Source organism: Candidatus Sulfurimonas marisnigri, from assembly GCF_015265475.1.
GTDB lineage: Bacteria > Campylobacterota > Campylobacteria > Campylobacterales > Sulfurimonadaceae > Sulfurimonas > Sulfurimonas marisnigri.
Window position 1 is genome coordinate 230,687 of the sequence record NZ_CP054493.1, and the last position, 230,686, is coordinate 461,372.

Sequence of the window (230,686 nt, forward strand, 5' to 3'; positions counted from 1 at the left end):
AGGAGCTGGTTCACCATCAGCATCTTTAAGCATTATAGAGTTAAAACCGTGCATAACTCCCTCTTCACCGTAAGTAAGAGTTGCTGCATGTTTACCAAGCTCTTCACCTACACCCATAGGCTCAACACCAATTAAATCTACTTCTTTATCGTCAATAAAACCAGCAAAAATCCCCATGGCATTAGAACCACCACCTACACAAGCCACAACATTGTCTGGTAGTTTTCCTTCATGTTCTAAAAACTGCTCTTTTGATTCAAAACCAATAACAGATTGAAAATCTCTAACCATCATTGGAAAAGGGTGTGGACCAACAACAGAACCAATGCAGTAGATAGCCGTGTCAGCTTGAGGAACATAGCTATCAAAGGCAGAGTCAACAGCTTCTTTTAAAGTTCTTAAACCATGTGTAGCAGGAATAACATTTGCACCAAGTATTTTCATACGAACAACATTTGGGTGTTCTTTTTCAATATCTACTTCACCCATATGTATTTCACACTCTAAACCAAAATATGCTGCTGCAGTTGCAAGAGCAACACCATGTTGACCAGCACCAGTCTCTGCGATAACTTTTTTCTTTCCTAGGTGCTTGGCTAAGATAACTTCTGCCATACAGTGGTTTAGTTTGTGTGCACCAGTATGATTTAAATCTTCTCTTTTTAAGTAAATCTTAGCACCGCCGCAAAGCTCTGTAAGGTTTTTAGCAAATGAGATAGGAGTCGGGCGACCCTGGTAGTGTTTTCTAACATACTTTAATTCATTTATAAATTCAGGAGAATGCTTTAGCTCTTCGTAAGCTTTTGTTATATCTGCAAACGGTTGTTCAAGTACAGGAGGTATGTATGAACCTCCGAATTTTCCAAAGTATCCGTTTTCATCAGGATAAGATTCTAGGTAAGATTTAGACATGAAAGTAGTTCCTTTTAATATTTGTAATAATTATAGTTATTTTGGCTTAGTCTTTGCATAAGTTATATTGTTTTAAAAAAAAATATTGTATACTAGGTAAAAATATTAAAAAGGGTTATTTTGTATTTAAAGTATCTGTTAATCATATTATTTTTTTCATCACTACTTTTTTCAAAAGGAGAAGATGTATCAGTTGATACTATTGATACTATTGAAAAGCTATTAAATAAAAATGAGTACAAGAATAGTTGTGAATTAGTTGATGTGTTTTATAAGAACAACCCTTATGATTTTAAGGCTAATCTTTATTACGGAAAGTGTGCTTATTATAGAGGTGACATAGATGGTGCAATGGCAGCATATGATCGTGCAGATATAATAAATGAAGAGGATTCTTCGGTTCATAAACATTTAGGCGATTTACATGCTTATATAGGCAATATAGAGATTGCTAATGAGGAGTATGACAAGGCAGACAAATTTGGTAATGAAGTTGTTGAGCGTTCAACTATAACGGGACACAAGACCAACACCTTTTCTCTCCTGGCACGTTTTAGCGTAGGTGTTGATGATAATGTCAAATATAATGCTGATATCTCTGACATGAACGAATGGTTCAGTATAACAAATTATCCTACGCAACCAGAATCTGACACATTTATAAAGGAGTATGTTCGCCTAACACATACTTATGACAGTAACCCATTTTCCTCCTTTTACTATAAAAACCAATTACATATTTATAACAAGAACTATAGTAAATTTGATACAGAAGACTTTACTCAAGGAGAGTTTTACAGTGGTCCAGGGTGGGCATCTAGTGATTTTGATATTTGGCTACCAGTAAGTTACACATATATGGCTATTAGTTATGAAGATTATGCAGAAGTTTTCTCTTTTAAACCTCAGGTAAGGAAAAGGTTTGCTAACAAAGTTCTATTAAAAATAGAAGCAGAATATCAATACCAAAAATATTTTAACTGGGATTATGGCGATAAAGACATATATTTTGCTTCTCTCAGTTTAAGTAGATGGTTTGGAAAAAACTACTTGAGGGCTGCTTATCATTATACGAAGGTTGAAAAACATAGCAGTGATTCTCCGCGTATTTTTATAGAAAAAAACATTAATGAATTGGAGGTTAATTACACAAGAAGAGTTACGAAATCTATAGAGTTTGGAATTGGGTATCTATATGCGACATCTCTTTATAAAGATGCTGCAAAGTTTTTATCCGAACAAAGAAGAGAAGATACATTACAAAAGTATTCAGCGTATGTGTCATATAACATAACAAATAATATTGGAGTAATGATGCAATATGCTGATTATGATAACGAAACAAACTACATTCCATCAGACTACGCTAAAGAGGTAATTACTGCTGGATTGTATTTATACTACTAAAATTTAAAGGGGATGTGATGAAATTTTTATTACTTATAGCGATAATGAGTACATTATTGTTGGCTGAGATTGGTAAGGTAATTGTTGTAAATGGTGAAGCATCAATTGAGCGTGATGTAAAGGTTATTAAAGTGAATAATGATATGGGACTTTTTAAGCAGGATATTGTTGAGACTGGCGATGGTCGTTTACAGATGCATTTTAATGACAATAGTGTAATAAGTCTGGGAAAAGAGAGCCGTTTTATAATAGAAGAGTATCTATATGTAAACGATTACAACAGAGTCGCTGCGACTTTTAAGATTGAAAAGGGGTTTGTTAAAACAATTACTGGTGCTATTGGAAAAATGATGCCAGAGCTCTTTGTATTTGAGACTTCTACAACCAAGATTACACCAAACGGTACAATTTGGAGCGTAAAAGTTGATGAAAACAGTGAAGAATATATCGTTAATGAAGGGAAAATAACGCTCTCTTTTAATGATAATAAAGAGAGAGTTATAGAGCTTAATGCCGGGGAGTCAATGATTTTAGAAGTAGGATCATTGGGCGCAAATAAAGTAGTTAAAGGCTTTAAAAAAGTTAAAATTGCCAAAAATGATAAGAAAAATTCTAAAGAGGAAAGCAGCTTAAATGAAGAGAGTGTGTATGAAAATAGTGTTGAGCAGAATAATGCAGTTATTATAGAAGATAATAATATAAATGAAGGTACTATTGTAAATGAACAAGGCGAGATTGTAGAGGACCCGACTTCTATTGATGATGGAAATAACGGTCACGGAAATGACCCTGATGGCATTGATCCCAGCAATCCAGGGAAAGGGAAGTCTAAATAGCTATAAATAAGAGAGATTATGTTTAAATCGTTGTTGCTTTTTTATAATAAGTTGAGTATCGCTAAGAAGCTTCAGTTTCTTGGTTACTCATCAGCTCTCATTGCTTCAACTGTTGTTTTATCTTTACTTTTTATATTTCAGTACACAAGTGAGAGACACTTGACGGTTGAGCAATCAAAAGTATTTGCTAAGATTCTAGCGGATAATATTGCTCCATCGGTAATTAAAGATGATGTCATAGCCATCTCAAATACACTTGCATCTATAGAGTATAACGATAAAATTAATCAGGCATTTGCTTTGAATAAGTCATGGAAAATGTTAGGTGCCTTTCATAAGGGTAATAATTTTGTACAACAGCATAAGATTATTCCTATAATTATAGAAAATCAAAATTTATGGAAAGATGGTTTTTTCTATTCAGTAGTTCCCATTATAGCGGGTAACATTAAGTTAGGACATCTTGTAATTGTATCTTCATTGGATGAGTTTTATGTCAGAATTGTTAAACACTATGCTGTGATTATTTTTATTATTATTATTGCACTATTGAGTACATCAAGGTTTAGAGTTATTTTACAACAGTCTATTCTTCAACCAATTGCCAGATTGGATGAGGTTACTACGCAAATTATTAAAACAAAAAATTTAAATCATGATATTCCAGCTTTTAACAATGATGAAATAGGTGATTTGGCAAAAAATTTCAAACATATGATTAGTGAGTTAAACAATTATAACAATGAGATTAATGCACAAAAAGACACATTGTCTTATCAGGCAAACTACGATTCATTAACAAAACTTCCAAACAGAACACTTTTTTATGATCGACTAAACCAAAGCATATATAAAGCTAGTCGTAATAGTGAAAAATTTGCCATATTTTTTATTGACCTTGACCAGTTTAAAGAGGTAAATGATACATATGGTCATGAATATGGTGATAAACTACTTATAAAAGTCGCTAATCTCTTACAAAATATAATGAGAAAAGATGATACATTGGCTAGACTCGGTGGGGATGAATTTATAATTATCATGAATGATATACAAAAATTTCACTCTGCTTCAGTTCTTGCTCAAAAAATACTTGATATATTTGGAACTAGAATAGAAGTTGAAAAAGAAGAACTCTTTATTACCTGTAGCATTGGTATAAGTATGTACCCGCAAGATTCAACTGATCCAAATGAGCTATTAAGACATGCAGATATTGCAATGTATCGTTCAAAAAGTGATGGAAGAAATGCTTATAATTTTTATGTAGAAGATATGACTACAGAGGTGTTGCATCGTGTTGATATGCAGGTTAGAATTCGTAGGGCATTGGAAGAGAAAGAGTTTATAGTCTATTATCAGCCACAGTACGATATGCGAACTGATGTTCTTATTGGCATGGAAGCGCTTGTTAGGTGGCAGGACAAGGAAAGAGGACTAGTGTTTCCAGGGGACTTTATTGATTTAGCGGACGAATTCGGTATGGTAGTAGGTATTAATCGACAAGTGATGAATATGGCTATGATACAGGCAAAAGAGTGGCATGATCAAAATCTTGACTTTGGCCGTATCTCCATAAATATATCTATTGAGCAGATTGAAAATGAAGACTTTGTAAGTTTCATTCAAAGCATGCTATTAAAAACAGGATGTAGTCCAGACTGGATATGTTTAGAGCTAACCGAAGGGCAGTTAATGAGCAATGCGGATACCGCCATCTCTGTTCTTACACAGATTAGTGATTTTGGAATAAAAATAGCAATTGATGATTTTGGAACTGGGTATTCATCTCTGGCATACCTAAAACATCTTCCTATTGATAAGATTAAAATTGATCGCTCCTTTATTATAGATATTACAACAAATAATGACGATGCAGCGATTGTTGATGCTATAATAGCTGTATCAAAGAGCCTAAAACTTGGTATTATCGCAGAGGGTGTAGAAACTGTAGAGCAAAAAGAGTTTTTAGTTTCTAGAGGGTGTTATGATGTACAAGGTTATCTCTATGGACGCCCTGTGGCGGCCGATGAGATTAGAACAAAACTGATTTCATTGTCTTGATAGTTATTGAACTATATTAAACTGCTTTTTATAAGCTTCTTCAAATGATAAGGTTCTGTCTTTGTAGTCTATCAAATCGCCTATCTCTATCTCAATAATGCGTTGCTCTTTAGGATTTTTTACAGCATCCATAAGTATATCGTTTGCTTTTGAGCGTATAAAAACAGGAAGTATAGGAAGTCTGTTTTTGATTGCTATAATTTGAGCACCCTCTTTAAACTCTGCTATAGGCGAGTCTGTTTTATTTCTAGTTCCCTCAGGAAAAATATATATAGAGTTGCCCTCTTTCACGCAAACTTTTATATCTTTAAAAAAGTCACTCATCTGCAAGGCTTCGCGGTCAAGCAAAATTGTTCCACCATTTCTAGTAAACTTACCAAAAAAAACTGAATTGTATAACTCTTTTTTAGCTATCCAGTGACCAAAAATAGTGCTGTTTTGTGTTGCTAGTTCAACAATAAGAGGATCTATAATAGTCCTATGGTTTGAAGTTAGAAGATATTGCCCATCTTTTGGAATCTTATCTTCATTTATAACTTTTACTTTAATATTTAATTTGCCTAATATTTTATTTGCATAATCTATACGAATTTTTTTTCTATCTATAGAATTGTTTATTTTTGTAAGTTTAAACCCATAGTAGTTTGTAACAATTATTGAATATATTGCCATTTTTATTTGGTTGAGTGTCAAAAGGTCGTTCCTCTAGTTAGCTTTGATTATTTTTTTTGTCTCTCTTGGAATATGGGCAAAAGGGAGGCTTTGCATGCCTGCTTTTACTCCATTTTCAACAACCATAACGTCTACCGTCATAAGTGTTGGTAAAAACCTTATAACTCTATAAGAGATTTTCTCTATATTAAAAGTTATATTTTGGTCAGATAGTTCTACGCTTTTTTTCTTTTTTGCCATAACTTAGTCCTTTAAGTAGATTCCGGTATCTTTTACTTCTATCTTCCCAGCATCAACTAATGTCGTAAGTGAGCGTTTAAAATCTTTTTTGCTTAATCCAAAAACACTTTTTATAAGTTCTGCATCACTTTTATAGTTGTAGGGCATACTTCCGTTGTTCTCTTTTATAAGTGCTATAACTTTATCTGAAGAACCACCACTTTGTTTTGCACCAGGCTTACGAAGGTTAAGGTCAATATTTCCATCACTTCGAATAGTTTTTATAAATGCAGTTTTCTCATCGCCAAGTTTAATCTCTTCAAAGATGTCATTATGATAAATAAGACCTTCATATTTACCTTCAACGATACACTTAAACCCTAGTGGTGTTTTAGAAATAACAGAAATTTTTACTTCTTGATTAGGCTTTAGACCTTTTACTCTTCGCTCAAAAAAGTCACCTAGTTTTTCAGTTCCAACTAAACGGTGAGTTCTCTCATCATAAACAACTCTTAAATATCTTCTATCGCCAACTTTAAAAGGCGTTTTTTGAAACATATTTGGGACAAGCAGGTCTTTACTCAGACCCCAGTTCATAAATGCACCAAAAGGAGCTACATCTACACACTCAAAAAAAGCAAACTCATCAAGTTTAGCTACTGGTGTAAGTGTCGTTGATACAAGTCTGTCTTCTGAGTCGTTATAAATAAAAACTTCAAGAAGGTCACCTTCTTTCATATCGTTTGTTAAGTATGGGCCAGGGAGTAGGACATCGTTACCATCTTGTGCCATCATATATGCGCCAGGTGTAGTAAGTCTATCGATTACGAGTGTGTTTATTTTTCCTAGTTCTAGGAAGTAGTCTTGTTTCATGGTATTTCCGTCATTTTAAATTAAGTATGACATTATATCTTCTTATTGAATTTTGTGCTATTATTACTTGCAAATAAGGAGTTTCTGGTGAAAAAACGAACTAAAATATTAGCTACTGTTGGTCCAGCATCTGACAGTTTAGAAAAAATAGAAGCATTGGTCCGTGCAGGTGTAAATGTTTTTAGGTTAAATTTCAGTCATGGGACATACGAGTATCACTTTGGTGTTTTAAGTAAAATCAGACAAGTGATGCAAAATACAGGGCTGATTGTAGGGGTACTTCAAGATATTAGCGGTCCTAAAATTCGTATAGGCGAACTTGAAAGTGACTTTGAACTTCAAGAGGGGAATACAATACTTTTTCATAAAGATACTATTGTCGGCAGATGTATTGACATAGGAAGATATGAAGTCTCAATCAACTACCCTGAAATTTTATCACAGTTACATGTAGGAGATTATATCTATCTTTACGATGGTATTATCAGAACAAAAGTTATTACATGTAACGATGAAAATGTTGAAGTAATAGTTGAAAATAATGGAACTCTTTCATCAAAAAAAGGTGTTAATTTTCCAAATACTGAGCTGGGCATAGATATATTAACAAAAAAAGACAGAGCAGATATTGAGTGGGGCGTAAAAAACGATGTCGATTTTATGGCTATATCTTTTGTTCAAAATGCAATAGATATGACAAACGCAAGAGAGATAGTTAACAAGCACGGCGGTAATCAGATGCTTATAGCTAAGATAGAGAAGTTTGATGCAATAAAAAATATTGATGCAATATTAGAGGCTTCTGATGGCTTAATGGTAGCACGTGGAGATTTAGGGATAGAAGTTCCATACTATGAAGTGCCGAACCTTCAAAAAATGCTTATCCACAAGGCAAATTTGGCAGCAAAGCCGGTTATAACCGCTACTCAAATGTTACTCTCAATGACACACAGCGAGAGGGCTACAAGAGCGGAGATAAGTGATATTGCAAATGCAGTTCTTGATGGAACAGATGCTGTAATGCTCTCAGAAGAGAGTGCAGTTGGAAATCATCCTGTGTTGGCTGTAAGGACAATGTTTGAGACAATCAGAGAGACGGAAAAGTCTTATGCTTACCACAGAGAGTATGACCAAAAGCATGATGATGTTACAAATGCCATAGATGAATCTGCTGTAAAATTAGCAAAAGATTTAGAAGTAGATGCTATATTCGCTGTGACTGCAACTGGGAGTTCAGCAAGGAGTTTGTCAAAATATAGACCAAAATCAACTATATATGCAGTGACTCATGATGACAAAGTTAGGCACCAGCTTACACTCTCTTGGGGCGTTATTCCTGCTTTTTCAGTAGAAAATATATCAATAGGCAGAACTATCAAAGATATTATGCAAAAAGGTTTAGACGATAAAATATTAGACCTTAAAAAAAGCTATATACTTACTGCCGGAGACCCAGTAGGTGGCACCGGCTCAACCAATACAATCCGCTTTTTAAGAGAGCATGAGATGGAGTTCTTTAGAACATTAGAGATTTAGTAGATGTTTTGAAAAATATCTACATGTAGGCTTTCTACATGTAGATAATTAAGTTAGTGAGCCAAAGAAATTTGCTAACAAAAACAGGAAAGTTAGCTAAATTTAGAAGTGCCGTTATTTACTAAAAATGAAAGTTTGCACCAACATATAGTTTTGTTGTATCTTCAGTAGTTGATACAGTAACCCCAATAATTTGGATATCTTGCCATTTTCTATATTGAAAATCAACACCTGCAATTATTTCAAAAGATGGAACTATTTTATACATAACACCACCGCCAATTTTCAAACTGAGTTCTGCTATTGAACTTTCATCATACCCTTCAACGCTCATCCAACCATAGCCTAAACCAACTTGGAGAAATGGAGAAAATTCAGGTGTTACTTCAAAACCTTTTATCACATCAAAACCTATCTCATTTAACGCATCATTTGTGTTATCAAAAAGTGTTTCATCATAAGTTTCTCTTTGAAAATAACCTTGAACCCTCCAGCCATTATTACTAACAGTACCAAATTTCAATTTAAAGCCAGAACTATCGTCATCAAAATCAGCTGAACCAAAACCATTAACATCAAGAGTAAATGAGTTACTGTTGCTTGCAATATCTAAACCGATATATGTACTTGGCTCTTCTGCCATAACTTGTGTAGCCAATAAGCTACTTCCTAATAGTGCTGTTGCGATTAATCTTTTCATTTTTTTCCTTTGATTTTTTTATTTAGCATAGAGAATATTAAAATTATTCTCATGTTATTTGTCTAATTTTTTAATATTACCTATAGATAGTGTTTTCACTCTATATTTACCACCAAGAATACCTATGTCACCGTAAAGCTTATTTCTAGCATACAGCACACCCATTTTAGGTTCTTGTTCTAAAAATACAATATCACCAGCTTTAAGGTCAATGTCTATTGCATCCCAATTTTCTGCTAAAGATAAAATTTTATGCTTACCTGGAGTAACATTAAAGTAAATATACTCTTGCCCTTTTGTGTATCCCATTTCACTAGAATCCATTTTATCATCAATGTATACATTGAATTTTATAGCCATACCTAGAAATTCTGGCCGAACCACATATACTAAGGCTTTACCTTCTTCTGGTAATTTAGGTAAAGTAAACCCTGCAACCTCCTTTTCCATTACATCTACTGGTGGTAAAGCTTTCTTGCCACATCCTGTAAATACTAGAACTAGTCCAATTAATAACACAGCTTTTAAAATAAAAACTTTTCTCATTTTTTTCCTTTTGTAATAAAGATTTGTTAATATATCAGCAATAGTGATTTATTAACCTTAAATAACAAGCCACAAGTAGCATATTAACAGTAAGAGTTACTAATGGTGACTAACAATAATTAATATTGTTGCCCAATTGTATCTAGAAAAAATTTTATCTTGTTAAAATTGCCATTTCACAGCAAATAAAAAATAAAAATATAGGGAGGGTAAATTTACACTTTGTATTATTTACATGTAGAAAACCTACCCTCAACTAAAGAGGACTTCTACATGTAGCTAAATTAAGTCAGCGAAAGCAATACAACCAAAAGAACAGGCGGAGTAACTATCAGCCCAAATTTTGAGTATGACCAGAAACTGATATTTACACCTTTTTTGCTTAGTGTATGAAGCCAAAGCAGAGTTGCTAGTGAGCCAAACGGTGTCATTTTAGGACCAAGGTTGCATCCTACTATATTTGCATAAATCATCGCTTCGTTCGCTATATCTGTCAGTGCTATGTCCATAACCATAATAGTGGGCATGTTATTCATAAACGCTGATAAAAATGCTGCTAAAAATCCAGTTCCTACAACCGCAACAACTTCGCTTTGAGAGTTGAGGTAAACTAACACTTCTGTTATGTAGTCAGTTAGTCCTGCATTTTTAAGTCCGTAAACAACGATGTAAAGACCAAGAGAGAACCATACGACCTGCCACGGTGCTTCTTTCATGATTTTCTTTGGTTCTACTGTTTTTGCAAAACTTGCAATTGCTAAAAATATCACACCACCGCCAAGAGCAAAAACAGATACCGGAATGTTATATGCGTCACCTATGAAATACCCCGCGAGCAGTATTGCAAGGAAAAACCAAGAGAAGTTAAACAGTGCTTTACTTTTTATAACATCTTCAGGATTTTTAAGAAGGTGGATATCTACATGTAGGGGGATATCTTTTCGTAAAACAACCCAAAGAACAATCATACTCGCAATTACACTTACAAAGTATGGCAAAATCATATTTGAGATAAACTCAGCAAATCCTATATCAAAGTAGTTAGCTGTAACAATGTTTGTAAGGTTTGAAAATACAAAAGGGAGAGAGGCACTGTCGCTTATAAATCCGCCAGCCAGTAAAAAGGCCAAGATTGTTTTTGTGTTTAGTCTTAAAATCTTCATTTTAGCGAGTAAAATAGGAGTCAAAATAAGTGCCGCACCATCATTTGCAAATAGTGCAGATACAATTGCGCCAAGTATGATAGAGTAGAAGAACATCTTATGTCCGCTACCATTTGAGAATTTAGCCATCTTAAGTGCTGCCCACTCAAAAAAGCCTATCTCATCTAAAACCATAGATAGAATAATTATCCCTATGAAAGCTAGTGTGGCATCCCATATAATGTCATAAACTATCCAAACATCACTAACACTGACAACACCGGCAATTAGTGCTGCAACAGCGCCAATAACAGCAGTGGTTCCAATCTGAAGGCCGCGAGGTTGCCAGATTACAAAAAGCAGGGTTATAAGAAAGATTATAGAAGCTACTAACATTATAGACCTAGTTCCATTCTAACAATTGGAGTTAATTCCATCTTGATTAGTTTTAGTGTCTTAAGAAATGCTGAGTAATCTTTCCCATCAGGGTCTTCGTAGCCTACATGTATGACTTTTGTATTTTTCGGAAATACAGGACATGACTCCATAGCATTATCGCAAACAGTCACGACTAAATCAAAATCTACATGTAGAACTTTGTCTAATGTTTTTGAGTGATATTTATCATCCCAAGAGCCATCCTCTTGCAAGACTTTTTTTGCATTTGGATTTACTTTTCCGCTTGCTTTTACACCAGAACTCTGTGCCTCAACACCATCAAGATATTTGTTTAACACAGCCTCTGCAATGATAGAGCGACAACTGTTGCCTGTACAAAGAATTAGAACTTTTTTATTCACTTTTACACCCTTTATTTAATTTAGGAACTTTTATATCTGAAAAACTAATCTCTTTTAAAATAGATTGTCTAAACTCATCCATTGGACTTTTTATACTGTAAAATGCCCATCTTCCACGTCTATCTACTTTTAAAAAGCCACCATCTTTTAAGATTTTCAGATGTCTTGATATACGAGATTGAATCATCTCAAATGAGTTTTCAATATCACATACACACACTTCACCATTAAGTGCTATGAAGTGAAGTATCTCAACCCTTGTCTTGTCATTTATGGAGCTGATCGTTTTAAGAAATATGTCCATAAGTTTAATTTCCTTTTTAAATTAAAGAAATTATATCAGGAAATAATTGATATATCAAGATATATTGATATATAAAAATAACTCTTTTCTTAAGTTTTTTAATTTATCCTGATTCTTAGTATCAAAATAAGCTGACTAGGATAGTATACCGTTATAAATATCAAATTAAGGAATATATTATGTTTAAAGTAATCGTAGAAGAAGAGTGTGGGTGTTTCAAGAGAAGTAACCTAGTAAATGGTATCGAAGTTGGATCTAAAGATGATGCTCTTATGAAGTCAATAGAGATGAGAGATCATATGAACGATGAGTTTTGTGGAAAACACAACTTTAAAGTTCAAGAAGCTGGAGATAGCTTTGTTATAGCTTTTGCTGAGTCAACAAGTAATGGCTGTTGTGGCGGAGGATGTGGTACCCACTAGGGAAACCGCTAAACCTCTTCAACTCTATTGCGGCCATTTTCTTTGGCCAAATAGAGAGCTCTATCAGAACGGACATAAAGCTTGTTCGCATCATCATCATTAGACATATTTGTCATACCAATACTAATAGTAATATGAATTAACTTATCACCTATCTTAAGTGGATTCTCCTCAACAGTTTTTCGAATACGCTCAATAATATTCTGCGCTTCATCACTCTCTTTTGTCTCAATCAGGACTAAACCAAATTCCTCTCCACCTATACGAGCGAAAATATTTTCTTTTCTTATAGTTGAAGATATTAGTGCAACAATATGCTTGAGTGCTTTGTCCCCTACATCATGTCCCCATGAGTCATTTATATTTTTAAAGAAATCTATGTCAATCATTATAAGTGCCATACTTGTGTTGAAGCGCTGACAGCGATCTATTTCCCTTTTTAGAAGCTCAAAAAAATATCCTCTATTCCAAATTTCTGTCAAAGAATCTGTGCGTGAAACTATACGAAGAGCCTTTTCTACCTCTATTCTTCTTCTTATCTCTTCTTGTAATGTTTGTGTTCTTTCATGTACTTTTTCTTCAAGCAAGTGCTTGTTTAAGTTGACTCTTTTTACCATATCGTTAAAAGTGTCAAAAAGATTTTTTAAAAGATTTCTGTGATTATAACTTATTGCTGCGTTGGTAAATCCATTACCAAATCTCTGGGATGCCTTATTAATAATGTCTAGAGGAATAATAAAGTGTCTCATAGTCAAATAACCACTTATCACAAAGAGGAGAGTTACAAATAGTACTAGAATGAGCATGGTTTGATAAAAAATAGATTTAGCTTCGCCTAAAATACTTTTTTTTGGTACATAAGAGACTAGCAGCCAGCCATTAGATTTAATTTTTGACACGAGTAGTAACTTGTCATTGAAAAATGGAATGGTACTGCTCCACATCTGTGTGTTGATATTTTTTAATACATCTACGCTTGATATAAGTTCATCACCAAATTCATTGAGATAATTGTACTTAGAAACAACAATATCTTTTAAGCTATTTTTTTAGAGTTCTCAAGTGTTCTATAATAAAAATTCCCTCTATACTTATGCGCACTTTGCTCCTCTACTTCACTCTGGTAAAGCTTGTCACTTGATGAAATTACTTTTCCATGTTTTGATATTAAAAATGATACGCTTCCTTCATAAACGCTTGTAGCGTCTAGGACATACTCTTGCATTTTATCTAGGGTAATATCATGTGAAGCCACGCCTAATAGGTTATCACTATCATCATAAACAGGATAAGAAGCAGTAACAAGAATTCCACCACCAACTAAGTCATAATAGGGCTCCTCCCAGCCAACGCTTTTATTTGTAAAATTGGCTGCATTATAAAAATGCTGCTCAGTAGGCTTGTAAGCTTCACTTGCATTTATAAATGGCACATACGGGTAAATAAGTAAAAAATTGTTTGCTGTTGTAAAGTAAATCCATGAAAAATTAAAGGAGTTATATATGGATTCAAGAGCTGGGGATAGGTGATGAAAAATATTTAATTCTTTAGTTATAGTTTCGCTATTTTGGTTTAAATTTGAAAGTATTATAGATGCATGGTCAGATTGAAATAGGTAGTCTTCCTTTATTATGGAAGTATTGTAAAAAGTTATTTTGTCGTTTTTAATAGCCTTATACTGATAGGTTGAGGGACTGTTAAGATGTTTATTCTTCTGTGAATATAGCTTTTTGTAGCTTTTTCCAAGTGATTCAACACTAGTGCTGACATATTGCAAGTGAGTTTCGACATTTTTTACCGCTAGAGAGTTAATTGTAAGTAGATTTTTGTAGGCATATTTTTCATTTAACTCAACAAAAAGGTTATGCGCATAATATACACTTAACACAATAGCAGAAAAAAGTATAATGTAATTCAAAAAAAATATGCTTTTTACATTATTATCTATAGTCATTACAAAACCCCTAATATCTATACATAACAATGATATATTGATAAGTATTAATTATAGGTAATTTTAATTATTTAGTTTTTGTGCATAATAAAAAGTTATTGAAATTGTTTATTCATCGTAAAGGTAAAATTTATTATATTTAATCATTGATGATAGTTGTTTTGGATACTTTTCTCCAAGTTCGGAGTAATCATCAAGTTCTTTGACTAGTTTATAAGGGTCGTCAGTTTTCATCTTTAACTCTCTGAATTCTTTAAAAGCAGATGAGCGGGCTAATGTTATATAGTAGTCCCTCACCGAGTCCACAACAGTTGAGTATTTTTTAAGCCAAACCTTTTTATCGCCTCTTTTTTCTAGTGCTGCAATTCTTGGCTCATGTTTGTTAAATGACCAAACGCCAAACAAATTATTTGCCTCTTTGTAAAATCTTGATGTAATCCAAGCACTCTCCATTGCAGCCTGACTTATAGCAATGCTTTTAGGGTGTGGTTTTAGAGCCATAAGTAACTCTTCATCGCTGGTCACTTTATACATCTGTTTTAGCTCTAAAATTTTTTCTATTGAGCTGTTATTCTCAAGCAGGTTAATTGTCTCTTTGTATTGCAAATCAAGTTCGTCATAGACTAGGTCCACTGCAGGTACTATTAAGTCTAGAAATAGCTCTTTTTTATTTCTTACATCTGTTTGTTCAACTATTTGCTCTTTTGTAACTATCTTTTTTTCAGCTATTTTTTTTTCAGCTATTTTTGCTTTAACGGTATCAGTACTTACCTCTTCAGGTTCTCCTGCATCATAAATAAAAAATATTAATAGAGGAAGTAGAGCTATTAGTATAAGGTTCTGTAAATTTCTTTTCATAATAAAAACTCCATATCTAGCTTTTTACTGTAAGAACTAAGCATTGCTTTTTCGAAATCATTGTTAGTAGAGTATTGATAACCAAATGTTTCACTCCACATTTTATGCTCTTCCATGCAAAGATAAAAGAAAACATCTTTATGCCAAGGAGTAAAACTTTCATAAGCGTGCTTAAACATCTCCACTTTTATTACATGTGGGTATGAACTTTTACCACTAGCGTCCTCAAAAGGCATCTGAGTTATCTTACTTTTAAACTCCCTTTCTCTGAGTTGTTTTATAACTGGTTTTATAAAAGTAAGTGTGCCAAAACTCACAAGTGCAACTTCACTTGTCTTAAACTCCTTAATAAGTCTATCATAAACACTCTTATACTCATCAAGGTAGTTTTCATACTCCACAATAGGGTGAAAGTGAAAACCGACTTTTACACCTTTGTCCGCCACTCTTCTAGCTGCATTTATCCGCTTATCAAGTGAAGCCGCCAAGTGCTCTTCGTTTTGTATAATTGTTGGAGTATTAAGTGACCATGTACAGATTATATTTTTTGGCACTGCATTCTCTAAAAAGTACTTTATATTGTCAGACTTTGTCTTAAACTCTAAGATTACATTTGGATTATTTCGAGCAAATTCAAACAGAGCATCTAAAATGCCCTCACGATTACCCCACATAAGTGAGTCGGAAGCCTGACCTGTCCCAATATGGTAAGTTCTATTTTTATCAAGGTTTAAATTTTTTAACTTATTAGCAAAATTGCTGTCAAAAGTTATAGTATTTTGGTTGTAAAAAGATTGAATAGAACAGTAAGAGCAGTCAAATCCACAACTCTCTACTGCATCAAGTGTTAAAAGATTACAACATCTAGTCTTCTCACTTGCAACCGGACAAAGCCCAAGCCCAAAACCATCTTTACCTTCTGTCTTAAAAGTGTACTTCTGCTCTTTGGCAATATTTTTAAGTTCAAATTCTTTATATGAGTTAGGTTTACTTCGCAACTCTTCGTAAGCTTTTTTAAGTCTGGCAAAAACAACTTTCTTCTGCTCGTGTTCAGGAAATATCTCTATGATATTTCTCTCATTCCACATGTCAAGATCTCTGGCAATATCAACAATCTGCTTTATCTCAGAAAATGTGAACTTATGCTCTATAGATTTATTCTGTATAAACTCTTGGCAGGAAAGTGGAAGTTTGGAATAAATGGTATTTTTAACAGAGTCGTTAAATTTATCTAAATATGAATTCATGATGGAATTTTATCTAAATCTTTAAAAATATAAATTAATCGATTTAATATTACATTTTGTCATATTTTTAAAGTTTAGATTATTTTTGTAATAACATATAATAAAAAAGAGTATCAAATGACTTTAGGAAAATGCCCATATTGTAATGATGGAAATATAGAAGTTAGAGATAAAGAAGTAAGTGGAAAAAAAGTAAAACTTTATGCCTGCTCAAATGCAAATTGGAAAACAGAAGATGGAGAGATGTTTGAATTGACAGAGAGTTCTACATGTGACTTTAAAATCTGGCAGAATTCACTAGCTAGATATGGAAAGTGGCTTTCATATAAAGAGGTAAGAGAACTGATTGAGGATGAGAGCATAGAAGTAGAGTTGCTAAGTAAAAAATATGGAAAAAAAGTTTATTACAATAAATATATAACTCTAAGCCAAGAGTATGGAGTTACTGTTTTGTGGGACTAGATAAATAAAACAAACTAATTTAGCAAACTTAATAAATCTTTTACATTTATTTGGGTACAATCCTCATCCGCTTTGCTGTTTTAACATAATAGTTGAGTATTTCTATCTTTATATACATATATATAGATAAAAGTATTGGTAAGGTAAATATTCTCATCGTAAGGTGTAGCTTTAGTGACTGAGTGAAAACTGGAATTATTCAGGTTTTACGAGAATAATATATCTGCCTACATGCGGCAAAGATTTAATTATAGGAGCTTTCTATGAAAGTACGTGCTTCAGTTAAGAAGATGTGTGATGATTGTAAAGTTATCAAGAGAAAAGGCATTGTAAGAGTAATCTGCAAAGTCAAAAAACATAAACAAAGACAAGGATAATCATGGCTCGTATTTCTGGTGTTGATTTACCTAAGAAAAAAAGAGTAGAGTATGGTCTAACATACGTCTATGGTATTGGTTTACATGCATCTCGTCTAATTTTAGACGCGACAGGTATAGACTATAACAAGAGAATATTTGAACTTTCTCAAGAGGATATAGCAGCAATTACTAACGAAATTCGTATCAACCATATGGTTGAAGGTGATTTACGTAAAAAAGTAGCTATGGATATTAAGGCACTTATGGATTTAGGTTCATACCGTGGTCTTCGTCACCGTCGTGGTCTTCCATGTCGTGGTCAAAAAACTAAGACAAATGCGCGTACTCGTAAGGGTAAACGTAAAACTGTCGGCGCAGCGTAAGGGATAACAGATGGCAAAAAGAAAAGCTGTTAGAAAAAAAGTAGTAAAGAAAAATATTGCACGTGGTATCTGCCACATTGCTGCATCATTTAACAATACGCTTGTAACTATTACAGATGATATGGGTAACATGATTGCTTGGAGTTCTGCTGGAAGCCTTGGCTTCAAAGGTAGTAAAAAATCTACTCCATTCGCGGCTCAAGCAGCTGTTGAAGATGCTGTAGCTAAAGCTCAAGTACATGGTATAAAAGAACTTGGTATTAAAGTTCAAGGTCCTGGTTCAGGTCGTGAAACAGCAACTAAAGCTGTAGGTGGAATCGAAGGTATTCGTGTTACATTTATGAAAGATGTTACTGCATTACCACACAACGGTTGTCGCGCACCTAAGCGTCGTAGAGTTTAAGGAGATTACTGATGGCAAGATATAGAGGTCCAGTAGAAAAAATCGAAAGAAGATTTGGTGTATGTTTAAACCTTAAAGGTGAGCGTCGCTTGGCAGGTAAATCTGCATTAGAAAAACGTCCTTATGGTCCTGGTCAACATGGTCAACGTCGTAAGAAAGTTTCTGAGTATGGTTTACAATTAAATGAAAAGCAAAAAGCAAAATTCATGTATGGTGTTTCTGAGAAGCAATTCCGCGCACTATTCGTTGAAGCTAAAAGAAGAGAAGGTAATACAGGTACAAACCTTATTACTTTAATTGAACAAAGACTAGATAACGTTGTTTATCGTATGGGATTTGCTTCAACTCGTCGTTTCGCTCGTCAGCTTGTTACTCATGGCCACTTTTTAGTTGATGGCAAAAAACTTGATATCCCTTCTTACCGCGTTAAGCCTGGTCAGAAAATAGAAGTTCGTGAGAGCAGCAAAACTAATGTTCAAATTGTTCGTGCAATCGAATTAACTAACCAAACTGGTTTAGCTCCATGGGTTGACATCGATGCTGAAAAAGTATTTGGTATATTTACTCGTTTACCTGAGCGTGAAGAAGTTGTTATCCCTGTAGAAGAGCGTTTAATCGTTGAACTTTACTCGAAATAATAGTTAATAAAAGGCGTTAGAGAATGAAGAAAATAAAAACTACTCCACTTGCTCCTCAAGAGTTTGAGGTAGAACAGATTAGTGAGAATGAAGCTAACATTATAGCATATCCGTTTGAAACAGGGTATGCTATCTCTTTGGCTCACCCACTTCGCCGTTTTTTATTAAGTAGCTCAGTTGGATATGCTCCGATAGCTATAAAAATCGAGGGTGCTAAGCATGAATTTGACTCAGTACGTGGTATGCTTGAAGATATTTCAGACTTCATATTAAATCTTAAAGAGATTCGCTTTAAATTAAATGATGAAGTTGCAGAAACAGAGATTAACTACAGCTTTGCTGGTCCTTGTACTATAAAGGGAAGCGATCTTACAAATAATGAAGTAGAGATAGTAACTCCAGATTCTCACCTTGCTACATTAAATGAAGACTCTACCCTTAACTTTAGCATCAAGATAGCAAAAGGTATTGGTTATGTGGCAAGTGAAGACACTCATGATGAGTTAGAAGATGGGTATATAGCACTAGATGCTTATTTTACTCCTGTTCGTAGTGCAACTTATAAAATAGAGAATGTACTAGTAGAGGACAATCCTAACTTTGAAAGAGTAATTCTAAATATTAGAACTGATGGACAAATTTCTCCATTAGAAGCATTTAGAAATTCATTGGAAGTTATGTATGCTCAATTAGCAGTATTTAATAGTGAGATTAGTGTTAAAGCTCCAACTACTATAGAAAGAGTTGAAGAGAGCCCTGATCTTAAAAAATTAACTACACATATTGATAATTTAGGTTTAAGTGCAAGAAGTTTTAACTGTCTTGACCGCTCAAGCATTAAATTAGTAGGCGAAATAGCATTAATGAGTACAAATGATCTTAAAAATGTGAAGAACCTAGGTAAAAAATCATATGATGAAATTATTGAAAAACTTCAAGAGTTCGGTTTTGAAGTTGGTGGTGATATCGCAGATGATGTTGTTAGTGCATTAAAAAAGAAAATAGAAGCTTTATAAGCTTTTTAAATAGAGGAATTATAGATGAGACATCGTCATGGATACCGTAAACTAGGTCGTACAAGCTCACACCGTGCAGCTTTGCTAATGAACCTTAGTATTTCGTTAATAGAACATGGTAAAATTGAAACTACTGTTATTAAAGCAAAAGAGCTACGTTCTTATGTTGAAAAACTTATCACTATTGCTGGTAAGAATGATTCAAATGCTCATAAAGCAGTATTCGCGGCGCTTCAAAGTAAAGAAGCAACTAAAACTTTAGTAAACGAGATAGCTCCAAGGTATGTTGATCGTACTGGTGGTTATACTAGAATTATTAGAACTCGTATTCGTCGTGGTGACGCTACTACTATGGCATTTATTGAATTAGTATAGTTACTATTAGTTAGTATGCAAAAAGGAGCAAAAGCCCCTTTTTGCTACACTAACGCTGAGTTTTGCTCGGCACAATGCCTACACACCGTAAAGAGTGCTTCTTCAAAACTTCCAAATTCTAAAATACTTTAAAGAGAGACAAGCATTATGAGTAATTTCGCATTTGGAACATACAGAATCAGTGATTTAAACCCACAACATATAGAAAGCTTAAAAGAGGCTATTGATGCTGGAATAGCTATGATAGACACATCGTCTAATTATATGGATGGTGGTGCTGAAAGAGCTATTGCACTTGCCTTTAGAGATTTCGACGAAGATAGAAAAAATTTTGTTGAGATAGTAAGTAAATTTGGGTATATTCAAGGTGCTAATATGCTGACTCACAAAGAAGAACCTTTTGAGGAAGTAGTTGAGTTTAGTGAAGATTGTTTTCACTCTATATCAAAATCGTTTTTACATCAACAACTAACAGAATCTTTAAAAAGATTAGAGATGCAAACATTGGATTGTTATCTTATTCATAATCCAGAGTATTATCTACTTGATGCCATTAAAAATGGAGTTGATGAAAATGAAAGACTTGATGAGATGTATAGAAGAATAGAACTTGCGTTTGTCGGACTTGAAGAAGAGATTAAAAAAGGGCGAATTCGCTCATATGGGATAAGTTCAAACAGTTTTTCGGTTTCACATTCTAGCGATGAATTTCTAGCATATGAAGATTTAATAGTTTTAGCTGATAATGCAGCTGAGATTGTTGGAAATGATACAAATAGTTTTACAACAATTGAGTTGCCAATAAATATGCTTGAACAAGAGGGCTTAAAATGTGCAACATGGGCAAAGGAAAATGGATTAAGAGTATTGGCAAACAGACCACTTAATGCCAAAATGGATAATCTTATGTTTCGTTTAGCAGATTACGATGAGAGTAGAGAGTACTATAATTATCTTAATGAATTGATGGAAATTAGTGATAATAACGCATTAAGACCTTTTTATAATCTACTAGAACAACTAGATGCTTCAAAACATAAGTTTGGTTGGATAGGTGATTATGATTTATTTCTTTTCTCTCAAATTGTGCCACATATGAAAAAAACTTTAGAACTAGTTGATGGAGAAAACAGGGATGTAATGTTAAGTTTCATAGACTTATATCTTCAAGAGTATAGAAAAATGGTAGCATATGAGTGCTCTAAAAGCACAAAAATTCAATTAAAAGAGCTATTTAGCGAGTGTGATATATTAATGCAAGGTTGTGCGTTAAAGTTTTTAATGCAAAGAGATAACATAGATTATATTTTAGTTGGAATGAGAAAACCAACTTATGTTGGTCAAATTCTTGCTTTGGTAGAATAACTTATATATTTTATTACTTGTTAAGCGATTTTGTCATATCTTACAAGATATAAAATAGAGAAAATTAAAGGATAGGAATGATTCCCTTTACAGATGAAGAGTTAATGAGCCCAGTAGAGATTGTAATAGATAAGGTACGTCCGTCATTAGCGCTTGATGGCGGAGATATAACATTTTTAACAGTGAAAAATTCTAAGGTGTATGTTCAGTTAAAAGGCGCATGCGTAGGATGTGCAAGTAGCGGAACAACACTTAAGTATGGTGTAGAGAGACAATTAAAGATGGATATTCATCCTGAATTGGTTGTTATAAATGTGCCTATTGGCATGGAAAATGAAATAGATAATTTATAAAATAAGTGAACAAATTTATGAGCATTAGTAAATATAAAATATTAAATCAGGCAAAAGATTACTTCTCGAAGAGTGATTTTAAAAATGCGCTAGAGAAGTTTGCAGTAGTATTACAGAATTTTCCAAACTCAAAAGAGGCATATAATAGTGTGATTCTATCAGAGATGGCCATGAGCGGAGAGGGTGGTGCAGAAGCTCTTTTTGACTATTATGAAATTTTAAAAGAAGAAGACAAAGAGCAAGCAGATGTTATAATGAGTGATATACTTCAAAATATGGATGGCTCTTTAGAAAAACTTAGTCAGGTATTTGCAGAGCCACTCCGTGACAGATTAGAGTTTGAAGATGGAATACTTTATAAAGATTTCAAAGCTATAATTGACGAAGGTGAAAGTTTTAAAGAGACTTTTGAAAACATAATGTTTTCAACCCGCGTAATAATAACTCAAAAAGAGGATTTTGTTGATTTTTTAGACAATCTTATTGAGAATGGGTTTGCAGATATGGCATTAACATATCTTGAAAATGCATTAAGCATTTATCCGAGTGATGAGCTTCTTCGAAAATTGCTCAAAAAATTAGCCAAAGGCAAAAAGATTGAGAATTGAACTTCCAAATGAAGAGTTTAAATATATAACAGAGAACTCTTTGGAATGCGACAAACATACAGCGTTTGTTTTAACAAACCAAAATGAAAAATATCTTCAAAACGCAAGAGACAACTCAGCGCATTCAATTATAAACATTACAGACGTAGCAAAACTTTTTGGAACAGATAAAATAAAAATTATTGCAATTACAGGAACAAACGGTAAGACAACTACAGCAAGTGCAATATACTCATTTTTACTAGATATGGGGTATAAAGTAGCTATGCAGGGGACTCGCGGCTTCTTTATGAATGATGAAGTGGCTGAGGGCAAAACTCTTACAACACCATCTGTATTAAATACATACAAACACATATATCAAGCAGTTAGTGCAGGGTGTGAGTTTTTTATAATGGAAGTTAGTTCACATGCTATAGTTCAAAAGAGGGTTGAAGGCTTGAAATTTGAGTTAAAAATACTTACAAATATTACACAAGATCATCTAGACTATCATAAAACAATCGGAGAATATATAGCTGTAAAAAATAGTTTTTTTCAGGACGAGGGAAAAAAGCTTATAAACAAAGATGAGCCCAAGGCTTCATTTAATATAAAAAATACTTTCACTTATGGCATAGAAAACCCAGCAACATATAGGCTTATGGCATATTCTCTTAATGATGCTTCGAGTGGAATTATTCAGCATTTTAAAGAAGTAGTTCCCTTTACTGCTTCTCTTCATGGCTTCTTTAATCTTTATAATCTTATGGCAGCTATTTCAGCAACGCATATAGTAACTGGAAAAAAACTTGAAGAGGTTGCTGATGTTGTAGATAATTTTGCAGGTGTAAGCGGTAGAATGGAACAAGTTAGTGAGTTGCCAAATGTTATAGTAGACTTTGCACATACACCAGATGGAATGCAACAGGTTTTAAATGCTCTAAAAGAGAAAGAGCTATTGGTTGTATTTGGTGCTGGCGGAGATAGAGATAGGTCAAAAAGAGCTATAATGGGCAGAGTAGCTGCTAGTTTGGCAAAAAAAGTTTATATAACAAGTGATAATCCAAGACATGAGAATCCAGAAGCTATTGTAGATGATATCTTGGAGGGTATTGAAGATAGAAGCATAGTTAGTGTAGAGTTAAATAGAAAAAAAGCTATTCAGATGGCCCTTAATGATCAAGAAAATGATGAAGTAGTAGTTATACTGGGAAAGGGTGATGAATCATATCAGATAATATATGATGAAAAATTTCCTTTTGATGATAGAGAAATTGTAAGGGAGCTTTTAAATTTAAATTGAAAGCTTAAAGATATATCAACTTATTTTAGATATAATCTAGAAAAATAATAAGGATAATATAATGGGTATTCCACAACCAGCATTTTATATATTTAAGTGTGAGCAGTCGGCTCCACCAGGTATGCCAAAACCATCATGTGTTACACCAGAGACACAAGACTTATTTCAGTACACAGCACAAAAGCTAATGAAAGAAGGTATCATGATGACTGCACCAATAGTTCGTACTTCATGTATGAATCGTTGTGCACAAGGTCCAATAATGCTAGTAGAACCAGGTCATACTATGTATGTAGGCTTAAATAAAGAAAAAATAGACCGTATCATTACAGAGCATATTATTGGTGGAAATGTAGTTGAAGAGTATGTTATAGACTCTGAAATGTGGGATACCGCAATATCTCCAGCTGATGCTAAAAAACAAATGGGAATGTAGGAAGTAGTTATGTTAATTGATATGTTGTACAGTAAAATCCATCGCGCCACTGTAACTGATGCTAACCTAAACTATGTTGGTTCAATTACAATAGATGAGGAGCTTTTAGAGGCTGCAAAGATGAGAATTGGGCAAAAAGTAGAAATTTTAAATGTCAACAATGGTGAAAGATTTTCAACATATATAATCTTGGGTGAACGCGGCAAAAGAGACATCTGTTTAAACGGAGCTGCTGCAAGAAAAGTTCACAAGGGAGATAAGGTCATTATAGTTGCATATGCAACTTATGACGAGAAAGATTTAGAAACTTATAAACCTAAAGTTGTTATCTTAGATGATAATAACGACATTGATTACGTAGCAGACAGTATTTAATGTTCGGAAACCTTAGCGATATGGGCAAAATGCTTGAGGGAATGCAGGAAAATGCAGATAAGCTTCAAGCTGAGCTGGAGTCTAAAACTTTTAATGTTAAAAGTGGCGGAGGAATAGTTGATATTACCATCAACGGTAAAGGTGAGGTTATTGATATTAATATTGATGATTCATTATTATCAGACAAGGGCTCACTTCAGATTTTGCTTATTGGTGCTATAAATGATGCTAATAAAATGGTAGAACAAAACAAACAAAGTAGTGCAATGGGCATGTTAGGTAGTATTGGTGGCTTAAACCCATTTGGAAATAAGTAGTTGTTTAGGCTTTTTATAGCTCTAAACCTTCTTTTTTTAAATCTATTTGCATGTGATGGTGGCTTTGACTTTTGTAAGCTTAAAGTCAATGACACAAATGCAATAAAAAATCAACAACTTCAAATTCCAGTAGAAAAAAATAAACTATTAATATTTTCAAAAAAAATTCCAAATGCTAAAATCATTAAACATGACCCTTTTTTATCACTATATCTTATAGAAGATAAGAATAAATTCAAATACCCATTTAGGATAAATAATAATCTTACATTAGGAACTGCTGCTGTAAACAGAAAAATGGTGACCGAGGGTAAAATTTTGAAACATCAGATTGGATTAAATAGTTTTGCGACATACAGTGAGCCGCTATCTATACCAAGTATTCTTGTTAACAGCTGTTGCACCTTAGAGGGCTTGGTTACTCCAGATGGGATAATTGAAAAAGAGTTTATAGAGCGATTCTTAAAGATAAAAGAAGTCTCTTATTCAGATATTGGAATAAGAGTCCATAATGTAAAAAAAGCTGTTATTGTGGATTCTAGTAACCCATTTATGAAAAATAACCAATTTAAAAAAGATGACCGTATATTAGAGTTTGATGGTAAAAATGTAATAGACAGTGCAACTTTAATGAGAAATATTTTATTTAGCGATATCGGTTCTACTCACAAACTAAAAATTAAACGTGGTAAAAAGATACTTACTGTAAATGTAAAAAGTCAAAAAAGATATGGTGGTGGTTATCTTAGTGATACATTTTTAGAGTTTTTAGGAATATCATTTGATAAGAATTTATGCACTGTAAAAATAGAAAAAAAAGCCCAACATTATAAGCTTAAAATAGGTGATCAACTTCTTCAAGTCAATACGACAAAAATCAGAAATGAACAAGATATATTAGAGATAGTAGCCAATACCCAAAAGTCAGTAAAACTTCTTTTTCAAAGGGAAGAATTTCAGTTTTTTGTGACTGTAAATTAGGTAGAATTCCATATGCAAAACTTTGAGAATTTTTTATTAAACCACTTACCTGTATCAAAAAGTATTCATCCAGCGTATCAAGATGCTTTGCAAAAGATGCTTTGTGCTGGTGGGAAGAGATTTCGTCCTGCCCTTTTACTTGGTGTTGTAAACTCTTACAATTCCTTAATGCTTGATGGCGCTCGTCATGCTGCTTATGCAATAGAGCTTTTACATACCTACTCTCTTATACATGATGATTTGCCGGCAATGGATAATTCACCTCTTCGTAGGGGGAAACCAACTCTACATGTAGAGTTTGATGAAGTTACTGCAATACTTGTTGGAGATGCTCTAAACACTTACTCTTTTGAAGTTTTAAGCAATGCTCCTTTTTCAGACTATACGAGAGTTCAGCTTATTAGAGAGTTGGCAAGTAACGGTGGACTCAACGGGATGGTTTTAGGTCAGGCTATAGACTGCTACTTTGAAAATAAGCCCTTGAGTATAGAAGATGTAAAGATTCTTCATACAAATAAAACGGCTAAACTCATCGCTGCTTCACTTAAAATGGGTGCAATAATTGTTGGTAAAGAGGAACTTGCTGAGCAGCTATACGCTTTTGGAATCAAACTTGGTTTGCTTTTTCAAATCCAAGATGATATTTTAGATGTTACTCAGAGTACAGAAGAAGCTGGAAAGCTTACAAATAATGATGAAGCTAAGAACAGTTTTGTAACACTTCTAGGGCTAGATGAAGCATTAAAGCAAGCAAATGATTTAGCAGCTGAGCTAACAATAGAGTTAAATGGCTTTGATGAAAGTTTAAAAAATGAACTATCACCACTTCTTACAAAATATATAAATAGACATAAAAACTAAAGGAAACTAGATGAGTAATGTAATGCGTCAAAAAATGGCAGATTCGATAAGATTTTTAGCTGCAGATATGGTTCAGGCGGCAAATTCAGGACATCCTGGTGCACCTATGGGCTTGGCTGATATAGCAGTTGTTCTTAGTGAGCACTTAAACCATAATCCTAAAAATCCTAATTGGATAAACCGCGATAGATTAGTTTTTTCAGGTGGACATGCAACAGGTCTTATTTACTCACTTTATTACCTTTGGGGATATGGCTTAGGGATAGATGATTTAAAAAACTTTCGTCAGTTAGATTCTAAAACACCAGGTCATCCAGAGTTTGGTCATACTGCTGGTATTGAGATTACAACTGGACCACTTGGTCAAGGTATTGCAAATGCTGTTGGTTTTTCAATGGCTTCTAAATTTGTAGGTGCTCAAGTTAACTCTGAAACAGCGGAGTTAATTGACCATAATATTTATTGTTTATGTGGTGATGGAGATTTAGAAGAAGGTATTAGTTACGAAGCTTGTTCAATTGCTGGACATAATAAACTTGATAATTTAATCCTTATATACGATTCAAACCGTATTACAATTGAAGGCTCAACTGATTTAAGTATCTCTGAAAATATCCGCATGAGATTTGAGTCTCAAGATTGGGATGTTCTAGAGTGTGATGGTCATAATTTTGATGAGATTAATTCATCAATAACTACAGCAAAATCAAACAAAAAACCAACTATTATTATTGCAAATACTATCATCGCAAAAGGTGCCGGTAAACTTGAAGGTTCTCATCACTCTCATGGTGCTCCTCTTGGTGAGGATGTAATTGCAGAGGCAAAAAAAGCTGCTGGATTTGACCCAGAGAAAAAATTCTTTGTTGATGAAGATGTAATGACTCGCTTTAGATGTGCAATAGAAGATGGTGATCTGCTCGAGCGTGAGTGGATTCATAGACAAAAAACTCTTCCACTTATGGAACAAAATGAGGCACTTGCTGCTTTACAAAATCCTGACTTTTCAAGAATTCAGTGGCCAGATTTTGATAAAGCTGATGCTACAAGAAATACGAATGGTAAAATTATGAACGCTATCGCAAAAGCGGTTCCGAGCTTTTTGGGTGGTAGTGCAGATTTGAGTCCATCAAACAAAACAAACCTAAATGATATGGGCGTTTTTCCAAAGGGAAGAAATATCTACTTTGGTATTCGTGAACATGCAATGGCTTCAATTGTTAATGCAATGGCTCTTTACGGTCCACTTATGCCTTTTTCAGCAACTTTTTTTGTATTTTCAGATTATTTAAAACCAGCTGCTAGAATTGCAGCACTTACAGGAATCCAACAGTTCTTTATTTGGACTCATGATTCTATTGGTGTTGGTGAAGATGGACCGACTCATCAGCCAATTGAGCACTTAAGTCAGTTCCGTGCACTTCCAAACTTCTATGTTTGGAGACCGGCCGATGGAGCAGAGAATATTGAAGCTTGGAAAACAGCATTAGAGATGACTAAATCTCCATCTGCATTCGTTTGTTCACGTCAAAATCTTGCTCTTCTTCCAGAAGCTGTAAGTGGTAGTGCATCTAAGGGCGGTTACCTTTTAGCAAGTGATGAAAATGCTGTTATGACTTTAATGGCATCTGGATCTGAAGTGGAACTTGCTCTTAAGGTAAAAGAGGCTCTTAATAAGAAAGATGTGCCAGTAAATGTTGTATCTGTTCCTTGTTATGACATTCTTATCGAGCAAGATAAATCATATATTGATTCAATAATTAAGCCAGATACTAAAAAAATAGCTATTGAAGCTGCCAGAGGTTTAGAATGGTATAAATTTGCTGATGAAATAATAGCAATGGATAGCTTCGGTGCTTCAGCTCCAGCTGGACAGCTGTTTGAGAAGTTTGGTTTTTCTGTAGATAGCATCTTAGAAAAAATCAAATAATTTACTATCTACATGTAGGCTTATTCTACATGTAGGTCTATAGCTTAGTTTATGAAAAAACTTTTAGTTTTGACTGAGATTTTTCTTGCTGAGCTTTTTCTCTTAGGTGACGAATGTATACATCTAAGTTTTCATCAAGCATCAAAGCGTAGTCCTTTAAAAGCTCCTCTTTTAACTCTTCTTTTTCTTTAGCTAAATCTCTGTTAGATAGTGATAGCTCAAATGCACTATATCTAGCTGCTGCAAATCTAAAAGCTGAACCAACTGTACCTGACTTGTCTTCTTGTGCAAGTATATTTGCAAGATCTATAAACTTATCTGCAGTTTTGTAGAGTGTATCCATATCTATATTTTTACTCATAATAATCCCTTTTAATTGTGTTTGATAATTTTACAATATTGTTTGTTTACTTCTGTCATTAAAGGTTATTAATCGTAGGCAGGCTTTGTAGTGATTCTACTATCAACATATCCGCGACCAACAGTAAAATGGTATAAGATTTGAAAACGGTTATCTTTAAGTCCTACTAAATCGTGCATTACATCATCTAAAAAGCATCCTATCCCTGTTCCTGAGAGCCCAAGAGAGGTTGCTTCTAAATAGAGCTGTTGTCCAATAGCCCCACACTCCCAATAGAGTTCTTTGTATCTATGTGCTCCATGATTATTAAGTTGGTCTGAAAAATTACATAGCATTCCAAGAGAGAACGCTCCATCAGCCGCTATATCTTGATTGCAGCTTATTGCCTTTGAAGTTGTCGTAAAATCTCCACTTTGTAACATGTATAAGTTTTTTAGTTCTGTCTCCACCCACTTAAACTTTTCATCCATCTGTTTAACTAAGCTTTCTTTATCTCTCTCATCTCTGACTAAGATGTACAGACCAGACTCATAATTTTCTACTCGGTTTACAAACAGAGCTAAATGAGCTGAGTTTTCTTTGCCATCTTGAGATAAAACTACACTTTGCAGGATTGTGTGAAACTGCTCTTTTGTAATTTTAGATATATCTTTTTGCATTACATGTACGCTTCGTCTATTTAGTACTACATCTTTTGACTCTTTTGTTGGAGTTTTTTTAAAATTCTCTACATGTAGTTTATGTTGAGCTATTTCACTAGATGACGTTGCATCTTCAATTGCAGGAATGATATCCCACTTTTGCATAGTTGGACTTAGTTTATTCGCAATTCCCTCAAATGCTAAAGGAACAGATTCCACAAGAGTATCTATAGACAAGGATGGTTCTATTTCTGTACTTGATACAACAAATAACATATCAGGATTTTCAGATTCAAAAAATCTATCTTTTTGTTGTAATCCCAGAAGTGTTGACATATCACTATCACTTACGCTGTCAAGCCTTGTTATTTTCCAACCAAGCATTTTTGCAGAAACTACAAATGCTTGCCATGCATGTCCGGCATCTAACTGAGTGTAGCGAAAAGCACGTTCGCCATATTTCCACACTTCACGCCAAGATATGCTTGAGAGACCTATAATAAAGCTATTTTCTGGTAGTTTTTCCCAAAAATTTGTTTCAACTTCTGCAAGAATTTCTAAAGTGTGATTTTTAGGAGCATAGTGGTAAATTGTACTATTTTCGTTTTGCTCTTTTAAAACTGGTGGTAATATAACATAGGACTCTGTTGGGTGTAAATTTCCACTTGAGGCGTTGCATCTGACTGCCCAAGAACTTCCACCAGATTCTTTGTATGCGGCAATTCCCATAGAGAACTGTAAAAGTTGAGATAGTGACTCTTTAACAAGAGGGGCAGATGGCAACTCTTCATCAAGAAGATGATATGGCGGGGTAGTATGATTAAGTGCCAATGGGAGCTTTATTATTTGCGCTCCTTTGTAAATTCTAAACGGGTCTGGCTGAGTGCTCCAGTCCATATAGCCAAGTGAACGGGCATAACGGTGTTGTGCATGTTTTGTAGTTTCGTGGTATTCGTAAACTATCTGTAGTGATTTATTCATGCACGCAGTTTAAAGAAATTTATCTTAAGTTAAGCTCTAAAAAAAAGTTTGTTTTTTTATTGTAGCTATTTTTAATATCTCACATGTTAAAAGCTAATTATGAAATTATCACAACTAAAACTTGCAACACCGTATATGGATTTGGATTCTATTTTTTTTGACGAGGTTGAACCGACACCACTAAAAAAACCTTTTCTTATATCTGTCTCACAAGATGCAGCAAAACTTTTAGGGATTGAAGATGATATAAGTCTAGATGAAAATCTTGTTAATATTGTAAATGGTAGCCATAAACTAAAAGGCTCAAAAACTTTTTCCATGTGTTACGCAGGTCATCAATTTGGTTACTTTGTTCCTCGTCTTGGTGATGGCAGAGCAATCAATCTAGGCAAAGTAAATGGACAAAACCTACAGCTAAAAGGGGCAGGGCTAACTCTTTATTCACGTCAAGGTGATGGAAGAGCTGTTCTTCGCTCTAGTATCCGTGAATACCTTATGTCAGAGGCAATGCATGGTCTTGGTATAGAGACCTCTCGTGCTTTATCTCTTATTGGGAGTGACACCGATGTTGCACGCTCACGCTGGGAGAAGGGTGCAATTGTACTTCGTCTTTCACCAACATGGGTGCGTTTTGGTACTTTTGAATATTTCAACGCAATAGGTGAACATGCAAAGCTTCAAAAGTTAGCAGATTATGTCATAGATGAATCATTTCCTTATCTTAAAGGGGAAGAGGGTGTTTATCTGAAAATGTACGGAGAGATTGTAAAAAATACAGCTAAAACAGTGGCAAAATGGCAGAGTGTAGGATTTAACCATGGAGTTATGAATACTGACAATATGTCTATTGATGGAAGAACCATTGATTATGGCCCTTTCGCATTTTTAGATGACTATGACTCTAATTATATTTGTAATCATACAGATGTCGATGGTCGTTACAGTTTTAAAAACCAGCCAGGAATTGCTCACTGGAATTTACAACAGTTGGCAGTTGCCTTGTCGGCAATTGTAAACCATGATAGTGCCCTAGAAGTATTGGAGAGTTTTGGTGATATTTATGAGAGAGAGTACTTGGCAATTATGTATAAAAAAATGGGTCTTGTTAACTCGTTTGAGAGTGACCTTGAACTATTCAAATGGATGTTGAGAGCTTTAGGTGCTTCCCCTATAGACTATACAAAGTTTTTCAGATTATTCTCCAGATATAATGGGGATAAAACAGATATATTAGAACTTGTGGAACTTCAAAAACCAATGAGTGAATGGTTAGATGCTTATGATAAACGCTTAGAAAAAGAGAATTTATCAAATGAGAATAGACACAAGCAGATGCTAGATGTAAACCCAAAATATATTTTAAAAAATCATATTTTGCAAGAGGCAATAGAAAAGGCGCAGATGCATGACTTCTCAATGATAGAGGAACTGCTTACAGTTGCACTGAGTCCATTTGAAGAACACTCAGAACTTGAATACCTTAGTAAGTCGGCTCCTGCGCAGTCAAAAAACCTCAAGCTAAGCTGCTCGTCATAATAGAATAAGTAAAAAGGAATAATATTTTTTAATCTAATTTGGAGTAGAGTTAAGTTAGAATTACAATATAAATATATTGGATATAACAGATGACAAATACTAAAAAAATTCTTGTTGCGGATCATGATATACAAATTACTGCTTTTTTACAGGAACGAATTAAAGACAAAAAATTTCATTTTATTCTAGCAACAAGTATGGAGTATGTTGTCTCTTTGCTTGAGAGTGAGACTTTTTTTGCTGCGATTGTAGATTTTGAGATGCAAAATATTACTGGTGAAAAAGTTATTGATTATGTACTAGAGAAAAAGATACCAACTATTGCCACCTTTGATGAACTGACAGATGAGCAGTATATTGAGGTGACTAATTATCCTGTTATTGATTATGTCATTAAAAACAATCTAGCCGGGAAATCTTATTTGGCAGATTTGCTTCAGGGTTTGGAATCTTTTTATAACAGGCATGTACTCATTTGCAGTAAAGACCACTCCTCTTTAACTACTAAGTCAATTACGCAGGTGTTTCGTTCACTTCTGTTTCAGCCTATTATAACAAGCTCAAAAAAAGATGCTCTTGAACTTATGCGCAATGATGAGTGCATAAAGATTGTTTACGTGGACGAAGAGTTGGAAGATAAGAGCGGATTATTACTATGTAGGGAGATTAAAAATCGTTATCCTAAGCGTGACATGATTCTTTTTGGCGGTACTGTAATAAATGGAGACACTAAAAGAGTAGAGAAGCTAAAGGGTGAATTTTTTAAAAGCGGAGTGACCGATTTTTTTAGTGAATCAATTGATAAAGAGAGATTTAACACCCATATTATGAGTATGATGAAGATACTTAAGCAAAAACAGCGTTTAGATACTTATATAGAAACTGTTGACAAATATGTGCTGGTTTCCATCACCAATAAAAAAGGTGTTATTGTTTACGCAAGTGATGCATTTTCAGAGATGAGCGGCTACTCAAAAGAGGAGCTGATTGGAAGGAACCATAATATTGTCAGACATCCAGATATGGACTCCAGCATATATAAAGAGATGTGGGAGACAATTAAAGCTGGGCATGTTTGGAGCGGTGAACTTAAAAATAGAAAAAAAAGTGGAGATTTTTACTGGGTAAGTGTCGCTATTGAGCCAATATATGATGACTTTGGTCTACTTATGGGTTATCAATCTATTCGTTTTGATATTACTGATAAGAAAAGAGTTGAAGAGCTTTCCATAAGAGACAAGCTAACAGGAGCATACAACCGTAATAAATTTGATGATGTATTAAATTATGAATTTGCTCAAAGAGGTCGATACAAAAAGGAACTTGCCATGATTATGGTTGACTTTGATCATTTTAAAAATGTAAATGACTCTTATGGACACCAAGCCGGAGACCATGTTCTTGTAGAGTCTGCTAAGATAATAGAATCGTGTGTTAGGGAGAGTGACTCATTTTGTAGATGGGGAGGAGAGGAATTTGCTGTAATATGTCCATTTACAGACCTTGAAGGTGTTTTAAACTTGGCGGAGAAAATTCGTTTGGCAGTTAGCAACTTTCATTTTATAGATATTGTAAGACAAACTGTAAGCTTGGGTGTAGCGGTTGCAAAGGAGAACGATACGATAGAGGCTTTTTTAAAGCGAAGTGACGATGCGCTCTATATGGCTAAAGAGATGGGTAGAAACAGAGTAATGAGCTAGAGGGGTTTTAATACGTATAATTATAGATAAGTTAAAATTCTAACGCCTACAAAAATTGCTCCGAGAAAAATAACAGAAGAGATAAATACAAGGGCAGTTACAACTTTTGGTTTGCAGTCATAGAGTGAGGCAAGGTTTACATTTGCAATAGCTAAAGGCATCATTAGCTCTAAGAAGATTATCCCTTTTATCATCGAATCTAGCTGGATTGAGTAAAGTACTAAGAAGGTGATAACTGGTAAAATCAAAAACTTAAATGACATAACCCAGATAACCAAAGATTTACTAATCTCTTTTATTCTAGTTCCATACATGTAGATACCAAATAAAAATAGTTGCATAGTCATAGAGGCGTAAGCACCCATTGTTAGTGTAGTCATGACAACTTCGCTTGGTTTGTAGCTGTAAGCACTTAAAATTATAGCTATTGTTGCTGCCCAAAGAACAGGAAGTTTGACTATATTGATAAGTGATGTCTTCGCATCGAAAGTTCCACGTGAGTAGAAGTAAACACCAATAGTATAGACTATAAATACATTCACAAGATTTATAACTGTTGTATATGGAATAGACTGTTCTCCAAAGATAGCTATGTTTAAAGGGATTCCCAAGTTGCCAGTATTTCCGATTATTGCTGCAACTGTTGCTATTGAGTGCTCTTTAGGGTCTTTAAAAAGTTTATTCGCAACAACTACTGAGACAAATAAAACTATTAGAATGATTACTAGGTAGATAGATGGAGCATAAAGAAGTGTTGCATCAACAGGGCGGACTAAAAGTCCCCAAAATGTTAAAAAAACTTGCAAAAAATAGACATTTATAAGTGTTATGGTTTTGTCATCAATGGCGTCTTTGAAGCTCATTTTTGCAATATAACCCATAACTATAAAAATATAAATACCTAAAATTGAATATATTATTGAACTCATTGCAGTATTATAGTAGAATTCCGCTATGCAAACAATTGAAGATATTAAAAAAATCATAGAAGAAAATTTGGCGGTGATGGTTTATTTCTCAGCGCCTACATGTAATGTGTGCCATGCACTAAAACCTAAACTGATAGAGGCAATTGATGCTAATTTTGCAAAGTTTGAAATTGTGAGTGTAGATACATCACTAGATCAAGAGATATCAACCCATTTTAGTGTTTTTGCTATTCCAACAGTTTTGATTTTTTTAGACGGCAGAGAGTTTTTAAGAAAGTCACGACATATGAGCGTTGATGAGATTGTAAGAGAGATAAAGCGCCCCTACGACATAATGACTTCGTAATTTAATTAGACTTAATAAAGGGATTAGTTTTGAAGATAGAAAAGTTTCTCATTGGAGTATTGTTACTTCTTAGCCTATTAGCAATTGCTATATTTTTTAGTAAAGGTAGTAGTGCTGCAGTTACAAGTAGTTTGACAGAAGTGGAAGTCAACCGCATGCAGGATGTTAGTATCACTGAAGCCTCCGTAGAAGTTGTATCTCTTAAAAAAATATCCAAAGAAAATAACACTACACTTTCAAAAAAAACCACAAATATCGATCTTGTAAAAGCTACCAGGTTAGTCCCCCCAATAAAAAAAGTGGCTAAAAAAGCAGTTAAAAATACTTCACGTTTCAAATCCAAGCAGATAACCCATAAAGGGAAAAAATATTTAACAGTGAAATCACCATATACAAAACGTATTTGGTTAGACAGAAATTTGGGTGCATATAAAGTATGCTCATCATTTGACGATAAAGCTTGTTATGGAGACCACTATCAATGGGGTAGAAACAGCGATGGACATCAAAATGCCTCTAGTACTACAGCACCAGAACAGGCTACAGATGTAAATATGGCAGGAGTCAGTTTTATAACTACATCAACCTCTCCTTATGATTGGACACAGACAGATAATAGCGGGAAGCAAAGAGCTAAAAACTGGTCCAAAGCAGATGGTACTTCTGTTTGTCCGGTTGGGTATCGTGTGCCAACCATTATTGAGTTAGAATCTGAAACAATAGGAAGTTCAAAGGGTATGTCAAACAATAAAGCAGCCTATACTAACTTCCTAAAGTTTCCGTCTTCTGGAAATAGCTTTTACGGTGCAGGCTCATCAGGCAATGTCGGTTCTAGTGGCTTCGTATGGTCAAGTGATTCTAATGGCTCTAATTCAGGGGCTCTGCACTTTAGTTCTAGCACTGCTTACATTGGATATGATGCTCGTGCACTTGGCTTTAGTGTTCGTTGCATCCAAGATAAGACATTACCGACTGCATCTAAAACAGCAAATGCCGGAGTTGATCAAACAGTTATGGACGGAACAACAGTCAAGCTAATTGCTTCAGGAGGCAGTAACAGCAAAGGAACTATCGCAAACTATACATGGAAAGAAAATGCAAAAGTGTTGTCTACCAAGAAATCTTTTTCAAAATCAAACTTTTCATTGGGGGTTCACAATATAACTTTAACTGTTGTTTATAAAGATGGGACTTCTTCCTCGGATAGGGTTATTGTAACAGTAGTGGAGTTTATTTCACAGATAATTACTCATAAAGATTTAGAATACAAAACCCTACTATCCCCACATACAAAGCGTGTTTGGCTTGATAGAAACTTGGGTGCTATTCGAGTGTGTAAAGCTCTTTATGACAAATCGTGTTACGGTGACTATTATCAATGGGGGAGAAATAGTGATGGACATCAAAAAGGCAAAAGTTTTAAAACATCACTTATGTCTACTGATTTAAAGAGTGCAGGTAATAATTTTATTACTGATAACGGGAAACATAGTTTTGATTGGACAGTACTAGATAGTGATGGAAGTATGAGAAGTGCAAATTGGTCTGCAACGGATGGACATTCTATTTGTCCAGTTGGATATCGTGTGCCAACTATTACTGAGATAGAAGCTGAAACAACAGGGAGTTCAAAAGGCATGTTAAACAATAAAGTAGCATATGCTAACTTCTTAAAAATACCATCTTCTGGTTACAGAAGTGGTGAGAGTGGGTCGTTGGATGGTCGTGGTTCGTACGGTGTTGTGTGGTCAACCAGTGCAAGTGGTGCTTACTCTGGCGCTCTTCACTTCAGCTCAAATGATGCTGATATTGGTAATTTTAATCGAGCAGACGGGATTACCGTTAGGTGCATAGGAAAATAGAGCTAAAACACTTTTAAATCAAGGTCTGAGTTTTATTTCATAAAAGCTATAAGTGAAGCAGTAACTGCAACATTTAAAGATTCAACTCCTCTGTTCATAGGGATAGAGATGGAGTTATTACAAAGTTTTTCAACCTCTTTTGAAACGCCGTCACTCTCATTTCCTAAAACAAATATTGACCTATCGCTCTTTTGCACATCATATATACTACTCTTTGCATGTGAAGAGAGGAGATAGATATTTGTATCTTCTAAATCTTTGAGAATCTCATCAAGAGTGTTGCAGTAATATATTGGAAGTTTAAAAAGCGTTCCGGCACTCGCTTTTATAACAAGTGGAGATATTTTTGCAGAACTCTTTTTAGGAAGAATTATTCCATCAACATACCCACCCGCACATGAACGAATAATCATCCCAAGGTTTTGAGGGTTTTGTATGCCATCAAGAGCCAGAAGTTTAAAGCTTTTTAGATCTTTTATCTCTTTAGCATTTTTGTAAGAGTTTGCGATAATGTCAATTGCAACACCTTGGTCTTGCTTTGCGTTTTTACTAATTCTACTAAGTGCATTTTTGTCGTGGTAAGTTACAGTAATATCTCTTTTTTTAGCAAGAGACAATATAGTTTCTACGGCACCATCCGTTTTGTTTGAGTTTGACATGTGAAGTTTATGAATTTCAATAGTTTCATCTTGTAAAACTTCTATAACTACATTTCTGCCATACAGAGTTATGATTTTATCGAAATATGCTTTTTTATCTAAATACTCTTTTGAATCTTGCAAATTAAGCCTTTTAATTATGTAAGTAGAATTTTACACTATTTTTAAGCCATCTCACTTGGAATATTTTATTTACTCTCTATCGCTCACGGCGTATGTAGAAAATTAACTATACATTTTAGGATAATCAAAAGATATAAGTTTTGCATTTTTAGAACTAATCTCACTCCACTTTTTGCAATCAAACTCAATTTCAACAATTCCACATGTAGGAATGTTTTCATCTAAGCCGACTAAGCTTTCAGCTAGCATATTCAGTCCTGGGTTATGGCCAAAAATGAAAACAACACTATCCTCTTTGTTCAGTTTTTTCATTACATATAGAAGAGTGTCGTCATTAGCCTCATATATGTTTTCATCATAAGTAATAGGCTTGGTGAAATTAATATTTTTTGCAATATTTTGTGCAGTTGTTTTTGCTCTTAGTGCGGGGCTTGATATTATTGCATCTGGAGATACCTTTTTGCCTTTTAGTACTTTACCCATTAATGGAGCATCCACTCTGCCTCTTTTGTTTAAAGGTCTATCGAAATCGCTTAATGAAGAGTCTTTCCAGCTCGATTTTGCATGTCTTATAATGTATAGTTTTTTCATAAAGGTATTTGACTGGAACTTTGCTAAAGCCTTGCTTAAAACACGAGACATACTACAAAATATGTTATAGTGTTAAATAGTTATAACAATAAATTATGTTTATTTAATTAGTGAGGTATAAAAATGAGTACACAATACACTTGCCCTATGCACCCTGAAATACTCCAAGACTATGCAGGCTCTTGCCCTAAATGTGGAATGGCGCTTGAAGCGACAAACGCAAAAGTAGAAGAAAAAAATGAAGAACTCATAGATATGAGTCGCCGTTTTTGGTTTAGTCTTGCTTTTTCTATACCTGTTTTTGTATTGGCGATGAGTGCTGATATGTTCTTAAATCTTTTACCTAATGGAGTAAGCATGAAGATTGTTCAGTGGACTCAGTTTTTCTTGGCAACACCTGTTGTATTATGGGGAGGTTTGCCATTTTTTACTCGCGGCTATCAATCTTTACTGACTCACAACTTAAATATGTTTACCCTTATAACACTTGGGGTTTTGGTTGCGTGGACATACAGTGTAGCTGCTCTGTTAATGCCGCAGATTTTCCCACTCACTATGCATATGAATGATGGTTTAGTGCATGTCTATTTTGAAGCAGCAGCTGTAATAACTACGCTGGTACTTTTAGGGCAGGTATTAGAGTTAAAAGCACGCTCAAAAACGAATATGGCAATTGGGCTTTTGCTGGGGCTTGCTCCAAACATAGCACGAATTATCAGAGATAGTGGAGCAGAGGAAGATATAGAGCTTGATAAAGTAAAAGTCGGAGATATCTTGCGTATCCGTCCAGGGGAAAAAGTACCTGTTGACGGGACGGTCGTAGAGGGGGAGAGTAATGTTGATGAGTCTATGGTTACGGGTGAACCCGTTGGAGTTAAAAAGTTTAAAGGTGAGAAGCTTATAGGTGCAACGGTTAATACAAATGGCAGTTTGCTTATGAGAGCAGAAAAAATTGGTGCAGATACGCTGCTTTCTCAAATAATAGATATGGTGTCAGAGGCACAACGTTCGCGCGCACCTATACAAAAATTGGTTGATATTGTTGCAGGTTATTTTGTACAAACCGTACTGGCTGTTGCTCTTATTACATTTGTTATTTAGTGGATATTTGGACCTGAGCCACGTTTAGCATATGCAATGATTAGTGCAGTTTCCGTTTTAATTATCGCATGTCCATGTGCTCTTGGTCTTGCTACACCTATCTCTATTATGGTTGGAACTGGACGTGGTGCTATGGCTGGAGTTTTAATAAAAAATGCCGAGGCGTTAGAGATAATGGAAAAAGTAGACACCTTGGTAGTAGATAAAACAGGGACTCTAACAGAGGGAAAACCTAAACTTATAACTATACATGTAGAAGAGGGATTTAGCGAAAATGAACTCCTACGACTTGGAGCAAGTTTAGAGCTCTCTAGTGAACACCCTTTAGCAGAGGCAATAGTAAATGGTGCAAAAGAGCGAAATATTACACTTGTTAGGGCGAATAACTTTAACTCCATAAGCGGAATGGGTATAACAGGCGAAGTTGATGGAGAAGCAGTTGCAGTAGGTAATATAAAACTCTTAGAGAGTCTAAATATTGATATACAAGAGCTTTGCAAGGGAGCAGAGAATGAACGCTTGGATGGAAAGATAGTAATGCTAATTTCTGTTGGTTCAAAAGCATCGGGCTTTTTTGCCGTCGCTGACCCCATAAAAGAGTCTACAACAGAAGCAATCCGCGATCTACATGTTGAAGGTATAAAAGTTGTAATGCTAACAGGTGATAGCCGTGCGACGGCAGAAGCTATTGCAAGGAAATTAGGGATAGATGATGTACATGCAGAGGTGTTGCCAAATGAAAAAGCCTTAGTTATTAAAGAGCTTCAATCACAAGGTCATATTGTTGCTATGGCTGGTGATGGGATAAACGATGCTCCAGCACTTGCTCAGGCACATGTTGGTATTGCAATGGGAACGGGAACTGATGTGGCTATGCAGAGTGCCGGGGTGACTCTGATAAAGGGTGATTTACGAGGCATAGTTAGAGCAAGGGTATTAAGTAGAGCGACAATGCGAAATATTAGACAAAATCTCTTCTTCGCCTTTTTTTACAACACGGCAGGAATTCCAATTGCCGCCGGATTATTGTATCCGTTTTTTGGAATACTCCTCTCGCCAATGATTGCAGCAGCAGCGATGAGTTTTAGTTCAGTTTCTGTAATCGCAAACTCACTCAGACTAAGAGGAGTGAAACTATAAGTAAGAGCGAGTTGTTAGTTCGTTATGTTGTAAACAATTTCAGTTTTGTTTTTAATAACTGTAATCTCTTCAACGCTTAGTCCATCTATCTCCAGAGCCATAAACTCTTCCATCGAGTTTATATTGTTTTGCGCAACTGCTCTTAAAACTAAACCTCTATATGCTTTTGCCCAATGACTTACGGTTTTACCACCTTTTAAAAACTTCATAGTCGTATATGGTTTTGTGACTTTGTAAAATTTATCGTAATAACCTGCACGAAGGTCCAAAATCTCACTCTTTGCAAGATATAAGTCTAGTTGATATGAAAATCTATCTTTATAGAATCTGTCTGGTATAAATTTGCCGACATCATTCCCCTGTTTAACTTTATAGTTAGCTATAGTATCTCCGCCAAGTATAGGACCATAAAGGTTTGAAAAAATTATTGTGTTTGACTTTATATACTCTTGTGATTTCTCATCAAGTGAATCAAAGTCAAGATACTCATAAGCAACACCTTGATATCTCTCAACCGCACACATAAGAGGTGAGTTAAAGATATCATTAATATAAGGTTTACAGTCACTAAACTTTTTAAATCCGAATAGTTCTTTTATTGTTTCTTCATCACCACGCTTAAGTATATTGTTATATTCATTTAAAATATTTTCTCTGGCGCTGTTTGATCCAAGTATCTCTTTTGCGTATTCACTACCACCACTTGCTTTTCCCTCGGCGGGAGAAAATAATATTTTTAACATATTTTAAACCTTCTTTGATAACTGAATGAAATTTTTTCTAATTGTAGCAATATAAATAGTATAAAAAGAAAGAAATAAAATATTTTACAATAAATTAATCACATAAAACAAAAAAGTTTGGAAGTAATATGATATATAGAATCCCTAAATAAGGGTAAATAGTAATCAGTTTTATGTAAAAAATCAAATATTAAGTATTTTTGATAAATTACTCTTGACATTGAATATCTTTTGCACTATAATTCTGGCTCAAATTCGATGCCGACATAGCTCAGTTGGCTAGAGCAGTTGATTTGTAATCAACAGGCCCGGGGTTCGAATCCTCGTGTCGGCACCATTGAATGCGAGAATATTAGAAACAGTGTTAGACCAGAAAAGACATTTATATAATGTAAATGGTGAGATAGTCAAGTGGCCAACGACGGCGGACTGTAAATCCGCTCCCTACGGGTTCAGAGGTTCGACTCCTCTTCTCACCACCATTTCAATGGCACATGCGGGCGTAGCTCAGTTGGCTAGAGCGTCAGCCTTCCAAGCTGAGGGTCGAGGGTTCGAGTCCCTTCACCCGCTCCATTGAACAAAAACTTCTGGAAGCTGAAGTACAATTTCAACAAAAATTACTTCATATATAATATTTGTATATCAAATATCTATACAGCTTTAAATCTAATCAAAAAAACTAATAATAAAAATTATGCAATTATTGCTTGACTTAAATTTACAATTATACCAGATGCTCTCGTGGCTCAGGGGTAGAGCACTTCCTTGGTAAGGAAGAGGCCGGCGGTTCAAATCCGCTCGTGAGCTCCATTTAATAAATAATAGTAAAAGTTTAAGCAATAATTGAATGATTTTTGGATATAATTCCATTTCAATTCACAATAAAAGTCGGAGGACACTATGGCAAAAGAAAAGTTTGAGCGTAATAAACCGCATGTAAACATTGGTACTATTGGTCACGTTGATCATGGTAAAACAACATTAACAGCAGCAATTACTGCAGTATTAGCAGTAACTAACGGTGCAGAGCTTATGGATTACGATGCAATCGATAACGCTCCAGAAGAGAGAGAGCGTGGTATTACTATCGCTACTTCACACGTAGAGTACGAAACAGATATTCGTCACTATGCACACGTTGATTGTCCAGGTCACGCGGATTATGTTAAGAACATGATTACAGGTGCTGCTCAAATGGATGGTGCTATTCTTGTTGTTTCTGCAGCGGATGGCCCAATGCCACAAACACGTGAGCATATTCTTTTATCTAAGCAAATTGGTGTTCCTGCACTTGTTGTTTTTATGAACAAAGAAGATATGGTTGACGATGAAGAACTTCTAGAATTAGTTGAGATGGAAATTCGTGAACTTTTGGATATGTATGATTTCCCAGGTGATGATACTCCAATTACTGCAGGTTCTGCAACTATGGCTCTTGCTGAAGCAAAAAGTGGTACTTTAGGTGAGTGGTCAGCTAAGATTCAACAACTAATGAAAACAGTTGATGAGTTTATTCCTGAGCCTCCTCGTGAGACTGATAAAGATTTCTTAATGCCAGTTGAGGATGTTTTCTCAATATCTGGACGTGGTACTGTTGTTACAGGTCGTATCGAGCGTGGAACTATTAAAATTTCTGACAAAATTCAAATTGTTGGAATTAGAGATACTCAAGAGACTACAGTAACTGGTATAGAAATGTTCCGTAAAGAAATGGACGAAGCTCTTGCTGGTGATAACTGTGGTATTTTAGTTCGTGGTATCGGTAAAGATGATGTTGAGCGTGGTCAAGTACTTTGTAAGCCAGGTACTATTACTCCTCATACTAAATTTACAGCTGAAATCTATGTACTAAGTAAAGATGAGGGTGGTCGTCATACACCATTCTTCACTAATTACCGTCCACAATTTTATGTTCGTACAACAGATGTTACAGGTGCTATCACATTACCAGAAGGTACAGAGATGGTTATGCCAGGTGACAATGTAGGTATAACTGTTGATTTAATTCACCCAATCGCTATGGAAAAAGGTACTAAGTTCGCAATCCGTGAGGGTGGAAGAACTGTTGGTGCTGGTGTTGTAGCTGAGATTCTTGCTTAATTCGGATTTTCCGAATAAGCAAAATCCTCTAAAAGGTTAATAATATGAGAGAAGCAATACATTTAGGATGTGAAAAGTGTACTCGTCGTAACTATCACACAACTAAAAATAAAAAAACTCATACTGAAAAATTTTCAGTAAATAAATATTGTAAGTTTTGTCGTGAGCATACTGTTCACAAAGAGATGAAGCTGTAATATAGTTGCAATTTAAGCTCAAGTCTTTTGGCTTGACTTTATTGTTTGATGAATAGGCGTGTAGCTCCAATGGTAGAGCACCGGATTCCAAATCCGGGTGCTGGGGGTTCGAGTCCCTCCACGCCTGCCACATTAATTATTTGTAAAGCTTTAGAGCTTTATCTGTAATTAATGACTATTAGGAAAGTTTAATGAATTTAAATACACATATAAAAAATGCAAGACTAGAACTAAGCAAAGTTATTTTTCCTACTAAAGGTCAAGTTAAACAAGCTTATATATCAGTAGTAATAGTAGTAACAGTTATAGCTGCTTTCTTGGCTTTAGTTGATTTAGCAATGTCATCATTTATGTCAGCGATTTTAGGTTAAGGGATAATAGTGGAAAATACAACAAGTAACCACCAATGGTACTCTATACAAACATACGGAAGCGAAAAAGCTGTTCGCATTGCTTTACTTAATATAATTGAAGAGATGGGACTACAAGAATTTATTACTGATGTTATTGTTCCAACTGAAGATGTTATCGAAGTAAAAGATGGTAAGAAAAAAATATCTGAGCGTTCTTTATACTCAGGTTATGTTTTTGCTAGAATTGACTTAAATACTGAAATTCAGCATATTGTTCAAAGTATTCCTAAAGTATCTGGATTTATTGGCGAAGCAAATGTGCCTACTCCTTTAAGTGAACATGATATTAATGTAATACTTGACCGTGTTAACAACCGTGCTGCTCCTAAACCTAAAGTATTTTTTGATAATGGTGAGACAGTACGTATTACTGATGGTCCATTCGCAAACTTTACGGCAACTGTAGATGAGTATGACTTAGAGCATGGAACTTTAAAGCTAAACGTTTTAATTTTTGGTAGAGCAACTCCGGTTGATATCTCTTATACTCAAGTTGAAAAAATAATTTAAATCAAAAAAAGGAAACAAAATGGCAAAAAAAATTGCAGGCTATATAAAGCTACACATTAATGCAGGTGCAGCAACACCGGCACCACCAGTAGGACCAGCTTTAGGACAACGTGGTGTTAACATCATGGAATTCACTAAAGCATTCAATGAAAAAACAAAAGATAAAAAGGGATTCAAAGTTCCTGTAATTATCACAGTTTACACTGATAAAAGTTTTACTTTTATCACTAAAGAACCACCAGCATCAGCTTTATTGATGCATGCTGCAGGACTTAAAAAAGGTACAGATAATCCACTTAAAAACATAGTTGGAAAAATCACTCGTGCACAATTAATGGAAGTTGTTGATAAAAAAATTAAAGACTTAAATACAGATGATAGAGAAATGGCAGCTAATACTTTAGCTGGTTCAGCTCGTTCAATTGGTATTCAAGTAGTAGATTAATATTTACATAAATCATCGACCACAATGATGTAAAATTTTGTGGCAGAATTACACAGGAGAATTTGAAAATGAGTAAAAGATACAAACAATTAATAGAGAAAATTGATTTAACTAAAGCATATGGTGTTGAAGACGCTTCAAATGTTCTAAAAGATTTAAAAAGTGCAAAATTTAACGAAACTGTAGAAATTGCACTTAATTTAAATGTTGATCCTAGACATGCTGACCAAATGATTCGTGGGGCGATTGTATTACCTCATGGTACAGGTAAAACAGTTCGTGTTGCTGTTTTCGCTAAAGGTGTTAAAGCTGATGAAGCTAAAGCTGCTGGTGCTGATATAGTTGGTACTGATGATTTAGTACAGCAAATTAAAGAAGGAATCTTCAATTTTGATGTAGTTGTTGCTGCTCCAGATTGTATGGGACTTGTTGGTCAAATTGGCCGTATTCTAGGGCCAAAAGGTATGATGCCTAATCCTAAAACAGGTACTGTAACTCCAGATGTTGCAACAGCTGTTAAAAATGTTAAGGGTGGTCAGGTAAATTTCCGTGTTGATAAAAAAGGAAATATTCATGCTGGTATTGGTAAAGCAAATTTTGAAGCTGTACAAATAGCTGAAAATCTTACTACACTTGTAAGAGCTATCAATAAGCAAAAGCCTGCTTCTGCTAAAGGTCGTTACATAAAGACTGGAGCACTATCGTTAACTATGAGTCCTGCTCTTAAGCTTGATGTTATGGAATTGATGGATATAAAATAATTAGTAATTTTTAGTGTCTTAAAAAGATTAAGACACTATAAAGTTACTACTTTCGTAACTGCATTTTATGGACTAGAGATATAGGAGCGAATGCTTAATATACTACATTTGTAGTATTCCTGTTGAAGTGTTGTCTGGAAAGGAGATATTCTATGACAAAAACACAAAAAGCTGAAATTATTGAAGTACTTTCAAATGAGTTCAAAAGCGCTCAAAGTGTAATCTTTTGTGATTACAAAGGTTTGACCGTTTCTGCTCTTGAAGGTTTAAGAAACGCTGCTCGTGAAAAAGAAGCAAAAGTACAAGTTGTTAAAAATACTTTAGCAACAATTGCACTTTCAAATGCAGAGTTAACAGGTGTTGAATTAAAAGACACTAACATTTTAGTATGGGGTGCAGATTCTGTTGCCACTTCTAAAGTAGTTGCTGATTTCGCTAAAGCTAATGATATATTTGTAATTAAGTCTGCTTATGTTGACCGAGAGCCAGCTGATGCTGCTAAGGTTGAAGCATTTGCTAAACTTCCTGGTCGTGACGAGTTGCTTGCAATGCTTGCTGCTACTTGGATGGCACCTGTTGCAAACTTTACAATTGGACTTGATGCACTTAGACAAAAAAAAGAGGAAGCTTAATAGCTTTTAACAACTAAAATGACTATTGTCATTATTAAATTTACATAATGGAGAAAATTATGGCTATAACTAAAGAAGACGTATTAGAATTTATCTCAGGACTTTCTGTTTTAGAACTTTCTGAGCTTGTTAAAGAATTTGAAGAAAAATTCGGTGTATCTGCTCAACCAGTAGCTGCTGCTGGTGGCGCTGCTGCTGGTGCTTCTGCTGAAGCACAAACTGAGTTTGATGTTATTATTACTGATGCTGGTGCTAAAAAAATCGGTGTTATTAAAGTTGTTCGTGCTCTTACAGGCTTAGGTCTTAAAGAGGCTAAAGACGCAACTGAAGCATTACCATCAACTATCAAAGAGGGTGTTGATAAAGAGACTGCAGAAGCTGCTAAAGCAGAGCTTGAAGCAGCAGGTGCAACAGTAGAAGTTAAATAATTTTTAACTAATCAGGGCATCTGCCCTGCATTTCTGGGCGCTTTTACGAAGAGATTTTTATCACTTCGTAAAAGTGCCCTTATGTCGTTTATAAGCACTGTAAAATGGGGCTCTTATAGAGAGCTCAAAATCTATCTAAGGACGCTTGGATACGATAAACCCAATCTAGGATTGGGTCCTAATAACAACTCATCGAGGTAGCCTATGTTAAACACTTTATACTCCGGAAATCGTCTTCGTGTAGACTTCTCTAAAACTCCTCAACAGATAGAAGTACCAAATTTATTACAACTTCAACAAAGTTCGTACAATAAATTTTTAATGCTAGATGATAAAGATAGATCAGATAGCGGTGTTGAGACAGTATTTCAGTCAGTTTTCCCAATTCATGACACTCAAAATAGACTTACTATAGAATATATTGGTTCAGAAGTTGGTAAACCTAAATATACAGTTAGAGAGTGCATGGAACGTGGTCTTACTTATGCTGTATCATTAAGAATGAAAACACGTCTTGTGCTTTGGGACAGAGATGAAAATACAAAAGAAAAATTAGGGGTTAAAGATATCAAAGAACAAAGTATTTTTGTTCGTGATATTCCGCTAATGACAGAAAGAACATCTTTTATTATTAATGGTGTTGAGAGGGTTGTTGTTAATCAACTTCACCGCTCACCTGGTGTAATTTTTAAAGAAGAAGAGTCTACTACTTCAGGAAATAAACTTATTTATACTGGACAGATTATTCCTGATCGCGGATCATGGTTGTATTTTGAGTATGACCCTAAAGATATTTTATATATGAGAATTAATAAGCGCCGTAAAGTTCCTGTAACTATTATGTTCCGTGCACTTGGTTACTCTAAACAAGATATTCTAAAACTGTTTTACCCTATTCAAACAATTAATATTGTAGATAATAAATTCTCAATGAGCTTCAATCCAAGTGATTATGGAACAAGATTGAGTTATGATTTAGTTGATACTAATGGTCAAATTCTAGTAGCATCTGGGAAAAGATTATCAGCTAACAAAGCACAAAAATTCCTTGATGACGGCCTTAAAGAAGTTGAATATCCACTTGAGATTTTACTTGATCGTAATATCGCTGAGCCTATTATTGATCCTGAAACAGGTGAAATTCTTTTTGACACTATGACTCGTATTGATGAGAGCAAACTTAAAAAGATGGCTGAATTAGGCGTAAGTAATTTTAAAATTGCGAATGACTTAGCTGAAGGTGTGGATGGTTCTATTATTAACGCATTTAATGCTGATGCTGATTCACTTAAATTACTAAAACAAACTGAAAATATTGAAGATGAGAATGATCTTTCTGCTATTCGTATTTATAAAGTTATGAGACCAGGAGAACCTGTAACCAAAGAGGCTGCTAAAACTTTTGTTAATCAACTTTTCTTTGATCCAGAGAGATATGACCTAACTAAAGTTGGTCGTATGAAAATGAATCATAAACTTGGTCTTACTATTCCTGAATATGTGACTGTTTTAACTCATGAAGATGTTATTGAGTCTGTAAAATATGTAATAAAAGTAAAAAATGGTCAAGGTCACATTGATGATAGAGATCACTTAGGTAATCGTCGTATTCGTTCTATTGGTGAACTTTTAGGAAATGAATTACATAATGGTTTAGTTAAAATGCAAAAAGCTATTCGTGACAAGTTGTCTACGATGAGTGGACCTATGTCTGAGCTAATGCCTCATGATTTAATTAACTCAAAAATGATAACTTCAACAATTATGGAGTTTTTCTCTGGTGGACAGCTTTCACAATTCATGGATCAAACCAATCCACTATCTGAAGTTACTCACAAGCGTCGTCTTTCTGCATTGGGAGAGGGTGGTTTAGTTAAAGAACGTGCTGGTTTTGAAGTTCGTGATGTTCATCCAACTCACTATGGGAGAATATGTCCAGTTGAGACTCCAGAGGGTCAAAATATTGGTCTTATCAATACTTTAGCAACTTACTCAAAAGTTAATGAGCATGGATTTATTGAAGCACCATATAAAGTAATGAAAGATGGCAAAGTGACATCTGAAATTATTTATCTGACTGCTACTCAAGAAGAGGGTAAAAAGATTGCTGCTGCATCAAATAAATATGATGAAGATGGTCAATTTATAGATACCTTAATTACAACAAGAATGGATGGTGAGATTTTACTTCGTCCATCTATTGAGTGTGAGTATGCTGACTTGTCATCAAGCATGGTTGTTGGTGTTGCAGCTTCTCTTATTCCATTCTTAGAGCATGATGATGCCAATCGTGCATTAATGGGTTCAAACATGCAACGCCAAGCTGTCCCACTTTTGAGACCACTTGCGCCTATTGTAGGAACAGGTGTTGAAAAGCTTGTTGCGAGAGACTCTTGGGAGTGTGTGAAAGCTAAACGTTCTGGTATTGTTGAAAAAGTGGATGGAAAACATATTTATGTTATGGGAGACGATGATGGAGAAATATATATAGATTACTACCCATTACAAAAAAATCTTCGTACTAACCAAAATACTTCTTTTGCTCAAAAACCAATTGTTAATGTTGGTGAAAGAGTTGAGAAAGACCAAATAATCGCAGATGGTCCAAATATGGATCAAGGTGAATTGGCACTTGGTGTTAATGCAATGGTTGCATTTATGCCTTGGAATGGTTATAACTTTGAGGATGCAATCGTAATCTCAGAGAGACTTATACGTAAGGATGCTTTTACATCTGTTCATATTTATGAAAAAGAAGTTGAAGCGAGAGAGCTTAAGCATGGGGTAGAAGAGATTACTCGTGATATTCCAAATGTTAGAGATGATGAGTTGTCTCACTTGGATGAAAGCGGTATTGTTAAAATAGGTACATCAGTTTCTGGCGGTATGATTTTAGTTGGTAAAGTTTCTCCAAAAGGGGAAGTTAAACCAACTCCAGAAGAGCGTCTTCTTCGTGCAATTTTTGGTGAAAAAGCTGGTCATGTTATAAATAAGTCACTTTACTGCCCTCCAAGTATGGAAGGTGTTGTTGTTGATGTTAAAATCTTTACAAAAAAAGGTTACGACAAAGATCCTCGTGCACTAGAGCTTGAAAAAGAAGAGCGTGACTACTTAGAGCGTGAACACTATGATAGACTGCTTATGATAGACAAAGAGGAAATGTTAAGAGTTACTAAACTTTTAACTAAAGAGGCTTTAGTTTCTGATATTAAAATAGGTGATACTGATTACAAAGCTGGAGATATTATCAATGGTAATGATTTAGTTGAAGTAAACCGCTTTGCTATGAATGCAATTATTAAGTCATTCAGCGAAGCGATTCAGGATGAGTATAATAAAACTAAAAACTATTTTCAAAAAGAGAAAAGACTTTTCCGTGATGAACATGAAGAGAAACTGACTATTTTAGAAAAAGATGACATTTTACCTAATGGTGTTGTTAAGTATGTAAAAGTTTATATAGCTACTAAGCGTCAACTAAAAGTTGGTGATAAAATGGCTGGTCGTCACGGAAATAAAGGTATTGTTTCAATAATCGTACCAGAAGTTGATATGCCGTATATGGAAGATGGAAGAAGTGTTGATGTTTGTCTAAATCCACTTGGTGTTCCTTCTCGTATGAATATTGGTCAAATCTTAGAGATGCACTTAGGTATGGCAGGACGTGAGCTTGGTAACCAGATTTTAGAACAGTTTGAGACTAAACAAAAAGATTTTATACAAAATCTTCGCTCAAAAATGATATCTATTGCTGATATTGCCGGTATGATGAACGCTGTTAAAGTTATCGGCGAGATGAGTGATGAGAAATTTCTAAAATATGCTCGTGACTGGTCAAATGGTGTAAGATTTGCAACTCCGATTTTCGAAGGTGTTAATGTTGCCGAATTTGAAAAATTGTTTGAACTGGCTAAAATGGATAGTGATGGTAAAGTTGTACTTTATAATGGCTTGACGGGAGAGAAGATAAAAGAGCGTGTTAATGTAGGTTACATGTATATTCTTAAACTTCATCACCTTGTTGATGAGAAAATTCATGCTCGTTCAACTGGACCATACTCTTTAGTAACTCAACAGCCAGTTGGTGGTAAAGCACTATTTGGTGGACAGAGATTTGGAGAGATGGAAGTTTGGGCTCTTGAAGCCTATGGAGCTTCTGCAGTTTTAAAAGAGATGTTAACTATTAAGTCTGATGATGTTGATGGCCGTGTTCGTGCATATAAGGCAATCACTAAAGGTGAATTAGTGCCACCTTCTGGTATTCCAGAGACACTATTTGTATTAACCAAAGAGCTTCAATCATTAGCTCTTGATGTAGAATTATTTGACGAGGTTGAAGACGATGAGTAAATTAGTACCAATAGAAGTAACTGAAGATAAAAGACCAAAAGATATTAAGCAGCTACAATTTCGCCTAGCTTCTCCAGAGAAAGTTATGTCTTGGAGTCATGGTGAAGTAAAAAAGCCGGAAACTATTAACTATCGTACGCTTAAGCCTGAACGTGATGGTCTATTTTGTGCTAAAATATTTGGTCCTGTAAGAGATTATGAGTGTCTTTGTGGTAAATACAAAAAGATGCGCTATAAAGGTGTAGTCTGTGAGAAATGTGGTGTTGAAGTAACAAGCACTAAGGTTCGTCGTATCCGTATGGGTCACATTGAACTTGTTACACCAGTAGCTCACATTTGGTATGTTAGTTCATTACCTTCAAGAATTGGTACTCTTCTCGGTATTAAAATGAAAGACCTTGAGCGTGTACTTTATTATGAAGCATATATCGTTGAGTCTGGTGGAGAAGCATACTATGATGCTGAAGCAAAAACACCAGTTTTAAAATATGATGTTTTAAATGAAGAGCAATACCGTACTTTAGTTCAGAGATTTGGTGAATTAGGCTTTGCTGCTCGTATGGGTGGAGAAGTAATCCGTGATTTACTTGATTCAATTGACTTAGTTGATGCATTTACACAACTTAAAGAAGATATTGAACTTACAAAAAGTGAAGCTAAAAGAAAAACTATTGCTAAAAGATTGAAAGTTATTGAGTCATTTTTAAATTCTGGAAATAATCCTGCTTGGATGATGTTAACAGTTTTACCTGTTCTTCCACCAGATTTAAGACCTCTTGTTTCTCTAGATGGCGGTAAATTTGCTGTTTCAGATGTAAATGACTTATATAGAAGAGTTATTAACCGTAACCAAAGACTTAAGCGTTTAGTTGAACTTGAAGCTCCTGAAATCATTGTTAGAAATGAAAAAAGAATGCTTCAAGAGGCAGTTGATGCTCTTTTTGATAATGGTCGTCGCGCTAATGCTGTAAAAGGTGCTAACAAGCGTCCACTTAAATCATTAAGTGAAATTATTAAAGGTAAGCAAGGACGTTTCCGTCAAAATTTACTTGGTAAGCGTGTTGACTTTTCTGGCCGTTCTGTAATTGTTGTTGGTCCAAATCTTCGTATGGATGAGTGTGGTTTACCTAAAAAAATGGCTTTAGAGCTGTTTAAGCCACATTTGATTGCTAAGCTTGAAGACAAAGGTTATGCTACAACAGTAAAAGCTGCAAAAAACATGATTGAAGAGAAAACGAATGAAGTTTGGGAGTGTCTGGCAGAGATTGTTGATGGTTATCCTGTACTTCTTAACCGTGCACCAACACTTCATAAGCTATCGATTCAAGCGTTTCACCCAAAACTGATTGATGGTAAAGCAATTCAGCTTCATCCATTGGTTTGTGCTGCGTTCAATGCCGATTTCGATGGGGATCAGATGGCTGTGCATGTGCCTTTGAGCTCTGCAGCTATAGCAGAGGCAAAAGTTCTAATGCTTGCATCTATGAATATCTTACTTCCAGCATCTGGTAAGGCGATAGCTACACCATCTCAAGATATGGTTCTTGGTATTTACTATATAACATTAGAAAAAAATGGTGTTAAAGGTTCAAATAAACTTTTTGCAAATGTAGATGAGATTAGAATTGCTATTGAGCATGATGCACTTGATATACATGCAAAAATCAGAACACGTGTTGATGGAAGAATCATTCATACAACAGCTGGTCGTATGCTTCTTAAAGCTGTATTGCCTAAGTTTGTTCCAATTGAACTTTGGAATAGAGTTATGAAGAAAAAAGCTATTAATGAAACTGTTGATTATGTTCAAAAACATGGTGGAATAGGCATAACAGCAACATTCCTTGATAATCTTAAAGATTTAGGTTTTAAGCATGCAACAGAATCTGGAGTATCAATATCAATAGCTGATATTATTATTCCTGAAACTAAGACTGCTAAAATAACTGAATCTAAAAACAGAGTTATTGAAATTCAAAAACAGTATGAAGCTGGTCTTTTAACAGAACAAGAGAGATATAATAAAATTATTGATGTTTGGACAGATACAAACAATACTCTTGCAACTCAGATGATGGACTTGGTTCAAACAGATAAGGATGGATTCAATTCTATTCATATGATGGCAGATTCTGGTGCTCGTGGTTCAGCTGCACAAATTCGTCAGTTAGCCGGTATGCGTGGTCTTATGGCTAAACCAAGTGGCGATATTATTGAAACACCAATTATCTCAAACTTTAAAGAGGGTCTGAATGTAATTGAGTATTTTATTTCAACTCACGGTGCTAGAAAAGGTCTTGCCGATACAGCGCTTAAAACAGCAAATGCGGGTTATTTGACTCGTAAGCTAGTTGATGTTGCTCAAAATGTTAAGATTGTAGAACACGACTGTCACACTCATGAAGGTATTGAAATTTCAGATATATCTGACCAAAATACATTAATTGAGTCTTTAGAAGATAGACTAAATGGTAGAGTTTTGGCTGATGATGTCATTGACCCTATAAGCAATGAAATTCTTTTTGCAGAGGGAACTTTACTTGATGAAATTTCTGCGCAAGTAATCTCAGAAGCTGGTATAAAAACAGCACACATCAGAACACCTACTACATGTAAAAGTAAACAGGGAATCTGTGCTCTATGTTATGGTGTTAACCTAGCAACAGGTCATATTGTCCGTACTGGTGAGGCTGTTGGTATTGTTGCTGCTCAATCTATTGGTGAACCTGGTACTCAGCTTACACTTAGAACATTCCACGTTGGTGGAACTGCGAGTTCAACTGCTCAAGAGAGACAAGTTGTAGCTACAAAAGAGGGTTTTATACGTTATTATAATGTTAAAACTTACTCTTCTAAAGAAGGGAAAAATATAGTTGCAAATCGTAGAAATGCAGCTGTACTATTAGTTGAACCAAAAATTAAAGCTCCTTTTGCTGGAAAGTTAAATATTCAAACTATTCATGATGAAGTTATTATCAGTATAGCATCTAAAAGTGATACTGTTAGATACTCACTTCGTAAAAATGAAATAGCTAAGCCAAACGAACTTGCTGGTGTAGGTGGACAGATTGAGGGCAAATACTACTTCCCATATGAAAATGGTTCTGAGGTAGCTGAAGCTGAATCTATTGTTGAAACAATTAAAGATGGGTGGAATGTCCCAAGTCGCGTTCCGTATGCTTCAGAATTATTAGTAAAAGATGGCGCACCAGTTACTCAAAAAATATTGGCTAAAGAAGTAGGTACTGTTAAGTACTTTTTACTTAAAGGTGACTTTCTTGAGAGATTTGAAGGTCTTGAAGCAGGTTATGAAGTAGTTGAAAAAGGTCTTTTTGCAACTGTTGTTGATGTAAATAACCGTGAAGCTGTAAGACATTATGTAGCTAGAGGATCTGTTATTGTAGCTTCTGATGATGCTGCTGTTGACTCAACTACACTTATTGCTAAACCAAAGAGTGATGAATCAACTGTAATTGCTGAGTGGGATCCATACTCTAACCCAGTTATCTCTGAGACAAATGGTGTAGTTAAATTTGAAGATATCATAGTTGGAACAACAGCTAGTGAGCAATATGATGAACTTACAGGTAAAACACGTTTAATGATAAACGATCACTTATCTGCTGAGTATAAACCGACAATCGTACTTGCTAGTGAAGATGGTGAGCTTTTGAGATATCAAATTGAATCAAAATCATCTATATATGTAGAAGATGGTGCAACAGTAAAAGTAGCAGATATAATTGCAAAAACACCAAAAGCACTTCAAAAATCTAGCGATATCACAGGGGGTCTTCCTCGTGTATCTGAACTTTTTGAAGGACGTCGTCCAAAGGCTACTGCACTTATTTCTGAAATAGATGGAACAGTAAGTTTTGGTAAACTACTTCGTGGAAAAGTTAGAATCATTGTTAGCAGTGACAACGGGATTATAAAAGAGTACTTTGTAGACAAATCACATGTAGCAGTTGTTGCATCAGGTGACTTTGTGCATGCTGGTGAGAGACTTACTTCTGGTATTATTTCTTCACATGAACTACTTCGTATTATGGGTGTTAAAGCACTTTATAACTATTTAGTAAGTGAAGTACAGCAAGTTTACCGTTCTCAAGGGGTTAATATTGCTGATAAGCATATTGAAGTAATCTTTACTCAAATGCTTAGACAAATTAAGATTGTTAAATCTGGAGATACTAAATTTATTGAAGGAGATTTAGTGTCAAAAGCTAAATTTGCACTTGAGAATGAAAAAATCACTAGACTTGGTGGTCGTCCAGCTATAGCAGAACCGTTTTTGGTTGGTATTACTCGTGCAGCTGTTTCAGCTGATAGTATAATATCCGCTGCATCATTCCAAGATACTACAAAAGTATTAACTGAAGCTGCAGTCTCTGCAAAAATTGATGATCTTAATGATCTTAAAGAGAATGTTATTATTGGTAGAACTATACCAGTTGGAACAGGTATCTATAAAAATCAAGAGATCATGTTTCATAATGATGAAGCATAATATAATTTAAACTTTCTTTGCTGTAACTACGCTAAGCGTAGTTACTAATATTCCTCCTTTGAAACCTAAATCTAAATTCACACTTAAAATAAGCTTACTTTAATTACTCTTTATGTATTATCACGTGTCTATAATTCTCTGAAATTTAGAGAATTAAATTCTACTGGAAAAATAAAGTAAAGGAATTGTATGCCTACAATCAATCAATTGATTCGCAATGAGCGTAAACGTGTGATTAAAAAATCAAAATCACCAGCTCTTGTATCATGTCCACAGCGTCGTGGTGTTTGTACTCGTGTTTACACAACAACACCAAAAAAACCTAACTCAGCTTTAAGAAAAGTTGCAAAAGTTCGTTTAACTTCAGGTTTTGAAGTTATTTCTTATATCGGTGGTGAGGGTCATAACCTTCAAGAGCACTCAATCGTTCTTGTTCGTGGTGGTCGTATTAAAGATTTACCTGGTGTTAAATATCATATCGTACGTGGTGCACTAGATACTGCAGGTGTTGCTAATCGTAAGGTTGCTCGTTCTAAATATGGAACAAAGCGTCCTAAAAAATAATTTTTTATTATTTTTTAGAAACAACTATTAATTAATATGCAAACTAGTTTCTATTTAGAAACAGTGCTAAAAGTGAATAGCTGAGAATATTCAAAAATAGCTACAGGATAAATTTTAAGTAGTTTATTTTGAGTAAATTTGAAAAAATTGAAGAAGGAATTCTAAATGAGAAGAAGAAAAGCTCCCGTTCGTGAAATTATGCCAGATCCAGTTTATGGAAGCAAAATTTTAACGAAGTTTATAAATAAAGTTATGTTTGATGGTAAAAAATCAACAGCTGAAAAAATCATTTACAGTGCAATGGATATCGTTAGCTCTCGCGGTGAGAAAACAGGTATTGATACTTTTAATGATGCTATTGAAAATATCAAACCAATTATTGAAGTTAAAAGTCGCCGTGTTGGTGGTGCTACTTATCAAGTTCCAGTAGAAGTACGCCCGGTACGTCAACTTTCTCTAGCTATAAGATGGTTAATTGATGCTTCTCGTAAGAGAAACGAAAGAACTATGGCTGAGAGATTAGCAAATGAATTAATGGATGCATCATCTGATAAAGGTAATGCATTTAAGAAAAAAGAAGATACTTACCGTATGGCTGAAGCAAATAAAGCATTTGCTCACTATCGCTGGTAATCTTTTCATACTTAAGCGGAGTCTCCTAACCATAAAGGTTGGGAATCCTCAATGACCTCTTTTACAAATAGACAAAGTCTATTTATGAAAGAGGTCCAACTCTATAAATAAATCACTTTAAGGCATTATAAAAATGGCAAGATCACATAAATTAGAAGACGTAAGAAATATCGGTATTGCTGCTCATATTGATGCAGGTAAAACTACAGCAACAGAAAGAATCCTATTTTACACAGGGGTTGAGCATAAAATAGGTGAAGTACATGATGGTGCTGCAACCATGGACTGGATGGAGCAAGAACAAGAGCGTGGTATTACAATTACTTCTGCTGCTACTACATGTGAGTGGGAAGGTAAGCAGATCAATATTATTGATACTCCGGGTCACGTTGACTTCACTATTGAAGTTGAGCGTTCTATGCGTGTTCTTGATGGTGCTGTTTCAGTATTCTGTGCTGTTGGTGGTGTTCAGCCACAATCAGAAACAGTTTGGAGACAAAGAAACCGTTATAAAGTCCCATCAATTGTTTTTGTTAACAAAATGGATAGAACAGGTGCAGACTTTTATGAAGTTGAAAGCCAAATTCGTGATAGACTAAAAGGTAATCCGGTTCCTATTCAAATACCAATTGGTGCTGAAGCTGAATTTGACGGTGTTATTGACCTTGTTAAAATGAAAGCAATAGTATGGGATAAAGATGCAGCAATGGGTTCTAACTACCATGTTGAAGAGATTCCTGCTGGATTACAAGACAAAGCTGATGAATATAGAGAAAAAATGCTTGAATCTTTAGCTGATGTTGAAGGTAATGACGAATTTGCAGAAAAATTCTTAGATGGTGAAGAGATTTCAGAAGAAGAAGTTGCAGCGGCTATAAAAGCAGCTACACTTGGTATGGCAATTGTTCCTATGACTTGTGGTACTGCATTTAAAAACAAAGGTATTCAAACTTTACTTGATGCAGTTTGTGCTTACCTTCCAGCTCCAACAGAGTGTGCACCTATTACTGGTACGATGATGGACGATGAAGAAGTTCATGTAGAAGTTCCATCTACAAATGATGGTGATTTTGCAGCATTGGCATTTAAAATTATGACAGACCCATTTGTTGGAGTATTGACTTTTATCCGTGTTTACCGTGGTTCACTAGAATCAGGTTCATTTGTTCATAATACTACTAAAGACAAAAAAGAGAGAATTGGTCGTATCGTAAAAATGCATGCTATCAAGCGTGAAGAAGTAAAAGAGATTTACGCTGGTGAAATCGGTGCGGTTGTTGGTCTTAAAGCAACTACTACTGGTGATACTTTAGCTGTCGGTCAACAAGTTGTATTAGAGAGAATGGATTTCCCTGAACCAGTTATCTCTGTTGCTGTTGAGCCAAAAACTAAAGCTGACCAGGAAAAAATGGGTATCGCACTAAGTAAGCTTGCTGCTGAAGATCCTTCTTTCAGAGTTGCTACAGACGAAGAGACTGGTCAAACTATTATTTCAGGAATGGGTGAGTTACACCTTGAAATCCTTGTTGATAGAATGAGAAGAGAATTTTCTGTTGAAGCTGAAGTTGGTGCTCCACAGGTTTCTTACCGTGAGTCAATTAAAGACGAAGTAGAGCAAGAATACAAGTATGCTAAGCAATCTGGTGGTCGTGGTGCATTCGGTCATGTTTATCTTAGAATCAAGCCAGGTGCTGCAGCAACTGGTTTTGTTTTCAATAATGAAATCAAAGGTGGGGCAATTCCAAAAGAGTTTATTCCTGCAGTTGAAAAAGGTTGTAAAGAAACAATGAGCAATGGTGTACTTGCTGGTTACCCAATGGAAGATATTGAAATTACTTTGTATGATGGTTCATACCATGATGTGGATTCAAATGAAATGGCATTTAAACTTGCTGCTTCAATGGGTTTCAAAGAGGGTTGTCGTAAAGCTAGACCATCTATCTTAGAGCCAATGATGAAAGTTGAAGTTGAAGTTCCAGAAGACTATATGGGTGATGTAATCGGTGACCTTAACCGTCGTCGTGGGCAAGTAAGCAATATGAGCGACCGCTCAGGTAACAAAATTGTTGATGCATTTGTTCCACTTGCTGAAATGTTTGGTTATTCAACGGACCTTCGTTCTGCTACTCAAGGACGCGCAACATACTCTATGGAATTTGATCATTATGAAGAAGTTCCAAGAAATGTATCTGAAGAGATTCAGAAAAAGAGAAACGGCTAAGCTAAAACATTAATACTCCATTTATGGAGTATTGTCTTTCCCTACAAACAAATCAAAATTTGACGATATTACCTAGAGTTGATTTTTGATTCTGTTTTTCAAATACAGCAGGTATTTGATTACTAATCTTACAAATCCTAGAGCAAAGTAAACCGTTGATGTCCAAAGTAGAGGGTGTAAATAGTTCTCTTTCTCAACCATTATGTCAATTCTCTTTAGCGGAGAGGTAAGTAGGTCTGGGTGCTGTAACAATGCCAAGACTATCAGTATTATTGAGAAATATAAAAGTTCAATTTTTATTTTTTTAATCATACTATTATTATATCTTCTATAGTTAAAAAAATAAAAAAAAATTAGGTGTGATTATGAATAAATTAGTAATTTTAGCTCTTTTTGCAACAGTATTATTTGCTCAAAGCAAGATTTCTTTAGAGAACCCGACTATATACTCTACAATAGGCGATATAGTGTATGATAATGCAGAACCAATACAAAAGTTGAAAACCGTACCGGAGTTTTCTCTAATAGAAAGAAAAATAGACAAATATATTAAAAAAGTTGAAGAAACTAAGAAAAAAGGCTTTGAAATAGAGTCTGGGAATATAAAAATAGATAAGTATGAGTATCTAAAAACTTTAAGAGAATTGTTTAAACAAAACAATAGTTATGTAAGAGAAGTAGAAGTAAAACTTAAACAATCAATTAAAGATGAAAATAGTGAGCTTTTTATAATAATAATTAACTCAGAGCTTATAAATATTAAGAAGCATGAGAAAGATATCTTAGATTACTACCTTAAGCACAGTGAAGAGATAGAAGAAGAGGGAATAATAAAAACTATTTTAGATAAAAATAAAAAACAAAAAAAAGAGAAAAATGTAAAACAAGGGCTGACTAAAAAGCAAATTGAAAATGCTAAAATTAAAAGATTAAGAAAAAAAGACAGAATTGAGAAAGAAACATTAGAAAAGTTGCTTGATGATAATGCTATACAAACAAAGCATGAGATTCGTGAAAACCAAAGAAAAGAACTGGGAGACGATTAAGTCTATGAACTATATCCATTTATAGTCCTGATTGATTTCGGGCTTACCTTGAAGGGTTAGATATGGTTTGTAGTGTGATTTGTATGAAAGAGACGGGCACTCTTTAACATAATAGCCTAAATAAATCCACTTTTTTTTATATTTTTTTGCAAGTAGTATTTGGTTATATAGAGATAACTTCCCCAAAGAATATTTTATATAATCTGGGTCATAGTAAAAGTATATAGAAGAAATTCCATCGTTCAAAATATCTATTAAATCAACACCAATTAGTTTATCTTCATCATAATATAAAACTTCATAACCAAAGTCATTATGTGCATCTACAAATGAGCCATAGTAAGCTTCTGGAGTTGACTGTGAATATTCCCAACCTTTTTTATCTTTCATACTTATGTGATATTTCTCAAATAGTTTTAGATGAGCTCTGCTTAGAGTTGGTCTTTGTATATAACTTTTAATATGTGAAGCTTTTTTTATGACTCTTCTTTGTGATTTTGAAAACTCAAAATTATCTACATCTATTTTTACACTTTTACACTCATCACATGTAGAACAAATCGGTCTAAAAAACATCTTCCCAAATCGTCTATAGCCACGTTCTATAAAATCTTGGCATTCTTGCGTGGAACACTCTTCTATTACTTTATAATAAGTTGTTTGGTGCTTATTTTGCAAATATGAACATTTGTCATCTGTAAGAAACTCTTTAAGTATATTCATATGCGAAGTTTGACATAATTTGCTTTATAAAAAGGTATATAATGAAAGAAATATTTATTAAAAATAAAAAATTAATTTTCAGAAGTTTAGGTGTGTTATTTCTCATTGTAGGCTTTATTGTATATTTTTGGACAACTCCAAAAAAAGGATTTACTCAAAATGAGATAGCAGCTGCAAATGTAGCAAGGATGGAAGCACATGCCATGCGCTCAACTGGGAATTCTAAAAAATCTTCAAAATCCAGCAGTGCAAAAATTTTAGAGGAACTGAAAAATACCCAAGCAAAGCAGAGAGAATACTTGACAATTGTAACTATTATTTTTGGAATTGGGTTTTTAGGCTACAGCTTTGTTAATGCTAAGAACGATTCTGAGCAATAAGCACTCCCTCAATCATCTCTCCCATATCACCGTCTAAAATACCTGAGATATTAGAGTAAGCCTCATTGCTTCTTGTATCTTTTACTTGCTGATACGGTTGCATAACGTAAGAACGAATCTGGTGTCCCCAACCTATTTCACTTTTAGATACACCAGCAAGCTCAGCTTTTTGTGCCTCAAGCTCCAGCTCATACAATCTTGACTTTAGCATCTTCATTGCAGTTGCTTTATTTTTGTGCTGACTTCTATCGTTTTGACACTGAACAACTACATTCGTTGCTATATGGGTTATCCTAATAGCAGACTCAGTTTTATTTACATGTTGTCCACCGGCTCCACTAGAACGGTAGGTATCTATACGAATGTCCTTATCCTCTACTACAATATTTATATCATCATCAACCTCTGGAGAAACCATTACAGAAGAAAATGAGGTGTGTCTTTTTGCATTAGAATCAAAAGGAGATATCCTTACTAGTCTATGAATCCCATTTTCAACTTTTAAATATCCATATGCATTTTCACCTTTTATAAGGATGGAAACATCTTTTATTCCCGCTTCTTCGCCTGATTGGTAGTCAAGTACCTCTACTGAAAAACCGCGTCTCTCAGCAAAACGTTTATACATACGAAGCAGCATTTCAGCCCAGTCCTGTGACTCTGTACCTCCGGCTCCAGGATGGATGGATAGTATGGCATTTTTTGAGTCCATCTCTCCGCTGAGAAGAACTTCTATCTCCATATTTAGAATTTGTTGTTTTAGCTCTTGGGCACTATCAAAACATTCATTTATAGACTCTTCATCACTCTCTTCTTTTGCCATTTCATAAAGTTCTTTTGCATCAAGTATTGCATTGTTAGCTACATAGTATTTATCCAGCTTTCTTTGACACTTTGTCTTTTCTTGCTGTACGTTTGCAGCATTACTTGCGTCATCCCAAAACTCTTGATTATTTTCCAACTCTTCTATTTCGTTCAGTCTGGCTTTAAGCTTATCAGGTTCAACAACACCAGTAATGTTATCCATTTTAATTGTTAAGTTTTTTAAAAGTTCTGTATATTCGTAGTTGTCCATTTATAAGTCCCTTAAAAGGAATAAAATCCCTTTTACTCCGCTGACGCCCCTTAGGCGACTAAAGCTTTATGTTTTGTAGTATAATTGTGATTATATTAAATTGAGGCTTAAAATGAAGATTATCTCTAGTCCATTAGAATTAAAAGAGTACTTAAAGGGTGAAAATAATTCTATCGGTTTTCAAGGAAGCAAAAGTATCGGTTTTGTGCCAACTATGGGCGCACTGCATCAAGGGCATATTTCACTTATAAAAAAAGCTAAAGAGCAAAATGAATTAGTCGTTGTCTCTATTTTTTTAAACCCTACGCAGTTTTTAAAAGGTGAAGATTTAGATAAGTATCCTAAAAAAGATGAAGCTGATAAGAAGATATGTAAACTAAGCGGTGTGGACGTTCTTTTCTTTCCACATGTAGAAGATATTTACGGCACTGATGAAGTAACCTTAAGTGCTCCTAATGTTAGAGGATATGTTCTGGAGGGTAATAGCCGCCCATCACATTTCAATGGTGTTTTAACTGTTGTTATGAAGCTTTTAAACATAGTTACACCTACAAGAGCTTACTTTGGTAAAAAAGATGCACAGCAGTTAAATCTAATCTCTTTGATGGTGAAGCAGCTCTTTATGAATACACAGATAGTTCCAGTAGACACAGTTAGAGAGAGCGATGGCTTGGCTCTAAGCAGCAGGAATGTATATCTCAGTTCTAAAGAGAGAGTCGAAGCACTTAAGGTTTCGTCATCTTTACGTGCAGCAAGCTCTATGGTGGGAAAAAATATCTTGGATTCAAAAGAGATTGTCAAAGAGATGAGAAAGAGTCTTGGAGATTTGGAGATTTTTTATGTAGAAGTTTTAAATCTTGATTTTGAACAACTCTTACATGTAGAGATAGGAAATACGATTATTTTAGTTGAAGTGAGAGTTGGCACTACTAGACTACTTGATAATATTTGGCTTTGAGGGTGTTAAGTAGCCCTCTTCAATCATTATCTCAACAGCTTTTTTAAATACAGGTACTGATGTTTGAGCTGCAAATTGGCTTTTTTTAGGCTGAACAACGACTACCCCAATTGTATATTTTTGTTCTTTGTCATTCACAAAACCTATAAAAGCAGTGTTGTATTTCCTGACATATCTCCCTTTCTCAACTATATGGGAGGTTCCAGTTTTTCCGCCAATAACTAAACCTTCTGTTTTAGCTTTTTTTCCAGTCCCTTCATTTACGGTTTTTATGAGAACTTTTTTGACTCTATGGGCAGTTGAACTTTTTATAACTTGAATCTGCTCCTCATCTATACTCTTTGTCTCTCTCTCATAGCTATCTATAAAACTAGTGACTATTTTTGGAGTAATCATTCTTCCGTTGTTGTTAAATGCACTATATGCTCGCAAAAGCTGCATTAGATTTGCTTTCATTCCATATCCGTAAGAGCAGGTAGCTTTGTATATCTCATTATTGAGTTTTATAGCACTTGGGATTGAGCCCGCTTTTTCATAGATAAGATCAGGTGTAGATTTTTTAGAAAAACCAAATGTTTTAAGCCCTTCGTGAAACTCTGCTCCAGATAACTTTTGTGCAAGTTGAGCTATTCCGATGTTAGATGAGTGAACTATAGTATTCTCAGCAGAGAGCCAGTCAAATTTATGCTCATCAGTTATAACTTTATTACCAATTTTAAAACGGCCATTATGCCCATTTACTAAGTCATAAGGGTTGATTAGTCCCTTGTCTAAAAGTAGTGCAAACGTGATTGTTTTAATAACACTTCCTGGCTCAAAACTATACTCAATCATACCACTGTTTAGAGATGGATAGTCACTTTTTTTAATTGCCTTAGGCAAGAATCTGTTTGAGCTGGCTAAGGTGATAACCTCACCGTTAGCTGAATTCATAATGCCCAGCATTATATGTTTTGCGGCGAGTTCAACTTTCATTTTATCAAGCATTCTCTCTACTCTGATTTGAAGAGATATTGGAATGCTTAGTTTTATATCCAAACCATTAATATTTGCTTTTGAGAAGCTTTTTTTATTTAAAATAATATAGCTGTTCACATCTCTTGGACCTTGGCTTTGTTCATCCTGTTTTGCTTGAAGATCATCTTCGAATCGTCTCTCTAAACCTTTTACACCTTTTACATAAGTATAGCCCTCTTCTTCAATCTTATGTGGGTATCCTATGATTGGTGTTAGTAAGTCTCCATAAGAGTACTCTCTACTCTCTCCGCTCTCAATTATGCTTAGCCCATGAAGTGTAGTTCGTCCTGTAGTAGGGCTTTTACGTTCTATAAAGACTTTTAATCGTCTAAGTTCGTAAGCTAATCTCTTTAGGTATTGGGCCTGTTTTTGTTCTATGTTATAGCTTAGAACTACCACTCCTCTTTTCTTGTTAAGCTTCTTTGTTATCTCTTGGGAGTCTATACCGGAATATATACTGAAAAGTTCAATAAACAAATCTTTTTTTAAAGGGTCTATGTAGTAAGTATTTACAATGGCTTTATAAAGTTTTTTTGTACTTGCAATATGAAAGCCGTCCGCACTTATAATAGAGCCTCTTACAGCTTTTGAACTCTCTTTTGTGTATAAAGAGGGAAGATCACGGAATTTTAGAGTGGTTAAAAGCATTACACTTAAAAATATTAAAAAGCCAAGAGCTATTAACACATAAAGAAGAAGTATTTTTTTGCTTTTATTTTGATTTATCATATGTTCTTTTTAAAAAAGATTATAACATTTTATATTGATGAAGTTGTTAATTTTTAGATTTTGAACTTTAGCGGTAGCATTAGAATAAGCGAAGTAAAAGGGATTTTATTCCTTTTACAAACTAGTTATAATTGTGTTCTGCCCAACTCTTTGTAAGCGTTAAGAGCTTTATTTCTTATTTCAAGCATTAATTTCATACTTGTCTCTGCTTTGCCAATCGCAAGTGCGGCCTGATGTAAATCTTTTACTTGACCAGTAGCCATGTCTCCAAGTGCTTTATCGCCTTTGTCTTGAAGTTCATTCACTTCATTTATAGCAGATTTTAAGTGCTCGGCAAAAGCCTCGCCACCACTTGGATTTTCTAGTTTACTTTTTTGTTTTAGTAATTCGGCTGTGGATGTGCCAGTTATTCCATTAATATTACTCATAATACAGCCCCCTCATTTTTAAATTTATTTATTGTAACAAAGATATTGCACTGTTTGCCATATCTTTTGAACTTTGAAACGCAGCAACATTTGCCTGATAAGAGCGAGTCGCTTCTACTAAATCGGCCATTTCGATAACAGGATTAATATTTGGGTATGCAACATAACCATTTGCATCTGCATCTGGATGATTTGGCTCAAATTTCAACTTTGGCTCTCTGTCGTCACGTGAAATCTTGTCAACTATTACACTCATTATAGCAGGATTCACCTTTTTTCCAAAATCGCCTTCATTTAAAGGGTCTGAATATTTTGCACTGTCGGTCATAGAGTTTAGTGCTTTGTTGAACTCTTGGTTAAAGTTGATAGCTTTAAATACTACTTCTTTTCTTCTGTATGGTCCACCCTCGTCAGTTCTTGTAGTCTGAGCATTGGCAATATTTTGAGATATAGTATTTACACGAACTCTTTGAGCAGATAAACCGTAACCGCTTATATCAAAACTATTGAGAAAGTTACTCATCTGCACAACCTAATCTGAAAACACTTATCAAAACTATTTAAAAAATTACTCATAACTCATACCTACCTTAACTTATTTTTGAAGATGAATCAATAACACTATTGAAAATAGCACCATTTTTCTTCTTAGCTTGAACAAGAGCATTAAACATTACAGAGTTTTTACTCATCTCTGTTGTCTCAACATCCAAATCTACACTGTTTCCGTCATTTCTAGCCATATGTCCATCTCTGAAAAAAGTTTTTGGTCTGTATGAGCTTTTTTCATCACGAAACTCTATATGCGCACCATCTGTTTTTGCAAGAGCAAGCTTTGATGAGTTATCTTTATATATTTCAGCTTGTTTTGCACGAAGAGCATCTTCAAAGCTTATATCTCTTGGTCTGTAAAAAGGAGTATCGGCATTGGCAATATTTGAAGATATCATATCTTGACGAGCAGCTCTGTAGTCAAGTGCAGCTGCAACAAGAGTATTTGCTTTAGATGTTTGAATGCTCATTTTATACTCCTTTTTTATATTATATATATACTAAGCAATATTAGTTCCAAAATATATATCTATATATATTAAGCGAAGTTTAATCATAACTGCTACATAATGTTGCTAAGGTTATTAGAGTAACCCAAATTTTTTATCTACTAAGGAGTCTCTTATGAAAAGAGCTGGTTTTACTATGATCGAATTAATCTTCGTTATCGTTATTTTAGGTATTTTGGCAGCTGTGGCTATTCCAAAACTTGCTGCAACTCGTGAAGATGCGACTGCTACTGCAGCTTTAGCAAACTGGAAAGGTGCTTTAAATCAGGTTCAATCAACTGTTACTGCAACAGGAGCTATTCCAAATCTAGACACTATTGTTGACGGAAGTAATACTCTTACTGTTACTGCTACCGTTATTACAGCGGTGTCTGGTACTACTAATTGTGCAACTGCAACAGTTGTTGGTAATAACTTGATAATTGACCAACTTAATGGTGCAGGTAGTTGTATACTGTTTGCTAATGTGCGAGATGGAAATGTTTCATTACTAGGTGCTGCAGTAGCTCGTTAATTTATTTTTTACTCATTCCCAAATTTTTCTTGGGGATGCATGCAAGCGTCCCTTTCTCTTTTAAAAAATCAAACAAACTTTAAACTTAAATAATTAAACATTATGTTAATATAATAAATATATGAAATATGACGTATTTTAAGGAATTTTTATGCAAAAATCAAAAAACGGTTTTACAATGGTGGAACTAGTATTTGTAATTGTAATCTTGGGAATTTTAGCAGCAGTTGCTATACCTAGATTTGCGGCTACCCGTACAGATGCAGAGATAACTAGAGCTCGTGCAGATATAGGCTCCATCCGCTCTGCTATTGTTACTGAGAGACAAGGTAGACTTATCAGGGGGCTTAATGACTATATGCCGAGATTAAGTACGGGAGCTGGTATTCTTTTTACAGGAAGTGATGCAAATAGAACACTTTTAATGTATGGTATAGCTGCAGGAGGTGCCTGGACTCAGGGTGCTGTCAATGCTGGTGTAACTGATGTTTACACGATTACAATCAATGGAGTCACAACTACTTTTACATATACTGTTTCAACTGGAATATTTAATTGCAGCACTACAACGGGAACAACTGCTCAAAAAGAGCTGTGTGCGGATCTTGTAAATTAATAAAGTTTATTCATTCACAAGTATAAACTCCCAAATACAATTTGGGAACTATAAAAGAAATACCCCTAACATTGGATAATAAAAACATTTGCATTATTATAATATTTCACTTTTAAACTCTCCTCTTGAGCCATTTACCTACCAAAGTTTGCTAAATCTACATGTAGGTACAAAAGTCAGTTTAAAAGTAAGAAACAGGTTAGTTGATGGTGTTATTGTCTCTACGTGTAATGAGCCAGAGTTTAAAACAAGTGAAATTTTAGAAGTAAGTGATTTTAAGTATAGTTTAGAGCAGATGCAGCTTGCTAAATTTATAAGCACATACTACTTTTCATCTTTGGGTGAGGCTTTTGGGGTTATGACCCCTTTTTCTATCTCACAAATTTTACTTGAATTAGACGAAGAGACTACTTTAAATATTACTCTTTCACAAAAACAACAAGAGGCACTTACATTTTTAAAACAACATAAAACCTCTCTTCTCTTTGGTGATACCGGCAGCGGAAAAACAGAGATATATATGCAATATTTTTATGACGTTTTAAAAGAGAAAAAACGCTCTATTTTTCTTATGCCTGAAATCTCTTTGACTCCGCAGATGGGGCAAAGATTGGAGGAACACTTTGGTGACTTAGTGGTTATGTGGCACTCAAAACTCACTCCAAAACAAAAAAAGATTGCACTGCAAAAAATTTATGACGGCACTGCATATATCATAGCAGGTCCCCGTTCCGCACTTTTTCTCCCTGTTGAAGAGTTAGGTCTGATTGTTGTAGATGAAGAGCACGATGACAGTTATAAATCATCTTCACGCCCAAGATACAACGCCAGAGATATAGCCATATATATGGGCAAACTTTATGACGTACCTGTTGTTTTAGGGAGTGCAACACCATCTTTAAACTCTTATACAAAGTTTGCACATGTAAGGCTCAAAGGTGGCCACTTCAGCTCACAAAAAGAGTTTGTTTATGAGCGTTCAGCAGAAAAGCTATCCCCTTTGATATTTGACAGTTTAAGTGAGAGTTTAAAAGCAAAAGAGCAGGCTATAGTTTTTCTCCCGACCCGTGCAAATTTTAAGTATCTTATTTGTCAAGATTGCGGACACACTTATGAGTGTGTGTTTTGCAGTGTTGGTATGAGTATTCACCAAAAAAGCAGAGCACTGAAGTGCCACTACTGCAACTATTCACAAGCTATACCTCAAGTGTGCTGTGAGTGTGGTGGCGGTTCACTTACGAGTAGCAGACTTGGAACTGCCGAGGCAGTCAAGGTGATTGGCGAAGAGTTTTCTGAGGCTAGGGTTGAGCAGTTTGACAGAGATGTTATAACCACTTCAAACAAACTGAAAAAAGCACTAAAACGTTTCAATGACAAAGAGAGCGATATACTTGTAGGAACTCAGATGCTAAGTAAGGGGCATGACTATCATGGAGTTACTTTGGCAGTTGTTCTTGGGATGGACAATATGCTAAATATGGGTGACTACAGAGCAAGAGAGAAGGCTTTGTCATCTCTAATACAAGTCTCGGGCAGAAGCGGGAGAAAGCAAAATGCCAAAGTTTTAGTTCAAACTTTTAATGAAGAGTTTTTTAAAACTTACATAGGCAGTTATGAGAATTTTTTAGAAGAGGAAAAAGAGTACAGAAAAGAGCTCTATCCTCCATATAAGAAACTTTGCCGCATCCTTTTTTCTCATAAGAACGGACTAAAAGCTCAAAGCGAAATGAATGAAATGAAAGAGAAACTATCTAAAATACAAAATATTGAGATAGTAGGTTATGGAAAATGTGGAGTAGAGAGAGTAGCTGATAAGTATAGGTTTGAGATACTTCTGCGCTCTGATAAGAGTACAGATATAATAAAAGCAATACAAGCTTGCAGAGTAGGGCTTGCGGAAATAGATATGGATCCTATTGAATTTGGATAGTCTACATGTAGATTTTAAATCAGGTGCTGTTTTGTATCAAAAAACCAGTAAAAGCTCATCATAACACCAGTAGTTTTTTGGTAGCTCTCATCAAACATAAACTCTCGTGATTCTTCAACGGGGACATATATAACTTCAATATCTTCATCGTGCAGACCGCCGCCTTCACTCACTTTCATACTATCATCACACTCAGCATAGTAAAGAGTTTGGTGAGTTCCCGAAATGCCAACACTTGTGTAAAAAGAGCTGATTTTTTCTAAATTCTCAACAGGCACATCATACCCGCACTCTTCTAAAATTTCCTCTTTTGCTATTTGCGCGTTACTTGCTTCTTTGTCGACTATTCCTGCACAGAGTTCATACATCATCCCGTTGTCTTTGTTTTTGTTTAAAACTGTAGCACGTAGCTGTTTTACTAGAACAAATGCGTTTCTTTGTGTGTGGTAAATCAGTACGGCAACACTGTCATGACTTAAAACAGCTTCCCATTTTTTTTCTACCCCAAAATGGGAGTAGTTAATCATGATAGGTTTTATAAATCTTGGATTTTTTAGTTTTTCAGTAGAGTCTATCTTGTGCACATTGTCCCCCATTATAGAAATAGCAAGTTGTATCAGGTCTGGATAATTTTACAAATTTTGTTTCATTTTTAAGGTGCAGTCCTATGCTCTCGTTGTAGTTCTCTTTTAGTTTTAAAAATGCTTTTTTCTCTTTGCCTTTTAGTTTTTTAGTAGTTACTTGAACAACTCTAAGAGGGTTTGTGGCTACATTATTTTTTCTAAGTTCAAAGTGTAAGTGTGGACCGGTTGAGCGCCCTGTATTTCCAACGTACCCTATTGTTTGACCCTTTTTAACATATTTACCTCTTTTTATACCTCTGCGAAATGATTTTAAATGAGCGTATCTTGTTTCATAGCCATCATTATGGCTAATCTTTATAAGGTTCCCATACGCACCAAGCCTACTTGCATATGAAATTCTTCCGCTCCCCGCTGCTACTATAGGAGTTCCTCTCCCTGCTGCATAATCTACACCGAGATGTGCTTTCCATCTTTTTAAAATTGGATGAAATCTTCTTTTAGTGAATCGTGAGGATATTCGTGCACCTCTAACTGGAGAAGCTAGTAAAAAACCCTCTACTTCATTGGCATTTTCATCATAAAACCTATCATCGCTATTTAGATATATGTAGTGTTTTTTCTTTTTCATCTCAATCATTGCAACTTGTAGAACCGGCATAGAGAAAGGTCTTCCTAGACGGTACTTTTGATCATAAATCATAATTAAAGTGTCACCTTTTCTTAGGTCCCTTTTAAAATTTAGTGAGTATTTAAAACTAGATACGAATATTTCTGCCAGCTTTTTGCTCCCAGTTGCTTTTATAATGTCGTAATAAGGGGAGTGGGAAATATTTAAAGTAAATGCCTCTGTTTTTGTAGTGCTTATAATTGGTATAGCTTCAAAACCATATGAGTTTTCATCTTTATATATATGGATTTGCAGCTCATCATTAAGAGGAAGTAATATCTGCTTAATGTTTTGTTTCTCATCTCTTAACATGTGGCAATGGATACCGGCGCGCATCTCTTCTGTGAGAAGTTGGTCGTCTTTGTCCAAGTTATAGTAAAGAGGTTTGATAGGAAGATTGTTTTTCTCTAAAAATACAAGATAACTCTCACCGTTAGCCCAGCGAAAAGTCTCAACTTTGGAGCCAAAAAGAGATGTAATAAGTAAAAAGAATATTAAAAAGTGTCGCATAAAATAACCATAAATATTAAATTTTTTAAAATAATTCAGAAACTCTAACAAAATTTGGCTTAGTATGAGGTTTGTTTGCTATAATCGCATTATATAAAATTGAAAAATTTTAATATTCTACCCCTTAATGGGGTTAGCTTTAGTGCCATAGCGGTTAGCATAGCAGAAGGAATTACTTCCTTTTGCGTTTAAATAAAGAAAAGTGAAGAGAATGAAATATATAGTTTTAGTTTTTATTTTAGCAATAGAGTTGTTTGGAAGTGTTATTAAATCTCCTGTAGTGACGGTGAATAATGATGAAACGGAAGTTACTATCAAAATAGATAAGATAGATGTTGGTATGAGCGGTTTCATAGTTCATAAAATATCTCAAAATCGTACAACTATCTTGAAAAATGCTATTGTTGCAAGTTATGACAAAGATACACAAGTAGCAAAACTTATGCTTAGTGAATATACTGAGTTGACAAACGGCGCGCTTCCTAGTGGAAAATGGCATGTAGAAGTTGGAGATTATGTAGTCTTGGCATTTGGCTACACCAGAGGATTGCTGATAGCTCCAAATGAAGATATATACTATAGGGTAACTAAAAGTACAAAACTTCAATGGGTACATCCTGATATATTTGCAACTATACTCTCGTTTAATGGACACCCAACACCACTTAGAGAAGACTTCACAAAGATGAGTGAAACAACCTCTGTTGGTTTAGTCTTTATATTTTTAGAAGAGTTTGTATACACTGCAGATGCTAGAAGTTTTAAAATTTTAGCGGTGTCAGAGGCTAAACTGCCACAAGGTAGCACTAATCTCCCTTTTTATACAAGAGTTCCAGAGATAGATGCAAATTGGTGGGGAGAGGGTAGTAGTGAACTTGAGAGTTATGAGCCTTACTACTATGAACTTTTAGTTAATGCTAACCCTGAAAATAATAAATTACGAGAGAAGTTTGAAGCTTTTAAGACGAAGGAGTAATGATGATTGATAGTAAACATTTAAAACATTTTAGCAGTATCGTAGGTGAGGAAAATATCTATAGCGACAAGGCTCACCTTATAGCTTACTCTTATGATGCAACACGTGAGCATTTTGAGCCTGATGCGGTGATTTTTCCAAGAAATGAAGAGGACGTAAGCAATATTTTAAAATATTGTAACGAGCATAGAGTTATAATTGTCCCTCGCGGAGCCGGAAGTGGTTTTACCGGCGGAGCACTTCCAAGCAGTGGTGGAATTGTCCTTGCGATGGAAAAACATATGAATAAAATCTTAGAGATTGATATGAAAAATATGGTGGCAATTGTTCAGCCCGGAGTTATAAATATGGACTTGCAACGTGCTGTAGAAGAGGTAGGTTTATTTTACCCTCCAGATCCGGCTTCTCAAGACTACTCAACTATAGGTGGAAATGTTAGTGAAAATGCCGGTGGTATGAGAGCTGCGAAGTATGGAATAACAAAAGATTATGTAATGGCAACTCGCGCAGTTTTACCAAACGGCGATATCATTAAAGCAGGAAAAAGAACTATTAAGGATGTGGCTGGTTATAACATTAGCGGAATTTTGATAGCAAGCGAAGGGACTCTCGCAGTACTTACAGAGATAACACTAAAACTTATTCCTAAGCCAAAGATGACTAAAACGGCTATGGGGATTTTCTCTAGCGTTAGTGATGCTATGGAGGCAGTTTATAAGACTATGGCTAGTGGTATAACACCGGTTGCTATGGAGTTTTTAGATAACTTGACCATCAGAGCAGTTGAACAGACATTTAAAAAAGGTTTGCCGGTTGATGCGGGTGCACTTTTAGTTACAGATGTTGATGGAAATTTAGAAGAAGATTTGAATTTTCAGCTTGCTCAAATTGAGAAGGTTTTTCGTGAAAACGGTTGTATTGAATTTAAAATTGCAAAAGATAAAGCCGAAGCATCAGACATATGGTTTGCACGCCGTAATGCTTCTCAATCACTTAGTATTTACGGAAGTAAAAAACTAAACGAAGATGTAACAGTTCCTCGCTCTGCATTACCAGAACTGCTAGAAAGATTCTATGCAATTGCTGATAAGTACAATATAAATATCCCATGTTTTGGACATACCGGTGATGGTAATGTTCATACAAATGTAATGGTTGATGGAAAAGACCCTGAACAGGTTAAAATAGCTTACAAAGCTATAGAAGAGGTTTTTCAAGCTACAATAGACTTAGGCGGAACACTTTCAGGTGAGCACGGTATCGGTCTTGCAAAAGCACCATATATGAAAATGGCTTTTACTGACGAAGAGATGAATCTGTTTAAGTCTATTAAGATGGCTTTTGATCCAAATAATATTTTAAATCCTGCCAAGATGGGGCTTAACTGATTAGGAGTCAAGCTACATGTTAAAAGAAAAATTATATAAACTTTATAGACATACAAAATTTTTCTTATCTGCTTTTGCAGATAAAGATCTCTCTCTTTATGCTGCAAGCCTCAGTTTTTACACTATCTTTACTATTATCCCTCTGCTTTTGATTATGCTAACACTTCTTACTTCTCTACCGTCATTTACAGAACATTATATGAGTATAAAAACATTTATATTTTCAAACCTTATGCCTGTAAATTCTGACATGATGATGGGGCATATAGATAAGTTTTTAGCAAACTCTGCAAAAATGAGCGTTATTGGTCTTGTTATGGTCTTAGTTACATCACTTCTATTTTTTCAAGATTTTGAACATATTGCAAATAAAATTTTTCACGCACAAAAGAGAACACTCTGGGAGTCTGTAACAACTTACTGGACACTCCTTACTTTAACTCCGATTGCACTTGGAGTCTCTTTTTATATAACGGCTATGCTGGCTACGGTTATAAAGTCAAATGAAATGACCTCTGTTATAAATATACTTCCTGTTATCCCGTATCTGATTATTTGGGCACTCTTTTTTCTCATATTTCAAATCTCTGCAAATACAAAGATAAATCCAAAAGCATCACTGATTAGTTCATTCGTAATATCTATAGTATTTAGTATCTCCAAGAATGCTTTTATTGAGTATGCTTTTTACAATAAGGCATATGCGACTATGTATGGCTCTTTTTCTATATTGATGTTTTTGTTTTTATGGATTTATGTGTCATGGGTTATTTTTATATATGGATTGAAGCTATGCTACATGATAAACCGCATATATAAAAACAAAGAAACTAAAAACGAGCATTAGCCATACAAAACTTTTCTTATAAATGCTAAGAAGCGAAATCACTACATGTAGAGCTAGAAGTTTATAGCTTAGCTCTACATGTAGCCCCTCTTGACCTAGAAATATTAAACTCTCTAGTAAGCCATCAAATGCATCCGCATATCCAACTACATGTAGCAATATACTTAGCGGGTAAAATAGAGTAAAGAGTGTTGTCCAGACAATAGAAAGCGGATGATAAATGCTAAAGTTTCCAAAAATAGTTAGTGAAAAGGGAAGCATTAAAATGTATACCCAAAATGGAATTATAATAAATTGCCATATTTTATTTAAATCTTTAAAGTGTATAAGAAATAAAAATATGTAAAAAACTCCACTAACTGATAGCCAAAAACCAAGAGCAAAAAATAGTTTAGGAAAAAATGACAAGAGAAGCAAAACTGTTAAAAGCAGAGTCTGCATTGAGACTATTTTAATCCCTCTATCATAAAGTATAAATCCAATAATAAGCATAGCAAAAGCACGAAGTAGTGAAGGAGGGGAGTCTAAGAAGAGTAGATAAGTAAGTAGTGCTAAAGATACAATAATAAAGATATCAAACTTTGAGTTTCTATATGGAAAATATCTATTTTGAAAATAGCTATAAATTGGTTTTAGCAAAAAGAAGAGCAGGGCGCTAAGTACACCTAAATGAAAACCGCTTATTGCCAATAGATGTGAGACTCCAAGAGTAGAAAATATACTTTGTAGCTCTTTATTTAATGGAGTTGCCGTGTATAGAGCTTGGTAGATATTAGCAATATTCTTATCTACATGTGAGCTATTGGAATTCTCACTTGTATGAATAGATGAAATATAAGTGTTCAGTTCCTGTTTTAGAGTAGGTGTTCTGTCAATATATTTCACTTTAGAGTAGGCATAAAAGCTTGTTAGATACTCATAAAAATTTATTTTACCTGCGAAGATTTCAAGTTTTAACTTTTTACCTTCTACATGCTCAAACGACTTTTTAGCACTACTGTAAAAAATAAAACCTTCTTCACTCTTGAGTTTTAGAACTTGAAAAGTTTTACCGTTTTTTATTTTTTCATATTGTTTAATAACTGCTGCAGATACTATCTGCGAATCGAAGCGTGTTAGTTGTTTATAGTTTTGGTACTCTATAAGAAGTGAGTAGAAGAGGACAAGTGTACATGTAAGTAAAAATAGGAGAAACTCTCTTTTTGTGTTAAAAAGTGAGACTCTCTCTATCATTTAAGGAGCTTGCATTTAAGGTTTTTTCACTTAAAGCGGTGGCATTGAAACCATATCATTAGCAACATTAATATTTGCGGAGCGAGTATCTACGTTTTCATAAACTGTCTCAACTCCTTTTGCAAAAGGTTGCGCATCAACAAAGCGGGTGAGTTTTTTCTGAAAAACAAGTTTGACGTGTCCAGTAGGACCATTTCTCTGCTTTCCAATAATAATCTCAGCATCCTCTTCCTCTTTTTCCACATACTCTGAGATAAACTCTTTACCATCAGCTTTTGCAGCTTTTTCGCGCTCTTTTTCTTCTTTATAGAGGTAAACATCATCGCGGTAAACAAATAAAATAATATCTGCATCCTGCTCAATAGAACCAGACTCACGAATATCGCTTAGCATCGGTCGTTTATCGTTTCTTGACTCTAGTCCACGGTTAAGCTGTGAAAGTGCTACAATGGGCATATTTAGCTCACGAGCAAGCATCTTTAACCCACGAGACATCTCTGATACTTGAAGGTGTCTGTCTTGGTTCCCAACGCCACTCATAATTTGCAGATAGTCAATTACTGCAATCTCTATTTCGGGGTGCTTGTTTTTTAGTTTTCTAAGTTTTGAGCGAAGCTGATTTATGTTGATACTGCCGTGGTCATCAACATACAGTTTGGCATCGTTCATCTTGTCTATTGCACCGTTTAGAGAACCCCACTGGTCATCATTCATATCACCTACACGTAATTTTTGCAGAGGAATTGAAGTTTGTATAGAGAGAAGTCTAAGCATAAGTTGCTCAGCCGGCATCTCGAGAGAGAAAAAAGCTACACCTTTACCCTGCATAATAAGACTGTTTACTGTGTTTAAGATAAAAGAGGTTTTCCCCATCGCAGGACGTGCCGCTATGATTACTAAGTCTCCTTTGCCAAAACCGGTAGTCATTTTATTTAGTTCATGATAGCCTGTGTCAACACCAACTAAAATATTATTCCCGCGGGCTTTCATCTCTTTGATATATTCCATTGTGTCAAAGGTCATCTTTGGAGAGTCTTTAAAGTCGCTTGTTTGGTTGTCTTGCGTTATATCATAAAGCTTTTTCTCGACAATATCAATAACTTCCGCACTTGGTAGCTCCTCTTCAACTGTAACTCTTTTAATCTCAGTAGTTAGAGTTAGAAGGTGTCGCTTTAGAGATTTGTCTTTTATCTCTTCAACATACGCTTTTGTGTTTGAGATAGGGTTTGCTGATAAAATTTCAAGCATAACCTGCTCATCAAATTTTTTGATTTTTATAAGCTCTTTTTTTATAAACTCTTCATCAATAGGGTGGTCTTTTTGAAGAAGTTGAGTCATAACTTTAAATATATCTTGATGAGCAGGAAGGTAAAAATCATCTTCTCTAAGCGCAACGCTTAGTTCATCAAACTGCTGAGGTTCAAAAACAATTGAACTAAGTATTGAACGTTCAAAAGCTAGGTTGTATAAATTATCTTGCATCTATTACCTTTTCTCAGATAGTCTGAACAAGTCCAGACTATCTTCAGTCACTGAAGCTACACCTGTCGGTGAGAAATTAATCATTCTGATTCCTCGCTGCATTTTCAACTTCTTCTACAAATCTGTCAACAAGTTCAGACTCATCTAGATTAGCCACAACTTCACCTTTTACCATAATGAGACCTTTTCCTTTACCATAAGCGATTGCTACATCAGCATGAGCCGCTTCACCAATGGCATTTACAACACATCCCATAACTGAAACATTCATAGGAGCTTTTATGTGGGCAGTTCTTTTTTCTATTTCGCTAACTGCAGTAACTAGGTCAGCTTCAATTCTTCCACATGTAGGACAAGAGATAATATTTAGCCCATCTTTTACTGCACCGCTATCTTTTAAAATAGCTCGTGCAACATTTATCTCCTCTTCCAGTTCACCTGTTATAGAGACTCTCATAGTGTCACCGATTCCATCAAGAAGTAGTGCGCCAAGACCTATTGAGCTTTTAACAGTTGCATGAAAAAGAGTTCCTGCTTCTGTAACACCTATGTGAAAAGGGTAGTTGTTTTTAGGGCGTAACATTCTATATGCATCCACAGTTCTCTGAACATCGCTAGCTTTTAATGACACTTTGATGTCACTGAAGCCTAAATCCTCAAGATATTTTATGTTGTATTCTGCAGATGCAACCATCCCCTCTGCGGTTTGACCGTATTTGTCTAAAAACTCTTTTTCTAAGCTTCCAGAATTAACGCCTATTCTTATTGGAATATTTCTCGCTTGGCAAGCCTTGACAACCTCTTTTACTCGCTCACGTGAGCCAATGTTTCCAGGGTTGATTCGTATACAGTCAACCACTTCGGCAGCAATTAACGCTAGTTTATAGTTGAAGTGTATATCTGCAACAAGAGGCAGAGATATCTGCTCTTTTATGCTTTTAAGTGCAAGAGCATCTTCCATATCTGGAACAGCTACTCTAACTATATCACAACCTGCAAAGTGGAGCCTTTTTATCTGCTCAACAGTTGTTGCAACATCAGAAGTTTTTGAATATGTCATAGATTGTGTGCTTATAGGAGCATCACCACCAACAGCTACATTACCTACAAAAATTTGTTTAGTTTGGACTCTTTTTATCATAAAGAGATTTTATCTTTTTTGGTATAAAAGGGTGCTTTAGTAATTGAAGATGCAAAATTAGATATGAAATTAGGAAGAATAGATTTTATCTTGTATCAAATATGATAAAATTTCGGAATGAATAAAATAAAAAAGATACTATTGATAATTTTAGGGTTAAGCCTATCGGCTTATTTAATATACAGTGGCTTCGAGATTTTGAGTTTAAGTTAGATATTGTAGATATTTTCTATTTGAGAAATATTATTTATACTAGTTTTAGTTAAATCTACCCCTTTTAAAGTGTACTCAACCTCGCTGTCTTTAATGATTTCATCAAGAAGTGGCAGTAGCTCAGCTATATCCTCTTCTTTTGTACTCATAACTACAAAATCGTCACCAAAGATTCTGAATACATCTGAGTGTAAAAAATGTCTATCTAAGCAGTTAGCAAAGTCACGTAATAGTATATCTCCATCTTTCCAGCTATATTTTTTGTTGTACTGAGAAAAATTTTCTAGATTAAATATGTATAGGTGTTTGAACTCTTTATTAATCTTATTTTTCATCAATGAGATATCTAAATAATTTTGATTATATACATCGCTAAGGGTATCTTTGTAAAAATATGAAAATCTCTCCTTCTCCAATTTAGTTTTAGGGAGTTGATTTATATTTGCATCAATATTTATGTCCTTGAGTGCTATTAGCGCGCTCTCAACTACTTCTGGATGAAATTGCTTACAGCTTAATTGCGTTAGCTCTATTAAGGCTTCAGTAACACTTTTTCTTGCTTTATATATTCTGTTGGTTGTCATGGCATCAAAAGCATCTGCTACTATCATTATTCTAGAGAGTGCTGGTATTGCATTTTTTGATAATCCGTGTGGATAACCGTGTCCATCATATCTTTCGTGATGAGATTTAACAATGTCTGCAAGATATGTAAACATTGGTATATGGCTAAGAAGCTTATAGCTTACTTCTACATGCTCTTGAATAAGTTTGTACTCTATACCGTTTAACTGCTTAGGGTTTAAAAGTACAGAGTCTGGAGTTGCAACCTTGCCAATATCATGCAGTATCCCTGCTTGATATATTTTTGTACAATCAGCATCATCATATCCCATTTGTTTAGCTATTTTCTGACAATACTCAGCAACTCTTTTACTATGTCCAGCAGTGTAAGTGTCTCTCTCTTCTATCATCTCTACCATTGATAAAAGTGTTTTTTCATAGTTGTGGTGTTGAAATTTAATAGTAGCATTAAGCTCTGATGTTTTTTGCTCTACCATCTCTTTTAGGTGCTCTTTATATATCTCGTTCTCTTTAAATTTTTTAAGTTTATAAACTATTTTATAAAGTTCTTGATTTAACTGTTCCAAGTCAAAAGGTTTAAGAATATACCCATCTACACCCATTTTGAATGCACTATGTAAATATTTGGATTCACTGTGAGCAGTTGTAATTAAAACAGACTGATTTTCATCCATATCTTTTATCTTCTTTATCATCTCTATACCATTCATTTTTGGCATTGATAAATCAGTAATTATTATGTCAAACTTCCCTTTTTCGTAAGAGTTTAAGCCATCGACTCCATCATTAGCAACTACAATGGTATGGAAAAACTTTTTAAGATACCGCATCATTGTTGTTTGAATTTCAATATCATCTTCAACATAAAGAGCTGAAAAGTTTTCACTCAACTCTTTAAGCTTTTTCAGGCTTCTCACTTTAGCTTTCCTACAGTCTCCATAATCATTATTATATCTTCAAATGAAATTGGTTTTTTAATAGCTATATTACTTAGTTGATCCTGTTCGTCTTCTACCTCTCTTGAAGCGGTTATAAATATAGTGAAAATATCTGGATTAATTTCCTTTATTTTTCTAATCATAGTAATTCCATCCATCTTTGGCATTACGACATCTGTTATAACTATATCAATGTCTTTAGATTCTTTAAATGTATTAAGCCCATCTTCACCATCACAGCAGATAGTTACATTGTCAAAAAACTTACGAAGAAAAATGCCAGTACCATTTCTAACCATCTCCTCATCATCAACAAATAGCACTTTTAAATCTTTTACATGCTCTCTTAACTCTTTAATATCCTTCATGACTTCCCACCTTCATTTTTGTAATATGGCAGTTTTATAAGAAAACATGCACCAATAACTGCCCCTTGGACATAATGTTTGTTGTAAACTTGAAAAACACCACCTAAGTGTTTTTCAATGATAGTTTTACTCATATACAGACCCAGCCCTGTCCCTACATTTTGATTTTTAGTACTAAAGTAAGGATTAAATATTTTGTTTATTATATCTTCTTTTATTCCACCTGCGTTGTCACAAATCGTTATCTCTACACCATCACTTATCTCGTTTATTGATATAACTATTTTTTTGTTTTTTACATCGCTTTCAATGAGTGCTTCTTTAGCGTTATTAAGTATATTTATCAGAACCTGCATTAACTCTCTGGAGTGAGTTATAATCTCTTTGCCATTATTAAATTCTTGTATAACTTCAATATTGTTATTTAGTATAGATTTTCCAATCACACTAAATGCGTCTTTGAAAATATCTTCAGGTAAAATATTTTCCAGTGTTTTCCCAGGTCTAAAAAAGTCTCTAAAATCATCAATGGTCTTTGAGAGTTCTTGAGTTTGGTTTATTATCTCTTTTGAACCCACTTTAAGGCTGACTTCATCAAGCATGTTTAGTTCTATATCTGCTAAAATGTTATTTGCACCCATCGCGATTACACTTATTGGCTGTCTCCACTGATGAGCTATCATGCTTATCATCTCACCCATTGCAGCGTGACGAGACTGGGCAATCATAATCTCTTCTTGGTTTTTCAGCTCTTGTTTTAAATGTATTTTTTCTGTTATCTCAAGCTTAAAGGCTATATATCCGTTTACTTCATTCTCTTCGTTGAAGGATGGGAGTATAGTTGTGTCTTCCCAAAAAATAGAACCATCTTTGGAAATGTTTTTAAACTCACCCGTCCATACTTTCCCACTGCTGATATGATCCCATATCTTTTTATACTCTTCATCACTGATATAGCCGGACTTGAATATTCTTGGATTTTTGCCTATGAGTTCCTCTCTCGAGTAACCGCTGACTGCAGAGGTATTTGGATTTACATACTCAATAGTCCCATCTTTATTTGTCATCATTATTGAAACAGGACTTCTATTAAGTACAGATTTTAGTTTAGATATTTCATATTGTGTTTTGTACTCTTTAGTAACATCTATAGCGTTTCCAACAATGCCAGTGGTTTTGCCTTCGCTATTGCGAAGGATAGTTCTTATTGTAAGAAAGTACGCTTTTGTACCATCTGGACGAGTTGCCCATTCATAGTTGGAGTGTGCTTTATTTTCAGACATCACAAGTCTGTCTTTTTCTCTAAAAAAGTCAGCGTTCTTTTTATCGAAGAGTTCGTAATCGCTCTTACCTAAAACTTCTTTATGCGATTTACTAACAAAATTTTCAAAGGCAGTGTTGCACTCTATATACCTAAAGTTTTCGTCTTTTACGAATATGATATTATCAGCAGAGTTGATTATGTCATTAAGGAGAGTTTTTATTCTAGTTATTTCTTGCTCTTTTGTTTTACTCTGCGTTATATCTGTATGATAACCAAGCATACGAAATGGTTTCCCATCTTTATCAAACTGAGCTTTTCCCCGTCCTAATATCCACACCCATGAGCCATTTTTGTGTTTCATTCGAAAAGTGTGTTCAAAAACAGTTGTTTTATGGCTTAGATAAGAGTCAACTTTATATAGAATTTGTTCGATGTCTTCAGTATGGATGTTGTCTTTCCAAGTTGAAAACTCATTAGAAAGTTCATCATCTTTATATCCAAGCATCTCTTTCCATCTAGGAGATAGATATAATTCATTTGTGGTTAAGTCCCAGTCCCATAAACCGTCACTACTCCCTTCCAATGCTAACTCTAATCTTTCTTTATATTGACGGTTACTAGTCTCAAGTATTTCTCTCTCCATCTCAACAGCGATTCGTCCTGAGAAAACTTCAAACAGTGTTTTAATAGAATCTTCATTCTCTATCTTTCTCTCTGATAGAGCTACTATTATCCCCATTACATTACCTTGAGAGTCGTGCAATGGAGTACCGATATAAGCTTCAATATTCATATCTATTAGAAGTTGGTCTTTAGGGTAAAGTTTGGTTATATCTTGTGTAAAACAGCAAACAGAGTTTTCGCTGACATCTGCACATGGAGTATTTTTTAATTCATAGGAAAAATTATCGACAATTTTGCCTTTTGCGGTAAGGGCAATCGTTGTGGAGTTGTTTTTTTTACTATCAAGGCGAGCAATGAAAACATAATCAACATCCATAGAAGAAGCCATACTAAGAACAATTCTCTCAAAAAACTGTTGGCCAGATGAGTTCTTTAGAGCTTCGATAATATTTTTAAGTTCTAATCCAATCGTATCAACCATAGTTCCCTCCCCTTTATTTATTGCTGTACGGCAGTTTAATAATAAAACATGCCCCGATGATATGACCTTTAATGTCACTTTTATTGTGAGCCTCTATTGTTCCACCTAGATGCTTTTCAATGATAGTTTTACTCATATACAGACCCAACCCTGTTCCAACATTTTTTTCTTTTGTGCTAAAGTAAGGATCAAATATTTTTTTTATTATATCACCTTTTATCCCTCCAGCGTTGTCACAGATTTTTATATAGACACTATCTTTTTTATCATATATAAATATAAATATTTTCTTCTCTTTAACATCGCTTGTAACTAGTGCTTCTTTAGCGTTATTTAGTATATTTATAAGAACCTGCATTAATTCCCTAGAGTGAATATTTATTTTAGTTGCATTGTGAACCTCTGATATAACTTCAATATTACTATTTTCTAATGATTTTCCAATTACACCGAATGCATCTTTAAAAATATCTTCTGCTAAGATATTTTCTAGTGTTTTTCCAGGTCTAAAGAAGTCTCTGAAATCATCAATGGTTTGTGATAGTTCTTTAGTTTGTTTTACTATCCCTTTTGCACCAATTGCAAGATTGTCTACATCAAGCAAATCTAGTTCTATATCAGCTAAAATATTGTTTGCTCCCATAGCAATCACACTTATAGGCTGTCTCCATTGATGTGCTATCATGCTTATCATCTCTCCCATTGCAGCGTGTCTGGATTGGGCAATCATAATTTCTTCTTGATTTTTTAGAGTCTCTTGCATATACTTTTTCTCTGTTGTCTCAAGTTTAATAGCAATGAATCCGTCTACTAGGTCAGCTTCACTGAAAGATGGCATTATTGTTGAATTGTCCCAAAATATAGAGCCATCTTTAGCAATGTTTTTAAAATCTCCAGACCATATTTTACCATTGTTAATCTGATTCCACATATCTGCATACTCTTCATCACTTGTGTAGCCTGACTTAAATATTCTTAGGTTTTTCCCTATGAGTTCACTTATGGAGTAGCCAGTAATTTTACAATAGTTTGGATTGACATATTGAATATTACCTTCTTTATCTGTCAGAATTATAGAGATAGGACTTTTTTCAATTGTTGATTTTAGTTTATATATCTCACGTTGTGTTTCATGCTCTTTTGTAACGTCAACAGAGTTGCCAACAAGACCTACTGACTCACCTTTTTCATTGTGAAGTATAGTTTTTACTGCAAGCAAGTAAACTTTTCTACCATCTGGATATGTCACCCACTCATGATTGTATTGAGTTTTATTTGAAGCTATCATTTTTTTATCTTTAGCTCTAAAAAAGTCAGCCACCTCTTTGTCAAACAGTTCATAATCACTTTTACCTAAAAGCTCTTCCCTTGTTTTTCCCACAAATCTTTCAAATGCATTGTTGCACTCTATGTACTTAAAGTTTTCGTCCTTGACGAAGATTAAATTATCACTAGAATTTATAATATTCGAGAGAAGGTTTTTTGCCTTTTGGAGTTCTCTTTGTTTTGTTTTAGTTTCTGTTATATCAGTATGAAAGCCAACCATACGAACAGCTTTTCCATTTTCATCAAAAATAGTTTTACCACGGTTAAGAATATATACCCAATGTCCATCTTTGTGTTTTAGTCTATGTATGTTGTTGTAGGGAACGCCTTCTTTGGCATGACTCGCTTCAACATCTTTAAAAACCTGTTTTATATCATCAGGGTGGACTTTCTCTTCCCAAGAAGAGAACTCATTTATGAGTTCATCATCTTTATATCCAATTATCTCTTTCCATCTAGGTGAAAAATAAATTTTATTATCTTTTATATTCCAGTCCCATAGACCATCATTTGTCCCCATTATGCCAAATTCATACTGTTCACGTTTGGACTCTAATTTAAAAATCATTTTTTTAATAAACCATACAACATAAATAAAGATGAAAAGTGCAATAAAGCCAAGTAAAATGGTGCTGTTTCTTAATATTAATATCTCTTCATATGCTTCTTTGGTGTCTACTTTAAATACCATCCCTATTCTAAGTTCAGGAATATACCCCCATGATGCTATAACCTCATGATGATTGTAGTCATTATATACTCCACTGCCACTGCGTGAATTTACAGCTTCTTGTATAGGAAATCCATCATCTGAACCTATTTTTACGTAGCGTTTAAATTGGGCTGAGGAATCATTTCTGAGAGGATTTAAAAAAAGTGCTCTATCTGCAACTTTTGATGCAATGATAATCTCACCTGTTTCACCTAAGCCGTCATAGTCTCCCAGAATCGAGTATAGTTCATCAAGGTGCATCTCAAAACCAAGAACCCCGACTATCTTAGAACCACTAAAAACAGGAGAGACTATAAATACTGAAGGCTTTTTGGAAGTATTATGATAACTAAAATCTGAAATATAACTTTTTCCTTCTTTTAAAGCTTTATGAAAACTTTTTGCAAGTTCACTGTCTATGAAAGATTCATCATTTAAGTTTGTGAGAAAGTCAATATTTGGTATAACACTCTCTATAATATCCCCTGACAATGAAATAAGAAACGTATTAGCAAGGCTGTGCACTTTAACTTGATGGGCTAGAAAATTTTGAAGTAATTTTTTGTTTTCTAAATTTTTAGAAAAATTATTTGGGTCTGTTAGTCTAAAGCTTAGGAGAGGATCAATGGAATCAACCTCTACACTTTTTTTAAGATTTTGAGAGTATCTATTTATAACTTTGGTTCTATATTTAATAGATGCTGTTAAATTGTTTACAGCATCTTGTGTAATATCCTTTACAGAAGAGGTGTAATTTACGTAAGTCATAACAACAAATGGAAATAAACCTGCAACTAAAAGTAAAGTGGTTAATTTAGTAGTCACTCTCATTTATTGAACCTTATATAATTTTTTTTACATACTATCATATAATTTATAATTATAAATTTAATGTATATTATTTTAGATAATATCAACTTCTTTGGCAAAGTTCATAGTGACGCAGTGAAGTGAACCGTGTTGTTTTATTAGGGCCATACAATTAATGGCAACTATCTCTTTGTCAGTGAAAGTTTTTCTAAAAATATCTAGTGCCTCTTCATCTTGTGTGACTCCGTAAGTTGGGACTAAAACTGCACCATTAACAAATAAGAAGTTGGCATAAGTCGCAGGTAATCTTTCATCTTCAAAGTGGATAGCGTCTGTCATTGGGAGTTCGATAAGCTGCAAACCATAAACTTTTGAAAACTCTAAAAGCTCTTTTTGCATAAGCTTTAACTCTTTGAAGTGTTCATCACTCTCATTCTTGCATGTAACATACATTATTGTTTTTTCATCTATAAATCTTGCCAAAGTGTCTACATGTGAATCTGTGTCGTCACCTGCTAGATAGCCGTGATTTAGATATAAAATCTTATTCATCCCAAACTCATATTGCAGTATTTGAGTGATTTGTGAAGGGCTTAAAGAGGAATTTCTGTTTTTATTTAGCATACACTCTGATGTTGTAAGTATAGTGTCTATACCGTTGCTCTCAACTGCTCCACCCTCTAAATCCAACTCTACATGTAGAAGTTCTTTGTTATAGTTTTTTTGAAGTGCCTGACTCATAGCGTTGTCTTTTGAAGCGTCAAATTTACCGCCCCAGCCAGTAAAATTAAAATCCAATAGTTTTACATGTGAACTATCTTCTATGCAAAGAGCAGAGGAGTCTCTAGCCCAAGTGTCATTAGTCTCGTACTCGACAAAGTAAAGGTTTACATTATGCTCAAATCTGCTCTTCACATCTTCTATATCTGAACAGACAACAAGGCATTTCTGGTATTTAATTATTTCATTAATAATATTAGTAAATGTTGTTTCTGCTTCATCCAAGTACTCTACCCAGTCTGTTTTAGCATGTGGAAATATAATTTGCGTAAAACTTTGTTCTTCAAACTCTGCAATCAATCTTTTCACTCTATTCTCCTTTTTTACTAACAAGTCCGAAAAAATTCCCCTCACTGAAGCTACGCCTAGTGGCGAGAGTATTTCTTTGGTATAATTCCCCTATGGCTTATATAACTTTAAATAAAAACAACTTTTTTAATAATCTCGATATTATCGCAGAACATACCAAAAGCGTAGATAAAATAGCATTAGTTTTAAAAGATAACGGGTACGGGCACGGACTTTTAGAAATGTCGGCCTTGGCAAAAGAGTATGGAGTTAAAAAAGCAGTTGTCCGTACATGTAAAGAGGCAAAATTTATAGAAGAGTTTTTTGAGTATATTCTGGTATTGGGCGAAATTCCTAAAAACAAAAGTGATAAAATAAGATACACAATAAATGATTTAAAAAGCATCTCAAAATTTCCTTCTGGCACAAAAGTAGAGCTAAAAGTAGATACTGGAATGCACCGTAACGGCATTGATGTAAGTGAGCTTCAAGAAGCCTTTGTGAAAATAAAAGAAGCAGGACTGGTTTTCGAAGCCGTATTTACTCACCATAGAAGTGCAGATGAACTTACAAGTGAGTGGTTTTGGCAAAATGACAACTTTAAAAGTGTAAAAAAGAATTCAAAAGAGTTGGCTAAAGAATTTGGATTTTCTAATCTTAGGTTTCACTCATCAAATTCAGCTTCGTTATTTCGACATGTAGAGTTTGACGAAGATATGGCAAGAGTTGGAATTGCCGCTTATGGCTGTATGAAACTTCCAAAATCTCTACATGTAGAAAATTTAAAACCTGTTTTATCACTCTATGCAAATAAAGTATCATCAAGAGAGTTGAGAAAAGGGCAAAGGGTTGGTTATGGTGGTGACTACGAAGCTAATGATAGCTGCAAAGTCAGTAATTATGATTTTGGTTATGGTGACGGCTTTTTTAGAAGTTGCGCAAACGGATATAAAACACCAGATAATGAAGAACTAGTCGGCAGAATTTCCATGGATAACAGTTCGTTTTTAAGCGATAAAGATGAGCTCTTAATATTTGACGATGCTGCACAAGTAGCTCCTTATGCCGGCACTATAAGTTATGAAGTTTTAACATCTTTAAAGTCTGATATTTTTAGAAAAATTGTTTAGAATCTCAAGAGTTTATTTTTATAATAGCGTTAGAACAAATAACACCGTCAACTCCTAAAATAGCGAGTTCTTCAATCTCACTTTCTTCTTCTATATAGACTAAAATCTTTGCATCAAAGAGATAGTTTTCTGCCAGATTTTGGGCAGTTTTTGCCAACTCTTTGGGAACTATAATAAATGCGACCCCTAAGGCAGAAGCGTATACTATTTGGGTGATATTAATAACTTCCACAGCGAGAGAAATTGAGTTTTGAATGGTGTGTTTTATGATGTCCAGATTATCTTCACTGAACTCAACATATAGAGTTGAAGATGGTGGAGTATTCTTTATGGCATCTATATTTGGAATATGATAAAAGTTTTCACTAGTTATAAATCTATGTCCGAAAAAAAGCATTATGCTTTCTCCAAACACTCAGTTGAGCAGTAGTATTTGTTGTTGCTTAGAAGTGTGTCGTCTAATGCACAATAGATCCCACATGTAGAACACTCAACCATATCACTGCTTTGAACTTCATCTTTAACTTTATTTTTTTTACTGTTTTTATTTGATTGCGTAACTGCAGGTTTTTTCTTGATGAAAAAAAAGTATACTACTGCGATAACCCCAACAAGTAAAAGAACTTTTAGTATCATTAATCTTCTCCAATAAGTAAGTAGTGTCTATTCTTGGTCTTTATTATTTTATGCTTTAAATCATTTCCTACTTCATCATAAACTTTTTCACCTTTATAAAAAAGAAGTTTTGAGTTTTCATCACGAAAGTTTTCACTTAGTTTTAAAAGCATATTTGTGTCTGTAACAGCTCTAGAAGTTACAAGTTCGAAAATCTCACTCTCCATGTCTTCAACCCGTTTTTTTACAACTCTAACATTATCCAGTCCTAAATCTGCCTTTATAAACTGCAAAAAACTAGCACGTTTTGCGAGTGGTTCAACTAAAGTAACTTGTGTGTCAGGAAGACCAAAGGCTAAAATCATACCAGGAAAACCAGCCCCGGTGCCTATATCTAAAAGATTTTTAGTTTTTGGTAAAAAACTTATTGGGAAAACGGCATCATATATAAACTCATCTATTGTTTTTTCATCTTTTGCACCAGTTAGATTATGGATTTTATTCCATTTGAAAAGCTGCTCTTTAAATTTTTGTATGTTGTAGAAAAAGTTGTCCGGCAAGTTGATATTATCATCTTGAAGTGCTGATTTTAAATCCAATAGTATCCTTTAGAGTAGATGACCCATGTCATCTTTTTTAACATTTAAATAATCTTTATTATGTATGTTTGATTGCATAATAATAGGAATACGCTCAACAATTTCTATATCGCTTATGGAGTTTACTTTGTCAGGGTTGTTTGTAAGCAGTTTAATCTTATGAATGTTGAAGTGATGGAGTATATATGTTACCATCTCATATGTTCTCTCATCAGCCCCAAAACCAAGCTGGTGATTAGCCTCTATGGTGTTTAAACCTTTATCTTGCAAAGCATAAGCGTTTATCTTATTTAAAAGACCAATATTCCTACCCTCTTGCCTAAGATAAATAACAATTCCATTAGTTTCTTCAGCAAGTTTTAGAGCATACTCTAGTTGATCTCTGCAATCACACTTAAGACTCCCAATGGCATCTCCAGTTAAACACTCTGAGTGAACTCTTACTATTGGAATTTCATCAAGAGCGTCTTTATAAATTACAAGATGTTCTTTGTTGCCCTCTTTAAAGGCTTTAACTTTGAAGTCTCCAAATCTAGATGGTAAGTTTGCTACTTCAGAAATATCTATATTCAATTAATGTACCCTACTTTTAACTTTAAAACGATAAAATAAATTTTTAAAAATTATAGCAAAAAAAACTTTTAAGGACTTAATTATGTTTCAAAGATTTCGTAGAACTCGTCTTAATGGACATCTTCGCTCACTAGTTCGTGAGACAAATGTAAATATAACTGATTTTATCTATCCACTATTTGTTCGTTCAGGTGAAGGGATTAAAACAGAAGTGGCTTCTATGCCTGGTGTTTTTCAGATGAGTTTAGATGAAATTTTAAAAGAGTGCGAAGAGTTGAAAAAGATTGGACTTTACTCTATTATTCTTTTTGGAATTCCTGATGTAAAAGATTCTATTGGTTCAGATTCTCTTTGTGAACACGGAATTATTGCTACTGCAATAAGAGCTATTAAAGAGACTCATCCAGAGATGTTCGTAGTAACTGATTTGTGCTTTTGTGAATATACAGACCATGGACACTGTGGGATAATTGACGAAAAAAATGAAACTGTAAATAATGATGCAACACTTGAAATATCAGGACAGCAGGCTGTCATTCACGCAAAGGCTGGAGCAGACATGATCGCGCCGTCTGGAATGATGGATGGAATAATTGAGACTCTAAGAGAAGCTCTTGATGGTGCAGGATTTGAGAATTTACCAATCATGAGCTACTCGACTAAATTTGCATCGGGATACTATGGACCGTTTAGAGATGTAGCAGAATCAACACCAAGTTTTGGTGACCGTGCTTCGTATCAAATGGATCCAGCAAACAGAAGAGAAGCGATTGCTGAGAGTATTGAAGATGAAGCACAAGGTGCAGACATACTGATGGTAAAACCTGCTCTTGCATATTTAGACATAGTACGTGAAATAAAAGATAGTACATCTTTGCCAATGGCTGTTTATAATGTGAGCGGTGAATATGCTATGTTAAAACTTGCAGGTAAACACAATTTAATTGATTACAATAGAGTTGTAATGGAGACTATGGTCAGTTTTAAGCGTGCTGGGGCAGATATCATTATCTCTTATCATGCAAAAGAAGTTGCAAAGATGTTGCTTAATAAGTAGTTTTAAAGATAACTACCTATAGAATGGCAACATAAATATAGTTATATAATAAAAATTTGGGGAAAATATTGAGACATTTTTTGACACTAAAAGACTTTACGAAAGAAGAGATTTTAGAAATTATTGATATCGGACTTGAAATTAAAAAAAATTTGAAGTTAAAAATTTACAAAAAAGAACTGGAAAACCAGACTTTGGGTATGATTTTTGAAAAAAGTTCAACAAGAACAAGAGTTAGTTTTGAAACAGGAATGTTTCAACTAGGCGGACATGCTCTGTTTTTGTCTAATCGTGATATTCATCTAGGTCGTGGTGAGCCAATAAAAGATACTGCAAGAGTAATTTCAAGTATGTGTGATATGGTAATGATTAGAACCTTTGAACACTCAATGATAGAAGAGTTCTCACGTTACTCAAAAGTACCAGTTATTAATGGACTTACAGACTCCTATCACCCTGTCCAACTTTTAGCAGATTATATGACCTTAGTTGAATATAGTGCAGAAAAAAATATAGTTGCTGCTTATGTCGGTGATGGAAATAATATGACACACTCTTGGATGATGCTTTGTGCAAAACTAGGGTTTGAACTTAGAATCGCTACTCCAAAAGGGTATGAAGTTGATAGTGATATTTTAACTCAAGCTCTTGAACTTGCTAAAGAGAGTGGAGCAATTATTACTACAACTAATGATCCTCAAGTTGCTGTAAAAGGTGCAACTGTTGTAACAACTGATACTTGGACCTCAATGGGGCAGGAAGAAGAAAAAGAAGAACGTATAAAAGTATTCAGTGGTTTTATGGTTGATGAAGAGATGATGAGTTTGGCACAAAGTGGTGCTAAGTTTTTACACTGTCTTCCTGCTTATAGAGGTCTTGAAGTGAGTGAAGAAGTTTTTGATAAACACTCTGAGATAGTTTTTAATGAGGCTGAAAATAGGCTCCATGCTCAAAAGGGCTTGATGGTTTGGTTAAATAAACAAAAAGGTTAGAAGAATGAGAATATTATTAGTGATTATAACTTTTATTGTGTCGTTAGGTGCTGCAACGGTAGTAAAAGTTGATGAAAAATTTCAAACATCTGATAAATGTCAGGCGTGTCATATGCCTATAGTACAAGAGTGGGAAAAATCTCAACACGCTAAAAGTCATTATAAAAATGACGAATACTTTAGAGCGTCTATTGATTACATAAGTAAAAAAACAAGAAAAAGTCTAAATAGCGTAAAGATTGAGTGTGCAACTTGTCATAATCCAAGAATTTCTGTTACTGGTACTAGTGAAAGTTATGAAATAATAGCGGCTATGAATTTAGACAAAGATTCTGCCGTAAACAAAGCTGTAAATTCGGACTCTATCAATGAGGGAATAAACTGTGCTGTTTGTCACAATATAGATAAAATACATACAAATAAGGATGAGTCAGCAAGAGGTATGAACCGCGTAAAATGGATGAAATCAGGAATAATGGCAGGACCGTACAAAGATGCTAATTCACCTTATCACAAAACACAATATCGTGATTTTATGGATACAAATTCAGATAAACTCTGTTTTGTATGCCATGCGAATGATAAGTCTGTTAAAGGTCTAGTTTTCACAGATATGCTTTCAGAATATAAAAAAGGTAAAAAATCTTGTGTCGATTGTCACATGGGACCTAGAAAAACAGGTGCTGCTTCAACGCTTCCTATAGATAATGGAAAACCAAAAAAGAGAGAAGTAAGAAAACATGGTTTTGAAGGTGCACATGTATTTAGTATGTGGAAAGATGCATTAGATATAAAATTAACTCAGAAAAAAGATAATATAATAATTGTTATATCAAATCCACAGCCTCATAATATTCCAAGTGGTTTTGGTGCAAGAGAATTAATAGTAGATGTGACATATAAAAATGGTGTAAAAGAGATTAAAAATAAAAGAATCTCTTTGACTACACATTATACAAGAAGGGGCGGTAGGCCAACAATTCCTCATGCGGCTGAAAAAGCTTCAGAAGATATGAGTATTCCGGCTAATGGAGAAAAGGTTTTTAAAGTTCCTAATGTTAAAGGTGCTAAAAGTATTAAGGTTGAGCTATATTATAGATTGGTTAATGATGAGGTTCGTTCTATCTTAAAGCTTAAAGATAAGATTTGGGCTAAAGAGAGCTTAGTAGCCGCAAAAAAGATAAGGCTAAAATAGGTAAGATACTTTTTAGTATCTTACCCCTGTAACAGATCTGATTTTCTCAATTGTAGGCATTGCAATTTCTTTTGCTTTATTTGCCCCTAAATTTAAAATTTCTCTAACTTCATCTTGATTGTTTTGGAAATATTCACGTTTATTTCTAAACTCTCTAAAGTACTCCCACATAACTTCTCCAAGATAAATTTTAAAATGGCCGTGACCCTCTCCACCACTTTTGTACCTCTCTTGAAGCGCCAAGAGATTGTCACCCTCTAAAAATAGTTTTGCCATGTTGTAAACGTTGCAGTTTGCATACTCTTTTGGCTCTTCCATTGCTACATTTTCAGTAACAATTTTTTTGATGGTTTTCATCTGTTTCTTCTCTTCGCCAAATATATTTACAACATTTCCATAACTCTTAGACATCTTTAGGCCATCTATTCCTGGAACAGTTTGAACATCTTCTTGAACACGAAATTCTGGCATAACTAAAATATCACCATATTGGTTGTTAAATTTAGTTGCTATGTCTCTTGCTATCTCTACATGTTGAATTTGATCTTTCCCCACTGGAACAACTTCTGAGCCATATAGTAAAATATCTGCTGCCATTAAAACAGGGTAAGAAAAAAGTGAATGGTTTGCAGCAATACCTTTAGCTGTTTTATCCTTGTAACTGTGAGCTCGTTCTAGTAATCCCATAGGAGTAAATGAAGATAAAACCCAATATAGCTCAAGCACATCTTTAACATCTGACTGAACCCAAAAAACAGATTTATTTGGATCAATACCTAGTGCTAAAAAGTCTGTCGCACACTGCATTGTTAATTTCGATAAATCTTTACCACCACTAGTCATTGCATGATAGTTAGCAATAAATGCAAAAGTTTGACTTGTTTTCTGAGCTTCTACCATCTGTTTAATAGAACCAAAATAGTTCCCTATGTGTAAGTCACCAGATGGCTGAATACCTGTTAAAACTCTCATATGTAAGACTCCAAAATAATTTATAAATTTATGACATTATACATTTTTTAGCTTTATTTCGCTATCATATAAGTTATACAGAGCAGTTAGGCTGCAATATTAAAGGATTTATTATGAACGTACAAGTACACGCGAAGGACATTACACTACAGTCGAGCACAAGAGCTCACATCGAATCTGCAATTGAGAGCTTCAAAAAATATTCGTTAGATATTACGTCAGTAAATGTTCATCTGCAAGCTGAAAAAAAAGGTGTTTCTATAGAATTTGATATTCATGTTGCCCGCGCTCAGCCAATTGTTATTTCTCAAGTAGACGATAACTTGGATGCTGCAATTGATTTAGCAATTGACAGAGCTACAAAAGCACTTCGCCGTTTACATGAAAAAGTAGTTTCACACCAAAGCACTTCAGTAAAAGACTTGGAAACATTAGATAACTAATGTATAGTTGGATTATTTGGTTCCATATATTGTCATTTACTTCATGGTTCGCCGTGTTGTTTTACATGCCAAGGCTATTCGTATATCATGCAGAAAATATTGATAATGAAGGTTTTGTTGAAGTTGTAAAAGTAATGGAAATGAAAATATATAAATATATTGGTGTTCCATCTATGTGGGCAACTGTAGTTAGTGGTGTGGCTATGATATTTTTATCAACTTCACATTATGGTGGAGTTAACATAATGTCAACTGGCGGTTGGTTGCACGCTAAGATATTTTTGGTTGTAGTTTTAATGGGATACTTTTTTTCAATGGGTTATTATAGAAATAAATTTTTAAATAATGAGTGTACAAAAAGTGGAAAATTTTTCCGTGTCTATAATGAAGTTCCAACTCTTCTGTTGTTGGCTATTGTTGCGTTGGTGATTTTTAAACCATTTTAGTACTTATATGCTAGTCGCATTCGCGACTACACTAAACATTCTTGGTTAGAGTAGAGAATGTTTCTACTTCTCGCCTCTCTTTTTTGCTTTAAAAAGAACAGGTGTTCCTGTAAAATTGAAAGACTCTCTTAGTTTATTTGTTAAGTATCTTCTGTATGTAAAGTGAAGACCTTTAGGCTTATTCATGACTATCGCTATTTTAGGCGGTCTAGTCTCGTACTGCGTTGCATAGTAGATTCTAATAACTTGACCATGCATGCTTGGAAGATGATGTTTTCTCATCGCTTTTTCCATAGCATCATTTAGTTGTGAAGTTGTAATTCGTTGTGAGTAGTTTTCATTTATCTCTAAAATCATATCATTAAGTTTATCAACTCTTTGGTGCGATTTTGCAGATAGTGTGATAATTGGTGCATAAGCTAAGAACTTAAATCTGTCTCTTACGCTTTGAATGATTTTATCATGCTCATCTCTTTTTGATATATCCCACTTATTTAGAACGATTATACAAGCGAGTTTATTACTGTCTACAAGACCGGCAATTTTCTCATCAAGGTCTAAAAAAGGCTCACTTGCATCTAAAATAACAAGTGCCATATTTGAATTTTCCAGCATCTCTGTTGTTCTCATTAGAGCAAATTTTTCTATACCTATTATCTTACCGCGACGTCTAAGACCTGCTGTATCTACGAAAGTAAGCTGTTTTCCTTTGTAGACAATACTCTCATCAATTGGGTCAATTGTTGTGCCTGCTACGCTACTGACAACAGATCTCTCTTCACCTAAAAGAGCATTTAAAAGTGAGCTTTTACCAACATTTGTACGACCGATAATAGAGATTTTAATGTGATTTATATCATCTTCATTAAACTCTTTTATCTTGTCATTTTGGGCAAAAATAGAGTTTTCATCATCAATGGCACCATCCATTTCATCTTCATCCCAATATGTAAATCCATCATCTTCTTCATCTTGGTCTTGTGTATTTGCAAAGAAATCTTCATCACTTAAATCTTCACGAATTATGGTGATTTCATCATTACCTTCTTCATTACCTTCTTCAAAAGCTTCTTTTATAATGTCAGAATCTGGAATCTTACTGGCTACCCAATCAAGAAGCTCAACTGTATGTCTATTATGAGCTACAGATATGCCAAAGATAGCATCTGTTCCAAACTCATAGAAATCCCAAAGTTTCTCTTTCATTTTATCATTGTCTATTTTATTTACAATAAGAGCTACATCTTTACCCATAGTTTGAAGTTCATAAAAAAGTTTTTTATCTTCATCTTCTGGTAAGCCTTTGCCATCAACCATATAAAGAATTATGTCAGCCTGATAGGCTGCTTTAAGTGACATCTCTTTAATCTTGTCAAATAGCTCACAACCCTTATCTAAACCGCCAGTGTCCAACAGTAGAGCCTGCTTGTTTATGATTGTTACCGGTCGCCTTTTTACATCTCTTGTTGTACCTGCTTGTTCAGATGTTATAGCATCTCTTTTTTTAACCAGTCTATTAAAAAGTGAACTTTTGCCAACATTTGGACGACCAATAATTGCAATTTTTTTCATGTTTGTTGCCTTGCTTTAAGTGAAGAAATATTTGTAGTTTATTTGGAATTATATCTAAAATAAAGAGTTAAATTTTAGGAGTTAAAATCTTGCTTGAGGAAACTCCCTCTTTGTGGGGAGTTTTAGTCACTAGTTATCAGAAAATTCTTTTTCTAAACCTTCTAAAGCGTTCTTGGCTTTAAATTGTTGCCATAGAGCTTGATCATTTTTGAAACTCGTTTTAAGATTATTTTTGATTTGTTCATTAGCAGATTGTTTTGATACAGTCACTAACATGTATAGTGCACCAGATGGAGCATTCCACGTATCAATAGATTTTGAACCAATTAGGTCAACTTTTGCGACCTGTTTAGTTACAGTTTCTGTTGTTTGATCAACAGTTTCACTTCCAGCAACACCAGTTGTGCCAGTATATAAAGAAATCTTATCTTTTACAAGTGTACTAATCTGCTGAGCTAAATCTGAGCGACCGTTAGCTACTGCAACTCGTCTCATATGACCCATTCCAGCAGCGCTTTTTTGAGCAACACCAACACCAGCATAGGCACCATCCGCTGACGGTCTACATGTCCAATCAGGAGCTGGTACATTTTCTTGTTTACAAATATTATTGAACTCAACCTCTTCTGGTTTAACGTCTTTCTTTGAACATCCTGTAATAGTAGCAGCCAATAGACCTGCCAATGCAATTGATGAAATAACTTTAGTCATATATATCTCTCCTTTTATTTGAAATCATTGTATCAGCTTTAATCTTAAATAATATTTACTAACTAAGCTCTGCTAGTGCTTTTTAATTCCGATAAAGTCAAAGACACCAAGTTGCTTTATTTTACTTCTCAGATTGATTGCCGATTGTTCTTTAGCCTCTATTAGGTTTTTTCTAGATTTTCCAATAAATGTATGCTGTCTAAATGCTACTTCCTTTTTCTCTTTATCAAAGAGCGTAAATTTGATAAGAGATTTAGATTTATTAAAACTGTATTCCTGAGATTCATCAGTTTTTGATGTAATTAGAAGCTTAAAAGAGTTTTTGTTGTCTGTGCTATTTGCTGCATTTAAGCCTTTCTCTTCTATGGCATTTTTTATAATTGATGAGAAAAACCTTGAGTTTCCATCGGCTAGAATATATATATTTAGATTTGATTTTATTTCATCATACTCATCTTTCATAAGTCTTAAAAATCTAAATTCATCATCAGAATTATATGTATATTTCAATAACTCTTTATAGCCAGTGAGTGATGCAAGAGTATGGTACTCTAACATAAGTGGGTCAAGTGCAACGAATTTTTCTATATCTGTTTTTGCAGTAATTAAACTTTTTTCTTGTTTAACTCGTGACATTTTTGCATCAGAAATTATTTTTAGTGATTGATATATTTCTTCCTTATATATGCTTATAAGAACAAGAACCTCACCTTTATAATTTTTTGATTTTACTAGTTTTATATGATTAAGGTACAATTTTTTTGAAATGTCAGAGTTTTGTTCTGAAATTTTTTTAAGTGTATCATCATCTAAAGGTTGAAGTAGATGAGAAGAGCTTTTAAAAGATTCATCTAGCTCGGTGCTCAGAGAGACTCTCATAGAATAGACAGCAACTTTTTTTGCTTTTTCAATAGTGTCAGATGTTCCAACAGCATAAAGAAGTAGATTGTCTTTTGGTATATTTGTATACCACGTTGGAATATTGTCAGGCTCTGGTTTTGGTTGCGAAGAACAACCTGCAATTAGTGCTATTATAAGCGCTAATATAATATTTTTATACATATATTGTCCTTGTTTTGAAAGAATTCTATCAAAATAATTTTAAACTAGTATAATACGATTATGAAATATTACTCTTATGAAAATTTTAAAAATGATACAAACAAATTGATTTCTCAGGTTAAGAAGTCTGAGTTTGATGTGATAGTAGCAGTAGCCAGAGGTGGACTTGCTCTTTCACATGTGATGGCAGAGGGCTTAAATATAAGAGATGTTCAAAGCATAAGAACAGAACTTTATGATGAAACATGTAAAAGAGAAGAGTTGACTATATTTGGAAGTGCTGACTTTACAGATATAAAAAAAGTGCTGGTTGTTGATGATATAGCAGATAGCGGCGACACATTGAATGCAGTAATGAAACATTTAAGAGGTTGTTTTAAGGAAGTAGAGTTTAAGTCTGCAACTCTTTTTTATAAAAAAACATCCATTTATGAGCCAGATTTTTGGGTAAATGAGGCCGATGACTGGATAGACTTTTTTTGGGAGAGAGATTTCATAAAAGAGTCATATTGAAATTTAATCTTATTAAAAGCTTATTCTGATAATTCTTGTTATAATTTTTGTTAAATATATACTATTTATTTCTTGGAGCGATGCATGTATTCACTAGATATGACAAATTTATTTATAATAACAGCTGTTATTACATTTATTCTATTATTTGCACTTTACCTTAATATCAAACAGCGCTATCATTTGAAAAAAGAGATTGTGAAAAAAGTAAAAGATTTAGAAAATTATGTAAATTCATTTGATAAAAATGTAATATTCTCTAAAACTGATTTAACAGGTATTATCACTCATGTAAGTGAAGCATTCTGTAAAATAAGTGATTACGAAGATTATGAACTTATAGGAAAACCTCATAGCATTGTTAGACATCCTGATATGCCAAAGGAAGCTTTTAAAAAAATGTGGGATACCCTTCATCATACACAAAAATGGTCAGGAGAAGTAAAAAACAGAAAAAAAGATGGCGGATACTACTGGGTTCTTGCTAATATTGAAGCGGACTATAATGATAATGGTGAGCACATTGGCTACACTGCAGTTCGACATGATATTACAGCACAAAAAGAGGTTGAGGAGCTAAAAAGCGAACTCGAAAATATAAACAACTATTTAGAAGATCAGGTCAATGAAAAAATTATAGAAATAGTATCTCTAAATAAAGATGTAAAAGAGACGCAAAAAGAGATTATCTTCACTATGGGTACTATTGGTGAGAGCAGAAGTAAAGAGACCGGTAACCATGTAAAAAGAGTTGCTGAATACTCAAAATTACTCGCTATTCACTCTGGAATGCACGAATATGAAGCCGAGCTTTTAAAACAAGCTAGTCCTATGCATGATATAGGGAAGGTTGGAATTGCTGATTCAATTTTAAATAAGCCTGGAAGATTTGATGAGCAAGAGAAGAAAATAATGGACTCTCACGCAAAACTGGGGTATGAGATGTTAAAACATTCAGACAAGCAGCTATTAAAAATTGCAGCAACAGTAGCTCATGAACATCACGAGAAATATGATGGTACAGGTTACCCAAATGGCTTAAAAGGTGAAGAGATTACTATATATGGAAGAATCACAGCTCTGGCAGATGTGTTTGATGCTCTTGGGAGTGACAGAGTCTATAAAAAAGCTTGGGATGATGAGAAAATATTCAAGATGTTTAAAGAGCAGAGCGGTAAACATTTTGATCCAAATTTAGTAGATATATTTTTTAATAATTTGGATGAATTTTTAGAAGTTAGAGATAAGTTTGTTGACAAGATGGCTTAATTACTTACTCTAGTGCTTTCCGCCTCTTTTGGTAAAATCTGTTTCATATATATAAGCAGAAATTTCTCTTAAGGTGTCTAAATCATAACTAAGGTTTGGCATAAGTCCATGCTTTTGTATTGAGTGGTGCATAAGCGAAGTCTCTTCTTTTGGGTTTAATACCCAACTTGACATATAGTTGACAAACTCTTTTTTTACAGGAAATGCACTTTTATACACCTCTTTAAATTTTACAACAGACGGTGCTGATATAGTTTGTGTCTCTTTATGGCAGGTTATACAGTTTCCGTTAAATAACAAAGAACTCATGTCGTTAGCTTCTGCTAAACTAGCAAAAAGTATGAAAAGCGATGTTATTTTAAAATTAATCATTGCTTCTTATGTTCTTTTATCATCTCATATGCTTGATTTATCTCTTGAGTTTTTGCAGTTGCTTCTTGCATATAAGCTTCATCTTTGTTTTGAGATTTAATAATGTCAGGATGATATTTACGAACCAAGCTTCTATACGCTTTTTTAATAACACTTAAATCATCATTTTCACTTACACCCAAGAGTTTGTAGGCATCATTTATGTTTGCTTTTGGATGAACGTTTGCCATCATTTTTTCAAATTGCTCAAATATAGCATGGTAAGCATTTGGGTCAAACTCAAAAGCTTCAGCAATTGTTATAAGAACTTCATCTTCACTCTTACTAACTTCACCGTCAATAAACGCAAGTTGAATTAAAAAGCCCATAAAATGTTGCTGTTTAGCTCTATCTCTTTTAATAGCATGACCTAAAGTGTGAGCTATATCTTCTAAGTTGTCAAATCTATCTTTCTCTTCATTGAAAATTTGTTTTAAAATATCTTTGGTTTTTTCAGGTTCTGGGAAAACAGCTGAGATATCGTCAAACATTATCCCAATAAGCTGTGCTTCTAAAGCATCAACTTTTCCATCAGCTTTTGCAACCTTTGCAGCTAGTGCTACAAAAAGACCTAAATCACTTTTTCTTATAGAGTCTAAACTTACAGAGAAATTTTTAAAAGCCTCCTGTGAATAAGTTGTATATTGAGAGTAGCTCTTAAATATCCAGTAAAAAAATCCGCCTAAAATCGCCAATAGTATCAAATTGCCCATAACACTCCTTTATTATTTGTAAAATTATAGAAAGTATAAATTAATATATAGATTTATTTTCTACTGATTTTATGGTAGACACGTTTTGCCGTAATCTTTCCAATCCAGAAAACTTCGTCCATCACAGCTTCTTTTAAAAGACCATCATTATCATAGGCTACAAGTACATCTACTGTAGTCTCATCTTTATCCATTGGCTCTACATGTAGATTATATATATTTTTAACTCCATCAGAAAACAATAATGCCGTAGCCTCTTTTTTTGTATCATCAAGACACGATAACATAACTCTATTTTCGTCATTATGTGCACCAATTGCAAATAAATTATAGCTCTTTTGCCCATCTATACAACTTGATTTTGTATTAAGATAAGAGCTTAGAACATCATCAGCTATATAATCATCAAGTGTAATTTCCTCTTTTGAACTCTCTTTAACATCTCTTGTTGTAAATTCAAAGGTCGAAGGATTAAAGTCGGTTTGACTTACTAGATTTGTTTTCTCTTCTACGAATGTAATCTCTTTTTCTTCGTGATTAAAATAGTAGCTCTGAACTTTATTGCTTCGTGTTTTTGTTTTTGTTTTTATAAAAGTGTCAGGGATGTATTTTCCATTAACAATTTTACCCTTGCTTATAAAAATCTCAACCCTGTTGTTTAAAAGAAAGGCTGCTACATCAACAGTCTTTGCCACTAGTTTAAGTTCATAACTTTCAGCATTTTCTTTTAGGGTTAAATCAGCATAACCAACTCTACCAAACATTCCAACATTTACATCATATCTCGTTGAAAAACCTTGAGCATATAAAAAGTTTATAAATAAAAACATCATTACTAAAATCTTCATTGCAAACTCCTTGTTATATCTCCTATTATATCTACAAAATGGTTAACATAATATTAATATGTTTTGGTAATTTTATATAGAACCAAAATAAAAATTTAATTTTAATTGTAACATATAGTTTACTTTATAGTCATTTTCTCTATGAAAACTAATGGCCGGCTGCACCTCATATGCAATCCATTTTCGCCAAATGCTTCTGCGGAAATTAAGTGTGGTTACATAGTCACTTATCCCTCCAAAAGGTTCCGACTGAGTAGCAGGTGTTGTGCTGTCAATTGTATATCTATATTTAGTGTTTCCCCAAAATATCTGACTTAAACTAACTCCTCTATATGTTTTTGGGGTTAAATAGTAAGAAAATGCAACTCTGTAATCCATGCCATTGTAGTGAGCCATTGTTTTACGATAAAGGGAGGCTCTAAACATTGATAGATCATCTAGCTTTCTATCAAAATATATGTTTGTCTCTTCTTCGCTAAAATACCTTGTTGAGTATTTAAACTGTTGAGTTGGTTCGATTACCCATCTGCCTGCCTTGAAAGTTTTACTATATCTTGCACGAATAAAAGCCGAGAAACCTCTGAAACCAATTGAGTACTTTGATTCTATCTTATGAAACTCTTTGGCAAAGTAGTTAATCCCAATATCTGGCGTAGTAGTTTCATCAGAAGTGTTAGAAGCAGTGTCATCAAAATAATTTTGTTCAATGTCATCAATAAAAAGTTTATAGTTCTTTTTAGTTCTACTTAACGGTAGCTGAGCACTTACTCTATAATTAAATGTAGTTGAAGTTTTTGATTGTAAATGAGAGCCTATACGAATATGAAGATAGCTCTTTTCTGTTTCATTAATAAATTTTTCACTTTGAAAAAATTCGTCAATTGAATTTTGTATTGTTTCCTCATTACAAGCCATATTCTCATCAGAAGAGTTTAACAAGCTACTAACTGTTTTATCAATACCATTAGACCATTTAACGACTTTTTTAGAAATCGTTTTTTGACTATCATCTATGTAAGTTTCAAAAAAATTACTGCTACTGTTGGTCTCAGCACTTAAATTAAGTGCAAAAAACAAAAAAAGAAAAGTAGATATTAACTGTGATGACAAAATATTTCCTTTTGTTATTTCGTTAATTATAGCAATATTTTAATTAAATTTAGATGGGTATAATGGCGCTTATGAAACAAATCAAACAATTAAACAGTGGCGTTAAATATATGCTTTTGGCATCATTAACATTCGCAATAATGGGTGCGTTTGCTAAGCTGGCAAGTGAGCATATGAGTTCACTTGAGGTTGTTTTTTTTAGGAATGTTTTTGGTGTAGTTTTAATAACATATGCTGTGTATAAAAAGCCTATGATTCATCAGGGTGGAAAGCCATTTTTACTTTTCTTTCGTGGTGCTATGGGTTTTTCAGCACTTCTTGCATACTTTTATAATATTGCACATATTCCGCTTGGTGATGCTGTTACTTTTTCAAAAACTGCTCCAATATTTACAGCTATTTTTGCATGGCTGTTTTTAAATGAGAAGCTCTCTCCAAAAGCATGGCTAGCTGTTTTTGTCGGATTTATGGGAATATTGCTTATCACTCAGCCAAGTGCAGTTGGATTTACTAAGTATGATATTTTAGGAATATTCAGTGGTATTGGTGCTGCACTTGCATACACTTCAGTTAGAGAACTTAGAAAATATTACGACACGAGAGCGATAGTTCTCTCCTTCACATTAGTAGGAACTATTGGTCCAATTATTCTTTTTGTGTTGTCAAAATATTTCTACATGTCAGAGCTAGATTTTATGTTGGGTGAGTTTGTTATGCCAAAAGGTGTAGTTTGGCTTTATGTGATTGGACTTGGTGTTTTAGGAACATTTTCTCAATATTTTATGACAAAAGCCTACGGAGAGACAAAGGCCGGAATTGTTGGTGCTGTTAGTTACACAAACATCGTGTTTGCTATTTTAGTGGGTCTTTTACTTGGTGATGCACTTCCAAATTTAATAACTACATGTGGAATAGTTTTGATTGTTTTTGCCGGAATTATGGTGGCTAGAGAAAAGTAATTTTAGATTAAAACCATTATGATATAATCTCTACTTTATTTTTAAAAGGTATATTATGACATTACTTGCGGGGCCTTGCGTAATCGAGAGTGAAGAAAATATTTTTAAAATTGCTAAATCTTTAGAAAAATATCATGAAGATAAAACTATAGATTTTTATTTTAAAGCTAGTTTCGACAAAGCAAATAGAACATCACTGGATAGTTTTCGTGGACCAGGAATCGAAGAGGGACTTAGAATCCTTCAAAAAGTCAAAGATGATTTTGGTTATAAAATAGTTACAGATGTACATGAATCAGTTCAGGTAAAACCGGTGGCTGAGGTTGTAGATATGCTTCAAATACCAGCATTCTTATGTCGTCAAACTGACTTGCTTGTTGCATGTGCAAATACAGATAAGATTGTAAATATTAAAAAAGGGCAGTTTATTAATCCGCCAGATATGCAGTACTCAGTTATGAAAGTACTAAAGACTCGAGGATGTGATGAAGTTAGTTATGAAAACGCTAAAAAACATAACATCTTTTTAACCGAGAGAGGTTCATCTTTTGGTTATGGGAACATGGTTGTAGATATGCGTTCATTAGTTGTTATGAGAAAGTTCGCACCAGTTTTGTTTGATGCAACTCACTCTGTTCAGATGCCGGGAGCTCTTGGTGGAAAAACAGGCGGAGACAGCTCAATGGTTCCATATTTAGCTTCTGCAGCAGCAGCAGTTGGTGTTGATGGGTTCTTTTTTGAGACACATTTTGACCCAAGTGTAGCACTTAGCGATGGGCCAAATATGCTAAAACTTGACGAGCTAGAGAGTTTAATAGTTAGAATTAAAAAAATACAAGAAATTTAAGGAGATAGAATGAACGTAGTAGAAGGCAGATTAAAAGTTACAAATGGTAAAAAAATAGCGATTGTTAGTACAAGGTGGAATCACTTTATTGTTGATCGTTTAGTTGAAGGTGCAAAAGATGCATTTCTACGTCATGGTGGAGTAGAAGAAGATGTAACTCATGTTCTAATTCCTGGAGCTTTTGAACTTCCTATGGTGGTTGATCAAATTTTGGCAAGTGGTAAATACGATGCTGTTTGTGCTTTAGGTGCAGTTATTCGTGGGGCAACTCCTCACTTTGATTATGTTTCTGCTGAAGCAACTAAGGGAATCGCTACTATGAGTCTTAAGTACCAAAAACCTGTTTCGTTTGGTCTTTTAACTACTGATACAATTGAGCAAGCAATAGAGAGAGCTGGAACTAAAGCTGGAAATAAAGGTTTTGAAGCGATGACTACTGTTATTGAAATGCTTGATCTTTATGAGAATATCTAATGGCAACTAGACACCACGCAAGAATGGCAGTTGTAAGTCTGCTATACGCTTATGACTTGGGAAATGGAAACATTGCTGAGCATACGGATGAGATTTTAGAAGAGAAAAAAATTCGTAACAAACAAAAAGATTTCGCTTTAGCACTATTTGACGGTGTTATGGCAAATCTTGAGGCTTGTGATAAAGCAATAATAGCACACCTCAAAGATTGGGATTTTGAGAGACTAGGAAGTATCGAGAGAGCAACACTTAGACTTGCATGTTATGAGATACTTTTTGGTGATCTTGATTCTGCTGTTGTTATTAATGAAGCAGTTGAGATAACTAAAGCATTTGGTACAGAACAGTCTCCTAAATTTATAAACGGTGTTCTTGACGCTATTTCAAAAGATAAACCAGAGTAAAAAAATGAACAAAATCATTTTCTTGTTTTTATTTTTAACATCTTTTCTTTTTGCTGCAAATGAGTGTATCGTATGCCATAAGGGGATAGAAGATATTAGAGATAGAGATTCAGGAATGATGAAAGCTATATTAAAAACAGCAAAAAAAGCTGGACATGAGGGCAACGATTGCATAGTCTGTCATGGTGGTAATCCATATAATAAAAGTATAGAATATGCTCACAAGGGAACGATAAAGTATTTTAAAACCAATAAAGGTCCAAAAGAGTTTTACCCAGCACCGGGAAGTTCTTGGATAAATGAGAATACATGTGGAGTTTGTCATACAGCTCAAGTCGGTGCTCAGATGAACTCTCTTATGATGACAGAGCAGGGAAAAATACAGGGTGCACTCTGGAGTTTTGGCGCTAAAGAGGGTTATGAACATACTGTTGGTAACTACAATACTAAAAATCCTGACAATCCAGACAAAAGACTCGGAACTCAAGTATATAAAAAATATATGGCTAAACTTGCAACTATGGAGCCTCAAGCTTTTCCAAAAGAGATGCATACACTTCCTCAAGCACCTACAGTAGAAGAGATTCACAAAGACCCATCATTAGCTGTTTATACATATTTGAGACAAGAGTGTTTAAGATGTCATACTGGTTCTAAAGGTAGAAATAAAAGAGGCGACTATCGCGGAATAGGGTGTGCATCTTGTCATATTCCTTACTCTAACGAAGGCTTTTATGAGGGGAATGATAAAACAATCTCTAAGAAAAGTGGACATCTTCTAACTCACCAAATTCAAAGTTCCAGAAAAGTAAAAGTTCAAGTTAATGATATTAACTACTCCGGTGTTCCTGTTGAGACATGTTCTACATGCCACAACCGAGGAAAACGAATAGGTGTATCATACCAAGGTTTGATGGAGACGGAGTATCAGTCAACGTTTGACGTTGATGGAAATGGACAGCCAAAGCTTCACACAAAAAGATACCTTCATATGAAAGAGGATATTCACTATAAAAAAGGGATGTTGTGTCAAGATTGTCACACATCAAACGACCTTCATGGTGATGGCTTTTTAGGTGGGGCAAATTTAGCTGCGGTTGAGGTAGAGTGTCAGGATTGCCACGGTACAACAAAGTCTTACCCATGGGAACTCCCTATTGGCTACTCTGATGAGTTTAATACAACAGCGGCAACCGGAAAGCCAAGAGGTGTAGCTTCAGATTTAGCTGAGTATCTAAAGCAGGGTTATGTACCGGAAAAAGAAGATGGCTACATTTTAACTGCTCGTGGAAACCCACTTCCAAAGGCTGTTAAAAAGGGCAATAAAATTATTATGCACTTGAGCTCAGGAAAAGATATAGAGCTAAAACCACTTAAGCTTTTAAAAGAGACAGAAGAGCTCTCAGCCTCTGGTCTACTTGCCATGGATACAATCTCTGCTCATACTTCCAAAATGGAGTGTTACTCTTGTCACGCAACTTGGGCACCTCAATGTTATGGTTGCCACGTGAAAGTTGACTACTCCGGCGGGAAAAAGAACCCTGATTATCTAAAAGCTTCGCATGACCAAGATATTCACGGAACTACCGGCGGAATGAGAGATTTGAAAAAGTATTTGGTTGATGGGCAAGTTACAGAGACCAGAAGTTACCTTCGCTGGGAAGATCCGGCTTTAGCACAAAATGGAGAAGGTCGTGTAAGCCCTGTGATACCTGGATGCCAGACGACAATTACAGTTATAGGCAAAGACGGCAAAGCACTTTTACAAAATCATATTTTTAAGATACCAAATGTTGAAGGTGCAGGCGAAGATGGACAAAGCGCTCTAGATATGTCGCCTGTTCAGCCCCACACTATCCAAAAAGAGGCAAGAACATGTGAGTCTTGTCACTCAAGTGGCAAAGCGCTAGGTCTTGGTATCGGCGATGGAAAACTAAACGCTGATCCAAGTAAAACGACTATCATTGATTTGATGAGTGCCGATAGAAAAATATTAGCAAAAAAAACTGATGAGCAAATTCCTGCTATACCAAACTTAAAACATGATTACTCCCAGTTTATAGATGAAAACGGTACTCAGCTTATGACGGTAGGTCATCACTTTAAACTCTCACAACCTCTAAACAAAGAGCAGAGAGATAAACTAGACAGAAGAGGAGTTTGTCTCTCTTGTCATATAGATATTCCAGAAGGAAGTTTAGCTATCTCGGCTATGCGACACATTGCAAAAATGGCAGAGTATAAAATTGATAGAGTACAACACAATAGCATACTCAATAAGCTTCTAAATCTAGGAGCTTGGGTTCAGGTAATGACAGTGCTAGTCTTTATTTTAATAGTCCTGCTTGCAATATACATAACATTTTTTAAGAAAAAACCAAATAATCCACGAAACGAAGGATGGAAGTAGTACAGATGAAAAGATTAACAAAAGAAGAAGCTCTGTATTTAATCAAAAATGCAGACTTAAAAGAACTAGGAAAAATGGCAACAGCTCGCAAGAAAGAGCTACATCCAAAAGGTATAACAACATTTGTAATAGATAGAAATATAAACTATACTAACATTTGTTGGGTTGATTGTAAGTTTTGCGCTTTTTACAGACATGAAAAAGATGCAGATGCTTATGTACTTACTTTTGATGAGATAGATGCAAAGATTGATGAACTTTTAGAGATTGGCGGAACACAGATTCTTTTTCAAGGTGGAGTTCATCCTAAATTAAAAATAGGGTGGTATGAGGACTTAGTTGAGCATATTCATACTAAATACCCTGAGATTACAATTCACGGATTCTCTTCTATTGAGATTGATTTTATTGCAAAAGTTTCTCGCATAACTGTAGAAGAAGTGTTGGAGCGTTTAAAAGCAAAAGGTTTAGCCTCTATTCCAGGAGCTGGAGCTGAGATACTTTCCGATGAGGTTCGTGATATTATCGCACCAAAAAAGATAGACTCTGATGTATGGGTTGATATTCATAGAAAAGCCCACAAGCTTGATATTAAATCAACGGCAACTATGATGTACGGTACAGTAGAGAGTGATGAGGACATAGTAGAGCACTTTGACATGATAAGAGAACTTCAGGATGAGACAGGTGGTTTTAGAGCATTTATAATGTGGAGTTTTCAAGGGCAAAATACAGAGCTGTTAAAACTAATTCCAGATATGGATAAGCCATCATCAAACCGCTATTTAAGACTTCTAGCAGTTGCTAGGCTTTATCTTGATAATGTGCCAAATATTCAAAGTTCATGGGTAACACAAGGCCCATACATAGGTCAAATGGCTCTAATGTTTGGAGCGAATGATTTGGGTTCAACTATGATGGAAGAGAATGTTGTAAGTAGTGCCGGTGCGGCTTACTCCATGGCGAAAGAAGAGATGGTTTCTCTTATAAGAGATATAGGTGAAATACCGGCAGTACGAAATACTGCTTATGAGACATTAGAGAAATTCGCATAAAATGAAAAAAATAATAGTTACTTTACTAATAATAGGACAAATTATGATGGCAGCAACAATAGAAGAAATCGAAGTTAACGGTAAAAAGATACCTGTGATTTTTGAAGATGACAAAAGGTTACCACTAGTAACTATGCAGTTTGTTTTCACTAACAGCGGAACTATAACAGATGCTACAAAAGCAGGCTTAGCAAAGCTAAGTTCTAGAGTTATGGGTGAAGGAACAAAAGCTTTGGGCTCAAACGCATTTGCTGAAGCTCTTGAAGCTAGAGCTATTCATATATCTGCATCAGCAGGTAAAGAGACTTTTGTTATAGAGGTTGGGTGTCTAAAAGGTGAGTTTGAAACAGCTCTTAAATATTTTAGTGATTTATTAAAAGACCCAAATCTAACTCAAGAAGCAGTTGATAAAGTAAAAACTACAACTATTGGTTCAATCAGTTCAAAAGCAAATGACTATGATTATGTAGCTTCTAATGAACTAAAATCAGTTCTATTCGAGGGAACTCCACTGGAAAATCCAGCTTCTGGAACAATAGAGAGTGTAAAAAGTATTCAACTAGAGGATGTAAAAGGGTTTATAAAAAAACATTTGGTTAGCTCTAAACTCATAGTTGTAGCGGGTGGAGATATTGAACTAGAGAAGATGAAACAACAGATAAGTAAAGTTGTAGAAGCTATGCCAAAAGGTAGAGCGTCTGCTCTTAAAAGTTATGCTACATCAGATAAATCTAAAGAGAGTGTTCTCAAAAAAGAGACAGAACAAGCATATATATACTTTGGTTCACCATACAATGTAAGTGTTAATTCACCAGATTACTATAAATCTAGAGTAGCTACTTACATTTTAGGAACAGGCGGTTTTGGCTCAAGACTAATGGAAGAGATAAGAGTTAAAAGAGGTCTTGCTTATTCTGCTTATGCAAGAGCAGATATAAGTAAATCAAGTTCATTTATGAGTGGTTATCTTCAAACAAAACTAGACTCTATGGATGAAGCGAAAAAAACAGTTAAAGATGTAATAGCTGAGTTTGTAAAAAATGGTGTTACCAAAGATGAGCTCAAGCAGACTAAAAAGTTTTTGCTTGGAAGTGAGCCGCTTAGAGTAGAGACTATGAGCCAAAGACTTAACCGTACTTTTATGGAGTACTATAAGGGTCAAGAGTTTGGACACTCACACAGAGAGTTAGAGCTTATTAAGGAATTGAAATTAAAAGATTTAAATGAGTTCATAAAAGCTCATACAGAGATTTTAAATATGAGTTTTGCAATAGTCACCAAGTAAATATTGCAAAATGCAATGTTTATGCTTGAGGTTTATAAAAAGAGATAGTATTAGATACTAAGGAATTAATATGAACCTCACAAAAGCCCAAGAAGAGAAATTTAACAAATTAGGTATCAACTCTTGGTGTGAACTCGCACTTATTATTCCTCACTCTTACGAAGATTTACGACTTCATTACAAACTTCAAACACACACATTTCAGCTTATAGACGCAACTGTAGAGTCCGTTTACCGCTCTGCAAACTCTATACAGATAACTTTTTTTGCCCATAATTTCGGACATAGTGTTACCGGCGTTTTGTTTCGTCCAAAACCATACATGTTACACCAGTTTACAGCCGGTAGCAGAGATTATTACTATGGAATGATTGAGTGTAAAACAGGACACTGCAGTATTAGTATGCCAAGAAAAGTAACCAATGTAGGTTTCATAACTCCAAAATACAAATCAGCTCTAAGAAGCGATGTTATGCTACGTTTTATTCAAAATAATTTAACAAAAGAGAATTTAATAGAAGAAGGTTTAAAAGAAGATATCATAGATGAGGTTTTAAAATTACATTTTCCGACAGAGCTACCAATTAACGTAAAAGAGCTAGATTCAAAAAGTGTTGATGCTCTTAAATATATAGAACTATTCTCTTATATGAAGAAGCTGTCTGCCAAAAGAAGATACTTTAAATCTTCTACATGTAGAAGTAGTGATTATAAAGATTGGGCTAAAACCTTGCCATTTAAACTTACAAAAGAGCAGGTTGATACTATAGAAGATATAAAAATAGATTTGCAAAAAGATGTAAGTGCTAGGCGAATGATAGTAGGGGATGTTGGAAGCGGTAAAACAATGGTTATTTTAGCTTCTGCAGTAATGATGCTGCCTAATAAGTCTATTTTAATGGCACCAACAACTATACTAGCAAACCAACTTTTTGAAGAAGCCAGTAAATTTATACCTAATATTAAAATCGTTTTAGTCACCAACAAAACAAAAAATATAGATTTGAGTGAGTTTGATTTTATTATTGGTACTCATGCACTTTTATATAGAGAGCTTCCAAAAGCAGGGCTCGTTATGGTTGACGAGCAACACCGTTTTGGAACTGTACAGAGAAACATGTTAGAGAAGTTAGTTAGTAGTACAGATGTCATAAGCCAAGCAAAACCTCATTTTTTACAGTTTTCTGCAACTCCAATTCCCAGAACTCAAGCTATGATAGAGACAGCACATATTGATGTCTCTTTAATTACATCAACACCTTTTAAAAAAGATATATCAAGCAGAGTAATCCATAAAAGTGATTTTCAAGAGTTGCTTGGGCATATAAAAAGTGAGATAAGCAAAAAAAATCAAGTTCTTTTAGTTTACCCTTTGGTTGAGCAGAGTGAAGTTATTGAGTATCAGAGTATTGATGAAGCGAGAGGATATTGGGAGAATAATTTTGAGAATGTCTACGTGACTCATGGAAAAGATAAAGAGAAAGAAGAGGTGCTAAAAGAGTTTAGTGAAAAAGGGGACATTTTAATTGCTACAACAGTAGTAGAAGTAGGTATATCTCTACCACGGCTTAGTACTGTGGTAATTGTCGGTGCTGAGAGATTAGGGTTGTCTACGCTTCATCAGCTACGAGGTCGTGTAAGTAGAACAGGACTAAAAGGCTACTGTTTTTTATATACAAACCAAAAATCATCTGAGCGATTAGAAAAGTTTACTAAAACTACTAGCGGTTTTGATATAGCAAACCTTGATTTAAAGTTTAGAAAAAGTGGTGATTTGTTAAAAGGTTCTAATCAGAGCGGAAAACAGTTTAGGTGGATTGATTTGGCAGATGATGAAGAGATAGTTCAGCAAGTGAAATATGACTTAAATTTTGTCTCATTGAGACAAGCTTCAGTAGCCACAGCGGCTCCAGCGGAGTAAAGGGAATTACTTCCCTTTGCGGGACTATTAATATAACCCGAATTTACCATCATTTCTTTTGTAAAGAACACGAGTTTTACCTTCGTTATCTAAGAAGATTTCAAATACTTTCTTACCATCTTTTAAGTCATTTAAAACATCTTCAACTTCACGAGGTTTGTAAAGGTCTAGTTCTACTGGTACGATTTCATCTTCTAAAGCTTCACTAGCCTCATGCAAATCAATTGCAGTATTAGCTTCATTCTTAGCTTCGTTCATACCATCTTTATGGTGATTAGTCTCTTTATCATGCATACGACGCATAGCTTTTTGAGCTCTTGATGTCGCCATGTCAATAGCAGCATACATGTCATCATCATTTTGTTTAATAATAATAGAGTTTTTGTGAGAAAGGTGTATAACAAACTCTACAGTAGAGTGTTCTTTACCTTTTTTTGATTGAGTAGACGCTATAACATTAACAGAAATAATATCCACATTGTATTTGCTAAGTGTTTCTATTGACGTATTCATATGAGCTTTGATTGGCTCTGTTAATTCTACATTTCTTCCAGTTAGAGAAATATTCATTAAAATATCCTTTTAAAATTATAATTTTGTGATTATAGCATTAAAAGGTTTAGAAATATTTATAAACTAGAGCTTTTGAATACTTCTTCTAAAATACCTGATAGGCTCTGTACCTTCAGTTGTAGTAACAGTTATATCCATAAGTACTGAGCCGTTTTGTTCATCCGTTGTTAATGTTGTAAAGTAGTCACCGGTACCACCGCATGCAAGACCTCTATAAACATATCTAACACTTATATTTATATCATATATGCTACCTAGAGTATATGAAGGAATTGTTGTACAAGAGCCATTTTGAGCAATTGTTAATAGAGCAAGTTCAGCAGCACTTTTAGAATAAAGTACAGACTGCTCATAAAGATATAAGTCTGTTGTTCTTTTCCCTGTTTCAGCTGTCATAGCTAGAGAAAGTGCCATAATAGTTGCTATTATAACAATAACAGCCATAGCCATTATCATAGCAAAGCCTGAACGATTTTTTAGTATATAGTTTTTTCTTTGCATATTGAATAACCTCCCGCTACATTACCATTGATTATATCACTCCCTACACAGACCTGTACTTTTACAACTGAGCCAATGGCTTTAAATCTAAATGTGCTTACGTTTTCCATCAACAAAAACTCTTTTCCATCATCTATGTAGTTTTCACCCTCCCAAGGTTGGTAATCGTAATTAAGCCAGAGATTTCCGGTTTGTGTTGTAGGGTCATAGTCTCTAAGTTCAACAGCATAAGCTGTCCATGCAAGCTGATAATATTCGAAAACATCTACTCCACTGAAGTTGTTGTCAGCTCCAGTAGCTCCGTTTGTTGGGATAAGAAGATGTTCTTCACCGGGATTAGGACTTCTTCTTATTGGATGCATAACGCTTGTGGTTTGGTCAGTTAGTGCGGCACCATTCCATCCATAATTATTTATATCACTATCAGAACCTACAAAATAGATGGCTGAATTATTTATGCCTGTACCACTGCCGTGGGACAATACACCAATTAGTGTATCAAGAGCTGTGGTATTCGTCTCAGGTGAGTTTAGACTGCTTGTTGATGATGCTTGTAAATCTATTATTCCGCTCCAGTTTGGCAAAGATTCCCCTCTAAACCCTTCTATATCACTTCCCACCCATTCTAAAATAGTTGCAGTGTCACCATATGTTGAACCTGATAATGCCTGATAATTGTTTAGATTTGCTCCCGGCTCTCTGGCAATAATAGAGTCTTTTATACGAAATTGCAGTCTTGAGGCAATAGACTCAACTGCTGTAGCACTTCTCGCTTGAAGAGAGTTATTTACGCTTGAGTATATAAAATTATTGTACGCCTGAGCCAAAAACTCAACTCCAAATTTACTTAAAATCCCCATAACAACTATAACAAAGATAAGCTCTATTAGTGTAAAACCAAGACGACGCATTAAAATCTCCTCCTATAGTAATCAATCTCACCAATATTAGCACTTTGCATTCTAAGAACTACAATATCTTTTGGCTCAGAATCTCTCACCGTGATTTCTATAAGCTTTATGTTTGCATCGGCGGCGCTAGGTGTTACAGTAACTATACTTGTGTAATTCGCCTTATACCCTGAAGCATTTGCTGTATCGTCTATAAAAATATTTTGTTCTCCAAGTTCTGCATTGTCCAAGTTGAAAAAAGTGTTGCTTGAAACATTTAATGGTGGTACTGCTGTAATATTTCCATCAACACATCTTCTATGCAGGGGTTGTACTATATGTCCAGGTCTTAGTCTATGTCTATCACTTGCCGTGTTGTTTACACATGTAGAGCCAATATCAATAACTCTTGAGAATTGACTCAAAGCGTTATCCGCCATCGAGTTTGCATCCCAATATCCAGAAGCTGCACCCATAAGCTCTGCAGAGGCAGCAAATATAGCCTCTTGAAGAATATTGCTCTCAATACCCCTTGATGTTACTTGTGTCATCATAGGAAGAGATAGTACAGCAATACCGATTATAACAATAGCAAAGATAAGCTCTATCATTGTAAAAGCAAATCTCTTAATACTATTTCTTACCACATGATTCTCCTGTTTGTTCTAGTTGCATTTGTATCTTTTGTGACTGTATCTGTATCATGTGCACCGCTCCACTCTCCACCTATTTTTTCAAACTCTACTGAGAACTGGTTTCTTGTAGCTGTTGGGTCATCTTTGTTGTAGATTAACCAGCCGGATGGATTGTTATGCATCGTTGTTTTGTATGGATAACCTTTTGTTTCATCATATTCAAGTGTTGCAGTTGCTGGCGGTGGAAAAACATCGTTTTGTGCTGTAACATCTACTATATCATCGGCTGCATTAAGCGGAGTGGCATCATTTTGTTGAACAGTGCCAATATTTCCATTATTTGTAGTATTATGCTCCTCATTTATATACCATCTTAAATCATCAGTCCTACTAGAGTTAAAACCTTGTTGAAGTAAAGCTTTATCGCATGTATTAATACCTATAGTATCAAAGCAATAAACTTCATAGTAGATATTTGCTGTTCCACTATCTCCCTCATACCTCTGTCTTGAAGCATGTGAGCGACCATAATAGTGTTTGATAGTTTGATTTAAATCTTTAACACCCTGAGTAGTTTTTGTTGCTGTTAAATCAGCATTCATGGTGCAGTTTGCCGGAGTAGTACAATCAGCGTTGTATGAGCTGAATGTTAACTCTTCAGGATTCATTACCGTATCTCTTGTTCTGTCAAAATTTAGATTTAAGTTTGTGTTTACACTGCCATTATTTGATTGGTTGAAGTCACTAGCTAAAATAGAAATAGTGCCAATTATATTGTTCATAGTGCCATTTTGGTCATTTGCCGGTAAATCTGAATTGTGATATATATATTTGTAATCAACTGCCCCTGAAATTGCTGATTTGCTGATATTTAAATCTATTGGCTGTGCATAACAGTTGTTTACAAAATTACTAAGACCTATGTTGTTCTCACCTCTTGCAGTTATAGTGCCATTTAAGTGAAAAGACATCTCCTCATCATTATCTAACCCTGTCATGTCTGACATGTAGATAAAAGTATTTGCATTAAACAGTGTGTTGTTATTTTCTCCATGTGATTGTGTAACTCCTGACATGTCAAATTTATATGGATGAAATTCTAGATTATAGTCTCTGTATTTTAGGGTTGAACCGCTACTGTCATGGTTACTGCTGATATTACACCCATTTTGAGGGGTAAGAGCTGTAGATGAAGCAGCTACTGATTTAGTTGCTGAGCTATTAACTACACAGTCAGCTCCACCAAGAAAATATGTTCCAGCGTGATGAGCTGGCTGTGTATTATCAACTGTTGTCCATGTAGTGTCTGTAATGTTTAATCCATACTCTCCAACTTGATTCAGGGATGAGTTAATATCAACCGAACCATTAACAAATCTCATAGGAATCGATACATTACTATCATCATTACACCCTGTTGGTGCCCCACTAGGTGACCATGCATACTTAACACTGTCTGTAAATGCAGAGTCAAAAGTTTTTGTGTACCCAGATGATGAGTTGTTGTTTAGATGGTTTGTAGCATTGATTTTTAAGCTATAGTCATACCCTGCTGCAAGTTCAGTTTGAACTGTAGATGGTGTCACAACCCCAGATACATCATCAGCAATTCTAAGTTGGGAAGCTGGATTTGTTTGGTTTTGATCATCTATTTTAATCATAAATGCTTCAGGACGCAGAGCAAAGTTGTCTCTTGAACATATGAATCTTGTATTGGTACCGTATATGCATTCCATACAAGCTTGAATATGTTTCTGGGATATAAAGTTGCCTGAATTTCCACATGCTTGAGCAGCTTGAGTTGCAATACTAGTTTGAGTTGCGTTTAGTGGGTACACAACAGGTTTGCTACAAGCACCAACAACTTGAACAATTTCCGAAAAGTTTTCTATTTTTTGTTCATTTTGTGCATTTGGTGGCCAGCTTAGTTGTACTAACGAATCATTACCATCATTACTGACAGGAAAAGACAATCTAAAGGCTGCATTTTGTCTAGAATTTTGATAAAACTCCGCACTAGAAGTGATAGTATTATTGAGTCCAATAGCAGCTTCCAGTGCTGCAGAGTCAAACATTGTAGAAGTGCTGTCATTTAGAAAAACCCAAATCTTTTCACTTATAGAACTCTCTATTTCTTCACAAGACGCATAAGTGTCATGAAAAACACCTGCGTCTATGAGCTCAACAGCAACAAGTGTGGACGTAGCATTTAATTCATCAAAATTATTTTTATTCATTGACAGTACTTTAAAATTACCAGCTCTACTTGTTACTTGAGTAGGTAAATTATAGTACCTGTTTGTTCCTCCAGCATCATAGTCATAATAATCATTATGAACTACATTGAACCTTCCACTAGTTGGTTCATAGTTGAAGTTTGATTCAGAACACATTGACATTTGAGAACCAAGTTGTAGTGTATATGGTGTAGTTACTCCAGCGACAGTTATGTTATATCTAGCTTGAACATTTATAGGAATATCAATAGTTGATGTCGTTGGGTCAATACTGTAATAAATATAGAAATGTTCATTTGAATTAATGCTTCCAATATCTATATTTTTTATGTTATCACCACCTAAGTCGTTTCCTATTGTTACATCAGTACCGTCTGCCAAGTTATTTGGAGTTATATCACCTATTTTCGCTAGTTTAGTAGAATTTGATATATAGTTAGCTTGAGAGGTGTTAATATCTGCAATATCTACAAACATATCTGAGACAATTATGTCTGAGTCAACGAGATTCCTTATAAAAATTGTTGTCTCAATAGGTTCACCAGATATAATAGTTCCTGAAATTCTTGGATTTTCTGTTCCATTATTATCTTCTGTAAAATAGGAATTTTGTTGTTTATAGGCATAGTCATAACAAAACTTAGGTTCATAAAGTGTGGTTGAAAAAACAATAAAAGCCAAATTGTATAAGTCACCATTGTTACTAAAACGAAAACTTGTTGAGGTTTGAGCATTTTTTAAAAAAGAGCTAATATCCATAGTGTCAATATCAGCTCCTAGATTATCTGCGTGATTAGGATTTCTAACAAGAGTATCTACTCCAAGATGGCTAATAGTTGAGTTGAATTGATTACCCGCCGGGTTTAGAAAATCTGTGATGTTTTCAAGAGTGTCACTATTATTAGCATTTTGCATTTGAAAAAGTTCACCAGTACTACAACAACCAAGTTTATCACCATCAACAGTGAAAAATGATGCAGTTGAGTTTACAGGCCCACTTCTAGGAGTTAAAAAGCCAGTTATCGGAACATCTACTATTTCACCATTGTCAACAACTTGAAAACCATGAAAGATAGAGACATTCTTAAGGGCTAACTGCCCTGACGAATCTTTGTAAACTGTAACTAAAGACCATGCACCAACAGCACCCCAAGCATCTATTTGACCTTCTGAGGCTACAAGGTTAGCAACTGTGTATGTACCTTCTCCTCCACTTTTAACAATATTTGTAACATCATAGGATGCAGAGTATAATATTCTGTTATTGCTATCTTGTGGCACATAGTGTAAATCAGATGAAGAAAGGCTTTGATAAGCACCACTGGGAGCTTTGAATTTAATAGTATGTGCTATTGAAACGGCATTGTTAAACTTATCATCATCCGTTCCTAGTGCTCCTCCAGTAATATTGGTATTTTGACATGTTCCACCTACTGTGGCACCTGTGTCATCACAAATATGACCTTGCCAATATAGTCTTGAGTAAACAATTTCATATCCTACATTACCTAAGTCTAAATCTGCACTAGAGGAATTGAACGTAGTCGCATCAGCATCAATATCATTAAAAACCATATTGTAAGCATTGTTACGGTCAGTTGGAGAACCTGTTGTATTTTTCCATAAAATACCATTACCAATTACTTTAGTGTCACCATAAATATCAAACGATTCTCTTAGTAAAATTGACTCTTCTGCTTCTATCCCTGTTACTCCTAGTGCAGTTACTGGAGGGAGAACAGAAGCCAATGCAAATGTTATAGCATAGTTTTGGTTCGAATTTTGACCTGGGGCTTGAACGCTTACATAAATAATATCATTTTGAGACACGATAAGGTTGTAATTAGTCATTGTTGCATCAGTAGCTTGGGTGTCTGGCATACTTGTGCCACTTGCTTCAAACCTAACTGTGGCATCACCAGTTAAAGAAATGCTAAAATTACCATCTTCATTTATTGTTATAGTATATCTGTCGTGGTCATTTCCTTTTACTGTCCCATTTTGTGTTACTGGTGCACTAGTATCTATAACAAGTGCTGTATCACTAAAAGTGTCTGCTTTTAGTTCTGAAAAAAAACTACCCATTACTAAAAATATTGAAATGATGTTTAGTAGTGGAATGAAAATCATTTGTTTGTTATTAGAATTTTTCACAATAAGCCCCTTGTAAAGCAGAAAAATAAGTGCACCAAAAGCCTAGGCTCACTCACAATTTAGTTATCAATCCTTGATTGTACTCCAATTAAAGTTATAGTTATATAAAAGTTTTTTAGCATAGATGTTGTTTGAAGAAGTGATAGCAAAGGCCAAATAAATTTTGTTTTATTTAGCTTGTAAAAAAGTAGATATTTTCTCTGCAACGCCATATCTAGTAGATTCTGGTAAAATTATTTGTGTTGCTTTGTTGTTGTCGGTATTAAAGATGATTGGACCTATAAAGTTTACGACAGAATCTTCTATAGGTGTTTGTATAAGAACTATATTTAAAATAAGAAGGTTTGAGTCTTTGTTTGCTCCCAGCAACTCTTGGGTGTTTTCAGTCACTTCAAAATCATAATCTCTCAAAATAAACGGGTCAATCAGAGTGAAGGAGATATGTTTATCAGTAGTAGATTGCATTTTCATAAAAATATCATCAATTTTTTCTAATGTTACTTGTTTTAAATCTTCAAAGCCTAAGATAGGCGCACATATATCAAATTGCATAAAAATCCCCAGTTTGTAATTTTGTGATTGTATCACTTAACGGATAAATAAAGCATAAAATGTACCTAGTTTAATGAGTGTTATATATCTTTTGGATAAAATATCAACTTATTTACAAGTAGGAAATTATTTTATGAAATTAAAAAGTTATTTAGTAGCCAGTTCGGTTATATTAATTGCGTTATTTACAGGCTGTGCAAAAGAGGTTGAAGAGTACAACAAACCAGCAATGTATTGGTACTCTAAGATCGTTCAGCAAATATCTCAAGGTGATTTAGAAAAAGCAGATAGCTATTATAGTTCTCTGCAGGGTGAGCACATAGGTTCTCCTCTCTTGCCAGAGGCAACCATGATTTTAGCAATAACTCACATGCAGTACGAAGAGTATCTTTTAAGTGAGCATTTTTTAGATGAGTATATAAAAAGATATGCAACTCAAAATGAAAAAGAAGAAGCAGAGTTTTTAAAAATAAAAGCGAAATATATGGCTCTTCCAAACCCAAGACGTGATCAGGCTTTGATAGACTTAGCAATCAAAGAGGGTGAAACATTTAAGTTACAATATCCAAACTCTATGTATATAGAAGTTATAAACTCTATGCTTATTAGATTAGAACTTGCACAAGCTGCACTTAATGAGACAATAGTTGACCTTTATAATAGACTTGATAAACCAAAAAGTGCTGAGTATTATAAAAACATTAAGCCACAAGATTGGATAGTATGGAATGATATTCAAAGAGCAAATACATCTTGGTATCGTGAGTGGTTTGAAGGTGATGGCACTTCTAGCTGGTATGAGTTTTTAATACCAGATACACAAAGTGTTGTCTCAAGAAATTCTATATCAGAAGAAGATAAAATAGTAGGAGAAAATAATGAAACTAAGTGATTATGGAAGTTTTCCAGCAAGTATACCAGTTATAGCAGAGGATGAACTATTCTTATATCCATTTATGATATCACCTCTTTTTTTAAGTGATGCAAATAATATCGAAGCAGCGACGAGGGCGATAGAGGAGAGCACTTTAGTTATAGTATGTCCAACTAAACCTTCAAAAGAGGGTGAGCGTGAGTTCGAGTCACTTTATGATGCAGGTGTTGTTGGCTCTATTATGAGAAAAGTCGCACTTCCAGATGGTAGGGTGAAAGTTCTTTTCCAAGGTCTTGCGCGAGCAAAGGTATTTGGCAAAGTAGGAGACAATCCTCTAGTCGTTGATGTAGATATTATTGAGCCAACAAGTGTAGACTCCCTTAAAATTGATGCAATTTTAGAGATAGTTCGTGAAAAGGTTAGAACACTATCTAGTGTTAGTAACTATTTTCCACCGGATTTACTAAGAACAATAGAAGAAAATCATGACCATAATCGTATAATTGACCTTATTTGTTCAACAATAAAACTAAAAAAAGATCAAGCGTATGGTCTTTTTGTGGAGTCAAATACTGAGAAGAGATTTTTGGATTTAATTGAGCACCTTATAGATGAAATTGAGGCAAATAAACTTCAAAAAGAGATCCGTTCAAAAGTTCATACGCATATAGAACAGGTGAACAAAGAGTACTTCCTAAAAGAGCAGTTAAAGCAGATTCAAAAAGAGCTTGGCAGTGATACTTCAAGAGATGAAGAGATGGATGAGTACAGAAGCAAGCTGGCAGCCAAAAAAGAGAAAATGAGCGAAGAGTCTTATAAAGAGGTTAGCAAGCAGATAGAGAGGTTCTCACGTATGCATCCTGACTCATCTGATGCATCAATGACACAAACATATCTTGATTGGGTTTTAGCTATTCCTTTTGGTGAAGAGAGTAAAAGAGCGCTTAGAATTAGTGATGTAGAAAATCAACTAGATAAAGACCATTTCTCACTAGAGAAACCTAAAGAGAGAGTAGCAGAATTTTTTGCTGTTAAAGAGTTGATGGAGTTGAGAGGAGTAAAAGGTAATTCTGGAGCAATTTTATGTTTCTCAGGACCTCCTGGTGTTGGTAAAACGTCACTTGCCAACTCTATTGCAAAAGCACTCAAACGTCCACTTGTGAGAATTGCACTTGGTGGTTTAGAAGATGTTAATGAGTTAAGGGGACACAGACGAACTTATGTTGGTGCAATGCCCGGTAGAATAACACAAGGGCTTATCGATGCAAAGAAGATGAACCCTGTAATTGTTTTGGATGAGATAGATAAAGTGTCAAAAACAGGAAGAGGAGATCCAACCGCAGCACTTTTGGAGATTTTAGACCCTGAACAGAATAAAGAATTTCGTGACTATTATCTGAATTTCAATATTGACCTAACGAAAGTTATTTTTATTGCTACAGCAAACGATGTTGGTAAGATTCCGGCACCACTTCGTGACAGAATGGAATTTATAACAATTAGCTCATATACTCCTCAGGAAAAGTTTGAGATTGCTTTAAGATACCTTGTTCCTCAAGAACTTAAAAAACATGGACTTAAAAAGAGTGAAGTAAGCATATCTAATCCAGCGCTAAAAGAACTTATCCATAGTTATACACGTGAAGCTGGAGTGAGAAATCTTCGTAGACGTATTGCCAATATGTGTAGAAAAATTGCCAGAGAAATTTTGGAGAATCCAGAGATAACAAAAGTCTCTTTAACTCTAAAAAACCTAAAAGATTATTTTGACAAGACTGTATTTGAGATAGAAAAAACAACAAAAATTCCTGTAGTTGGCGTAGTAAACGGTCTTGCATGGACAGCAGTTGGTGGAGATGTTTTAAAAATAGAGAGTATCCGAATCAAGGGCAAAGGGACAATGCAACTAACTGGTAGTCTCGGTGAAGTAATGAAAGAGTCAGCAAGAATAGCTTTTAGTGTTGTTAAAACATTAATAGACACCAAAAAACTAAAGATAGATTCTCCAAATATTCCACTTACATTTAAAGAGGCTGAAGACGCTATAAGAGTGGACTCAAGCGAAGTATATAAGCGCTATGACTTACATGTGCATGTACCTGATGGAGCAACTCCAAAAGATGGACCAAGTGCTGGAATAGCTATGGTAAGTGTAATTTCATCTATATTAAGTTCTAGAAAAATTCGTTCAGAAATTGCTATGACGGGTGAAGTTTCACTAAGTGGAGATGTATTGCCAATTGGCGGACTTAGAGAGAAACTTATCGCTGCACATAAAGCTGGAATGAGTAAAGTATTAATACCATCAAAAAATTATGATAGAGATTTAGAAGATATTCCCAAAGAGGTCAGAGACTCTTTAGAAATAATTGGAGTAAGTAGAGTAGAGGAAGTGCTAGATCATATTCTTGTTTAAATTATTAAAGAGTTTATTTTTTCAACTAGGTCATTATTTCTAATTGGCTTCATTAAAAAACCATTAGCACCAAGCTCTAGTGCTTCTGTTTTTTTAGTTTCATCAGTAGTCAGTACTATTATTGGCATTTGCTTTATATTATCATCGGAACGAACTACTTTAAGCATCTCCAGCCCATTCATAACAGGCATAATTATATCAAGCAGTACTAAATCAATATCATCTCTAGATTTTATTTGACCTATAGCATCTGATCCATTTTTTGCTTCAATAACTTCTTTTACATCTTGGTTTTTCATAAGCATTGACTTGAGTAGTTTTAGATTTATTAAATCATCATCAACTGCTAAAATAACTAATTCTTTTGACATATTTTACCTTTTATACGTATTTTACAAATAAAGATTTTAACAACTCTCTATCCATTGCATTTTTAACTATTTCATCTACATGTTTATCATGAACAGCACCATTTTTTTCAACAGAATCATCTATAAGTACAATATGTGAATCCATCCCACTAGAGTTTATCAAACCTTTAACAGCTGAAGAGACCTCTTCTACGTCTAGGCCATCATACTCCTTATCAAATAAAACAACTTTATAAGAGTAGTTTTGAATTAACTCTTGAAAGTCTATTGCTGAAGATGCAACTTCGTATGTTAAGCCATCCATACTCTCAATAATTTTAGTATAGAGTCTTGTTTCAAAGTTGCTTTTTTTAGCAATTAGTATATCTGCTCTGTACTTTGGTGCTTGAATTACTTCATCTTCTTCTATTTCTTCTAGATTTAGCTCTTTTATGTTGGTCTCGATGTCAGCTTCATCTTCGGATTCAACTATGTGATCGAATAAAAATTGATTAAGTACGGATATAATCTCTGAACGAACCAAAGGTTTTGTTGTGTATTCATCAAGACCAGCCGCTAAAAATCTTTCTCTGTCACCTTTTAATGCATTTGCTGTTAGGGCAACTATAGGTATATGCGGCTGATTAAAATCTTCTTCATAGTCTAGTATTTCAGCAGTTGCTTCTACACCATCTAAAAATGGCATCTGGATATCCATGAAAATCAAATCAAATTTCTCATCTTTTCTTTTTTGAAATGCTTCAAGACCATTATTAGCAATTGTTATTGTTAGCCCTAAATCTTCCAATGTTCTTTGGATTAGTTTTTGATTAATTATATTATCTTCAGCTACTAAAACATTTGCAACAAATTTTGATGAACCGGAATCAAATTTTTTACGAGATACTTTTTGAAATACATTCGTTTCTACATTTAATATAGAGTAATTTTCAAGTGCTAGTTTAAGCTTTGTAGAGTGTAAAGGCTCATATAGAATTTTAAATATATTGAGGCCCATATTATCAATCTTTTTCATAAGATTAGATTTTGTCAGGACTATCAGCTCTTGAGGAAGTTTTGCAAATTCTCTAAGAATATCATCTGTTACATAGTCATAATCAACGAAAATAAGATTATACTTTGTATCTTTTTGAAGAAGAGAAACTTTATTGATATCTTTAAATGTTGTGTATCCTACTCCTAAATAATCAAGATATTCTCTTAAATATTTATCCTGTTTTTTAATTTTTAAGGAATCACTTAATATAAGGGCATTTAAATGGTTGAAGCTGTTTTGTGAACTTTCATTAAGTGTTTCAACATCTTCAAGCTCAATTGTAAAGAAGAAAGTTGTACCTTGCCCTGGTGTGCTCTCAAGGTCAAGTTTTCCACCCATTAAGTCAACGAAACTGCTCGAAATTGTAAGCCCTAGACCTGTACCTCCATATTTACGAGTAATAGAAGTATCAGCTTGGCTAAATGCTTCAAAAATTCTAGACTTTTGTTCACTTGTAACACCTATACCACTATCTTGAATCTCAAATTTAATTTTTGTTTTACCAATGTTGTCTGAATTAACTTTTCTAATATTCACGTTGATTGAACCGGCATTATTTGTAAATTTGACGGCATTTGATAGAAGATTTATAACAACTTCTTTAATTTTAGTAGGATCACCTTTTAAAGGGAATTCAAGTTGTGGGTCTATAAAACAACCAAGGTTAATATGTTTTTCACTTGCTCTGACTCCGTAAACTTCAACAGCACTCTCAAATTCTACGATTGGGTTAAAGGCAATATTTTCAATTTCTAGTTTATTACTTTCAATTTTAGATAAGTCAAGAATATTATTAATAATTTCAAGTAAGTTTTCAGAACTTTTTTCAATTATATCAACAAATTCACTTTGCTCCTCTTGTAAGCCAGAGTCTTTTAGCAGTTCCGTAAATCCAACAATACCATTTAAAGGTGTGCGAATTTCATGTGACATATTTGCCAAGAACATAGATTTTGCTTCACTTGCCTCTTGAGCTGACTCTTTATCTTTTTTTGTTTGCTTAATAATCTCTTCAAGTAGTTCATAGGCTCTATTTGTACCTTCAGAAGTATGAAGGTTAATCTTTGTATTCTCTGATTCAGTATCTTCTGCAACCCTTTTTAATACATTTTCAAGTTCTTTAATATTACTAGCAATCTCATTTGCTAATATATAACCAATAGCTGCAAGTACAATTGTTATAATCCAAATAGTAAGTGAAATAATAAAAAGTTGTAAAGATTCATCTTGTACTTCTTTAGACCTTGTAACCATCGAATCAAGAAGTAAGCCTTCTGCTTTAGAAATTAGGTTAATTTTTTCCGATAGCATAGTAAACCAAACACCAGATGTTATTTCATACTCTCCACTATTAGCAACAGAAATAATTGCTGTTCTCTCTGTGTTTATATCTTCAAATAACTCTATACTCTCTTCATCTTTAAATATGCTATCCATGCTTTTTATTAAATCTTTGTTTTGCATGCGATCATAATGTAATGAATCAGCTTTTCCAATAAGAGAGACCCATTTATTTAAGTCGTCTTCTATTAGTTCAGCAGAACGGGAAATTATATAGGATATATATCCTCTCTCAATTCCGGTTGCTTCTTTTGCATTAACCATTGCGATATAGAGAGAGTATAGTTCATTTATCTCTTTATCTACTTGATTTTCAGTTATTTGTTCTAGTAGAATAATGAATTTTTCTTGTACAGCAACATACGTATCTATAAACATTTCATTGAATTCTATTTTCCCCTCATCAACTAGAGGTCTTACTAGATTTATTCTAGCCATTGAGTCAGTGACAGTTTCTATGTTAGCACATGCAACACAAATGGATTGACTTTTCACATCATCATGTGTATGTAAAATTTTATTATTTTGTGCGTGCGATAGATATTTAGCTACTTTTAAATCAACAATTTTTCTCTGCTTATTAAGAGATTTTAAAATATTTCCAGTTTTATTACCAAGCTCCATGGCACTCATACCACGTTCACGAGCAATATTGCCAATAACGTCATTGAGATATCTATTTTGGTCTAGTTTGTTTTGTAACTGTTGTGCAGACTGATAATCAACATATGAATTATAAACGTAATAACTAGTCATGGCAAATAGCGCTAAGATTGGTAAAAGACTAATTAGTCTTAGTCTATTTTTTAATCCAAATTGCATTATCTATTCTCCAAATTAGAAATTTGGTTTAACTTCAATGTTACGTTATCAATTAATCCTTTAACGTTACTAATATCAGTAGAACTTATAATAGAATCTAGCTCATGATCGAACTTGTGAATTCTCATATTGTCACTCATTCCTTTTAGCTTAATAGCTGCATTTTTACAACTCTCTAGGTTGTTTTTTTCAATTGAATCAATAATTGTGTTAGATAACTCATGAGACTCACTTAGATAATCTTCAAACAACTCTCTAAAACTATCTATGTCTAGTCCAATGTCATTTGCAATCCGTTGCATGTCGTATGTAATTGCGATATCTAAAGCTTCCTTGTCAATATCTTCATCATCGCTATCACTTCCATTGTCTAAAATTGAAAGGTCCTCATCAATCAGTTCATTGTTTTGATCGCTGATTTCCGATTTGAAAAACTCATCATCGGCAAGTTCTGCCACTGATATACTATCAGGAACATCAGAGTCGACAATTGCATCAGTAGAAAAATCATTAACAAAAGTATTTTCCTGTATTTTTTCAACTTCAGGAACTGCAATAGACTCTTCTTTAAACGATAAAACAAAATCTTCTTCCTCATCTTCTTCTACTGCACTGTTTTGTATTTCTTCTGGGATATTTGGACTTTTATTTGATAACTTAGCAACTATTTTATATAGTGAGTCTATCTTTGTTTTAATTTCATTCCAATCATAAGAATTATTAATTATTGTTAACGCATCTAACGCATCTTCTATTCGTAAATTAGCAGCTACGCCCTTTAGTTTATGGGATTGAATTTTTAACTGATTAGTATCTTCATCTGCTACAGATTTGTACAAATCATCTTTGAAGCTCTGCGCTTGAGCGATAAAATCTTGAATAAATTCTTCTATTAAATCAATAGGTAAGCCAAGCTCTTCAGAGGCTACCTGTGGTGTATATAGATATTTTGAAAATTCACCATTATCTTCTTCTTCGTCAGAAGTTTTTTCAGGTTCAGGTGGTTGTTTTGTTAAAGTTTGTATTGGCTCTTGACTTGTTTCTGTCTCAATTGCTTCATCAACAACAACCTTCTCTTCAAAATCAATATCCAAAGGTGCATCCAAATTTAAGTCTTCTGTTGAATTTTGACTTTCATATATGTCGACCACTGTATGAGGCTCTGCTTCGGGAGAGTATGTTTCATAAGGATCAAAAGAGGCTTTAGTAATCTTCTCATGTACTACATCGGAATTCTCATCATGTACTATAGAGCCTGGAGTTGTTATGAGTTCTGTTGAGCCTGTGGCTGTAGCAGGAGCAGGTTTTTGAAGTATGTCAGCAGAGAATTTTTCACTTTGAGCCTGAGAGAGAGGTCTTACGTTAGATAAGTTTACTATAAATGCTCTTTCGGACGGATTGTCGACTAGGTAGATAGACTTAATATCTATCATCGTCGTATAATTTTTCCCTTTGATGTGTATTATTGCTTTAGAACCTACACCATCATCTTCACATAGGATATAGTCTATCCAATGAACATGTTTAAAGTTGTGAATGTAGCCAGGTGTTTTTACAAATAAATCTGCAAAGTCAGCTGCTTCGTTACGAAGGTCTGCTAGATTTGAAAGACCAAGTGTTTCTAAATCACTAGCGTCAATCCCTAAAAATTCTTTTTTATAATTATAAATTAGCATACATACGACCTTTTATTTTTTATTATTTTCTTGTTTGTATTGTTTTTCATTTTCAATAATGTTTTTTCTCGATGCAGGCTTACTTACTGAAATATAACCTATTATGCTGTCGTTTTCATCTAAAACAGGAGCTAGTTCCATGTCAACCCAATAAAATTGGCCATCTTTGCGCATGTTTTTTATTAGACCAGTCCAAACTTGACCACTACTAATATTTTCCCACATTTTGATAAAGACAGAGTTAGGTACATCAGGATGTCTTATAATATCGTGGTTACTGCCTATTAGTTCAGCAACTTCATAACCAGATATCTCACTAAATTTTCTATTTACGAAAGTAATAACACCTTTTAAGTCTGTTTGACTTATAGCGACTCTACCTTCGAAGATATACTCTTCATCTATTGGTACAACTTTGTTCATTAAAAACCTTTAGTAATGGAAAATGTCATAAATTGCACTAAATATATCATTAATAGTTTAAAAAAAAACTTAGTTATAAATGTTTTTAATGATTTCTGCGTCTTTTTGGTTTAATACAGAACTAATGTCCTCAATACTTAGCTCTTTTAATATTTCAAATGTTCCAAAAAACTTAAGCAGTTTTACGATTTTTGCTTGTGATATCCCTTTTAAAGTTAAAAGCTTGCTCTCTTTATCAAGTTTTAGCTTTGTCTTTTTATGAAAAGTTATGGCGCACCTATGAGCTTCATCTCTTAAATTCTGCACCCACTGAAGCCTAACGTCGCTATTTTTTAGTCTATAGATATCATCTTTTGTGTATAGAATGTCATTGGCTTTGCCCTTTGCTCTATGAGCCTTGGCATCTATTTTTTCCTTAGAGATAGCAATGATATCCAAGTATATTCCGTTTGATTCTACAATTTCAATAGCTAACTTTAAGAGTGTAGAACCGCCATCTAAAACCCATAAATCTGGTGGAGAGTTTTTAGAAAAGCTCTCCACTCTCCTGGTAAGTGTTTCTCTCATTTGAGAGTATTCATCTTTTGCTCGAAGGTGATATGTTCTATAGCTTTTTTTATCAAATTTGCCATTTTCATAAACTGCCATAGCACCAACTGTTGCAACTCCTGACATGTGAGAGTTGTCAAAAATTTCTACACGGTTTGGAACTCTTTGCAAAGAAAAAAGCTCTTTCATATCATATAATATTTTAGTGTTGTTTTCAGTAATCTCTTTTTTTAGTAACTCTTTCGCATTGATTATTGCCAAGTCAACTAAATGTTTTTTGTCACCTCTTAGAGGCACTTTTATTTGTGCTTTTTGTCCAAAAACTTTAGTTAAATGTTCTTCAATTACTTCTACATGTAGAAATTTATGTGCCACTAAAATAGGAGCTATTATTGGCGGTTTTTCATCTTTGTAGAACTCCATTAAAACTCTTTGGTAGATTTCATCCTCATCATAACCTTCATTTAGTTGTATATAGTCATGTGATGATGAGATAATTTTTCCGTTTCTCATAAATATTCTAAGAACAACGGCTCTGTTTGTTGTGTTTTGAAGGACAAAAATATCGTAGTTCTCATCACTTGCAAAATCAATCTCACTTTTAATCTCGGTACGACCTATTGTTTCTATACGGTTTTTTAGCTCTCCAGCTTCCTCAAAGCGAAGCTCCTCAGCATAAAAATACATTCTTTCTTGAAGTTTTTTTATAAGAGTTTTTTTGTTTAAAATTAACTCTGTTGCTGAATCGAGCTCTTTTTTATATGCAGCAGGTGAAACATCCAGCTCACAAGGCCCAAGACATTTGTCTATCTGATAATAGAGGCATAGTTTTTTCGATTTCAGACAACTTTTTTTTTGCACTAGTTTACAGATTTCATAGACAGAGTCTAGAATATCTTTGGCACCAGTGGAATATGGTCCATAATACTTAATATTTGAAGATTTAATTACTTTCCTCGTTATCTCAAATCTTGGAAAATCCAGCGAATTGTCTACATATATATATGGATATGTCTTATCATCACGAAGTAAAATATTGTATTTTGGATTTAGCTGTTTTATAAGCGAGTTTTCTAAAATAAGTGCATCATGCTCACTGTTTACAACTATATAGTTTAAAGAGGCTGTCTGATCTATCATCTTTTTGATTCTTAGAGATAAGTTTTGTTTAGCTTTTAGAATAGGCTCAAAACTAAAATAACTTCTTACCCTCTTGGATAGACTTTTTGCTTTTCCAATGTAGAGTAAGTGACCATTTATGTCAAAATATTGGTAAACACCAGCGGAATCAGGAAGTTGTTTTATTGTCTCTTTAAGATTCATTTTTAGCTTTTATTATCTCTTGAATACTGCGAACAAGAGCATTTAATTTCTCATTTTTTATCTCTACATGTAGGTTTCCAGATGCTCGTTCTTTGTAAACTTGTTTTACTTCTTTAAACTCTTGCATTGGTTTTTTCGGAGAATGTGTTACAAAAGCTTTAATATCTGTGAATAAACTATCTTCACAATTCTTACATTCCTCTGGCATATGAAAATTTAAAGCAGATTTAATACTTTGTATATTATTATCAAATTCTTGTTTTCCAACAGGGTGATTAAATACAAAAAATAGAGTATTATTCTTTATGTAAGCAAAATTTATCATCTTCTGTACGGGCGGAGTAAACATAGATTTTACTATGTTAATGCACTTATAATAAGATAGTTTAGAAAATTGAGGTCTACTTTGAATAGAATTAATAATTTGACTAGCGTTTTTCATATAGCAATTATAGCAATGTTTTTGTTAAGTTTGAGTGGATGTGGGTACAAAGCAGATCCATATTATTTAGAAGAGGCACCGCAAAGCGATGAAAATGTAAAGTTCATCATTAAAAAGCCAAACGATAAAAGTAATGAAAAATAGATGAAATATGATGTAATTATAGTAGGTGCTGGAGTAGCTGGTCTTTATGCTGCGTTGCACCTACCACGAGATAAAAAAGTTTTAATAATAAATAAGAGAGAAACATTTAAATGCAATAGTTTTTATGCTCAAGGCGGCATAGCGTTAGCAGTAGATAGTGATGATATACCTCTACATGTAAAAGACACTCTTGATGCTGGAGCAGGTCTTTGTGATGAAGAAGCTGTAAGAACTCTGAGTGAAAACTCTAGAGAAGCTATAGATAATCTGATAAAGCTTGGCTTTGAATTTGATAGCGATGAGGAGGGGAATCTTTTATATACCAAAGAGGCTGCACATTCAAAAAATCGTATTTTGCATGCTGGTGGAGATGCAACTGGAAGGTGTATGCACCACTTTTTACTCTCAAAGAACCCACATCCAATGCTTGGAGACGCTAGAGTAGTTGACCTGCTTATAAAAGATGGTGAATGTTACGGAGTAACTGTTCTTGACCATAGAGAAAGCAGAAATATATATGCAGATAGTGTGATACTTGCAAGTGGAGGAGTGGGCTCACTCTATGAGTACCATACAAATGCTCCTTGTATTAGTGCTGATATGCAAGGTCTTTGTGTAATGAAGGGTATAGAACTCGAGCACATGGAGATGATGCAGTTTCACCCAACTGTATTTGTAAAGAGTGAATATGCACAAAAGCTTCTGTTGACAGAAGCTCTTCGCGGTGAGGGTGCAACAGTGGAAGATGAGTATGGAAGAAGATTTTTATTTGATTATGATGAGAGAGGTGAGCTTGCATCAAGGGATATAGTAAGTAAAGCAATATATGATTATAGTAAAAAAACAGGTCTTAAAACATACCTTAACCTTAGTAATTTTGAATATCATTACTTTACACTAAGGTTTCCAAATATATTTAAAAGTTTGCAAGATTTAGGTTTTGATGTTCCAGCCCAAAGAGTACCAATATCTCCAGCTTTTCATTATGCTATTGGTGGTATAAAGAGTGATTTGCACGGTAGGGTTCCAGATGTAAAAGGTCTTTATGCCGTCGGTGAAGTTGCCTCCACAAAAGTTCATGGTGCAAATAGATTGGCATCTAACTCTCTTTTGGAGGGGTTGGTATTTTCTAAAAGAGCTGCTCTTACTATTTTAGATTTACCTAGTAGAAAAAAGTTTATAGAGTTTGATGTTGTTGATGATGTAATGAGTCTTCAAGGAGATAAAGAGAAAAAAAATCAGCTACGTCGAATAATGTGGGAAAATGTCTCTATTGTTAGGACAAAAGAGGGATTAACAAAAGCTTTAGAGCAAATTAATGCTCTTTTAAATGAAAATATTGGTAAACTTCTGAAATTTCGTTTACTTACGGCAAGAGAGATGGTTACTCACGCACTCTCTAGAGATAAGTCTATTGGAGTACATATAATGATTGAGGAGAAAGAATGACAACAGGACCAGGTATAGGAGCACACGCAGTTGACCTAGCAGTAGAACCATTTGGTTGGTTTTTACTAGCAATATTTGTAATAGGATATTACTTTATTGCAGCAGAGGAGAAGTATGATATAAATAAAGCTAAGCCAGCCTTATTTACAGGTACATTTATGTTTATGTTGCTGGGTGTTTATTATGCATATAATGGTTTGAATTTTGAACCATTTGATACAGAAATAGCACACCTTATTTTAGAAATAGCAGAAATTTTCTTCTTCTTATTTGTTGCCATGACATATATTGAAGCACTTATAGAGAGAAATGTTTTTGATTCACTAAAAGAGAAGCTTATTCTATCGGGATATGATTATAAAAAGCTTTTTTGGGTAACTGGTATTTTAGCATTCTTTATTTCTCCAGTAGCAGATAACTTAACAACAGCCCTTATACTTTCTACAGTTTTAATAACAATAGAAAAAGATAATAAAGCTTTCTTGGTTCCAGCAGCTATAAACATTGTTGTTGCAGCAAACGCAGGTGGTGCATGGTCTCCATTTGGTGATATTACAACTCTAATGGCATGGTCATCAGGTAAAGGTCACTTTATAGATTTCTTATTTTTATTCCCAGCATCTATTATTGGTTGGGGAATTACAGCATTCTTGTTGAGCAAATTTGTTCCAGAGGGACATCCTAAAAGAGTTGAAAATGCTGAACCTGTTCATATTCATCACGGTGGTAAAGTTATTATAGGACTTGGTATATTGACTATTGCTTTAGCAGTAATTGGAAAACAGGTTATGCATTTACCTCCTATGTGGGGAATGCTGTTTGGTCTTTCTCTTCTTCAGCTTTACGCTATTAAACTTAAAAAACATCATGATCACGATATTCAAATATATAAATCTGTTTCAAAAATTGAGAATGATACACTACTGTTTTTCTTTGGTATATTAGCGGCAGTTGGAGCATTACATTTCGCAGGTTTCTTGGCTCATGCTGTACAGCTTTATGATATGTTTAATCCAACTTATGTAAATATTGGTGTTGGATTTTTATCTGCAATTGTAGATAATGTTCCAGTTATGTCAGCTGTTTTAAAATCAAATCCAACTCTTGAATTGTCTCAATGGATGTTAGTTACTCTAACAGCAGGTGTTGGTGGTTCTTTGATTAGTTTTGGTTCTGCTGCTGGTGTTGGTGTTATGGGTAAACTTCACGGTATTTACACTTTTGGCTCGCATATGAAATTTGCTTGGGCTATTCTAGTTGGATATATTGTATCTATTGTTGTTTGGTATATTCAGTTTGATGTTTTAGGTCTATATATCAAATATTAATCTAACTTATTGTATCCTTTCACTATCGAAAGGGTACATACCCCTCAAAGCCGTTTTTGGCACTTCAAAACACTCTTATTAAAGGCATTTACATGACAAATGTTAGCATTATCGTATTAGATTTTGGTTCTCAGTACACACAACTTATCGCTCGTCGTCTTCGTGAAGATAAAATTTATTGTGAAATTCTCCCTTACCACACTTCCGTAGAAGAGATTAAAGCAAAAAATCCTCAAGGGCTTATCCTTAGCGGTGGTCCATCTTCTGTTTATAACAAAGATGCTTACGTGGTTGATCAAGGCGTTTACTCTATGGGTATCCCTATTTTAGGTATCTGTTACGGTATGCAAAGAATAGCAGTTGATTTTGGCGGTAGCGTTATCCGTTCAAGTCACCATGAGTACGGTAAAGCTGAACTTACTATAAATAATATTGACGAAAAATGTTCCCCTCTTTTAGCTGATTGCGATGATGGTCGCATAGTTTGGATGAGTCATAGCGACAAGGTAGATGTGCTTCCAGATGGTTTTGCTCCTATTGCTACTTCTGCTAATTCACCTTATGCAGCAATCGCAAATGAAGAAAAGCGTGTTTACGCTATGCAGTATCACCCTGAAGTTCAACACTCTGAAGAGGGTTACTTAATGCTTCGTAACTTTGCAAGAAATATTTGTGGAGTAACTGAAAAATGGAAGATGGAGCACTTCTTAAAAGAGCAAATAAAAATCATACGCGAAAAAGTTGGAACTGGAAAAGTTCTTTGTGGATTAAGCGGTGGTGTTGACAGTTCTGTTGTTGCTGCTATGCTTTATGAAGCAATCGGTGACCAGTTAATTCCAGTATTTGTAGATAACGGTCTTTTAAGAAAAGGAGAGAGAGAGCAGGTTGAAGAGGTTTTTAAAATCAATTTAAAAACACCTCTAATTACTGTTGATGCTGTTGATAACTTTTTAGGAAAATTAGCAGGCATTTCAGACCCTGAAGAGAAAAGAAAAATAATCGGTCATACTTTCATAGAAGAGTTTGAAAAAGAGGCTAAAAAGCATGATGGCATTAAGTTTTTAGCTCAAGGGACACTTTATCCGGATGTTATTGAGTCTATAAGTGTAAATGGTCCCTCTGAAGTTATCAAGTCTCACCATAATGTTGGCGGTCTTCCTGATTGGATGGATTTTGAACTAATAGAGCCTTTAAGAGAATTATTTAAAGATGAAGTACGTAAAATTGGACTAGAGCTTGGTCTTCCAGAAGGTATGATTAACCGTCATCCATTCCCTGGACCAGGGTTAGCTATTAGAATTATGGGTGATGTAAATGTACCTGATTTAACTATTTTACGAGAGGCTGATGTTATTTTGCTAGATGAGTTAAAAGCTAGTGGATATTATGCTAAAACATGGCAGGCATTTGCAGTTTTATTAAATGTAAAATCTGTTGGTGTAATGGGTGATAATCGTACTTATGACAATACTGTCTGTGTAAGAGTTGTAGAAGCAGTTGATGGAATGACAGCAACATTCGCTCATCTTCCACATGATTTACTAGAGAGAATATCAAGAAGAATCATAAATGAAGTAGATGGAATAAACCGTGTAGTTTACGACATTAGTAGTAAGCCACCAGCAACTATTGAGTGGGAGTAGAGATTTAATCTCTATTTTCATGGCAAGACAAATTTATCTTTTCTCAACTTCCTCTCATCCCAAAGCTACATGTATCAATTCTTTAAATATTAGATATTTAAATCCAGATATTGATTTTAGCAAATACGACTATCTGATAATAACCTCAAAACAAGCTATAAAAGCTCTAAATCAATACAATATAAAAGACTTTATTCATCTCCCAGCACTTTGTGTATCCTCTAATACTGCTACAGAATATAAAAATATTGGTGGCAATATTTTAGTTGCAGGAGAAGGATATGGAGATGGTTTACTTGAAAAAATAGAAGAGTTTTCAAAAGAGACTAAATGGTTATATTTAAGAGCGCAAACAGTAGCTTCAGATTTTGCACAAGTAGCTAAAAAAAACGACTATAAAATAGATGAAAAGATACTCTATGTAAGTGAGTGCTCAGAAGAAACATTAAATCTACATGTAGAAAATAGTGCAACTCTTATCTTTACTTCACCATCATCAGTGGAGTGTTTTTTGAAAACTCATACAATAGCTTCAGACTCAAAAATTATAGTAATTGGTAAAACTACGGCAAAGTCAATTCCAAAAAATATCGAGTATAAAGTATCGAAAGAAACTTCTATTGAAAGTTGTATAGAGTTGGCTTTATCATTCTAACATATTCTAACAAACTTTAAGAAACTTTTATAATTTATTCTAATATAATGGCTCAAATTTATAGTCCAATACAAAAATAAAGGTTATTGAATGTTTTTCTCACCAAGCAAAAAGCATAATGAAGAGATAAAAGCTTTAGAAGAAGAAATTTCATCTATGAAAAAAGAGTTAGAATTTTATAAAGAAAGTTTTGGATTTTCACAAGAAGAGATAATTATATCTGTTTGTAAAAGTGGAGAGATTAAACATAGAAATGCTCTTGCAAACAAAATGATAAAAGTTGATAGAGAACTTTTGGCTGAACTGAAAAAAGGTCAAAACAGTATAGATGTAAGTGGATGCAGTGGAAGTGTAGCGTCAAAGCTTCTTTCAAACGGAGAAACTATATACAGTATACTTAAAACAGATATTAGAAATTCAAAAGATAGCACAGTAATGGCTAAACGTCAACATTCAATTAGCTATGCTCTTGCTGATTCTCAAAAAACATATGCAGGTATGTTGACAGAGTTAGAACAGATGAGAAAAGAATCATCACAAATTGCTACTGAATCAAAAGATGGGTTAGGATTGATTATAGAATCTGTTGAGAATATGGATGCACTTGCTCAAAATATGGAAAGCACTAGAGAGAGTACTTCATCTTTAGGCACAAGGTCAAATGAAATATCAAGTGTTGTAAACCTTATTGAGGATATAGCTGACCAAACAAACTTATTGGCTTTAAATGCAGCTATTGAAGCAGCAAGAGCTGGTGAACACGGTCGAGGCTTTGCTGTAGTAGCAGATGAGGTGCGTAAACTAGCAGAGAGAACTCAAGTTGCAACAAAAGATATATCTATAGTAGTTCGTGCAATGCAACAAGAAAGTTCTTCGGCTCAAGAGAGTGCAGAATCTACGAGCACAATAGTTAATGAAACTAAAGAGAGAATAGAAGCTCTTAAAGATAAAATAATTTCTTTTGAGAAAAACGCTTCAAGAAGTGTTTATGAAGTAGAATATATAAGTGATAAAATATTTGTGTCTTTAGCAAAAATAGATCATGTAATCTATAAAAACAATGTATTTGCTCTTTTATTTGGTGAAGAGAACAGCTTTAAAAAAGTTGACCACCATAATTGTAGATTAGGTAAGTGGTACACAGAAGGTGCAGGTAAACAAGAATTTTCAAAAACAAATGCCTACTCTAAGCTTGAGAAGCCTCATTCTATTGTTCATTCAGTTGCAAATATATTGGCAGAAGAGTGTACTGGCAGTGAAGCTATTTGCTCTATGGGCAAAATTGAGGATATGGTTAAAGAGATTGAAGATGCTTCATTAGACGTATTTAAATATCTTGACGAGATGGTTGTAGAAAAATCAAAAATTCAGATGAAATTAGCAGTCGTTAATTTGTTTGATCAGGAGAATAAAAAATGATTAATATAGCAGTAATAGATGATGAAATAGAAATTTTGTCGATGATAGATAAGTACTTGTCGCGAGATAAGAACAACAGTGTTAAAACTTATAATAACCCATTGAATGCACTTAGTAGCATAAGTAACTCAACAGATGTAGTTTTACTTGACATAATGATGCCGCAAATGAATGGACTTGAGCTTTTACCAAAGCTTAAAGAGAAATGCCCAGATGTTAAAGTTATTATGATGACTGCATATTCTACTTTGGATAAGGTTCTTGAAGCTCATCGTCAAGGAGCAGAACACTACCTTATGAAACCATTTAGCTCTCTTGATGCTATAAGTAAAAAAATTGACGAGGTACTTGCTAAATAATATGAGTGAATTTAGAAGATATGGCATACTTTTTGTATTTTCAATACTCTTTTATGTTCCAACCTCCCTTTTTATCAATCATGTATACAGCTTAAGTCTTGAAAAGTACATCGAACACGAAAGGGTCTCAAAGAAAAATATATTTGATCTTTTAAATGTTAAACATCCTGAAAACTACAAGGGGATAGAGAATCTTTTAAAAGAAATGCAACAGATATTAAAAGATAAATATATGCTAGTTAATTTTGAAAAAAATTCATTAAATATATTTGAATCGTATACTCTAATTGAACTCAAAGATAAAATAGACAAAAAGCAGCAAGCAGAAATTTCTAACAACGTTAGAGACAAAGATATCTTTGTAAATCAAGTGAATATAGACAAATTATGGTATTTTTTGACATTTATAAAGATGAATAATACTCAAAAATATATAGTTTCATTGTCAATCTCTGAGGATGTACTTGATTTAGAAAAAAATAAACAAATTTCACATATTATGCTTTTAGCAGTGCTGTTGACAATGTTGATTTTACTCAATATTGCGCTAAAGCATACACAAAAGATAAAAAAATTAAATAAGACATTAAGTGAAAACCTAGAGCGATTACAAATAGTTTTGGATGCTGTCCCTTTACCTATATTTGTTAAAAACAAACATAATGTATATATTGAGTGTAATAGCGCCTATGTCGAACTTACCGATGTAGACAGAAATGAAATATTGAACCATAAAACAGATAATATCTTACCAGAATATTTAGCCGAAGTTCACGCAAAAAAAGATTTAGAACTTTTAAGTTGTGACAATATTCATTATAAAGAGATATATAACTCTAGAGATAACAAAACGGTTATATATGAATTTTTTAAAACAGTTTTAAAAAAAGATGGAAAATATAATGGCTATATTTGTGCCATGGTTAACGTAACAAGACATGAAGAACAAGAGGCATATTTAGAGCGAAGGGTTGGAGAACTAGTCCCCCTTTTAAATAATGAGGTTATAAAAAATATGACTTTAGCAAAAGAGCATGAGGAAGCTCGAATGAGAGATGTTAAGTTCAGTGTTATTGGGCAGCTATCAGCAGGAATAACACATGAGATAAACACTCCTTTAACTTATATTAAAGGTAATGTTGAGATGATGAAAATGGATTTAGAAGATCTGGAAGATTCAAACACAAAGAAAAACCTTTTGGAAGATTTTGCACATGTAAGCAGTGGAGTTGCAAAAATTGCTACAATAATTGAGTCTATGAGAGAAATGTCTCAGCATACAAAAGAGAGTTCTGAGGTTGTAAATATTTATAATACGATTGCGGTATCTTTGGTTATGGCCTATAATCGCTCAAAATATATAAGTAAAATATATCTAAATGAAAAAGAATTTAATCTTGGTTTTAATATGAAAGAGTTTGTATTTTTATCTAATGTTCAAGAACAGAGAATAGAGCAGGTTTGGGTTGTAATGGTAAATAATGCACTTGATGAACTACAGAAAAAAGAGTCTTACGATGATAGAGAACTATTTATAGATTGTAAAGAAGAAGATGAAAAAATTATTGTAACTTTTAGAGATAATGCTGGTGGAATTGATGCAGAAATTTTAAATAATATTTTTGAGCCGTTTGTCTCAAGTAAACCTCAAGGAGGAATGGGGGTAGGTTTAAGCATAGCTAAAAAAATTGTGCTTGACCAAAAAGGAGATATAGATGCTTCTAATGATAAAGATGGAGCAATATTCAAAATAACTCTTCCAAAAGCCTAATTCATAAAAAAATCAAGTAATTTTTAGTATAATATATTTATAGTCTGGGTAGTTCGACATATCGCAATAATGAGGGTTCTACATATTCAAACCGCGAACTAGTAGTTCTCTTATGTGTCGGTGCTATCGTTTGAGATACGTTAACTCTGTCGAGATAATGCCGCCTTTAAAGAGTTCTCTCTTCGCCCAAATACGGCTTTTAGAACCAAGCCAAATGCGAGACGGCTACTCGGGCTTATTTTATGAAGTATTTGTTTAGTTTATTTTTTATAATTTAAATAAATGTTTTTTAATCAGTATGGAGTGTGTGAATGAAGATCTTAATATTAGGTAGTGGTGGCAGAGAGTACTCAATAGCTCGTGCAATAAAAAATGAAGCTGATGGTCATGAAATATTTTTTCAACCTGGAAATGGCGCAACAAATAATTTAGGAACAAACTTAAATATTAAAGATTACAATGAACTTGTGATATTTGCAAAAGATAATGAGATTGAATTGACTATAGTTGGTCCTGAGGCTCCTCTTGTTGATGGTGTTGTTGATATTTTTAAAGCTAATGGACTTGTTATTTTTGGACCAAGCAAAGAGGCTGCTCAACTCGAGGGTTCAAAAGTTTATATGAAAAACTTTTTAGCAAAGTATAATATCCCAACCGCACGTTATATTGAAACTGCTTCTATTGAAGATGCTTTTAAATTTACTGAGACTCTAACTGCTCCAATTGTTGTAAAAGCTGATGGGTTATGTGGTGGTAAAGGTGTAATAATTGCACAAAACCATGACGAAGCAAAAACTGCAATCTCCGAGATGTTAAGCGGAAAAAGTTTTGGTGATGCAGGACTGAAAGTTATTGTTGAAGAGTTTTTGGATGGTTACGAACTCTCTATGTTTGCAGTTTGTGATGGAGAAGATTATATTTTACTTCCAGCAGCACAAGACCATAAAAGACTTTTAGATAACGATGAAGGACCTAACACAGGAGGAATGGGTGCATATGCCCCAACACCTTTAGTGGATGAAGAGTTGTATCAAAAAGTAAGAGATAGGGTGATTCGTCCAACTTTAGATGGAATGAAAAAAGAGGGTGCTCCTTTTGAAGGTGTACTCTTTATTGGAGTTATGGTTGTTAACGGTGAGCCGATTACATTAGAGTTTAATGTTCGCTTTGGTGACCCTGAGTGTGAGATACTTATGCCTCTTATGACATCAAGTGTGAGCGACATGTTTTATAAAGCTGCAACAAACAGACTAGGCGAGATAAAAGTAGAGTTCTCAAAGCAGTATGCTGTTGGCGTTGTGATGGCGAGTGGAAATTATCCATATAAAAGCTCAATTCCTGCAGAGATAATAGTAGACAATGTTCACCATGAAGAGATAGAAAAATATACTCATATCTCTTACGCTGGTGTTAGTATGGTTGATGAGAAGCTTTATGCCGATGGAGGAAGAGTCCTGGTTTGTGTTGGGATTGGAGATAGTATTAGAGAGGCAAGAGACAGAGCATATTTAAGATGTGGTCAAGTCCATTTTGCAGGTAAAAAAATAAGAACAGACATAGCTTATCAAGCTCTTTAGGAAGTATAAAAAGTGAACGACGATATTCAGGATATACTTCATCGAGAAAATATAACACTTGCATCAATTAAAAAGAGAAGCTTAGCTTTTTTAATAGATGAGATGCTACTCTCTTTTTTACTTATTATAGCTCTTGGAGACTCTTTCTTTGAGGCTAAAACAATGGAAGAGATGATAATATTAACAAATACATTTGTTTTAGAATATATGGCTATGAAGGTTTTTTATCAAGCTTTTTTTATTACTCAGTATGGAGCAACTCTTGGTAAAATTGCTATGAAAATAAGAGTTGTAGATATAAAAACACTTCAAACGCCAAATGTAATAATCGCTCTTAATCGTGCCATAGTTAGAGTAATTAGTGAAATGTTTTTTTACCTTGGATTTGTTTGGGGTATGATGGACTCTTCACGTCAAACATGGCACGATAAAACTGCTAAGACTTTGGTTGTAAATGCTTAAAGTCCTCGTTTTATTTATACTTTTTATTCCTTACCTTAGCGGTGATGATAAAGTTGAAGTATATGCTACTAAAATGGATACTAAAGATAATGTTGTAAAAGCTTACGGAGAGGTTATAGTAGTTTATAAAGAGTCTCATTTAAGTGCCCAAAGGGCAGTCTATGACAGAAATAGTGGTGAGTTGGAACTCTTTGGAAATATTCGTGCAACACAAGGTAGTGACATAAAGCTGCTTGGAGATTATGCGAAGTTAAATATAGCAAATAAAGAGAGAACATTTAAGCCGTTTTATATGTCTGAGCAAACATCAAATGTATGGTTGAGCGGATCTAAAAGTTATGCAAAAGATGATAATATAGAGATTACTTCTGGTGTGATGAGTGGTTGTAATCCCAGCAATCCACTTTGGAAAATGGAATTTACATCATCTGAGTACAACACAAATACAATGTGGCTTAGTCTTTATAATGCAAGATTGTATATCTATGATATACCAGTTTTTTATACTCCTTACTTTGGATATTCATTAGATACAACCAGAAGAACTGGGGTTTTACCACCTATATTTGGATATTCCAACAATGAGGGCTTTTACTATGAACAGTCACTCTTTATTGCTGAACAAAATTGGTGGGATTTAGAGCTAAAACCTCAGATTAGAAATCAGCGTGGTTCAGGGATATATTCTACATTTAGATTTGTAGACAGCAAAGTCTCAAAAGGAAGTTTGGTAACTGGTTATTTTAAAGAAAAAGAGAACTATTTTCTAGAAAACAATTTGGCAAACGAAACTCATTACGGATTTAATTTTAATTATGACAACAGTGACTTTATAAATGAGTGGTTCTCAGCTAAGTTAAAAGGTCAGTCGGGTATATACGTAGATATAAATGATATGAATGATGTTGAATATATAAATTTATCAACAAGCGATACTACACTAACTTCAACGGCGACACAGGTGATTTCAAGAATTAATATTTTTTATAACAATGACACAGACTACTTTGGTGCATATTTCAAATACTACAAAGATTTAACACAAGAGAGCAATGAAAAAACTATTCAAAATCTTCCATCATTTCAGTATCACAGTTACTTAAGCACACTTCTTAAGGAGCATCTTTTATACAATTTAGATGTGAAAACAAATAATTATTCAAGATCAGTCGGTAAAAGTGCTATTCAGACAGATATAAATATACCTATAACATTGCAAGCATCACTTTTTGATGAGTATATAAATATCTCATATAAATCATATCTGTATGCTCAACATACAGGATTTAAAGGTGAAGAGGAGATACCAACAAGCGATGAGTATAATAATGGTTTATATGCAAGAAATTCACATTCACTATCTGTTTCTTCTCAGCTTACACGAGCTTATGATAAATTTACTCACGTAGTAGATTTTGGTTCTCAGTATATTGTTGGTGGAACCGAGACAAGAGATGGTTATTATGAAGATCAAAAAGATTACTGTTCTCAAAATATTCATAAAAGTGAAGATATTTGTGAATTCTATAATATTTCTGATATAGAAGAAAATTTAAACCTGTTTTTTTCACAGTATGTCTATTCAGATGATGGACAACAGATTATTTATCATAGATTATCACAAAACATCTCGTATGAAGATGCAAATGGCGGAGTTGGAGAGCTTGAAAATGAACTAGAATATAAGATTACTGATAGCATTAATTTTTATAATAATATGTTTTATAACTATAACGAGAGAGATGTGTCTAAAAACTTCAATAAAATGTCTTTTCATGGCTATGGTTTCAATATAGCGTTATCACACATGTACAAAAATAGTTTTTTGCCAGGAGCTACTAAGACAAACTATATGACTTCTAGTTTGAAATATGATTATAATAAGCACTACTCTTATAATTTTAGATATGATTACGACTTGCAAGAAGATTATAAAAAGAGTATGGAGATTGGTTTCTTATACAAGAAAAGATGTTGGGATTTCGGACTTAGATATGTTGAAAACAACAGACCTATACTTGATCAAAATGGAGTATCAGATTCAATATATGATAGATACATATACTTAACAATAGCACTTAAGCCAATAATGTCATCAGATAATAGATCATCTGATTTCGTTTATAGAATACCAGATAGTTCAGAGGGGAATTGATTATATGAAAAAATATAAACATATACTTAAAAATCGTGAAGATGCTGCACATAAACTAACTGATGTTATCCCAATGCAAAGATTTAAAGATGAAAAATGGAAATTGGTTGCTGTTTCAAGAGGTGGCTTGGAACTTGCACACTATTTAAGAAAAAAATATTCTAACAGTATTGATTTTCTATTTTCAGAAGCTATCATGGCACCAAATAACGATGAGTGTGAAATAGCAAGAGTAAGTGAAAGAGAAGAGATAGTGATTAATGAAAAACTTGTCTCTGCCTTTGAGGTACAGTACGATTATATATATGGTGAAGCTCAAAGAAAACATGAAGAGAAAATATTGAGTTATATATACCAGTACAGAAAAGGAAAACACTTCTCATCGATGCAAGATCAAATAGTTTTATTGGTAGATGAGGGAAGTGAAACTGGGCTAAAATTTATGACAGCACTAAAAACAGTTCTTGCTCAAAAGCCAAAAGCCGTTTATATAGCGGTTCCAGTTATACCAAGTGATGTGCTAGAGCTATTGGAACCATTTGCGGATGATATATATTTTCTACATAATATAGATGATTATGTTGAAACATCACTCTACTATGAAGATTTAGAGAAGATAGATGAAGAAAAAATTGAAAAATTATTAGGAGAAAAGAATGAAGTATGATGTAAAAGTAGAGCTTTTAAATGCAGAGCAAGAGTATAATTTTAGTGATATAGCAAAGCAGGCAAATGGCTCTGCATGGGTAAAAAGTGGTGATAGTGTAATACTTGCTACAGTTGTTATTGATGAGACAGAGATTGTAAAAGATGATTTTTTGCCACTAACTGTTCAGTATATAGAAAAAACATATGCAGCTGGTAAAATTCCTGGTGGATTTTTTAAACGTGAGACTAAACCGAGTGATTTTGAAACACTTACTTCTCGTATAGTTGATCGCTCACTCCGTCCACTATTCCCAAAAGGCTTTGGACACCCAACGCAGATAACTATTTTAGTATTAAGTGCTGATAAAGAGTGTGATTTACAGGTTCTAGCACTTAATGCTGCGTCAGCTGCACTATATATTAGTGACATAGATATAAATACTTCTGTATCTGCAGTTCGTGCTGCTAAAGTTGATGGAGAAATAGTTTTAAGTCCAACTCTGCAACAGCTAAAAAATTCTACTCTAGATCTATATCTATCTGGGACTAAAGAAGATATTCTTATGATTGAGATGAGATCTATTGGTTCAGAGAAATTTGATAACACTTTGGTTGTTGACCCACTAATGGATCCAACGATGAGCGCTCCTATATTATCAACTCGTACTTCAAATGCTATAAGTGAAGATGAACTTATAAAGGTTTTTGAGCAAACTCAGAGGGTACTTTTTGAGAATAATACTAAGCTTGAAGACTCTTTTAAACCTTTTAAAAAAGACACATTAGCAATTGAGTACAAAGCACATGTAATCAATGAAGAGATGGTTTCATTTGTAAAAGATAATCACATGTCAGATATTAAAGATGCTATGAATCAAATGGCAAAATCAGAACGCTCAACAGCTCTAAGACAACTTAGAAAAAGAATAATAAAGAACAATATTGAGTGGGAAGAGATAGAGCTAAAAGATGCAATAGAAAAAGTAAAAAAAGAGCAAGTTAGAGCTCAAATTTTAAATGATAGAACTCGTGCAGATGGAAGATCTTTAACTGAAGTAAGACCTATCTCTATTAGTACAAATGTACTCCCTTCTGCTCACTCATCATGTCTGTTTACACGTGGACAAACGCAAGCATTAGTTGTTCTCACAATGGGCGGACCTAAAGATGCACAGATGTTTGAGGCCTTGACAGATGAGGGAACACAAAATGAAAACTTTATGGTTCACTATAATTTTCCTGGTTTTAGTGTTGGTGAAGCATCTCCTATTATGGGAACAAAAAGAAGAGAACTAGGGCATGGAAATTTAGCTAAAAGAGCACTTGAGCCTATTATAAATCTCGATGGACAAACAGTTCGTTTAGTTTCTGAAATACTGGAATCAAATGGTTCATCTTCAATGGCAACAGTTTGTGGAGGGTATATGGCACTTCGCGCTGCGGATGTTGAGACTAGTGATGTAGTAGCTGGAATTGCTATGGGTATGGTTTCCAAAGGTGAAAAATATGCCATTCTTTCTGACATTATGGGCTTAGAAGATCATGATGGTGATATGGACTTTAAGGTTACTGGTTCAAAAGATGGAATTACTGCAATGCAGATGGATATTAAACTCGGCGGGATTAGTTTAGATGTTTTAAAAGAAGCACTTTACCAAGCCAAAGAGGGTAGAAGTCATATTATAGACATAATGATAGACGCTGAAGAAAAAATAGAATTTAATGACGGGGTTCTTCCTAGTACAGACTTCTTTCACATAGACCCTAGCTTTATAGGCGAGATTATTGGTCAAGCAGGTAAAACTATTCGTGAAATGATAGAGAAGTTTGAAGTGGCGATTGATATCGATAAAAAAGATGGAAAAGTTAAAATAACAGGCAAAAATAAAACGGGAGTTGCTGGAGCTAGAGAACATATAAATGGCATAGTAAATGCACCAAAGGTTGAAAAAGTTAAATATGAAGTTGGCGAAAAATATGAAGGAACTGTAAAAAAGATAGTTGATTTTGGAGCCTTTATAGAACTTCCAGATGGAACAGACGGACTTTTACATATCTCAAAAGTCTCAGACCAAAGAGTGGAGAAAGTATCGGATGTATTAAGTGAAGGTGAAAAAATAACAGTTGAGATATTGGAATTTAAAGGAAATAAAATTTCTTTAGGCCGCGCGTAAACTACTATCTGCATATTTACAACAACTCTACATGTAGAGTTGTTTACATACAATATTTTAAAATATTAAACTACCTTTTAGCACTTTTTATGTATAATCGCCCATCAAATTTTAGTAGGGAAATCTTTGCATTTATGTTTGGATTGCTGTATTCTTTAGAATATGGTTACGCTAGCCGAAAATTTTTGTAAAACATATTGGAGAAATACATGAAAAAAGTTCTATTTTTAATGGTAGCATTAGCTACTGCTGCATTCGCTGCTGATGGAGATGTTGCAAATCAAACTCTTAAAGCTTACTCAATGATCGCTGCTGGTCTTGGTCTTGGTCTTGCTGCTCTTGGTGGAGCTATCGGTATGGGTCATACTGCTGCTGCAACAATCGCTGGTACTGCACGTAACCCAGGTTTAGGTGCTAAACTAATGACTACAATGTTCATCGCTCTTGCAATGATCGAAGCACAAGTTATCTATGCACTTGTAATCGCACTTATCGCTTTATATGCGAACCCATATTTAGGTTAATCAACTTAAATATACCTCCGTTGGCTTCGGCCAACACTCTATTTTTATATGCGATTGTGGTGGAACGGTAGACACGCAGGCTTGAGGGGCTTGTGCCGCAAGGTGTGAGGGTTCAAATCCCTCCAATCGCACCACAAACAAATCCATTATCAAATAATAAAACAACCTTCTCTAAAATAATCAATACTATATTTACTATATAAAACATCATATGAAGTTTTTTATGTTAAAATTAACAAAAAAATTAAGTACTATTAAGGCTATCGCAATGCATGATGTAAGAGAAAATCAATGAGTATAAAAAATAAAATCCTTCTATTTATAACTTTTATTCTTTCAATATTTTCTTTTGCTCTGTTAACTATTATCGAGGTGCAACAAGAAGAAGATATGAAAATACTTCAAACAGAGTATTTAAAAAATACAAAAAATTTATATGAAAAAATTAATAAAAAATACGAAAATTTTTACTCTGATAAAATTTTATTTAACTCCAACTTTTTTTATGTGAAAGAAGCAATTAAAAGTAGAGATAAACAGCTTTTATATAAACTTTCATCTGACACATTCATAAGACTTCAAAAAGAGAATCCAAATCTAGTTATTATGAATTTTCACCTTCCGGACAATACTTTGTTGTTGAAAATGAATCAACCTCATGAGACATATATGTACAAAAATAGAAGTCTTTTGGAAAAAGTACATAAAAGTAAAGAGGCGGCTGCAGGATTTTACAAAGATGAAGATTATTTGGCATATAGAATTATGCAACCTATATTTTATTCTGAAGAGTATATTGGAGTTTTGGAATTGGGTATTAATATAGATTATGTTTTAAAAGATATGAAACATTATTCAAATATAGAAGGTGTTATGTTTATTGAAAATAAGTTAACATATAAAACTATTGAAAACATTGAAATACTTGATAATATATTTGAGTTTAGTGATATCATAAAAACAAGAAGCAGTGTCTATTTAAGCTACTTTTTTAGTATAAAAAACAGTGAAAATATATCTGTAGCAAATATTCATTTTTTCAAAAATATAACAAAAGAGGCAAATAAGTTTAAAAAAGATGAACAAATTATATCTACGCTTTTAGCTGGAATGGTTTTTTTAACATTGCTTGTTGTCAGTTTTGGACTTAAAAGAAGCCTGAAAAATCTGCAAGATAGCTACGATGATTTTAGTGAACATAAAGATATGGTGGATGATAACATAATTATTGTCGAGACCTCGTCAGATGGTACTATTGTAGGAGTTAGTAACAGATTCTGTGAAATAAGTGGATATAAAGAGAAGGAATTGATTAGTAAACCATTTGAGATGATAATGGATTCTGAGATAGCAGAACAAACAAACAAGAGTATTAAAGAAAGCTTACAAAAAGATGGAGAGTGGAGCGGTGATTTAAAAAACAGAACTAAAGATGGAAAAATATATTGGCTTAGTAGCAAAACAGAGTCAAAAATAAAAGATAAAAAATTAATATGTTTCAATCATATTATGCATGATGTCACATATAAAAAAATAAATGAAGATCTTCTTCTTGGTGATGAACTAACCAACATGTACAACAGAAGATATTTTAATGATCTTTTTCCAAGAACAGCTAAGGGTATAAAAAGAAATGGTGGTTGTTTTAATCTTATAGTTTTAGACATAGATGATTTTAAAAATTATAACGATATTTATGGGCATGATAATGGTGATAAGGCTATTGTAGATATATCAAATGTTATAATAAAGTCTTTTAGACGTCCTGATGATTTCTGCTTTAGGCTTGGCGGAGCAGAATTCGGTATTATATTTAAATCAGCTAATGAGGACGAGGGGTATTTATATACGCAAGTTCTCAGAAAAAATATAGAGATGATCCGTATTAAACATGAGGGAAATGTTATATATAAAGTTTTAACCGCATCATTTGGTCTAGTTTCTGTTATGAGTGATAATATAGGTGATGAAAAAGAGATTTATAAATTAGCGTATGAACATCTTTACAGAGCAAAAGAAGATGGTAGAAACAAAGTTATTCGTAAACTTGCATAGATAAATTAAAGGATATTTAATGAAAATCGCAAAAAACATTACAGAACTTATTGGTAATACCCCAATGATTGTATTAAATACACCATCAAGATTAACTGATGCAACTATTATTGGAAAGTGTGAGTTTATGAATCCTACCAGCTCTGTGAAAGATAGAATAGGCTTTAATATGATTAGACGAGCACAAGAAGCTGGTAAAATAATCAAGGGTACAACAATCATTGAGCCAACAAGCGGAAACACGGGGATAGCATTGGCAGCAAATTGTGCATCGCAAAAAATAAAACTAATTTTGACAATGCCTGAATCTATGAGTTTGGAAAGAAGAAGCCTTTTAAGATCTTTAGGTGCAGAGCTTGTTTTAACACCCGCTTCGGAGGGTATGAATGGTGCAATCAATAAAGCAGATCAGTTACACAAAGAGATTCCAAACTCTATAGTTCTGCAACAGTTTGAAAATTCGGCAAATCCTGAAATTCACATGTTAACAACAGCTAATGAAATTTTAAATGATACTGGTGGCAATATTGATGCCTTTGTTGCAGCAGTTGGCACAGGTGGAACTTTGAGTGGTACGTCAAAAGTTTTAAAACAACATGTAAAAAATATAGCGATATTTGCGGTAGAACCAAATGATTCAGCAGTATTATCTGGAAATAAAGCAGGTCCACATGCTATTCAAGGTATTGGTGCCGGTTTTATACCTAAAACATTAGATATAACTGTTTATGAAGAAGTTATAAGAGTTAGTAATGAAGATGCTATAAATACAGCAAAAATGTTAGCAAAAGAGGAAGGGTTGCTTGTTGGAATATCTGCTGGCGCAAATGTATATGCAACAATGCAAATTGCTTCTAGAGAAGAGTTTAAAGGTAAGACATTGGTAACAATTCTTTGTGATACGGGAGAGAGATATCTAAGTACGGCACTTTTTAGTGAATAAGATTTTTTTAGAAACTATTAGGGCAGTTGATGGTGAGATTTTAAATATTTCATATCATCAAAAAAGATATGAAAGTGTTTTAGAATCTTTTGGTATTAGTGAGTATATGAATTTAGAAGCTCTTTTAAACCCTCCAAAAATAAGTACATGTAGATGTCGTTTAACATATGATATATCTAAGATACCACATCTAATAGATATTACATATCATGAGTATAAACAAAGAGATATTAACTCTTTAAAAGTTGTTTTTAGTAATGATATTGAATACGCAATAAAATCTGTCAGTAGAGATGAAATCAATGCTTTATATAATAAAAGAGATGATGGTGATGATATACTTATTATAAAAAACTTGCTTGTTAGCGATACAAGTATTGCTAATATTGCTTTTTTTAGTAAAGGAGAGTGGATTACTCCAAAAAGCCCACTTTTAAAAGGGACAACAAGAGCTAGACTTCTAGATGAAGGAAAGATAGTAGAAGCTGATATAAAAGTTCAGGATCTTAGAAGTTTTTCAAAAGTAGCACTTTTAAATGCAATGATTGATTTTTATGTGTTAGATAGATGTGAGTTTTTGATATAATTTCGAAAAAAGGATAATACTTGCTAGAAAATGTAATAGAAAATAAAGATTTTGCAGATTTAATGAAAACAAATATACATAACTTGATAATCCACCTATTTGAAAAAGAACAAAATTTCGGAATTCTTTGCAAGATAGCTGACGTTTCTTTTGAGCCTCCTCTTCCAGAAGAAATAAATAAAGAGTTTAGAGAGATGACACTCTTTTTCTTGGCAGGTTATACATTTGAAACAGCAATAATAATAGGTGATAATTTAGTTTTTGAAGCAGGATTTGGAGCAGATAATTTTGGAAGTTTGGTCAGTGCCCCACTTTTGAGTATTATACAAGTTATAGTAGATGAAACACCATTACTTATAAACTTGGCTAGTTACAACAAAAAGATTAAGGTCGATAAAAAAGTAGATAGTGGTGGCGTTGAGAATTCAATGGCTTCATTTTTGTCTAACCCTGAAAATTCTAAGTTTTTAAAATAAATTTTAAAACTTAGAAAAACCATCTTTTTAAAATTTCTAAATATAGTTTATGATATATTCAAAGATAATAAATAGTTTACTACATTATCAACAAAAGCATCATGCTTTCTCTCTTTAAGGTAAGCAATATAAAAATTTCTCTCAATTTTATAATTTTTAAGTCTAGCCTCAAAAAGTCTACCATCTTTTAACTCTTGAGCTATTACATGACGAGACATGACAGATACGACAGGTCGCTCAGAGTTTTTATCTGCATGTAGGATAGACTCTTTAATAGCAGTTGGGCTTCCAAGAACACCAAGAACACTGAAGTTATTACACTGAACACCAATCTCTTCAAAAACTTCAGAAGTTAACTTTCTGGTGTGAGAATGTTCATCTCTGCAGATCCAATCAAAGGCCATCATATCTTCTACAGTTAAGTGTTTTTTTATAGGTTGATTTGAAAATACAACTAGTTCATCTAAAACCCATTCCCTATATACAATACCATCTCTAAAAACAGGAGATTCAATAAGCGCAACATCTATTTTTTTGTCCTGTAGTTGGTCAATTATATCAATTGAAAGAGCAACATTCATATAAACATTGTTATCAATTCTTTTTTTGATATCACAAAGGTAGTTTGGTAAGATATAGTTTCCAATTGCGTTGGATGAACCCATAACAAAAGTAAAGTCTTTGTTGATAATTTTCAAAAGTTCTTTTTCACTTCCTGCTATTGCTTTTTCAAGTCTTGAAGCAATTCTGTAAAGGTCTTCACCCTCTTTTGTTAGCAAAATCCCATTCTTCTTTCTATCAACAATCTTCGTATCTAGGTAGTCTTCAATAAATTTTATTTGCTGAGTAACAGCAGGTTGTGAGATTCCAAGTTTTGCAGATGCTTTTGAAAAACTTCTCTCTTTTATAACCATCAAGAAGGTTTGTAATTTCGCAAAATCTTTTAACATAATAATTCCTATAAGCTTAAATAATAGTCAAAATTATAACTCAAAATTATAATTAATGCAATAGGTTTGTAATAATTTATTTCTTTTTAGCTATAATAATTTAACAAATACAACATAGTGGCAATAAATGAAAAAAATATTTGACAAACTAAATGATTCACAAACAAAAGCTGTAAAGCAATCGGAGGGTCCGGTTCTTATTTTAGCTGGAGCAGGGAGTGGAAAAACGACTACCATAGTTTCTCGTCTTGCCTACCTGGTTGAAGAGTTGGGTATTCCAGCATCAAATACTTTAACGCTTACCTTTACTAACAAAGCGGCAAAAGAGATGAAAGGGCGTGCATCAGATATGATGGAGAATGCCGCTTATCCTCCACTTTTATGCACCTTTCATAAGTTTGGATTACTGTTTTTAAAGTTTAATATTCATCTCTTAAGCAGACAAAATAACTTTGTAGTTATAGATACTGATGATAAAAAACGAATTATTAAAAAAATTAATGCAGAGATACCAACACAGTTGATTGCAAGTGAAATATCAAGATACAAAAACTCACTGCTAACCCCTGATGATGCATATAAGCAGGCTGAACTTTTCAACTATCAGCAGATAGCAAAGGTTTATGAAGAGTATGAAACATATTTGCTAGAGAATAATCTAGTTGATTTTGATGACCTAATTGCTCTTACTTTTAGACTTTTAAATGAAAATGAAGAACTTGCACGTGTAACATCTGAGAAGTATCGCTATATTATGGTTGATGAGTACCAAGATACAAATGAACTGCAGTTAAAGCTTCTTGAGAAACTTTGCTGTACACATAATAACCTTTGTGTTGTTGGTGATGATGATCAGAGTATTTATGGTTGGCGTGGAGCACATATACGCAATATTATGGAGTTTGACCAAGACTTTGTCGGTACTTCTGTTTTTAAACTTGAAGAGAATTACCGATCTCGTGAGCCAATTTTAAAGGTTGCAAACTCATTAATTGAACATAATCGCTCAAGACTTGGAAAAAAACTAATACCTACTCGCGGAAGTGGTGAAGATGTCAATATTTTAAACTCCAATGATGAAAACGAGGAGTCAAGAAAGATTGCGTTAAAGATTGGAAAACTTTTAGAATCTGGAGTAAAAGCAGAAGATATAGCTGTGCTGTACAGGGTAAATGTTTTGAGCCGCTCAATCGAGGAGGGTTTAAACCGTTCGGGTATTAACTATAGACTGGTTGGTGGATTGAGGTTTTATGACCGAGCAGAGATAAAAGACCTTATAAGCTACATTAGAGTTATTACAAATTTTCATGACGATTTCTCATTCAAACGCATAGTAAATAAACCAAAGAGAGGTTTAGGAAAAGCAAGTGTAGATAAAATAGAATTAGCTGCACATGCTAATGATACATCAATATTTGAGTATATTAAAAAAGTGCCAGTTGCAGATTTAGAGTCGCTGGTTAGAACTAAAAATGCCAAGACACTTAAGAGGTTTATTAAAGACATTCAAAACGTTGCAAAGGTTGTGAGTGAGTCTACATATAATTTTATAGATGTATTGGAAGAGACTTTTCATTTAAAGGATATCTATAAAGGGATGCAGGATGAAGCGGACAGAGTTCTTAATATGGATGAATTTTATGGACTATTTCGTGATTTTGTAAAAAATACTCCAGAGGCTTCGTTAGATGAGTTTTTAAATGAACTAACTCTTCAGAGTGAACAAGACCAAGTAGAGGGTGAGTCTATTTATATGATGAGTATTCATGCCTCAAAAGGCTTAGAATTTGACCATATTTTTGTTATTGGACTTGAAGAGGGATTTTTACCACTTGTCGGTGATGGAAGCGACCTTGAAGAGGAGAGACGTCTTGGATATGTCTCTTTTACAAGAGCAAAAGAGACCTTAACACTTTCACATGCTTCTAGCAGATTTTATAAAGGTAGAAGAAGTGATTTGCAAAAAAGTAGGTTCTTTAATGAGGCTGGATTGTGTGAGGGTTCACTGATTGTTGAGAAAAACACTGCTTTTAAAAAAGGTGATTTGGTCCGTCATAAAATTTTTGGGACAGGAAGGGTAAATGGAGTAAGTAAATCTGGAAGAGAGTTTAAACTCAGTATAAACTTTGCCGGTACAAAAAGGGATATTTTAGCTTCGTTCGTAGAGAGACTATGAATAAGCTCTTTGTAGCATATAAACCAACAGGCATCAGCTCAAACTTTTTTCTAACAAAGTTAAAAAGAAAATATAACACTAAAAAAGCTGGATTTTCAGGAACACTGGACCCATTTGCAAAAGGTGTTTTAATTATTGGGATGGGTTCATATACTAAGCTTTTTCGCTTTTTAAACAAAGCTCCAAAAACTTATAGAGCAACTTTGTGGCTCGGTGCACAATCTGACAGTTTGGATACAGAATTGATTCAACATGTAGAAATTTTAAAAGAGCAAAGTGAAATAGATGTTTTAGAGGTTATAAAATCTTTAGAAGGCGAGTTGGAGTACGAACCGCCAATATTTAGTGCAAAGCAGATAAACGGACAAAGAGCTTATGACTTGGCTCGAGCTGGTAAAGAGTTTACCCTTAACAAAATCAACTCATCTATATATGAGACAAAACTTATAAACTATTCCCACCCTTTTGTAACATTTGAAGCTACAGTTTCCGAGGGAACATACATACGCTCTCTTGGTCTTATAATCGCAAATGGATTAGGAGTAGAGTTTGGAAGTCTTAGCGCTTTAGAGAGATTAAGTGAGGGGCAGTTTCGGTATAATGATGAAAAGCTCTTGGATATTAAAAACTCTTTGAATATGGAGAAGAATTTTTATAATGGCGATAGTGATAATCTAAAATATGGAAGAGTTCTTGCTTTAGATGATTTAAAGATTAAAAAAGACGGCTATTACTGGCTTGATAGTGGTGAGTTTATCTCTATTATAAATGTGGTTAAAGCAGAAGTAAAATATGAACTAGGCAGGATTGAATGTTAGTACTAGCTAGAAAATTAAATGAGTCAATTGTCATAGGTGATGATATAGTAGTAAAAGTAATATCTATTGACAAGGGAGTAGTAAAGCTAGGGATTGATGCTCCTAAAAGTATCTCTATAATGAGAAATGAACTTCTTGAAGATGTTAAAGATTCAAATATCGCTTCCTCAAAAGAGGTAAGTCTGGATGATGTTAGTTTACTTAGATCACTGATAAAAAAATAAGAGATAATCTATGAAGATATACAAAGCTTATGCAAAAGTAAATATCTTTTTAAAAATAACTGGTATTAGAGCTAATTATCATGAGATAATTTCTAGGTTTATGAGAGTTGACTCTCTGTATGATGAACTATCTTTTGTATCCAAAGAGAGCGAAGAGTTTAAAATCATCGGTGACTTCTCTTGTACTACAGAGCAAAATACAATATACAAAGCATATATATATCTTTTAGATTCTTTGGATGAAGCATTATCTGTCTCATTGCAAAATTTAATGCAAAAATATGCTGTACATGTAAAGAAAAATATTCCAGCTTTTGCGGGGCTTGGCGGTGGAAGTAGTGATGCAGCTACATTTTTAAAAATGTGCAATGAGGTTTTACATTTAGGACTTTCTCAAAACGAACTAGCAATAGTAGGTCTAAAAGTAGGAGCAGACGTTCCATTTTTTGTTTATGGATTTGACAGCGCAAATGTTGGCGGGATAGGTGAAGTTGTAGAGGAGTTTAGAGAGCCTCTTTTAGATTTTGAAGTGTTCACTCCAAAAATAGAGATAAGTACACCAAAAGTTTATGCTGTTTATAGAGAAAACTTTTTTGCTCCAATAGATGGATTTAAAACAAACGAGTTGAAAACAACAACATCGTATGATATACTTAAAAAAATGAGTATTGATGAGGCAAACGATCTTTTCAAGCCAGCACTTCAAGAGTATAGAGAATTGAAAAATTATTATAAACAAGGATATTACTTCAGCGGTAGCGGAAGTAGTTTTTTTAAAGTTAAAGAGAAGGAAAAATAACTAATGGGCGAGACAATAGCAAAAAATAAAAAAGCCTATTTTGATTACTATTTAGAAGAAAAATTTGAAGCGGGAATGGTTCTTGCCGGTAGTGAAGTAAAAGGTGTAAGAGCAAGCAGAGTAAATATAAAAGATAGTTTTATCCGTTTTGTGCAAGGTGAAGCATTTTTATTTAATGCTCATATTGGAAGATTAGAAACCACACACCATTACTATTCACACGAAGAGAGAGGGAGCAGAAAACTTCTTCTTCATAAAAAAGAGATTCTTAAGTTGATAAAAGCAGTTGAGAGAGACGGTTACACGATTGTGCCTCTGCAGTTATACTTCAATGCCAGAAATATTGTAAAGATTCAGATTGCTATTGCAAAAGGAAAACAACTTCACGATAAAAGACATGACCTTAAAGAAAAAGATATGAAGCGGGATATTGATAGAGCGATGAAAGATTTATGATGAGGTTACTTGTTTTTTCACTTTTTTTTACATGTAGCGTTTTTGCTTTAAATATCAATATCTCAAATACTACTATTGCTAATGGGAAAACAGCACTTATGGAGTTTAAAAAAGAAAAAAATATTTACTATGAAAAAATAGTTGTTGATAAAAAAACATATAAAATATTTGATAACCCGATAAATAGCAAAAAATCTTATGTTTTGCTCCCTATTAGCTACTATGAAAAGCCAAGTGAAAAAAAAGTAGAGCTTTTTTACAAAGAAGCAAAAAAAGAAAAAACTAAAGTTCTGTTTTTCAATGTCGAAGATGGAAAGTATAAAAAAGAGAAAATAAAAGTAGATGGCTCAAAAGTTAGCCTTAGTAAAGAAGATACTAAAAGAGCTGCAAAAGAGTATGCCGAGGCAATGCAAATATATAAAACAACTAATGAAAAAATCTATATGTCAAAAAGTTTTATAGTACCACTAAGCACAAAAATAACAAGTGATTTTGGAAAAGCAAGAGTGTATAATGATTCACTGAAGGGTTACCACAGCGGAACAGACTTTAGAGCAAAGATAGGCACTCCTTTAGTTGCATGTAATGATGGTTTGGTAGTTCTAGCAAAAGATAGATTTTACTCTGGCGGTTCTGTTATAATTGACCATGGACAGGGTATTTACTCTTGCTATTACCATATGAGTAAGTTTGATGTTAAAAAAGGTAGTTTAGTTAAAAAAGGCGAATTATTAGGCCTATCTGGAGATACCGGAAGAGTAACTGGTCCTCATCTTCATTTTAGTTTTAGAGTCGGCGGCGAACAAGTTGACCCCCTTCAGTTAATTGAGTTAATAAACAACAATCTATTAAATAAATGATAAAATTGCATTTACCGTTATAAAAATATGGAGGATTTCCTTCATTTTGTGAAACAAAATTAAGGGATAGATATAATGACAACTTTTCAACTACTGATGCTAGGAGCCTCTGCTTTTTTCGCATTTAAAATTTATGAGCATATTCAAACGCTTCAAGACCCTGAACCTGCAGATAATAAAGAAACTCCTGAAGAAACAAGAAGTGCCGATGCTTTTTCTGTTTTTTCACCAGAATCGTTAATTCTTAGAGCAGATGAATCTTTTGAAGAGGGTGATATGCAAAAAGCATTAGCACTGCTTACCGAGGCTAATGCAAAAGCCAAAAGCAATCCAGATGTTCTTTTTAAAATAGGGTATATTCTTCAACAACTAAATGACAACGATGAAGCATTAAAGTATTACAAAGAAGCTTTAGAATTAGATAAGAAGAATGATTATATTCATAACTCTGTTGCAAGTATATATAGAGCAAATGGTGAGTTCATATCGGCTAAAATGCACCTAAATGAGTCTTTAGCTATAGATTCTCAAAATGCAATAACGTACTACAATTACGGAAATCTTTTAGTAGATATGAATCATCCAGACGAAGCAATAGAGATGTATAAAAGGGCAATAGAGATAAATCCAGATTTTGATGAAGCAAAAGAAGAGTTGCAAAAACTCTCTTAGGAGAAATAGATGAAAATATCAGAAATATATAACTTACTGGACAACTTATCCCCTTTCGAGATTCAGGAGACTTGGGATAATTCAGGCCTTTTAATAGGAGATTTTTCACAAGAGATAAAACAAATTGTTTTAAGTATAGATGTTGATGAAGCTTTGATAGACTCTATGGAAAATAATGCTCTTTTAATAACACACCATCCTCTTATTTTTGGTGGATTAAAACAGTTGGAATTCAGTAAATATCCAGCGAACCTTATTCAAAAAATGATAAAGAAAAATATCTCAAATATAGCGATGCATACAAATTTCGACCAGACCCATCTAAATGAATATGTAGCAACTGAAGTTTTAGGTTATAAAGTTTCTCATAAAGATGGTTTTGTTGCTTATTTGGATGTAAATGAAGATTTTGATAAATTTGCTACAAAAGTTTCCTCTGCTTTTGGACTTCCACACGCAAAATGTGTAAAAGGAGCAAACTTTGTAAGAAGAGCAGCATTAACCACAGGTTCAGGATGCTCTTTAATTAAGTCTATAGACGCTGATTGCTTCTTAACAGGAGATGTGAAATACCATGATGCTATGGAGGCACAAAGTATAAATTTGTCACTAATTGACATAGGGCATTACGAAAGTGAGCACTTTTTCGCAGAGATTTTACTTAAACATTTGAAAATTTTAGGTTTAGAAGCTATAATTGCATCATCAAAAAATCCTTTTACTTATATTTAAGCAATTGGTACTACTACTTAATCCAAAGGAGATTAATGAACTCACACCTTAAACAACTGATTGACCTATCACATGTAGATAAAGCTATAGATGCTTTTGAGCCTCAAATTGAAGAGGCTAACTATAAGTTTGAAGCAGCGTTAGCAAAAAAACAGAGTATTGATTCTGATATTGAAAACCTAACTAATGAGATTCAAGAAGAGCAAGTTAAAAAGCATAAAAATGAACTTCACCTAGCAGAACTTTCTCAAAAATTAGAGAGTAATTCTAAAAAAAGTGCTGAAATCAAGACAGAACGTGAGATGAAGTCTCTTCAACTAGAAGAAGAGATTGCAAAAGAGCAGGTAACTTTTGCAAATGAAGAGATTGCAAGACTTGAAAAAATCATTGAGCTAAAAACTGAGCAGGTAGAAGCTGCAAAAGAGTCTCTATCAGAGCTTGATGCAAGCTTAGTATCAGTAAAAAAAGAGGTTGATGAGAAGCTTGAGATTATCAATAAATCTCGTCAAGAGGTATTTGTTAAAAAAGAGAAACTCCTTTCTGAAGTTAATCAAAAAGGTTTAACTTTTTATCAAAAAATCCGCAGATGGGCTAAAAACACTACTGTAGTAACTGTTGAAGAGCAGGCTTGTATGGGTTGTAATATGCTAATTAATGACAAAATTTACGCAGATGTTATTAAAGCTGAAGAGATTACTACATGTCCACACTGTGGTCGTATTCTTTATATGGGCAATACTGAAGAGTAGGCTTGAAGCCGTTTACACTTTTATACTTTATCTTAAGTGTGCTGCTCTACGTAGCAGCACTACCACTTTTGGTGTACCTCTCATTTAAACAAAAATACAAAGAGTCAATTCCCTCTCGTTTTTTTCTTTTCAACAACTCAAGATTTAATAGCAGTGACGGAATTTGGTTCCATGTATGTTCTCTTGGTGAAGCTAGAGCTCTAAAGCCAATTTTAGAGCTGTTAGATGATAGTGATATAAAAATAACTACCATAACACATACAGGACACTCTGAGGCTAAAAAATATGGTGTAGAAGTCAGATACTTGCCTTATGAGATGTTTTTGCCTTTTTGGGCTAAGAAACAGAAGGTCTTAGTAGTATTGGAAGCTGAATTTTGGTTTATGCTTTTTACAGTCTTAAAAGCAAAAGGTGCAAAAATTGTACTTTTAAATGCTCGAATTTCTGAAAAGAGTGCTAAAAAATATTTACAGATGGCTTGGTTTTACAAAAAACTACTTTCACATGTAGAAATTGTTTATGCTCAAAGTGAAGCTGATAAAAATCGTTTTATTGCTATTGGTGCAAAAAATATTGAAGTTATCGGCAATATTAAACTAGCTGGTGAGATAATTAAAACAAAAGAGTATAAAAAGCCAAACTGCGAAGTTTTAGTAGCTGGAAGCACACATGACGGTGAAGAGGAGATGGTTCTTAAATCATTCGTAGAGTATATAAAGCAGGGCGAAGCAAAACTTATTGTTGTTCCAAGGCACCCTGAGCGATTTGATAGTGTTTATGAGCTTATGAAAGTTTATGCAAATAGATATGACTTATCCCTTGATCGCTTCTCAAATAACCAAGAGTTTAAAGCTGATATGATATTAGTTGATGCAATGGGCGAGCTAAATAATATTTATGCGATAAGTGATATTGCTATTTTAGGTGGGGCATTTAAAGATGATGTAGGTGGACACAATCCGCTAGAGCCAGCTCATTTTGGATGTAAAATAATTACTGGAAAGAACTTCTTTCATCAAAAGGAGCTTTTTAAGTATGTACATCATGTTCAGTATGTTGAACCAGATGAGATACATAGGGCACTATTGACAAGTAGAGTATTACCACCAAGTATGCTTGAGCAAGAGATAAACTTAAGGCCAGTAATAAAGAAAATATTAGAAGTGTAGGCAGAGGAACTAGTTCCTCTGCCGTTAATAAATTAATGAAGGCTATCCTTCATTTTATGAAATAAAATTAAGGAGTCACTTATGGCTACAGAAAAAGCGTATAAAATTTTATCAATTCAAACGGGTATTTCAAACTCGCAAGCTAAGTCAATGATTGACCGTGGCTTAGTGTATGTTGGGAACAAGAAGGTAATGATAGCTCGTGGAGAGATTGATGAAAAAACTATATTTAGAGTTGAGAAGATAGAGAAGACAAAACCTATATTTGAAAATAATGACCTTATTGTGGTAGATAAACCAGCACACGTTAATTCAGATGAGATAGAGAGACAGTTTAAAGGTGCAAGACTTTTACATAGACTTGATCGTGAAACGAGTGGTGTTTTAATGCTTGTTAAGAATGAAGAGTTTCGTGAAAAAGCAATTCAAGAGTTTAAAAAAGACAGAGTTTACAAAGAGTATATTGCATGGGTTGAGGGGATTGTAACAGAGCCTATAGTCATAGATAAACCAATCCTTACTCAAAAGAAAAACAATAAAGCTTATTCAAATGTATCAAGCAAAGGAAAGCCTGCAATAACAGAGATAACACCTGATATAGTAAGTGGAAATAAAACAAAAATTCAGTGTATTATTCATCATGGAAGAACACATCAAATTAGAACTCATATGAGATATATAGAACACCCAATAGTTGGTGATGAGCAGTATGGTGGAAGACGAGCAAAACGAGTGATGCTTCATGCCTATAAAGTAAAACTTCTAGGAATGGAATTTGTATCACCTGAACCAAAGACATTCATCAACTTTGAGTAGCTCCAACAGTTCATGGTTTATCTACATGTTAAGATGTAGTGATGGTACTCTTTATACCGGCATTACGACAGATTTATGTAGAAGAGTTCATGAACATAACGATTCACCAAAAGGTGCAAAATATACCCGTGTTAGAAGACCTGTAGAACTAATCTACTCTGAAAATTGTGAAAATAAAAGCAGCGCTTCTAAGAGAGAATATGAGATTAAACAACTCTCCAGAAATCAAAAGTTAGAGCTAATAAAATGATACGAATTTTTGTTGATGGTGATGCTTTTCCAAACCTGCTTAAACCAATAATATTTCGCTCAATAGAGAGATTAAAACTGGAAACTTTTGTTGTCTCAAATAAACCTATAACTATTGGAAAATCTGAATTAATTACCTACCTTATTGTTGAACAAGGTGCTGACGAAGCAGATAACCATATAGTTGAGTTAGTTAAAGAGGGTGATTTAGTAATAACGGCAGATATCCCACTTGCAGACAGAGTTGTAAGCAAAAATGCACATGCAATTGATCATAGAGGTGAACTTTACACTGTTGATAATATTAAGCAGTATCTTGCAATAAGAAATCTAATGGAAAAAATTCGTGAAAGCGGAGAGATGACAAAAGGTCCAAAGGCGTTTGATCAAAAAGATACACATCAGTTTGCAAATCAACTGCATAAGTTTTTAACTAAGTATTGCTAATTTTAAAGCAAACTTAAAGTAAATTCCCGCTACAATTCGCCACTTTTTACATCCAATATAATTTAAAAGAGGAGGGCTTATGTTTGATACATTAACAGATTCGTTTACAAATGCAATAAAGAAAATTCGTTTTCATGACGATGAAAAAGCCCTCACTAAAGCTCTTGTTGAGCTTAAAAAATCTCTTTTAAAAGCTGATGTAAACCATAAAGTTGTTAAAGAATTAATTGAAAAAGTTCAAATAGAGACTAAAGCAAAAGGGATTGGTAAAGATCAATTTTTAGATGCTCTTAGAGCGACTCTTTATGAACTTTTAGAGATTGGTGGGAATAGAGGTTTTACTTTTGCTCCAAATCCTCCAACAGTTATTCTTATGACAGGACTTCAAGGTTCTGGAAAAACAACGACTACTGGAAAACTAGCAAATTACTTAAAAAATAAACAGAAAAAAGTTTTAGTTGTTGCAGCCGATTTACAGCGTTTAGCAGCAGTTGAGCAACTTCGTCAAATTACTACTCAAATAGAAGTGGAATTATATGAAGATGAAAGCACTAAAAGCCCTGTAGAAGTAGTAAAAGCAGCATTAAAAAAAGCGAATGATGGTATTTATGATGTAGTTCTAATAGATACAGCAGGTCGCTTAGCAATTGATGATGAGTTAATGAACGAACTTGAAGATGTGAAAAAAGCAGCTAACCCTGATGAGATTTTTTATGTAGCTGATTCAATGACTGGGCAAGATGCTATTAAAACTGCTTTATCTTTTAAAGAGAAAATAGGTATTGATGGTGTAATTTTAAGTAAATACGATGGTGACTCTAAGGGTGGAGTAGCATTAGGACTTTCAAGTCAAGTTAGGGTTCCACTTCGCTTTATCGGTAGTGGCGAAAAAATGGAAGACTTGGAAGTTTTCCTGCCTGATCGAATTGTAAATCGTCTTATGGGCTTTGGAGATATTGAAGGACTTGCTGAAAAAACTGCATCTGTTATAGATGAAAAGCAGGCAAAAAGACTTACATCAAAAATCAAAAAGGGTCAGTTTAACTATAATGACTTTTTAGAACAGATGGAAAGTATGAAAAAGATGGGAAGCATGAAGTCATTAATGGGTATGATTCCTGGTATGGGCAACATGTCAAAAGCTCTTAAAGATTTCGATATGGAAAATTCAAGTGAGCTTAAAAACATTAAGTCAATGGTTTCATCAATGACTATGAAGGAACGTGAAAATCCAGATTTACTAAACAACTCACGTAAGTCAAGAATCGCAAAAGGCTGTGGGTTAGAAATAGTAGAAATAAATCGTATGATTAAACAGTTTAAAAATGCTGGCAAAATGGCTAAGAAATTTTCAGGTAAAAATGGGATGAAAGACCTTCAGGCAATGATGGGTCAAATGGGTGGAGCTGGAGCAATTCCAAGATAAGCAAAATTAATGTAAATCTATAAACTTTTAGAAGCTTATAGACTTGCATTTTATGCAAAAAATTTAATATATTCAGCTAGTTGAAATATGACTAGTGCAGAGAAGGACAAAACATGGCAACAGTAATTCGCCTAACTAGAATGGGAAGAAAAAAACAACCTTTTTACCGTATCGCGGTAACAGATTCACGTAAACGTAGAGATGGAGGTTGGATTGAGCTAATTGGTCATCACAACCCTATGGTTGCTGAGAAAACTACAGTTGTAGACAATGAAAGACTAGATTACTGGTTGAGTGTTGGTGCTCAAATGAGTAGTCGTGTTAAAAAGATAACTGGTCGCTAAGATGATAGCTGACTTTGTCGCACAATTTGCAAAACTTATAGCATCTAATCCTGATGATGTAAGAGTTGAAGTAAAAGAGGGCGACGAAATTACTGAAATTCTACTCTATGCTAATCAAGCTGACATTGGTAAGCTTATTGGTAAAGAGGGCAAGATGATTGGTGCGATTAAAACTGTAATCTCTGGTTGTAAAGCTAAAGATGGCGTAAGCTACCGTATCAATGTCGAAGCAGTTTAAAGAACAACTCCTTCATATCGCTACTATCGGCAAAACTGTCGGTATACATGGTGATATGAAACTCCACATAAATACTGATTTCCCAGAACAATTTCAAAATGGTGCAACTTTTTTTACTAATAAAAAAATAGATATCACGCTAAGTGATCTAAACCTTGAGAGAGGTACTACTAAAATAGCAGGGATAAATTCTATTGAAGATGCTAAAAAATACACTAATGCAAAACTATTTACCACAAGAGAAGATACAAGAAAAAACTGTCATCTAGAAGATGGAGAATATTTTTGGTTCGACCTTGAAGATTGTGAAGTCTATGAAGATGGTAAAATCTTAGGAACAGTTAATGAAGTAGAAAGAATTACTATAAGTAATTACCTTAATGTAAAGACTGATGATAGTCTGGTGAAAACAGGTAGTGCAAAAAGTTTTTTAATCCCATTTCAAGAGCCATTTAAAGTTAGTGTTGATATAGATAAAAAAATCATCACCGTTACAGGTGCTATGGATATTTTAGAAGCTTCTTAATGAAATTTACTTTTGTTACTCTATTTCAAAATATAGTAGAGGGATATTTCCAAGATTCTATACTTAAACGTGCAATACAAAAAGATATTCTACATGTAGGGTATATTAATCCTAGAGATTTTAGTGACTCCAAGCATAATAAAGTAGATGACACTGCAGTAGGTGGAGGGGCTGGTATGGTTATGTACCCGCAACCACTCTATGATACATTAGATGCTTTAAAATCTGAAGATGAAGATGTACATGTAGTTTTTTTAACCCCAGTAGCAAAGCCTTTTAAGCAAAACGATGCAAAAAGATTAGCAAAAAAATCCCATATAGCTTTTGTGAGTGGAAGATATGAGGGAATTGATGAAAGAGTTATTGAAAAGTATGCTGATGAAGTTTTTTCAATAGGAGATTACATTTTAACTGGCGGAGAGTTGGCATCTCTTGTTATGTGTGATGCAATAGCTAGAAATGTGAATGGCGTGCTTGGAAACAGTGACTCTTTGACCACAGAGAGCTTTGAAACACCTTTATTGGAAGCACCATCTTTCTCTAAACCAAAAGATTATCAAGAAAATTGTGTCCCATCAGAATATTTAAAGGGAAATCATAGTAGAATTCGCTCACTAAAATTAGTTCTGTCTGAGTGTAAAACAAAATTCTTCAGACCAGAGCAGCTTTTAAAGCATAGAACAAGGAAATCTTATGAGAAATAAGTATATAGAAAACTTTGAAAAAGCACAAACAACTGAGAAAACTATTCCAGAATTTCGTGCTGGTGATACTCTTCGTTTAGCGGTAACAATTAAAGAAGGTGACAAGACTCGTGTACAAAATTACGAGGGTGTTTGTATAGCAAAAAGAGGTCAAGGTACTGGTCAAACTATTACAGTTCGTAAAATCGGAGCTAATAGTATTGGTATTGAGAGAATATTCCCACTTTATAGTGACTCAATTAATGAGATAATGGTTGTTCGTAGAGGACGTGTACGTCGTGCTAAACTATTTTATCTTCGTGATCTTGCAGGTAAAAAAGCTCGTATTAAAGAACTTAGAAGAAAATAATCTTCTAAGTCCCTTTCTTCCTCCTCGTAATATTTTCGTCACATAACTCCAGTACTATTCCAAAACTTTAATTTAATGATTGTATAATTATCACTATATTGCTGTAATATTAAAATATGGAACTTATATGAACTATCTTGATGACCTTAGAACTATTATTCAAATAAACTCATACACCCAAAATAAGTCTGGTGTAGATAAAGTTGGTGAAATTTTCGATATTTGGTTTAGAGAACTTGGATTTAATATAGAAATATATCAAAGAGAACTTATAGGCTCTCACTGACATTACACTTCTAAACACAAGACAAATTCCAAAAAACTACTGCTCCTTGGTCACATAGATACAGTCTTTCCACCTGATAAATTTGAAAACTATAGCGAAGATAATGAGTGGGTCTATGGCCCTGGAGTTTGTGACATGAAGGGTGGAAACATTGTAGCACTTCAGGCATTAAGAGAATTAAAACAAGAAAATATAGAAATTCAAAACATTGATGTTTTGTTAGTTAGTGATGAAGAGACAGGGAGTGATGACTCAAAACTACTTACAGCAAAGTTAGCTAAAGAGTATGACTACTGTTTTGTGTATGAAGCAGCGGGAGAAAACTTAGAACTTGTAACTGGGCGAAAAGGTGTTGGAACTTATTTTATTGAGATTCTAGGAAAAGCAGCACATGCAGGAAATAGCTATACCCAGGGATATGATGCTAATCTAGAGGCTTCATATAAACTTCAAGAGCTTGTTAGACTTACAGATTTGCAAAAGGGTACAACAGTAAATGTTGGCAAAATCGAGGGAGGTATAGGTGCAAACACTATTTCCCCTCATGCAAAGTTGACTTTTGAACTTAGGTATAAAGTCGCAGATGAGAGAGATAGAGTTTTAAACTCTATTGATACTATAGTTAATAACTCATATGTAAAAGGAACCGTCTCAAAACTTAGTGGCGCAATACAAAGAGATGTTATGCAAACAACTGAAAACTCATTAATATTAGTTAGAAGTATAGAGAATATTACTTCAACTTCAATAAAAACAGAGGAGAGAGGCGGAGTGAGCGATGCAAATATTGTTAGTTCAGTTGGAGTTGTAACATTAGATGGATTTGGGCCATTTGGTTATGGTGATCATACAATACATGAGAGAGCAAGCAAAGAGAGTTTTAAAAGCAGAATAGATCTAAGCAAGAAACTTTTTAGCCATTTTATAAAAAATTTTAATTTTTAGGGGGGGGGGAAGAGTAAATGTCAAAGAGAACGATTGGTATGTGGATGTATAGCAATAGCGGCGGTGCTAAGATACAGGAGAAAATTATATCTAAGTTGAGAGAAAGAGATATAGAAGTTATTTCAGAATTGGATCTTCGTTTTGCAAGAGGTTCAAAGGCTGGGATAACATGTAATGCTACGAATGTACTAGATTTGGATCTCTTTTTTTCATATAATGCGGGTGAACAAACGGTTGCGCAGGTCTACATGTATGAAACTATTAATAAATATATACCAACCATAAACAGTTATAAGGCATTTGCACTCTCAGAAGATAAATTTAGAACTAATCTTGCACTCAGTTATGCAGGAGTAAATACATCAGACTTCTTTTTATGTCATAAAGAAACATCAGAATATATGGTTGAGAAGTTTAAAGAGTGGGAAAAATTAGTTTTTAAGCCAGTTGATGGGTGGGGCGGAAACGGAATGGCTTTACTTGAGTCACGACAAAGTCTTAATACATTGATGCCGTTTTTAAATAAATCTGACATAAGGCATATATATCTAGAGAAGTTTATAGAAAATGATTTTACAGATTTTCGAATTGATATTGTAGATGGTGAATTTGTATCTTGTTATGGGCGCAGAGCAAATGACAGAGAATGGAGAACAAACATAACAAGCGGTGGAAGCATAATACTTCGTGAAGCAAATGATGAAATCGTTGGTATTGCAAAAAAAGCAACAAAAGCTTTAGGGATGGATATCGCAGGCGTAGATATTCTATATGATAAAAAAGAAGAAAAATATGTTGTTTTGGAAGTAAATGGTATTCCAGCCTTTGCGACGCCAGAACAAGAGAAGATGGGTCTTGATTTTAATGATAAAAAAATAGACCTTTTAGTCAACTTAATAGATAGAAAAACAAAACTAGGATAAAAAGAAATGACAAAAGAGCAAAAACTTCCAAAATTAGGATTTTTATATTTAGATTATGTATTGAGATTTTTTGATTACAGCAACTTTAGAGGTTGGCCAGATAAAATTGAGGAAGTCACATATCATTGGAAAAATGATAAAACAAGATTTATAAATGAAGTAAAGCGTAAAAAAATTGATGTATTGGTTGGGAATATCCCAGCAACTGCTTATGAAACTTTCAAAGAAATTGCGGATGCCCTTCCACATGTAAGATTTATACCATCTATTGAAACACAGTTTTCAAACAAATCTAAAGAGAATGTAACGCTATTTTGTGAGAAATATAATATTGCTGCTCCAAAAACAATAATTACTTATGATGATGAAAAAGCTGATAAACATTTTAAAAACTGCTCTTATCCTCAAATAGTAAAAAGAAGTTATGGTGCATCTAACTATGGTGGATACTTTGTTCATAAAGTTGATAATTACAAAGAGGCAAAAGCATTATTTGCAGAAAAAAAATATAAGCCAGTATACTCACAAGATGCAATTCCACTTAAAGATAGTGGAGATATTCGTGTTATGCTTATTGGGCATAAGCCGGTTTGCGCATTTTGGAGATATTCAGGTGCCGGTCAGTGGATAACAAACACGTCTCAAGGTGGAGATATGTCTTATGATAATGTCCCTATGGCTGCACTTGAACTTGCAGTAAAAGCTTCAAAAGCGGCAAAAGCAGAGTATTGGGCATGTGATATTGGTATTGATGAAAATACAAATAAAGCCTATATTATTGAGTGTGCAACAGCATTCGCAGCATTCCCTTATATAAGAGATTGGATTGCTCAGTATATAATGTGGGATTTAAGTGGTGGTAAATTTAGACTTCCACATGTACCTTTGTTCTCTTGGGAAGAGCTTGGAAAAATGGACCCTTCAGTTTTAAGAACATTAAGACATCTCTATTTTTCAAAATATGAGCCATCGGCTGATGGAGCATACTGGTTGGCTGACAAAGGTAATTTTGATATGCAGTTAACAGATGAGGCAAAAGCATCAGATGTACCAGAGTCTATCAAACCACCATTAAAAGAAGAGGAACTTCCTACATTTCTTAAAGAGGGTGAGGAAAAAATACTCTCAAAAATAGGTGAAGAAAAGTTGTACAATGTAGTTGATGTTTCTTTAACTGAACTGATGACACTTCAGGGAATGGAAGAAGATGTAGCAATAAACATTAAAGAGTTAGTTCAAGATAAAGAGATTACAACATTTGAAAAGCTGGCTGAATATTTTATAACTTCAAAAGAACAGATTCAGCAGTGGTCTAAATTTTTTAAAATATAATATAAGGTGAACAATTGAGACAACAGTATAGTTCGTATGGTGAATGTATAGAATTTTTTGAATCTGCACAAAAAAGTAATCCAAATCTTTTCAAGGTAGAGTCAATAGGTAAAACTTGGGAAAACAGGGATATTATTGCTGTAAGCATTACAAAAGACATAAATACTCATTTAGATAAACCAGCACTTTTTTATACAGGTACTATTCATGCAAGGGAGTGGGTCGGGATAGAACTCTCTCTGCGCTTTGCAAAATATATATTGGACCATATAGATTATGATCCTCAGCTTAATGATATTTTAAACAGAGCAACCCTATATATGATCCCATGTGCAAATCCAGATGGATTTGAATATTCTAGAAACCATTTCTCTTTTTGGAGAAAAAATAGAAGAAAAAATGTAGATGGAAGTTTTGGTGTTGATTTAAACAGAAACTTTAGTGTAGGTTTTACTACAAATAATGAAACAACATCAAATGTATATTCTGGACCAAGTGCTTTTAGTGAGCCAGAAACTGTAGCAATTAGAGACTTTGTACTCTCTCATAAAAATATAACAATTGCTTTAGATTATCACTCTCAAGGAAATGTATTTTTCCCTGCTCATAATTTTATACATGAAGATGCTGTAGATGCTGTAGATTTAAACCTATTGGCAGGAAATATGGCTGAAGAGATTAGAAAAGAGTCTGGTCGTGAATATGGCATTCATATGGGTAAACCGCCAGTGCACCTTATATCAGGAAGTGGGCGAGAGTTTTACTACTCCCAAGGTGCTCTTTCTATTGTTGCTGAAGTTGGTACTAGAAATATTAGTGACTACATAGAGCACATGTCTGAAAACCTTGATGAAAATATACCAGCATTAATATTTGCACTCTCAGAGGTTAATAACTACAATAAAAATGATCTAGCTCCCAGAGTCGAGAACTTTATAGCTGTTGATGTTAGTTCAAAAGAGGTCGAATTGTCCTGGGACTACGTCGATGACGAAACAGTTTATTTTGAGATATATCGTTCAAAAAAGATAAAAGGGTTTACTCAAGCTTCAAATAGAATTGGTCTGACAAAGCTAAAGACATATATTGATAAAAATTTAATATCTTCAACAAATTATTATTACTATATTCGAGCAGTATGTAAAGACAGAAATGTAAAGTCAGCATTTGCTCAGATTCTTGGAGTCAGAACTAAGCCTGCATATAATATGTTTTCTAAAATACTTTATCCGCTAGCAGAAAGCATAGGATATGTTGGTGAAAAGACAAAGAAAAATGCAGAGCACTTTGGAAATAACTCTCTATTTGTTGGAATAAGTGAGGGGAAAGGGGAGTGTTTTGGTATTTGTGGGTTCTCTTTAAAAACGGTGCCTCAAAATGCAATTATAACTAGCGCTTCAATTTCCTTTTATCCTATGAATAGAGTTTCTGTCCAAGTTGAGAGTTACGGTGAGTGGCGTCTTTCACAAATAGATGAGAGAACGATTACAAGTATAAGTAGTTATGAAGAAGTTAAAAAGGCAGATGTTCTAAGTTATATAGATAGACCTATTGGCTCCGCACAACTATCACAAGGTGTATGGAAAACATATAATTTTGCAAAACAAGAATTAGACGTATTGCAAGAGTCACTAAAAAGAGAAGAAGCATATTTTAAAATGCAAGGTCCTTCTATGCTTCCGTTAGACCGAGCATCACAGCTAATGCAGTGGGATATTGGATATGGAAAATTTAGTGGTGGACTTTCATATAGGCCTAAGCTTGATATATCATATACAATAAGTGAAACTAAAATAGAGCTTAGATCAGCATATGAGTACACTGCATACAAAGATAAACTAGTTGAAAATAAATTAGTTGTAGGCTTTGATGAAGATGGCAATAAAAAATATGCTTGTTTTGAGTTTGATCTTTCTAAATTACCAGAGATGGATAATACTGTTATTTCAACTTCTTACATAGAATTAGATGTTCAAAGTATAAACTCAAATAACAATCTTCGTTTTCATATAGAAATGATTACCCCATATGAAGGTAAAAAAAGTTATAACAAGATTAAGTATAGAAAAATTATTGAAAGAATAGGCTACGATGTTAGCGTAACTGATATAAAAAAAGAGTCTAAGCAACGATTTGTTTTTGATACTCATGCTATTAATGAAATGGTAGAGAATGCAAAAGAAACAGAAAAAAATTCTAAAGCTGTTTTTATTATCTCAGCATCAACTCAAAAATTATTTTCAAAAGCACAAAATGTAGATTGGTGTGATGAGAAAAGAGTTAACAGACCATCTTTAGTAATAAATTATATTAAAAAACGAAGATTCGCGCCAGATAAGGTTGATAATTTAAGACACTCTATTGAAAACAATATGATAAGACTAGATTGGGATGCACCAAAGGATGAAGGCTATAAAGGAGTTATAGTTGTTAAAAATCCTTTTAAAGTTCCATGCTCACCATATGATGGGCAAAAACTTTATGGTGGATCAGATAGTTATACATATGATAATTTTGGAGATATGAATGTGCATAAGTATTATGCAGTATTTTCATATGATGATGTTCCAAACTTTTCTCAACCCGTATTTATCAAAATAAACATAGAAAAATAGGTACTAAAACAACCTATTTTTCTCTTCTAGATTTTTTTCTACATAACTTTCAAAGATTAAGAAACAACTAAGCATTAGTTGCCTATAATTCCCATCCACAAACAATGAGACCTTAAGTTAAGGCCTAGAGAGACTTCGAGTAGAAGCTTTTGAATATGTTTGAGATCATTGAAAACTAAGCAAGTAAATAGACGAGATAACTAATAACAAATTAGTTAATTAGTCACTATAAGTTTACTTAGAAATAACTAATATAACAACAACCGTCTATTCTATTTGGTCTATAGCAATATAGATACCCAAGTAGTAATAGATACTATACAAAACTAGGGGAACCGATTTTATCGCAAGATAAAAAGTTTCTTTAGAAAAAAGTCCACTAACTATTTATAGATAGTGGCAACAAAGCCAATGAATTTTAATTCTTGGGCAATGATCAGTAATTTCACAGCAATGTGATCTTTACATAATTTAATTATGGAGAGTTTGATCCTGGCTCAGAGTGAACGCTGGCGGCGTGCTTAACACATGCAAGTCGAACGATGAAGAAGAGCTTGCTCTTTGGATTAGTGGCGCACGGGTGAGTAATATATAGTTAATGTACCTTCAAGACCGGGATAGCCATTGGAAACGATGATTAATACTGGATATACCTTCTCTACTTAAGTAGAGTCGGGAAACGTTTTTTCGCTTGAAGATCAGACTATATCCCATCAGCTTGTTGGTGAGGTAAGAGCTCACCAAGGCAATGACGGGTAGCGGGTTTGAGAGGATGATCCGCCACACTGGTACTGAGACACGGACCAGACTCCTACGGGAGGCAGCAGTGAGGAATATTGCACAATGGGGGAAACCCTGATGCAGCAACGCCGCGTGGAGGATGACGCATTTCGGTGTGTAAACTCCTTTTATGAGTCAAGAAAATGACGGTAGCTCATGAATAAGCACCGGCTAACTCCGTGCCAGCAGCCGCGGTAATACGGAGGGTGCAAGCGTTACTCGGAATCACTGGGCGTAAAGGACGCGTAGGCGGGTTGGTAAGTCAGATGTGAAATCCTACAGCTCAACTGTAGAACTGCATTTGAAACTACTAACCTAGAGTATGGGAGGGGGAGATGGAATTAGTGGTGTAGGGGTAAAATCCGTAGATATCACTAGGAATACCTAAAGCGAAGGCGATCTCCTGGAACATTACTGACGCTAAGGCGTGAAAGCGTGGGGAGCAAACGGGATTAGATACCCCGGTAGTCCACGCCCTAAACGATGAACACTAGTCGTCGGGATGCTTGTCATCTCGGTGATGCACTTAACAGATTAAGTGTTCCGCCTGGGGAGTACGGTCGCAAGATTAAAACTCAAAGGAATAGACGGGGACCCGCACAAGTGGTGGAGCATGTGGTTTAATTCGAAGATACGCGAAGAACCTTACCTAGCCTTGACATTGATAGAACACACCAGAGATGGAGTGGTGCCCTTCGGGGAACTTGAAAACAGGTGCTGCACGGCTGTCGTCAGCTCGTGTCGTGAGATGTTGGGTTAAGTCCCGCAACGAGCGCAACCCTCGTCCTTAGTTGCCAGCAGGTTAAGCTGGGCACTCTAGGGAGACTGCCTTCGCAAGGAGGAGGAAGGTGAGGACGACGTCAAGTCATCATGGCCCTTATGGCTAGGGCTACACACGTGCTACAATGGGGCGTACAGAGAGTTGCAATACCGCGAGGTGGAGCCAATCTCACAAAGCGTCTCTCAGTTCGGATTGAAGTCTGCAACTCGACTTCATGAAGCTGGAATCACTAGTAATCGTAGATCAGCAATGCTACGGTGAATACGTTCCCGGGTCTTGTACTCACCGCCCGTCACACCATGGGAGTTGATTTCACCCGAAATTGGGAAGCTAACCTTCGGGAGGCTACCACTTACGGTGGAATTAGCGACTGGGGTGAAGTCGTAACAAGGTAACCGTAGGAGAACCTGCGGTTGGATCACCTCCTTTCTAGAGTAAAGTCAATCATTCATTTGAATTGACATACAAAGAAAATCTCACGAGAGATGTTGTTAGTTATTAGTTTGTTTGCTTGCTTAGTTTTCAGTGATTTGAGTTCATTTGAATTTAACAACACACTTTAGGGCCTATAGCTCAGCTGGTTAGAGTGCACCCCTGATAAGGGTGAGGTCCCTGGTTCAAGTCCAGGTAGGCCCACCATTTTAAAACAAATTTTCAAGTTTAATAAAAGAACTAAGTATTAGTTTTTCTATTAGACTTCAAAGTCTATCGTTCATTAAATTATTATTGTCAAAGTCAACATATATAAAAGATAAAAGAATTTATTCAATTATTAATTATATTAACTAAATAACTACAATCAACAGTACACTGACTTACTTAAAGTAGAGATACATTAAGTAAGGTAGTGAACGCAAATTAGAAAAAAAGATATTAAGGGCCATAGGTGGATGCCTTGGCTAGTAGAGGCGATGAAAGACGTATTAGGCTGCGATAAGCCTCGGGGAGCTGCCAAAGAGCTTTGATCCGGGGATTTCTGAATGGGGCGACCCAGCATGGTGCGAATCATGTTACCCTACGGGGGGCGAACTCAGGGAAGTGAAACATCTCAGTACCTGAAGGAAAAGAAATCAAACGAGATTCCCATAGTAGCGGCGAGCGAAATGGGATTAGGGCACTTAGTGATAATATATTTGTTAGCCGAACACTTTGGAAAGAGTGGACATAGAGGGTGATATCCCCGTAAGCGAAAACATTTATATAGTACTAGACTAAGGAACGAGTAGGTCGGGACACGTGTTATCTTGACTGAATATGGGGGGACCACCCTCCAACCCTAAATACTACTACTAGACCGATAGCGAACAAGTACCGTGAGGGAAAGGTGAAAAGGACCGCGGTGAGCGGAGTGAAATAGAACCTGAAACCTATGGCTTACAATCATTCGGAGCACTATTGTCGCAAGACAAGTGTGACGGACTGCCTTTTGCATAATGAGCCTGCGAGTTGTGGTATCTGGCAAGGTTAATCTAACGAGAAGCCGTAGCGAAAGCGAGTCTTAATAGGGCGAATTAGTCAGATGCTGCAGACCCGAAACTGAGTGATCTATCCATGTGCAGGTTGAAGCTGGTGTAAGAGCCAGTGGAGGACCGAACCCGTAGAGGTTGAAAACTCTTGGGATGACGTGTGGATAGGGGTGAAAGGCCAATCAAACTCAGTGATAGCTGGTTCTCTCCGAAATATATTTAGGTATAGCCTCGAGCATTAGCATGAAGGGGTAGAGCACTGACAGGGCTAGGGCTGCTTACCGCGGTACCAAACCCTATCAAACTCCGAATACTTCATGTGTAACCTCGGGAGTCAGGCGTAGGGTGATAAAATCCTATGTCGAGAGGGGAACAACCCAGACTAGCAGCTAAGGTCCCAAAGTCTTGTCTAAGTGGAAAAGGATGTGAAGTTGCTGTGACAACCAGGAGGTTGGCTTAGAAGCAGCCACCCTTTAAAGAAAGCGTAACAGCTCACTGGTCTAGCGATTTTGCGCCGAAAATATAACGGGGCTAAGACAAGCACCGAAGCTCTAGATTCATAGTTTACTATGAGTGGTAGGAGAGCGTTCCATTCAGCGTTGAAGGTATACCGGTAAGGAATATTGGAGCGGATGGAAGTGAGCATGCAGGCATGAGTAGCGAGAAAAGAAGTGAGAATCTTCTTCGCCGTAAACCCAAGGTTTCCTACGCGATGCTCGTCATCGTAGGGTTAGTCGGGACCTAAGTCGAGTCCGAAAGGGGTAGACGATGGCAAATCGGTTAATATTCCGATACCGACGGTTGTTCGTTTGAGTGATGGGGGGACGCATAGAGTTAATCGAGCTCACTGATGGAATAGTGGGTCGAAGGACGTAGGTCGACAAATAGGAAAATCCGTTTGTCATTCGACCGAGATCTTACAGGCTCTGCAATGGCTTCGGCCAGCGCGGAGAATCGATGATACTGTCGTGCCGAGAAAAGCCTCTAAACGAGAACAACCGTTGCCCGTACCGTAAACCAACACAGGTGGGTGAGATGAGTATTCTAAGGCGCGTGGATGAACCATTGTTAAGGAACTCTGCAAACTAGCACCGTATCTTCGGTATAAGGTGTGCCCTATTTGTTAACAGATTTACTCTGTAAAGCATTGACGGGTCGCAGCAAAGTGTCCCTCCCGACTGTTTACCAAAAACACAGCACTCTGCTAACTCGTAAGAGGATGTATAGGGTGTGACGCCTGCCCGGTGCTTGAATGTTAAATGGATTTGTTAGCTCTGCGAAGCATTGAAATGAAGCACAAGTAAACGGCGGCCGTAACTATAACGGTCCTAAGGTAGCGAAATTCCTTGTCGGTTAAATACCGACCTGCATGAATGGCGTAACGAGATGGGAGCTGTCTCAACAATGGATCCAGTGAAATTGTAGTGGAGGTGAAAATTCCTCCTACCCGCGGAAAGACGGAAAGACCCCGTGCACCTTTACTATAGCTTGACACTGCTATTGGGATATTCACGTGCAGGATAGGTGGGAGCCTTCGATTCATCGACGCCAGTTGATGATGAGGCATCCTTGAGATACCACCCTTGAATATTCTGATAGCTAACTCGGTACGATTATCTCGTGCGAGGACAATGTCTGGTGGGTAGTTTGACTGGGGCGGTCGCCTCCTAAAAAGTAACGGAGGCTTACAAAGTTCGGCTCAGGTGGGTTGGAAATCCACCGTAGAGTATAATGGCACAAGCCGGACTGACTGTGAGACATACAAGTCGAGCAGAGTCGAAAGACGGTCATAGTGATCCGGTGGTTCTGTGTGGAAGGGCCATCGCTCAAAGGATAAAAGGTACGCCGGGGATAACAGGCTGATCTCCCCCAAGAGCTCACATCGACGGGGAGGTTTGGCACCTCGATGTCGGCTCATCGCATCCTGGGGCTGGAGCAGGTCCCAAGGGTATGGCTGTTCGCCATTTAAAGCGGTACGCGAGCTGGGTTCAGAACGTCGTGAGACAGTTCGGTCCCTATCTTCCGTGGGCGTAGGAACGTTGAGGAGAGCTGACCCTAGTACGAGAGGACCGGGTTGGACATGCCACTGGTGCACCAGTTGTTCTGCCAAGAGCATCGCTGGGTAGCTACGCATGGATGAGATAACCGCTGAAAGCATCTAAGCGGGAAGCCAACTCCAAGATGAACGTTCCCTGAAGTACGCTTGAAGACTACAAGCTTGATAGGCTGGGTGTGTACGCATAGTAATATGTTTAGCTGACCAGTACTAATAGTACGTTTGTCTTTTTTTACAGTTCTTTGAATAGAACACAACTTCGTTCACTACCTTACTTAGTGTAAACACACTATTTAATGAACCGTGTACTGATACAGTTATTTAGAAATTATGTTGACTTAAACAATAATGTATACTAGAAATAGTATAAACACTCACTCAATTGACTCTAACAGTCAAATGTAAGAACATTTAGATGTCTTTACACTTGATTGTCTAGGTGGCTATAGAGAGAGGGAAACGCCTGGTCCCATTCCGAACCCAGAAGCTAAGCCTCTCATCGCTGATAATACTGCATCTTTCAGGTGTGGAAATGTAGGTCGCTGCCTAGTTGATCAATTTACTTCTCAATAATCAAATTTACTTCAATATATTAAACTTTTTTACTTTAATTATCTAATAAAGAATTTTCTATATCCCAATTGTGGCCTATATTATCCATATTTACTCTATAAAGTCTATCTAAAAAGTATTCTCTTTTGACTTCTTTTGCACCTAAACTTTTAAGATGATCTGTTGGTACTTGACAGTCAATAAAGTCATATCCCCAGTGCTTTAGATGCTTCACTAAAATGGCATAAGCAGACTTGGAAGCATCATTTTCAATAGAGAACATTGACTCTCCACAAAACACTTTTCCAATTGCAACTCCGTATAGTCCACCAACTAATTTATTATCTAAATAACTACCAATACTATGAGCTATACCCATACTATTTAATACACTATATGCTTCTATTATATCATCGCTTATCCAAGTTCCATTTTGATTGTTTCTTGTAACTGAACTACAATTTTTCATAACATCTATAAAGTTTGTATCAAATCTATATTCAAATTTTTTAATACTTTTTCTTAGTGAACGAGTAATTTTAAAATCATCTAGTTCCATTATTAAACGTGGATTAGTAGACCACCATATAATTGGATCATCTTTGCTATACCATGGGAATATTCCTGCTTGATATGCACGTATAAGTCTTGATGGGTTTAAATCACCACCCCAAGCAACAATGCCATCTTTATTAGCATCGTTAGGGTGTGGAAAAATAAGTTCATATTTTTCTATCTTTGGAATCATGCTACTGCATTGTTTTATATAAATTTAGAAAGTTTAAATTATAAGTAGTCATTCTAATTCCTTAAACTTTAATATGAGTTTTTTATTGAATGATACTTGTACATTACCACCATTTTTTAATTTTCCAAATAGTATTTCATCACTCAATTTATTTGTAATGTTATCTTGTATAAATCTTTTCAATGGTCTTGCTCCCATCTCTGCCGAATAGGAGCTATCAGCTATAAAATCAATCGCTCTTTGAGATGCCAAAACTGTAATTTTCTTCTTCTTTAGTTCGTTATTTAACTCATTGATGAATTTGCTAACTATTCCTTTAACAGTTTGCATACTCAGTTGTTCAAATTCTACTATCGCATCTAGTCTGTTTCTGAATTCTGGCGTAAAGAAAGACTTTAGCTCTTCACCTTGAGAGAGTGAGCTGTCTTTATTGAAGCCCATTACATTTCTAGCAGTTGCACCTATATTTGATGTCATAATTAGAATTACATTTTGAAAATCTGCTTTATATCCATTATTATCAGTGAGAGTAGCGCTATCCATTATTTGAAGCAGTATATTTACTAAATCTGGATGTGCTTTTTCTATCTCATCTAATAGTAAAACTGTGTAAGGATGTTTTTTAATAGCTTCTGTTAAGAGACCGCCTTGTTCATATCCTACATATCCAGGTGGAGCACCAACTAATCTGCTTAGTGAGTGTTTTTCCATATACTCACTCATATCGAATCTCTCAAAATTTATTCCAAGTGTCTTGCTCAGAGAAATAGCAAGTTCTGTTTTTCCAACACCTGTAGGTCCTGAGAAAAGAAAAGACGCTATTGGCTTACTTTGCGGAGTCAGTCCAGCTTTTGATATCTTAATTGCTTTAACAACCTCTTCAACTGCTATATCTTGTCCTATAACAGATGTTTTTAAATCTGATTCTAGGTTTAATAATGAAACTGTCTCATCTTTTGTAAATTTTGAGCTTGATATGCCTACTATTTTAGAAATTGTTTTTTCAATATCGTAAGCTTGAACTGTATTTTTTTTATTTTTTTTAAGATGAAATGATGCAGCAGTCTCATCTATAAGGTCAATCGCTATATCTGGTAAAAATCTGTCCGTAATATATCTTTTGGATAGCTCCACTGCAGCTTTAAGCGCCTTATCTGTGTAAGTTACATTATGGTGTGCTTCGTACTTACTTTTTAAACCTTTTAAGATTTTATAACTAGTCTTAATAGATGGTTCATTTACGTCAACTTTTGCAAATCTTCTACTTAGCGCTTTGTCTTTTTCAAAACCATTTCTATACTCTGCAAATGTTGTAGCTCCCATGCATCTTAACTCACCAGAAGCAAGAGCAGGTTTGAGCTGGTTTGCTGCATCCATTGTCCCGCTTGTAGCTCCTGCACCTATAATAGTGTGAATTTCATCAATAAAAAGAATTGCTTCTGGAATTGCTTTTAACTCATCCATTATGCCTTTTAGTCTTTTTTCAAAGTCACCTCTATATTTTGTCCCAGCTAACATTGCTCCCAAATCTAATGCATAGAGTTTTGAGTTTTGTATAATAATTGGAACATTTTTAGCGACTATGTTAAGTGCAAGTCCTTCAGCTATTGCCGTTTTCCCGACGCCAGCTTCTCCAACTAAAATAGGGTTATTTTTCTTTCTTCTGCATAGAATTTGAGTAACTCTGTGTATCTCCTCTTCTCGCCCTATAACCGGATCTATTTTTCCATCTTTTGCTTTTTGAAGTAGGTCAATTGAGTATTTGTCCAAATATGACTCTGTCTCATTCTCATTGGCGGAAGTCTCTTTAGAATTATTATGAGAAATAACCTCTAAGATATCTAATCTAGAAATTTTGTAATGATTAAGAAGCATATATGTAAATGTATTTTCTTCATCGAAAAGAGCTGCCAATAGGTCTCCTATATCAGCAGCGCCTTGCTGAGATGCTTGAGTATGCTTTATCATTCTGTCTATCAAGCGTGAAAGAGCAACACTTTCAAAAGGCTCTTTGTGAACATTTGGGGGAAGTTTATCAATATTTGTATAGATATAGTTTTTTATTAGCTCTTTCATTTTGTCTACATCTCCGCCACAGTTAAAAATGAGTTTCGCACCATTGGAAGATATAAGAAGTTGATAGAATACATGCTCTATAGTTAAATACTCATGTTTTAACTCTTGTGCATAAAGGATTGATTTTTGAAAAACTTCATTTAAAGATGGACTTATCATTACTCTTCCTCCATCTCTGCTCTAAGTGGAAAACCACTGTCTCTAGCTTGTTTATGAACCTGCATTATTTTTGTTTCTGCAATTTCATTTGTGTAAACTCCACATACACCTTTATCTTTTTTGTGTACTTCGAGCATAACCTGTTCAGCTTCTTGATAGCTTTTATGAAATATTGTCATTAATACATCTATGACAAAATCCATGGAAGTATAGTCATCATTTAGAATTAAAACTTTATATTTTTTAGGGTATTTAATGAGAGTCTCTTCTGTGAGCTCTAGTTCTGTATTTGTTGCCATAATTTTCCTATAATAATTACATATTTCGAAAATTATAACAAAATAGAGATAACTATGACCAAAAGAATTTTTGTTACTGCTACAAATACAGATATCGGTAAGACATACACGACTAAGCTTCTGCTAAAAGAGTTTGCTTCACGTAACTTAAGAGTCGGTGTGATAAAACCAATAGAAACCGGTGTTAAAATAAAAGCCGTTGACGGCCAAGAGCTTTTGAGATGTGTACAAGAGGTAAATAAAGAATTTTCAAATCTACATGTGGAAGATATCGTTCCAATTACTTATGAGCTTCCTGCAGCTCCATTTGTTGCATCAAACTGTAAAAAATTAAATTTACAAAAGATAGATAAAGCAATTGAAAAAATAGAAAAATTGTGTGATGTATTGATTATTGAGGGTGCTGGTGGTTTATATGTGCCTATTGATGATGAATATATGATAATCGATTTAATAGCATACTTTAAAGCTTCTGCAATCTTAGTTACTCACTGTTCCCTTGGTTGCATAAACGATACGTTGTTAAGTAAAAAAGCTTTGGAAGATAAAAAAATTCCATATGTTATTGCATTTAATTGTCGAGAAGATAATGATAGTTTTTCCGTTGTCTCTGAGCCTTATTTTTTAAAAACAGGCTTTGAGGTGTTAAAAGTTGATGAAAATATTGACACGATTTGCGATGTCTTGTATAATCTACAAATTATTTAATAAAGATAAAAAAGAAGTATCATGCAACACTTAATTCGTACAGATGATTTCACTCTTTTAGAGATAGAAGAGATTTTAGAAGATGCTAAAAAGTTTAGCGATGGAAGATTCGATAGGATACTTCAAGATAAAATAATTATCACGCTGTTCTTTGAAAATTCTACGAGAACAAAAAGCTCTTTTGAAATTGCCGCAAAGAGATTAGGTGCTGAGATTGTCCATTTGGATGTGGCTCAAAGCTCTACAAAAAAAGGTGAAACCTTAGTTGATACTGCAATGAGTCTAGATGCAATGCACCCTGACGCAATAATAGTTAGACACCAAAACTCAGGTGTTCCAAAAATGCTCTCAAACAATACAAAAGCCTCTATAATAAATGCTGGAGATGGAGCACATGCACATCCAACACAAGCACTTTTGGACCTCTTTACATTAAAAGAACATTTTGGTGATTTGAGAGGCAAAAAAATTGCAATAGTAGGGGATATAAAAAATTCACGTGTAGCAAACTCAAATATTGAACTTTTAAGTAGGTTTGGTATGGAGGTAATACTTGTTGCTCCACCACATTTTTTGCCAAAGACAGAGCTAAGAACTACACACTTCTTAACGAGTATAGTTAATGAGCTGGATGCAATTATGAGTTTAAGGACTCAAACAGAAAGGCATTCATCTCAAAGTTATGCTTCACTTAAAGATTATGCAAGTGATTTTTGCATCACGACTGAGTTAATAGGAGATAAAGATATAGTTATTCTTCACCCTGGTCCTGTGCATAGAAATATAGACATTTGCGACGCGCTTCTAGCAGATAAAAGATGCAAAGTTTTAAAACAGGTCTCAAACGGAGTCTCTATAAGAATGGCTGTTCTTAAAAAGTTGATTACGCAAAGTTAATGACATTTGACGACTTAAACTCTTTAGGAATACAAAGAGAGCCATTCTTATTTATTTGTGACTTTAAAGCAGAAAATTTAAAAGTTATTCGTTTGGATGAACTTGATAAATATGATGTTGAGTTTTGCATAGAAGAAAACTACGATATAAAACAATATAATAATACAATACAAAAGTATCCTATAGGGTTTGCTGAGTACAAAAGGCAGTTTGATTATGTACAAGAGAGAATAAAATCTGGTAATACTTATCTTCTTAATTTAACTGCTTCAACGCCAATAAAAACAAATTTGAGCCTAAAAGAGATTTTTCAAAATGCCAATGCTCACTATAAGTTAAGATATGAGGACAAAGAAAATAAATTTGTCTGCTTCTCTCCTGAAAAATTTATTCAGATAAAAGATGGCACAATTCACACGTACCCAATGAAGGGGACTATTGATGCTTCAGTTATAGGTGCTAAGCAAAAGATATTAGATAACAAAAAAGAGATGGCAGAACATGTTATGGTAGTTGATTTACTTAGAAATGATCTCTCAATAGTTGCTGAAGATGTACATGTAAAAAAGTTTAGATATGTAAAAGCTATAGAAGCTGGAGATAAAAAACTTCTACATGTAAGCTCTCATATAAGTGGAATGGTTAGTGAAAATTGGCATGAAAAAATAGGTGATATTTTAAAATCACTCTTGCCGGCGGGAAGCATAAGCGGCGCTCCTAAAAAGAGTACTTTAGAAATTATTAAACAGGTTGAAAATTATGAACGTGGGTATTTTAGCGGAGTATTTGGTGTTTATGACGGAGAATCACTTGATAGTGGAGTAATGATTAGATTTATACAAAAGACTAAAGATGGCTATATCTATAAGAGTGGTGGTGGAATTACGTTAGATAGTAATGCTAAAAGTGAATATAAGGAACTTTTAGATAAAGTTTATTTACCATAAATTATTAATGAGGAAAATATGAAATATAATATAAAGAATTTTTTTACTAGCGGACATAAATTTAGTGAATTTGAACTTAATTTGAAATACAGGTACCAAATTATAAATATAGGACTTATTATCTCAGCTGTTATATTTATTTATGCAATCATTGTAAATATTATAAGAGATATCAAAGTTTTTATTCCCATTGAGGGAGGAATGCTTTTTATTGTCTTTATATTAATGTTTTTATTGAGAAAATATCGTTTTATGATTAAGTATGTTGCTGTAATTATGACTGCTCAATTTTTATTTTTGTTTTTATACCTTATTTATTATGGATATCCAGATGACTTAAAACATATATGGGTTATTGTGTTTCCAGCCATTTTATTATATTTTCAACCTTCAAAAAGAATATTTTGTTGGTTGTTTGCAATGATTTTCTTAATTCTTATGGCACCTTTGCAGACAATAATAGAAGTGCAGTATAGTATGTATCAGGTTTCATATATAGTTTTTGTTTTGGTTATTGAAAGTGTATTGATTCATTTTTACCAACTTAAAATGGATGAATCACAAAAACTTATTTTAGAGCAACAAAAGATGCTTTTGGATTTTAACTCTGAACTTGAGAAGCAGGTGAAAGAAAAAACCTCTGAATTAACAGAACTCAATGAATCACTTGAGAAAAAAGTTGCACACAAACTAGAAGAGTTAACAAAAAAAGATAAAATTTTAGAGACACAGTCCAAACAGGCAGTTATGGGTGAAATGATAAGTATGATAGCTCATCAATGGAGACAGCCGCTCTCAACAATTACTCTTCAAATAGCAAATTTACAGCTTGATAAATTATTAGGAAAAGAGGTAAGTAGTGAAGATACTGACGGAGCTTTAAGTAACATTAGTGACACAATAGTATATTTGTCAGAAACAATAGACGATTTTTTAACATATTTTAATAATGATAAAGAGTTGGTTGAGGTGGAAGTCCATGAACTACTTCAAAAAGCACTTAATTTTGCTATGCCTAGAGTTAAAGGTAAAGGTATTGAAATAGTTATAGACAAAAAAGCTGATATATATATAAAAACATATATAAATGAGTTTATTCAAGTTGTGTTAAATATTTTAAACAATGCTATTGATGCTGTTGATGAATCTAAAAATGACAAGCCATATATTAATATCAGCATTAAGAGTAAGGACGATTTTATTTTACTTGATATCTCAGATAATGCAGGTGGTATCAGTAGTGAAAATATACCAAATCTCTTTGAACCGTATTTTAGCACTAAAGGGAAGAACGGAACAGGTCTGGGCTTATATATGAGTCAGATGATTGTACAAAAGCAGTTTAACGGTAACATAGATGTGATAAGTTCTGAAAACGGTTCTACTTTTACTATAAAGGTTCCAAAAGATATATCTTAGTATGAAACTTTTGAAAAATCTGCTATTTTTTATCTATTCATTGGCTCTACATGTAGAGTTGATGTTTGTTTTTTCATTAAATTTTTATCTCTTGTACTTTATCAATCTTTTTATTGTTATGTATTTGCTAAATTTTAAATTTAGTGACTTTTCGTCAGAATTGTTTTGGCTATACTCATACACAATTTTACTACTAATTAATCAAGATTTATATGATGAGAATACTTTTGATTTTTATCTTTGGCTTGATATTGTAGATAAAGTACCTTTTATAAGTAGCGAAGTGATGTATTCTTTAATTATAGTTCATTTATTACTTTTCACTAATTTAAAAAAGTTTGAGAATGTTTGGGATATAATAGATAAAAAATTATTTAGGATTTGAGATATGTATATAGAAGATTTAAAGTTTTCGCTCTGGGCTGATTTTATAGAGAGAGATTATTTAGATAATGAATTTAAAGATTTAATAAATAGCGGAACTATCAATGGTGCAACTTCTAATCCTGCAATATTTAAAAATGCTATTTTAAATTCACCTGCATATAAAGAGCAGTTGTCAACTCTAACCTCTTTAACTCCAAAAGAGAAGTATGAAGCAGTAGCAATATATGATATACAAAAAGCAGCAGATATCCTTAAGCCTCTTTATGATGTTGGAGATGATGGCTATGTAAGTATAGAAGTTGACCCTTTTCTTTGTGATGATTCAGATGCAACAATTAAAGAAGGAAAGCGCCTTTTTGCAGAGATAAATCGTAAAAATGTGATGATTAAAGTGCCTGCTACTGAGGCAGGCTACCCCGCCATGCAAGAGCTTACATCTTGTGGTATTCCAGTTAACGCAACTCTTATATTTAAAAAAGAACAAGCTATATCTTGTGCAAAGGCTTTTGAAGCAGGAGTTGCAAATAATGGAAATAAAGTTGACACTGTTATAAGTGTTTTTGTAAGTCGCGTGGATAGAGCATTGGATGAAGAGCTTGCAAAAAATGGCGTTGAAGTTGCACTTAGTGGAATATATAACAGTGCTGATATTTATACAGAGGTTCAGAGTATGAATGTTAGTGGATGCAGAACACTCTTTGCAAGCACAGGGGTAAAAGATGATTCACTACCAGCTCATTACTATATAGAAAAGCTTTTAGCACACAACAGTGTTAATACAGCGCCTATCGACACCATAAAAGCATTTGCAGAAAATGGCGGTAGTAAAAGTGCTCTTCCACTTTCACCTGTGATTATAAATGAGCATTTTAAAAATATAGAGAGTTTAGGAATTGACTTTAATGGAGTTTTAGATAAACAGATAGCTGATGGATTAGAGCAATTTAAAGATGCATTTAAAGAGATATTGGAGTCATTATGAGTGAAAATAAAAATGAAGTAGATATTAGTCAATTAACGTTTGAACAGTTAAAAAAGATAAGAGCTTATCTTAAAAAGCTTATTGATAATGGTGGAAGTGATTTACATGTAAAGGCCAATGGAGTTATTCGCGCAAGAATTAATGGAAAGATTGTCCAGTTCTCTGGAAGTATATTTACATACGAAGAGGCTATGACGCTTGCTAAAGAGATTCTAAGAGGCAGATATGCAGAATTTGTTGAGAACAAAGAGGTGGATTTAGTATATCAATTTGATGAGCATAATCGTTTTCGTGTAAATATTTTCTTTCAGATGGATGGACCATCAGCGGTCTTCCGTGTTATTCCAATGAAAATACCTAACTTTGATGATATGGGTTATCCAGAAATTGTAAGAACTCTTACCGATGAGGGAAGAGGGATGGTTTTGGTTACCGGAGCAACAGGTAGTGGAAAATCAACAACTCTCGCAGCGATGATAAATGAGATTAACACTAAAGAGCAGCAACATATTATAACTATTGAAGACCCTATTGAATTTGTCCATAAAGATAGGGGGTGTATAATTAATCAGCGCTCTGTAGGTCAAGACACTCTCTCTTTCGATAGAGCACTAAGAGCTGCTCTTCGTGAAGACCCTGATATTATTCTTGTTGGGGAGATGCGTGACCGTGAGACTGTGGAGCTTGCTCTTCATGCTGCTGATACAGGTCACCTAGTGTTCTCAACACTACACACAATTGATGCAAAAGAGACTATTAACCGTATTATTGCAATGTTTCCAACTGACGAACAAAATCGTGTTAGGCTCTCTTTATCAGGAGTTCTAAAAGGTATTGTATCACAAAGGCTAATTCCAACTATAGACAATAAGCGAGTCGCTGCTATGGAAATTTTAGTTAAAACTCCGATGATAGAAAAACTAATAGTTGAAAACCGTGATTATGAGATAAAAGATGCAATAGAAAAAGGTCGTGAACATTATGGGTCACAAAGTTTTGATCAGCATATTTTAGATATATATAATGAAGGAATAATTACAAAAGAAAAAGCGAAAGATTATGCAACAAGCGCATCTGATTTAGAACTTAGAATGAGTGGGCTAAATAGTGGAAAAGCTACTGGAACTAATCCTAATGATGAAGGAAAAGCAAGAGCTTATAACGAAGATATATTTGATTTAAAATAATTTAACAGAATCTAAAGTTTAAAGAGGTATAATTCCAAATATTTTTATTAAGGATTTGATATGTTAGAAGGCACTATTAGAGAGAGTATTGGCAAAAAAGGCACGAAAGCGCTTCGCCGCGATGGATATCTAATTGCAAACATTTACGGAAAAGGGCTTGAAAATATTCACGCTGCATTCAAAATGAATGAATATGTCCGTACAGTTCGCAACAAAGAGACTTTAGCATTTCCAGTGAGTATAGATGGAAAAGAGATAAATGTTGTAGTACAATCGTACGAAGCACATCCATTAACATCTTTACTTTTACACGTAGATTTAATGGTGGCACAGCCAGGTGTTGTAACTCACTACCACGTACCAGTTGTACCACAAGGTGAAGCGTTTGGTCTTAAAAACAAAGGTCTTGTTAATGTTTCAAAACCTCGTTTAAGAGTTAAAGCTGCAATCGAGAATGTTCCAAACAGCATTACTGTTGATGTGACTCCAATGGATGTTGGCGATTCTAGACTTATTCGTGATTTAGCTATAATTGATAACGTTAAATTTACTGATTCAGATCGCGTAGCTGTAGTAAGTATAATTAAAGCTAAGTAAAATGCTTATAGTCGGACTGGGTAATCCTGGCCCGAACTATGAACAAACTCGCCATAATATTGGGTTTATGGTTATTGATGAACTAGTCTCTCGCATGAATGCAAATAAATTCTCCAGCAACACTTCATTTAACGGTGAACTTTTCAAATTTTCAAATCATTTTTTATTAAAACCACTTACTTTTATGAATCTCTCCGGTAACTCCATAGCTGCAGTTAAAAAATTTTATAAAATTGAAGATGTTGTTGTAATACATGATGATTTAGATTTACCATTTGGTACAATAAGATTTAAAAAAGGTGGCGGGCATGGTGGACATAATGGACTCAAGTCTACCGACGAGAAAATATCTCGTGAATATATTAGAGTTAGAATGGGTATAGGAAAACCAGAGCATAAAGGTGAAGTTTCCTCTTATGTTTTAAGTGATTTTAATTCAAAAGAGAAGGATCATATTAGTGAATGGATCTCTTTTGCATGCGAGGCAGTTGAATGTTTACTGCAAAATTCACTTGAAGATGTTAGCTCTAAATATACAATTAAAAAATTTCAGCTAAAATAACAATAAAATAAGTTTCTCGCCAATAGGCGTAGCTTTAGTAAGTGAATACAAGCTGGACTTTGTTCAGATGATATGAGAAGGATAAGTATGTTAGCTTTTAAATATATATCTTTTCATTACATAAAATATTTTGCAATTATTTTATTAGCGCTTATACTGTTTTTAGTTGGATTTGATTATATGGGCAGTGTGGATAAGTTAAATATATCTGCAAACTTACTCCTTATTTATTTAGTGTATAAGGCTTTTTATGCCATAGATTTACTTCTTCCTCTTTCACTTATATTTGCCATGATATCTACAAAAATGTTATTAATTCGCTCAAATTCATTGGTGTCTTTTTATTCTCTAGGTTACTCAAGAATTGATATTCTAAAACCTTTTGTTGTTGTCTCAACATTAATTATAGTAGCTTTTATCTCTATTCACGCTGTTTCAAATTTCGCAAGAGCAAATGAATTTGCAAATAATATTCGTAAAAATGCACAATATTTGAGTCCTACGAGAGATCTGTTTTTTACATATAAAGATAAATTTATATATTTTTCAAAGATGCTACCACTGCAAGAAAGTGCCGAAGGTATAAGAGTTTTTAGTTTTAATAACAACTCTTTAAAAGAGGTTCTAGTTGCTTCAAAGGCTATGTATAGAGATAAATTTTGGAATATCGATAAAGCAGATGTTATTACAAAGCCTGACAATGTAAACTTTGATTCACTAGGCATTAAAGTGACAGAGAGTGAAAATTTAAAAATCCTTAAAGGGTTCCGCCCTAAAATGTTAGACCAAGTTTATGAAGGCAAGGTTAACTTTACAATAAAAGACGCTATTGATGCATATATGCTCTTGAGGAGTCAAAATATCAATACTGATGTTATCAAAAGCGTGATTTATAAAATTTTTATTTATCCATTTTTTGTACCTTGTTTAATTGTAATAATTTTCTTTTTTGTTCCAATAAGTGTAAGGTTTTTAAATGTATCAATATTTAGTTTTGCAGCAATAATAGCATCACTTATGGTATGGGCAATTCTTTTTACGCTAAGTGAATTATCAAACCATAAAACTATTCCAGGTGAAATTGGTATAATTGCCCCTATTGTTATTCTCTTTTTTGTATCTATGCGGCAGTGGAAAAAGTACAGTTTATCTACATAGATAACAAAATTATAAGTAGTTTTTAGATAAAATAACTTAAAAATTTTTTGGGACTTTCATGATAAATTTTAAAGAGTTAGCAAACGAGCATAAGACACCACTTTATATATATGATTTAGACTATATGACTAAGCAGTATGGGGATTTAAAAGACGCTTTTAAGGGTAGAAAATCAATTATGGCATATGCTGTAAAATCAAACTCAAACCTTAGTATAGTTAAGCACTTCGCAGATTTAGGAAGTGGAGCAGATTGTGTATCCATTGGTGAAGTTCGCCGTGCATTTCTAGCCGGAGTACCTGCTTATAAAATTATTTTTTCTGGTGTTGGAAAGAGCGATGATGAGATTCGTGAAGCTATAGAAAAAGACATTCTTTATATAAATGTTGAGAGTGAAGCTGAACTTGGCCGTGTAGAACTTATTGCAAAAGAGTTAAACTCTACATCTAGAATCAGCATAAGAGTAAACCCTAATATTGACCCGCAAACTCACCCATATATATCAACAGGACTGCATGATAACAAGTTTGGTGTTGAGCTTGACACAGCAAAAAGAATGTATATTCGTGCAAACAACTCTCAATATCTAGACCCTGTTGGGATTCATTTTCACATAGGATCTCAGCTTACAGAACTTAAACCAATTTATGAGTCTGCTGAAATTGTAGCTGATTTAGTTCGTTCTTTGTCAAATATAAAAATTGAGTTAAAGTTTTTTGATATTGGTGGAGGACTTGGCGTAAAATATGATGATGAAATTACAATAGCTCCTTATGACTATGCGCAAGCAATATTAGGAACATTAAAAGGCTTGGATTTAACAGTAATCTGTGAACCAGGTAGATTTTTAACAGCAAATGCTGGATACTTTTTAACCAAAGTTTTATATGAAAAACAAAATGGAGCAAAAAGATTTGTTGTAGTTGATGGTGCTATGAATGACCTTCTTCGTCCAAGTCTTTATAATGCTTACCACAAAATAGAAGTGATTACGGATAGTGAATCAGAGCTAAGTAAGGCCGATGTTGTCGGCCCAGTTTGTGAGAGCGGTGACTTCTTCGCAAAAGATTATCAGCTACCAGTTTTAGAGCATAATGATCTATTGGTTGTTCATAGCGCTGGGGCTTACGGCTTTGGCATGGGCAGTAACTATAACACAAGAGGCAGAAGTGCTGAGGTTGCATTAGAAGACGGTAAAGCAAGACTCATACGTAAACGTGAAAACTTTGAAGATTTAATAGCTTTAGAGAAAGATCTTTTGGTTTAAGTATAAGAATGATATATCTTGCCAGCGGCAAAGCTGAATATAATATGGACGGCTTCATATTATATGAGATAAGGGGACAGATTTGTATTTTATAGATGTTCAGGGAACTTTGATTAGTGATACAGATAAATCTCCAATACGCGGAAGTATAGAGTTTATAGAGATGTTAAATAAAAAAAAAATTCCATACATGATTCTTACAAATAATACAAAAAAAGATTCTAGAGATTTTTATGCGTTTTTACAATCAATAGGTTTTAGTTTTGAGTTTTCTAAGTACATTGATCCATTAATGCTTTTAGATGCCCGTGTAAAAAGGGAAGCCGTTGCTGCTTATGGGACAAAGGAATTTTTAGAGACATTGGCTATAAAGGGGTATTCACTTAATTATGAAAATCCAAAGACTGTTTTACTCTCAATAAAAGATGATTTCACAGCTGATGAGTATGCACAGATTATAGATTTTTTATTAAGTGGAGCCTCTTTGGTCGGAATGCATGAAACGTCAATATATGCTAAGAACAACAAAAGGTATCCAGGTGTTGGAGCTATTTTAAAGATGCTTGAGTTTGCTACATCGGTAAGTTATGAGGTTGTTGGAAAACCAAGTGAGTCTTTTTATAAAGAGGCTTTAAAAATGATGCATATACAAGATGATAGTGCTGAATTTGGTGACATAACTATCATCAGCGATGATGTTAAAGGTGATCTTGGTGGAGCTAAAGAGATGGGAATGAAAACTATATTTGTTACAAGTGGAAAATATAAAACAGCAGATGAAATAATTCCATTTTTAGAGCCAGCACTAAGGCCAGACTCTGTTTATGCTGATATGCAAGAAATTTTGGAACACAAGAATATGGAGATAGTATGAAAACTTTAGATGAATGTCGGGTTGTTATTGATTCTATTGATGATGAGATATTAGAACTTCTTAACAAAAGAATGAAAGTTGTTGAGCGTGTAGGTGAGATAAAAAATGATACAGGCGGAGCTATTTACAGACCTGAACGTGAAAAGGCAATTATTGAGAGATTGTCAGAAAAAAGTGTCAAGAGCGGAGGGCTTTTAAACAAGAATGCAATTGAAGCAATATTTTTAGAAGTTTTTGCAGTTTCTAGAAATTTAGAACTTCCGGAGAGAATTGCATATTTGGGACCAGAAGGAAGTTTTACTCACCAAGCAGCGGAGAGCCGATTCGGTGCTATGAGTGACTACCTCTCTCTAGGCTCTATTTATTCAGTATTTAAGACACTTGAATCAAAGAGAGCTAAGTTTGGTGTTGTGCCTATTGAAAATTCAAGAGATGGAATAGTTGGTGAGACACTAGACTTGCTTGCAAAAAGTTCTGTAAAAATTGTATCCGAGCTGTATATGCCAATTCATATGTCATTTGCAACAAAAGCGAGAAGCCTTGAGGATATCAAAAAAATATACTCAAAAGATAAGGGTTTTGGGCAGTGTAGAGAATTTCTTCAAGAGCATGGCTTTGCGAATATAGAGCTTATTCCAGTTGAATCAACAGCTAAGGCAGCAATACTCGCAGCAGAAGATGAAAACTCTGCTGCAATATGCAGTCATATTGCAGCAAAACTATATGGTGTTCCAACAATGTTTGATGATATTGAGGATGACATAGGCTCGCAAACAAGATTTGTAATACTCAGTGACTTTAAAAATGCAATAAGCTCTGAGGACAAGACTTCAATCTTAGTTAGACTAAAAGATGGTATAAAAGCTGGTTCACTTGTACATTTTTTACAAGATTTTGATGAAAAAAATATAAATCTATCTAAAATTGAGTCTAGACCATCGAAGGATGAAGGTGGCTTTGGTTATTGGTTTTTTATAGATTTTTATGGGCATATTGATGATGATGATATTCAGAGTGTATTGCAAAAACACGATGGAGAAGTGACTTGGTTAGGTAGTTATACAAAAGGTGATGGCATTGAAATTTAATAAAAATCTAGAAAGCATAAGAACATATGAGGCTGGAAAGCCGATAGAGTTGGTAGTTCGCGAGTTTGGAATAGAAGCTAAAGACGTTGTTAAACTTGCTTCTAATGAGAATCCTTATGGGTGTTCAACTAAAGTACAAAAGGCCGTAGGTGACATATTGTCAAATATGGCTCTTTATCCTGATGATTCAATGACAAAATTAAAGAATGCAATAAGTTCAAGATTTGATGTTGAAGTCAGTAATGTGATTATAGGCTCAGGGAGCGATCAGGTAATAGAGTTTTTGATGCATGCAAAAGCAAATTCAAGCTCTAAAATCTTAGTCAACAGTGTAACTTTTGCAATGTATGAAATATATGCAAAACATGTTGGTGCTAAGATAATAAAAACAGCTTCTCAAAAACATGATTTGAATGAGTTTTATGATATTTATAAAGAACAAAAACCAGAAATTATATTTTTGTGTACACCAAATAATCCAACTGGCGATGCGATTGACAGAGATGAACTGTTTAAGTTTATTGCAAAAATAGATAGTGATACATTAGTTGTAGTTGATGGTGCTTATATGGAGTATGCTATTGCTAAGGATAGTTCAAAAGAAATTGTAGTAAAAGAGCTTATTGAGCAGTTCAGTAATGTGATATACCTTGGTACTTTCTCTAAGGCTTATGGTCTTGGCGGAATGAGAGTTGGTTACGGGATAGCAGACGCAAAAATAATAGAAGAGTTGTATAAACTCAGACCACCATTTAATATTACAACCCTCTCCCTTGAAGCTGCTAGCGTAGCACTTATTGATGAAGAGTTTGTGCAAAAAAGTATAACTCTTAATTTTGAGCAGATGAAACGCTATGAAGAGTTTGCTTTAGAGCAAAAAATAGATATAATAAACAGTTATACAAATTTTGTAACTTTATGTCTAAATAATAATCAAAACTCCACAGAAATATCAAACTCTCTTTTACAAAAAGGGATGATAGTTAGAAATTTAAGTGGTTACGGGATGAATGCAATAAGAGTTACTGTTGGAACTGCAGATCAAAATAGTCGTTTTTTTGAATTGCTAAAACAGTGTCTATAATTTTTAAAATGGGAAGTTGATGGATTTTAAAGTACTTTTTTCACAGTTGGTTGTTCTTTATGCTAAGCTGACTAACCAGCAAAAGATTATCATTGCTTCTGCTATTATAGGGATAGTTTCATTTTTGATTTTTATGGTTGTTTATACAGCTAAAAAAGATGAAAACAATAAATATGAAGTTCTTTTTGATTCTTTAAGTTCAGAAGAAGCAGCTAAAGTTGTTGAACAGTTAGAAAAAGACAATATACCTTACCAGCTATTAGATAAAAATGTTATCAAAGTTCCTAAAAATGTAGTCTACAAAGAGCGAATTGCAATTGCTTCGCTTGGAATACCCAAAAATACCGGAGTTGGTTTTGAACTTTTTGATACTCAGGAATTTGGTGCAACTTCATTTGATCAAAATATTAAATTTCTCCGCGCAATTGAGGGGGAGCTATCTAGAACAATCAATGCACTAGCTCCTATTGAATCTGCAAGTGTTAGTTTAGCTTTACCAAAAGAGACACTTTTTGTATCTAAGCAGGTAGAGCCTACTGCCTCGATAATGATTAGTATGGTCGAAGGACGCAGATTGTCTTCTAAACAAATAAGAGGAATAAAAAATCTAGTAGCTGCCGCTGTACCTAAGTTGACTCCTGCAAATGTAATGCTAATAGATAACGAGGGTGAAACCTTGGGGGATGAGGATGAGATGGCTCAGATGGGTGAACTCTCAGCGACTCAACAAAAATATAAAGCAAAAGAAGAGAAAAAAAATCAGAATAAAATAATAGATGTTATATCTCCTTTTGTGGGTGGAAATAAAAAAGTTGTAGCACAAGTAACAATTGAGTTTGATTTTTCAATACAAAGTTCTACTTCTGAGGTTTATGATCCAGAAAATGTTGTAAGAAGTGAACAAGTCAGTGAAGAAAAGAGGGAAGGGGCAACTCCAGCAGAAGTTGGGGGTGTTCCAGGAACTGTCAGCAATATAGGCCCAGTAGAGGGACTAAAAAGTAACAGAACTAATGAAAAATATGAGAAAAACTCAGGTACAACAAATTATGAAGTAGGAAAAACTGTTTCAACAACAAAGAGTCAGTTTGCTCGTATAAAAAGAATTACAGCAGCTGTTATGGTTGATGGAAAGTATAAGTTTAAAGCTGATGAAAACGGCAAACAAACAGAAGAATTGGAATATGAGGCACTCTCTGAGAGCGATTTGCAGGCACTTACTTCACTGGTGAGTCGCTCAATTGGAGTTGATGAAGACAGAGGCGATCAAATAACTGTAAAAAATTTACAATTCAAAAGAACTGCAGGAATAGTTGGGGAAGATGGAGTGAGTAAAGCTATGAAATTCTCTCAAACATACTTAACACCTTTTTCTGGAGTATTCAAGTATATGTTTGTACTGTTGATACTTTTAGTTGTATACAAAAAAGTTATTAGTCCGTTTGCAGGGAGAATGTTAGAGATTTCCAAAGAAGAGGATGATCATATTAAGCCTTTCTTGGATATTGATGATAGCGACGGTGAAGATTTAGTTGAAAAAGTTCAATCTATGCGTAAAAAAGTTGAAGATCAACTTGGTATAGGGGAGGGCTTTAGTGAGGATGCCCTAAAATATGAAGTTCTTCTTGATAAAATTAAATCAATGACTGAAGACTCGCCTGAACAGATAGCAATGCTCTTGCAGGCTCTTTTAACAGAAGAAGCTGACGGTATAGTTAGATAAATAAATAGGGGGTCGCATGAACTTAAGTCCATTACAGCAAGCAGCATTTGATGAGATGAGCATGGGAGAAAAAGCAGCTATTCTTTTAATGCAACTCGGAGAAGATTTAACAGCATCATTATTTGCACTTATGAACGTAGAATCGATAACAGAGATATCTAAGCATATCGCGGGTAATAGGACGGTTGACAAAGCTGTTGCAGCCGCAGTCCTCGAAGAGTTTCACGCGATAATACAGTCGGGTCAATTTATCACATCTGGCGGTATGGAATATGCTAGAGAACTTCTGTACAGGACTTTGGGTCCAGATGAGGCAAAAATAATTTTAGATAAGTTGTCAAAAAGCATGCAAGAGACCCAAAATTTCTCATATCTATCAAAAATTAAGCCTCAGCAACTTTCAGACTTTATCATAAATGAGCACCCGCAAACGATAGCCCTTATATTGGCTCATATGGATGCAACGCAAGCTGCTGACACTATTCAGTATTTTCCAGATGATTTACGTTCTGAAGTTGCTATGAGAATGGCAAAACTTGGAGACATATCCCCTTCTGTTATTAAAAGAGTCTCAGCAGTTCTTGAGTCTAAACTTGAATCACTTGCTTCTTACAAAGTAGAGGTTGGTGGACCTCGTGCTGTTGCAGATATCTTTAATCGTCTTGGTGCAAAAGCTTCTAAAGACACTCTCTCTAAAATTGAAGAGAGAGATGAAGAGATGTCAACACTTATTAAAGAGATGATGTTTACATTTGAAGATATAGTTACGCTTGATAAAAATGCTATTGTAGAGACACTTAAAACTATTGAAAAACCTGATTTAATGCTTGCTCTTAAAAGTGCTCCTGAAGATTTAAAAGAGAAATTCTTCTCTGCTATGAGTGAAAGAGCTAAGGCTGCATTTGATGAAGAGATGCAGTTTATGGGCTCAGTAAAGATGAAAGATGTTGAAGCAGCTCAGAGAAAAATTGTTGAGGTTGTTAACGGTTTAGCGGAAGCTGGAGCAATACAAATGGGCTCAAGTGAAGAGATGGTGGAATAGTTTTGGCACCGGTAATTAGTAATGAAAACAGAGGAAATCACACTGTTAGCAAGTATAGCTTTAAGGTACTGGCAGTTGGCTCGCATGAACCTCTAGATGATATATTTGAGTCTAGCTTAATACATGAAAAAAAAGATGAGTACACACACGAGGTGCACCCTGATAGAAGAGAGAGTGATATTGACGCTAGTGCTATGAGTCAAAGTTCTAAAGATTCATTAATTGAGTCACTAATGAAAAAAACTGATGAGATGTCATCTAACTTTATTAAACTTCAAATGAAGCTGGAAGATATGACTGATGAGCATAAAAAAGAGCTTATTAAAGTTGAAGAGGACTCTTTTGCTAATGGTGTAGAAGCTGGTAAAAAACTATCTTTAGAAGAGGGTGATAATAATATAACAGAGGCAATAAAGCAGTTTTCATCTTCTGTAGCCACTCTGGAGAGTACAGCAAAAGAGTTTGACTCTGCCTTAGAAGGAATAAAAAAAGAGCTGATAAGTGCAGCAATAGACATATCTAAAGAAGTTATAAATATAGAACTAAGTGAAAATTCAAACCATATAGCAACTGTACTATCAAACGAATTAATTAAAGAGTTGCAGAGTGCCTCAAAAATAAAGTTAAAAGTAAATCCAAAAGACCATGGTGCTTTATCGGAGAATCTTGGTTCAATGCAGCATGTAGAAATTGTATCCGACAGTGCTGTTAGTCAAGGTGGCGTAATAGCTATTAGTGACGCTGGCAATATTGATGCCGAGATATCAAAAAGATTTGAGCGTGTTAAAAGAGCTGCATTAAGTGAGTAAAGTAATAAAATGAATATAAAAGATAAAAGTATAATAGAGTTAGATAATATCTGTAAAGATATCAGGTCAGAGATTTTAAGAGTAGTAAGCAAAAATGGTGGGCATCTAAGTTCAACATTAGGTGCAACAGAGTTAATAGTAGCAATGCATAAAGTATTTGATTCAAAAAAAGATCCTTTTATTTTTGATGTCTCTCATCAATCATACGCACATAAACTTTTAACACAGAGATGGGAGGAGTTTGATACTCTTCGTCAGTTTAATGGATTATGCGGGTATACTAAACCAAGTGAGAGTGATGATGACTACTTTGTGGCTGGGCACAGCTCTACTTCAATATCTTTAGGGGTTGGAGCAGCCAAAGCCATCGCTCTAAAAGGTGAGCAAGACTCAAGGATTCCAGTTGTTATGATTGGTGATGGTTCTATGACGGCGGGTATGGTTTATGAGGCACTAAATGAGCTTGGTGATAGGAAATATCCAATGGTTATTATACTTAATGACAATGAGATGAGCATCGCTAAGCCTATAGGTGCAATAAGCAGAATGCTTAGTTCAGCAATGGCAAGCCCTTTTTATCAAAAGTTTAAGAAACATACTGAGAACTTTGTTGATAATTTTGGTGAGGCTGCTCACTATATGGCGAAGAAAGCAGAAGAATCTCTTAAGCTTATTACACCAGGTATAATGTTTGAAGAGATGGGAATTAATTATATAGGTCCGGTAGACGGGCATAATTTAACCCAACTAATAGAGATATTTGAAAAAGCTAAAGAGTTGAAAAGACCTGTAATTATTCATGCTCAAACTGTAAAAGGTAAGGGGTATGATATTGCAGAAGGACAAGAAGAGAAGTGGCACGGTGTCGGTCCTTTTGATTTAGATAGTGGAAATTCATCTAAAAAAAGTGGTGCAAAAAGTGCAACTCAAATCTATACAGAAGCTTTGCTTCATCTTGCAAAACACAATGATAAAATAGTAGGTGCAACTGCTGCAATGCCTAGTGGAACAGGTTTGAGCGAACTTATGGAGACTTACCCAGATAGATTTTGGGATGTAGCAATTGCAGAGCAGCATGCCGTAACAAGTATGGCTGCACTCGCAAAAGAGGGCTTTAAACCATTTTGTACAATTTACTCAACATTTTTACAACGTGGGTATGATCAGGTAATTCACGATACATGTCTAATGGACTTACCGGTTGTCTTCGCCCTTGATCGTGCTGGAATTGTTGGTGAAGACGGGGAGACACATCAGGGTGTTTTTGATATTAGTTTTTTAAGAGCTGTTCCGAATATGACACTTTTTGCCCCAAGAGATGAGAAGTCTATGCATCAGGCACTTGCTTTTGCTTCAGAGTATAATCACCCCTGTTCTGTGCGCTACCCAAGAGGTTCTTTTACTGAGACAGGTTTAGCTGAATCAATACCTTTTGAATTGGCAAAATCCCAACTTCTTCGCTCAAATAGTAGTGACATACTTTTTATCGGTTATGGAAACGGCGTTGGACGTGCTTATGAGACAGCTGAATTCTTAGAAAGTGATGTTGGTATTTTGGACTTGCGTTTTGTAAAACCGCTAGATGAAGAGATGCTTAGCGATATGTCCAAAAAACATAAAAAGTGGTTTGTGTTTAGCGATAGTGCCAAAATGGGTGGAGTCGGTTCTGCAATTTTAGAGTTTTTAGCTAAAGAGAAGATTCTACATGTAGAGGTTGAAAGCTTCGAATATGAAGACAATTTCATCACCCATGGAAATACAAAGTTAGTAGAAGAGTCTTTAGGACTATTGCCGAAGCAGTTAGCTAAGAGAGTTGAAGAGTTACTTTAGTTCAATGACACCGGCAAATCTTCCAGTATTAGAATCAGCTCTGTAAGAAAAATATTTATCTGAGTTGCATTTTGTGCACTCTGTAGAAATTTCAATATTTTCTTTTTTAATCCCACATGCCAAAAATTGTTTTTTTAAAATTTTGCTTATATCAAGATAAAAACTGTTATCTTTTCTCTCAATTGCATACTCTAAGTTAAGCTTTTTGGCTTCATAATAAACTTCAGTGCCAACTTCATAGCAACAAGAGCCTATGCTGGCTCCAACACTTACATGTATATTTGTTACTTCACTTTTAAACTCATCTGTAAATGAGTAAATCACATTTTTAACTATATTTTTAAAAGCTCCGGCACGTCCAGCATGTGCTACTGCTATCACTCTTTGTTTGTCATCATAAAAAAGAATGGGGCTGCAATCTGCTACCATAACCATAAGAGGAGTGCTTAATCTGTCGGTTATTATGGCATCACATGTAGGGGGATTTATAAAGTTATCATTTTCATTTACTATATGTACAATATCAGAGTGAATTTGTTTCATATGAATAAGTGAGTTTAGACTGTAGCTTAACTCTTTTGCTAAAATATCATGATTTGCTCTTACATGTAGAATATTATCATTCACATGAAAGGCTAAATTCCCACTCTCTCTTAATGTAAAAACGTGAGTAATATTTGAAAAGTTATTTAATAAGTTACTTTGATAAAATTGCATATAATAATTATAACAAAATAAAAGGCTATTTTTTGAGCAAGTTTAGTTTATACCCAGTCACACTTAATGGAAGTGACATACAAAAAAAACGAGAAGAGATAAGAGAGTATTTTCATAATACAAATATGATATTTGAAAAAGTATTTGAGTTGTTGGAGAGTGATGAAGCGTTCTATATGAAGTCAGAAATAACTCGACACCCAATGATATTTTATTTCGGACACACGGCAACTTTTTATATAAACAAACTGATAAATATGAAGATAATAGATGAAAGAATAAATCCAGATTTTGAGTCTATTTTTGCCATTGGTGTAGATGAGATGGATTGGGATGACACTGAGTCAAAAAACTACGCCTGGCCAAAAGTGCAAGATGTTAGGGAGTATAGAACAAAGGTAGGCGAGCTTATTGATAATTTAATTATGAATATACCTTTAACTCTTCCGATAACGCAAGAGTCTGATATGTGGATTATTCTTATGGGAATCGAGCATGAGAGAATCCATATAGAGACTTCTCTAGTCCTTCACAGGCAGATGCCTTTAGAGTATATAAAAGAGGTTAGTGGACTCACTCCTTGCTTGAAAGTTGCAGACGCACCTAAAAATGAGATGGTAACAATTTCTGCATGTGAAGTTAATTTAGGAAAAGATAGTTCTCATAATCTTTATGGCTGGGATAACGAGTATGGAAAAGAGTCTTTACATGTAGATGAGTTTCAAGCTTCAAAATATTTAGTATCAAATAGTGAATATATGTTATTTGTTGAAGAGGGCGGGTATGAAAATGAGGAGTATTGGGATGAAGAGGGGAAAAGGTTTTTAGATATTACATCTGCAAAACATCCTACCTTTTGGGTTTTAGAAAATGGTGAGTATAGGTATAGAACAATAAGCAAAATTATTGATATGCCAAGTAACTGGCCTGTTGATGTAAATGCCCTAGAAGCCGAAGCATTTTGCAGATATAAAACACAAAAAGATGGTGTTTCTTACTCATTGCCAAGTGAAGCGGAATATGGCGCGATTACTCTACATGTAAAACTTAAAGATATTCCAGAATTTGATGAGAATAGTGCAAACTTGAATTTAAATAACTTTAGTTCATGCCCAGTAGATAAGCATAACTTCGGCGGAATTTATGATGTAGTTGGAAATGTATGGCAGTGGAGTTCAACTCCGATACATGGCTTTGAGGGCTTCAAAGTACATGAGGCTTATGATGACTTCTCTGTTCCAACTTTTGATAATAAACATGCACTTATTTTAGGTTCTTCTTGGGCTAGTAGCGGAAACCTGATAATGAAACACTCTCGATATGCTTTTAGAAGACACTTCTACCAGAACGCTGGTTTCAGATATGTTGTCTCAACTCCACATGTAGAAGACGAAATAGACATATATGAGAGTGATGAGCTTGTTTCTCAGTATTGTGAATTTCAATATGGAGATGAGAAATTTGGAGTTGAAAACTTCGCAATTGCATGTGCAAAACTAGCCTCTAAGTTTGCGACAAACAAAGGTAAAGCACTTGATTTAGGGTGTGCAACAGGACGTGCAACATTCGAATTGGCAAAAACATTTGATGAGGTTGAGGGGCTAGACTTTTCTGTTCGTTTTGTCCAAGTTGGCTCAAAGTTAAAAAATGATGGTTATGTGGCTTTTCATACCTATGAAGAGGGTGAACTTTTCACAAATAAAAAGATTACACTCAAAGAACTTGGTTACGAAAATCTAAAAGAAAAAGTCTCTTTTTGGCAGGGAGATGCCTGTAACCTGAAGCCAAATTTTAACTCATACGATTTAGTTATAGCAACAAACCTAATAGACAGACTTTATAGCCCTAGACTCTTTTTGGACACTATAAGTGAGAAACTAAACCAAGATGGGATTTTGATTTTAACATCACCATATACCTGGCAAGAGAGCTCAACGAAAAAAGAGTTCTGGCTTGGAGGATACAGAGATAAAGAGGGAAGAGAGATTAAAACATTTGATGCACTAAAAACTGTTTTGGGTGATAAGTTTGAACTTATTCATACTCAAGATATAGAGTTCGTTATTAAAGAGACAAGCAGAAAATACCAGCATACTGTCGCTCAGGCTACAGTTTGGAAAAAAATTGAGTTATGATTTTTCAGAGTCTGCATGTAGAAAAGATACAAATGCAGAAAAATATATACTAAGAGAGGAACTTTTTGGTACAGAAGATGTACAGCCTGTATGGGTAGCAGATATGGATATAAATACTCCAGACTTTGTTATAGAAGCTGTCAAAGAGAGGCTTGATCACCCAATATTTGGCTATGAAGATGTTCCAAAAAGTGCATTTCAGGCTCAGATAGAGTGGATGAAGAGAGAGCATAATATAGAGTTTTCGCTAGAAGATATGCTCTACTCCCACTCTGTTGTAGCATCTATGAGTGTAGCAATAGATGCGTTTAGTGAGGTTGGTGACAAGGTTATTGTTCAAACACCTGTTTACCCTCCATTTTTTCATAGTGTAATAGGGCACGACAGAGAACTGCTAAAAAATCCACTCAAGCAAAACAGTGATGGCAGGTATGTTTTTGACATAGAAGATTTAAAGTTAAAAATAGACAAAAAAACAAAGCTACTGCTTTTGTGCTCTCCTCACAACCCTGTCGGCAGGGTATGGAAAAGAGAAGAACTTGAAGAAATTTTAAGCGTGTGCCTTGAGCATAATATTGTAGTATTTAGTGATGAAATTCACTCTGACTTGGCATATAAACCAAATGTACATATCCCTTTTGCCTCTTTAAATGATAAGGCAAGAGATATAACTATTACGGCAATCGGCGCAGGAAAAACATTTAATATGGCTGGTTTTGCTATGAGCAGCGTAGTCATTACAAACAATAATCTTCGTGATAAGTATTTAAAAGTTTATAAACGTGTTCATTTTGCTCAGGGCAGTGTGCTTTCACATGTAGCATATGAATCAGCATATAAAAATGGCAAAGAGTGGCTAGAGGAGTTGAAAGTTCATCTGCAAAAAAATTATAATATGTTAGAAGCAGTATGTTCTCGATACCCTTACATGATAAAAATAGTGCCTATAGAAGGGACATATCTGGCATGGCTTGACTGTCGGGGTATGAATATAAGTAACAAAGATTTACGAAACTTTTTCATCAAAGAGGCAAAATTAGGTTTAAATGCAGGTCTTAGTTTTGGCAGAGAAGGAAGTGGCTTTATGAGATTGAATTTTGCACTCTCTTGTGCTAAAATGTCACAAGTTATTGATAAACTAGAATATGCATTGGAAAAAAAGGGAAATAGAGTTGATTGATATAAATTGGGAAGAGTTTAAAATTTTTAAACAGCACTCTGCAAAAAAAGAAAATAATTTTGAAACACTTTTGGATTTTTTAAAAAGTTATTACAGTATGACAAATCCTTCGGAGATATATGAAACAATGGCAAATGATGAGACAGCTAAACTAATGCTTAAAAAAAGAGACCTCAATAGTAATGCTGATTTAGAGAAGCATTTGTTTAAATGTTTTGAGTAGTAGTAATCTAGATAAAATTGACTCTTTTTTACAAGAGCATCATGTTATGAGTTTGGCAACTATGAGTGGTAGTGAGCTTAGTGTATGTAACCTTTTTTATGCTTTTGACAAAGATAAACTCTCTTTCGTTGTTGCTAGTAGCGATGACACAACTCATATTAAAAATATTTTAAAAAACCAATCTGTTGCGGGGAGCGTAGTTCTAGAGACAAAAAGTGTCGGTAAGATACAAGGAGTTCAGTTTAAAGGAGTCTTTTCAAGATTAGAAGATAGCTCTCTTAAAAGTCTATATTTTAAAACCTTTCCTTATGCCCTTACTATGAATCCTAAGCTTTGGTCAATAAAAATTAAAGAGTTTAAAATGACAGATAATCGACTTGGTTTTGGTAAAAAAATTATTTGGACGCGTTCTTAAGATTAAACAATGTGCACTCAGTGCCGCTGCTTTGAAAAACCACAATTGATGGAAGTTGTGGAGATTTAAAGCCGTAAGCCTTACACCCGTAAGGTTTGCTGGCTTCCCAAGTAACAAAAAAATATTCACATCTTCTACAATTAATTCTTTTCATAATACCTATATATCTTCTTTAAGTACGATATTTTATCATATTTGGTACAATACGTAAATTAATTTCAAAAGATATATGCAGTAATTATTTGTGCAATAAACTAAAGGAAAACAGTGGATAAAATTTTATTAATGCTACAACTTCAAGCGGGGCTAAATGAGGCTACAAACGGGGATAAGTGGACAGAAGGTATTACAAAAAATGGTAAAGTTATCAACTGGAAGAGATGCATATATATGGAATGCGCTGAAATGATTGATAGTTTTACCTGGAAGCACTGGAAAAATATAGATGCCCAAGCTGATTGGGATAATCTTCAAATAGAGGTTATAGATGTTTGGCATTTTATAATGAGTTTGGCAATCGAAGATTACTCACAAAACTTAAAAGGTGGTGTTGAAGATTTAGCAATAAATATATCTCAGTTAGAGAGTTTTAGCGATATAGACAAACAAAGTGAACAATTTTCACCTCAAGTTGATGTAATAGCTAAGATTGAAGATATTATGATTCATACACTCTCTAAAGATACGTTAAATATTGAAGAACTAATAGCAGATTTTTTTGATTTAGTCTTAATGAGTGGGTTGGATTTGCAAAGCCTATATAAACTATATGTTGGAAAAAATATCTTAAATCAGTTTCGTCAAGACAATGGATATAAAGACGGCTCTTATATAAAAGTGTGGGGTAGTGAAGAGGATAATGTTGTTATGAAAAGAGTTTGGGAAGAAAACGGTGAGTTAAAACCTGACTCTCTATACAGAGAACTTACTAAAATATATCATTCATTCAATAAATAAGAGTTAATTTTTGAGAAATATTTTAGAAGTAAATAATCTATCTTTTGGATACAAAAAAGATTCTTTACTTTTTGAGAATTTTTCAATAACTCTAAAAAAAGGTGAGATAAAAGCTATTGTTGGAGCAAGTGGTGCTGGCAAAAGTACACTTTTTGAATTAATATTAAGTAGTTTAAAGCCAAGTTCTGGTTCAGTCTATTGTGCAAATTGCTCAGAAGTTTTTCAAGATCCATATAGTTCATTCCATCCAAGTTACACACTGCTAAATCAAATAGCAGATGTTGCATCATTAGATGAATTAGATAGTTATTTGAAGAGCATAAACCTTGAGTATGAGCTACTTTTAAAACTTCCCCATGAACTATCCGGTGGGCAGCTTCAACGTGCATCAATTTTAAGAGCAATGCTGATGAAACCAGAGTTACTTCTTCTTGATGAGCCTACATCAGCCCTCGATAACGTTATTCAACTAGAAGTTATGAACATGCTTATTAAAAACCTAAATTCAATGGGAATGCTGTTGATAACGCATGATTTAGAGCTAGCTAAATGGTGTGCTGATGAAATTATTATGATATAATTTAAAAAAACGCAATATATAGACTGTTTTTATTTACTAATGAATCTGCTCAACCTATTATAAACAATGGGATTAATTTTAACAAGGATTTAATTAGATGATTTTATGGGAAATTTTAGCTGTTTTATCAATATTACTTGTAATCTTCATTTATAGATATTTAGAAGTTAAGAAGTACAATAAAAAAATAAATAACGATATGAAAATCATAGATAAGTATGTTCTTCTTTCATATTCTGATACAAAGGGTAGAATTACATATGTAAGTGAAGCTCTGTGTAAATTAAATGGCTATACTAAAGAGGAGCTTATTGGTAAGCCGTATAGTATATTTAGACATCCTGATTCTAAGAAAGAACTTTTTAAAGATTTATGGAAAACAATTCAAAGTGGCAAAAACTGGCGCGGCGAGGTTAAAAATAAACGAAAAGACTCAAGCCCATATTGGGTTGATCTGTTTATTTCACCAAACTTTGATGATAATGGGGTTATAGATGGGTATACTGCTCTGCGATATAACATTACAGATAAGAAGCGTATTGAAGAACTTTCTGTCACTGATCAACTCACTCAGATTTCAAATAGACTGTATTTAGACAAAAGTTATGATGATGAGATAAAACGAGCATTAAGGTATAACAATACTTTTTCAGTAATTGTTTAGATGTAGATAACTTTAAAAATGTAAATGATACTTATGGTCATGATATTGGAGATAAAGTCCTAGTAGAAATTGCTAATATTTTAAAAAACAGTATTAGAAGTACAGATATTGTAGGAAGATGGGGTGGAGAAGAGTTTATGATTATCTGCTATGAAGCTGGACTAGAACAAGGTGCTGAACTAGCAGAAAAAATAAGAACAAAAGTTGAGGAGTCTGAGTTTAGTAGTATTGGAAAGATTACATGTAGTTTTGGCGTGTCAGAATTTAAAGCAGATGACATATCAAAAGAGGCAATTAAGAGAGCAGATATTGCTCTTTATAAAGCAAAAGGTAGTGGTAAAAACTGTGTAAGGTTTGAGTAGTAAAAACTCTTATTTTACAAAATACTTTGCCATATAAAATCCACTTCCAGCCATGAAAATTGTTCCAAATGCATTAAGGGAAATATTTGCTAAAGCCAGCATAATATGTCCACCCTCTAAAAGTAAAAAGCTCTCAATAGCAAAAGTTGAATAAGTTGTCAGTGCACCTAAGATACCAGTTGATAAAAATGACTTTACATGTAAAGAAAAAAATGATGTGTACATAAAGTATGCTATTAATATACCCATTAAAAAACTACCAATAAGGTTAACTCCAAGAGTACCATATGGCAAATCGTGGGGAACTCTATGGGAAATTAGACCATTAATATATACACGAAGTACTGCACCTATAAATCCACCACTACCTATGGCGAGGATTGTTTGCCAACTCATGGTCATATTCCTTTTGCATTTTTTCTCTTAGGTTGTTTAACCAGTCTTTATCATTTTTATCAGCTATAAAAGAATCAAGAAAAATTACCTTTATTCTACCCGGTCTGTAAAAAAAGTTTTTTACATTATAGTATTTTGAAGTTTGCATTAAAACAACAGGTTGCACACGTAGCTTAAATTTGTCAGCCACCATTTTTGCACCACTTTTAAATGGAAGCATTTTACCTTTGGTTGAGCGTGTTCCCTCTGGAAACATTGTAATTGTTCTATTGTTTTCAATCACTACTTTAGCGTCTCTTAAAAGCTTTATAAGTGATGTTTTACTTTCTCTCTCAACAGCTATATCTTTTGGAAGTTTAAGAGCTAGTCCAAAAAATGGTATATTAAAAAGTTCTTTTTTTGCAACCCAGGCAAGGTCCTTTTTTGTAATTGTTTCCATTATCGCAATATCTAAATCACTTTGATGGTTAAGTAAAAACATTTGAGTTTCAGGATGTTCTTTACCCTTAATTTCTACACTGAAAAAAGTATAAATACGTATAATCCAAGCTGAGAATTTCCTACTGTATGGCTTAGGTAGGACATGAAAAAATATAATCATCATTGATAATGATAAAAATATAACTATTGTGGCAAATAGCCAACTAATATGAGCAAATATCTTCATTCTTGACCCACCCTATTTTTTCATTTTTTAATTTTACTTTAGTAAAGCCTTTAGTGCTACCCTCTTTTTGAAGGTAATACATACTTGATGTGGTTTCAAAAATTGTACCGTTAGAGACGGGTAATAGGTGTATATCAGAACCCTCTTTTATACACACATCTTTTGAGGGGAGACCTATATAAACTATGTAGGCAAGTGGAATTATTACTAAAGTCAAATATATATATTTTTTTCTCCACAAAATTATTAAAAATCCAATAGCAGCAATCGCTGCGGCTATACTCATTTTTAGTCTTTCACGAGATTGGTCTTTTGGCTTAAGATCACTTTGTGTTGTTACACTATCGTCATTTACTATTATTGGGATATTTACAGGTATAAATTTATTTTTTTTGAGATTGAAGTATGAAAATGAGAAATTTTCTATATTTTTATCTATAACCGCATAGTATGTAATTTTAGAGTCAAAGTAAGAGTCTATTACAGATTCAATGCCTTGCTTAAAAATATTTTTCAGTTTGAAAGAAGTGATGTCACAATTTGTTGCAGTAGCTGCAAAAACTATTATATTATGGTTATGATCATAACTGGTAGTCTTGTAATCTAAAAGCTCGAATGAGTTTGCCAATATATTAGAAAAATCTTTTTTTGGATTGAGTGCAACAACGTTTAATTTCTTTCCTGAAAGTATTGTTTTTTTGAATTGTTTGTTGCTGTAGCTCAATAGGGTAGCCCTAAAGTTAGGTAGTTTAGCATGATTTTCTGTGGTTAAAAAATAAAAAGTATCGTAGTAGTATTTTGAGTCTATCTCTCTTGATGGGTATTCATTTAGTAGTTTTAAACCAGTTAAGTTTGTAAGTTCATATATGATATCAGTGAAATCTCTATAAGTGGATAGTGCCTTTATGGTTACTGTAAATATTTCACCCTTTAGAACTCTTGTAGGAATTTTATCATAGCTTAAATAAATAACTTTTGGTAATTTTAATAATTCTTCTTTGCTAAGTTGATTTTCACTGTCATACGTAGTATTGCTGTTCTCATGACCTGCAGAAATATTATGATCTTCAACATTTATTGCATTTGCAATTAAAGTGTTGAATAGTAATATCCCTGCTATAAGAAAACGAATCACGCTTTTAAGAAACCTTGCAGCATTTTAATACCATCGTCACTACCTAATATCAGCTCCATTGCACGCTCTGGATGAGGCATAAGTCCAAAAACATTTTTTTCTTTATTACAAATACCAGCAATAGAGTCAACGCTTCCATTGGGGTTTTTTACTTCTCCTTTTTCATCTGTATATTTAAGAAGAACCTGATTATTATCGTATAAACTTTTTAAACCACTTTGATCAATATAGTAGTTTCCATCATGGTGGGCGATAGGAATATTAACAACATCATTATTGTTTAGGTTTTCTAAAAATATGTTCTCATTATTTACAATTTTTAGGTGGTGATGCTTAGAAATAAAGTGTAAATGCTCATTTCTCTTTAGAGCGCCAGGAAGTAACCCCGCTTCTGTTAAAACTTGAAAGCCATTGCATATACCAAGTACTTTTCCACCATTTTTAGCATATTCTCCTACAGCTTTCATAACAGGGCTAAATTTGGCAATTGCTCCACTTCTCAGATAGTCTCCATAGCTAAAGCCGCCGGCTACTACTAAAAGATTAGTATCACTAGGTATTGACTCAGCCTTGTGCCATACTATTTCTGTAGTTGCACCAAGCTCTTCAAATGCATGTTGCGTATCATATTCACAGTTAGTTCCAGGAAATTGAAGTATAGATACTTTCATTAAACTAGCTCTATCTCATAATCTTCGATTACAGTATTTGCCAAAAGGTCTTCACACATCTGTTTTACATCAGCCATAGCTTTTGTTTTATCAGTTTCATTTAGTTTAAGAATTATTTGTTTTCCAACACGAACATCAGCTACACCGTTAAAGTGTAGAGAATCTAGAGCGTGATGAACCGCTTTGCCCTGAGAGTCTAAAACGCCTGCTTTTAAAGATACATTTACTATTGCTGTCATAATTATTTTCCTAAGATTCTATTTAATACTTGTTCGTATGCTACTGTTAAGCCACCTAGACCTTGACGGAATCTGTCTTTATCCATCTTCTCTCCACTCTCCATATCCCAAAAGCGGCAGTTGTCAGGGCTTATCTCGTCCACAAGGATAATATTGCCACTCTTGTCTTTTCCAAACTCAAGTTTAAAATCAACTAGATTTAATCCCTTATCGGCAAAATATGGCTTAAGTATGTCGTTTATTTGTCTTGCCATTCTGCGAAGTTTGTCTAGCTCATCTTGATGCTCTACAAGGCCTAAAATAAGTGCATGCTGATCATTTAGTTTTGGATCGCCAAGATCATCATCTTTATAATCAAATTCCACTAGAGTAAATGGAAGAATTGTTCCATCTTTTATACCAAGATTACGCGTAAGACTGCCTGTTGCAATGTTGCGTACAATTACTTCTATCAGAATAACATCAACTTTTGTGTGCAACATGTGGTTGTCGTCAAGCATTTTTACAAAGTGGGTTTGAATACCATTAGCCTCTAGAAGTTTAAAAAGCTCAGTAGAGATTTTGTTGTTCAATGCCCCTTTGCCAGCTTCACTAGATTTTTTTTCACCGTTAAATGCAGTTAAATCATCTTTGAATTCAGAGATGACTAAATTCTCATCATCTGTTAAAAACAGTCTTTTCGCTTTTCCCTCATATAGTAATTCTCTTTTTTCCATGTTGCTTATCCTTTTGTTATTATTAGTGCTTTTAAAATATTTGCGGCTTCTTTTAGCTGCATGTCTTTATTCATCATGTCTTGCGTTATGATAAGTTTAGAATCTTTTTTATTCTCTTCTTTTATCTCTTCTTTACCATCAACTTTCTCTAACTCTTCTTCTAAGTGTTTTTTCAAATCAGCTTCTTTTAGTGTGAACTCATTGCTGCGAGTTTTAACTTCACCAGGCAAAACTTCTATATCAGGAATTACGCCGACAGCTTGAATTGTTCGACCACTTGGAAGATAGTATCTTGCAATTGTAAGTTTTATTGCCTCATCCTCTGTTATTGGAAGTATAACTTGCACACTACCTTTTCCAAATGTATTTTGACCAACAATAATGCCACGTTTGTGATCTTGAAGGGCACCACTTACAATTTCACTAGCACTCGCACTTCCGCCATTTATTAAAACAACCAACGGTACTTTAGTTAAAGTATTTGAAGATTTTGCAGAGTAGATTTCATTGTCTGATTCTTTTCTTCCTTTTTGAGAAACTATATCTCCACCATCAACAAATAGATCAACAAGTCCGACAGCTTGATCGAGAAGTCCACCTGGGTTATTTCTTAAATCAAGAATAATCCCTTTTGTAGATGCAGCTTTTTTTCTGATTGCTTTAGCTACATCATCAACAACTTTTTTGTCAAAGCTTGTAACTCTAATATATTGAATATCATCACCTATTGTCTTTGCATATACAGACTCAATTGTAATAATGCCTCTTATAATGTCTATTTTAATAGGTTTTGCTTCACCTTCTCTAACTATAGTTATGTTGATTGGTTCACCAACTTTTCCGCGCATAATAGCAACCGCTTCATCGATGGTCATACTTAGAGTAGATTTTTTGTTGATTTTTAAAATTATGTCACCAGACTTTAAACCGGCTTTATCTGCAGGAGTTCCTTCAATAGGAGCTATAACAGTAAGAGCGCCATCTTTTATGCCGACAGTAATCCCGAGACCACCAAACTCACCATTCGTCTGAACTTTTAAGTTTTTAAAATCTTTTTGTTTGAGATAGTTGGAGTGAGCATCAAGGTTACTCATCATACCCTCAAGTGCTTTGTCCATTAGCTCTTCAATAGTTACATCATCAACATTATACTGCTCAACAATACTTATGACTTTTGTAAATTTTGCTAAAGCTTCAAGTCTAGTAGCCTCTTTTTTCGCACTACTCTCTTTTGACGATGCAAATACATTTGTAGAAAACAGTATGGTTAAAGCAACTGTAACAGAGGCAAAACCAAGGGTTATAAACTTTTTATTTTTCATAATTTATCCTATATTTGTATAATTAAATTTAAAAAAGATATTATAGTAAAAAGCTGTTTAAATAACAATTATAAGAAAATAGATTGAATAATAAAATCTCTTTTATATATCTACATGTAGGTTGCCATATCTACTTAAGTATAAGCTTTATAGCAAGTTAAAAGTGGAGATTAACTTTAGTTGAGTTTATTTTGTATATAATTTCAATAGTTTTTATCAAAGGTATTAATATGAGTACAATAAAAGAGTATTTAAGTGCAGATCATAAACGTTGCGATGAGCTGTTTGCTAACATGGAAGATGCAGTTGCAAACTCAATAGAAAGTGCGAAAGAAGCTTATGAGCTTTTTGCAGGAGAGACTGAGAGACACTTTCAAATGGAAGAGCGTGTTATGTTCTTAGAGTTCGAGACAAAAACCGGAATGACACAAGGTCCAACTGCTATGATGAGAATGGAACACACTCAAATGAGAAACTTAATTAATGATATGGGTTTAGCGATTGAGAACAAAAATAAAGATAAATTTTTCTCAAACAGTGAAACTCTCATGATATTGATGCAGCAGCACAATATGAAAGAGGAACAGATGCTTTATACAATGGCTCAACAACACTTAAGTGCAGAGTCTGATAGCATAGTAGATATGATGCAATCCATGGTGGTTGAGAAGTAGGAAACATAATTGGATTTAAATGGATTAAGTGCAGATCAAGCACCACCAATATCAGTACCTTTTAGATTTTTTTTAACAGCACCTCTTTTTGGAATATTAGCTGGAATTTTAATTCTTTCTAGTGATGTGATTACGCTAAGTAATCGTTTCTCCATGGAATCTATAGCAATAACACACGCCATAACTATTGGTTTTTTGGGTTTTGTAATGCTAGGGGCACTTACTCAGATGTTGCCGGTATTAGCCGGTGTAAAAGTTCCAAAGGTTGGAATAGTTTCAAAAATTTCTTATCCATTTTTATTTCTTGGCACAATTTTTATGATTATTGGGCTTATGAAAAACTACTCAATTCTTACTCTGATCTCATCAGTTTTGCTAGGTGTGGGTTTTTTAGTTTTGACAATTTCTATGCTAATCGGATTAAGTAAAGTAACCAATGTCACTGCTAGCGTAAGAGCTATTATAACAAGTTTATTTTTTTCAATATTTATAGTTTTAATGGGAGTTTATCTACTTTTTTCTCATGGAATTAACATCTTCTCATCTCTACATGTAGTAATTGCAAATGTACATAGTGTTTGGGCTGTTTTTGGTTTTGCTGGACTTTTGATTATTGGAGTTGCTTTTCACGTATTGCCAATGTTTTATGTAGCGCCAAGATTTAAACATTTTTGTAAAACAAAAGTTACCCTGATTGTATCTGTTGGGTTGGTTCTGTGGCTTTTGTTGAACTTACTCGCAGATTCATACAGCATAATAGCAAAAATTTGGATTGCAGTTTTTTTCTGGGCATTTGCTACAACTGTATGGAAAAAATTAAATGAAAGACGTCGTCCTATAGTAGATGTAACTATCTGGTACTGGAGAAGTTCAGCTGTGTTTATGACATTAGGAGCATTTGCCTGGGCGCTGAACGATTTATATGATTCTGTCTATATAGTTGTTGTTTCTATCTTAATAGGAGGTTTTATTCTATCTATTATGATGGGTATGCTTTATAAAATAATCCCTTTTCTTGTCTGGTTTCATCTAAATGCAAGAGGTTATATGTCTACTCCCACAATAACAGAGATGATAGATAAAAGGTTGGCAAAAATTCAATTTGTATTTTTCATTGTCTCTATGGTTGGTTTTATTGTTTCATTTTTTATACCAACTTTTTTACCGCTGTTTGCAAGCACCTTTATAGTCAGTATGCTTATATTGGAGTATAACATAATCTCTCCAGTTTTAATATATGCTAGAATTATAAAAACAAAACCAGACTTTGATATGAGTCTATTTTCAATACCTATAGAAGGAAATCAGTGATAAGAACTAAAGTTCAATGCAAGGAGGCACTAAATGCCGAGTCGTAACAATATTATATTAATTGGTTTTATGGGGGTAGGAAAAGGTAGTGTTGCCCGTGAAGTTGTTAAGAATTCAGACTACATTGCTATAGATACTGATGACCTTATAGAGAGTATGGAAAATAAAAGCATAAAAAAAATCTTTGCAGACGATGGTGAAGAATACTTCCGAGTTTTAGAGCATAAACTCTCTAAGTGGCTCGAGAATAGTGTTAAAAATACTCTTATATCTACAGGTGGCGGATTTTATAAACAGAAAAATATAAAAGATATTGGAATAGTAGTATTTCTTAACTCTCCTTTTGATAAAATACTAAAACGAATTAAAGATCATCCAAATTCAGCTAGTAAGCTTAAAAAAAGACCACTTTTAAGTGATATGAAAAAAGCAAAAGAATTATATGATGAGCGTTTACCTGAGTACTTGACTTTAGCTGATATAGTAATAGATGTTACAAATAAAAGTGCAATGGACTGTTCTAAAGAGATTTTAAAAAAGGTAAAAAAGTATGCGTAAAATTTTTATATATTTATTGTTTGTATTTTCGGTTGGACTAAGTGCATCAGAGATAAGTTGGGCAAAAGACTTTAACGAGGGAATGCAAGAGGCAGCAAGAGTTAATAAGCCTGTATTATTTGTTTCATCAAGACATACATGTAAGTATTGTGTTATTCTGGAAGATACTACATTTAAAGACAAAGAAGTTATAGCAGAGCTAAATAAAGAGTTCGTTTCAATCGTTGCATATAGTGATGAGCAGGATTATATGCCAAAAGAGTTATGGCAACCTGGAACACCAGCTATATGGTTTTTATATCCGAATGGACAACCAATGTTTCAGCCACTAATGGGTGCTGTTGATGCAAAGAATTTTTTAGAAGCATTAAAAATTGTAAAAGAAGATTTCAATAAAAGGAAAAATGTAAAATGATTTTCACAGATTCAAAAAGTAGTAACTTTAGAGCTGAGTTTGAAGAGCTTTTGCAAAGAGGAAAGATGGATATAGCACATGTTAGTGCTATAGTTGGAAATATCATAAGCGAAATTAGAACTGACAAAAACAAAGCATTAAAAGAGCATATAGCAAAGTTTGACAACTGGACTCCTATAGATGATAATGATCTAAAAATTTCTACAGAGTCTATGAGAACAGCCTATGAGAATATTGATGAAAAACTGAAAAAAGCCTTGCATTTGTCTTATGACAGAATTAAAGCTTACCATGAAAAACAGAAGCCAAAATCTTGGTTTGATACTGAAGAGAATGGAACAATTTTAGGTCAAAAAGTGACTGCAGTTGATATTGCAGGGCTTTATATACCTGGAGGCAAAGCTGCCTATCCATCTTCACTGCTTATGAATGTTATTCCGGCACAAGTTGCAGGAGTTGAAAATATTGTGGTGTGTACACCAACTCCAGACAATGAACCAAATGAGCTTCTGCTAGCGGCTTGTCATCTATGTGGAGTAGACCAAGTTTATAAAGTTGGTGGAGCAAGTGCAATTGCAGCTATGGCTTATGGAACTGAGAATATTCCAAAAGTTGACGTTATAACAGGACCTGGAAATATTTTTGTAGCAACAGCAAAAAAGATGGTTTTTGGTGATGTTAATATAGATATGATAGCAGGGCCAAGCGAGATAGGAATTTTAGCAGATGACAGTGCAAATGCAAGTCACTTAGCGATAGATTTGCTTTCACAAGCTGAACATGATGAGATGGCAAGCTCTATTTTGATTACCCCTTCACAGAAGTTAGCGGATGAGGTGAAAATTGAGCTTGAAGCATGGTTACTAAAACTTCCTCGTCAAGAGATAGCAAGAAAATCTATTGAAGATAGAGGTGCCATAATAGTTACCTCTGATATGGATGAAGCAATTGATTTAATGAATGAGATAGCACCAGAACACTTGGAGGTTGCTACTGCCTCACCTTTTGAGTTTCTTCCATTTATAAAACATGCTGGAGCTATATTTCTTGGACATAATACTCCTGAAGCAATAGGTGATTATATGGCTGGACCAAACCATACTTTACCAACTGGTGGCACAGCTAAGTTTTTCTCCCCACTTGGAGTGGAAAACTTCATGAAAAAGACATCTATTATTTCATTTAGTCAAAAAGCTATTAATGAAGTGGGGGAAGAGTGTGCTCTAATTGCGAATACTGAAGGCTTAACTGCCCATGAGCAATCAGTTAGAGTTAGGCTTAAAAAATAAAATTAGTTTTACTATTGTAAAAAAAGATAATATTTAAAGTGTAAAATTACCTTATAATTAATTATAAGGAAATTCACATGATACATCCGGCAGTAGCTCATTTTGCAGTATCTCTACCAATCATCTCTTTAGTCTTAGGATTACTTTACCTTTTCAGACCGACAGAAATAATGTCAAAAATATCAACACGCTTTATAGTATTCGCAGCACTTTTCGTCGTTGTAGCATACTTTACAGGTAAAGAAGATGGCAGTGAAGTGTACAAGTTTTTATCTATTGAAGGTAAAGAATTATTAAAAGAGCACGCTCAACTTGGTATGTATTTAGCAATTTCGATGACTGTAGTCGCGTTAGTGAAATTTTTTGGTTGTTTAAAAAATATTTTTAAAGTAGAAATTTTAGCAGTTCTCTTACTTGCAGGAATAAGTGCAGGAATTCTTAGTCAAGGTAAAATTGGTGGTGAGCTTACATACAGCTATGGAGCACATGTAAAGGACCACTCTGAAGGTCGAGCATGCCTTGCTGAAAACAGTATGGATGACGAGGAATAAACTGTATCTATAGGATTCTTATGGTATATCATTTCAAAAGGTGTACCATACGTATTTTTAAATAAAAAAACAACATAAGTCATATTATATTTCTTCTTCTGCAAATAATCAAATTATACACAAGTATATATTTTTATCATATTTTTATCACTTTTTATAACTAGTTTAAGCTTTATATAGGTAGTATTCCCCCAGTAAGTAGTGCTATTATTTTAATAATAAGGACTTCTTTTTTTAGAGATTAGTTATAGTTATAAATCTTAACAATTGCCAAGCAAAAGGCTACAAGGAGAATATATGCAATTAGGCTTCCTAGTTGATTTGCATCTGTGTATGGGATGTAAAGGGTGTGAAATCGCATGTAAGGTGGAAAATGAAGTTCCACTAAGTACATGGAGACTTCGTGTTAAATATGTAGACGTGGGAACTTTTCCAGAAACAAAAAGAACATTTACTCCACTTAGATGTAATCACTGTGAAAATGCACCATGTGAGAGAATTTGTCCTGTTAGTGCACTACACTATCTTGATAATGGTATTGTAAATATCGACAAAGAGCGTTGTATTGGTTGTGCGGGCTGTGTTATGGCTTGTCCTTATGGAGCAATTTATATTGATCCTCAAACGCAAACTGCTGATAAATGTACATACTGTGCTCACAGAATTGCATCTAGTATGATGCCAGCTTGTGTTGTTGCTTGTCCAGTTCAAGCAAATATCTTTGGTGACCTAGATGACCCTACTTCAAATATATCTAAGTATATAATGAAGAATCAAGGTGGAGTACAAGTGCGTAAACCTGAAAAGGGAACTAACCCTCATCACTATTATGTAGGTGGCGGTAATGTTGGTCTGAATCCACTTGCATCTCACAGAGTTGATGGACATTCACTATTTAACAAAATTACAACACTTCCTGTAGGAGGACACCACTAATGGCGGCACATGAAATATTAGCAGCTACAAACGCTGTAGTAACTTTAGATGTAGCATTACCAGGTATAGTTTGGCCTTGGTTAGTTACAGTTAATACATGGGCAAAAAGTATTGGTACGGGTGTTATTTTTATGTTGTTTATGCTTTTGAGAATGTATCCAAACCAAGCAGAAAAATTAAGACTTCCAACTGCTATAGTAGCATTTGTATTTATTAATATTTTCTTATTATTCACACTTGCAGACTTGCACCAACCACTCAGAATGTGGCATATATTTGTTTATCCACATTGGACATCTGCTATTGCTATTGGTTCATTTATGGCTTCAGGCTTTTTAGGTCTGTTGACACTTCTTATATTTTTAGGATGGAAGAAAAATGATGTAGTTTATGATAAAGTTTTATTTTGGACAACGATTCTTGCAATCCCAGTAACACTCTATACAGCAGCACTTCTGTCTCAATGTACAGCTCGTGAACTATGGCAAATGCCAGCAGAATCTGCGCAAATGATTTTAGCTGCGCTGCTTTCTGGTGCAGCAGCTATGATTTTAATTGGCGGAAATAAGCTTACTTATGAGGCTAAACAAACATTAGGCGCAGTTCTTGGTTTAAGTGCATTAATGGCATTTATTATCTATATGTCAGAATATGTATTTGGTCCAATGAAAGCAGAAGAAGTTGCAGCTACTTTAGAATACATCAAAGGTGATGGACCATATACTGTTATGTTCTGGTTGGGTCAATGGATGACTTACATTTTACCAATGTTGCTTATAGTATTAAGTAGAGTAAGTAAAAGTGAAAGTCTTTTAAAACTAGCAGCTATTTTATCACTAGTTGGTCTAGCTTTAGTTAAACATGTATGGCTAATGATTCCACAATTATTACCAATGAGTTAGGGAGAAAAATTTAATGTATTTACAAAGTAGAAGAACATTTTTAAAAGGCGCTGCATTTACCGTTGCAGGTGCTAGTATTGCAAAGGGTGTATTTACAAGCGATGCGATTGCTGATTCCGTCAGCGATAGTAAGTTTACTGATACACCAGACTCATTATCGTTCTATCCTCCTATGGATCAATGGGCTGACTTTAAAGAGCTAGATGGAGATGATTGGAAAAGAGGTGGTATTGAGCGTAAAGGCGTTAGAAGTGATTCTAATCCAGACGGTATCGAAGTAAATGATTACACTATCGTTCCAACAGCATGTTCAAACTGTGAGGCTTCTTGTGGTTTAACAGCTTGGATTGATAAGAAAACTTTTACAGTTAAGAAGTATATGGGTAACCCGCTTCACGCAGGTTCTCGTGGTCGTAACTGTGCTAAAGGTTATGCAACACAATCTCAAATGTATGATCCGGATCGTATAGCATTCCCACTTAAAAGAGCTCCAGGCTCTGCTCGTGGTGAAGGTAAATGGATTCGTACTACTTGGGACGAGGCAATGACTACAATCGGTAATAAAATGCATGATGCAATGAAGGGTGACGATGAGTTATCTAAAAAATCATGTATGTTCCATGTTGGTCGTCCAAATGAGAATGGTTTTACTGGTAAAGTATGGCAAACTCTAGGTCAAGATTGTTTTAATTCACATACAAACATCTGTTCTGCTGGTGGTCGTACGCCTACTATTCAATGGGCAAACGATGATAGAAGTTCTCCAGATTGGGCTAATGCGAAACTAATTTTCCTTAACTCGTCTCACGCTGCAGATGCTGGTCACTATTTCCAACAAGCTGCTGGACATATAGCGGATGCTCGTTCAAAAGGTGCTAAACTTGTAGTTATGGATCCTCGTATGTCAAACTCTGCTGGTATGGCAGATTTATGGATTGCTGCATGGCCTGGTACTGAAGCTGCAATTTATCTTTACTTAGTTCAACGTATGTTAACTGAGAATAAAGTTAATAAAGCTTTCGTTAAAAAATGGTTTAACTGGGAAGTTATGATGGATAATAAAAATTATCTAAACTTTATGGTAGAAAAAGGGTATATCTCTAAAGCACCTAAAGGTAACGACTTTGAATCATATTTAGGTATGCTAAAAGAGCTTTATACTCCATATACACTAGATTATGCTGTAAAAGAAACTCATGTTCCTGCTTATAAATTAGAGCAGTTATATGATATGGTTATTTGGGCTGATACGTCAGTTTCTACATACTTCTGGCGTGCAGCTGCTGCTGGTAACCTTGGTGGTTGGACATCTGGTCGTACAGGTTTCTTAATGCTTGGCTTACGTGGAGCAATCGGTCCAGTAGGTGGTACATTCTTCCATCACTTCCATGTTATTTCTGTAGCTGGTAAAGGTGGTAGTGCAACTGTTGGTCAAGGTAAACGTGGTTCAGATGTACCTAAAATTGATGTATACAATGAGCTTTCATGGCCGCCAGAATGGCCTTTGTCGACTTATGAGATGTCATACCTTTTACCACACCTTCTAGCTGATAAAAAATGGCAGAAGAAATGGCAAGATAAAGGACTAAAGGTAGCTGAGAAACTAGCTGTTTGGATTCCTCGTATGTATAACCCTGTTTGGATAAATCCAGATGGGTTCAGATGGATAGAGACTATTAAAGACGAGTCTAAAATGGAGTTAACATTTAACTTGTCTCCAGTATGGTCTGAGACTAACTGGTATGTTGATTATATTTTACCTGTTGGTTTAGCTGGTGAGAGACACGATCAACACTCGGAAGCTACTATGCCTGCAAGATGGACTTCTTTCCGTCAACCGGTTATGCGTGTTGCTTTAGAAAAAGCTGGATGGAAGCCTAAGAACCCTGCAAGAGCTACACTTGAAGCTCACATTAAAGCTGGTCTTGGTGAAGTTTGGGAAGAGAATGAGTTCTGGTTTGATATGTGTGTTAACTACATCGACCCTAAGGGTGATATATTCTTAGACGCTGCTAAAACTAAAACTATCAAGTCTATGTGGGAATCTAAGAAAACTCCTGGTACTCCTGTTACAATTGCAGAGTGGTATAATGCTGCATTTGGTGACAACTTACCAAATCTTAAAAAGACTGCAACAGAAGATGATAGATATAAAAATGCAGAATTCCCAGTTTATGAGTACATGAGAGATCATGGTGCTTGGATGGAAGAGAACCATATCTACTCTTCTCAAGAGAAAGTGATTAAAGATGATGGTGAAAACTATATTTCTCACGGTCATAAATACGATAAAAAGCATGTAACTATTGATAAGCGTACGGGTGTTATGACTGCAGATTCTCATGGCAAGAAAAAATCTATCGGTATTGAAATCGATGGTGTTAAGATGGAAGGTTTCGCAACACTAGACAAAAAACTTGACTTTTTCTGTGAATGGTTTGCTGATGATTGGAAATGGCCGGAATATGCTATTCCAATTTATCCAAGAAACGAAGAAGAGAAAAAAGAGATGAAAGAGATTGTTTCACATGTAAATCATTCTTACATGACAGAAAAAGATTCTTATGCTCTAAATACTGTTTTCCGTTTGCCATATAATATTCATACGCGTTCGGCTAACTCTAAGCACTTGATGGAAATCTCACAAAACCATGACCCTATCTGGATTTCAACTCCGGATGCTAAACGTCAAGGATTTAAGCGCGGTGATGCGATTCGCGTAAGAATTACAGACAGTATCACTGGTTTAGACTCTGGTTACTTTGTGGCTATGGCTGTTCCAACCGAGGGTGTACTTCCTGGTACACTTGCTTGTTCACACCATGGTGGTCGTTGGAAACTTGTTAATTCTGTTACTATTCCTAACGGTGTTTCGGACGGTAAGGTTGACTCTCAGCCAGTTGCTAGAAATATGAATGATCCTAAATTTATGGCGCACTCACCTGAAAATGCTGGTAAAGTTGCTGGACAAATTAAGATTGAAGATTATGATGGTACTTCTGGGCTTAATAGCTATGGTGTTCCAACAGCAGAACTACAGATGGATGGGAAAGAGGGTAAACTTAAATATATTAAGGGAATTACACCTTTCCATGCAGACAGATTTGCTGATCAAAATAGAGATAGTGGAAATATCTGGTGGGATGGACTAAGTGGTTCATGGCAAAATGCTGTTGCTGCTGCTCATCCAGATCCAATTTCAGGTATGCATTGTTGGCATCAAAAAGTTATCTTAGAAGCTGCACAGCCAGGTGACAAGATAGGTGATATCTATGTTAATTATGAAAATAACTTTAAAATATATCAGGGTTGGAGAGACGACCTTACTCGTGGGTTAGATGAAAACTCTACACTACGTCGTCCTCAGCACATCAAGAGACCTTGGGTGCCACTTTCAGACAAAGCATATGCTGTAAAAATTACTAAGTAGTCTTAGTAACGCTATAGCTGTCAGTTTAAAATATTTACCTCATGAGAGGTAAATATTTATTTGCTGAGCAACATGCAATCATAAATTGGATTATTCCCATTTATCAATTAAAGTAAGTAGCCCACCACATTCTTATCCACAATCCAAAAGTACTTGTATATCCTACATCACTAAATAGAACTTTTCTATTCCTATCATATATAATGGTTGTAGGAAATATCGAAACATCAAAATCAGCGGTAATTGAGCCACTGCTATCATTAATAACTTTATAATTTAAATGATTAAGAGATAAGTAATCTTGTATTTCAGCGTCACTTCCTGATTTAAGTGCGATAGTGATAACCTGAAAACTTTCAGATATTCTTTGAATATTGCCTGCTTCTACTTTGCATACAGGGCACCAGGTTGCCCAAAAATGCACCAATATAGGTATGTCATCTTTTAGTGTATAATCTATGCTATTTAAGAGAGTGACTGTTTTAAGCAATAAGGGTTGTTTATTTAAATCTACACTTCTGTATAAGCTAAGAAGATTAGCAAATATAGTTATAACAACAATAAATAGTAAAATCTCTTTTATGTATTTTTTTATTTTTTCTTTCATATTTATCCAAAATTTTACAGTTTTATTTTTGTAGTAATTGTACTATCATTAATGAAGTTTATTGATAAAAAAATTGAAAGATTATTTGGGAAGTAGACAATTGACATGTAAGTTTATTTACATGTCATAAAGTTTGTTATGACATTATGCCTTTTATCATAAAAAATAGTATTCCTGCAAGTACTGCTGCTGCTGGGACAGTAATAACCCAAGCAGCAACAATTTTCTTTATAGCATCTCTTCTGACATACTCAACTTTTTTTAATTTTTTAATATTTTTCTTAGTAGATTTAATTATTCTTTTTTCATTAGCAATGAGTTTATACAGCTCAACTATTCTAGTGTAATCTTCTTTCTCTTTGTTGCTTTTTTCTTCTAATGTTTTAAGCTCTGCGGTATATGCTTCTTTATTCTCCTGCTCATCTTTTATGATGAGTTGGTCTTCTTCGACCGTATTTCCTTTATCATCCACTACATGTAGCCACTCTCTTAAAAAACCGACTCCAAATACACCACCAATTGCAATGTGAGTAGAACTGACAGGAAGACCAAGTTGTGATGCAATAATTACAGTTATCGACGCAGCCATAGCAATAGAAAATGCTCTGATTTGGTCAAGTTCTGTAATTTCGCTACCGACAGTTTTTATAAGTTTAGGGCCATACAGTGCAAGTCCTATTGCAATACCTAATGCTCCGACACCCATTACCCATAATGGTATAGAAGCTTTAGATGAAACGCCACCGCTCATAATTGCATCATTTATAGCAGCTAATGGTCCTACGGCATTCGCTACATCATTCGCACCATGAGCAAAGCTAAGAAGAGCTGCTGAAAATATAAGAGGAATAGTGAACATAGTATTTACTGATGCTCGACTGTTCTCAAGAGTAGTAGTTTTTGAATTTATTCTATTTTTTACAAGAGCATAAACAATCACAGATATTATAAATCCTAGGGTCAGCGCTGTCATAAGAGTTGGTTTTTTTGTCATCTCCATAGAAACAAGAGGAATCATATTTAAAGCTTCAACAACATGCGGCCATATTTTTTTAAGTCCTTTTAGTGTTAAATAAGTTACAAAGGCCCAGGACATAATTGCAACAAATAGAGGTACCCATTTTTTTGCAGCAGCTACCTTATCCTCTTGAAAAACAATAGATTTCTTTATGGAGTACAAAAACAAAGCTGCAATAACACCGCCTAGAACAGGAGAAATTACCCAAGATGCAGCAATTTTACCCATTGTAGCCCAATTAACTATACCAAAACCTGCGGCAGCAATACCGGCACCCATAACTCCGCCAACTATGGAGTGAGTCGTTGAAACTGGAGCACGCATCATAGTCGCAAAATTAAGCCATAGAGCTGCTGCTAAAAGAGCAGCCATCATCGCCCATATAAAAGTATCAGCATGTCCTCCAAAAGCCGCAATATCAATAATCCCTTTTTTGATAGTCTCTACAACTTCACCGCCTGCTATCATTGCTCCAGATGCTTCAAAAATAGCAGCAATAACTATCGCAGTAGTCATTGTCAGTGCTTTGGAACCAACCGCCGGACCTACATTGTTTGCTACATCATTAGCCCCAATATTCATAGCCATATAAGCACCAATTAGTGCAGCCACGGCTAAAAACATATTGTTAGATATTCCACCATTGTTTAACAAACTAAATGTTAAAACACCTATCATAAAAAATAGTGCAAATCCTAATCTTGTAAAATCAGTCCCACTCTTCTTGAGAGCCTCTTGTTCAAGTTTGTTAATAGTCTGTATTTCCATAAATATCTCTCTTTTTTAATTTGTGTACATTGTACGTGACTCGTCTGCATATAGATTTAAAAGTTATTTTTTAATATATGCTTTTATTATAACTTGATCTTCAATTGGTCTGTCTCCTCTAGATCGTCCAGTAGTAGGCACATTTTCAAGCTTTTGTACTATTGATAACGATTGTGTTGTCACTCGACCAAATATAGTATGCTTTCCATTTAACCAAGGTGTTGGAGCTGTTGTTATAAAAAACTGACTTCCATTTGTATGAGGACCAGAATTTGCCATAGCAACAATTCCTGAACGAGAAAATACTTCACTTTTGTACTCATCTTTAAAAGCTTCTCCCCAAATACTGCTACCACCTCTGCCTGTTCCTGTAGGGTCTCCACCCTGTATCATAAAATTTTTGATTATACGGTGAAAAATAATACCGTTGTAGTAACCATTTTTTATATGTGTTGTAAAGTTTTCAACAGCTAACGGCGCTACGCCTGGAAATAGCTCAATTTCAATATTTCCCTGTGTCGTTTCTAATACTACAAAAGGATTTTCATTTTCCGCAAATAGATTTACAGATAGGGCCAGTAGTAGTGATAGTATGATGTTTTTCATTGTCTCTCCTAATAATATTTACTGTAATTGTACCTACTTTAGGCTAATTTAGTTATAAGATTATTTATTTTTTCAGATTGATCTTTATATATTATGTAAGTAGTGTTACTACATCTCTTAGCAGTGTATTCTATAATTTCAAATGGAATACTTTCAACATCAGTCAGTAAAATAAATTTTGAGCCAAGTGTAGATATATTTTCATATGTTTGAAGAAGAATTTTACTTAAGTCTTGGTCAATTAAGTTATCTGAACAATCAAAAAAACCAGCTTTTCCTGGTACTAATAGCTCTAGTTTATTTAAAAGAATTTCTCTGTTTTGTGAGTTGCTAAAAACTAAAATATCTTTGGCACTATTATTTTTAAGCAGATTTGATATTATCTCTAGAACTTTATTATTTTGATTTTCTTTTTTAAATACAAAGTTTTGAGTTGCTAGTCTAAATTGCTTACTGAATGAAAAATTTGGATTTACATTTTTATCACTAGTTACTAAAATAAGTGCACGATTTTTTTGTATAGTCTTTATTTTAGTTAAGAAGTTATGTTCTAGCAATTCTGTATCATCACAAATAATTAAATCAGATTTTTTTATTTTTCTTGAAGTGAATTCTTCTGGAGTAACTATATTTATAGCATCTATATCTACTTCAACCATCGAATACTCTATTGTAATATTAAGTATATGTTTTAACATATCACAATCAAATATAGTTGGCTTGACAATTACTACATTTTTTTTAGGATATTTTAATACGTATAGTAAAGCTTTTAAAATAATAGCACTTGTCTTTCCTGAGGTTTCTTCAGCGTATATGGTTAATGTATTGTTTGATTCATAATCTATAAATTCTATTTGTTCTTGCGTGGCAACATATTTTCGTCCCATATCATCTATTATTGTATACTGAATAAATAGATTACCTATAATATCAATTAATTTAGATGGCTCTTTGAGTATTGGTATATTTTCTTGTAGTTTCATAGCCAATTCTGATTCTAGCGTATCATTAAATATTATTTTCTCAAATGGAAGTAATATTTTAAACGAGTCATCAAGGTAATCATATTGATCTCTATCTAGATTTTCCATAAGTAAAAAGTTGTAAATAGGAACTCCATCGCTATGACTTAGCTCATTGAATTTTTGTTTTATAAACTCTTGCCTATTCTCATAAGACAAACTTTGATCTGTAGAAGATTGATGGCTTGATTTTGATATTGTAGAATTCTTTAGATCATCAAATGACCACTCTTTATGTTCAAATATGTAAATACCGCGATTGGCATCAATTATTAATAAGGGAATTATTGTTTTTTTTGAATAGTGGTATATTGTAATATTTTCATATATTATAAGATCATTGCTTTTACACAGTTTTTTTAGTTTTTTAATTAAGATTGTATTTAAGTGTTTTATTACATGAATGTTTTTTTTAAATATAGATAAGAGAAAAGGAGATTTCATTTATTTAGAAGAGACTCTATCACAAGAAGTGTTGTGATAGAGTAAGGTTTTATTTACCAGCTGCAATACGGTCTTTAAGACCTTTACCAGCTTTAAATTTAGGAACCATTTTATCTTGAGTAGTATAAGTTTTATCTGTACCAGGTACTTTTCCACTTTTACCTTTTTGAAGATTTGCTGAAAAACTACCAAATCCCACTAAAGAAACATCTTCTTTCTTCACTAGAGCTGTTGTTACAGCTTCTGTAAATGCCTTGATAGCTGCTTCTGCTTCAACTTTAGTTTTATAATCACCACTTGCTTGTACTAGTTCAACGAATTGAGCTTTATTCATAAATTGACCCTTGAATTTATAAAGATTTTCCGAAACTATTAAAGGCAAAAAACATAACGTTTGTTGCTAAATAGTTCAGCTAGAGATACTTTATAGTTTATTTGCTTAAATATTTCTTCTTTTTATCAAATAAGGATATAAATTGTGATGTTTTAGCCTTTTTTAGCCCGAATTTCGCACGTTTGAGTAGTTTTGACACAACAGTGCTAATCTCACTAGCTATTATTAAAGGTGATAAATCTCTAATTTTTTTATAACCACTGCTATTTGAATGTATGGACAAAAATACATCTTCTAAAGCATCTCTTTCTTGTTTTGTTAGTGTTCCCATTAACTTAATCCTCAAGCCTATTTATTTTTCTAACAGCTCTTATAATCTCATCATCTTCTAATCTTCCAAGCATTCTTATTACAGTTGAAGCAGCCTGTGGTTTTGCACGACCAAGTTTCCAGTCCTGATATGTGCGCATAGAAATCCCTAATGAAAGAGCCATATCTTTAAGAGATATTTTTTTCCCATTATTTTGAGATTCTAGCGAGTTATGAAGAATATTAAATAGATCATTAATTTGCATTCGGAGATTATACGTAATAAATACTTAAACATACATTTAAGTCATGATTATAAACTATATATATATTATAAGATACATTAAAAGATATATTAAATTAGATTTAATGTATATTAAATTAATAAAAATAGATACAATATACGGTTTATCGTATATAATTAGTATTAAAATATTAATTTGTATCAATGAAAAGTTTTTTTAAAAGAATATGTGATTTTTTAAGAGTTTAGAGAAATTTTTTTATCAGTAGGGTGTAGAATAATATGACTATCGGATTCTTCCAGATAAAAAGGCTTGTATAATCTAGCGTCAGTCTTGTACATAAGCTCATCCTCCTCATTTAGAGTAAAAGTTATTGTATTTAAGCCGTTTAATGGCTCTGTGATAGTTATTTTTGCACTTTTTGCACTGTCTACTATCTTATATTTTTGCTCTTGCAGTTTTTTTATTTGATCTTTAAGTATTGGAACTTGAGATTGAGTATGCTTTAGAGCTCCCTCAAGTGTATACTTAAGATCTTCTATCTCTTTATCTAAAAAATTGAGTTTACTATTTAAAGTTGGGATGTCTCTATAATTTATCTTAAATAGGTTGTCTTCACCGCTTACTAGCCTAATAGTTATTGAGTTTGAGGCATAAACTTTCAGGTTGTTTTTAACATGTCCTATTATCACGTCTTCGGCATATATAGTGCCACCAAGTGATGCTTCTACCTCTACATATGTTGCGTGAACTTCCCCACCTTCTAAAAGTTTTATTTTTGCTTTATGACATCTCAGTTTTCCTTTATGTCTGTTAATATCAGCAAATTTAGCTTTTTGTATAGATTCTTGATGTGTTGCTCCATCAATTTTCAGGTTAACAGCCTCAAGTATACTTTTAGCACCAACATGCCCATTTATATGAATAGTCTCTGATGTTAACTTAACACCTTCTCCGATGCTATCTACCGAGGTGTCATTTTGAGATATAGTAACTTCAATATTGTTAGCTTCATCTTTCGTTAGTGCATTTTGAACACGTGATAGCTTACTCATTTTTATTTTATTATCTATATAGAACTCTTTTTCATCAAAGTGGACATATCCTCTTATTTTACTTTTATAAAGTTTTTTTTCATCATCTTCGAGAATTTCTATTGTGTCACTGTCAATATCAGCTTCTAAATCATCTTTATTGTCTGAATAATTATTTGTGATAATTTCACCAAACGCATTTAGACCATTCTTTCCAAACATTGGTTTTATATACTCAACCAACAGCTCTCCTTCATTAACTTCTGCTATTTGAAAACTGTTCCGTTTTTTAAAAAAATGCATAATAAGTTTGCTGTTTATTGTAATCTCTGGCTCAATACCATCAAAAAGAGGAATCTTGATTTTTTTACTAAATTTACCTTGGTATAGGTATTTGGTAAAAGCTTTTAGTTTCTCTTTCATCTGATTGTCAAAGATATTTACTAAGATTTTATTTTGAGCTTTTATTTTGTTTACTTCTTTTAATAAAAGTAGATATATCTCTTTAGGTTTATATGTTTTGTAAGGTATGTGAGAATCAGGATTTAAAACCATAAAAGCACTACTATTGTTGTTGGTATATTTAATAGTATAGTCTAGATCTAGTATGCACTTTACTGGCGCCTTTATTGTTATAATGTAAAATTGTTGAAATTGCACATGTTCATTAATTAATTTATTTTTATCATTGTAATAATTCTTAGGATCATCTTTGTAAAGCAAAAAGTCGTCATCAGAAATTGTTTTTATATAGGTGTCAACTTGGTTTATATTAAACTCATACTCTGATGTTTTTAGTAAATGTTCTGTGGCAAACTTGCCTATAGAGTTATTAATATTTTTGGTCTTTATCTTTTTGTTATGCAAGTAAGTCACTATAGTCATATTTTGAAAAATCTAAGTATAGTTTTCCGTATTCTCTAATTATCCTTACATCACTGTCATATACATCTAAAAAACGATTTTTGATAATTTTTCTTTGAGAAGATTTTATACCTAATGATTTTAGATACTCTTTTAGCTCTACTTTTTCATTGTCTATCAGTTCAGCCTCACCTTGGTGCACAAAACTTTCTAGTTCATGCATTGTAGCTTGTTCACGTTCAAGCATCATTTTATTATTTACAAGTTCTAAAATATTTTTTAATTGAGCATCTTTTGTGCTGTAAACTTGCTCTATTTTGTCTCTTTCGTCACGAAGCATCTGCTCCTTATCACCTATTAGCTTATCTACTTTCATCTCTAATTGCATTATCTTCTCTTTAAGAAAAGTATTCTCTTTTTGGTAAAGGGCAATAACAGTAGCAACGGTAGTTTTAGGTTTGACTATTTGCATCTCTTTTTTTTCTTGATTAACTTGGGCTCTTTTGTCACTCTCAATAGAACTTCTTGTTACTATTATAAAGGTGGCACCATCTTCAATAATATAGTTTAGTTTTTTTGCTTTTAGTTTTGAGTTAACCATCTCTTTTGACATTTTAAAGTGTTTACAATATTCATCTATTGTTAATCTCATGAGGCTTTCCAACTTGTTTTTTAGTATTTTAGCATAAAAAGTTTTTAAAAAAGTTATTTTAAATGTACCCTACAATATAATGACACAATAAAAAAGATATAAAAAGTAGGGATTTGATTATGGGTATTTTAGATATTGTGAAACCGGGTGTATTATTTGGCTCAGATGTGCAAAAAGTTTATAAACATGCAAAGGATATGGGGTTTGCTATTCCAGCTGTAAATGTTGTAGGCACTGATTCCATAAATGCTATACTGGAGTCTGCTGCAAAGGTTAATTCTCCTGTTATTATTCAGTTTAGTAATGGCGGTGCGTCATTTTATGCTGGTAAGGGTTTAAGTAATGAAAATGAAAAAGCAGCGATAGTAGGTGCAATTTCTGGTGCTATGCATGTTCATATGATGGCAGAGGTTTATGGAGTAGCAGTTATACTTCATACTGACCACGCTGCAAAAAAACTACTTCCTTGGATAGAT

224 protein-coding genes, 7 tRNA genes, 3 rRNA genes and 3 pseudogenes (2 of these 237 cut by a window edge) are annotated in these 230,686 nt (G+C 34.3%); 156 read left to right on the plus strand and 81 right to left on the minus strand.

Translation table 11 applies throughout. The annotated features are described in order from the left end of the window. Window positions 1-912: the 5' portion of a tryptophan synthase subunit beta gene (gene trpB, locus HUE87_RS01230; protein ID WP_194366943.1), read on the minus strand. The gene continues 306 nt to the left of window position 1, outside the view; only the first 912 of its 1,218 coding nucleotides appear in the window; it begins with the start codon at window positions 910-912; its stop codon lies off the left edge, out of view. A 120-nt stretch (window positions 913-1,032) separates the two neighbouring features. Here trpB and HUE87_RS01235 point away from each other — a divergent pair, with 120 nt between their 5' ends. Genes HUE87_RS01235 through HUE87_RS01245 form a run of 3 tightly spaced genes read left to right on the plus strand, consistent with a single transcriptional unit; the run spans window position 1,033 to window position 5,219 of the window. After that, window positions 1,033-2,319 carry a tetratricopeptide repeat protein gene (locus HUE87_RS01235; protein ID WP_194366944.1) on the plus strand — a complete coding sequence of 429 codons (1,287 nt, stop codon included), beginning with the start codon at window positions 1,033-1,035 and terminating at the stop codon, window positions 2,317-2,319. A gap of 17 nt (window positions 2,320-2,336) precedes the next feature. Beyond that, window positions 2,337-3,155, plus strand: a complete 819-nt coding sequence (locus tag HUE87_RS01240) for a FecR family protein (protein WP_194366945.1) — start codon at window positions 2,337-2,339, stop codon at window positions 3,153-3,155. A gap of 18 nt (window positions 3,156-3,173) precedes the next feature. Further along, window positions 3,174-5,219 (plus strand): EAL domain-containing protein, encoded by a 2,046-nt coding sequence (locus HUE87_RS01245; protein ID WP_194366946.1) that lies wholly within the window; start codon window positions 3,174-3,176, stop codon window positions 5,217-5,219. Window positions 5,220-5,222: 3 nt separating this feature from the next. On the opposite strand, the gene HUE87_RS01250 is transcribed toward HUE87_RS01245, so the two are convergent. The 3 genes from HUE87_RS01250 to HUE87_RS01260 are packed head-to-tail and all read right to left on the minus strand — an operon-like array spanning window position 5,223 to window position 6,983. Next, complete coding sequence (locus tag HUE87_RS01250; RefSeq protein ID WP_194366947.1) at window positions 5,223-5,912, minus strand: lysophospholipid acyltransferase family protein; 690 nt, start codon at window positions 5,910-5,912, stop codon at window positions 5,223-5,225. 12 nt (window positions 5,913-5,924) lie between these two features. Next, on the minus strand, window positions 5,925-6,131 hold the full coding sequence (locus HUE87_RS01255) for a hypothetical protein (protein ID WP_194366948.1): 207 nt from the start codon (window positions 6,129-6,131) through the stop codon (window positions 5,925-5,927). A 3-nt stretch (window positions 6,132-6,134) separates the two neighbouring features. Next, entirely contained in the window at window positions 6,135-6,983 is an 849-nt protein-coding gene (locus HUE87_RS01260; RefSeq protein ID WP_194366949.1) for a CvfB family protein, read from the minus strand. 87 nt (window positions 6,984-7,070) lie between these two features. Between HUE87_RS01260 and pyk the strand changes: the two genes are divergently transcribed. Next, window positions 7,071-8,519 carry a pyruvate kinase gene (gene pyk / locus HUE87_RS01265; RefSeq protein WP_194366950.1) on the plus strand — a complete coding sequence of 483 codons (1,449 nt, stop codon included), beginning with the start codon at window positions 7,071-7,073 and terminating at the stop codon, window positions 8,517-8,519. Window positions 8,520-8,640: 121 nt separating this feature from the next. On the opposite strand, the gene HUE87_RS01270 is transcribed toward pyk, so the two are convergent. The 5 genes from HUE87_RS01270 to HUE87_RS01290 all read right to left on the minus strand — a co-directional run bounded on the left by HUE87_RS01270 (window position 8,641) and on the right by HUE87_RS01290 (window position 12,011). Then, the gene (locus tag HUE87_RS01270; RefSeq protein WP_194366951.1) at window positions 8,641-9,219 is read right to left on the minus strand and encodes an outer membrane protein; all 579 of its coding nucleotides are present in this window, start codon (window positions 9,217-9,219) and stop codon (window positions 8,641-8,643) included. A gap of 54 nt (window positions 9,220-9,273) precedes the next feature. After that, window positions 9,274-9,765, minus strand: coding sequence for a DUF2846 domain-containing protein (locus tag HUE87_RS01275; protein ID WP_194366952.1), 492 nt, complete (start codon window positions 9,763-9,765; stop codon window positions 9,274-9,276). 284 nt (window positions 9,766-10,049) lie between these two features. After that, complete coding sequence (locus HUE87_RS01280) at window positions 10,050-11,303, minus strand: arsenic transporter (RefSeq protein ID WP_194366953.1); 1,254 nt, start codon at window positions 11,301-11,303, stop codon at window positions 10,050-10,052. After that, window positions 11,303-11,707 (minus strand): arsenate reductase ArsC, encoded by a 405-nt coding sequence (locus HUE87_RS01285; protein WP_194366954.1) that lies wholly within the window; start codon window positions 11,705-11,707, stop codon window positions 11,303-11,305. The genes HUE87_RS01280 and HUE87_RS01285 overlap by 1 nt, the downstream gene beginning before the upstream one ends. After that, window positions 11,700-12,011 (minus strand): ArsR/SmtB family transcription factor, encoded by a 312-nt coding sequence (locus tag HUE87_RS01290; protein WP_194366955.1) that lies wholly within the window; start codon window positions 12,009-12,011, stop codon window positions 11,700-11,702. The genes HUE87_RS01285 and HUE87_RS01290 overlap by 8 nt, the downstream gene beginning before the upstream one ends. 179 nt (window positions 12,012-12,190) lie before the next feature. On the opposite strand from HUE87_RS01290, the gene HUE87_RS01295 reads away from it, so the two are divergent. Then, the gene (locus HUE87_RS01295; RefSeq protein WP_194366956.1) at window positions 12,191-12,433 is read left to right on the plus strand and encodes a hypothetical protein; all 243 of its coding nucleotides are present in this window, start codon (window positions 12,191-12,193) and stop codon (window positions 12,431-12,433) included. An 8-nt stretch (window positions 12,434-12,441) separates the two neighbouring features. Here the strand turns inward: HUE87_RS01295 and HUE87_RS12580 are convergent, their stop codons facing one another. The 4 genes from HUE87_RS12580 to HUE87_RS01310 all read right to left on the minus strand — a co-directional run bounded on the left by HUE87_RS12580 (window position 12,442) and on the right by HUE87_RS01310 (window position 16,492). Then, on the minus strand, window positions 12,442-13,332 hold the full coding sequence (locus HUE87_RS12580; protein ID WP_229855179.1) for a GGDEF domain-containing protein: 891 nt from the start codon (window positions 13,330-13,332) through the stop codon (window positions 12,442-12,444). A 137-nt stretch (window positions 13,333-13,469) separates the two neighbouring features. Further along, window positions 13,470-14,387 carry a cache domain-containing protein gene (locus HUE87_RS12585; protein ID WP_229855180.1) on the minus strand — a complete coding sequence of 306 codons (918 nt, stop codon included), beginning with the start codon at window positions 14,385-14,387 and terminating at the stop codon, window positions 13,470-13,472. A gap of 108 nt (window positions 14,388-14,495) precedes the next feature. After that, entirely contained in the window at window positions 14,496-15,245 is a 750-nt protein-coding gene (locus HUE87_RS01305; protein WP_194366957.1) for a glucosaminidase domain-containing protein, read from the minus strand. Next, window positions 15,242-16,492, minus strand: coding sequence for an SPL family radical SAM protein (locus HUE87_RS01310; protein ID WP_194366958.1), 1,251 nt, complete (start codon window positions 16,490-16,492; stop codon window positions 15,242-15,244). The genes HUE87_RS01305 and HUE87_RS01310 overlap by 4 nt, the downstream gene beginning before the upstream one ends. Before the next feature lie 117 nt (window positions 16,493-16,609). Here HUE87_RS01310 and HUE87_RS01315 point away from each other — a divergent pair, with 117 nt between their 5' ends. The 17 genes from HUE87_RS01315 to tkt all read left to right on the plus strand — a co-directional run bounded on the left by HUE87_RS01315 (window position 16,610) and on the right by tkt (window position 28,639). Next, window positions 16,610-16,954 (plus strand): hypothetical protein, encoded by a 345-nt coding sequence (locus tag HUE87_RS01315; RefSeq protein WP_194366959.1) that lies wholly within the window; start codon window positions 16,610-16,612, stop codon window positions 16,952-16,954. 263 nt (window positions 16,955-17,217) lie between these two features. Continuing rightward, window positions 17,218-17,331 carry a 50S ribosomal protein L36 gene (gene rpmJ, locus HUE87_RS01320; protein WP_008338806.1) on the plus strand — a complete coding sequence of 38 codons (114 nt, stop codon included), beginning with the start codon at window positions 17,218-17,220 and terminating at the stop codon, window positions 17,329-17,331. Window positions 17,332-17,333: 2 nt separating this feature from the next. After that, window positions 17,334-17,696: a 30S ribosomal protein S13 gene (gene rpsM, locus HUE87_RS01325; RefSeq protein ID WP_194366960.1), complete on the plus strand. Its 363-nt coding sequence runs from the start codon at window positions 17,334-17,336 to the stop codon at window positions 17,694-17,696. A 10-nt stretch (window positions 17,697-17,706) separates the two neighbouring features. Continuing rightward, window positions 17,707-18,099: a 30S ribosomal protein S11 gene (rpsK, locus tag HUE87_RS01330; RefSeq protein WP_194366961.1), complete on the plus strand. Its 393-nt coding sequence runs from the start codon at window positions 17,707-17,709 to the stop codon at window positions 18,097-18,099. 11 nt (window positions 18,100-18,110) lie between these two features. Beyond that, window positions 18,111-18,737, plus strand: coding sequence for a 30S ribosomal protein S4 (rpsD, locus tag HUE87_RS01335; protein ID WP_194366962.1), 627 nt, complete (start codon window positions 18,111-18,113; stop codon window positions 18,735-18,737). 23 nt (window positions 18,738-18,760) lie between these two features. Continuing rightward, a complete protein-coding gene (locus HUE87_RS01340) occupies window positions 18,761-19,753 on the plus strand; it encodes a DNA-directed RNA polymerase subunit alpha (RefSeq protein ID WP_194366963.1) in 993 nt (330 codons plus the stop codon). A gap of 24 nt (window positions 19,754-19,777) precedes the next feature. Continuing rightward, a complete protein-coding gene (gene rplQ / locus HUE87_RS01345) occupies window positions 19,778-20,128 on the plus strand; it encodes a 50S ribosomal protein L17 (RefSeq protein ID WP_194366964.1) in 351 nt (116 codons plus the stop codon). 147 nt (window positions 20,129-20,275) lie between these two features. After that, window positions 20,276-21,493: an aldo/keto reductase gene (locus HUE87_RS01350; protein ID WP_194366965.1), complete on the plus strand. Its 1,218-nt coding sequence runs from the start codon at window positions 20,276-20,278 to the stop codon at window positions 21,491-21,493. A gap of 77 nt (window positions 21,494-21,570) precedes the next feature. Continuing rightward, window positions 21,571-21,846 (plus strand): NifU family protein, encoded by a 276-nt coding sequence (locus tag HUE87_RS01355; RefSeq protein WP_194366966.1) that lies wholly within the window; start codon window positions 21,571-21,573, stop codon window positions 21,844-21,846. Between the two features lie 17 nt (window positions 21,847-21,863). After that, window positions 21,864-22,454 carry a hypothetical protein gene (locus HUE87_RS01360; protein WP_194366967.1) on the plus strand — a complete coding sequence of 197 codons (591 nt, stop codon included), beginning with the start codon at window positions 21,864-21,866 and terminating at the stop codon, window positions 22,452-22,454. Further along, window positions 22,444-23,739, plus strand: a complete 1,296-nt coding sequence (locus HUE87_RS01365; RefSeq protein ID WP_194366968.1) for a UDP-N-acetylmuramoyl-L-alanyl-D-glutamate--2,6-diaminopimelate ligase — start codon at window positions 22,444-22,446, stop codon at window positions 23,737-23,739. Before HUE87_RS01360 ends, HUE87_RS01365 begins: the two co-directional genes overlap by 11 nt. 61 nt (window positions 23,740-23,800) lie before the next feature. Continuing rightward, window positions 23,801-24,175, plus strand: coding sequence for a (2Fe-2S) ferredoxin domain-containing protein (locus HUE87_RS01370; protein WP_194366969.1), 375 nt, complete (start codon window positions 23,801-23,803; stop codon window positions 24,173-24,175). Between the two features lie 9 nt (window positions 24,176-24,184). Beyond that, a complete protein-coding gene (panD, locus tag HUE87_RS01375; protein WP_194366970.1) occupies window positions 24,185-24,550 on the plus strand; it encodes an aspartate 1-decarboxylase in 366 nt (121 codons plus the stop codon). Beyond that, the gene (locus HUE87_RS01380) at window positions 24,550-24,867 is read left to right on the plus strand and encodes a YbaB/EbfC family nucleoid-associated protein (RefSeq protein WP_194366971.1); all 318 of its coding nucleotides are present in this window, start codon (window positions 24,550-24,552) and stop codon (window positions 24,865-24,867) included. The genes panD and HUE87_RS01380 overlap by 1 nt, the downstream gene beginning before the upstream one ends. Beyond that, window positions 24,868-25,848 (plus strand): PDZ domain-containing protein, encoded by a 981-nt coding sequence (locus HUE87_RS01385; RefSeq protein WP_194366972.1) that lies wholly within the window; start codon window positions 24,868-24,870, stop codon window positions 25,846-25,848. Between the two features lie 12 nt (window positions 25,849-25,860). Then, complete coding sequence (locus tag HUE87_RS01390; protein ID WP_194366973.1) at window positions 25,861-26,709, plus strand: polyprenyl synthetase family protein; 849 nt, start codon at window positions 25,861-25,863, stop codon at window positions 26,707-26,709. Between the two features lie 10 nt (window positions 26,710-26,719). Then, the gene (gene tkt / locus HUE87_RS01395) at window positions 26,720-28,639 is read left to right on the plus strand and encodes a transketolase (RefSeq protein ID WP_194366974.1); all 1,920 of its coding nucleotides are present in this window, start codon (window positions 26,720-26,722) and stop codon (window positions 28,637-28,639) included. A 49-nt stretch (window positions 28,640-28,688) separates the two neighbouring features. On the opposite strand, the gene HUE87_RS01400 is transcribed toward tkt, so the two are convergent. Together HUE87_RS01400 and HUE87_RS01405 are read right to left on the minus strand one after the other, a co-directional pair. Next, window positions 28,689-29,000: a DUF3144 domain-containing protein gene (locus HUE87_RS01400; RefSeq protein WP_194366975.1), complete on the minus strand. Its 312-nt coding sequence runs from the start codon at window positions 28,998-29,000 to the stop codon at window positions 28,689-28,691. 68 nt (window positions 29,001-29,068) lie between these two features. After that, the gene (locus HUE87_RS01405; RefSeq protein WP_194366976.1) at window positions 29,069-30,622 is read right to left on the minus strand and encodes a nitroreductase family protein; all 1,554 of its coding nucleotides are present in this window, start codon (window positions 30,620-30,622) and stop codon (window positions 29,069-29,071) included. Between the two features lie 99 nt (window positions 30,623-30,721). On the opposite strand from HUE87_RS01405, the gene HUE87_RS01410 reads away from it, so the two are divergent. Then, window positions 30,722-32,158, plus strand: a complete 1,437-nt coding sequence (locus HUE87_RS01410; protein ID WP_194366977.1) for a protein adenylyltransferase SelO — start codon at window positions 30,722-30,724, stop codon at window positions 32,156-32,158. 89 nt (window positions 32,159-32,247) lie between these two features. Next, entirely contained in the window at window positions 32,248-33,858 is a 1,611-nt protein-coding gene (locus tag HUE87_RS01415; RefSeq protein ID WP_194366978.1) for a diguanylate cyclase, read from the plus strand. A gap of 20 nt (window positions 33,859-33,878) precedes the next feature. Here HUE87_RS01415 and HUE87_RS01420 read toward each other — a convergent pair whose 3' ends face one another. Next, on the minus strand, window positions 33,879-34,787 hold the full coding sequence (locus tag HUE87_RS01420) for an AEC family transporter (protein ID WP_194366979.1): 909 nt from the start codon (window positions 34,785-34,787) through the stop codon (window positions 33,879-33,881). Window positions 34,788-34,812: 25 nt separating this feature from the next. Between HUE87_RS01420 and HUE87_RS01425 the strand changes: the two genes are divergently transcribed. Both HUE87_RS01425 and HUE87_RS01430 read left to right on the plus strand, forming a co-directional pair. Beyond that, the gene (locus HUE87_RS01425; protein WP_194366980.1) at window positions 34,813-35,133 is read left to right on the plus strand and encodes a thioredoxin family protein; all 321 of its coding nucleotides are present in this window, start codon (window positions 34,813-34,815) and stop codon (window positions 35,131-35,133) included. A gap of 29 nt (window positions 35,134-35,162) precedes the next feature. Then, window positions 35,163-36,995, plus strand: a complete 1,833-nt coding sequence (locus HUE87_RS01430; protein ID WP_194366981.1) for a fibrobacter succinogenes major paralogous domain-containing protein — start codon at window positions 35,163-35,165, stop codon at window positions 36,993-36,995. Between the two features lie 32 nt (window positions 36,996-37,027). On the opposite strand, the gene HUE87_RS01435 is transcribed toward HUE87_RS01430, so the two are convergent. Both HUE87_RS01435 and HUE87_RS01440 read right to left on the minus strand, forming a co-directional pair. Next, window positions 37,028-37,777 (minus strand): TrmH family RNA methyltransferase, encoded by a 750-nt coding sequence (locus HUE87_RS01435; protein WP_194366982.1) that lies wholly within the window; start codon window positions 37,775-37,777, stop codon window positions 37,028-37,030. Window positions 37,778-37,879: 102 nt separating this feature from the next. Next, window positions 37,880-38,368, minus strand: a complete 489-nt coding sequence (locus HUE87_RS01440) for a SixA phosphatase family protein (protein ID WP_194366983.1) — start codon at window positions 38,366-38,368, stop codon at window positions 37,880-37,882. A gap of 123 nt (window positions 38,369-38,491) precedes the next feature. Here HUE87_RS01440 and HUE87_RS01445 point away from each other — a divergent pair. After that, window positions 38,492-40,609, plus strand: a pseudogene (locus tag HUE87_RS01445) (copper-transporting P-type ATPase). Window positions 40,610-40,623: 14 nt separating this feature from the next. Here HUE87_RS01445 and HUE87_RS01450 read toward each other — a convergent pair. Further along, window positions 40,624-41,352 carry a YaaA family protein gene (locus HUE87_RS01450; RefSeq protein WP_194366984.1) on the minus strand — a complete coding sequence of 243 codons (729 nt, stop codon included), beginning with the start codon at window positions 41,350-41,352 and terminating at the stop codon, window positions 40,624-40,626. A gap of 260 nt (window positions 41,353-41,612) precedes the next feature. Between HUE87_RS01450 and HUE87_RS01455 the strand changes: the two genes are divergently transcribed. The 18 genes from HUE87_RS01455 (at window position 41,613) to fusA (ending at window position 59,116) form a co-directional block, all read left to right on the plus strand. Then, window positions 41,613-41,689: transfer RNA gene (locus HUE87_RS01455), tRNA-Thr, on the plus strand. A 60-nt stretch (window positions 41,690-41,749) separates the two neighbouring features. Further along, window positions 41,750-41,834 (plus strand) — tRNA-Tyr (locus HUE87_RS01460). A gap of 14 nt (window positions 41,835-41,848) precedes the next feature. Continuing rightward, window positions 41,849-41,925, plus strand: a tRNA-Gly gene (locus HUE87_RS01465). Between the two features lie 162 nt (window positions 41,926-42,087). After that, window positions 42,088-42,162: transfer RNA gene (locus tag HUE87_RS01470), tRNA-Thr, on the plus strand. Between the two features lie 90 nt (window positions 42,163-42,252). Next, window positions 42,253-43,452, plus strand: coding sequence for an elongation factor Tu (gene tuf, locus HUE87_RS01475; RefSeq protein WP_194366985.1), 1,200 nt, complete (start codon window positions 42,253-42,255; stop codon window positions 43,450-43,452). A gap of 44 nt (window positions 43,453-43,496) precedes the next feature. Then, the gene (rpmG, locus tag HUE87_RS01480) at window positions 43,497-43,649 is read left to right on the plus strand and encodes a 50S ribosomal protein L33 (protein ID WP_194366986.1); all 153 of its coding nucleotides are present in this window, start codon (window positions 43,497-43,499) and stop codon (window positions 43,647-43,649) included. A 54-nt stretch (window positions 43,650-43,703) separates the two neighbouring features. Next, a tRNA-Trp gene (locus HUE87_RS01485) sits at window positions 43,704-43,779 on the plus strand. Window positions 43,780-43,840: 61 nt separating this feature from the next. Continuing rightward, window positions 43,841-44,020, plus strand: a complete 180-nt coding sequence (gene secE, locus HUE87_RS01490; protein ID WP_194366987.1) for a preprotein translocase subunit SecE — start codon at window positions 43,841-43,843, stop codon at window positions 44,018-44,020. 9 nt (window positions 44,021-44,029) lie between these two features. Then, window positions 44,030-44,572: a transcription termination/antitermination protein NusG gene (gene nusG, locus HUE87_RS01495; protein WP_194366988.1), complete on the plus strand. Its 543-nt coding sequence runs from the start codon at window positions 44,030-44,032 to the stop codon at window positions 44,570-44,572. A 19-nt stretch (window positions 44,573-44,591) separates the two neighbouring features. Further along, complete coding sequence (gene rplK, locus HUE87_RS01500) at window positions 44,592-45,017, plus strand: 50S ribosomal protein L11 (RefSeq protein ID WP_194366989.1); 426 nt, start codon at window positions 44,592-44,594, stop codon at window positions 45,015-45,017. A gap of 68 nt (window positions 45,018-45,085) precedes the next feature. Next, entirely contained in the window at window positions 45,086-45,778 is a 693-nt protein-coding gene (gene rplA, locus HUE87_RS01505) for a 50S ribosomal protein L1 (RefSeq protein WP_194366990.1), read from the plus strand. 152 nt (window positions 45,779-45,930) lie between these two features. Then, the gene (rplJ, locus tag HUE87_RS01510; protein ID WP_194366991.1) at window positions 45,931-46,410 is read left to right on the plus strand and encodes a 50S ribosomal protein L10; all 480 of its coding nucleotides are present in this window, start codon (window positions 45,931-45,933) and stop codon (window positions 46,408-46,410) included. Between the two features lie 59 nt (window positions 46,411-46,469). Continuing rightward, entirely contained in the window at window positions 46,470-46,838 is a 369-nt protein-coding gene (gene rplL / locus HUE87_RS01515) for a 50S ribosomal protein L7/L12 (protein WP_194366992.1), read from the plus strand. Window positions 46,839-47,042: 204 nt separating this feature from the next. Continuing rightward, on the plus strand, window positions 47,043-51,188 hold the full coding sequence (gene rpoB, locus HUE87_RS01520) for a DNA-directed RNA polymerase subunit beta (RefSeq protein WP_194366993.1): 4,146 nt from the start codon (window positions 47,043-47,045) through the stop codon (window positions 51,186-51,188). Beyond that, window positions 51,181-55,698 carry a DNA-directed RNA polymerase subunit beta' gene (rpoC, locus tag HUE87_RS01525; RefSeq protein WP_194366994.1) on the plus strand — a complete coding sequence of 1,506 codons (4,518 nt, stop codon included), beginning with the start codon at window positions 51,181-51,183 and terminating at the stop codon, window positions 55,696-55,698. Before rpoB ends, rpoC begins: the two co-directional genes overlap by 8 nt. Window positions 55,699-55,887: 189 nt before the next feature. Beyond that, the gene (gene rpsL, locus HUE87_RS01530; protein ID WP_194366995.1) at window positions 55,888-56,262 is read left to right on the plus strand and encodes a 30S ribosomal protein S12; all 375 of its coding nucleotides are present in this window, start codon (window positions 55,888-55,890) and stop codon (window positions 56,260-56,262) included. Window positions 56,263-56,427: 165 nt separating this feature from the next. After that, on the plus strand, window positions 56,428-56,895 hold the full coding sequence (gene rpsG / locus HUE87_RS01535; protein ID WP_194366996.1) for a 30S ribosomal protein S7: 468 nt from the start codon (window positions 56,428-56,430) through the stop codon (window positions 56,893-56,895). 133 nt (window positions 56,896-57,028) lie between these two features. Continuing rightward, window positions 57,029-59,116, plus strand: coding sequence for an elongation factor G (fusA, locus tag HUE87_RS01540; RefSeq protein ID WP_194366997.1), 2,088 nt, complete (start codon window positions 57,029-57,031; stop codon window positions 59,114-59,116). A 72-nt stretch (window positions 59,117-59,188) separates the two neighbouring features. Here the strand turns inward: fusA and HUE87_RS01545 are convergent, their stop codons facing one another. Next, a complete protein-coding gene (locus HUE87_RS01545; protein WP_194366998.1) occupies window positions 59,189-59,428 on the minus strand; it encodes a hypothetical protein in 240 nt (79 codons plus the stop codon). A 53-nt stretch (window positions 59,429-59,481) separates the two neighbouring features. On the opposite strand from HUE87_RS01545, the gene HUE87_RS01550 reads away from it, so the two are divergent. Next, a complete protein-coding gene (locus HUE87_RS01550; RefSeq protein WP_194366999.1) occupies window positions 59,482-60,162 on the plus strand; it encodes a hypothetical protein in 681 nt (226 codons plus the stop codon). Window positions 60,163-60,171: 9 nt separating this feature from the next. Here the strand turns inward: HUE87_RS01550 and HUE87_RS01555 are convergent, their stop codons facing one another. Next, the gene (locus HUE87_RS01555) at window positions 60,172-60,885 is read right to left on the minus strand and encodes an arginyltransferase (protein WP_194367000.1); all 714 of its coding nucleotides are present in this window, start codon (window positions 60,883-60,885) and stop codon (window positions 60,172-60,174) included. Window positions 60,886-60,926: 41 nt separating this feature from the next. On the opposite strand from HUE87_RS01555, the gene HUE87_RS01560 reads away from it, so the two are divergent. Further along, the gene (locus tag HUE87_RS01560) at window positions 60,927-61,265 is read left to right on the plus strand and encodes a hypothetical protein (RefSeq protein WP_194367001.1); all 339 of its coding nucleotides are present in this window, start codon (window positions 60,927-60,929) and stop codon (window positions 61,263-61,265) included. Here HUE87_RS01560 and prfB read toward each other — a convergent pair. Beyond that, on the minus strand, window positions 61,243-62,340 hold the full coding sequence (gene prfB / locus HUE87_RS01565; RefSeq protein ID WP_194367002.1) for a peptide chain release factor 2: 1,098 nt from the start codon (window positions 62,338-62,340) through the stop codon (window positions 61,243-61,245). The two genes, HUE87_RS01560 and prfB, sit on opposite strands and share 23 nt — an antisense overlap. A 112-nt stretch (window positions 62,341-62,452) precedes the next feature. Between prfB and panC the strand changes: the two genes are divergently transcribed. After that, a complete protein-coding gene (gene panC, locus HUE87_RS01570) occupies window positions 62,453-63,298 on the plus strand; it encodes a pantoate--beta-alanine ligase (protein WP_194367003.1) in 846 nt (281 codons plus the stop codon). Here panC and HUE87_RS01575 read toward each other — a convergent pair. The 4 genes from HUE87_RS01575 to flgB form a co-directional block, all read right to left on the minus strand. Next, on the minus strand, window positions 63,275-65,044 hold the full coding sequence (locus HUE87_RS01575) for a peptidoglycan D,D-transpeptidase FtsI family protein (RefSeq protein WP_194367004.1): 1,770 nt from the start codon (window positions 65,042-65,044) through the stop codon (window positions 63,275-63,277). The two genes, panC and HUE87_RS01575, sit on opposite strands and share 24 nt — an antisense overlap. A 125-nt stretch (window positions 65,045-65,169) precedes the next feature. After that, window positions 65,170-65,472 (minus strand): flagellar hook-basal body complex protein FliE, encoded by a 303-nt coding sequence (gene fliE, locus HUE87_RS01580; RefSeq protein ID WP_194367005.1) that lies wholly within the window; start codon window positions 65,470-65,472, stop codon window positions 65,170-65,172. A gap of 28 nt (window positions 65,473-65,500) precedes the next feature. Beyond that, window positions 65,501-65,995, minus strand: coding sequence for a flagellar basal body rod protein FlgC (flgC, locus tag HUE87_RS01585; protein ID WP_194367006.1), 495 nt, complete (start codon window positions 65,993-65,995; stop codon window positions 65,501-65,503). Window positions 65,996-66,062: 67 nt separating this feature from the next. Further along, window positions 66,063-66,494: a flagellar basal body rod protein FlgB gene (gene flgB / locus HUE87_RS01590; RefSeq protein WP_194367007.1), complete on the minus strand. Its 432-nt coding sequence runs from the start codon at window positions 66,492-66,494 to the stop codon at window positions 66,063-66,065. Between the two features lie 154 nt (window positions 66,495-66,648). Here flgB and HUE87_RS12590 point away from each other — a divergent pair, with 154 nt between their 5' ends. From HUE87_RS12590 to HUE87_RS01605, 3 genes are all read left to right on the plus strand, one after another. Then, a complete protein-coding gene (locus HUE87_RS12590; RefSeq protein ID WP_229855181.1) occupies window positions 66,649-67,047 on the plus strand; it encodes a type II secretion system protein in 399 nt (132 codons plus the stop codon). A gap of 151 nt (window positions 67,048-67,198) precedes the next feature. Continuing rightward, window positions 67,199-67,663 carry a type II secretion system protein gene (locus tag HUE87_RS12775; RefSeq protein WP_194367008.1) on the plus strand — a complete coding sequence of 155 codons (465 nt, stop codon included), beginning with the start codon at window positions 67,199-67,201 and terminating at the stop codon, window positions 67,661-67,663. Between the two features lie 88 nt (window positions 67,664-67,751). After that, on the plus strand, window positions 67,752-69,593 hold the full coding sequence (locus tag HUE87_RS01605; protein WP_194367009.1) for a primosomal protein N': 1,842 nt from the start codon (window positions 67,752-67,754) through the stop codon (window positions 69,591-69,593). Between the two features lie 14 nt (window positions 69,594-69,607). Here the strand turns inward: HUE87_RS01605 and HUE87_RS01610 are convergent, their stop codons facing one another. After that, on the minus strand, window positions 69,608-70,177 hold the full coding sequence (locus tag HUE87_RS01610) for an NUDIX domain-containing protein (RefSeq protein ID WP_194367010.1): 570 nt from the start codon (window positions 70,175-70,177) through the stop codon (window positions 69,608-69,610). Further along, entirely contained in the window at window positions 70,155-71,354 is a 1,200-nt protein-coding gene (locus tag HUE87_RS01615) for a peptidoglycan DD-metalloendopeptidase family protein (RefSeq protein WP_194367011.1), read from the minus strand. The genes HUE87_RS01610 and HUE87_RS01615 overlap by 23 nt, the downstream gene beginning before the upstream one ends. A gap of 211 nt (window positions 71,355-71,565) precedes the next feature. Between HUE87_RS01615 and HUE87_RS01620 the strand changes: the two genes are divergently transcribed. Genes HUE87_RS01620 through HUE87_RS01630 form a run of 3 tightly spaced genes read left to right on the plus strand, consistent with a single transcriptional unit; the run spans window position 71,566 to window position 74,565 of the window. Next, entirely contained in the window at window positions 71,566-72,330 is a 765-nt protein-coding gene (locus HUE87_RS01620) for a plasminogen-binding N-terminal domain-containing protein (RefSeq protein ID WP_194367012.1), read from the plus strand. Between the two features lie 2 nt (window positions 72,331-72,332). After that, window positions 72,333-73,718: an FAD-linked oxidase C-terminal domain-containing protein gene (locus HUE87_RS01625; RefSeq protein WP_194367013.1), complete on the plus strand. Its 1,386-nt coding sequence runs from the start codon at window positions 72,333-72,335 to the stop codon at window positions 73,716-73,718. Between the two features lie 16 nt (window positions 73,719-73,734). Then, on the plus strand, window positions 73,735-74,565 hold the full coding sequence (locus HUE87_RS01630; protein WP_194367014.1) for a YihY family inner membrane protein: 831 nt from the start codon (window positions 73,735-73,737) through the stop codon (window positions 74,563-74,565). Here HUE87_RS01630 and HUE87_RS01635 read toward each other — a convergent pair. The 8 genes from HUE87_RS01635 to HUE87_RS01670 all read right to left on the minus strand — a co-directional run bounded on the left by HUE87_RS01635 (window position 74,509) and on the right by HUE87_RS01670 (window position 86,831). Continuing rightward, window positions 74,509-75,798 carry a ComEC/Rec2 family competence protein gene (locus HUE87_RS01635; protein ID WP_194367015.1) on the minus strand — a complete coding sequence of 430 codons (1,290 nt, stop codon included), beginning with the start codon at window positions 75,796-75,798 and terminating at the stop codon, window positions 74,509-74,511. The two genes, HUE87_RS01630 and HUE87_RS01635, sit on opposite strands and share 57 nt — an antisense overlap. 30 nt (window positions 75,799-75,828) lie before the next feature. Further along, the gene (locus HUE87_RS01640) at window positions 75,829-77,280 is read right to left on the minus strand and encodes a replicative DNA helicase (protein WP_194367016.1); all 1,452 of its coding nucleotides are present in this window, start codon (window positions 77,278-77,280) and stop codon (window positions 75,829-75,831) included. Window positions 77,281-77,356: 76 nt separating this feature from the next. Beyond that, window positions 77,357-78,421 carry a flavodoxin-dependent (E)-4-hydroxy-3-methylbut-2-enyl-diphosphate synthase gene (ispG, locus tag HUE87_RS01645; RefSeq protein WP_194367017.1) on the minus strand — a complete coding sequence of 355 codons (1,065 nt, stop codon included), beginning with the start codon at window positions 78,419-78,421 and terminating at the stop codon, window positions 77,357-77,359. A 209-nt stretch (window positions 78,422-78,630) separates the two neighbouring features. Then, a complete protein-coding gene (locus tag HUE87_RS01650) occupies window positions 78,631-80,136 on the minus strand; it encodes an HD domain-containing phosphohydrolase (RefSeq protein ID WP_194367018.1) in 1,506 nt (501 codons plus the stop codon). After that, window positions 80,133-80,525: a response regulator transcription factor gene (locus tag HUE87_RS01655; RefSeq protein WP_194367019.1), complete on the minus strand. Its 393-nt coding sequence runs from the start codon at window positions 80,523-80,525 to the stop codon at window positions 80,133-80,135. The genes HUE87_RS01650 and HUE87_RS01655 overlap by 4 nt, the downstream gene beginning before the upstream one ends. Beyond that, the gene (locus HUE87_RS01660) at window positions 80,522-82,894 is read right to left on the minus strand and encodes a PAS domain S-box protein (protein WP_194367020.1); all 2,373 of its coding nucleotides are present in this window, start codon (window positions 82,892-82,894) and stop codon (window positions 80,522-80,524) included. Before HUE87_RS01660 ends, HUE87_RS01655 begins: the two co-directional genes overlap by 4 nt. A 13-nt stretch (window positions 82,895-82,907) precedes the next feature. Next, entirely contained in the window at window positions 82,908-85,763 is a 2,856-nt protein-coding gene (locus HUE87_RS01665) for a PAS domain S-box protein (protein WP_194367021.1), read from the minus strand. Window positions 85,764-85,835: 72 nt separating this feature from the next. Further along, window positions 85,836-86,831 carry an agmatine deiminase family protein gene (locus tag HUE87_RS01670; RefSeq protein ID WP_194367022.1) on the minus strand — a complete coding sequence of 332 codons (996 nt, stop codon included), beginning with the start codon at window positions 86,829-86,831 and terminating at the stop codon, window positions 85,836-85,838. 92 nt (window positions 86,832-86,923) lie between these two features. Between HUE87_RS01670 and HUE87_RS01675 the strand changes: the two genes are divergently transcribed. Continuing rightward, window positions 86,924-87,940 (plus strand): alanine racemase, encoded by a 1,017-nt coding sequence (locus HUE87_RS01675; RefSeq protein WP_194367023.1) that lies wholly within the window; start codon window positions 86,924-86,926, stop codon window positions 87,938-87,940. 4 nt (window positions 87,941-87,944) lie between these two features. Here HUE87_RS01675 and HUE87_RS01680 read toward each other — a convergent pair whose 3' ends face one another. From HUE87_RS01680 to ribA, 4 genes are read right to left on the minus strand one after another with little or no spacing between them, the layout of a single operon-like run. Next, complete coding sequence (locus HUE87_RS01680; protein WP_194367024.1) at window positions 87,945-88,337, minus strand: hypothetical protein; 393 nt, start codon at window positions 88,335-88,337, stop codon at window positions 87,945-87,947. Further along, the gene (locus HUE87_RS01685; protein WP_194367025.1) at window positions 88,337-88,576 is read right to left on the minus strand and encodes a PP0621 family protein; all 240 of its coding nucleotides are present in this window, start codon (window positions 88,574-88,576) and stop codon (window positions 88,337-88,339) included. The genes HUE87_RS01680 and HUE87_RS01685 overlap by 1 nt, the downstream gene beginning before the upstream one ends. Further along, complete coding sequence (gene rsmG, locus HUE87_RS01690; RefSeq protein WP_194367026.1) at window positions 88,576-89,154, minus strand: 16S rRNA (guanine(527)-N(7))-methyltransferase RsmG; 579 nt, start codon at window positions 89,152-89,154, stop codon at window positions 88,576-88,578. The genes HUE87_RS01685 and rsmG overlap by 1 nt, the downstream gene beginning before the upstream one ends. Before the next feature lie 9 nt (window positions 89,155-89,163). Beyond that, window positions 89,164-89,727: a GTP cyclohydrolase II gene (gene ribA, locus HUE87_RS01695; RefSeq protein WP_194367027.1), complete on the minus strand. Its 564-nt coding sequence runs from the start codon at window positions 89,725-89,727 to the stop codon at window positions 89,164-89,166. A gap of 82 nt (window positions 89,728-89,809) precedes the next feature. Between ribA and hemB the strand changes: the two genes are divergently transcribed. From hemB to HUE87_RS01710, 3 genes are all read left to right on the plus strand, one after another. After that, entirely contained in the window at window positions 89,810-90,784 is a 975-nt protein-coding gene (hemB, locus tag HUE87_RS01700) for a porphobilinogen synthase (RefSeq protein WP_194367028.1), read from the plus strand. A 68-nt stretch (window positions 90,785-90,852) separates the two neighbouring features. Then, window positions 90,853-91,776: an ornithine carbamoyltransferase gene (argF, locus tag HUE87_RS01705; protein WP_194367029.1), complete on the plus strand. Its 924-nt coding sequence runs from the start codon at window positions 90,853-90,855 to the stop codon at window positions 91,774-91,776. Between the two features lie 4 nt (window positions 91,777-91,780). Then, entirely contained in the window at window positions 91,781-92,971 is a 1,191-nt protein-coding gene (locus tag HUE87_RS01710) for a multiheme c-type cytochrome (protein WP_194367030.1), read from the plus strand. Between the two features lie 12 nt (window positions 92,972-92,983). Here the strand turns inward: HUE87_RS01710 and trpS are convergent, their stop codons facing one another. Further along, window positions 92,984-93,943, minus strand: a complete 960-nt coding sequence (trpS, locus tag HUE87_RS01715) for a tryptophan--tRNA ligase (protein ID WP_194367031.1) — start codon at window positions 93,941-93,943, stop codon at window positions 92,984-92,986. Between the two features lie 113 nt (window positions 93,944-94,056). Here trpS and hpf (HUE87_RS01720) point away from each other — a divergent pair, with 113 nt between their 5' ends. Together hpf (HUE87_RS01720) and HUE87_RS01725 are read left to right on the plus strand one after the other, a co-directional pair. Then, a complete protein-coding gene (gene hpf / locus HUE87_RS01720) occupies window positions 94,057-94,386 on the plus strand; it encodes a ribosome hibernation-promoting factor, HPF/YfiA family (protein WP_194367032.1) in 330 nt (109 codons plus the stop codon). After that, the gene (locus HUE87_RS01725) at window positions 94,386-94,832 is read left to right on the plus strand and encodes a CopD family protein (protein WP_194367033.1); all 447 of its coding nucleotides are present in this window, start codon (window positions 94,386-94,388) and stop codon (window positions 94,830-94,832) included. Before hpf (HUE87_RS01720) ends, HUE87_RS01725 begins: the two co-directional genes overlap by 1 nt. Before the next feature lie 63 nt (window positions 94,833-94,895). Here HUE87_RS01725 and der read toward each other — a convergent pair whose 3' ends face one another. The 3 genes from der to HUE87_RS01740 form a co-directional block, all read right to left on the minus strand. Next, window positions 94,896-96,404: a ribosome biogenesis GTPase Der gene (gene der, locus HUE87_RS01730; RefSeq protein WP_194367034.1), complete on the minus strand. Its 1,509-nt coding sequence runs from the start codon at window positions 96,402-96,404 to the stop codon at window positions 94,896-94,898. Window positions 96,405-96,533: 129 nt separating this feature from the next. Then, on the minus strand, window positions 96,534-97,115 hold the full coding sequence (locus tag HUE87_RS01735; protein WP_194367035.1) for an LPP20 family lipoprotein: 582 nt from the start codon (window positions 97,113-97,115) through the stop codon (window positions 96,534-96,536). Between the two features lie 72 nt (window positions 97,116-97,187). Further along, on the minus strand, window positions 97,188-98,177 hold the full coding sequence (locus HUE87_RS01740; RefSeq protein WP_194367036.1) for a hypothetical protein: 990 nt from the start codon (window positions 98,175-98,177) through the stop codon (window positions 97,188-97,190). Window positions 98,178-98,237: 60 nt separating this feature from the next. Here HUE87_RS01740 and HUE87_RS01745 point away from each other — a divergent pair, with 60 nt between their 5' ends. Beyond that, window positions 98,238-98,690, plus strand: a complete 453-nt coding sequence (locus tag HUE87_RS01745) for a phosphoribosyltransferase (protein ID WP_194367037.1) — start codon at window positions 98,238-98,240, stop codon at window positions 98,688-98,690. An 84-nt stretch (window positions 98,691-98,774) separates the two neighbouring features. Then, window positions 98,775-99,959, plus strand: coding sequence for an HD domain-containing phosphohydrolase (locus HUE87_RS01750; protein ID WP_229855183.1), 1,185 nt, complete (start codon window positions 98,775-98,777; stop codon window positions 99,957-99,959). 9 nt (window positions 99,960-99,968) lie between these two features. Here HUE87_RS01750 and HUE87_RS01755 read toward each other — a convergent pair whose 3' ends face one another. From HUE87_RS01755 to HUE87_RS01770, 4 genes are all read right to left on the minus strand, one after another. Continuing rightward, on the minus strand, window positions 99,969-100,331 hold the full coding sequence (locus HUE87_RS01755; RefSeq protein ID WP_229855185.1) for a cytochrome C: 363 nt from the start codon (window positions 100,329-100,331) through the stop codon (window positions 99,969-99,971). Further along, complete coding sequence (locus HUE87_RS01760; RefSeq protein WP_194367038.1) at window positions 100,328-101,083, minus strand: DnaJ domain-containing protein; 756 nt, start codon at window positions 101,081-101,083, stop codon at window positions 100,328-100,330. Before HUE87_RS01760 ends, HUE87_RS01755 begins: the two co-directional genes overlap by 4 nt. Before the next feature lie 53 nt (window positions 101,084-101,136). Continuing rightward, the gene (locus HUE87_RS01765) at window positions 101,137-101,931 is read right to left on the minus strand and encodes a DUF3108 domain-containing protein (protein ID WP_194367039.1); all 795 of its coding nucleotides are present in this window, start codon (window positions 101,929-101,931) and stop codon (window positions 101,137-101,139) included. Between the two features lie 72 nt (window positions 101,932-102,003). Continuing rightward, on the minus strand, window positions 102,004-103,041 hold the full coding sequence (locus HUE87_RS01770) for a hypothetical protein (protein ID WP_194367040.1): 1,038 nt from the start codon (window positions 103,039-103,041) through the stop codon (window positions 102,004-102,006). A 53-nt stretch (window positions 103,042-103,094) separates the two neighbouring features. Between HUE87_RS01770 and HUE87_RS01775 the strand changes: the two genes are divergently transcribed. The 8 genes from HUE87_RS01775 to recG all read left to right on the plus strand — a co-directional run bounded on the left by HUE87_RS01775 (window position 103,095) and on the right by recG (window position 112,396). Beyond that, window positions 103,095-104,000 carry a DMT family transporter gene (locus HUE87_RS01775; RefSeq protein WP_194367041.1) on the plus strand — a complete coding sequence of 302 codons (906 nt, stop codon included), beginning with the start codon at window positions 103,095-103,097 and terminating at the stop codon, window positions 103,998-104,000. A gap of 55 nt (window positions 104,001-104,055) precedes the next feature. Continuing rightward, entirely contained in the window at window positions 104,056-104,847 is a 792-nt protein-coding gene (gene kdsA, locus HUE87_RS01780) for a 3-deoxy-8-phosphooctulonate synthase (RefSeq protein WP_194367042.1), read from the plus strand. A gap of 9 nt (window positions 104,848-104,856) precedes the next feature. Further along, complete coding sequence (gene ribH / locus HUE87_RS01785; RefSeq protein ID WP_194367043.1) at window positions 104,857-105,321, plus strand: 6,7-dimethyl-8-ribityllumazine synthase; 465 nt, start codon at window positions 104,857-104,859, stop codon at window positions 105,319-105,321. Continuing rightward, complete coding sequence (gene nusB, locus HUE87_RS01790; protein WP_194367044.1) at window positions 105,321-105,725, plus strand: transcription antitermination factor NusB; 405 nt, start codon at window positions 105,321-105,323, stop codon at window positions 105,723-105,725. The genes ribH and nusB overlap by 1 nt, the downstream gene beginning before the upstream one ends. A gap of 4 nt (window positions 105,726-105,729) precedes the next feature. Further along, window positions 105,730-108,135 carry a multiheme c-type cytochrome gene (locus HUE87_RS01795; RefSeq protein ID WP_194367045.1) on the plus strand — a complete coding sequence of 802 codons (2,406 nt, stop codon included), beginning with the start codon at window positions 105,730-105,732 and terminating at the stop codon, window positions 108,133-108,135. Between the two features lie 5 nt (window positions 108,136-108,140). Beyond that, window positions 108,141-109,190 (plus strand): dehypoxanthine futalosine cyclase, encoded by a 1,050-nt coding sequence (locus HUE87_RS01800; protein ID WP_194367046.1) that lies wholly within the window; start codon window positions 108,141-108,143, stop codon window positions 109,188-109,190. Window position 109,191: 1 nt separating this feature from the next. Next, window positions 109,192-110,475, plus strand: coding sequence for a M16 family metallopeptidase (locus tag HUE87_RS01805; protein WP_229855187.1), 1,284 nt, complete (start codon window positions 109,192-109,194; stop codon window positions 110,473-110,475). 70 nt (window positions 110,476-110,545) lie between these two features. Next, a complete protein-coding gene (gene recG, locus HUE87_RS01810) occupies window positions 110,546-112,396 on the plus strand; it encodes an ATP-dependent DNA helicase RecG (protein ID WP_194367047.1) in 1,851 nt (616 codons plus the stop codon). A gap of 27 nt (window positions 112,397-112,423) precedes the next feature. Here the strand turns inward: recG and hpf (HUE87_RS01815) are convergent, their stop codons facing one another. The 6 genes from hpf (HUE87_RS01815) to fliW form a co-directional block, all read right to left on the minus strand. Next, the gene (gene hpf, locus HUE87_RS01815) at window positions 112,424-112,966 is read right to left on the minus strand and encodes a ribosome hibernation-promoting factor, HPF/YfiA family (protein ID WP_194367048.1); all 543 of its coding nucleotides are present in this window, start codon (window positions 112,964-112,966) and stop codon (window positions 112,424-112,426) included. A 66-nt stretch (window positions 112,967-113,032) separates the two neighbouring features. Continuing rightward, on the minus strand, window positions 113,033-113,470 hold the full coding sequence (locus HUE87_RS01820; RefSeq protein ID WP_194367049.1) for a hypothetical protein: 438 nt from the start codon (window positions 113,468-113,470) through the stop codon (window positions 113,033-113,035). Beyond that, the gene (locus HUE87_RS01825; protein ID WP_194367050.1) at window positions 113,446-114,381 is read right to left on the minus strand and encodes a type II secretion system protein; all 936 of its coding nucleotides are present in this window, start codon (window positions 114,379-114,381) and stop codon (window positions 113,446-113,448) included. The genes HUE87_RS01820 and HUE87_RS01825 overlap by 25 nt, the downstream gene beginning before the upstream one ends. Beyond that, on the minus strand, window positions 114,381-115,007 hold the full coding sequence (locus tag HUE87_RS01830) for a type II secretion system protein (RefSeq protein ID WP_194367051.1): 627 nt from the start codon (window positions 115,005-115,007) through the stop codon (window positions 114,381-114,383). Before HUE87_RS01830 ends, HUE87_RS01825 begins: the two co-directional genes overlap by 1 nt. Next, window positions 115,001-119,386 carry a hypothetical protein gene (locus HUE87_RS01835; RefSeq protein WP_194367052.1) on the minus strand — a complete coding sequence of 1,462 codons (4,386 nt, stop codon included), beginning with the start codon at window positions 119,384-119,386 and terminating at the stop codon, window positions 115,001-115,003. Before HUE87_RS01835 ends, HUE87_RS01830 begins: the two co-directional genes overlap by 7 nt. A 168-nt stretch (window positions 119,387-119,554) precedes the next feature. Continuing rightward, window positions 119,555-119,938, minus strand: coding sequence for a flagellar assembly protein FliW (gene fliW / locus HUE87_RS01840; protein ID WP_194367053.1), 384 nt, complete (start codon window positions 119,936-119,938; stop codon window positions 119,555-119,557). Window positions 119,939-120,071: 133 nt separating this feature from the next. Here fliW and HUE87_RS01845 point away from each other — a divergent pair, with 133 nt between their 5' ends. Together HUE87_RS01845 and lon are read left to right on the plus strand one after the other, a co-directional pair. Beyond that, complete coding sequence (locus tag HUE87_RS01845; protein ID WP_194367054.1) at window positions 120,072-120,830, plus strand: outer membrane protein assembly factor BamD; 759 nt, start codon at window positions 120,072-120,074, stop codon at window positions 120,828-120,830. Next, the gene (gene lon / locus HUE87_RS01850) at window positions 120,817-123,228 is read left to right on the plus strand and encodes an endopeptidase La (protein ID WP_194367055.1); all 2,412 of its coding nucleotides are present in this window, start codon (window positions 120,817-120,819) and stop codon (window positions 123,226-123,228) included. Before HUE87_RS01845 ends, lon begins: the two co-directional genes overlap by 14 nt. On the opposite strand, the gene HUE87_RS01855 is transcribed toward lon, so the two are convergent. The 6 genes from HUE87_RS01855 to HUE87_RS01880 all read right to left on the minus strand — a co-directional run bounded on the left by HUE87_RS01855 (window position 123,225) and on the right by HUE87_RS01880 (window position 131,118). Then, window positions 123,225-123,599: a response regulator gene (locus HUE87_RS01855; protein ID WP_194367056.1), complete on the minus strand. Its 375-nt coding sequence runs from the start codon at window positions 123,597-123,599 to the stop codon at window positions 123,225-123,227. The two genes, lon and HUE87_RS01855, sit on opposite strands and share 4 nt — an antisense overlap. 10 nt (window positions 123,600-123,609) lie before the next feature. Beyond that, complete coding sequence (locus HUE87_RS01860; RefSeq protein WP_194367057.1) at window positions 123,610-126,798, minus strand: hybrid sensor histidine kinase/response regulator; 3,189 nt, start codon at window positions 126,796-126,798, stop codon at window positions 123,610-123,612. Beyond that, window positions 126,798-128,474 carry an Hpt domain-containing protein gene (locus HUE87_RS01865; RefSeq protein ID WP_194367058.1) on the minus strand — a complete coding sequence of 559 codons (1,677 nt, stop codon included), beginning with the start codon at window positions 128,472-128,474 and terminating at the stop codon, window positions 126,798-126,800. The genes HUE87_RS01860 and HUE87_RS01865 overlap by 1 nt, the downstream gene beginning before the upstream one ends. Before the next feature lie 12 nt (window positions 128,475-128,486). Then, window positions 128,487-128,897 carry a PAS domain-containing protein gene (locus tag HUE87_RS01870; protein ID WP_194367059.1) on the minus strand — a complete coding sequence of 137 codons (411 nt, stop codon included), beginning with the start codon at window positions 128,895-128,897 and terminating at the stop codon, window positions 128,487-128,489. Window positions 128,898-128,966: 69 nt separating this feature from the next. Further along, window positions 128,967-130,769 (minus strand): excinuclease ABC subunit UvrC, encoded by a 1,803-nt coding sequence (gene uvrC, locus HUE87_RS01875; protein WP_194367060.1) that lies wholly within the window; start codon window positions 130,767-130,769, stop codon window positions 128,967-128,969. After that, the gene (locus HUE87_RS01880; RefSeq protein ID WP_229855189.1) at window positions 130,759-131,118 is read right to left on the minus strand and encodes a hypothetical protein; all 360 of its coding nucleotides are present in this window, start codon (window positions 131,116-131,118) and stop codon (window positions 130,759-130,761) included. The genes uvrC and HUE87_RS01880 overlap by 11 nt, the downstream gene beginning before the upstream one ends. Window positions 131,119-131,175: 57 nt before the next feature. On the opposite strand from HUE87_RS01880, the gene HUE87_RS01885 reads away from it, so the two are divergent. From HUE87_RS01885 to HUE87_RS01975, 20 genes and pseudogenes are all read left to right on the plus strand, one after another. Continuing rightward, window positions 131,176-131,355, plus strand: a complete 180-nt coding sequence (locus HUE87_RS01885) for a lipoprotein (protein ID WP_194367980.1) — start codon at window positions 131,176-131,178, stop codon at window positions 131,353-131,355. Continuing rightward, window positions 131,356-132,804: an L-aspartate oxidase gene (gene nadB, locus HUE87_RS01890; RefSeq protein WP_194367062.1), complete on the plus strand. Its 1,449-nt coding sequence runs from the start codon at window positions 131,356-131,358 to the stop codon at window positions 132,802-132,804. Then, window positions 132,801-134,132, plus strand: a complete 1,332-nt coding sequence (gene nhaD / locus HUE87_RS01895; protein ID WP_194367063.1) for a sodium:proton antiporter NhaD — start codon at window positions 132,801-132,803, stop codon at window positions 134,130-134,132. The genes nadB and nhaD overlap by 4 nt, the downstream gene beginning before the upstream one ends. Before the next feature lie 92 nt (window positions 134,133-134,224). Then, on the plus strand, window positions 134,225-135,775 hold the full coding sequence (guaA, locus tag HUE87_RS01900) for a glutamine-hydrolyzing GMP synthase (protein WP_194367064.1): 1,551 nt from the start codon (window positions 134,225-134,227) through the stop codon (window positions 135,773-135,775). 19 nt (window positions 135,776-135,794) lie between these two features. Further along, a complete protein-coding gene (locus tag HUE87_RS01905) occupies window positions 135,795-136,430 on the plus strand; it encodes a uroporphyrinogen-III synthase (protein WP_194367065.1) in 636 nt (211 codons plus the stop codon). A 594-nt stretch (window positions 136,431-137,024) separates the two neighbouring features. Continuing rightward, window positions 137,025-137,387 (plus strand): annotated as a pseudogene (locus HUE87_RS12600) (methyl-accepting chemotaxis protein); the annotation flags it as partial. 63 nt (window positions 137,388-137,450) lie between these two features. Continuing rightward, on the plus strand, window positions 137,451-137,849 hold the full coding sequence (locus HUE87_RS12605) for a CZB domain-containing protein (RefSeq protein WP_229855300.1): 399 nt from the start codon (window positions 137,451-137,453) through the stop codon (window positions 137,847-137,849). Then, window positions 137,846-138,208 (plus strand): response regulator, encoded by a 363-nt coding sequence (locus tag HUE87_RS01915; protein WP_194367067.1) that lies wholly within the window; start codon window positions 137,846-137,848, stop codon window positions 138,206-138,208. Before HUE87_RS12605 ends, HUE87_RS01915 begins: the two co-directional genes overlap by 4 nt. A 1-nt stretch (window position 138,209) precedes the next feature. Continuing rightward, window positions 138,210-139,979, plus strand: coding sequence for a sensor histidine kinase (locus HUE87_RS01920; RefSeq protein WP_194367068.1), 1,770 nt, complete (start codon window positions 138,210-138,212; stop codon window positions 139,977-139,979). Between the two features lie 311 nt (window positions 139,980-140,290). Continuing rightward, window positions 140,291-141,556 carry a phosphoribosylamine--glycine ligase gene (gene purD / locus HUE87_RS01925; RefSeq protein WP_194367069.1) on the plus strand — a complete coding sequence of 422 codons (1,266 nt, stop codon included), beginning with the start codon at window positions 140,291-140,293 and terminating at the stop codon, window positions 141,554-141,556. Window positions 141,557-141,568: 12 nt separating this feature from the next. Continuing rightward, window positions 141,569-142,018, plus strand: coding sequence for an RDD family protein (locus tag HUE87_RS01930; protein ID WP_194367070.1), 450 nt, complete (start codon window positions 141,569-141,571; stop codon window positions 142,016-142,018). Further along, the gene (locus HUE87_RS01935) at window positions 142,011-144,173 is read left to right on the plus strand and encodes an LPS-assembly protein LptD (protein ID WP_194367071.1); all 2,163 of its coding nucleotides are present in this window, start codon (window positions 142,011-142,013) and stop codon (window positions 144,171-144,173) included. Before HUE87_RS01930 ends, HUE87_RS01935 begins: the two co-directional genes overlap by 8 nt. 4 nt (window positions 144,174-144,177) lie before the next feature. Next, window positions 144,178-144,840, plus strand: a complete 663-nt coding sequence (locus tag HUE87_RS01940) for a phosphoribosyltransferase (protein ID WP_194367072.1) — start codon at window positions 144,178-144,180, stop codon at window positions 144,838-144,840. Then, the gene (locus tag HUE87_RS01945) at window positions 144,830-146,995 is read left to right on the plus strand and encodes a polyribonucleotide nucleotidyltransferase (protein ID WP_194367073.1); all 2,166 of its coding nucleotides are present in this window, start codon (window positions 144,830-144,832) and stop codon (window positions 146,993-146,995) included. The genes HUE87_RS01940 and HUE87_RS01945 overlap by 11 nt, the downstream gene beginning before the upstream one ends. Window positions 146,996-147,204: 209 nt before the next feature. After that, a complete protein-coding gene (locus HUE87_RS01950; RefSeq protein WP_194367074.1) occupies window positions 147,205-147,519 on the plus strand; it encodes a F0F1 ATP synthase subunit C in 315 nt (104 codons plus the stop codon). A gap of 50 nt (window positions 147,520-147,569) precedes the next feature. Beyond that, a tRNA-Leu gene (locus HUE87_RS01955) sits at window positions 147,570-147,653 on the plus strand. Window positions 147,654-147,810: 157 nt separating this feature from the next. Next, on the plus strand, window positions 147,811-149,574 hold the full coding sequence (locus HUE87_RS01960) for a sensor domain-containing diguanylate cyclase (RefSeq protein ID WP_194367075.1): 1,764 nt from the start codon (window positions 147,811-147,813) through the stop codon (window positions 149,572-149,574). A gap of 19 nt (window positions 149,575-149,593) precedes the next feature. Then, window positions 149,594-150,517 carry a cysteine synthase A gene (gene cysK / locus HUE87_RS01965; protein ID WP_194367076.1) on the plus strand — a complete coding sequence of 308 codons (924 nt, stop codon included), beginning with the start codon at window positions 149,594-149,596 and terminating at the stop codon, window positions 150,515-150,517. Then, window positions 150,510-151,103: an aminotransferase class IV gene (locus HUE87_RS01970; RefSeq protein WP_194367077.1), complete on the plus strand. Its 594-nt coding sequence runs from the start codon at window positions 150,510-150,512 to the stop codon at window positions 151,101-151,103. Before cysK ends, HUE87_RS01970 begins: the two co-directional genes overlap by 8 nt. Before the next feature lie 20 nt (window positions 151,104-151,123). Continuing rightward, window positions 151,124-151,579, plus strand: coding sequence for a hypothetical protein (locus HUE87_RS01975; protein WP_194367078.1), 456 nt, complete (start codon window positions 151,124-151,126; stop codon window positions 151,577-151,579). 47 nt (window positions 151,580-151,626) lie between these two features. Here the strand turns inward: HUE87_RS01975 and HUE87_RS01980 are convergent, their stop codons facing one another. Beyond that, a complete protein-coding gene (locus tag HUE87_RS01980; RefSeq protein ID WP_194367079.1) occupies window positions 151,627-152,529 on the minus strand; it encodes a LysR family transcriptional regulator in 903 nt (300 codons plus the stop codon). A 127-nt stretch (window positions 152,530-152,656) separates the two neighbouring features. On the opposite strand from HUE87_RS01980, the gene HUE87_RS01985 reads away from it, so the two are divergent. The 28 genes and pseudogenes from HUE87_RS01985 (at window position 152,657) to rrf (ending at window position 178,018) form a co-directional block, all read left to right on the plus strand. Continuing rightward, window positions 152,657-154,705, plus strand: a complete 2,049-nt coding sequence (locus HUE87_RS01985; protein ID WP_194367080.1) for an ATP-dependent helicase — start codon at window positions 152,657-152,659, stop codon at window positions 154,703-154,705. After that, window positions 154,702-155,523, plus strand: a complete 822-nt coding sequence (gene truB, locus HUE87_RS01990; RefSeq protein WP_194367081.1) for a tRNA pseudouridine(55) synthase TruB — start codon at window positions 154,702-154,704, stop codon at window positions 155,521-155,523. The genes HUE87_RS01985 and truB overlap by 4 nt, the downstream gene beginning before the upstream one ends. Continuing rightward, complete coding sequence (gene csrA, locus HUE87_RS01995; protein WP_194367082.1) at window positions 155,517-155,747, plus strand: carbon storage regulator CsrA; 231 nt, start codon at window positions 155,517-155,519, stop codon at window positions 155,745-155,747. The genes truB and csrA overlap by 7 nt, the downstream gene beginning before the upstream one ends. A gap of 10 nt (window positions 155,748-155,757) precedes the next feature. Further along, window positions 155,758-156,546 (plus strand): 4-(cytidine 5'-diphospho)-2-C-methyl-D-erythritol kinase, encoded by a 789-nt coding sequence (locus HUE87_RS02000; RefSeq protein ID WP_194367083.1) that lies wholly within the window; start codon window positions 155,758-155,760, stop codon window positions 156,544-156,546. Between the two features lie 3 nt (window positions 156,547-156,549). Next, complete coding sequence (smpB, locus tag HUE87_RS02005; protein WP_194367084.1) at window positions 156,550-157,002, plus strand: SsrA-binding protein SmpB; 453 nt, start codon at window positions 156,550-156,552, stop codon at window positions 157,000-157,002. Beyond that, entirely contained in the window at window positions 157,002-157,862 is an 861-nt protein-coding gene (gene pgp3, locus HUE87_RS02010; protein ID WP_194367085.1) for a peptidoglycan metallopeptidase Pgp3, read from the plus strand. Before smpB ends, pgp3 begins: the two co-directional genes overlap by 1 nt. A gap of 75 nt (window positions 157,863-157,937) precedes the next feature. Then, window positions 157,938-158,534: a tetratricopeptide repeat protein gene (locus tag HUE87_RS02015; RefSeq protein WP_194367086.1), complete on the plus strand. Its 597-nt coding sequence runs from the start codon at window positions 157,938-157,940 to the stop codon at window positions 158,532-158,534. Window positions 158,535-158,543: 9 nt separating this feature from the next. After that, window positions 158,544-159,266 (plus strand): Nif3-like dinuclear metal center hexameric protein, encoded by a 723-nt coding sequence (locus tag HUE87_RS02020; protein WP_194367087.1) that lies wholly within the window; start codon window positions 158,544-158,546, stop codon window positions 159,264-159,266. A 35-nt stretch (window positions 159,267-159,301) separates the two neighbouring features. Further along, complete coding sequence (locus HUE87_RS02025; RefSeq protein ID WP_194367088.1) at window positions 159,302-160,015, plus strand: zinc ribbon domain-containing protein; 714 nt, start codon at window positions 159,302-159,304, stop codon at window positions 160,013-160,015. 2 nt (window positions 160,016-160,017) lie between these two features. Next, window positions 160,018-161,184 carry a lipid IV(A) 3-deoxy-D-manno-octulosonic acid transferase gene (waaA, locus tag HUE87_RS02030; protein WP_194367089.1) on the plus strand — a complete coding sequence of 389 codons (1,167 nt, stop codon included), beginning with the start codon at window positions 160,018-160,020 and terminating at the stop codon, window positions 161,182-161,184. Between the two features lie 81 nt (window positions 161,185-161,265). After that, complete coding sequence (locus tag HUE87_RS02035; RefSeq protein WP_194367090.1) at window positions 161,266-162,000, plus strand: pseudouridine synthase family protein; 735 nt, start codon at window positions 161,266-161,268, stop codon at window positions 161,998-162,000. A gap of 25 nt (window positions 162,001-162,025) precedes the next feature. Continuing rightward, window positions 162,026-162,250 (plus strand): GIY-YIG nuclease family protein, encoded by a 225-nt coding sequence (locus tag HUE87_RS02040; RefSeq protein ID WP_194367091.1) that lies wholly within the window; start codon window positions 162,026-162,028, stop codon window positions 162,248-162,250. Continuing rightward, complete coding sequence (locus tag HUE87_RS02045) at window positions 162,250-162,696, plus strand: YaiI/YqxD family protein (RefSeq protein WP_194367871.1); 447 nt, start codon at window positions 162,250-162,252, stop codon at window positions 162,694-162,696. Before HUE87_RS02040 ends, HUE87_RS02045 begins: the two co-directional genes overlap by 1 nt. Window positions 162,697-162,775: 79 nt before the next feature. Further along, the gene (gene ffh, locus HUE87_RS02050) at window positions 162,776-164,122 is read left to right on the plus strand and encodes a signal recognition particle protein (protein WP_194367092.1); all 1,347 of its coding nucleotides are present in this window, start codon (window positions 162,776-162,778) and stop codon (window positions 164,120-164,122) included. A gap of 113 nt (window positions 164,123-164,235) precedes the next feature. Further along, window positions 164,236-164,466 (plus strand): 30S ribosomal protein S16, encoded by a 231-nt coding sequence (rpsP, locus tag HUE87_RS02055; RefSeq protein ID WP_194367093.1) that lies wholly within the window; start codon window positions 164,236-164,238, stop codon window positions 164,464-164,466. 1 nt (window position 164,467) lies between these two features. Then, window positions 164,468-164,704 carry a KH domain-containing protein gene (locus HUE87_RS02060; protein ID WP_194367094.1) on the plus strand — a complete coding sequence of 79 codons (237 nt, stop codon included), beginning with the start codon at window positions 164,468-164,470 and terminating at the stop codon, window positions 164,702-164,704. After that, the gene (gene rimM, locus HUE87_RS02065; RefSeq protein ID WP_194367095.1) at window positions 164,688-165,230 is read left to right on the plus strand and encodes a ribosome maturation factor RimM; all 543 of its coding nucleotides are present in this window, start codon (window positions 164,688-164,690) and stop codon (window positions 165,228-165,230) included. The genes HUE87_RS02060 and rimM overlap by 17 nt, the downstream gene beginning before the upstream one ends. Next, window positions 165,230-165,934 (plus strand): tRNA (guanosine(37)-N1)-methyltransferase TrmD, encoded by a 705-nt coding sequence (trmD, locus tag HUE87_RS02070; protein ID WP_194367096.1) that lies wholly within the window; start codon window positions 165,230-165,232, stop codon window positions 165,932-165,934. Before rimM ends, trmD begins: the two co-directional genes overlap by 1 nt. Continuing rightward, window positions 165,924-166,283 (plus strand): 50S ribosomal protein L19, encoded by a 360-nt coding sequence (rplS, locus tag HUE87_RS02075; protein ID WP_194367097.1) that lies wholly within the window; start codon window positions 165,924-165,926, stop codon window positions 166,281-166,283. The genes trmD and rplS overlap by 11 nt, the downstream gene beginning before the upstream one ends. 127 nt (window positions 166,284-166,410) lie before the next feature. After that, complete coding sequence (locus HUE87_RS12610) at window positions 166,411-166,569, plus strand: hypothetical protein (protein WP_229855192.1); 159 nt, start codon at window positions 166,411-166,413, stop codon at window positions 166,567-166,569. Window positions 166,570-166,596: 27 nt separating this feature from the next. Further along, window positions 166,597-167,514 (plus strand): annotated as a pseudogene (locus HUE87_RS02080) (M20 family metallopeptidase); the annotation flags it as partial. Between the two features lie 17 nt (window positions 167,515-167,531). Beyond that, window positions 167,532-168,437 (plus strand): ATP-grasp domain-containing protein, encoded by a 906-nt coding sequence (locus HUE87_RS02085; protein WP_194367098.1) that lies wholly within the window; start codon window positions 167,532-167,534, stop codon window positions 168,435-168,437. A 6-nt stretch (window positions 168,438-168,443) separates the two neighbouring features. After that, on the plus strand, window positions 168,444-169,769 hold the full coding sequence (locus HUE87_RS02090) for an ATP-grasp domain-containing protein (RefSeq protein WP_194367099.1): 1,326 nt from the start codon (window positions 168,444-168,446) through the stop codon (window positions 169,767-169,769). 14 nt (window positions 169,770-169,783) lie between these two features. Beyond that, a complete protein-coding gene (locus tag HUE87_RS02095; protein ID WP_194367100.1) occupies window positions 169,784-172,384 on the plus strand; it encodes a M14 family zinc carboxypeptidase in 2,601 nt (866 codons plus the stop codon). Window positions 172,385-172,858: 474 nt separating this feature from the next. After that, window positions 172,859-174,374: ribosomal RNA gene (locus HUE87_RS02100) — 16S ribosomal RNA — on the plus strand. A 133-nt stretch (window positions 174,375-174,507) separates the two neighbouring features. Further along, window positions 174,508-174,584, plus strand: a tRNA-Ile gene (locus tag HUE87_RS02105). A gap of 224 nt (window positions 174,585-174,808) precedes the next feature. Then, window positions 174,809-177,702, plus strand: a 23S ribosomal RNA gene (locus HUE87_RS02110). A gap of 200 nt (window positions 177,703-177,902) precedes the next feature. After that, window positions 177,903-178,018: ribosomal RNA gene (gene rrf / locus HUE87_RS02115) — 5S ribosomal RNA — on the plus strand. Together the 16S, 23S and 5S rRNA genes with 1 tRNA gene alongside form the textbook arrangement of a ribosomal RNA operon. 56 nt (window positions 178,019-178,074) lie before the next feature. Here the strand turns inward: rrf and aat are convergent. The 3 genes from aat to clpS are packed head-to-tail and all read right to left on the minus strand — an operon-like array spanning window position 178,075 to window position 181,301. Next, the gene (gene aat, locus HUE87_RS02120) at window positions 178,075-178,767 is read right to left on the minus strand and encodes a leucyl/phenylalanyl-tRNA--protein transferase (RefSeq protein ID WP_194367101.1); all 693 of its coding nucleotides are present in this window, start codon (window positions 178,765-178,767) and stop codon (window positions 178,075-178,077) included. Between the two features lie 48 nt (window positions 178,768-178,815). Next, complete coding sequence (gene clpA, locus HUE87_RS02125; protein WP_194367102.1) at window positions 178,816-181,002, minus strand: ATP-dependent Clp protease ATP-binding subunit ClpA; 2,187 nt, start codon at window positions 181,000-181,002, stop codon at window positions 178,816-178,818. Next, window positions 181,002-181,301: an ATP-dependent Clp protease adapter ClpS gene (gene clpS, locus HUE87_RS02130; RefSeq protein ID WP_194367103.1), complete on the minus strand. Its 300-nt coding sequence runs from the start codon at window positions 181,299-181,301 to the stop codon at window positions 181,002-181,004. Before clpS ends, clpA begins: the two co-directional genes overlap by 1 nt. Window positions 181,302-181,355: 54 nt before the next feature. On the opposite strand from clpS, the gene bioD reads away from it, so the two are divergent. From bioD to dxs, 18 genes are all read left to right on the plus strand, one after another. Next, on the plus strand, window positions 181,356-182,009 hold the full coding sequence (bioD, locus tag HUE87_RS02135; RefSeq protein WP_194367104.1) for a dethiobiotin synthase: 654 nt from the start codon (window positions 181,356-181,358) through the stop codon (window positions 182,007-182,009). Between the two features lie 21 nt (window positions 182,010-182,030). Continuing rightward, window positions 182,031-182,906 (plus strand): aspartate carbamoyltransferase catalytic subunit, encoded by an 876-nt coding sequence (locus HUE87_RS02140; protein WP_194367105.1) that lies wholly within the window; start codon window positions 182,031-182,033, stop codon window positions 182,904-182,906. After that, window positions 182,906-183,853: an aminodeoxychorismate synthase component I gene (locus HUE87_RS02145; RefSeq protein WP_194367106.1), complete on the plus strand. Its 948-nt coding sequence runs from the start codon at window positions 182,906-182,908 to the stop codon at window positions 183,851-183,853. The genes HUE87_RS02140 and HUE87_RS02145 overlap by 1 nt, the downstream gene beginning before the upstream one ends. Window positions 183,854-183,871: 18 nt before the next feature. Continuing rightward, window positions 183,872-185,272, plus strand: coding sequence for a sensor histidine kinase (locus HUE87_RS02150; RefSeq protein WP_194367107.1), 1,401 nt, complete (start codon window positions 183,872-183,874; stop codon window positions 185,270-185,272). Between the two features lies 1 nt (window position 185,273). Then, the gene (locus tag HUE87_RS02155; protein ID WP_194367108.1) at window positions 185,274-185,657 is read left to right on the plus strand and encodes a hypothetical protein; all 384 of its coding nucleotides are present in this window, start codon (window positions 185,274-185,276) and stop codon (window positions 185,655-185,657) included. A 3-nt stretch (window positions 185,658-185,660) separates the two neighbouring features. Then, window positions 185,661-186,641 carry a transaldolase gene (locus HUE87_RS02160; RefSeq protein WP_194367109.1) on the plus strand — a complete coding sequence of 327 codons (981 nt, stop codon included), beginning with the start codon at window positions 185,661-185,663 and terminating at the stop codon, window positions 186,639-186,641. Beyond that, window positions 186,638-187,828: a type IV pilus twitching motility protein PilT gene (locus HUE87_RS02165; protein ID WP_194367110.1), complete on the plus strand. Its 1,191-nt coding sequence runs from the start codon at window positions 186,638-186,640 to the stop codon at window positions 187,826-187,828. Before HUE87_RS02160 ends, HUE87_RS02165 begins: the two co-directional genes overlap by 4 nt. Window positions 187,829-187,888: 60 nt before the next feature. Next, a complete protein-coding gene (locus HUE87_RS02170; RefSeq protein WP_194367111.1) occupies window positions 187,889-188,425 on the plus strand; it encodes a 50S ribosomal protein L25/general stress protein Ctc in 537 nt (178 codons plus the stop codon). 1 nt (window position 188,426) lies between these two features. Then, window positions 188,427-188,987, plus strand: coding sequence for an aminoacyl-tRNA hydrolase (gene pth, locus HUE87_RS02175; protein WP_194367112.1), 561 nt, complete (start codon window positions 188,427-188,429; stop codon window positions 188,985-188,987). A gap of 87 nt (window positions 188,988-189,074) precedes the next feature. Then, a complete protein-coding gene (locus HUE87_RS02180) occupies window positions 189,075-190,145 on the plus strand; it encodes an LptF/LptG family permease (RefSeq protein ID WP_194367113.1) in 1,071 nt (356 codons plus the stop codon). Window positions 190,146-190,203: 58 nt separating this feature from the next. After that, window positions 190,204-191,412 (plus strand): diaminopimelate decarboxylase, encoded by a 1,209-nt coding sequence (lysA, locus tag HUE87_RS02185; protein ID WP_194367114.1) that lies wholly within the window; start codon window positions 190,204-190,206, stop codon window positions 191,410-191,412. Between the two features lie 82 nt (window positions 191,413-191,494). Next, the gene (locus HUE87_RS02190; RefSeq protein WP_194367115.1) at window positions 191,495-192,286 is read left to right on the plus strand and encodes an HAD-IIA family hydrolase; all 792 of its coding nucleotides are present in this window, start codon (window positions 191,495-191,497) and stop codon (window positions 192,284-192,286) included. After that, a complete protein-coding gene (gene pheA / locus HUE87_RS02195; RefSeq protein WP_194367116.1) occupies window positions 192,283-193,374 on the plus strand; it encodes a prephenate dehydratase in 1,092 nt (363 codons plus the stop codon). Before HUE87_RS02190 ends, pheA begins: the two co-directional genes overlap by 4 nt. Beyond that, window positions 193,364-194,458, plus strand: coding sequence for a histidinol-phosphate transaminase (gene hisC, locus HUE87_RS02200; protein WP_194367117.1), 1,095 nt, complete (start codon window positions 193,364-193,366; stop codon window positions 194,456-194,458). The genes pheA and hisC overlap by 11 nt, the downstream gene beginning before the upstream one ends. 19 nt (window positions 194,459-194,477) lie before the next feature. Next, window positions 194,478-196,178 (plus strand): flagellar basal-body MS-ring/collar protein FliF, encoded by a 1,701-nt coding sequence (gene fliF / locus HUE87_RS02205; RefSeq protein ID WP_194367118.1) that lies wholly within the window; start codon window positions 194,478-194,480, stop codon window positions 196,176-196,178. A 16-nt stretch (window positions 196,179-196,194) separates the two neighbouring features. Further along, window positions 196,195-197,220, plus strand: a complete 1,026-nt coding sequence (gene fliG / locus HUE87_RS02210) for a flagellar motor switch protein FliG (protein WP_194367119.1) — start codon at window positions 196,195-196,197, stop codon at window positions 197,218-197,220. A 2-nt stretch (window positions 197,221-197,222) separates the two neighbouring features. Then, window positions 197,223-198,029 (plus strand): flagellar assembly protein FliH, encoded by an 807-nt coding sequence (gene fliH / locus HUE87_RS02215; RefSeq protein WP_194367120.1) that lies wholly within the window; start codon window positions 197,223-197,225, stop codon window positions 198,027-198,029. Between the two features lie 9 nt (window positions 198,030-198,038). Beyond that, a complete protein-coding gene (dxs, locus tag HUE87_RS02220; RefSeq protein ID WP_194367121.1) occupies window positions 198,039-199,859 on the plus strand; it encodes a 1-deoxy-D-xylulose-5-phosphate synthase in 1,821 nt (606 codons plus the stop codon). Here dxs and pgeF read toward each other — a convergent pair. Further along, complete coding sequence (pgeF, locus tag HUE87_RS02225) at window positions 199,851-200,576, minus strand: peptidoglycan editing factor PgeF (RefSeq protein WP_194367122.1); 726 nt, start codon at window positions 200,574-200,576, stop codon at window positions 199,851-199,853. The two genes, dxs and pgeF, sit on opposite strands and share 9 nt — an antisense overlap. A 32-nt stretch (window positions 200,577-200,608) precedes the next feature. Between pgeF and ovoA the strand changes: the two genes are divergently transcribed. The 8 genes from ovoA to HUE87_RS02265 all read left to right on the plus strand — a co-directional run bounded on the left by ovoA (window position 200,609) and on the right by HUE87_RS02265 (window position 207,092). Further along, window positions 200,609-202,711 carry a 5-histidylcysteine sulfoxide synthase gene (gene ovoA / locus HUE87_RS02230; protein WP_194367123.1) on the plus strand — a complete coding sequence of 701 codons (2,103 nt, stop codon included), beginning with the start codon at window positions 200,609-200,611 and terminating at the stop codon, window positions 202,709-202,711. Next, window positions 202,701-203,891 (plus strand): PatB family C-S lyase, encoded by a 1,191-nt coding sequence (locus HUE87_RS02235; protein WP_194367124.1) that lies wholly within the window; start codon window positions 202,701-202,703, stop codon window positions 203,889-203,891. Before ovoA ends, HUE87_RS02235 begins: the two co-directional genes overlap by 11 nt. After that, the gene (locus HUE87_RS02240) at window positions 203,884-204,114 is read left to right on the plus strand and encodes a hypothetical protein (RefSeq protein ID WP_194367125.1); all 231 of its coding nucleotides are present in this window, start codon (window positions 203,884-203,886) and stop codon (window positions 204,112-204,114) included. Before HUE87_RS02235 ends, HUE87_RS02240 begins: the two co-directional genes overlap by 8 nt. Beyond that, window positions 204,107-204,529, plus strand: a complete 423-nt coding sequence (locus tag HUE87_RS02245; RefSeq protein ID WP_268246176.1) for a pyridoxamine 5'-phosphate oxidase family protein — start codon at window positions 204,107-204,109, stop codon at window positions 204,527-204,529. Before HUE87_RS02240 ends, HUE87_RS02245 begins: the two co-directional genes overlap by 8 nt. Window positions 204,530-204,796: 267 nt before the next feature. After that, on the plus strand, window positions 204,797-205,486 hold the full coding sequence (locus HUE87_RS02250) for a dUTP diphosphatase (RefSeq protein WP_194367126.1): 690 nt from the start codon (window positions 204,797-204,799) through the stop codon (window positions 205,484-205,486). A gap of 10 nt (window positions 205,487-205,496) precedes the next feature. Then, window positions 205,497-206,066, plus strand: coding sequence for an ABC transporter ATP-binding protein (locus HUE87_RS02255; protein ID WP_194367127.1), 570 nt, complete (start codon window positions 205,497-205,499; stop codon window positions 206,064-206,066). 97 nt (window positions 206,067-206,163) lie between these two features. Then, on the plus strand, window positions 206,164-206,730 hold the full coding sequence (locus HUE87_RS02260) for a PAS domain-containing protein (protein ID WP_194367128.1): 567 nt from the start codon (window positions 206,164-206,166) through the stop codon (window positions 206,728-206,730). A gap of 44 nt (window positions 206,731-206,774) precedes the next feature. After that, complete coding sequence (locus tag HUE87_RS02265) at window positions 206,775-207,092, plus strand: GGDEF domain-containing protein (protein ID WP_229855253.1); 318 nt, start codon at window positions 206,775-206,777, stop codon at window positions 207,090-207,092. A 9-nt stretch (window positions 207,093-207,101) separates the two neighbouring features. On the opposite strand, the gene crcB is transcribed toward HUE87_RS02265, so the two are convergent. From crcB to HUE87_RS02300, 7 genes are read right to left on the minus strand one after another with little or no spacing between them, the layout of a single operon-like run. After that, window positions 207,102-207,488: a fluoride efflux transporter CrcB gene (gene crcB, locus HUE87_RS02270; RefSeq protein WP_194367129.1), complete on the minus strand. Its 387-nt coding sequence runs from the start codon at window positions 207,486-207,488 to the stop codon at window positions 207,102-207,104. Continuing rightward, window positions 207,457-208,155, minus strand: a complete 699-nt coding sequence (locus tag HUE87_RS02275) for a lysophospholipid acyltransferase family protein (protein ID WP_194367130.1) — start codon at window positions 208,153-208,155, stop codon at window positions 207,457-207,459. Before HUE87_RS02275 ends, crcB begins: the two co-directional genes overlap by 32 nt. Then, window positions 208,133-209,290 (minus strand): hypothetical protein, encoded by a 1,158-nt coding sequence (locus tag HUE87_RS02280; RefSeq protein ID WP_194367131.1) that lies wholly within the window; start codon window positions 209,288-209,290, stop codon window positions 208,133-208,135. The genes HUE87_RS02275 and HUE87_RS02280 overlap by 23 nt, the downstream gene beginning before the upstream one ends. Next, a complete protein-coding gene (purQ, locus tag HUE87_RS02285; protein WP_194367132.1) occupies window positions 209,287-209,961 on the minus strand; it encodes a phosphoribosylformylglycinamidine synthase subunit PurQ in 675 nt (224 codons plus the stop codon). Before purQ ends, HUE87_RS02280 begins: the two co-directional genes overlap by 4 nt. Further along, entirely contained in the window at window positions 209,961-210,200 is a 240-nt protein-coding gene (gene purS, locus HUE87_RS02290; protein ID WP_194367133.1) for a phosphoribosylformylglycinamidine synthase subunit PurS, read from the minus strand. Before purS ends, purQ begins: the two co-directional genes overlap by 1 nt. Window positions 210,201-210,202: 2 nt before the next feature. Further along, the gene (gene purC, locus HUE87_RS02295; protein WP_194367134.1) at window positions 210,203-210,916 is read right to left on the minus strand and encodes a phosphoribosylaminoimidazolesuccinocarboxamide synthase; all 714 of its coding nucleotides are present in this window, start codon (window positions 210,914-210,916) and stop codon (window positions 210,203-210,205) included. A gap of 5 nt (window positions 210,917-210,921) precedes the next feature. After that, window positions 210,922-212,238, minus strand: coding sequence for a S41 family peptidase (locus tag HUE87_RS02300; RefSeq protein ID WP_194367135.1), 1,317 nt, complete (start codon window positions 212,236-212,238; stop codon window positions 210,922-210,924). Window positions 212,239-212,468: 230 nt separating this feature from the next. On the opposite strand from HUE87_RS02300, the gene HUE87_RS02305 reads away from it, so the two are divergent. The 9 genes from HUE87_RS02305 to HUE87_RS02345 all read left to right on the plus strand — a co-directional run bounded on the left by HUE87_RS02305 (window position 212,469) and on the right by HUE87_RS02345 (window position 222,304). Then, window positions 212,469-212,912: a hemerythrin domain-containing protein gene (locus tag HUE87_RS02305; protein ID WP_194367136.1), complete on the plus strand. Its 444-nt coding sequence runs from the start codon at window positions 212,469-212,471 to the stop codon at window positions 212,910-212,912. A 9-nt stretch (window positions 212,913-212,921) separates the two neighbouring features. Continuing rightward, window positions 212,922-214,223, plus strand: coding sequence for a hypothetical protein (locus tag HUE87_RS02310; RefSeq protein WP_194367137.1), 1,302 nt, complete (start codon window positions 212,922-212,924; stop codon window positions 214,221-214,223). Window positions 214,224-214,256: 33 nt separating this feature from the next. Continuing rightward, on the plus strand, window positions 214,257-214,781 hold the full coding sequence (locus HUE87_RS02315) for a shikimate kinase (RefSeq protein WP_229855194.1): 525 nt from the start codon (window positions 214,257-214,259) through the stop codon (window positions 214,779-214,781). Then, on the plus strand, window positions 214,774-215,196 hold the full coding sequence (locus HUE87_RS02320; protein ID WP_194367138.1) for a thioredoxin family protein: 423 nt from the start codon (window positions 214,774-214,776) through the stop codon (window positions 215,194-215,196). The genes HUE87_RS02315 and HUE87_RS02320 overlap by 8 nt, the downstream gene beginning before the upstream one ends. Continuing rightward, entirely contained in the window at window positions 215,193-216,485 is a 1,293-nt protein-coding gene (hisD, locus tag HUE87_RS02325; protein ID WP_194367139.1) for a histidinol dehydrogenase, read from the plus strand. The genes HUE87_RS02320 and hisD overlap by 4 nt, the downstream gene beginning before the upstream one ends. Before the next feature lie 77 nt (window positions 216,486-216,562). Then, on the plus strand, window positions 216,563-217,036 hold the full coding sequence (locus HUE87_RS02330; RefSeq protein WP_194367140.1) for a DUF2231 domain-containing protein: 474 nt from the start codon (window positions 216,563-216,565) through the stop codon (window positions 217,034-217,036). 297 nt (window positions 217,037-217,333) lie between these two features. After that, complete coding sequence (locus tag HUE87_RS02335; RefSeq protein WP_194367141.1) at window positions 217,334-217,972, plus strand: 4Fe-4S dicluster domain-containing protein; 639 nt, start codon at window positions 217,334-217,336, stop codon at window positions 217,970-217,972. Beyond that, on the plus strand, window positions 217,972-218,874 hold the full coding sequence (gene nrfD / locus HUE87_RS02340; protein ID WP_194367142.1) for an NrfD/PsrC family molybdoenzyme membrane anchor subunit: 903 nt from the start codon (window positions 217,972-217,974) through the stop codon (window positions 218,872-218,874). Before HUE87_RS02335 ends, nrfD begins: the two co-directional genes overlap by 1 nt. 13 nt (window positions 218,875-218,887) lie before the next feature. Then, on the plus strand, window positions 218,888-222,304 hold the full coding sequence (locus tag HUE87_RS02345) for a molybdopterin-dependent oxidoreductase (RefSeq protein WP_194367143.1): 3,417 nt from the start codon (window positions 218,888-218,890) through the stop codon (window positions 222,302-222,304). Window positions 222,305-222,407: 103 nt separating this feature from the next. On the opposite strand, the gene HUE87_RS02350 is transcribed toward HUE87_RS02345, so the two are convergent. The 9 genes from HUE87_RS02350 to HUE87_RS02390 form a co-directional block, all read right to left on the minus strand. Beyond that, a complete protein-coding gene (locus tag HUE87_RS02350) occupies window positions 222,408-222,911 on the minus strand; it encodes a redoxin domain-containing protein (protein WP_194367144.1) in 504 nt (167 codons plus the stop codon). A gap of 136 nt (window positions 222,912-223,047) precedes the next feature. Beyond that, window positions 223,048-224,697 carry an inorganic phosphate transporter gene (locus HUE87_RS02355; RefSeq protein ID WP_194367145.1) on the minus strand — a complete coding sequence of 550 codons (1,650 nt, stop codon included), beginning with the start codon at window positions 224,695-224,697 and terminating at the stop codon, window positions 223,048-223,050. A 63-nt stretch (window positions 224,698-224,760) separates the two neighbouring features. After that, window positions 224,761-225,303, minus strand: a complete 543-nt coding sequence (locus tag HUE87_RS02360; protein ID WP_194367146.1) for a peptidylprolyl isomerase — start codon at window positions 225,301-225,303, stop codon at window positions 224,761-224,763. 38 nt (window positions 225,304-225,341) lie between these two features. Then, window positions 225,342-226,772: a hypothetical protein gene (locus HUE87_RS02365; RefSeq protein WP_194367147.1), complete on the minus strand. Its 1,431-nt coding sequence runs from the start codon at window positions 226,770-226,772 to the stop codon at window positions 225,342-225,344. Window positions 226,773-226,821: 49 nt separating this feature from the next. Further along, window positions 226,822-227,106, minus strand: a complete 285-nt coding sequence (locus HUE87_RS02370) for an HU family DNA-binding protein (RefSeq protein WP_194367148.1) — start codon at window positions 227,104-227,106, stop codon at window positions 226,822-226,824. A gap of 97 nt (window positions 227,107-227,203) precedes the next feature. Further along, on the minus strand, window positions 227,204-227,437 hold the full coding sequence (locus HUE87_RS02375; RefSeq protein WP_194367149.1) for a hypothetical protein: 234 nt from the start codon (window positions 227,435-227,437) through the stop codon (window positions 227,204-227,206). A 4-nt stretch (window positions 227,438-227,441) separates the two neighbouring features. After that, window positions 227,442-227,681 carry a helix-turn-helix domain-containing protein gene (locus HUE87_RS02380; RefSeq protein ID WP_194367150.1) on the minus strand — a complete coding sequence of 80 codons (240 nt, stop codon included), beginning with the start codon at window positions 227,679-227,681 and terminating at the stop codon, window positions 227,442-227,444. Window positions 227,682-227,896: 215 nt separating this feature from the next. Continuing rightward, window positions 227,897-229,570 (minus strand): flagellar assembly protein A, encoded by a 1,674-nt coding sequence (locus tag HUE87_RS02385; protein WP_229855254.1) that lies wholly within the window; start codon window positions 229,568-229,570, stop codon window positions 227,897-227,899. Next, a complete protein-coding gene (locus HUE87_RS02390) occupies window positions 229,554-230,210 on the minus strand; it encodes a hypothetical protein (RefSeq protein WP_194367152.1) in 657 nt (218 codons plus the stop codon). The genes HUE87_RS02385 and HUE87_RS02390 overlap by 17 nt, the downstream gene beginning before the upstream one ends. Before the next feature lie 119 nt (window positions 230,211-230,329). On the opposite strand from HUE87_RS02390, the gene fbaA reads away from it, so the two are divergent. Further along, window positions 230,330-230,686, plus strand: partial view of a class II fructose-bisphosphate aldolase gene (gene fbaA, locus HUE87_RS02395; protein ID WP_194367153.1) — the beginning only. The gene runs 717 nt beyond the window's last position; 357 of the gene's 1,074 nt are visible here — the first part of the coding sequence; its start codon is at window positions 230,330-230,332; its stop codon lies beyond the right edge, outside the window.

Coding starts and splice junctions, on each gene's coding strand:
- HUE87_RS01240 (WP_194366945.1), top strand. CDS start 2,337: ATGAAATTTTTATTACTTATAGCGATAATGAGTACATTATTGTTGGCT.
- HUE87_RS01245 (WP_194366946.1), top strand. CDS start 3,174: ATGTTTAAATCGTTGTTGCTTTTTTATAATAAGTTGAGTATCGCTAAG.
- HUE87_RS01255 (WP_194366948.1), bottom strand. CDS start 6,131: ATGGCAAAAAAGAAAAAAAGCGTAGAACTATCTGACCAAAATATAACT.
- HUE87_RS01260 (WP_194366949.1), bottom strand. CDS start 6,983: ATGAAACAAGACTACTTCCTAGAACTAGGAAAAATAAACACACTCGTA.
- HUE87_RS01270 (WP_194366951.1), bottom strand. CDS start 9,219: ATGAAAAGATTAATCGCAACAGCACTATTAGGAAGTAGCTTATTGGCT.
- HUE87_RS01275 (WP_194366952.1), bottom strand. CDS start 9,765: ATGAGAAAAGTTTTTATTTTAAAAGCTGTGTTATTAATTGGACTAGTT.
- HUE87_RS01280 (WP_194366953.1), bottom strand. CDS start 11,303: ATGTTAGTAGCTTCTATAATCTTTCTTATAACCCTGCTTTTTGTAATC.
- HUE87_RS01290 (WP_194366955.1), bottom strand. CDS start 12,011: ATGGACATATTTCTTAAAACGATCAGCTCCATAAATGACAAGACAAGG.
- HUE87_RS01295 (WP_194366956.1), top strand. CDS start 12,191: ATGTTTAAAGTAATCGTAGAAGAAGAGTGTGGGTGTTTCAAGAGAAGT.
- HUE87_RS12585 (WP_229855180.1), bottom strand. CDS start 14,387: ATGACTATAGATAATAATGTAAAAAGCATATTTTTTTTGAATTACATT.
- HUE87_RS01305 (WP_194366957.1), bottom strand. CDS start 15,245: ATGAAAAGAAATTTACAGAACCTTATACTAATAGCTCTACTTCCTCTA.
- HUE87_RS01310 (WP_194366958.1), bottom strand. CDS start 16,492: ATGAATTCATATTTAGATAAATTTAACGACTCTGTTAAAAATACCATT.
- HUE87_RS01315 (WP_194366959.1), top strand. CDS start 16,610: ATGACTTTAGGAAAATGCCCATATTGTAATGATGGAAATATAGAAGTT.
- rpmJ (WP_008338806.1), top strand. CDS start 17,218: ATGAAAGTACGTGCTTCAGTTAAGAAGATGTGTGATGATTGTAAAGTT.
- rpsM (WP_194366960.1), top strand. CDS start 17,334: ATGGCTCGTATTTCTGGTGTTGATTTACCTAAGAAAAAAAGAGTAGAG.
- rpsK (WP_194366961.1), top strand. CDS start 17,707: ATGGCAAAAAGAAAAGCTGTTAGAAAAAAAGTAGTAAAGAAAAATATT.
- rpsD (WP_194366962.1), top strand. CDS start 18,111: ATGGCAAGATATAGAGGTCCAGTAGAAAAAATCGAAAGAAGATTTGGT.
- HUE87_RS01340 (WP_194366963.1), top strand. CDS start 18,761: ATGAAGAAAATAAAAACTACTCCACTTGCTCCTCAAGAGTTTGAGGTA.
- rplQ (WP_194366964.1), top strand. CDS start 19,778: ATGAGACATCGTCATGGATACCGTAAACTAGGTCGTACAAGCTCACAC.
- HUE87_RS01350 (WP_194366965.1), top strand. CDS start 20,276: ATGAGTAATTTCGCATTTGGAACATACAGAATCAGTGATTTAAACCCA.
- HUE87_RS01355 (WP_194366966.1), top strand. CDS start 21,571: ATGATTCCCTTTACAGATGAAGAGTTAATGAGCCCAGTAGAGATTGTA.
- HUE87_RS01360 (WP_194366967.1), top strand. CDS start 21,864: ATGAGCATTAGTAAATATAAAATATTAAATCAGGCAAAAGATTACTTC.
- HUE87_RS01370 (WP_194366969.1), top strand. CDS start 23,801: ATGGGTATTCCACAACCAGCATTTTATATATTTAAGTGTGAGCAGTCG.
- panD (WP_194366970.1), top strand. CDS start 24,185: ATGTTAATTGATATGTTGTACAGTAAAATCCATCGCGCCACTGTAACT.
- HUE87_RS01380 (WP_194366971.1), top strand. CDS start 24,550: ATGTTCGGAAACCTTAGCGATATGGGCAAAATGCTTGAGGGAATGCAG.
- HUE87_RS01390 (WP_194366973.1), top strand. CDS start 25,861: ATGCAAAACTTTGAGAATTTTTTATTAAACCACTTACCTGTATCAAAA.
- tkt (WP_194366974.1), top strand. CDS start 26,720: ATGAGTAATGTAATGCGTCAAAAAATGGCAGATTCGATAAGATTTTTA.
- HUE87_RS01400 (WP_194366975.1), bottom strand. CDS start 29,000: ATGAGTAAAAATATAGATATGGATACACTCTACAAAACTGCAGATAAG.
- HUE87_RS01405 (WP_194366976.1), bottom strand. CDS start 30,622: ATGAATAAATCACTACAGATAGTTTACGAATACCACGAAACTACAAAA.
- HUE87_RS01410 (WP_194366977.1), top strand. CDS start 30,722: ATGAAATTATCACAACTAAAACTTGCAACACCGTATATGGATTTGGAT.
- HUE87_RS01415 (WP_194366978.1), top strand. CDS start 32,248: ATGACAAATACTAAAAAAATTCTTGTTGCGGATCATGATATACAAATT.
- HUE87_RS01420 (WP_194366979.1), bottom strand. CDS start 34,787: ATGAGTTCAATAATATATTCAATTTTAGGTATTTATATTTTTATAGTT.
- HUE87_RS01425 (WP_194366980.1), top strand. CDS start 34,813: ATGCAAACAATTGAAGATATTAAAAAAATCATAGAAGAAAATTTGGCG.
- HUE87_RS01440 (WP_194366983.1), bottom strand. CDS start 38,368: ATGAAAAAACTATACATTATAAGACATGCAAAATCGAGCTGGAAAGAC.
- HUE87_RS01450 (WP_194366984.1), bottom strand. CDS start 41,352: ATGTTAAAAATATTATTTTCTCCCGCCGAGGGAAAAGCAAGTGGTGGT.
- tuf (WP_194366985.1), top strand. CDS start 42,253: ATGGCAAAAGAAAAGTTTGAGCGTAATAAACCGCATGTAAACATTGGT.
- rpmG (WP_194366986.1), top strand. CDS start 43,497: ATGAGAGAAGCAATACATTTAGGATGTGAAAAGTGTACTCGTCGTAAC.
- secE (WP_194366987.1), top strand. CDS start 43,841: ATGAATTTAAATACACATATAAAAAATGCAAGACTAGAACTAAGCAAA.
- rplK (WP_194366989.1), top strand. CDS start 44,592: ATGGCAAAAAAAATTGCAGGCTATATAAAGCTACACATTAATGCAGGT.
- rplA (WP_194366990.1), top strand. CDS start 45,086: ATGAGTAAAAGATACAAACAATTAATAGAGAAAATTGATTTAACTAAA.
- rplJ (WP_194366991.1), top strand. CDS start 45,931: ATGACAAAAACACAAAAAGCTGAAATTATTGAAGTACTTTCAAATGAG.
- rplL (WP_194366992.1), top strand. CDS start 46,470: ATGGCTATAACTAAAGAAGACGTATTAGAATTTATCTCAGGACTTTCT.
- rpoB (WP_194366993.1), top strand. CDS start 47,043: ATGTTAAACACTTTATACTCCGGAAATCGTCTTCGTGTAGACTTCTCT.
- rpoC (WP_194366994.1), top strand. CDS start 51,181: ATGAGTAAATTAGTACCAATAGAAGTAACTGAAGATAAAAGACCAAAA.
- rpsL (WP_194366995.1), top strand. CDS start 55,888: ATGCCTACAATCAATCAATTGATTCGCAATGAGCGTAAACGTGTGATT.
- rpsG (WP_194366996.1), top strand. CDS start 56,428: ATGAGAAGAAGAAAAGCTCCCGTTCGTGAAATTATGCCAGATCCAGTT.
- fusA (WP_194366997.1), top strand. CDS start 57,029: ATGGCAAGATCACATAAATTAGAAGACGTAAGAAATATCGGTATTGCT.
- HUE87_RS01545 (WP_194366998.1), bottom strand. CDS start 59,428: ATGATTAAAAAAATAAAAATTGAACTTTTATATTTCTCAATAATACTG.
- HUE87_RS01550 (WP_194366999.1), top strand. CDS start 59,482: ATGAATAAATTAGTAATTTTAGCTCTTTTTGCAACAGTATTATTTGCT.
- HUE87_RS01555 (WP_194367000.1), bottom strand. CDS start 60,885: ATGAATATACTTAAAGAGTTTCTTACAGATGACAAATGTTCATATTTG.
- HUE87_RS01560 (WP_194367001.1), top strand. CDS start 60,927: ATGAAAGAAATATTTATTAAAAATAAAAAATTAATTTTCAGAAGTTTA.
- prfB (WP_194367002.1), bottom strand. CDS start 62,340: ATGGACAACTACGAATATACAGAACTTTTAAAAAACTTAACAATTAAA.
- panC (WP_194367003.1), top strand. CDS start 62,453: ATGAAGATTATCTCTAGTCCATTAGAATTAAAAGAGTACTTAAAGGGT.
- HUE87_RS01575 (WP_194367004.1), bottom strand. CDS start 65,044: ATGATAAATCAAAATAAAAGCAAAAAAATACTTCTTCTTTATGTGTTA.
- fliE (WP_194367005.1), bottom strand. CDS start 65,472: ATGAGTAATATTAATGGAATAACTGGCACATCCACAGCCGAATTACTA.
- flgC (WP_194367006.1), bottom strand. CDS start 65,995: ATGAGTAACTTTCTCAATAGTTTTGATATAAGCGGTTACGGTTTATCT.
- flgB (WP_194367007.1), bottom strand. CDS start 66,494: ATGAGCATTCAAACATCTAAAGCAAATACTCTTGTTGCAGCTGCACTT.
- HUE87_RS12590 (WP_229855181.1), top strand. CDS start 66,649: ATGAAAAGAGCTGGTTTTACTATGATCGAATTAATCTTCGTTATCGTT.
- HUE87_RS12775 (WP_194367008.1), top strand. CDS start 67,199: ATGCAAAAATCAAAAAACGGTTTTACAATGGTGGAACTAGTATTTGTA.
- HUE87_RS01615 (WP_194367011.1), bottom strand. CDS start 71,354: ATGCGACACTTTTTAATATTCTTTTTACTTATTACATCTCTTTTTGGC.
- HUE87_RS01620 (WP_194367012.1), top strand. CDS start 71,566: ATGAAATATATAGTTTTAGTTTTTATTTTAGCAATAGAGTTGTTTGGA.
- HUE87_RS01625 (WP_194367013.1), top strand. CDS start 72,333: ATGATTGATAGTAAACATTTAAAACATTTTAGCAGTATCGTAGGTGAG.
- HUE87_RS01630 (WP_194367014.1), top strand. CDS start 73,735: ATGTTAAAAGAAAAATTATATAAACTTTATAGACATACAAAATTTTTC.
- HUE87_RS01635 (WP_194367015.1), bottom strand. CDS start 75,798: ATGATAGAGAGAGTCTCACTTTTTAACACAAAAAGAGAGTTTCTCCTA.
- HUE87_RS01640 (WP_194367016.1), bottom strand. CDS start 77,280: ATGCAAGATAATTTATACAACCTAGCTTTTGAACGTTCAATACTTAGT.
- ispG (WP_194367017.1), bottom strand. CDS start 78,421: ATGATAAAAAGAGTCCAAACTAAACAAATTTTTGTAGGTAATGTAGCT.
- HUE87_RS01655 (WP_194367019.1), bottom strand. CDS start 80,525: ATGAAGGATATTAAAGAGTTAAGAGAGCATGTAAAAGATTTAAAAGTG.
- HUE87_RS01660 (WP_194367020.1), bottom strand. CDS start 82,894: ATGGTTGATACGATTGGATTAGAACTTAAAAATATTATCGAAGCTCTA.
- HUE87_RS01665 (WP_194367021.1), bottom strand. CDS start 85,763: ATGAGAGTGACTACTAAATTAACCACTTTACTTTTAGTTGCAGGTTTA.
- HUE87_RS01675 (WP_194367023.1), top strand. CDS start 86,924: ATGGCTTATATAACTTTAAATAAAAACAACTTTTTTAATAATCTCGAT.
- HUE87_RS01680 (WP_194367024.1), bottom strand. CDS start 88,337: ATGCTTTTTTTCGGACATAGATTTATAACTAGTGAAAACTTTTATCAT.
- HUE87_RS01685 (WP_194367025.1), bottom strand. CDS start 88,576: ATGATACTAAAAGTTCTTTTACTTGTTGGGGTTATCGCAGTAGTATAC.
- hemB (WP_194367028.1), top strand. CDS start 89,810: ATGTTTCAAAGATTTCGTAGAACTCGTCTTAATGGACATCTTCGCTCA.
- HUE87_RS01710 (WP_194367030.1), top strand. CDS start 91,781: ATGAGAATATTATTAGTGATTATAACTTTTATTGTGTCGTTAGGTGCT.
- trpS (WP_194367031.1), bottom strand. CDS start 93,943: ATGAGAGTTTTAACAGGTATTCAGCCATCTGGTGACTTACACATAGGG.
- hpf (WP_194367032.1), top strand. CDS start 94,057: ATGAACGTACAAGTACACGCGAAGGACATTACACTACAGTCGAGCACA.
- HUE87_RS01725 (WP_194367033.1), top strand. CDS start 94,386: ATGTATAGTTGGATTATTTGGTTCCATATATTGTCATTTACTTCATGG.
- der (WP_194367034.1), bottom strand. CDS start 96,404: ATGAAAAAAATTGCAATTATTGGTCGTCCAAATGTTGGCAAAAGTTCA.
- HUE87_RS01735 (WP_194367035.1), bottom strand. CDS start 97,115: ATGACTAAAGTTATTTCATCAATTGCATTGGCAGGTCTATTGGCTGCT.
- HUE87_RS01740 (WP_194367036.1), bottom strand. CDS start 98,177: ATGTATAAAAATATTATATTAGCGCTTATAATAGCACTAATTGCAGGT.
- HUE87_RS01745 (WP_194367037.1), top strand. CDS start 98,238: ATGAAATATTACTCTTATGAAAATTTTAAAAATGATACAAACAAATTG.
- HUE87_RS01750 (WP_229855183.1), top strand. CDS start 98,775: ATGTATTCACTAGATATGACAAATTTATTTATAATAACAGCTGTTATT.
- HUE87_RS01755 (WP_229855185.1), bottom strand. CDS start 100,331: ATGATTAATTTTAAAATAACATCGCTTTTCATACTTTTTGCTAGTTTA.
- HUE87_RS01760 (WP_194367038.1), bottom strand. CDS start 101,083: ATGGGCAATTTGATACTATTGGCGATTTTAGGCGGATTTTTTTACTGG.
- HUE87_RS01765 (WP_194367039.1), bottom strand. CDS start 101,931: ATGAAGATTTTAGTAATGATGTTTTTATTTATAAACTTTTTATATGCT.
- HUE87_RS01775 (WP_194367041.1), top strand. CDS start 103,095: ATGGGTATAATGGCGCTTATGAAACAAATCAAACAATTAAACAGTGGC.
- kdsA (WP_194367042.1), top strand. CDS start 104,056: ATGACATTACTTGCGGGGCCTTGCGTAATCGAGAGTGAAGAAAATATT.
- ribH (WP_194367043.1), top strand. CDS start 104,857: ATGAACGTAGTAGAAGGCAGATTAAAAGTTACAAATGGTAAAAAAATA.
- nusB (WP_194367044.1), top strand. CDS start 105,321: ATGGCAACTAGACACCACGCAAGAATGGCAGTTGTAAGTCTGCTATAC.
- HUE87_RS01795 (WP_194367045.1), top strand. CDS start 105,730: ATGAACAAAATCATTTTCTTGTTTTTATTTTTAACATCTTTTCTTTTT.
- HUE87_RS01800 (WP_194367046.1), top strand. CDS start 108,141: ATGAAAAGATTAACAAAAGAAGAAGCTCTGTATTTAATCAAAAATGCA.
- HUE87_RS01805 (WP_229855187.1), top strand. CDS start 109,192: ATGAAAAAAATAATAGTTACTTTACTAATAATAGGACAAATTATGATG.
- recG (WP_194367047.1), top strand. CDS start 110,546: ATGAACCTCACAAAAGCCCAAGAAGAGAAATTTAACAAATTAGGTATC.
- hpf (WP_194367048.1), bottom strand. CDS start 112,966: ATGAATATTTCTCTAACTGGAAGAAATGTAGAATTAACAGAGCCAATC.
- HUE87_RS01820 (WP_194367049.1), bottom strand. CDS start 113,470: ATGCAAAGAAAAAACTATATACTAAAAAATCGTTCAGGCTTTGCTATG.
- HUE87_RS01825 (WP_194367050.1), bottom strand. CDS start 114,381: ATGCGTCGTCTTGGTTTTACACTAATAGAGCTTATCTTTGTTATAGTT.
- fliW (WP_194367053.1), bottom strand. CDS start 119,938: ATGCAATTTGATATATGTGCGCCTATCTTAGGCTTTGAAGATTTAAAA.
- HUE87_RS01845 (WP_194367054.1), top strand. CDS start 120,072: ATGAAATTAAAAAGTTATTTAGTAGCCAGTTCGGTTATATTAATTGCG.
- lon (WP_194367055.1), top strand. CDS start 120,817: ATGAAACTAAGTGATTATGGAAGTTTTCCAGCAAGTATACCAGTTATA.
- HUE87_RS01855 (WP_194367056.1), bottom strand. CDS start 123,599: ATGTCAAAAGAATTAGTTATTTTAGCAGTTGATGATGATTTAATAAAT.
- HUE87_RS01860 (WP_194367057.1), bottom strand. CDS start 126,798: ATGCAATTTGGATTAAAAAATAGACTAAGACTAATTAGTCTTTTACCA.
- HUE87_RS01865 (WP_194367058.1), bottom strand. CDS start 128,474: ATGCTAATTTATAATTATAAAAAAGAATTTTTAGGGATTGACGCTAGT.
- HUE87_RS01870 (WP_194367059.1), bottom strand. CDS start 128,897: ATGAACAAAGTTGTACCAATAGATGAAGAGTATATCTTCGAAGGTAGA.
- uvrC (WP_194367060.1), bottom strand. CDS start 130,769: ATGAATCTTAAAGAGACAATAAAACAACTTCCTGATTCCGCTGGTGTT.
- HUE87_RS01880 (WP_229855189.1), bottom strand. CDS start 131,118: ATGTTTACTCCGCCCGTACAGAAGATGATAAATTTTGCTTACATAAAG.
- nadB (WP_194367062.1), top strand. CDS start 131,356: ATGAAATATGATGTAATTATAGTAGGTGCTGGAGTAGCTGGTCTTTAT.
- nhaD (WP_194367063.1), top strand. CDS start 132,801: ATGACAACAGGACCAGGTATAGGAGCACACGCAGTTGACCTAGCAGTA.
- guaA (WP_194367064.1), top strand. CDS start 134,225: ATGACAAATGTTAGCATTATCGTATTAGATTTTGGTTCTCAGTACACA.
- HUE87_RS01905 (WP_194367065.1), top strand. CDS start 135,795: ATGGCAAGACAAATTTATCTTTTCTCAACTTCCTCTCATCCCAAAGCT.
- HUE87_RS01915 (WP_194367067.1), top strand. CDS start 137,846: ATGATTAATATAGCAGTAATAGATGATGAAATAGAAATTTTGTCGATG.
- HUE87_RS01920 (WP_194367068.1), top strand. CDS start 138,210: ATGAGTGAATTTAGAAGATATGGCATACTTTTTGTATTTTCAATACTC.
- purD (WP_194367069.1), top strand. CDS start 140,291: ATGAAGATCTTAATATTAGGTAGTGGTGGCAGAGAGTACTCAATAGCT.
- HUE87_RS01935 (WP_194367071.1), top strand. CDS start 142,011: ATGCTTAAAGTCCTCGTTTTATTTATACTTTTTATTCCTTACCTTAGC.
- HUE87_RS01940 (WP_194367072.1), top strand. CDS start 144,178: ATGAAAAAATATAAACATATACTTAAAAATCGTGAAGATGCTGCACAT.
- HUE87_RS01945 (WP_194367073.1), top strand. CDS start 144,830: ATGAAGTATGATGTAAAAGTAGAGCTTTTAAATGCAGAGCAAGAGTAT.
- HUE87_RS01950 (WP_194367074.1), top strand. CDS start 147,205: ATGAAAAAAGTTCTATTTTTAATGGTAGCATTAGCTACTGCTGCATTC.
- HUE87_RS01960 (WP_194367075.1), top strand. CDS start 147,811: ATGAGTATAAAAAATAAAATCCTTCTATTTATAACTTTTATTCTTTCA.
- cysK (WP_194367076.1), top strand. CDS start 149,594: ATGAAAATCGCAAAAAACATTACAGAACTTATTGGTAATACCCCAATG.
- HUE87_RS01980 (WP_194367079.1), bottom strand. CDS start 152,529: ATGTTAAAAGATTTTGCGAAATTACAAACCTTCTTGATGGTTATAAAA.
- HUE87_RS01985 (WP_194367080.1), top strand. CDS start 152,657: ATGAAAAAAATATTTGACAAACTAAATGATTCACAAACAAAAGCTGTA.
- truB (WP_194367081.1), top strand. CDS start 154,702: ATGAATAAGCTCTTTGTAGCATATAAACCAACAGGCATCAGCTCAAAC.
- csrA (WP_194367082.1), top strand. CDS start 155,517: ATGTTAGTACTAGCTAGAAAATTAAATGAGTCAATTGTCATAGGTGAT.
- HUE87_RS02000 (WP_194367083.1), top strand. CDS start 155,758: ATGAAGATATACAAAGCTTATGCAAAAGTAAATATCTTTTTAAAAATA.
- smpB (WP_194367084.1), top strand. CDS start 156,550: ATGGGCGAGACAATAGCAAAAAATAAAAAAGCCTATTTTGATTACTAT.
- pgp3 (WP_194367085.1), top strand. CDS start 157,002: ATGAGGTTACTTGTTTTTTCACTTTTTTTTACATGTAGCGTTTTTGCT.
- HUE87_RS02015 (WP_194367086.1), top strand. CDS start 157,938: ATGACAACTTTTCAACTACTGATGCTAGGAGCCTCTGCTTTTTTCGCA.
- HUE87_RS02020 (WP_194367087.1), top strand. CDS start 158,544: ATGAAAATATCAGAAATATATAACTTACTGGACAACTTATCCCCTTTC.
- HUE87_RS02025 (WP_194367088.1), top strand. CDS start 159,302: ATGAACTCACACCTTAAACAACTGATTGACCTATCACATGTAGATAAA.
- HUE87_RS02035 (WP_194367090.1), top strand. CDS start 161,266: ATGGCTACAGAAAAAGCGTATAAAATTTTATCAATTCAAACGGGTATT.
- HUE87_RS02040 (WP_194367091.1), top strand. CDS start 162,026: ATGTTAAGATGTAGTGATGGTACTCTTTATACCGGCATTACGACAGAT.
- ffh (WP_194367092.1), top strand. CDS start 162,776: ATGTTTGATACATTAACAGATTCGTTTACAAATGCAATAAAGAAAATT.
- rpsP (WP_194367093.1), top strand. CDS start 164,236: ATGGCAACAGTAATTCGCCTAACTAGAATGGGAAGAAAAAAACAACCT.
- HUE87_RS02060 (WP_194367094.1), top strand. CDS start 164,468: ATGATAGCTGACTTTGTCGCACAATTTGCAAAACTTATAGCATCTAAT.
- rimM (WP_194367095.1), top strand. CDS start 164,688: ATGTCGAAGCAGTTTAAAGAACAACTCCTTCATATCGCTACTATCGGC.
- trmD (WP_194367096.1), top strand. CDS start 165,230: ATGAAATTTACTTTTGTTACTCTATTTCAAAATATAGTAGAGGGATAT.
- rplS (WP_194367097.1), top strand. CDS start 165,924: ATGAGAAATAAGTATATAGAAAACTTTGAAAAAGCACAAACAACTGAG.
- HUE87_RS12610 (WP_229855192.1), top strand. CDS start 166,411: ATGAACTATCTTGATGACCTTAGAACTATTATTCAAATAAACTCATAC.
- HUE87_RS02085 (WP_194367098.1), top strand. CDS start 167,532: ATGTCAAAGAGAACGATTGGTATGTGGATGTATAGCAATAGCGGCGGT.
- HUE87_RS02090 (WP_194367099.1), top strand. CDS start 168,444: ATGACAAAAGAGCAAAAACTTCCAAAATTAGGATTTTTATATTTAGAT.
- aat (WP_194367101.1), bottom strand. CDS start 178,767: ATGATTCCAAAGATAGAAAAATATGAACTTATTTTTCCACACCCTAAC.
- clpA (WP_194367102.1), bottom strand. CDS start 181,002: ATGATAAGTCCATCTTTAAATGAAGTTTTTCAAAAATCAATCCTTTAT.
- clpS (WP_194367103.1), bottom strand. CDS start 181,301: ATGGCAACAAATACAGAACTAGAGCTCACAGAAGAGACTCTCATTAAA.
- bioD (WP_194367104.1), top strand. CDS start 181,356: ATGACCAAAAGAATTTTTGTTACTGCTACAAATACAGATATCGGTAAG.
- HUE87_RS02140 (WP_194367105.1), top strand. CDS start 182,031: ATGCAACACTTAATTCGTACAGATGATTTCACTCTTTTAGAGATAGAA.
- HUE87_RS02145 (WP_194367106.1), top strand. CDS start 182,906: ATGACATTTGACGACTTAAACTCTTTAGGAATACAAAGAGAGCCATTC.
- HUE87_RS02150 (WP_194367107.1), top strand. CDS start 183,872: ATGAAATATAATATAAAGAATTTTTTTACTAGCGGACATAAATTTAGT.
- HUE87_RS02155 (WP_194367108.1), top strand. CDS start 185,274: ATGAAACTTTTGAAAAATCTGCTATTTTTTATCTATTCATTGGCTCTA.
- HUE87_RS02160 (WP_194367109.1), top strand. CDS start 185,661: ATGTATATAGAAGATTTAAAGTTTTCGCTCTGGGCTGATTTTATAGAG.
- HUE87_RS02165 (WP_194367110.1), top strand. CDS start 186,638: ATGAGTGAAAATAAAAATGAAGTAGATATTAGTCAATTAACGTTTGAA.
- HUE87_RS02170 (WP_194367111.1), top strand. CDS start 187,889: ATGTTAGAAGGCACTATTAGAGAGAGTATTGGCAAAAAAGGCACGAAA.
- pth (WP_194367112.1), top strand. CDS start 188,427: ATGCTTATAGTCGGACTGGGTAATCCTGGCCCGAACTATGAACAAACT.
- HUE87_RS02180 (WP_194367113.1), top strand. CDS start 189,075: ATGTTAGCTTTTAAATATATATCTTTTCATTACATAAAATATTTTGCA.
- lysA (WP_194367114.1), top strand. CDS start 190,204: ATGATAAATTTTAAAGAGTTAGCAAACGAGCATAAGACACCACTTTAT.
- pheA (WP_194367116.1), top strand. CDS start 192,283: ATGAAAACTTTAGATGAATGTCGGGTTGTTATTGATTCTATTGATGAT.
- fliF (WP_194367118.1), top strand. CDS start 194,478: ATGGATTTTAAAGTACTTTTTTCACAGTTGGTTGTTCTTTATGCTAAG.
- fliG (WP_194367119.1), top strand. CDS start 196,195: ATGAACTTAAGTCCATTACAGCAAGCAGCATTTGATGAGATGAGCATG.
- dxs (WP_194367121.1), top strand. CDS start 198,039: ATGAATATAAAAGATAAAAGTATAATAGAGTTAGATAATATCTGTAAA.
- pgeF (WP_194367122.1), bottom strand. CDS start 200,576: ATGCAATTTTATCAAAGTAACTTATTAAATAACTTTTCAAATATTACT.
- HUE87_RS02260 (WP_194367128.1), top strand. CDS start 206,164: ATGATTTTATGGGAAATTTTAGCTGTTTTATCAATATTACTTGTAATC.
- crcB (WP_194367129.1), bottom strand. CDS start 207,488: ATGAGTTGGCAAACAATCCTCGCCATAGGTAGTGGTGGATTTATAGGT.
- HUE87_RS02275 (WP_194367130.1), bottom strand. CDS start 208,155: ATGAAGATATTTGCTCATATTAGTTGGCTATTTGCCACAATAGTTATA.
- purQ (WP_194367132.1), bottom strand. CDS start 209,961: ATGAAAGTATCTATACTTCAATTTCCTGGAACTAACTGTGAATATGAT.
- purS (WP_194367133.1), bottom strand. CDS start 210,200: ATGACAGCAATAGTAAATGTATCTTTAAAAGCAGGCGTTTTAGACTCT.
- purC (WP_194367134.1), bottom strand. CDS start 210,916: ATGGAAAAAAGAGAATTACTATATGAGGGAAAAGCGAAAAGACTGTTT.
- HUE87_RS02300 (WP_194367135.1), bottom strand. CDS start 212,238: ATGAAAAATAAAAAGTTTATAACCCTTGGTTTTGCCTCTGTTACAGTT.
- HUE87_RS02305 (WP_194367136.1), top strand. CDS start 212,469: ATGAGTACAATAAAAGAGTATTTAAGTGCAGATCATAAACGTTGCGAT.
- HUE87_RS02315 (WP_229855194.1), top strand. CDS start 214,257: ATGCCGAGTCGTAACAATATTATATTAATTGGTTTTATGGGGGTAGGA.
- HUE87_RS02320 (WP_194367138.1), top strand. CDS start 214,774: ATGCGTAAAATTTTTATATATTTATTGTTTGTATTTTCGGTTGGACTA.
- hisD (WP_194367139.1), top strand. CDS start 215,193: ATGATTTTCACAGATTCAAAAAGTAGTAACTTTAGAGCTGAGTTTGAA.
- HUE87_RS02330 (WP_194367140.1), top strand. CDS start 216,563: ATGATACATCCGGCAGTAGCTCATTTTGCAGTATCTCTACCAATCATC.
- HUE87_RS02335 (WP_194367141.1), top strand. CDS start 217,334: ATGCAATTAGGCTTCCTAGTTGATTTGCATCTGTGTATGGGATGTAAA.
- nrfD (WP_194367142.1), top strand. CDS start 217,972: ATGGCGGCACATGAAATATTAGCAGCTACAAACGCTGTAGTAACTTTA.
- HUE87_RS02345 (WP_194367143.1), top strand. CDS start 218,888: ATGTATTTACAAAGTAGAAGAACATTTTTAAAAGGCGCTGCATTTACC.
- HUE87_RS02350 (WP_194367144.1), bottom strand. CDS start 222,911: ATGAAAGAAAAAATAAAAAAATACATAAAAGAGATTTTACTATTTATT.
- HUE87_RS02355 (WP_194367145.1), bottom strand. CDS start 224,697: ATGGAAATACAGACTATTAACAAACTTGAACAAGAGGCTCTCAAGAAG.
- HUE87_RS02360 (WP_194367146.1), bottom strand. CDS start 225,303: ATGAAAAACATCATACTATCACTACTACTGGCCCTATCTGTAAATCTA.
- HUE87_RS02365 (WP_194367147.1), bottom strand. CDS start 226,772: ATGAAATCTCCTTTTCTCTTATCTATATTTAAAAAAAACATTCATGTA.
- HUE87_RS02370 (WP_194367148.1), bottom strand. CDS start 227,106: ATGAATAAAGCTCAATTCGTTGAACTAGTACAAGCAAGTGGTGATTAT.
- HUE87_RS02375 (WP_194367149.1), bottom strand. CDS start 227,437: ATGGGAACACTAACAAAACAAGAAAGAGATGCTTTAGAAGATGTATTT.
- HUE87_RS02380 (WP_194367150.1), bottom strand. CDS start 227,681: ATGCAAATTAATGATCTATTTAATATTCTTCATAACTCGCTAGAATCT.
- HUE87_RS02390 (WP_194367152.1), bottom strand. CDS start 230,210: ATGAGATTAACAATAGATGAATATTGTAAACACTTTAAAATGTCAAAA.